The following is a 227,792-nucleotide window of genomic DNA, read 5'->3' on the forward strand; positions in this document are numbered from 1 at the left end:
ACGCTTCCAGCATGTAGCCCGAAATGCGCGTGTCCTTGCCGATCAACACGGACGGACGCGGCCCCGACGCCGGCGCGGCACCGGCCAGCACCTTGCCCGCGGCGTAACCCAGCCGCAGCACGAAATCGGGCGTGATCGGCGCGACGCCAACCTTGCCGCGAACCCCATCGGTTCCGAAATAACGACGTCCCATACCTCAAACCTCTCTTTGGTTCTATTTTGCGGCGCCTTCGCGCCGCGCTTTTCATGCTGTGCGGTTGTCTTTTGCTGCTGCTTTTCGCGCCTCGCGACCGCGAGCGTGCTTACACGCGTTCGGCGGCGCGCATGGCGCCCCACACCTTGAGCGCGTCGACTGTCGGCGCCACGTCGTGCACGCGGATGATCGCCGCACCCTTCTGCGCCGCGCACACTGCCGCGGCCACGCTGGCCGCCACACGCTCCGGCGCGGGCCGGTTGACGAGCGCGCCGAGCATCGACTTGCGCGACATGCCCGCGAGAACCGGATACGGCGCGACGCCCTGCGCCACCTCGGGCGCGGTCTGCGGCAGATGCGCGAGCAACGCGTAGTTGTGCTCGATCACCGACTTGCCGAAGCCAAAACCCGGATCGACGCTGATGCGCGCCTTCGCGATACCCGCCGCCTCGAGTGCGGCGCAGCGTTCGGCCAGAAACTCGCGCACCTCGCGCACCACGTCGACATAATCGGGCTCGCCGACCTGCATCGTCTGCGGCTCGCCGAGCATGTGCATCACGCACAGACCGCAATCGCTCTCGCGCACGGCATCGACGGCGCCCGGCATGCGAAAGCCCCAAATGTCGTTGATCAGGTCCGCGCCCGCGGCAATCGCGTGGCGCATGACTTCCGGCTTGTAGGTATCGATCGACAGCGGCACATTCGCGTCCTTGAGCCGCTCGATGAGCGGAATCACGCGTTCTAGCTCTTCGTCGAGCGGCACGGGCGGCGCGCCGGGACGCGTCGATTCCCCGCCGATATCGATGATGTCCACGCCGTCGAGCACCATCTGCTCGGCGCGGCGCAGCGCGTCGTCGAATGCCACGTAGCGGCCGCCGTCGGAAAACGAGTCGGGCGTGGCGTTGAGTATCCCCATGACGAGCGGACGCTCGAAGGTCAACGTGAAACGGCCGCAGACGAGCGGCTCCGGGGCAAGCTCAGGGTGAGGATTATGACCCTGTGAAGTCAGATTGGGCACGTCAAGAAACGTCAGAGGTGTAACGAAATACGGCCGCGCGCAAACGCGGACTCGACAGCCTGCGCGTCACGGCGACCAGAAATGCAAAACGGGCCGGCGTGATCTTCACACCGGCCCGCAACTTTACTCGATCTGACGCACCGCAGGCGGTCAGGCCGGCGCAGTGGCGCTGCTGCCGGGCTTGACTTCGGTGCCCGTGCTGCTGCCACCCGACGAAGCATCGCCCGCAGACGGGCTGCTCTTCGGCGAGCGCGGCGGACGGCCGGCCATGATGTCGTTGATCTGATCGGCGTCGATCGTTTCCCACTCCATCAGCGCGGCGGTCATGGCTTCGACCTTGTCGCGGTTTTCGTCGAGCAGACGCTTCGCGAGGCCGTACTGCTCGTCGAGCACGCGGCGGATTTCCGCGTCGACCTTCTGCTGCGTGGCTTCCGAAATCACACGCGTGAAGCCCTTACCGAATGCGCCGCCGTCGTTGTCGTCGTCGGCGTAGACCATCGGTCCGAGCGCGTCGGTCATGCCGAAGCGCGTGACCATGGCGCGGGCCGTCTGCGTTGCCTTGTTGAAGTCGTCCGAGGCGCCCGTGCTGATCAGGTTCATGAACAGCTCTTCCGCCACGCGGCCGCCGAACAGAATGGCCAGACGATCCAGCAGATAGTCCTTCGAGTACGTTTCGTTGTCGTGCTCAGGCAACTGCCACGTCACGCCCAGTGCACGGCCACGCGGAATGATCGTGACCTTGTGAACCGGATCGGCCTTCGGCAGCAGCTTCGCGATCACGGCGTGACCCGACTCGTGATACGCCGTGGCGCGCTTCGCTTCTTCGCGGATAACAGCCGACTTGCGCTCCGGACCCATGAAGATCTTGTCCTTCGCGTCTTCGAAGTCCTGCATTTCGACGATGCGCTTGCCGCGACGCGCCGCGAACAGCGCGGCTTCGTTCACGAGGTTCGCGAGGTCGGCGCCCGAGAAGCCCGGCGTGCCGCGTGCGATGACCGCTGCGTCCACGTCGTTGGCGATCGGCACCTTGCGCAGGTGAACCTTCATGATCTGCTCGCGGCCACGGATGTCCGGCAGACCGACGTAGACCTGACGGTCGAAACGGCCCGGGCGCAGCAGCGCCTTGTCGAGCACGTCCGAACGGTTGGTTGCCGCGATCACGATGACGCCCGAGTTCGCCTCGAAACCGTCCATCTCCACCAGCATCTGGTTCAGCGTCTGTTCGCGCTCGTCGTTACCGCCGCCCATGCCGGCGCCGCGATGACGGCCAACCGCGTCGATTTCGTCGATGAACACGATACAGGGCGCGTGCTTCTTGGCCTGTTCGAACATGTCGCGCACGCGGGCCGCGCCCACGCCGACGAACATTTCAACGAAGTCCGAGCCCGAGATGCTGAAGAACGGCACCTTCGCTTCGCCGGCGATGGCGCGCGCAAGCAGCGTCTTACCGGTGCCCGGAGGGCCGACCAGCAGCACGCCGCGCGGGATGCGACCGCCCAGCTTCTGGAATTTTTGCGGATCACGCAGGAAGTCGACGAGCTCGGACACTTCTTCCTTGGCTTCGTCGCAGCCTGCGACGTCGGAGAAGTTGACCGCGTTGTTGTTTTCGTCGATCAGACGCGCGCGCGACTTGCCGAACGAGAACGCCCCGCCTTTGCCGCCGCCCTGCATCTGTCTCATCATGTAGAACCAGAACACGATGATCAGGATCGTTGGCCCGAGGTAGTACAACGCCGAGACGAGCGCATTCGGCTCTTCGTCGGCCTTGCCGCTCACCTGCACGCCGTATTTCATCAGGTCGCCGACCATCCAGATGTCACCCGGGGAGACGATCTGGTATTTCTGGCCGTCGGCCGGAGTGACTGTGAGGTTCCGCCCCTGCACCACGACGTTCTTGACCTTGCCGTTCTTCGCGTCGTCCATGAACTGCGAATAGGAAACGCCTTCCTGGACACGGGGCTTGTCGAACTGCTTGAACACCGTAAACAGCACCAGTGCGATTACCAGCCACACCGCTGCCTTCGAAAACATGTTGTTGTTCAAAGCACCACTCCTTCACTCATAGACGGGCGCCTACATTTGCCTTGCGACACCACCAAAGCATTCTAATCCAGTACGCAGGGCCTCGCCATAACGTTTCGCTACCGCCGAGATAGCCCGCGCGCCTTGCCGGAACTGCCTCCGGAGCCCGGCGCGAAGCTTTTTCGCACCGCTTCATGACAGTTATTGCAAAGCACTTGCTGCACCGGAACCGATTCTTTCGCGTTGCCCGGTTTAACGGGGTCGCTTCAGATGTTTGCCCAATATAAACGTTTCGGACGATTTATCGCGCGAAGCTTTCGGCTTGCGCGCGGCCACGACCTTGAACTGATGCTTGAAGTTCTCGACGATCTGGCTGTAACCACTGCCGTGAAAGCATTTTACTAAAAGGGCACCATCAGGTTTCAGATGATTCTGCGAAAACTCGAGCGCGAGATCGCAAATATGCTCGATGCGCGCGGCGTCCGCAGACGCGACTCCGGACAGATTGGGTGCCATGTCCGAAATTACAAGGTCCACCGGACGACCGCCCAGCGATTCTTCCAGTTGCGCGAGCACGGAGTCTTCGCGGAAGTCGCCCTGCAGGAATTGCACGTCGGCGATCGGCTCCATGGGCAGCAGGTCGAGCGCAATGATTGTGCCGTCGATGCCGCCCTGACGCTGCTCGTCGCGCTTCGAGCTCTGCACGAGTTTGTTGCGCGCGTACTGGCTCCAGCTGCCCGGTGCGGCGCCGAGGTCGACGATCACCATGCCCGGGCGGATCAGTTTGTCCTGCTCGTCGATTTCCTTCAGCTTGTAGGCGGCGCGGGCGCGATAACCCTCCCGCTGCGCCATCTTCACATACGGATCGTTAATATGGTCGTGCAGCCACGACGTGTTGAAGCGGTTTTTTGCCATTAAAGATGAACTCTTGCTGCGTGATGTCGCGCTTTTAGCGGATAATACGCGTTTAATTCGTGCGGCCGTCGCGGCCCGTCCGGTTTCTGTGGCGTGTTTGCACCGCCGCGCCTGCCGGTCTCTGCCCGCGCCGCGCCGTCCTCCACGGTTTTTTCCGTTGTTTCCGACGCGCCTTTCGCCCGGCGGCCCCTTGTTGTGTGGCCGCGATTCATGGCGAGCGCCGTCATTTTAGTCGAGTCTGCCACATCCCATGCCCGCCCTCACTCTTACTGCCGAACAGCGCTCCGAACTTCGTTCCGCGGCTCACGCGCTCAAACCGGTCGTGCTCATCGGCGCCGAGGGACTGACCGACGCCGTCCTGAAGGAAATCCAGGTTCACCTCGACGCCCACCAGCTCATCAAGGTGCGCGTGTTCGGCGACGAGCGCGAAGAACGCGTGGCGATCTACGAAGAGATCTGCGACCGCCTGAACGCCGCGCCCATCCAGCACATCGGCAAGCTGCTGGTGATCTACAAGCCGGAACAGGCCAAGCCGAAGACCACCCTGGCCCGCGCCGGCGCACGCGGCACCGTGTCGCGCCCGGCAGGCGACGTGCCGAGCGCGCGCGAAGCCGGCAAGCGTGGCGCGTCGCCGCGCGTGGTCAAGGTCGTCAAGCCGTCGGACAACCCGATGCGCAAGCCGAAGAAGCAAAGCGTCACGGTCAAGGGCAACGAACGCGTCACGCAAGGCGGCAACGTCAAGCGCGCCAAGAAGCGTCAGACCAGCGCGAAGCGTTCGCATCAGAACGCCAAGTAAGCAAGCCGTTCCGGGCGACAGCTTCTTCGCCCGAAGGCCGAAATAAAAAAGCGCGGCACGCATGCCGCGCTTTTTTGTTGCGCGATCGAGTCGCGCGTACTTCACTCAGCCACTCAGCGGCGCACGCCGCGCGCCGAAGGCAGCAGCCACACGAGCCACGCGCCCAGCAGGCTTTCGATCAGATAGAACAGACTCGAAATGCCGTGCAGCATACCGAAGCGGCTCGCATACGCCGAATGGGCGATGTCGATACCCGCCTGCGCCGCATTCATGCGCATGGCGTTCATGAACGGCTGCAGCGCGTAATAACCGACCACCACGCACAGCAGCATGCCGACCAGCAACCAGCGCAGCCGCCGATAACCGATCTCCCCGCGCTTCACGAACACGTTCGCGAGCATGAGCAGCACCACGCCGCTCACGAGCCCGATCATGCCTTCGATGCGAAACACCTGCGCCGCGATCGCGCCCGCCGACATGTGGTCGAGCGACGCGAACAACACGGGCGCCACCGCGTAACCGATCGTCAGCTGGCTGCCGACCCACAGCATCGCGATCAGCGCGAACAGGCGGTGCGGCACGAGCGAGCCGCCCTGGCGGCTGGCCGCGATGTCGGCGCTCACGTCATTTTTCACGTCGTGACCCATGATCGGCGCCTTCTCAGATGTAACGAACCTCGATGACTTCGTACTCGCGCACGCCGCTCGGCGCCTGCACCGCGGCCACGTCGCCTTCCGACTTGCCGATCAGTGCGCGCGCGATGGGCGAGCTCACCGAAATGAGGCCGTGCTCGAGGTCGGCTTCGTCATCGCCGACGATCTGGTACGTGACCGTATTGCCCGATTCGAGGTCTTCGAGATCGACGGTCGAGCCGAACACGACGCGGCCTTCGGCCTCCAGCGTGGACGGGTCGATGACCTGCGCGGCCGCCAGCTTCGATTCGATCTCGGCGATGCGGCCTTCGATGAAGCCCTGCTTTTCCTTCGCGGCATCGTATTCCGCGTTTTCCGACAGATCGCCCTGGGCGCGCGCTTCGGCGATCGAATTGATGACCGCCGGACGCTCGACGGATTTCAGGCGCTGCAATTCTCCGCGAAGTTGATCTGCGCCGCGCTTGGTCAAGGGAATCGTGCTCATAAACAACTCGTTCAGCCGCTTGGGGCCGTATTGATGCCGCCCGCGACTGCGCGGACGGCCATAAAAAAAATTCCGCGGTTAAGTGCATTCCGCGAGGGTGGCGGCGCATGCGTGCGCAGCCTGAAGACCCTGTTGGAACGCCGCTTAACCGCGGCACATTCAGCTGTTTGCCTGCCTCGTTACGTATTGGACAGGCAAAGGAAGCCTTAGTTTAGGCGAGCGTGGAGGCCTTGTAAATCATAGACTTCCAGGTTCTTCAGGTAGCGCAGACCCTCGACGGCGGCGCGCGCGCCGGACATCGTGGTGTAGTACGTGACCTTGTTCGCCTGCGCGCTCATGCGGATCGAACGCGAGTCGGCGATCGCCGCGCGGGTTTCGTCGACGGTCGTGAACACCAGCGAAATCTCGCCGTTCTTGATCATGTCGACGATGTGCGGACGGCCGTCCTTCACCTTGTTGACGACCTTGACCGGCACGCCGGCCGCTTCGATCGCCGCTGCCGTGCCGCGCGTGGCGACCAGACCGTAGCCGAGTTCGTGCAGCATGCGCGCGACTTCGACGGCCTTCGGCTTGTCCGAATCCATCACCGTGATGAAAACGGTGCCCGACTCCGGCAGACGCGAACCGGCCGCGAGCTGCGACTTGAAGAGCGCTTCACCGAAGGTCTTGCCCACGCCCATCACTTCGCCGGTCGAACGCATTTCGGGTCCGAGCACCGGATCGACTGCCGGGAACTTGATGAAGGGGAACACCGCTTCCTTCACGCTGAAGTACGGCGGCACGACTTCCTTCGTCACGCCCTGGTCGACCAGCTTCTGGCCGACCATCGCGCGCGCCGCGATCTTCGCGAGCGGCAGGCTGGTCGCTTTCGACACGTACGGCACCGTACGCGACGCACGCGGATTCACTTCCAGCACGTAGATGATGTCCTTCTTCGAACCGTCGTCCTGCGGCACCTGCTGGATCGCGAACTGCACGTTCATCAGGCCGACCACGTTCAGCGCCTTCGCCATGGCGGCGGTTTGACGCTTGAGCTCGGTCACCGTTTCCTGCGACAGCGAGTACGGCGGCAGCGAGCAAGCCGAGTCGCCCGAGTGCACGCCCGCCTGTTCGATGTGCTCCATCACGCCGCCGATGAACACGTCCGTGCCATCCGAAATGCAGTCCACGTCGCATTCGATCGCGTCGTTCAGGAAGCGGTCGAGCAGCACCGGCGAGTCGTTCGACACCTTCACGGCCTCGCGCATGTAGCGCTCGAGATCGCGCGGCTCGTGGACGATTTCCATCGCGCGGCCGCCCAGCACGTACGACGGACGCACGACGAGCGGGTAGCCGATTTCGTCGGCGAGCTTGAGCGCTTCGTCTTCGGCGCGTGCGGTACGGTTCGGCGGCTGACGCAGGTTCAAGTCCTGCAGCAGCTTCTGGAAGCGCTCGCGGTCTTCGGCCGCGTCGATCATGTCCGGCGAGGTGCCGACGATGGGCACGCCGTTCGCCTCGAGGTCGAGCGCGAGCTTCAGCGGCGTCTGGCCGCCGTACTGCACGATCACGCCAACCGGCTTTTCGAGGTCGACGATTTCGAGCACGTCTTCGAGCGTAAGCGACTCGAAGTACAGTCGGTCGGACGTGTCGTAGTCGGTCGACACCGTTTCCGGGTTGCAGTTGACCATGATCGTTTCGTAGCCGTCTTCGCGCATCGCGAGTGCGGCGTGCACGCAGCAGTAGTCGAACTCGATACCCTGGCCGATCCGGTTCGGGCCGCCGCCCAGCACCATGATCTTCTTGTTGTTCGTCGGGCTCGCCTCGCACTCTTCCTCATAGGTCGAGTACATGTAGGCGGTCTTCGTGGCGAACTCGGCCGCGCAGGTGTCCACGCGCTTGTAGACCGGGCGCACGTTCAGCTCGATACGACGCTTGCGCACGTCCGCGGCGTTGCTGCCCAGCAGCTTCGCCAGACGGCGATCCGAGAAACCGCTTTGCTTGAGGTACTTCAGCTCGTCCTTCGAGAGGCTTTCGAGCGTGCGGCCCTTCGCGGCTTCTTCCTTCTGGATGATCTGTTCGATCTGCGCGAGGAACCACGGATCGATTGCGGTTTCTTCGAAGATCTCTTCGCGCGTCATGCCCACGCGGAATGCGTCGCCCACATACCAGATGCGGTCCGGACCGGCTTCGCCGATCTCGCGGATGATCTCGTCGCGGCTCGTGGTCTTTTCGTCCAGACCGTCGACGCCGACTTCGAGACCGCGCAGCGCCTTCTGGAACGATTCCTGGAACGTGCGGCCAATCGCCATCACTTCGCCGACCGACTTCATCTGCGTGGTGAGGCGCGAATCGGCTTCGCGGAATTTTTCGAACGCGAAACGGGGGATCTTCGTGACGACGTAGTCGATGGTCGGCTCGAACGACGCCGGGGTCGCGCCGCCGGTGATTTCGTTCTTGAGCTCGTCCAGCGTGTAGCCGACGGCCAGCTTCGCCGCGACCTTGGCGATCGGGAAGCCCGTGGCCTTCGACGCCAGTGCCGACGAACGCGACACGCGCGGGTTCATTTCGATCACGATCATGCGGCCGGTCTTCGGATCGATCGAGAACTGCACGTTCGAACCGCCCGTGTCCACGCCGATCTCGCGCAGCACCGCCAGCGAGGCGTCGCGCAGGATCTGGTATTCCTTGTCGGTGAGCGTTTGCGCCGGCGCGACCGTGATCGAGTCGCCGGTGTGGATGCCCATCGGGTCCAGGTTTTCGATCGAGCACACGATGATGCAGTTATCCGCCTTGTCGCGGACCACTTCCATCTCGTATTCCTTCCAGCCGAGCAGCGATTCCTCGATCAGCAGTTCGCGCGTGGGCGAGAGGTCGAGACCGCGCTTGCAGATCTCTTCGAACTCTTCGCGGTTGTACGCGATGCCGCCGCCCGAACCGCCGAGCGTGAACGACGGACGGATCACGACCGGATAGCCGCCCGTGCCGGTGAATTCGGCGATCTCGCCTTGCACCTTGAGCGCCTCTTCCATCGAGTGCGCGACGCCCGACTTCGCCGAACCGAGACCGATCTTGGTCATCGCGTCCTTGAACTTCTGGCGGTCTTCGGCCTTGTCGATGGCTTCCGGCGATGCGCCGATCAGCTCGACGTTGTACTTCGTCAGCACGCCGTGGTGATGCAGATCGAGCGCGCAGTTCAGCGCGGTCTGGCCGCCCATCGTCGGCAGGATCGCGTCCGGGCGCTCCTTCTCGATGATGCGCTCCACCACTTCCCACGTGATCGGCTCGATGTAGGTGACGTCGGCCGTGTTCGGGTCGGTCATGATCGTCGCCGGATTGCTGTTGACGAGGATGACCTTGTAGCCTTCTTCACGCAGCGCCTTGCATGCCTGCGCGCCCGAATAGTCGAACTCGCACGCCTGGCCGATGATGATCGGACCCGCGCCGATGATGAGAATGCTCTTGATGTCTGTCCGCTTGGGCATAACGCTCTCGCTAAATATTCCTGTGTCTTTTACGTCTGGCGGCTTGCCTGCTCTGCTCGCCGCCGGGTGCGCGCGTGGGCCGGATCGAAACCCGGCTCGCTGCGCACTCTGCTCTGCTCGTTCCTGCGGGCCGCGCTTACGCCCGGGCCTTGTCCATCAGCGCCATGAAGCGGTCGAACAGGTAGCCGATGTCGTGCGGGCCGGGCGACGCTTCCGGGTGACCCTGGAAGCAGAACGCGGGCTTGTCGGTCAGCTCGAAACCTTGCAGCGTGCCGTCGAACAGCGAAACGTGCGTCACGCGCGCATTCGCCGGCAGCGATGCGGCGTCGACCGCGAAGCCGTGGTTCTGCGACGTGATGACCACGCGGCCATCGCCGAGATCCTTGACCGGATGATTCGCGCCGTGGTGGCCCGTCTTCATCTTGAGCGTCTTCGCGCCGACGGCGAGGCCCATGATCTGGTGACCGAGACAGATGCCGAACGTGGGGATGCCGCGCTCGATGAGCGTCTGCGCCGCCTTGATCGCGTAGTCGCACGGTTCCGGATCGCCGGGGCCGTTCGAGAGGAACACGCCGTCCGGGTTCAGCGCGAGCGCGTCCTCAGCCGTGGCTTGCGCCGGCAGCACCGTGACGTCGCAGCCGCGCTCGGCGAGCATGCGCAGGATGTTCTGCTTCACGCCGTAGTCGAACGCGACGACCTTGTACTTCGGCGCCGATTGCGTGCGGTAGCCTTCGCCCAGACGCCACTCCGTGGTGTTCCACGTGTAGGTCTTGTCGGTCGAGACGACCTTTGCGAGGTCCATGCCCGCGAGGCCCGGGAACGAGCGCGCGAGTTCGATCGCCTTGGCTTCGTCGTCGGAACCGGCGAGGATCGCGCCGTTCTGCGCGCCCTTGTCGCGCAGGATACGCGTGAGCTTGCGCGTATCGATACCGGCGATGGCGACCACGCCTTCGTCCTTCAGATACTGGCCGAGCGTGCGCTCCATGCGGAAGTTGGAGGCGAGCACGGGCAGGTCGCGAATGATCAGACCGGCGGCATGGACTTTCGTGGCTTCGACGTCTTCGGCGTTGACGCCGACATTGCCGATATGCGGATACGTGAGGGTGACGATCTGGCGAGCGTAGCTCGGGTCGGTCAGGATTTCCTGATAACCGGTGATAGCCGTGTTGAACACGACTTCGCCGATCGTATGGCCGGGCGCGCCGATCGAATAACCACGAAAGACCGTGCCGTCGGCGAGCGCGAGCAGAGCGGGAGAGAATGACGGCAACACGGGAGACTCCTTGGGGGAGCACCCTGTGCCGACCTGTTGTCCGACGTTGCGATCTTGCGACCTGGAGCGGCTGCGGCGTCGGCATCCTGTACGGCGGAATCAGGACGCGCGCGCGGCGCACTCGTTGCGCGGCTTATCCGTGCGTCTGGCAGTCTGGGCGCCGGGCCTGAAGGTGCGTTTGTGACGCTCGATCGGGCGGCAGCCGGCCATTTCGACGGTAAAGCGCGGGCGGCGGATGAACGGATGGGGGGAGGTAGGCGCTAGGGTGCGGGTTGATAAGCTCAAACCTTGAAATTATAGCGCGAAATTACCCTTTCCTTCAAATTTCGAGATGACGTCGGGCCATCGGCGCGGTGCCGGGAGGCGCCACGACACCCTTTCCACTCTAGGCGGCGCGGCGCGCAGGATAAATGGGGAGCGGGATCGGGCAAATTCGTCGTGCGCCTGTCATCGCGACGCTCGCGCCCTTTTATCTCCCGGCCGCCCCGCGCTTGTGGCAACAACTTGTGACAACCATCACGCGCACATCGAACGCACGCCCAACGCAATCCCGACACACCAACGAAAACGCCGCCACCTGGCGGGGTGACGGCGTCAAAAAGCTAGTAGTGATCGGAGCGAAACACCATGCGCTGCCCCCGCAACGCATAGCTGAGCACCCTACGCTGCCGCTATTTGGACTTGTGCTTCTGCGTGTGGGTGTCGGCCTTCGAGCGGCTCGCCGTACCCTTCGACGCCTTGCTGGGCGCTGCGCTGGAAGCCTTGGCCTTGACCGGTTCGGAAACCTTCACGACTTCGTTGCGCGCGCGACCGTGTTTCTTATCGTAGCGCGACTTCGAGCCGGTGTCTGCAATCCGGGTGCCGATGCGCTGCACGCCGCCACCGGAAACGTTCGTTGCCAGACGCTCGGGGCCCGGCTCGCTCGGCATCGACTTGCCGACCGGCACGTGCAGCACCAGCACCTGACCCGGCGACGCGAGATCGCGATGCGTGCGGTTCCACGCCTTGAGCTGGCCGACCGAGACGCCGTAGCGGCTGGCGATCGTTTCCATCGACTGCTTGCGGCGCACGCGGATCAGCATCTTGCGCGTGTCGGGCACGTCCGGCTCCATCGCGAGCACGGCGCTTTCGGCGACGTCGGCGCTGATGTCTTCGTCGTCGCCGTCGTCGGTGCGCGGCACCACGAGCGTCGACCCGGGCTTCAGGCGCATGCCCGCCGGAATCTTGTTGACCGACATGAGCGTATCCGCGTCCACGCCGATCTTCTGCGCGATGGCCGCCGGCGTGGCGCGCGAATCGGTGGTGTACACCGTCCACGACGAGAGCTGGCCCGAATACGACTTCAGGTTGCGCTCGAATGCGCTGGCGTTATCGAACGGCAGCAGGATCTGCGGGTCGGTCGCGCCGAGAATGACCGGCTTCTTGAACGACGGATTGAGCGAGCGGAACTCGTCGGGCGCCATGTTCGCGAGCTTGGCCGCGACATCCACGTCGATGTCGTGCGAGGTGGTGACGGTGACGAAATACGGGTGGTTCGGAATCGAAGGCAGCGTGAGGCCGTACTGCTGCGGATTCATCACGATGTTCTTGACGGCCTGGAGCTTCGGCACGTAATTGCGCGTCTCGTTGGGCATGCGCAGGCTCTGGTAGTCGGTCGGCAGACCGGCGGCCTGGTTGCGCGCGATGGCGCGCTGCACGTTGCCCTCGCCCCAGTTGTACGCGGCGAGCGCGAGATACCAGTCGCCGAACATGTCGTGCAGACGCGAGAGGTAATCGAGCGCGGCGCTGGTCGAGGCCAGCACGTCGCGGCGCTCGTCCTGCCACATGTTCTGCTTGAGGTTGTAAGTGCGGCCCGTGCCCGGCACGAACTGCCACATGCCCGCGGCCTTCGCGACCGACAGCGCCTGCGGGTTATAGGCGGATTCGATGAACGGCAGCAGCGCAAGCTCGGTCGGCATATGGCGCGCTTCGAGCTCTTCGACGATGTGGTACAGATATTTTTGCGAGCGCTCGGTCATGCGCGCCACGTAGTCGGGACGCTCCGCGTACCACTGCGCATTCATGTCGACCAGATCGCTCTGCAGATCGGGCATCTGGAAGCCGCGGCGAATACGACCCCAAAGGTCGGCGTCCGGGCTCGTGAGCTGATCGACCGAGCCGTTATCGACGTTAATCGTTTCTTTCGCTGCGGAAGTCTTACGGATCTGGTCGGCGCGCGCCTGGGGGTCGGCGGGAGAAAGAGAGCTGGCTGAATTCGCCGCAGGCCCGCCGCTCGCGCACGCGGCGAGCATGAGGACCAGCAGCGCACTTAGGATAAATCGCATGAACGTCTACATCCGCAAGGCTGGAATTTGCAGCCGATAGTACGGAACGCACACGTTTCCGTCAATCGGAATAATTGGAAAAAGCCATGCAAATCCGCAGCTTGGGTGTGGTTCCATACGTTTGGGTTGAGCATACCCACGCATCGCAGTGGGTCAGCGGAACCTTCAGCGGAACCTGTTCTTCCATTCGCGCATCAGCGTGAATGCGGCCAGCCGGTCGGGCACCGTTTCATGCAGCGCCTCGGCAAGCGTGGCCTGCACGGCGGGATCGTCGGCGCGCAGGAAAGGATTCACCGCGCGCTCGTGGGCGATCGTGGTCGGCAAGGTCGGCACACCGCGTTCGCGCAGCGCCGAAGCCTTCGCGCTCCAGTCGTGCAGCGCGGCGTTGTCCGGATCGCAGGCGAGCGCGAAACGAATGTTAGAAAGCGTGTATTCGTGGGCGCAATGAACCTGTGTGTCGCCGGGCAACGCGGCAAACGAATCGAGCGACGCGAGCATCTGCGCGGGCGTGCCTTCGAACAGGCGGCCGCAACCGCAGGCGAACAGCGTGTCGCCGCAAAAAAGATGGGGCACGGCGTTCAGTGAACCCGCCGCCTGAAAATAGGCGATGTGTCCGCGCGTGTGGCCCGGTACATCCATCACCTTCAGATCGAGCGCGGGCGCTTCGATGCGCACCGTGTCGCCGCCACGCATGCGCGTGACGAACGGATCGAGCGGACCGAGCGCCTCGCCGGCCGGGCCGTAGACGGGCACGCGCTCATCCGAAAGGAGATCGGCCACTCCGCCGACGTGGTCGTTGTGGTGATGGGTGAGTAAAATAGCGCAGAGCCGCCAGCCTCGTTTCGCCACATAATCGCGAACCGGCGCGGCGTCGCCCGGATCGACGGCGACGGCATTGCGGCCGTCCGACACGACCCAGATGTAGTTATCTTCAAAAGCCGGAACCGGCACGTATTCGAGCGCAGCGGAAGACGCGCGCGCGTGCTCAAGCGGACTCTTCATGGGGCGACGTACTCTTCGACATGTCTGACCGAACGATTATAGACTGGCCCGCCTGGACCGCTTCGCCCGCCGGAAGGTACGTGCTCGACTGGGAGCAGGAGCAACTGGACCGCATGGTGTCGAACATTTTCGGCTACCATGCGCTGCAAATCGGCCTGCCGCAACTCGACGCGCTGCGCGAGAACCGCATGTCGTGCCGCGCGCTCGTGCTCGACGGCGCGAGCGCGGCCAGCGCGCCTTACGTTGCGCCGCTCGCGCCGGGCGGCTCGCATCACGCTTCGGTTCATGCAGAGCAGAACGCCGGCCGCATCGATACGAGCGCCGCGCCGTCGCTGCATGCTCCGGCCGGGCGCAGCACGATCTGGTGCGATCATCTCGATCTGCCGTTCGAGGCGCAGAGCGTCGACCTGATCGTGATGCCGCACACGCTCGAATTCACGAGCGACCCGCACCGCCTGCTGCGCGAAGCCGAACGCGTGCTGATGCCCGAGGGCCAGCTCGTGATCGTCGGCTTCAACTCGCTGTCGCTGTGGGGCGCGCGTCAGTCGGCGGGCAAACTCACGGGCCGCCCTTTCCTGCCCGCGCGTCAGGACCTGATCGCCTTCACGCGTCTGAAAGACTGGATCAAGCTGCTCGGCTTCGAACTCGAACGCGGGCGCTTCGGCTGCTATCGGCCGCCGCTTTCGACCGACAAATGGCTCGGCCGCTATGGCTTCATGGAAGCCGCGGGCGACCGCTGGTGGGCGATCTTCGGCGCGGTCTACATGATCACGGCGATCAAGCGCGTGCGCGGCATGCGCCTCGTCGGACCGCTGAAGGTCAAGAAACCGGTGCTGGCGCCGAGCCTGAAGGCCGCGGCCACCACCCCTCCCCTACACGCAACAAGGACTCATGAGCACACCCGACTTCGTCGAAATCTTCACGGACGGCGCCTGCAAGGGCAACCCTGGCCCCGGCGGCTGGGGCGCGCTGCTGCGCTTCGGCGCGCAGGAAAAGGAACTGTTCGGCGGCGAGGCCGGCACGACCAACAACCGCATGGAGCTGATGGGCGTGATCGCCGCGCTCGAAGCGCTCAAGCGCCCGTGCAAGGTAATCGTGCACACCGATTCGCAATATGTGCAGAAAGGCATCAGCGAATGGATTCACGGCTGGAAAAAGAAGAACTGGATGACCGCCGCGAAAACGCCCGTCAAGAACGACGACCTGTGGAAGCGCCTCGACGCGCTCGTCGCGCAACACGAGGTGGAGTGGCGCTGGGTCAAGGGCCACGCCGGCCATCCGGAAAACGAGCGCGCCGACGCGCTCGCGAACCGCGGCGTCGCCACGCTCACCGAACTCTGAGCCTTTAAAACGCGGCGCGTCCTGTCCGCCGACACGCGCGCCGCCCACGCAATCCTGTTTCAAACGCCATGCGCCAGATCATTCTCGATACCGAAACCACCGGCCTGAACGCCCGCACGGGCGACCGCATCATCGAAATCGGCTGCGTCGAGCTCGTGAACCGCCGGCTCACGGGCAACAACCTGCACTTCTACATCAACCCGGAACGCGACAGCGACCCCGGCGCGCTCGCGGTGCACGGCCTGACCACCGAATTCCTCTCCGACAAGCCGAAATTCGCCGAAGTCGCGAACGAGATTCTCGACTTCATTCGCGGCGCGGAACTGATCATTCACAACGCGCCGTTCGACATCGGCTTTCTCGATGCCGAGCTTGCGATGGTCGGCCAGCCGCCGCTCAAGCAGCATTGCGGCGAGGTGATCGACACGCTGGTGCAGGCCAAGCAGATCTTCCCGGGCAAACGCAATTCGCTCGATGCGCTGTGCGACCGCTTCGGCATCAGCAACGCGCACCGCACGCTGCACGGCGCACTGCTCGACTCGGAACTGCTCGCCGAAGTCTATCTGGCGATGACGCGCGGCCAGGAAAGCCTCGTGATCGACATGTCGAGCACGCACGACGCGAACGATGCCGGCGCCGCGCCGCGCGTGCGCTTCGAGACGCTCGCGCTGCCCGTGATCGCCGCGAGCGCCGACGAGATCAGCGAGCACGACGCCCTGCTCGACGGCCTCGACAAGGCGCTCAAAGGCACCTCGGTCTGGCGCACACAGCCCGTCGTCGAAGAAAATTCGGGTACTGTGCAAAATACTTAAAAAAGGGCTTTACAAGACTGAAAATGCCCGGCATAATTTGAATCTCTTCGGGTGGTTAGCTCAGCGGTAGAGCACTGCCTTCACACGGCAGGGGTCACTGGTTCGATCCCAGTACTACCCACCAGGATTCTGGTGTTGGTAAAGACAAGCACCGAAGATAAAAAGCCCCGTTGCGCAAGCAACGGGGCTTTTTTCATTTGCGGCCATTGGTTCGGATTGCTGATGAATGGCGTCCGGGGCACTTCCGCGCGGGCGTCCCGTTACGACGCGCCGTCCGCGCCCATTCCCGCCAGCCCGATACCGCGCGCCATGCCGGTCGCGGCAAACACCATCACCACGAGCAACAGCGTCTGCCACCTGCCGATGCGTGCGTATTTCGGCGCGTGCGTGAGATCGGGCACGTCGCCGTTTTTGACGGCGTTGCGCCAGCGCAGGAGCGCCATCATCGGAGCGATTTCGAGCAGAAGGATCAGCACGAGCACGCCCATCTTCACGTGAAAGAGCGGTTCGTGCAGGTAGTAGTCCGCGCCCTTCTCGAAGCCGCCGAACGCACGCATCGCGCCCGTGACGATCAGCACCAGCGCCGAGCCGCCCCAGCCGTTATCAGCGCTGAAGATGGCGGGCAGCCCTTCTGTCGAGGTGCAGCGGCGCAGACCGCGCGAGCGCCGCACGATCGAGGCGAGCGCGAAACCGAAGGCCAGCAGATGAATGGCGGCAAGCAACCAGCGGACTAGCATGGCGACTCCTTCGAAGCGGCGATGGATCGGCAAGCTGGGGCGGAGCGCGCTCCACGGTGACGGCGGAAATCGTAAAGACGATCGAAGCAGAGACAAGCAGAAGGAATAGCAGAAACGCGAGAAACCAGGCGGCAACCCGCGACGCGGCGAACCGCGCTCGCGCATCAAGCCTGTTTCAGCGCGGCATCCAGCGCGCGGGCGGCCACGCGGTCGCCCTCGGTCATAAGACGGATGCGGAACACGGTCTGACGGTTGTGCCCCGCCGCGGCCGGCGAGTCCCACATCAATGCGATTTTCGGACGGCGGTCGTGCGACGACGCAGCCGTCTGAACCGGCGCGATCAGCGCGATCTGCGTACTTGGCGTGGGTGCCGTGGCCGGTGCAGCCGGAACCACGGGCGCAGCCGACTCAGCCGACTCAGCCGACTCAGCCGACTCAGCCGACGCCGCCAGCGTGGTCTCGGCATCGAGCGGTGCGTGCGCCGGTATCACCGGCTCGCCGACCGGTTCGCTGACCGGCGCGGCGCCCACGCCGCCCGGCTCACCCGCCCGCCCAGGATTCGATCCATCCCGCACCCGCGCGCCGCCGGGCCAGCGCACCGACAACTCGCGCGCGTCATACTGGCCGAGCTTGCGGCTTTCGAGCCACACCACTGTGGTACGCGTCGCGACATCGATCGAGACCGCATAGCGTCCGATCGCAAAACGCCGCGCCGCGAAGTTCGACCGCCACAGCGCCCGCGGACGGCAGATCCACACAACGGCCGCGTACAGCGCGGGCAGCACCACGAGCCAGCCGTTGGTCTCGGCGGCGGCGTGCACGGCGCGACGCCAGCCCGCCATCCAGACGAAGGCGCCGATCGACCAGAGCGCGAACAGACAACCGAAAACGCCGAAGAAGCGCAGCGCCTGACGCAGCCATTGCGGCAGCGGATGGAACGGACGCTCCACGCGCGCCTTCGCGCCCGGCAACACGATCAGCAGAAACAGGAAGACGAGATTCAGACACGCGACCGGCGACGAGGCCATTCCCTCGAGCGCCGCGATGAAATTCATCTGCGCCATCGAATGGAGCCAGCGCGCAAGGATCACGAGACCGATCGCGCGCAACGCGAACATCGTGCCGGCACCGGGAACGGTGACGGCGCGCGTCGGTCGGGTTCTTGCCAAGGCACTTCTCCTGATGTCGCTGTCGTAAAAAAGGCCGCCAATTTCGCGGAACGGCCATTATAGGGACATTGCCGCCGCCCCTCACGCTCGCAGCCGGTGAGAACCGTTACGTGCGGCGTAAATGTAACAACGCCCCAGTGCAAGGCACTGAGGCGTTGTGAAAACTCGCGCGAGCCGTCAGACGACGGCCCGAACCGCGCGCTTAGCTGGCGTTGACTTCGCGCAGCACGGTGCGGCGCTTCTGGCGCAGCATTTCTTCGTACACGGCGACGTAGTTCTTCGCCATGACCTTCGACGAGAAACGCGATTCGAACGCGCCGCGCACCTTCTCGCGCGACAGCGTGGACAGGCGCTTGACCGCCGCGACCGCGCTGATTTCGTCTTCGACGACGAAACCCGACACGCCGTTGTCGATGACTTCCGGCACCGAACCGCGCTTGAACGCGATGACCGGCGTGCCGCAAGCCATGGCTTCGATCATGACCAGACCGAAGGGCTCCGGCCAGTCGATCGGGAACACCAGCGCGTGCGCGTTGCCGAGGAATTCACGCTTTTCGTGCTCGCCGATTTCGCCGATGTACTCGACGTGCGACTGCGCCATCAGCGGCTTGATGACTTCTTCGTAGTAGGCGCGGTCGGCCTTGTCGATCTTGGCGGCGACCTTGAGCTTCATCCCGGCCTGACCGGCGATGCGGATCGCCTTGTCGAGCCCCTTCTCCGGCGAAACGCGGCCGAGGAAGGCGAGATAGCCCGGTTCGACGTTTTCGATCGGACGCAGCACGTCTTCCGGCAGGCCGTGGTAGACGGTCTGTTGCCAGTTGGCTTGCTGCAGCGGCAGGCGCTGGTTGTCCGAGATCGAGACGACCGGCACGTCGCTGAACGCGTTGAAGATCGGTTGCAGTTCCGGCAGGTCCAGGCGGCCGTGCATCGTCGTGACGAAAGGCACTTCCTGACGCTGGAACAGCGAGAACGGGTAGTAGTCGATGTGGAAATGCAGCACGTCGAATTCATGCGCGCGGCGGCGCACTTCTTCGAGCAGCAGCATGTGCGGAGCCATCACGTCGCGAATCGTGGGGTCGAGGCGCAGCGCCTGCGGCCAGAAAGCTTCGAGCTTCGCCGAGGTAATCGAATCGCCGCTCGCGAACAGCGTAACATCGTGACCCTGTTCGACCAGCGCTTCGGTCAGGTAGGAGACCACCCGTTCCGTGCCGCCGTACAGCTTGGGAGGAACCGCCTCGTGCAACGGAGCGATTTGAGCGATTCGCATAGTGGTGAACTCCTTCCTCGTAATAAATCGGGCAAAGTACTGCAAGTTTGACAATCGACCTCGCGAGCCGCGGCGTGTTTGCCGCTCGCCCTGCCAGGCGTTCCGTACCGCTAACCGCGCCGGATGCCCGGCACACAGACCGACGCAGTTGTCTCGTGACGGATCGTCACGCGCGGCGGCTCAGGCGGTAAACGCGCAGGGGTCGCTGTCGTTGACACAAAAGCTGTCAATTTCCCTACGCCGTTCGAGTCGGCATTATCGGGGTTTGCACCCATAGCCGGCTAGAACATTTCAAAGTCTTTACGTTGTTACAAACTGGAAACACTCCGCAACCCCCTGTTTTTAAAGACAGTTATAGATTAGGGGAGCGCTTCCGGCCGGCGCGTGGCGCTGGCAACCGGAACCGGGCCGTCACACGCCGTCTGGCGCGTGACGCATGCGACATCTTACGAATCGCACGCGTGAATCCTGGTCCACTGTGGGACACTGGCGCAGACCGTTCGCGAACCGTTCGCGCGATGTTCACAAACTGTTTGCAGACTGTTCGGATAACGCGATGCGACAGCGCATCGAAGAATGCCGAACGCAATCCATAATTGTATCTCTAAAAAGGCCGGGAAAACCTGCTGAACCTTGGCCACGACACCTTGCAGGAAGGCACACCGGTTGCCGCGTAGTCGCGATAAGATGCGCGCGCATCAGGCACGGGGCATGCGCCCCGCGTAATGGATGTTTACAATGCGGATATTCCGTCAGGTTTGCCGCAGCGCCTTCCTATTTCTTTTTTCCACCTCGTACGGACGAAGCTCCGTCAGACCGACCACCGATCAATTGGAACATCTGACCATCGCCCAGCGTAACGCCCACAACGCAAAGCTCGCGAGCTATGCGCGGCGGCCGCTCGCGTTCCTTTTCCGCTACATCAAGCGCCATCCGTTCGCCCACGCCGTCGTGCTCGCCAGCGTGTTCGCGGCTGTCGGGTGCGCGCTCGCTTCGCAGTACGCGATCAAGCATCTGATCGACGTGCTCGGTACCGGCCGTCACCATCCTGGTCCGCTGTGGACCGCGTTCGCGATCCTCGTGGGCCTGATCGCCGCCGACAACCTGCTCTGGCGGGTCGGCGGCTGGTTCGCCGCGCACACGTTCGTCGCCGTCACCGGCGACCTCAGGCGCGACCTGTTCCAGTATCTGAGCGGCCACTCGCCCACTTATTACTCGGAGAAACAGCCCGGTACGCTCGCCAGCCGGATCACCGCCACCTCGAACGCCGTCTATACGGCGGAGAACACCACCGCCTGGAACGTGCTGCCGCCGTGCATCGCGGTGGCGGGCGCGATCGTCATGATCATCGCCGTGAATCCGCTGATGGCGGCCGGTCTGTTGCTCTGCTCGGCGATCCTCTCGGTGATCCTGTTCAAGCTGGCCGGTCGCGGCTCGGCCCGCCACCATGCGTTCGCCTCCCGCGCGGCCGCCGTGGACGGCGAGCTCGTCGACGTGATCGGCAACATGGCGCTCGTGCGCGCCTTCGGCATGACGTTTCGCGAGCAGAAGCGCTTCGGTTCGACCGTCAAGGCCGAACTGGACGCGCGCCGCCAGAGCCTGCTCTACCTCGAAAAGCTGCGTCTGCTGCACGCCGTGATCACGGCCATGCTCTCGGCCGGCCTGCTCGGCTGGGCGCTGTGGCTCTGGGATCAGGGCAAGGCCACGTCGGGCGACATCGTGCTCGTGAGCTCGCTGGGCTTCACGATCCTGCACGGTACGCGCGACCTGGCCGTGGCGCTCGTCGACGTGACGCAGCACGTGGCGCGCCTCGCTGAAGCCGTGCAGACGCTGCTGGAGCCGCACGGCATGCCCGACCGCGACGACGCGAGCGAGCTCGTCGCGCAAGGCGGCCGCGTGGACTTCGAAGGCGTGACCTTCGCCTATCCGCACCGCAAGCCGATTCTCGATCACTTCGATCTGCAGATTCAGGCAGGCCAGCGCGTGGGCCTGATCGGCAAGTCGGGCGCGGGCAAGACCACGGTGCTCGCCCTGCTCCAGCATTTCTACGAGACCCAGGGCGGCGCGATCAAGATCGACGGCCAGAATATCGCGCACGTGACGCAGGACAGCCTGCGCCACGCCATCGCGCTGGTGCCGCAGGACATCTCGCTGCTGCACCGCTCGATCTACGAGAACATCGCCTATGGGCGCCCCGAGGCGAGCCGCGAGGAAGTGCTCGCCGCCGCCCGCGAGGCGCGCTGCGCCGACTTCATCGAGGCGATGCCCGAAGGCTACGACACGATCGTGGGCGACCGCGGCGTGAAGCTCTCGGGCGGCCAGCGCCAGCGCATCGCCATCGCGCGCGCGATCCTCAAGAACGCGCCGATCCTGCTGCTCGACGAAGCCACTTCGGCACTCGACAGCGCGTCGGAAGAAGCGATCCAGCAGGCGCTCGACCGTCTGATGGTGGGCCGCACCGTGATCGCCATCGCGCACCGTCTGTCGACGCTGCAGAACTTCGACCGCATCATCGTGATGAGCGCGGGCAAGGTGATCGACGACGGTAATCCCGATGAATTGCGCAACCGTCCGGGCCTCTATCGCGAACTGCTCGCGAAGCAGTACGGCAAAGGCTCGACGCTGCATCTCGGCAACAAGAAGGCCGACGAAAAACACGTCGCCTGAGTTGCTTGCAAACGTCATTCGCGTCTATCGCTCGCGAATTTCACTCGCGAGATTCAGACGCAAAAAAAGCCGCTTCGAAAGAAGCGGCTTTTTTCTTTGGCGGGTACGTTACCGCGAATGTAGCGCCCTCGCCCGCACCACGCGCCGGACGCTCAAGCGACCGAGCGTTTGGGCACGTCCGTGAGATCGCGCATGAAGCGGTCGCGCCACACCGAGACGTTGTTCTCGCGCAGTTGCACCATCATGTCGTTGTAGCGCGCGAGGCGCTCGGCGAGCGGCATCGCCAGCGCCTTGCCGAGCGCGTCGGCCATGCCGTCGATGTCGAGCGGATTCACGATCAGCGCGCCACCCAGCTCCTGCGCCGCGCCCGCGAATCGCGACAGCACCAGCACGCCCGGATTTTCGGGATCCTGCGCGGACACGTATTCCTTCGCCACGAGGTTCATGCCGTCGCGCAGCGGCGTGACGTAGCCCACGTGCGAGGCGCGGAACAGCGCGGCTAGCACGGCGCGTTCGTATTGACGATGGATGTACCAGATCGGCGTCCAGTCCAGTTCGGCGAAGCGTCCGTTGATGCGCCCCGACTCCGCTTCGAGCCGCAGACGGATGTCCTGATACGCGTGCAGGTCGGCGCGCGTAGGCGGCGCGATCTGCACGAACGACACCTTGTTGCGCTGCGCCGGCGCGCTTTCGAGCAGCCGCTCGAAGGCTCGAAAACGCTCGACGAGCCCCTTCGAATAATCGAGACGATCGACGCTCATGATGACCTTGCGGCCATGCAGCGCCGCCTTCAGCGTGCGCACCGGCTTGCCGCGCTCGCCGGCTTTGGCGAGTTCGGCCACTTCGTCGGGATAGACGCCGATCGGATAGTCGTTCGCGGCCAGCGTCTTGCCGAAGGCCGTGATCTGCGTGAGACCGTCGGCGCGCTTGTCGACCGAGCCGTCCGCCTCGTTGACGATGTAATCGCAGAACGCGCGCAGATCGGGCTTCGTCTGAAACCCGAGCAGATCGAACGAGCACAGCGCCTCGACCAGTTCGCGATGCGGCGGCACCGCCAGCAGCACCTGCGACGCCGGAAACGGAATGTGCAGGAAGAAGCCGATGCGGTTCTTCACGCCCGCCGCGCGCAGCGCCTGCGCGAACGGGATCAGGTGATAGTCGTGGACCCAGATGACGTCGTCGTCGTGCAGCAGCGGCACGAGCTGCTGCGCGAGCCAGGCATTCACGCGGCAATAGCCTTCGTAGTCGTGGCGGTCGTACTGGACCAGATCGGCGCGATAGTGGAACGCGGGCCACAGCGTGGCGTTCGAGAAGCCGCGATAGTACTGGTCGTAGTCGCGGCGCAGCAGGCCGATGGTCGCGAACGTGACGGGGCCGCGTTCCTCGAGCTGGATGCCCGGCTGGCCGGACGACAGCACGTCGCCGCTCCAGCCGAACCACATGCCGCCGGTTTCCTTGAGTGCGTCGTACACGCCGACCGCGAGACCGCCGGCGGCCGGGCCGCCTTCGGAAATCGGCGCGACCCGGTTCGACACGATGATCAGTCGGCTCATGAGATGCAGGTTCCGTGCTGGGAGTGAAACAGATGCGCCGGACCAGCCGGCGCGTGAAGCGAAGGAGACAACGTGCGCAACGCCATCAGGCGCCGCGCGCCGCAGCGACCAGTGCGGTGAGCCAGGCGAGCAGCGCGTCGACCGAGTCGACGCGCGTGCGCGCAATCGTGTCGCCGCCGCCGACCTTGATCGACAGACCGCCGAATTCGTTGACCACGGCGAAGCCCTTCTCGTCGGTCAAATCGTCGCCGGCGAACACCGGCGTGCGGCCCGCGAACGGCGGTTCGTCGAGGAACGCGCGCAGCGCGCGGCCCTTGTCGACGTCCTTGGGCTTGATTTCGTAGACCATCTTGCCGGGCTGTAGCACGTAGGCGTCGGCGAATTCGGCGGCGAGCGCCTCCGTGGCCACGCGCGCCGCGTTGCCGTGCTCCGGCGCGTTGCGGTAATGGAGCGCGAGCGCCGCGCCCTTGATCTCCAGCAGCGTGCCCGGATGCATGCGCACGACTTCCGCGAGCACCTGCTCCATGTGCAGCAGGCGCGCGTCGTGAAAACCGACGCGCTGCGTGTCGCCATTCGCGTCGCGTCGCTCGGCGCCATGCAGGCCCGCGATCGGCAGGTCGGGCATGGCGAGAAAGTCGTCGATGCTGTCGATGCCGCGCCCGGAGACGATCGCCACCGCTCCGCTCGTCGCGCGGCGCAGTTCGGCGAGTTGCGCCAGCATGTCGGGATGCACGAGCACGCCGTCGGGCGTGGGCGCGAGTTCGACGAGCGTGCCGTCGAAATCGAAGAAAAATGCCGTCTTGTCGAACGGCAGTGCTGCGGGAAGTGCTTGCGGAATTGCGTGCATTACGGCCTTTTCACCCCTCGGCGCGTGCGCCGGATATCGGTTCGGCAGACGCGTGCGCCTGCCTGGGAAAGTGTGCGAATCTTACCGCGACTGCCTTTAATTATCGAGAAAACGGCCCTGCGGACGCGTTTTGACACACTTTCTTGCACAAAAAGCGACCTGGACGCATCGCCTGGCCGGCGTCGCCTGAGCGCCCGCCGATGTGGCGTTTTGTCCCCGTTTCGGCAGCGGCACGCCGCCCGGACGAAGCACGCGCGGCAGCGAGGCCGCAATTTTGCTACAGTCCACCGGCATGACGCAGGGCCGACCGCTACGCCCAGCCGGGCTTCACGGTCCGTCCGCGCCGGTCGACCTCCTCAAAGCAACGCTTTCCCGAGACAGCCTTTGATCCGCCCGTTCGCCGACTCCCCTCCCTCGCGCCACGCTCGCCGAACAGCGCGCGCCGCGCAGCGGTTCGTCGCGACGATCGCTTCATGGGGCGCCGCATTAACCGCTGCTGCGCTACTCGGCGCCTGCTCGCATCCGGCCGAACCGTGGCAGTTGACCGACGTCCAGGGCCATCTGCCCGACCTCGCCTTCACGCTCACCGCCGACAACGGCCAGCCGATGACGGCCCGCGACCTGCGCGGCCAGACCGCGCTCGTCTACTTCGGCTACACGCATTGTCCGGACGTGTGTCCGGAAACGATGGCGCGGCTGATGCAGGTCATAGCGAATCTCGGACCCGACGCGCAGCACGTGCGGATACTCTTCATCTCCGTCGATCCCGCGCGCGACACGCCGGGCGCCTTGCACGCCTACGTAGGCGCTTTCGATGCGCAGCACGCGCTCGGCCTCACGGGCAGCGACGCGCAGGTGGAAGCGCTCGCGAAACGCTATCGCGTCGCGTATCAGATGGAGAAGCGCGACCCGGACGGCAGCTACGAAGTCACGCACAGCTCGGCCGTCTATGTGTTCGACGCGCAGGGCCACGCGCGCCTGCTCGCCACCGACCGGGACACAGCGGCCGCAATCGCGCAGGACGTGCGCCGCATCATCGACACGCCCGCATGACGGCGAATGACGGCTAAGGACGGCTAGCTACGTGCCGCGCGCAACATGAACCGATTTCCCGCACCACCCGCAACAGGAACTGCCATGACGATGAAACTCAAGTCCCTCACCGCAACGTTCGGCTTCGCGCTTGCCTGCTCGTTCAGCGCGTTCGCGCCCGCAGCGCACGCCGCCGACGTGGCGATCAGCGCGCAGAACGCATGGGTGCGCTGGCTGCCGAACGATCTGCCGGCGGCGGGCTATGTCACGCTCAAGAATGATGGCGAGAAGCCCATCGATCTCGTCGGTGTATCGAGCGACGACTACGGCATGGTGATGCTGCATCAGACCGTGTCGAACGGATCGACACAGAAAATGGTGATGGTTCACAAGGCGACGGTGCCCGCGCACGGCACGCTCGACATCACACCGGGCGGCTATCACCTGATGCTCGAGCATGCGAAGCACAAGGTCGCGCCGGGCGACACGGTGCACCTCAAACTGAAGTTCTCGGATGGCGCGACGCTCGACACGCCGTTCGCGGTGAAGCCGCCGTCGCAGCAGTAACGCGTCGCTGACGCTTCAAAGCGCCTCCACTCAGCGCCTCGCGATGAACCCGAGCAGAAGCCCGCGATGAACCCGAGCAGAATCCCGCGATGAACCCGAGCAGAAGCCCTCGATGAACCCGCTCTACTGGCTCGATCCCTGGGAGCCCTCGCCGACCGTCGTGATCGCGATCGGCGTGGCGGCGCTGCTATTCGTGCGCGGGCAGCACAAGGCGCGCGTCACGCTCGCGCGCCGGCTTTCGTTCTGGTTCGGACTCGGCGCGCTCTACATCGCGCTGCATACGCGGCTCGATTACTTCTTCGAGCACGAGTTCTTCATGCATCGCGCGCAGCATCTCGTGCTGCATCATCTCGGGCCTTTCTTCATCGCCCTCTCGTACCCCGGCGCGGCGCTGCGCGCGGGCATTCCGTTCGCGTGGCGTCAGCGCTTCGTGCGGCCCGCGCTCGCCGCGCGGCCCGTGCGCATCGCGCTCGACGTGGTGATGCATCCCGTCGTCGCCGTAACGCTGTTCGTCGGGCTGATCTATTTCTGGCTGCTCTCGCCGATTCACTTCGTCGCGATGCTCGACTGGCGGCTTTATCGCGTCATGAACTGGAGCATGGTGATCGACGGGCTGCTGTTCTGGTGGCTCGTGCTCGACCCGCGGCCCGCGCCGCCCGCGCGCCTCGCGCCAGGCAAACGCGTGCTGGTGGTAATCGCCGCGATTCCGCCGCAGATCGTGCTCGGCGCGTTCATCTTCTTCACGTCGCACGAGCTTTATCCGATTTACTCGATCTGCGGACGCGCGTTCACCTGGCTTTCGCCGATGCGCGATCAGCAGATCGGCGGCCTGTTGCTGTGGATTCCGGGCTCGATGATGAGCGTGATCGGCGCGCTGCTTGCGTTGCGCCACTGGATGCGCCTTTCCGCGCGCGGACGTCTGCAGCGTACGCAGCCGAAGCGTGGCCGGGCACGCGCCGCGCAGCAGGAACAGCAGCAAGACAAGCCGCTGCGCACCTGAGCGATTCGGGCGTCAAACCATCAGGCCGAACGCATCCACACGTGCGGGATGCCGTCTTCGTCGTGAATCTCCGAAACCGGCGTGAAGCCGAATGCACCGTAGAACTTCTGCAGATGCGCCTGCGCATGCAGTCGCATGGGCACGCCCGGCCATTGACGCGCGCTGTGCGCGATCGCGCGTTCGAGCAGCCCGTTGCCGAGCTTGATGCCGCGAAATGCCGGCGACGTCACCACGCGGCCAATCCGCACGTCGGGATCGTCGGCGCTGGGCACCAGCACGCGCAGATAGCCCGCCAGCGCCCGCTTGCCGTCGCGCTCGCCCCAGGCGAACAGATGCCAAGCCGTGTCGTCCTCGCCGTCGATGTCGCCGTAGACGCAGTTCTGCTCGACCACGAACACGTCGGAGCGCAGCTTGAGCATGGCGTACACGTCACGCGCGCTGAGCGCATCGAAAGCTTGCCATTGCCAGTCGAGTTGAACGGTCGGCAATGCGGGGGACTGCGCGGTCATAAGAATTCCATCGAAGCTTGCTGAAAGGCCGATTATGCCTTGCGGCGCGAGCGAAACACTACTTGCGGCGGCGCGGCGTCTCGTACTTGCGCCAGTATTGAAACGGCTGTTCGTGCGGATCGATATCGAGTTCGACGATGCGCGCCTGCATGCGCTCCTGGGCGTCGGCGATCGCGCGGTTGTAGATGGCCGGCGCGATCTCTTCGAGAAAGAAACCCAGCAGACCGCCCGCGGCGATATTGCCGATCGGTTCCTCCATGTTGGCTTCGAAGTAACGCTGGATCGACGCGATTGCGAGCGTGCGCTCTTCGTCGGGAAGTTCGATGGACATGGCGGAGATCCGTGGGAAGCGATCCGCTATTGTGCACGCGCGATGACGACGCGGCGCGCGGCGATCGATGGCGCATCCGCGAAGAAGAAAAGCGGCGAACGGAAAGCGGAAAAAGAAAAAGCCACCCGAAGGTGGCTTTTTCTTGAACTACTTGGAGGCGCGAGCCGGAGTCGAACCGGCCTACACGGCTTTGCAGGCCGCTGCATAACCGCTTTGCTATCGCGCCAAAAGCGGACTGTTCGATGTCTGGGGCGCAGAAAACTGCTTGCGCTCACAACTACCGACAGATTTTTGCGATGGCCTTGCGGCCCACCAAACAAAAGGGGAAGCGCTGCTTCCCCGAGAATCTGGAGCGGGAGACGAGTCTCGAACTCGCGACCTCAACCTTGGCAAGGTTGCGCTCTACCAACTGAGCTACTCCCGCATATTTACTGCTTCACTACTCTTTACTGCCGACACTTCGTTTCACAGTTTTGCAAAACGCCGCATCCAGAATCTGGAGCGGGAGACGAGTCTCGAACTCGCGACCTCAACCTTGGCAAGGTTGCGCTCTACCAACTGAGCTACTCCCGCGTATTTGCTGCCTTACTACCTTCGCCGCTGATTGACTGCTTATCTTCGGCTATTTCCTGCTATCTCCACCGCATCTGCTTCGTTTGCTGCTTGTCGTGCAGCGGAGAAGTGAGATTATGTATAACCCGCTGAATCGTGTCAACCCCTTCGTGTGATCTTTTTGGAAAAAGATTCGCGCCGGGGTCGATTCGTGTCGATTCGTGTCGATGGCGGTCGATCACAGGATCGACCGACCGCGCGAATCTCCCTTGCTTAGAGGCTTCCGCGCTCGCGGATCTGCGGCCATGCGAGCTTCATGTAATAGAGCATCGACCAGATCGTCAGCACCGCTGCCACGTAGATAAGCCACGTGCCCCACACGCGCGAATCGAACAGCGTCTTGCCGTCGAGCGTGAGCGGCGCGTAGAACAGCAGCATCGGAATCGCGACCATCTGGCACGCCGTCTTGAACTTGCCGAGCTGATTCACCGCCACGCTCTTCGAAGCGCCGATCTGCGCCATCCACTCGCGCAGCGCCGAAATCGCGATCTCGCGGCCCACGATCACCAGCGCGATCACCGCGTCGAGACGCTGCAGGTGCACGAGCACGAGCAGCGCGGCCGTGACCATCAGCTTGTCGGCGACCGGATCGAGGAACGCGCCGAACGACGAGGTCTGGTTCCACTTGCGGGCGAGATAGCCGTCGAACCAGTCGGTCAGCGCCGCGAGGATGAAGATCCACATGGCTGCGACATTCTGATGCATCGGGCTCAGCACCGACTGCGGCAGATAGAACACGCCCACTACGAGCGGAATCGCCACGATCCGCAGCCACGTCAGGAGAATCGGGATATTGAACGGCATTGGCGCGCGCAGTCTGTCAGGGGGAGTTGCAATTATGGGAGATGCAATTGTGCCGCGTCACCGGGGCCGCCACAAGCAAGCGTAAGGTTGACGCCCGCGCGCCGTCGATTCCCGTGCGCGGGCGCGGCCTCAATGAAGCTGCTGATAGATCTGTTCCGCCAGCGCATGCGAGATGCCTTCGACGCTCGCCAGATCCTCGACGCTCGCCGCCATCACGCCGCGCAGACCGCCGAAGCGCGCGAGCAGACGCTGACGCCGTTTCGCGCCGACGCCTTCCAGCTCTTCGAGCCGCGACGTCTGGCGCGTCTTGCCGCGTTTGGCGCGCATGCCCGTGATCGCAAAACGGTGCGCCTCGTCGCGGACCTGCGCGACCAGCATCAGCGCCGCGCTCTCCTTGCCGAGTTCGAGCGGCGCGCGGCCGTCGGCGAACACCAGCGTTTCGAGGCCGACCTTGCGCCCTTCGCCCTTGGCAACGCCCACAAGTATCGCAGGGTCGAGTCCGAGTTCGTCGAACACTTGCCGCGCGATCTCGACCTGCCCCTTGCCGCCGTCGATCAGGACGATGTTGGGCAAGGTGCCGCCCGTCGCGACCGGTTCCGCGCCGTCCGGCGACGCGCTCGGATCGGCGGGATCGGTGCTTTGCAGCGCCTGCGCTTCATCGGTTTCGTTGCGCGCCGATTGCGCGACCATCTTCTCGTAACGGCGCGTGAGCACCTGGCGCATGGCCGCGTAATCGTCGCCGCCCGTGATGCCCGTGATGTTGTAGCGCCGGTACTCGCTCGACTGCATCTTGTGATGGTGATAGACGACGCAGGACGCCTGCGTCGCCTCGCCCATCGTGTGGCTGATGTCGAAACACTCGATGCGCAGATGCGCGAGATCGTCGAGTTCGAGGCCGAGCAGTTGCGCGAGCGTGCGCGTGCGCGCCTGCTGCGAGCCTTGTTCCGAGAGCAGCCGCGCGAGCGCGAGACGCGCGTTCTGCTCGGCCATCGCGAGCCACGCGCGCTTCTGGCCTTGCGGCTGGCGCAGCACCGCGACCTTGTGGCCGGCCTGTTCGGACAGCACGTCGACGAGCTCGCGGTTCGCCGGTGGATGGCTCACCACCAGCACCGGCGGCACGCGATTGCCGAAGTAATGCTGCGCGATGAAAGCGTCGAGCACTTCGGATTCGATGCCGTTCGCGCGGGCCGCGCGTTTCGACGACTTCGGCTTCGCGGCGGAGGCTTCGTCGAGGCTGTCAGCGGCGTCGGACGCTTCGGTTTCGCTGCCGAGTTCTTCCGCGATCGCGAGCGGATCGGGCTGGTCGCCTGCGTCTTCACTTACACCTTCGCTTGCCTCTCCGCTTACGCTTTCACTTGCGTCCGCGCCTGCTTCATCAGCCGCGTTCTCTTCGTCTTCCGCCTGCGCCGCCGCGCCCGCGCTCGCCACCAGCGCCTTGCGCGCGAGCGACGGCAGCGACTTCAGCGCCGTCGCCGCGACCACCGTTTCCTCGCCGATGGTTTCCGCGACGCCGCCCTCTTCGTCGGTCAGCGCGCGCTCGACGTGCGCCGGGAAGTACGCCTTGTCGCCCAGATGGCGGCCGCCGCGCACCATCGCGAGATTCACGCAGACGCGTCCGCCCAGCGCGACCACGGCCAGAATATCGACGTCGCTCTCGCTGCCTGTCTCGATCGCCTGCTGATGCAGCACGGTCGACAGCGAACTCATCTGGTTGCGCACCGACGCGGCCTGCTCGAACTTCAGCTCGGCGGCGAACGCGTGCATCTTCGTCTCCAGCTCCTTCATCACCTCGTTCTGACGGCCGAGCAGAAAACGCGAGGCGTTGCTCACATCGCGCGCGTAATCGTCCTGGCTGATCGCGCCGACGCACGGCGCCGTGCAGCGCGCGATCTGATGCAGCAGACACGGCCGCGTGCGGTTGTTGAACACCGAGTCCTCGCAGGTGCGCAACTGAAACACGCGCTGCAGGATCTGGATGCTTTCGCGCACCGCGTAGGCGCTCGGAAACGGTCCGAAGTACTGGTTGTTGCGATCGACCGCGCCGCGGTAGTACGCCATGCGCGGAAACTTGTGCCCCGTGAGCTTGAGAAACGGATACGACTTGTCGTCGCGAAAGAGAATGTTGTAGCGCGGCGCGAGCGCCTTGATCAGGTTGTTTTCGAGCAGCAGCGCTTCGGCTTCCGAGCGCGTGACCGTGGTCTCGATACGCGCGATGCGCGTCACCATCATGGCGATGCGCGGCGAGAGCTGCGTCTTGTTGAAATAGCTCGATACGCGCTTCTTCAGGTCGCGCGCCTTGCCCACGTAGAGCACCGCGCCGCGCACATCGTAGTAGCGGTAGACGCCGGGCAGATGCGGCAGTTGCGTCAGCACTTCCTTCGGGTCGAACGCTTCGGCGACGGCTTCGGCAGCGGTTTCGGGCGCGTCTGCGGGAATGTCGGCGTCGGCGGCGGGACCGTGGGAGTCGGCGGGATCGTGAGAATCGGTCATCCAGTCTGGGGACGTCTGTGAGCGTCGAGTTGCGTCGGGTCGGGGCAGGCTTGCGGGTGTGCGGCGCAGACCATCCGCGCACGCGACGCGACGCGGTCATGCGGCTGCCCTAGAATCGCAAGTTTAGATCATTCCGCGCGGGCCAGAAGCACCCCGGTTGCAACCCGGGATGCAACCTGGAAGCCGCCCAAAGCCGCGCCCAAAGCCGCGCCCAAAGCCGCGCCCACGAGCCGGCTCGAAGCCGCCGGCCCGCCGCCAGCCCTACTCGCCAGCCCACGTCATGTCCCACGCTCCCCGCTCCACCACCGGCCCCGCGCCCGACGCCGTCCGTCCGCACGACGCCGCCGCGCCCCTCGCCTGCGACATCTTCTGCTCCGTGATCGACAACTTCGGCGACATCGGCGTCTGCTGGCGTCTCGCGCGTCAGCTCGCACGCGAGCACGGCTGGGAGGTGCGCCTGTTCGTCGACGATCTGCACGCGTTCGAAAAGCTCTGCCCGACGCTCGACGCGTCGCGCGCGTCGCAGACGGTCGAAGGCGTGGTCGTCGAGCACTGGCACGAGACCGATCACGTGGGCGAAACGCTGCGAATCGCCGACGTGGTGATCGAAGCGTTCGCCTGCGAACTGCCGTCGGCGTACATCGCGGCGATGGCCGAACGCACGCCCACGCCCGTGTGGCTCAATCTCGAATATCTGAGCGCCGAGGACTGGGTCGCCGATTTCCATCTGCGTCCGTCGCCGCATCCGCGTTACGGGCTGCTCAAGCACTTTTTCTTTCCGGGCCTCGGCGCGGGAACCGGCGGCGTGCTCAAGGAACGCGATCTCGATGCGGCGCGCGCCGCGTTCGAAAGCTCGCCCGAAGCGCGCGCGGCGTGGTGGCAACGCGCGACCGGCGGCCCGCCGCCGGGCCCGGAAGCCACGGTGATCTCGCTGTTCGCCTACGAGAATCCCGCCATCGACACGCTGCTCGAACAGTGGCGCGACAGTCCGACGCCGGTCGTGCTGCTCGTGCCGCAAGGGCGCATTTCGGGCGCGCTCGCACGCTTCTTCGGCGTCCCGTCTTTCGACGCGGGCACGCGCGGCGAACGCGGATCGCTCACGGCGCACAGCCTCGCCTTCACCGAGCAGCGCGGCTACGACGCGCTCCTGTGGGCGAGCGACCTGAACTTCGTGCGCGGCGAGGATTCGTTCGTGCGCGCCCAGTGGGCGGCGCGACCGTTCGTCTGGCACATCTATCCGCAAGCCGACGACGCGCATCTGCCCAAGCTCGACGCCGCGCTGGAGCACTACACGCGCCCGCTCGACGCCGCGCCGCGCGAGGCGCTCGAACGCTTCTGGCACGCGTGGAACGGCAATGCCGGGCACCCGGCTGGCGCGCACGACGGTCGCGCGATCGGGACGAACGCGGCGGATAAAGCCACGCCTGAGACCGCGCCTGAAATCGCGCCAGGCACCGCGCAAATGGCGCCGGATCGTGCGCCGGACTGGGCCGACCTCGCCCGCCACCTGCCCGCCCTGAAAGCGCGCGCGCACGGCTGGGCAGCCGAACTCGCCCTGACCGGCGATCTCGCTGGAAATCTGGCCGAATTCGCAAAAACTCAGTTAAAATAAGCGGTTATCCGGCGGCAGCCGTCTCAAGCGACCTCGATTTCCGCACGCCTTGCAGGTCATACGCGAATACGCAAACGAACACGCCGTTCGAAGCGCTACGCGTTCCGGCAGGGGGCCACAACGAACGCTTGCGACGTTTGCCGTCGCGCACACCCAAAGCTATCTAATCTGGACAGGACAGTTTTTTATGAAGACCGCACAGGAACTCCGCGTCGGCAACGTCGTGATGATCGGTAACGACGCCATGGTCGTGCAGAAGGCCGAATACAACAAATCGGGCCGTAACGCCGCCGTCGTGAAGATGAAGTTCAAGAACCTGCTGACCGGCGCGGGCATGGAAACCGTGTACAAGGCGGACGACAAGTTCGACGTCGTCGTGCTCGACCGCAAGGAAGTGACGTACTCGTACTTCGCCGACCCGATGTACGTGTTCATGGACGCCGACTACAACCAGTACGAAGTCGAAGGCGAGATGATGGCCGACGCCCTCAACTACCTCGAAGACGGCATGGCGTGCGAAGTCGTGTTCTACAACGAGAAGGCCATCTCGGTCGAACTGCCGACCGTGCTCGTGCGCGAAATCATCTACACGGAACCGGCTGTCAAGGGCGACACGTCGTCGGGCAAGGTGCTGAAGACGGCCAAGCTGACCACGGGCTTCGAACTGCAAGTGCCGCTGTTCTGCAACATCGGCGACAAGATCGAAATCGACACGCGTACGAACGAGTACCGCAGCCGCGCCTAAGCTTCACGAGGCAAACGGCAAGGCGAACGCGTCCGCATCGATGCATCGCGGATGCAATCGCGAAAGCGCCCCTCGGGGCGCTTTTTCTTTTTTTGCCGAACGTGTATGTTTGTGAGTGCCATGGGAAAACCTTACCGGTTTTGCCGGTGCGCAAAATGTGAGCAACATCGGCACAGCAAGGCAAGGCGCTCATGGCATGGTTTCTGCTGGTCTATTTCCGGGATAGCCAATTTTTATTGCGGCTAACGCACCCTCTTCCCGGAACCAGGAGAACTCGATGAACAACGACATCGCAGAAGGCAAGTGGAAGCAGCTGATCGGCAAGGCGAAGGCCGCCTGGGGCGAGCTCACGGACGACGAGCTGGCCAAGGCGGAAGGCCACGCCGATCGCCTCGCCGGACTGATCCAGGAACGTTACGGCAAGACGCGTGACGAGGCGGAACTGGAAGTGCGGCGCTGGTTCGACGCGCATCGGCCGTTCGACTGATGTCAGCGCCGGTTTGCGCGCCGATTTGCGGATAGTTGCCCGGACCTTGGTACAAGCAGAGCTGGTACAAGCAGGAACAAGCAGGAATTACGCAGGTTCAAGCCGGCTGCCCGATAACGGCGGCCGGTGTTGGGGGTAAAAAAACGGCCCGGCGCGGCATCTCGCGGCGCTCAGGGCCGGCGCAGCGCGCGGCGAATCGGCTGCCGGATCCGCGAGATGCACCGCGGGTCCGCGAAACGAAAAAGCGGACAGACGCAGCACGACCGCTGGAAGCGAGCGCCAATCTGGGAGGATCGGAACTGAATAACCTGCCTCGGGACACTGCGGTGATCCCGTTGAACTCTTCCGTATCGCGCCGCGCCCGTGCGTGCCGCGACGCCGCGTCGGGCTGGTCCGACGCGCGCGTCTGCGCGCGTGTCGGGCGTGTCTGCGCTCATCCGTCAGCCCTTGCGCCATGCCACACGCCCTGATTGTCGAAGACGATCCCAATAGCCTGTCCGGCCTCTCCGCCATCCTGGCCGCCGATGGTTTCTCGGTCGATACCGCCGCCACGCTCGCCGACGCGCGCGCCGCACTCGGACGCTTCATCCCCGACGTCGTGCTCGTCGACCTGAACCTGCCCGACGGCAGCGGCCTCGAACTGCTCCCGCATCTGCCCGCCCAGCCGCCCGGCGGCGCGCTGCCCGTGATCGTGATGACCGGCAACGCCACGGTCGAAAGCGCGATCGAAGGCCTGCGCCACGGCATCTGGGACTATCTGCTCAAGCCGGTCAACATCCCGCGCCTGCGCAGTCTGCTCGCGCGCATTCCGCGTCCGTACGAACTCAGCGAGGAAGTGCGCACGTTGCGCGCGTCGCTGCGCGAACTCGGCCGTTTCGGCCCGATGCTCGGCCGCAGCAACGCGATCCAGCACGTCTACGACGCGATCGAACAGTTCGCGCCCACCGAATCGGCGATTCTCGTGCAGGGCGAGCCCGGCACGGGCAAGGAAGTCGCCGCGCGCACGCTGCATCAGCTGAGCCGACGCCGCAAAGGGCCGTTCGTGGTCTGCGACGTGCGCGCGCTGGCCGCCGAGGCCGCGGGCGGACGGCCGCTCGCGAGCATTCTGTTCGGCCACGAGCGCGGCGCGTTCAACGGCGCGGAGCAGCGCGAGCCCGGTCTCGTCGATCAGGCGTCGGGCGGCACGCTCTTCATCGACGAACTCACCGATCTGCCGCGCGCCCAGCAGGAAGCGCTGCTGCGCGCGCTCGACTCGCAAACCTTCATGCGCGTCGGCGGCAGCAGCGAAGTGGGCACCGATTTCCGCCTCATCGCTGCCACGCGCACGGTGCCGCGCGATGCGGTGCAGCAAGGCATGCTGCACGAAGATCTGTGGCTGCGTCTGGACGCCGCCGCGCTGCAACTGCCGCCGCTGCGCGAGCGCGACGAAGACGCCGCCCTGCTCGCCGTCGCCTGCGTCGACGCGCTCAATATCGAGGCGCACTCGCGCGGTCTGACAGGCACGACGCGGCTCGTGTCGCCGGCCTTTATCCGCGAATGTCTGGGCTACGACTGGCCGGGCAACGTGCGCGAATTGCACGAGCGCGTGCAGCGCGCGTGGCACGCGTCCGGCGAAGTGCTGGAAACGCTGCAGGCCGAGGAAAGCAACGGCAGCGGCACGCGCGACGGCAACGGCAACCGCGTGCAGGTGACGGTCGGCACGCCGCTCGCCGACGTCGAGGAAATGCTGATCCGCGCCACGCTCGACGCGGTGGGCGGCACGCGCCATCGTGCGGCGTCGCTGCTCGGCATCAGCCCGAAGACGCTCTACAACAAGCTGCAGCGCATGCGCCTGAACTGATCCGCTCGACACGTTCGCGCACGAAAAAACGGCGACCCTTCCACGCAGAAGGACCGCCGTTTTGCTGTGTGGCGCTTTCTGGCTATACGTCTGGCTACGCGTCTGGCGCGCGGCTCAAGGCAGCACGCTGCGCAGCAGCGCCTGCGCGGAGAGATACGCGGGATCGGCCACCAGCTTGTCCCAGCGCAGCGCCTTGCCGCGCGGCATCAGACGGCGGATGCGCTTCGACGACGCCTTGCGCTCGCGCGACGGCTCGTCCATACGCAACTCCTCGAGCACCTTTTCGGCCTCGTGCGGCTGGTTGCAGATCAGCACCATGTCGCAACCCGCGTCGAGCGCGGCGCGCGCGCCTTGCGCGAGCGTGCCGCCCTGGCGCGCCGCTTCCATCGACAGATCGTCGCTGAAGATCGCGCCCGGAAAACGCAGACGGTCGCGCAGGATCTCCTTGACCCACACGTGCGAGAAACCGGCCGGCTTCTCGTCGACCTTCGGATAGATCACGTGACCCGGCATGATCGCCGCGAGCGACAGGCCGAGCCAGTCGTACGGCAGCGCGTCCTCGCCGAGAATCGATTCGAGCGGACGCTCGTCCACCGGCACCGCGACATGCGAATCGGCGGTCGCGAAACCGTGCCCCGGAAAGTGCTTGCCGCAGTTCGCCATGCCCGCGAGCGCGAGGCCGTGATTCAGGCTCTTGGCGAGCAGCGTGACCACGCGCGGATCGCGGTGGAACGCGCGGTCGCCGACCACCTTCGACTGGCCGTAGCCCAGATCGAGCACCGGCGTGAAGCTCAGGTCGATGCCGCAGGCGCGCAGCTCGCTCGCGAGAATGTAGCCGACCGACGTCGCCAGCTTGGTCGCGAGCAGCACGTCCTTGTCCCACAGCGCGCCGATGCGGCCCATCGCGGGCAGCACCGTGAAGCCGTCGGTGCGAAAGCGCTGCACGCGGCCGCCTTCGTGATCGACGGCGATCAGCAGGTCGTCGCGCACGGCGCGGATCGCATCGGTCAGCGCGACGAGCTGCGCGCGGTTCTCGTAGTGGCGCGCGAACAGGATCACGCCGCCGGTGGAGGGATGCGCGAGGCGGCGCACGTCGTCATCGTTGAGCGACGTGCCAACCACGTCGAGCATGACCGGTCCGGGAATGAGTTTCATCGATCGTTGGGGCGTTGAAGGCCGCGCCACGCGACGCGGCGCGCGGCGCGAGCGGATAGAAGGGATCAGCGAACGGGCGTCTGAACCGGCGGGCGGTCGGTTTCGGCGACCACGAACGAGACAGCGTAATCGCGTTCGTCGGTGATCGTCACATGGGTCGTGATGCCGCGCTCCTCGAGCCATTGCACGAGGTCGCCATTGGCGACCATGTACGGCTTGCCGCCGGGCGCGTTGAGCGTCTGCACGGCGCGCCAGGTCATCGGCATGTGCATGCCGAGGCCGATCGCCTTCGAAAAGGCTTCCTTCGCCGAAAAGCGCGTGCACAGATACGCGAGCCCGCGCGTGGCCGAGCGCGCCTTGCGCGCCTCGTAGACCGCGAGTTCCTCGGGGCCGAGCACGCGCTGCGCGAAGCGGCCGCCGGTGCGCTCCATCACTGCCTGCACACGGCTCACCTGGATGATGTCCGTGCCGATGCCGTAAATCGCCATGTATTCCTCGTGATGAACGGATGGTCGTGGCGCGCGCGGCACAACACGCGACGCGCGCGGCGCGACGCTGTTACGCGTTCTGCGCGGCGAGACGCGACGACACCATGATCGCCTTCATCTCGCGCACCGCGTTTTCCCAGCCCACGAACACCGCATGCCCGACGATCGCGTGGCCGATGTTGAGTTCGTGAATACCTTCGATGGCGGCGATCGGCTGCACGTTCGTGTAGTGCAGACCGTGGCCCGCATTCACCTTCAGGCCGAGGCCCATGCCGCAGTTCACGCCCGCCACCACGCGCTCGTACTCGCGCTGCTGTTCGGCGGCTTCGTGCGCTTCGGCGTAGCGACCCGTGTGCAGTTCGATCACGGGCGCGCCCGCGGCCTGGGCGGCGCGGATCTGCGTTTCGTCCGGATCGATGAAGAGCGACACACGGCAACCCGCCGCGGCGAGCTGACGACAGGCGGCGGCCACGGCCTCGAACTGGCCGGCGACGTCGAGGCCGCCTTCGGTCGTGAGTTCCGCGCGCTTCTCGGGCACGAGGCAGACGTCGTGCGGCTGGATCTCGCAGGCGATGTCGAGCATTTCGGCCGTCACCGCGCATTCGAGATTCATGCGCGTCTTGAGCAGCGGACGCAGCGTGCGCACGTCGGCATCGACGATATGCCGGCGGTCCTCGCGCAGATGCAGCGTGATCGCATCGGCGCCCGCCTCTTCGGCAAGCAGCGCCGCGCGGATCGGATCGGGATAAGCGGTGCCGCGCGCGTTGCGCAGCGTGGCGACGTGGTCGATGTTGACGCCGAGGTCGATCACGTTGGGCGAAGTCAGAAAGAAGCTCATAGGTTCTGCAGGTCGATCAGGATCTGGCGCGTCGCGAGCGGCGTGCCGCCAAGGTAAGTATTCAGCAGGAAACGCATCAGCGCCTTGCTCTGCGCGACGGTCTGGGGACGATGGTAATCGTCCTCTTCCATATCGAGCAACGTCTGGCCCGAAAGCACCGGCCATTGCGCGGGCCACTCGTCGGAGGCTTCGCGCACGCCGCGCTCGGGATCGAACACGTAGCGCCCTTCGGCCAGCACGGTCTTGCGGTTCACGGTGCGGTTGAGCGCGAGCGCGTAGCCGGTGTCGCGCAGCAGCACGCGCTCGAACGAGCGCAGCACCTGCACGGGCGGCAGATCGTGCGCGAGGCGCGTGAGCGTGACGACGTAATGATTGAAGAGCGCGGGATGCGGGTCCTCGCGCGCGAGAAACTTCACCAGCAACTCGTTGACGTAAAAGCCGCACAGCAGCGCGTCGCCGGTCAGCGGCAACATGCCGCCGACCCATTCGGCGCCCGTGAGCGTGCGCACTTCGCCCTTGCCGGTCCAGTTCAGCGTGAGCGGCTGGAAGGTTTGCAGCACGCCGCGCAGCGCCGAATGCGGCCGCTTCGCGCCCTTCGCGACGAGCGCGACGCGGCCGTGATCGCGCGACAGCACGTCGATGATCAGGCTGGTTTCTCGATAGGGATAGCTGTGCAGCACGAAAGCCGGCTGCTCGGCGACGCGATAATCGGAGGCCGTGCTGCGCGGCGTGCGCGGCAATTGCGAGCGCGCGGTGGTCTTGCGGGGCGCGCGCGGTTCGGCGCGGCGTTCGAGCGTGGCGTCGGCGCCTTCGCCCAGATCGTCGCGCGACGAGGAAGATGAAGGCTTTGAAGGAGACCTCGGCGCGGATTTCGCGCCCCGGCTGCGCGCGGGCGCCGTGCGTGCGCGCGCGCCGGACGACGACTCGAAGTCGTCGTCGGCGGCCGGGCCCGCGTCGGGCGCGGACCAATCGTCGTTCAGGGTTCCGGCTTCGCCGTCGCTCATCCCGTCGCTCTTCCTGTCACTCGTCGCGGATCAGCGGATCACTCGTAACCGTAGGCGCGCAGACCGGCTTCGTTGTCGGCCCAGCCGCTCTTCACCTTCACGAACGTTTCCAGATAGACCGGACCGTCGAAGAGCTTTTCCATGTCGAGGCGCGCCTCGGTGCTGATCTGCTTGAGCTTGCTGCCCTTCTGGCCGATCACCATGGCTTTCTGCGTGTCGCGCTCGACGAGAATCGTCGCGAAAATGCGGCGCAGGCGGCCTTCCTGCTCGAACTTTTCGATGACCACCGTGCTCGTGTACGGCAGTTCGTCGCCGGTCCAGCGGAACACTTTTTCGCGCAGGATTTCGGCGGCGAGGAAGCGCTCGCTGCGATCGGTCAGGTCGTCTTCGCCGTAGATCGGCTCGCCTTCGGGCAGATACGGCTTGAGCACATCGAGCAGGCGCTTGATGTCGTCCGCGTTCTTCGCCGACAGCGGCACGATCTCGCGGAATTCGCGCAGCTTCTGCACGCCTTCGATAAACGGATAAAGCGTGGCCTTGTCCTTCACGCAATCGATCTTGTTGGCGATCAGGATCGTGGGCGCGTTCGGCGGAATCAGGTCGAGCACCTTCTGGTCGTCGGGACCGAACTTGCCCGCTTCGATCACGAACAGCACGGCGTCGACCGAACTGAGCGTTGAAGTGACCGCGCGGTTCAGCGAGCGGTTCAGCGCGGTGCTATGGCGCGTCTGGAAACCCGGCGTGTCGACGAAGATGTACTGCGCGTCGTCGGTCGTGTTGATGCCGGTGATGCGGTGGCGCGTGGTCTGCGCCTTGCGCGACGTGATGCTGATCTTCTGGCCGACAAGGGCGTTCATCAGCGTGGATTTGCCAACGTTCGGACGGCCGACGATCGCGACCATGCCGCAGCGAAAACCGGCAGGAGTAGTGGTGGGAGCGTTCATGATCGGATCGGAGAATGGATGCGACAGATTGGATGCAACAGAGGCGGCGCGCGCCAACGACGCGCGCGCTCGACAGGTTCAGTGGCCGGCGTCGGCGGCGCGCACGGGCAGCGCCGCGCCAACTTCGGCGCTCGTCTCGACGGAGCCGGACGAGGTGGCGGAGGCACCATTCGACGCGCCGGCGTCGCCCGAAGCGCCATTGTGCGCTTCCCGGCCGCGCGTGGCGCGCGGCGCGATCGAGCCGGCCGACGGCACGCCTTCAATGGCTTTGTCGGCGGGCTTTTCCGCAGATTTTTCCGCCGGTTTTTCGGCGCCTTTTTCCTGCACATGCGCGGCGCGAATGACGGCAAGCGGCGCGGCCAGCGACACCGGCGCACGTTCGCCCGCCTCGCCTGCCGCGGCAGGCACGCCGAGAATCGGGCGGTCGCCGCGCGCGCGGCGTTCCGGCGAGCGCAGATCGAGCGCGCCCTGCACGCCCGTCACACCGGGGACGACCTCGGGTTCGGGCTTGGGTGCGCGGGCGCCCTTCGAGCGGCGCGGCTTGGTCACCAGCGCGGGCGCGGCAGCCATGACTTCGTCGAGCGCTTTCTTCGCGGCGGCCTGTTCGGCCGCGCGGCGGCTCGCGCCCGAGCCCGACACCTTCACGTCGAGCTTGGGCACCGTGCATTCGACTTCGAATTGCTGATTGTGCGCCGCACCATGCGTGGCGACCACGGTATAGGTGGGCAGCGCGATCTTGTGACCTTGCAGGTATTCCTGCAGCAGCGTCTTGGCATCCTTGCCGAGCGTGCGCGGGTCGATGTGATCGAGAATCGGCACGTAAAGGCGCTTGATGACCGTCTGCGCGGCGTCGAAGCCGCCATCGAGGAAGATCGCGCCAAAGATAGCTTCGAGCGCATCCGCGAGGATCGACGGGCGGCGGAAGCCGCCGCTGCGCAACTCGCCTTCGCCAAGACGCAGACCGTCGGCGATATTCAGGGCCTGAGCAATTTCGTAAAGCGACTGCTGCTTGACCAGGTTCGCGCGTACGCGCGAGAGGTCGCCTTCGTCCAGCTTGCCAAAACGTTGGAACAATAGGGCCGCCACCGCGCAATTCAGGACCGAATCGCCGAGGAATTCCAGGCGTTCGTTATGCGTGGCACTGTGACTGCGGTGGGTGAGAGCCTGGCGCAACAATTCCGCATTGCGAAATTCGTAGCGCAGCCGGCTTTCCAACGGAGATTGGGGCATGGGGAGAGTATAACGCGCCCGCCGCCCCCGGCGAAAACGCGGGGCGGCGGGCGAAAAACCATGATGAAGCGACCTTACCGCGGGTTCTTCAAGTAGCGCGCGAAGAGCCGGGACGACTCGTTCGCGCGCTCGATGCAGGCTGAACGCGTTGCTTCGTCGAGAAGCAACACGCGCCCGTTACTCGAACGAACCGATGCGCTTCAGACTGCTGAAGTTCATCCAGATGAAGAACGCGCGGCCGACGATGTTCGCGTCGGGCACGAAACCCCAGTAACGGCTGTCCGCACTGTTGTCGCGGTTATCGCCCATCATGAAGTAATGGCCGGCCGGCACCTTGCAGATCACGCCGCGTGCGTTGTACTGGCAGTTGTCGCGATACGGATAATCTTCGGCGCCCACGATGAACGGCGGCACAGCCGGATTGTTCAGGATGTTGTTCTTGCGGCCGTTGCCGAGATCTTCCGTGAACTGCTTCGCGTAACCGATGCGCTCTTCGTCGAAGTAATCGGCTTGCGGCGTTTCAGGCACCGGCTTGCCGTTGATCGTGAGCTGCTTGTCCTGATACGCGACCACGTCGCCGGGCAGACCGATCACACGCTTGATGTAGTCGACCGACTCGTCTTTCGGATAGCGGAACACCACCACGTCGCCGCGCTCGAGGCCGCGGCCCTGCGTGATCTTCGTGTTGGTGATCGGCAGACGGATGCCGTAGTCGAACTTGTTCACGAGGATGAAGTCGCCCACCAGCAGCGTCGGCACCATCGAGCCCGACGGAATCTTGAACGGCTCCACGACGAACGAGCGCACGAGGAACACGATCAGGATCACGGGAAAGAAGCTCGCCGTGTATTCGAGCCACCACGGCTGGCGCAGCTTTTCGTTACGCAGGTTCTGACGCGTTTGCGGCGCGTTCTCGTCGGCGAAACGCTCGCCCACACGCTCCTGCTGACGATCGAATTCCGCCACGGCCGCATCGGCGGCGAGGCGCCGGCGCGGCATGAAAACCAGCTTGTCTGCAACCCACGCGATACCCGTCAAAACGACGAGCACAAAAAGGATCAGCGCAAAATTCATGTAAAGGTCCGTTGTTCTGGCTTATTTGTCTTCGACGCGCAGAATCGCAAGGAAAGCCTCCTGCGGAATTTCCACGGAACCGACCTGCTTCATCCGCTTCTTGCCTTCTTTCTGCTTTTCGAGCAGCTTTTTCTTACGCGAGATGTCGCCGCCGTAGCACTTGGCCAGCACGTTCTTGCGCAGCGCCTTGATGTTCTCGCGCGCGATGATGTGCGCGCCGATGGCCGCCTGAATCGCCACGTCGTACATCTGACGCGGGATGATCTCGCGCATCTTCGCCGCCACTTCGCGGCCGCGATACTGCGACTGCGAACGGTGCACGATGATGGACAGCGCATCGACCTTGTCGCCGTTGATCAGCATGTCGACCTTCACGACGTCCGAGCTGCGGTATTCCTTGAACTCGTAGTCCATCGACGCGTAACCGCGCGACACCGACTTCAGACGGTCGAAGAAGTCCAGCACGATTTCCGCCATCGGAATTTCGTAGGTGAGCTGCACCTGGCGGCCGTGGTACTGCATGTTGACCTGGTTGCCGCGCTTCTGCGTACAGAGCGTGATGACCGAGCCCACATAGTCCTGCGGCATGTACAGGTTGACCGTGACGATCGGCTCGCGGATTTCGGCGATCCTCGACGGCTCCGGCATCTTCGCCGGATTCTCGACCTTGATCAGCGAGCCGTCGCCCTGGACCACTTCGTAGACCACGGTCGGAGCCGTGGTGATGAGGTCCATGTCGAACTCGCGCTCGAGACGCTCCTGCACGATTTCCATGTGCAGCAGACCCAGGAAGCCGCAGCGGAAGCCGAAGCCCAGCGCCTGCGACACTTCCGGCTCGTATTGCAGCGAGGCGTCGTTGAGCTTGAGCTTTTCGAGCGATTCGCGCAGCGCGTCGTACTGGTTCGCCTCGACCGGATAGAGACCCGCGAACACCTGCGGCTTCACTTCCTTGAAGCCCGGCAGCGGTTCCGGCGCGGGACGGTTCACGAGCGTGACGGTATCGCCCACCTTGGTGGCGGCGAGTTCCTTGATGCCCGCGATGATGAAGCCCACCTGCCCCGCCGACAGCGATTCCAGGTTGCGCGACTTCGGCGCGAACACGCCGACGTGCTCGACCGGATACTGCGCGCCCGTGGCCATCAGCTTGATCTTGTCCTTCGGACGCAGCGTACCGTTGACGATACGCACGAGCATGACCACGCCGACATAGTTGTCGAACCACGAGTCGATGATCAGCGCCTGCAGCGGTGCCTCAGGGTCTCCCTTGGGGGGCGGCACCTTGGCGATGATCGATTCGAGCACGTCTTCCACGCCGAGGCCGGTCTTCGCGCTGCAGCGCGTGGCGTCGGTCGCGTCGATGCCGATCACGTCCTCGATTTCCTCGATGGCGTTTTCGGGGTTGGCGGCGGGCAGGTCGATCTTGTTGAGCACGGGCACGACTTCCACGCCGAGCTCGATGGCCGTGTAGCAGTTGGCCACGGTCTGCGCCTCGACGCCCTGGCTCGCGTCCACCACGAGCAGCGCGCCTTCGCACGCGGACAGCGAGCGGCTGACCTCGTAGGAGAAGTCGACGTGCCCCGGAGTGTCGATCAGGTTCAGGTTGTAGACCTTGCCGTCACGTGCCTTGTACGTGAGGGCCGCGGTCTGCGCCTTGATCGTGATGCCGCGCTCGCGCTCGAGATCCATCGAGTCGAGCACCTGCGCTTCCATTTCGCGGTCGGACAAGCCGCCGCACAGCTGGATGATGCGATCGGCGAGCGTCGACTTGCCATGGTCGATGTGCGCAATGATCGAGAAGTTACGAATATGATCCATTCAGTGCCGATCAAGCGAAAAAGGCGCGCCCCAACGATAGCTGGGCACGCCTCGTAAACAGATGAAAAACCGAACTATTTTAGCCGAAATAGGTGTCGGCAGGCGAACGGTGCTGAGAAGTAACGGATAGTTTATGCCGCGCGGCCCCGATCCCAAGCGGATCGCAGCCTCATTGCGCGGGTGTCGCGGACTGCGGCGCGGACGTCGAGCCCAGTCCCAGCATGGCGCGCACGCGCGCTTCGTCGAGCCGGTAGTGGCACAACTCGATGCCGTCGCAGAGCAGCACCGGCACGAGTTCGTCGTAGCGCGCCACCAGCGCGGGGTCGGAATCGACATCGACAACATCGAGGCGCGCCCCCGCCGCCGCGACCAGCGGTTCGAGCGCCACGCGCATGTCCTCGCACAGATGACACCATGCACGGCTGTACAGCACGAGATACGCGCCCGCCCGCGCGGCCGGGTCGTCCTGCGGGGACAACATGGACGACGCAGGCGGCGCGGCGTGCTTGGGCATCGATCCGTGCGGACGCGGCGGAGCTTACTTTTGCCCCGGATTGCGAGGGCGCAGCGGCACGAACTGCGTGTTGTCGCCGCGTCGCACGAGAATCGCCACCATCTTTTGCGGATCGAGGTGCGAAGTCGCGTCCTGGAACTGCTTCGCGTTGACGATATCCGTATCGCCCACGCGCAGGATGATGTCGCCCTTTTGCAGACCGGCGCGCGCGGCCGGGCCGTCGACCGTATCCACGACCACGCCGCCCTTGATCTTGAGCTGGGCGAGCTGGTCGGCGGGGATGTCGGTGACCGACATCCCCAGCGCATTCGACGGACGCGGCTTCGGCTCCGGCGCCTTCTTCGGGTCAGCCTTCGCGCCCTTGTCCGCCTGCATTTCGGCGATCGTGATCGGCAGATCGCGCGTCGCGCCCTTGCGCCAGATCGTGACGGTCGCCTTCGCGCCCGGCTTGGTGTCGCCGACCATGCGCGGCAGATCCGTCGCGGTTTCGACATTCACGCCGTTGAACTTCAGGATGATGTCGCCCGGCTGAATGCCCGCCTTGTCGGCCGGCCCGCCCGGTTCGACGCTCGACACGAGCGCGCCCTGCGCCTTCGGCAGACCAAGCGAATCGGCCACGTCCTTCGTCACTTCGCCGATCGCCACGGCGATACGGCCGCGCGTGACCTTGCCGCTGGTCTTGAGCTGATCGGCCACGCGCATCGCCTCGTCGATCGGAATCGCGAACGAAATGCCCATGAAGCCGCCCGTACGGCTGTAGATCTGCGAGTTGATGCCGATCACCTCGCCCTGCATGTTGATCAGCGGACCGCCCGAGTTGCCGGGATTCACGGCCACGTCGGTCTGGATGAACGGCAGGTAGTCGCCGGTATCGCGGCCCTTGGCGCTCACAATGCCCGCGGTCACGGTGTTTTCGAGGCCGAACGGCGAGCCGATCGCCACGACCCATTCGCCCACGCGCACCTTGTTCGAGTCGCCGACCGTCACGGCCGGCAGGTTGGTCGCCTGGATCTTCACGACGGCCACGTCGGTGCGGTCGTCCACGCCGATCAGCTTGGCCTTGAATTCGCGCTTGTCGGTAAGCGTGACGTAGATGCTGTCCGCGTCGTCCACCACGTGCGCGTTGGTCATGACGTAACCGTCGTTCGTCATGATGAAGCCCGAGCCCACGCCGCTGCTCTGTTCCGAGTCGTTGCCGCCGTCGGGACCGGAGTCTTGATCGCCGCCGCCCTGGCCGCCGCGCGGCGACGGGCTGCCGCCTTGACCGCCTTGCCCGCCCTGCGGACCTTGCGGCAACGGAATGCCGAAGAAGCGGCGGAAGAATTCCGACATGTCGCCGTTATCCATGCCCGGCGGCAGACCGCCACGCTGCGACAGCGTCACGTGCGTGGTCGTGCGAATGTTGACGACGGAAGGCCCCACCTTGTCCACGAGGTCGGTGAAGTCGGGCAGATTGGCGGCGGGCGCCGCCGATGCCATGTGCGGGGCGAGCGGCAGGCACGCCACCACCACCGCGGCCGCGAAGAATTTGCGCAGCGGGAAGATCGTCATATCGTAGTCAGCCCGTAGTCAGCCGCAGGATTTACTTGGAAGCCTTGTATTCTATGGCAGATGCGAACTGCTGCAACGTGGCCTGGGGCACTTCGCCGAGCAACGTAATCCAGTAATCGCCGTCGCGCTTCACCAGCACGTGCGTTGCGCCCGTGCTACCCGCGCCTTCCTTGCGGCTGTTGTGTTCGACCGGCTCGACGAAGATCGAGACCGCCGAAAGGCCGTCCGAGAACACGGCCTGATCGACCGGGATCGGCGGATCGTTCGCGTCGCGCGCGGCCATTGGACGGCGCAGTTCGCGGATCTTGCGGAAACCCGGCACGTTCTGCCCGAAATTCCAGCCTTGCGCTTCCATATCGACGCTTTGCAGCGGCGGACGCACCACGGTCCAGCCCGCGAGATTGCGCATGCCGTTCGCAATCGGCGCCTTGTCGACCGGCACGCCGATACTCACCTGCGTAAACGACAGCTGCTGGAGCACCTGGCCGTTCGACGGGTCGAGCATCTGCGAACGCAGCAGCAGACCGGTTTTCGCATCGGCCCACAGCTTGTAGGCGTAGCGATAGCCGTCTTTCGGATCGAGTTCGATGACCTGGCTGTCGATGCCGGCCACGCGGTCGGTGCCGAGCATCTTCGGGTCGTAGACGGACAGCACTTCGCTGCCGCTCGTGGCGAGCAGCGCCGGGAAGGCGTCCTTGTTCTGGCGTTTTTCGATGACGCAGAGCTTGCGCTCAGGCACGAACGTGTAGAGGTCGTCGTTGTGGCGCAGCATCTTGCGCGGCTTGCCGTCGAGGCTTTCGAGCTGCTCGAACTCGCCGTCGCTCTTCGTGGCGTAATGCGTGACGCGCGACGACTGCACGAAATTGCCGCGCTGATACACGAAGGTGCCGACGTAATTCTGCTGCTGCGCAGCCTGCTGAATGCGGTCGAGCCACTGCGCCGCGCTCTGGCGCGTGGCCGGGTCGACCGCAGCGGCGGCCGACGCACCCTGCGCGTGCGCGCGCGGGGCGACAGACAGAGCGGTGAACATCACGGCCGCGCAGCACAGGTATGCCGGCAACCGCCCCCAGAATGTATTGTTATTCAACCGCACTGTCTGCATCAGACTCACTGGCCTTGCGTGGTAAGGGCCGCAGAGCGGATCAGCGGCATGGAATCCGACATGACCGGCTGCTGCGCGAACTGCTGGTGCGCTTCGAGATAAGCGTCGAGGCGCGCGTCGCGGATGATGTTGCCGTCCTGCACGGCGGCGGTTTGCACCGGCACCGCGTTCATCGCCACACGCTGCACGTTGTCGCCGACCGGCTGCATGGCCGCGATCTGCGGACCGCCGGCCATGCCGACGCCACGCATTTGCGGCACTACGATCCACGTGAGCGTAGCAGCCGCAGCCGCCACGGCCAGTGACGGCACGACGCGGCGGCGCAACGCCAGAATGCGCGCGACGCGGCCGTCATGCGAAGCCCGCGCGGACGACGATGCGGGCAACGCCGCGGGCGCGAGCACGTGCGGCTCGGCCTCGAAGCGGGCCGCGAAGCCCGCCATGAAGGACTGGCTCGCGGCCTGGCTCATCGCCAGGTCGTCGGAGCGCAGTGCGTCGCCGATCAGGTGATACGCCGACCAGGCCTTGCGGTCCTCGTCGTCGAATCCGGAAAAAATAGCGTTCAGATGCGCGTCACCCGCCAATTCGCCGTCGGCGAAAGCGGACAGTTGCTCGCCGCGCGAGCCCGACACCGATTGCATCGAAACCGACCCCATGATGCTCCCCATTTCCTTACAGAGCCCCGTAGTGACACACCCACTCTAGTGAATTACGTCCGTGCCCGGCGCGAGACTGGCTTACCAGCGCTTGCCTTCCGGTGTGTCCAGCAACGGACGCAATTTTGCCGCAATGGCTTCGCGAGCGCGGAAAATTCTCGATCTGACGGTTCCGATCGGGCAACCCATCATTTCGGAAATTTCCTCGTAGCTCAAACCTTCTATTTCCCGAAGCGTAATGGCGGTGCGCAACTCTTCCGGTAAAACCGCCATGGCAGCATTGACCGTCTGGGCGATCTGCTTGCTCATCAACATCGATTCGGGCGTGTTGATATCCCTTAGTTGATCGGCGTCCGAGAAAGTTTCAGCTTCTTCAGCATCAGCTTCGGTGGAAGTGGGGGCGCGTCGTCCCTGGGTCGCAAGGTAGTTCTTCGCCGTATTGACGGCAATACGGTACAACCACGTATAGAAAGCGGATTCGCCACGAAATTGCGGCAATGCCCGGTACGCCTTGATAAAGGCGTCCTGGGCCACGTCCTCGACCTCCGCGGGGTCCCGCACGAGGCGCGAGATCAGGCGGATGATCTTGCGATGGTACTTGGAGACCAGCAGTTCGAACGCGGCCTTGTCGCCTTTCTGCACGCGCTCGACCAGCACCTGGTCAATTTCTTTTTCGCTCACCTGAAAAATCCGTTAGCTCATGAAGTGGACGCGGGGGCACCATTGTAGCGTCACCGCCACGGCGCCACGTTACGCGCGTTACAGCGGTTACAGTCGTTACAGCGCTCTGGCTGACCGCACGCAGAGGCAGAACAGAAACAAATGGGGACGCCGCGGCAAACGGCAAGAGAAGGCGCGAAAAGAAAGCGCGAATCATGAACCGGCGGGCGCTGAATCCCGCTTGGCGGCTTGATCGGAGCCCTTGGTGGCCCCTGGCGGTCTAGCGGCCCGCGGCGCTGCGCGCGGTCACGGCGAGCACGCGGAAAGTCTCGGCATCCACGGAATCGGCGGCGATCAGGAGCGTCTTGCGGCGCGCTCCCTCCTCCACCACCAGCACCAGCAGCGCCGCACCCCATTGCGAGGCGCCGATCAGGCGGCCATCCGCGAGACACGCGCCGGAACGCGTGAACGCCGCGAATCGATCCATCCCGATTTCGATGAAAGCCGGTTGTGCGCGGCACCACGCCACAAAGCCGAGCCCGCCCGCCGCGCCCAGCGCCAAGATGGCCGGCACTGCGCGCCACGCGCCGAGCCACGGCGCAAGCGCCGTATGAAACGCTGCACACGCAACGAGCAATCCGAGCAGCAGCGCCGCGCGCATCGCCCAGGACGCGCGCACGGCAAGACGCGGCGTCGCTACGCGCCGCGCCGCAGAAATGTGAACGCGGCCGCCCGGATGAACCGGAGCGGCCGCGGAGTCGCGCGAGGCGATCATATGAGTCTCAGCCGGGGCTGGCTCAAAGGCGTACAGGTATCAGGCGCCGGTCAGACGTGGCGCTTGAACACCAGCGTGCCGTTCGTGCCGCCGAACCCGAACGAGTTCTTCAGCGCGACGTCGATCTTCATGTCCCGCGCGGTGTTCGCGCAGTAGTCCAGGTCGCAGGCAGGATCCTGGTTGAAGATGTTGATCGTCGGCGGCGAGATCTGGTTGTGCACGGCGAGCACCGTGAACACCGACTCGAGACCGCCCGCGCCGCCCAGCAAGTGGCCGGTCATCGACTTCGTCGAATTCACGACGATGTTCTTCGCGTGGTCGCCGAATGCGCGCTTGATCGCGGTGGTTTCCGCGAGGTCGCCGAGCGGCGTCGAGGTGCCGTGAGCGCTGAGCCAGTTCACTTCGTTGGCGTTCACACCCGCGTTCTTCATCGCCGCCAGCATGCAGCGGCGTGCGCCGTCGCCGTCTTCCAGCGGAGCGGTCATGTGATAAGCATCACCGCTCATGCCGTAGCCGCCGATTTCCGCGTAGATCTTCGCGCCGCGTGCCTTCGCGTGTTCGTACTCTTCGAGCACCATCACGCCGGCGCCTTCGCCCAGCACGAAACCGTCGCGGTCCTTGTCCCACGGACGGCTGGCCGTCGCCGGATCGTCGTTGCGCTGCGAAAGCGCACGCGCCGCCGCGAAACCGCCGATACCGAGCGGCGAAACGGTCGATTCCGCGCCGCCCGCGATCATCACGTCGCAGTCGCCGTATTCGATCAGACGCGATGCTTCGCCGATGCAGTGCAGACCGGTCGTGCAGGCCGTCACCATCGCGAGGTTCGGGCCCTTCAGGCCGAACTTGATCGACAGATGGCCGGAGATCATGTTGATGATCGAGGCCGGCACGAAGAACGGCGAAATGCGGCGCGGGCCGCGGTTGAGCAATTCGGTTTGCGTGACTTCGATCATCGGCAGACCGCCGATACCCGAACCGACGTTCACGCCAATGCGCTCCGCGTTCGCTTCGGTGACTTCGAGGCCACTGTCCTTGAGCGCCTGCATGCCCGCAGCGATGCCGAAATGGATGAACGTATCCATATGGCGCGCTTCTTTCGCCGGCATGTAGTCTTCGACGTTGAAGTCCTTCACCTCGCCGGCAAAGCGGGTCGAGAAGTTCGTTGCGTCGAACTTCGTGATGTTGGCGATGCCGGACTTCCCGGCGACCAGATTGGCCCAGCCGTCGGCAACATTATTGCCAACAGGCGAAATCAGCCCCAGGCCTGTAACAACAACTCGACGGCGGCTCACGGTAACCCCTTTTCCATAGATGACAAAAACAAAAGCCACAGAGGCCACAGGAAATGCTCCTGTGAGCCCTGTGGCTAGTTGACCGGCAGATGCCCCGCAACGAGTGCGGCGGGCGTACGCGGTTTCACGGGCGTGCGTCCTCGCGGACCGGGCGCGCCCGGTCCGGAAACGAAAAGCGCCTTAGGCCTTGACGTTCGCGCGAGCGTAGTCGATCGCTTGCTGAACCGTCGTGATCTTCTCGGCTTCCTCATCCGGGATTTCCATGCCGAATTCGTCTTCGAGGGCCATCACGAGCTCGACGGTGTCGAGCGAGTCGGCGCCCAGATCGTTCACGAACGAAGCTTCGTTCTTGATTTCAGCTTCGGCGACGCCCAGTTGCTCGGCGACGATCTTCTTGACGCGCTGTTCGATGTTGTCCATTACCCCTCCAAGGGAAAAAAGTTAGCTCATGAATGCGAGTGCGCGCATTTTATCAGGTTTGACCTGGCAGAAAAGCGGCGCTCAAGGTTCCGGGAACGGCTATCCGCGACGGTGTCCGAACGGGTGATCTCGCCGGACGCATCAAGGCGCGGATAGTACCTGAATCCGGTTAAGACATATACATGCCGCCGTTGACGTGCAGCGTCGTGCCCGTCACGTAGCCCGCCTGCGGCGACGCCAGGAAAACGACCGCGTGCGCGATGTCTTCCGGGCTGCCCAGACGGCCCAGCGGAATCTGCTGCTTGAGCGCGGCTTGCTGCTCGGCCGGCAGATCCTTGGTCATGTCGGTATCGATGAAGCCCGGCGCCACGCAGTTGACCGTGATGCCGCGGCTGCCGATTTCGCGCGCGAGCGCACGGGTCATGCCCGCGACGCCGGCCTTGGCCGCCGCGTAGTTGGCCTGACCCGGGTTGCCCGACGAGCCGACCACCGACGTGATATTGATGATACGGCCCGTGCGCGCCTTCATCATCGGGCGCAGCACGGCGCGCGAGAGGCGGAACACGGCCTTCAGGTTCGTGTCGATCACCGAATCCCACTCGTCGTCTTTCATGCGCATCGCGAGGTTGTCCTGCGTGATGCCTGCATTGTTGACGAGGATCGCGAGACCGCCAAATTCCTTCACGGTGGCGTCGATGAGCGCTTCGGCCGCAGCCTGGTCGTTGACGTTGAGCACCGCGCCGCGGCCCTTCAGGCCCGCTTCCGCGAATGCCGCCGTGATCGCCTGCGCGCCGCTTTCGCTGGTCGCCGTGCCGATCACCGTCGCGCCCTGGCGCGCCAGTTCGAGCGCAATCGCCCGGCCGATGCCGCGCGAGGCGCCGGTCACGATTGCGGCCTGATTGTCGAGAGTCTTTTCCATCGTTCGAATCCGTTACTGATTGCGTTGAGTCGCCCGGTCAGGCGGATCAGCCCTTGACGAGCGCGAGCGTTTCTTCGAGCGACTTCGGATCGGCCACCGAGGCGCCGACCAGTTCGCCGTCGATACGCTTCGTGAGGCCCGCGAGCACCTTGCCCGGACCGCATTCGATCACGTGCGTGGCGCCCTGCGCGCCGATCGCCTTGACGCACTCGACCCAGCGCACCGGGCCGGCGGCCTGACGCACCAGCGCGTCGCGGATCTTCGCCGGATCGGTTTCGAAGGCCACGTCGATGTTGTTCACCACCGGAATCAGCGGCGCGTTCAGCGTGACGCTCGCGAGGTAGTCGCGCAGCTGGTCCGAAGCGGGCTTGAGCAGCGACGAGTGGAACGGCGCCGACACCGGCAGCGACAGCGCGCGCTTGGCGCCCTTCGCCTTGGCGATTTCGCAGGCCTTTTCGACCGCGGCCTTGTGGCCCGCGATCACGACTTGCGCCGGCGCGTTGAAATTCACGGCTTCGACCACGCCGCCGCTCGCAGCAGCGGCTTCGGTGCAAACGGCGCGCACGGTGTCGTCGTCGAGACCGAGCACGGCGGCCATGCCGCCTTCGCCCACCGGCACGGCGTTTTGCATCGCCTGCGCGCGAAAGCGCACGAGCGGCACAGCGTCGCGGAACGCCAGCACGCCGGCGGCGACGAGCGCCGTGTATTCGCCGAGGCTGTGGCCCGCGACGATCGCCGGCGCCGGGCCGCCCGCCTGTTGCCACGCGCGATAGACGGCGTAGGCGGCGGTGAGCATGACCGGCTGCGTGTTGGTGGTGAGGTTGAGTTCTTCTGCCGGACCTTCGGCGATCAGCTTGCCGATGTCCTGATTGAGCGCGTCGGAGGCTTCCTGCAGCGTTTCGCGCACGACGGCGCTATCGGCGAAGGCGTCGAGCATGCCAACGGCCTGCGAACCTTGACCCGGAAAAACGAATGCGAATTTCATGAGATCCTCAAAATTCGGTCAAAACGGAGAGGCGATGCGCTCGGATGGACCGCGACGGACCGCACGCGTGGTGCGTGCGGCTGGGTGCGGGAGCGCGAAAGCCCACTCGCGAAAGTCAGAAGCGGATGACGGAGGCGCCCCAGGTGAAGCCGCCGCCCACCCCTTCGATCAGCACGTTCTGGCCGCGCTTGATGCGGCCGTCGCGCACCGCGACGTCGAAGGCGAGCGGAATCGACGCCGCCGAGGTATTGCCGTGTTCGCCCACGGTCACGACCATGCGTTCGGCAGGCAGGCCGAGCTTGCGGCAGGTGCCCTGCATGATGCGGATATTGGCCTGGTGCGGAATCAGCCAGTCGATCTGGTCTGCGCGCAGTTGCGCCTTGTCGAGCGCTTCGATCGCGACCTTTTCGAGCACGTTGACGGCGAGCTTGAACACCGCCTGGCCGTCCATGTGCAGGAACGCGTTGCCCGCGATCACGCCGCCGTTCACGTTGCCCGGCGTGCACAGGATGTGCGCGTAGCTGCCGTCGGCGTGCAGCGCGCTCGCGAGCACGCCCGGTTCGTTCGAAGCCTGCATCACGATCGCGCCTGCGCCGTCGCCGAACAGCACGCAGGTCGTGCGGTCGTTGAAGTCGAGAATGCGCGAGAAAGTTTCCGCGCCGACGACGAGCGCCGTGCGGTGCTGGCCGCTGCGGATCAGGCTGTCGGCCACCGAAACGGCGTACGCGAAGCCCGAGCAGACGGCCTGCACGTCGAACGCCGCGCCGTGATTGCGGATGCCGAGCTTGTTCTGCAGCAGGCAGGCGGTGCTCGGAAACACGAAATCGGGCGTCGAGGTCGCGACGATGATGAGGTCGATACTTTGCGGATCGACGTCGGCCGCGGCGATGGCGCGCTGCGAAGCGGCCAGCGCGAGATCGCTGGTGGTGACGTCGGGAGCGGCGAAGTGTCGGGCGTGAATGCCGGTGCGGGCGACGATCCACTCGTCGCTCGTCTCGACGCCTTTGGCGGCGAGGCGCTCGGCCAGTTCCTGGTTGGTGACGCGCTCAGGCGGAAGGTAGCTGCCCGTGCCGAGCACGCGGGAATAAAGAGTCGATTGAGCCATTATGCCTTCGAGGATGATGCGGCGGGCGGAACTCCACCCGCGGCCAGACCGGAATCACCTGCCGACGAACCCGCCGACGGGCCTTCCGGGGCCCCTGCCACGCCGTCGTTCTGCCCGCCCGCTGCCGTTCCGGCAGCACCGGCGGCCTGTTCGAACGAACCGGCGTTTTCTTCCATGGCGTGCGCGAGGCGCTCCAGCACGCCATTTTTGACGGCATCATACCCGCGTTTGATCGCCTGCTCAAACGCGTAGGTATCGGCGGAACCGTGGCTTTTGATGACGAGGCTCTTCAAGCCCAGCAAGGCGGCGCCGTTGTACTGGCGGTGATCGACGCGCTTTTTGAAGCGCATGAGCACCGGCAGCGCGGCGATCGCCATGAGCTTCGTGAGCCACGAGCGGCCGAACTCTTCCTTGATCATGTCGTTGAGCATCTGCGCGAGGCCCTCCGACGTTTTGAGCGCGACATTACCAACGAAACCGTCACAGACGATGACGTCGACGGTGCCCTTGTAAATGTCGTTGCCCTCCACATTGCCGCGGAAGTTCAGCGTGCTCGCGCGCAGCAGTTCGCCGGCGCGCTTGATGGTCTCGTTGCCCTTGATGACCTCTTCGCCGATGTTCAGGAGCCCGATGGTCGGACGGTCCTTCCCTTCGAGCGCGGCCACGAGCGCGTGACCCATTTCGGCGAACTGCAGCAGATGCTGCGGCTCGCAGTCGACGTTCGCGCCAAGGTCGAGCATCATCGTGTAACCGCGCGGATTGGGCAGCGCGAAGGCGATGGCCGGACGTTCGATGCCGGGCAGCGTCTTGAGCACGTAGCGAGACACGGCCATCAGCGCGCCGGTATTGCCAGCCGAGACACAAGCCTGCGCCTCGCCCTCTTTCACGCGATTCAACGCGACGCGCATCGACGAGTCTTTCTTCTTGCGAAGCGCGACTTCGACCGGATCGTCCATTTCGACGACCTCGGTGGCGGGAACGACGGAAAGCGCAGGGAGGTCCAGCGCCTTCAGCTTCTTGAGCTGGGCGCGGATCGCCGTCTCGAGACCGACGAGTTGCAGATGCACATCGGGATGCGAGCGGACGAAATGGACAGCGGCGGGCACCGTCACGGACGGGCCGTGGTCGCCTCCCATGCAATCTATCGTGAGCGTAACAGTCATGGAATGCGACGGATTTTCGGGCATAAAAAAGCGGCAGTTGAATGCCGCCTTTTTATGCCGTGCCGAGAAAATGTCAAGCGAACGGAATCGCCATGTGCGGCGCAACATGCAGCCCGTGAGGACCGCAGCGCCGCACGCTGGAACGATTAGTCGTTCTTGGTCTTGACGACTTTCTTGCCGCGGTAGTAGCCGTTCGGGCTGATGTGGTGACGCAGATGCACTTCACCCGTGCTCGGCTCGACAGCCAGCGGCGCGCCCGTGAGGAAATCGTGCGAGCGGTGCATGCCGCGCTTCGACGGCGACTTCTTGTTTTGTTGAACTGCCATGATGAAACTCCTGAAAATTTTCCGAATTCTAACACAGCCCGATCCGGCCGCCGCCACCCTGGGGGATGGCCGGACTCCGGGACTGGGCCCACGAATTTAACTGCGCAATACTGCACGCCACCGGCGGCTCAGCTCAATGCTTGCTGCCGGGACCGTCCTTCTTGAGCGATTCGAGCGCCGCAAACGGGTTGACGCGCTCTTCCGTCTCGATTTCCTGCTCCGGCACGTCGTCGACGGAGTCCACACCGTCCGCGCCGTCGGCACCCGAGGCGAGACTTTCGTGAATTTCCGGACAGACTTCGTGCTTCGGCACGAGCGGCAGCGAGAGCAACAACTCCTCTTCGATCAAGTCGACGAGATCGAACTGGCGTGAGCCTACGATCACTTCGACTTCATCGTCGTCGAGCGGGAACTCGTCCGCCTCCTCTTCCGTCTGGACGATACGGAAGATCGCATCTGCATCGAATGCCTGCTCATAGGGAGCGAGGCAACGCTGGCACGTGAGCCACCCACTGCCGTGGACCGCGAGCCGCAGATAAGGTTGCGGCCCTTCAGTGCCGTCGTCCTGCAATTCCTGCTGCGTGAAGCCGGCGGCTTGCCACGTGAACGCGCTGTCGCGATCGGGCGCCTCGGCCGGGACTTCGTTGAGCATGCGCGGGAGCTGCGACAGGCGCACCACGCCTGCAGCTTCGCGACCGCTACGCGCGAATTCGAAGATATCGAGGTCGCGCGGATTGAGCGCGCCGCTCTTGCTCGATTCCGCGCCGGCAGGCTTACCAGATTGTTCGGTCATGTGCGCTCTCCTGCTTCAGACATGCGACCTGCAAGCGATGCAAAGAAGCAGACGCTGCCGGCCTGCGTATTTCAATTTCAAATATTCTTGTGTTCGGTACAGCCCTAAGGGCTTTGGCGCTCATTTGGCGCTCAATCTGCTACTGCGCGCTACTGATTTGCGCCCCACGGAAAGGCCCACACGCGGACGTACAGATTAGAGCGTACCGATGAAAAGCCCAAAATCATAACGCCTTTATCTTTGTGAGTCAAACAGTTAGGCTCACGTCCGCAAGCCTCTGTGCGGCCAGCGCTTTTCGACGGCGAGCGGTCATCCGCCCCTCGTTTTTCAGCCGCCCCGCGCAAGCCGCCACTCTTTTTGATACCGACGACCGATCATGCAGCCACCTATCTCGCCCGCGCCGCAGACGGGCCGCCCCTCGGGCCGCCCCGCGCTGATCCTCGCCTCCAGCTCGCGCTACCGCCGCGAGCTGCTCGAACGCCTGCGCATTCCGTTCGACACCGCCGTGCCCGATCTGGACGAAACGCCGCAGCCCGGCGAAACGCCCCAAGCGACCGCGCTGCGCCTCGCCGAAGCCAAGGCGCGCGCCGTGGCCGCCGCCCTGCCCGCGATCACGGGCCGCGCGCTCGTGATCGGCTCCGACCAGGTGGCGACCTTCGACGGTAGCCAGATCGGCAAGCCCGGCACGCATGAGCGCGCACTCGACCAGTTGCGCAGCATGCGCGGCCGCGAAGTGTTGTTCCATAGTGCGCTCAGTCTGCTCGATACCGCTACTGGCCAAACGGATAGCGTCGATATCGTGACGAAGGTGCGCTTTCGCGACCTGCCGGACGCCGCGCTCGACGCCTATCTGCGCGCCGAGCAGCCCTACGACTGCGCCGGCAGCGCCAAATCCGAAGGCCTCGGCATCGCGCTGCTCGAAGCCATCGAATCCGACGATCCCACCGCCCTGATCGGCCTGCCGCTCATCGCGCTCACGCGCATGCTGCTGGCCGCGGGCTATCCGCTGCTGGAGACCCAGGCATGACCGCGCAAGGCACCTCGAAAGGCACGCTGTATTTGATCCCCAACACGCTCGGCGACGGCGACGAAGCCGCGCTCGCCTACGTGCTGCCCGCGCCCGTGCGAGAGCGCGCCGGCACGCTCGCGAGCTACATCGGCGAAAACGCCAAGAGCACGCGCGCGTTCCTGAAGCGCGTCGGCACCACGCGGCCGATCCAGGAGATCGAGATCCGCGAACTGAACGTGAACACGCCCGCGGGCGAAGTCGACAAGCTGCTCGCGCCGCTGCTGAAAGGCATCGACACGGGGCTCGTGTCCGAAGCGGGCGTGCCCGCCGTGGCCGATCCGGGCGCGCTGCTGGTGCGCCGCGCGCACGAGCGCGGCATCAAGGTCGTGCCGCTGGTCGGCCCGAGCTCGATCCTGCTCGCGCTGATGGCGTCCGGGCTGAACGGCCAGAGCTTCGCGTTCCACGGCTATCTGCCGGTGGACGCCAACGAGCGCATCAAGAAGCTGCGCGAACTCGAACAGACCTCGCGCAAGGCGAAGCAGACGCAGATCTTCATCGAGACGCCCTATCGCAACAAGACGCTGCTCGACGCGCTGGTCGCGACCTGCGCGCCCTCGACGCTCGTGTGCGTGGCCGCCGACCTCACGCTGCCGACCGAGACGATCCTGAGCCGCACGATCTCCGACTGGAAAAAGCCGCCGACGCCCGATCTGCACAAGCGGCCCGCGATCTTTCTGATGCTGGCAAACTGATCCGGGCGCGCCATAGCGCCCCAAAAGAAAACGGCCGCTGCGCCATCGCCAGCGGCCGTTTTTTGCGAGCTGCGCCAAGCGCTTAACGCAAGGACATCTTCGCGCCCGAAATCAGCGACTGCATCGCCGACGAGCCGACGCTCGCGCCAAAACGCTTCGCCACGCGGTCGGAAATGCTCTGCTTGACCGTGTAATCGACCACGTCGGGCGCCTTGATGACCTCGCGCGCCACGTAGTCGGTGTCGCCGTAACCGTCCGCGAGGCCGAGTTCCACGCTCTTCTGGCCGGTCCAGAACAGGCCCGAGAAGATGTCCGGCGTATCTTTCAGACGCGAACCGCGCCCGGCCTTCACGGCGTCGATGAACTGCTGGTGGATCTGGTCGAGCATCGCCTGCGCGTGCGCGTCCATCTTCGGCGTATCCGGCGAGAACGGATCGAAAAAGCCCTTGTTCTCGCCCGAAGTACGCAGACGGCGCTCGACGCCGAGCTTGTCCATCAGGCCCGTGAAGCCGAAGCCGTCCATCAGCACGCCGATCGAGCCGACGATACTCGCCTTGTTCACGTAAATCTTGTCAGCGGCCGCCGCGACGTAATAGCCGCCCGATGCGCACATGTCACCGACCACCACGTAAAGCGGAATAGCCGGATATTTGGCGCGCAAACGGTGGATTTCGTCGTTGATGATGCCCGCCTGCACGGGCGAGCCGCCCGGGCTGTCGATGTGCAGGATCACGCCGGCCGTGCCGTCGTCGTCGAAGGCGCTGTCGAGCGCATTGTTGATATCTTCGGCGTTCGCGGCGGTATCGGACGAGATCTCGCCGTCCAGCGAAACGAGCGCGGTGTGCTTGCCGCCGCCCTCCACGCGCGCGCCCGAGAAGTCGAGCAGTGCCCAGGCGATCAGCAGGAAGACCGCCAGAAACGCGAAGCGGAAGAAGATTTTCCAGCGCCGCGCCGCGCGCTGCTCCACGATCGCGGCCATGGCGATGCGTTCGAGCGCGTCACGCTCCCAGCCGGTCTTGGCGGCTTCGGATTTGCCGGAGTGCATCGGGCGCTCCGGCTCGTTCTGATCAGGGGTCGGATTATCTGACATGCGTGCGGTGAGAATCAGCGAAGGATCACAAAGGGGTCGGACTCAGGTCGGCGTCCGGCAGCCAGAATACCGCACGGCCTTCGGGCGTGTCGCGTTCCTCGACGCGAACCGGGCGCAGCCGCCCGCCGCGGCACGGCCCGCCGACGCACTTGCCCGTCTCGGGTTCGTAGATCGCGCCGTGCGTGGCGCACATCAGATAGAGCCCCGACGACTCGAAAAACTGCCCTTCGACCCAGTCCAGCTCCATCGGCACGTGCGCGCAGCGGTTCAGGTAGCCGTAGACCTCGCCGCCGAAGCGCACGAAGAACACGACGGCCGGACCGCCCGCGTAGGTCGCGTCGAGGCGCTTGCCGGCGCCGCCGTCGGCGAGTTCACCGGCCGCGCACACGCGTACCGCCGCGAGCCCCGCCTCGTTCTCAGGCAGGCTCATGCGTGCTCCCGCAGCCACGTCGCAAGCGCCGGAACGTCGGCGGCGATGTATTGGGGCGCGAGCGCTTCGAGCGAGGTCGACGCGTGCGCGCCATACGCCACGCCCACGCCCGCCGCGCCGGCGTTGGCCGCCATCTGCAGGTCGTGCGTGGTGTCGCCGATCATGACCGTGCGACCGAGATCCTGCCCCAGTTCGCGCGTCAGTTCCTGAAGCATGGCCGGATGCGGCTTCGAGAACGTTTCGTCGGCGCAGCGCGTGCCGTCGAACAGGCTCGTGAGGCGCGCCTCGGCGAGCGCGCGGTTCAGGCCCACGCGACTCTTGCCGGTGGCCACCGCGAGCAGATAGCCGGTGTCGCGCAGTTCCGTGAGCATCTCGCGCACGCCCGCGAACAGCTCCGTCTCCTGATCCTTGAGCAGATAGTGCACGCGATACCGCTCCACGAGGCGCGGATAGTCGGCGGGCGCCAGCGTGGGCGCGGCGATCTGCAACGCTTCGCGCAGGCCGAGGCCGATCACGTAGCTGGCCGCCTCGTCGCCGGGCACAGGCAAGCCGAGGTCGCGGCAGGCCGCCTGAATGCTGCGCGTAATGTGGGCCGTCGAATCCATCAACGTGCCGTCCCAGTCGAACACAATCAGGTCAAATTGCTGTCGAGCCATACGGTCCTTCTCCAAACACTGTTGTTTTTTCGTCCGGCTTGTTCTCCGGCTTCGTTCCGCTTCCGGGTGGCGCGGCTTCGCGCCCCCGCGTCATTCCGGCTGCGCGGCGGCCTGGCTCTCGCCGTCCGCGCCTTCGCGCTGCGCGCGCAGTCCGTCGACGAAACTGCGCAGCTCCGGCGGCAGCGGCGCTTCGAACTGCAGCGTCTCGCCCGTGATCGGATGCGCGAGCTTAAGCCGGTGCGCATGCAGGAACATGCGCTTGAGGCCCGGCTTCGCGCCGGTGCGCGCCAGCGCCTTGTTGAGCGCGAAGTCGCCGTACTTGGCGTCGCCGAGGATCGGCAGGCCCAGATGCGCAAGGTGCACGCGGATCTGATGCGTGCGGCCGGTCTTCAGTTCCGCCTCGAGCAGCGCGTAATGCGGCCAGCGCTCGACGAGATTGAAAACCGTGTGCGACGGCATGCCGTCGGCCTGCACGCGCACGCGGCGCTCGCCTTCCGGGGTCAGATATTTATGCAGCGGCTCCTTGACCGCGCGACGGCGGCCCCAGTCGCTCGCCCAGTCGCCGTGGACGCAGGCGTAGTAACGTTTGTCGGTCTTGTTGTCGCGCATCTGCTCGTGCAGGCCGACCAGCGCCGCGCGCTTCTTGGCCAGCATCAGCACGCCGGACGTTTCGCGGTCGAGCCGGTGCACGAGTTCGAGGAATTTGCTGTGCGGACGCGCCTCGCGCAACTGTTCGATCACGCCGAACGCCACGCCGCTGCCGCCGTGCACGGCGACGCCCGCCGGCTTGTCGATGACGAGCATGGCGTCGTCCTCGAACAGGATCGGGAACTGGCCGGGCGGCACGGGCGCCGACGCCTGCGCCGGTTTTTCGGCGATGCGGATCGGCGGCACCCGCACGAGGTCGCCGAGTTCGAGCCGGTACTGCGCATCGACCCGGCCCTTATTCACGCGCACTTCCCCGCTGCGCAAAATGCGATAGATGTGGCTTTTCGGCACGCCTTTGCAGACGCGCAAAAGAAAATTATCGATCCGCTGACCCGCGGCGCCATCGTCGATTTCGACGATCGAAACCTGGTCGGCTGCGACCGGATTCTGGGATGTTTTGCCTAACCCTTTCATTCTGAATATAATTTGCCCAGCGCTGACGCGACGGTAGGCCAAACGGCCTAAAAGTTCCAGAACCATCCGATGGATACCCAAGGAGGTTCGACCGGACCTGAACCGCGCTGCACGCGCAGGCAGCAAGCGATAAACGGTTATTTTACTTGCGCCCGGGGCGGGTTGCTCACCCCGAAAGAAGAGATGCAACGAGTTGCACGCACGGAAATCCGCACGGCAGGGACGGCGCCCACAGGCACGTTCGGTCGGCGCGGCCTCCGACGGTAACGGAACATTGGTATAAAGAATTCATCCGTGGCGCGGCGCCGCGTGGTCGAAGTGACCGCGACGCCACGCCACGGTGGCGAAAATACGGCGAGCGCCCGAAGCGTCCCGGCAATGTGCGGGACATGGCGACGTCAAAGGTGGCGAGACACCCCGAGGGGGAAGACGGGCGTTCCTGAAGGCTTCCCATACGCGGTCCTGCTTTGATATCCAGGCCGCGAAGCTGATCCAGCCGCAAGCGCGCGCGGTTCGCCGCTGCGGTTTGTCTTCTGTTGCGTTCGTGCAAGGCGCAGTATGCCGCCGCCGCGCGCAGCAGTCGGATCGGAAGCGCAGGAAATCCGTGCCGTCGCACTTCCACGGCATGTCTGGCCGCTTGTTGAAGACGTATTTCGCATGTGCCCACGCGGCCCGTCCATGGCAACACAACGCCGGACCGGGCCCACACAAGGCAATTCTCCCCCCCAACGTTCCTGCTCCAGCGTGCTTGTGACAACACAATAAGGCGCGGCTTGCCGCTGCCGGCTTGCGTTCTGCCCGTCGAAGCGTCGGGCGCCCGCAGGCCGCGCGCAAAGCCGCACTGGAGCCGTTCAATGAAACGCATGCTGTTTAATGCGACACAGCAGGAAGAACTGCGTGTCGCCATCGTCGATGGACAGAAGCTCATCGACATCGACATCGAAACCGCCGGGCGCGAACAGCGCAAAGGCAACATCTACAAGGGCATCGTGACCCGCATCGAGCCCTCGCTCGAAGCGTGTTTCGTGAACTACGGCGAAGACCGCCACGGCTTCCTGCCGTTCAAGGAAGTCGCCCGCCAGTACTTCCGCGACGGCGTGGACATGCGCGGTGCGCGCATCCAGGACGCCCTCAAGGAAGGCCAGGAACTGATCGTCCAGGTCGAGAAGGAAGAGCGCGGCAACAAGGGCGCGGCCCTGACCACGTTCATCTCGCTCGCCGGCCGCTATCTGGTCCTCATGCCGAACAACCCGCGCGGCGGCGGCGTCTCGCGCCGCATCGAGGGCGACGACCGTCAGGAACTGCGCGAAACCATGGCGCAGCTGCAACTGCCGGAAGGCATGAGCATCATCGCGCGCACGGCCGGCATCGGCCGCTCCGCCGAAGAACTCCAGTGGGACCTGAACTACCTGCTGCAACTGTGGCGCGCCATCGAAGCGGCGTCGCAGGCGGGCACGACCGGTCAGCCCATGCTGATCTATCTGGAATCGAGCCTCGTGATCCGCGCGATCCGCGACTACTTCCAGCCCGACATCGGCGAAATCCTCATCGACACCACCGAAATCTATGACCAGGCGCGCGCCTTCATGGATATCGTGATGCCGGACAATGTCAGCAAGGTGAAGCGGTATCACGACGACGTGCCGCTGTTCTCGCGCTTCCAGATCGAACACCAGATCGAAACGGCGTACTCGCGCACGGTGCCGCTGCCCTCGGGCGGCGCGATCGTGATCGACCACACCGAAGCGCTGGTCGCCATCGACGTGAACTCGGCCCGCGCCACCAAGGGCGCCGACATCGAGGAAACCGCCGCGCGCACCAACCTCGAAGCCGCCGACGAAGTCGCGCGCCAGCTGCGTCTGCGCGACCTGGGCGGCCTGATCGTGATCGACTTCATCGACATGGAGTCGGCCAAGAGCCAGCGTGAAGTCGAGCAGCGCCTGAAAGACGCGCTGCGCCACGACCGCGCACGCGTGCAGATGGGCAAGATCTCGCGCTTCGGCCTGATGGAGCTGTCGCGCCAGCGTCTGCGCCCGGCCCTCTCGGAAGGCAGCCACGTCACCTGCCCGCGCTGTAACGGCACGGGTCATATCCGCGATACGGAATCGTCGGCGCTTCAGGTCCTGCGCATCATCCAGGAAGAAGCGATGAAGGAAAACACCGCGGCGATCCACTGCCAGGTGCCGGTCGAAGTGACCGCCTTCCTGCTGAACGAAAAACGTTCGGAAATCAACAAGATCGAGTCGCGCTTCAAGGTCGGCGTCGTGCTGATCCCGAACAAGCACCTCGAAACGCCGCACTACAAGCTCGAGCGTCTGCGTCACGACGATACGCGTCTGGACGACCCGCGCGCCTCGTGGAAGCTGGCCGAGGAAGCGGCTCGCGAGCTCGAATCGGAAACCGGCTACAGCAAGCGCAACGCCGAAGCCAAGCCGAAGCAGGAAGCCGCGGTCAAGGGCATCACGCCGGATCGTCCGGCGCCGTCCGCGCCCGTGAAGACGGTGGAAGCCATTCCGGCGGCCGCGCCCGTTGCGGCCGCACCGGCCGGTGGCGGTTTCTTCGGCTTCATCAAGCGCCTGTTCGGCGGCGCACCGGCTGCGGCTCCCGCACCGGCGCCGGTCCAGACGCAGGAAAAGGCCGCACGTCCGGCACGCGAAGGCCGTCCTGAGCGTGGCGACAAGGCCGCTTCGGGCGATCGCAACCGTAACCGCCGCACCGGTGGCCGCGACGCGGCAGGCCGTGGCGAAGGCACGAGCGGCACGCGCGGCGGTCAACCGTCGGGCCGTCGCGAGGAACGCGAACCGCGCGAAGGCCGCGAACCACGCGAAGGCCGCGAGCCGCGTGAGGCACGCGAAGCCCGTGAGCCGCGTGAACAACGCGAGCCGCGCGAGGCACGCGAAGCCCGTGGCAATCGTGAACCGCGCGAGCCGCGTGAAGCACGCGAACCGCGCGAGGCACGTGAGCCGCGTGAACAACGCGAACCGCGTGAATCCCGTGGCGAGCGCGTCGAACGAGTCGAACGCGGTCAGGACCGCAGCGAATCCGGCGAAACGCCGGCACGCGGCGAGCGCCGTGAACGCGGCGAGCGTGGCGAACGCCGCCGCTCGCAGCAGAACGAGGCCGCCGAGGCGCAGGAAGCCCGTCTCGACGCCGCAGGTGCAGGCGCCGACAGCGAAACCGCTGAAGCCGCTCAAGCCGCACTCACCGACGGCGTGAGCCAGTCGGGCGCCGACGAAGATGGCGCATCGCCGCAAGGTGAAGAGCGTCGTCGTCGCCGTCGCGGCCGCCGTGGCGGTCGTCGCGAGCGCGATGCGGATGGCACGGTAACGAACGAAGGCGCGTCGGAAGACGGCGCATCGGGCGAAGAAGGCGTTGATGCAGGTATCGACGCGCCGGTCGCCGAACAGGCTGCTGTCGAGTCGATCCAGACGGAAACGGCGGTCGTGACCGCCCTGCCGGTCGCCGCTGCTGCTGCAGTCGCTGTCGAGGCTGTCGAAACGAAGGCCGTCGAAGCCGCACAGGAAGCGCCGCAAGCCGCTCCCGCGCCGGTTGAAACCGTCGCGCCGGCAGCCGTGGAAACGACCGCACCGGCCGCGCCCGCAGCGCCTGTCGAGCACGTTGCGCCGGTTGCTCCGGTTGTCGTTGAACCCGCGGCACCGGCCGCGCCGGTTGAAGCGCCGGTCGAAGCTGCGGCTCCGGTCGTCGTGGCGGTTCCGGCTGAAACGCCGGCCGTCGCTGCCGAGATCCCGGCACCGCGTGAAGACCGCGTCGAAGCACCGACGTCCGAGGAAGTTGCGCCGGCAGCCGCCGTTGCACAGCCCGAGCCGGTCGAAACGCGCGTGGCGCCGGTCGAAGCCGCACCGGCTGCCGTGACGCCGGTTCAGGCCCCCGTCGAAGCGCCGGCTCAGGCCGCGCCGGTCGCCGCGCCCGCCGCTCAGCGTCCGGTCCAGGTGACGACGGCCAGCGCCGCGTCGACCGACTCGCTCGACACGATGCTGGCCAGCGCCGGCCTCGTCTGGGTGAACACCGACGCCGACAAGCTGCGCGCTTCGCAAGACGCCGCCGCGCAAGTGGCCAGACCCGCGCGCGCACCGCGCGAGCGCAAAGCACTCCCGCCGGTCGACAGCACGCCGATGCAGCAAGTGGAAACCGGCCGCCACCAGTAAGGCGGCGAGCGGCGCCGGGCGGATCTCACGAGATTTTCGCGAGATCCGCCCGGCCCGCCCCACCCCGGTCTGTACGCCCATCGCAGTGCAGCAAAAGCCCGCCACCTCTCGGCGGGCTTTTTTTTGATATATCAGCGTTCTCCCTCGTCCATGCCCAAAGGGCGCTTCGGCTAAAATCGAACTATCGCGAGCGCGAAACCAGCGAGTTCGAAACCAACATGTCCCGACGCATCATCCCCGTAGCCGACGCCCGATCGCTGCCGCCCCGGCTGGCGGCCGACGCCGTGCGCGCACCGACGGGCGAGGTGGTCGACGCGCTGGCGCGGCCGCTGCGTGACCTGCGCATCTCGGTGACGGACCGCTGCAACTTCCGCTGCGTCTACTGCATGCCGCGCGCGGTGTTCGACAAGGACTACCCGTTCCTCCCGCATTCGGCCCTGCTCACGCTCGAGGAAATCGAACGTCTGGCGCGGCTTTTTGTCGCGCAGGGCGTCACCAAGATTCGTCTCACGGGCGGCGAGCCGCTGCTGCGCAAGAACATCGAATTCCTGATCGAGCGGCTCGCGGCGCTGCGCACGGTCGACGGCACGCCGCTCGATCTCACGCTCACCACCAACGGCTCGCTGCTGGCCCGCAAGGCGCGCGCGCTGCGCGACGCGGGTCTCACGCGCGTGACCGTGAGTCTCGACGCGCTCGACGACACCCTGTTTCGCCGCATGAACGACGCCGACTTCTCGGTCGCCGACGTGCTGGGCGGCATCGAGGCCGCGCAGGCCGTCGGGCTCGCACCGATCAAGGTGAACATGGTCGTCAAGCGCGGCACCAACGACAGCGAAATCGTCCCGCTCGCGCGCCACTTCCGCGGCTCGGGCGTGACGCTGCGCTTCATCGAATACATGGATGTCGGCGCCACGAACGGCTGGAACATGGCCGAAGTGCTGCCGTCCGCCGACGTGGTCGCACGCATTGCCGAACACTTCCCGCTTGTGCCGCTCGACGCGCACAGCGCCGCCGAAACCGCCCAGCGCTGGGGTTACGCCGATGGCGCGGGCGAGATCGGCACGATCTCCAGCGTCACGCGCGCGTTCTGCGGCGACTGCACGCGCGCGCGCCTCTCGACTGAAGGCAAGCTGTACCTGTGCCTGTTCGCTTCGATGGGCTACGACCTGCGCGCGTTGTTGCGCAGCGACGCGAGCGATGTCGGCATTGCCGCGGCGATCGCCCAGGTCTGGCAGCAGCGCGGCGACCGCTATTCGCAGTTACGCGGCAGCGCCGACGCCCCCGCACCCAGCGAAGAACGCCGCATTGAAATGTCCTACATCGGCGGCTGAGCCGCGCATGAACGCTCCCCTTCCCGTTTCGTCGATCACCGGGCTCGTCCTCGCGGGCGGCCGCGGCCAGCGCATGGGCGGCGCCGACAAAGGCTTGCAGATGCTGCATGGCCAGCCGCTCGCCGCGCACGTGCTCGCGCGCCTCGCGCCGCAAGTCGGCGCGCTCATGATCAGCGCGAATCGCAACCGCGATACTTACGCCGGACTGGGCGCGCCGTGGCAGGCGCGCGTGATCGCCGATACGCTCACCGATTTTCCGGGCCCGCTCGCGGGATTGCTCGCGGGACTGCGCGCCGTGTCGCAAAACAAAGCGGGCGCCGATGCGCGCACAGAAGCGCCCATCGAATGGCTGCTGAGCGCGCCGTGCGATTCGCCGTGGCTGCCCGCCGACCTCGCCGTGCGCCTCGCGGATGCCGCGCGTGTGCAAGGCGTGCCGATCGCGACCGCGACCACGACCGACGCTGCGGGCGAAGTCTCGCTGCATCCCGTTTTCGCGCTCGTGCACGTCTCGCTCGCCGACGACCTCGCGGCCTTTCTGGACGCGGGCGAGCGCAAGGTGCGTGCGTGGTACGCGCGCCACAAGGCGGCCGAAGTCGCCTTTGCCGACGAGCGTGCGTTTTACAATATCAATTCATTTCAGGAACTCGCCGACCTCGACCGTGCCTGACGTGCGCAACCGGACACCCGCCGCGCGCCGCCAGCCGCCGGCCCACCTGGCCCGCCTCCCAGGACGATCGCCGCACCCAATGTGCGGATGCGACGCTTCTCCACTCGATGACCACGCTTAACACTTTCTCCGGTAGCGCCGCGAGCCTCAGCCAGTTCGATCCTCAAGCCTTGCCCGTCAGCGCCGCTCAAGCCATTGTGCTGCAGTGGGTGACGCCGCTGGCCGGGAGCGAACGCGTGCCGCTGCGCGAAGCGCTCGCGCGCGTGCTGGCCGTCGATGTGATCTCGCCGATCGACGTGCCCGCGCACGACAACTCGGCGATGGACGGTTACGCGTTCGACAGCGCGGCGCTCGCGCAGGCCGCACAAGACGGCGCGCTCACGCTGACGATCGCCGGCAAGGCGTTCGCGGGGCATCCCTACCTCGGCGACGTGGCGCGCGGCGCGTGCGTGCGCATCATGACCGGCGCGCCGATGCCCGCCGGCTGCGACACCGTCGTGCCGCAGGAGCGCGTGACGCTCGACCAGACCGGCGAATCCGCGTCGATCCGCTTCAGCGCGCGCGACAGCTCGCCCGGCGCGAACCGCCGCCGCCGGGGCGAAGACCTCGCGCGTGGCGGCGTGGCGCTGCGCGCGGGCCGCGAGCTGCGCGCCTCCGACATCGGCTTGCTGGCCTCGCTGGGTCTCGTCGAAGTCGAGGTGAAGCGACGCCTGCGCGTGGCCTTCTTTTCGACCGGCGACGAACTGCGCTCGCCCGGCGAGCCGCTCGATGCCGGCTGCATCTACGACAGCAACCGCTACACGCTCGGCGCGATGCTGCGCCGCCTGAATGTCGAGGCCATCGATCTCGGCATGGTGCGCGACGAGCCCGACGCGCTCGCCGCCACGCTCAAGCAGGCCGCCGCGAGCGCCGACGTCGTGCTCACCTCGGGCGGCGTCTCGGTCGGCGAAGCCGATTTCACGCGCACCCAACTGCAAACGCTCGGCGACGTCACGTTCTGGGGCCTCGCCATGCGCCCGGGCCGCCCGCTGGCGTTCGGCCGCATCTGGTCCGGCGGGCATCCGGGCGCGGGTCGACCGGCGCTGCTGTTCGGCCTGCCCGGCAACCCGGTCGCGACCATGGTCAGCTTCTACCAGATCGTGCGCCCCGCCCTGATCGCCATGTCGGGCGCGACGCCGCAGCCGGTGCCGCTGATTCCCGCGCGCTGCGAAGCGCCGATCAAAAAGCGCGCAGGCCGCACCGAATTCCAGCGCGGCGTCGCCGAACGCGACGCGCGCGGCCAGTGGCGCGTCACGCCCACCGGCTCGCAAAGCTCCGGCGCGCTCAGCACGATGAGCGAAGCCAACTGCTTCATCGTGCTCGCGCACGAATCCGCCGATCTCGACGCCGGCGACGCCGTCGACGTCATGCTCTTTGACGGGCTCGTCTAGCGCGCGCGCCCCACTTCCAGCCATCCTGTACACGCTACGTCCATTCGACCTACGGACCGACTTCCATGAAAAAACAGATCTCGTTCATCGCCGCGGGGCAAACCGCCAAAGCGCTCATCCTCGTCTACCTCACGTTCAGCGTGCCGATCGTGCTGCTCGTCGCGGTGGTCGCCTTCTTCCGCTACGGCACCTTCGAACTCGGCACCGTGTTCAGCGCGCTGATCCTCAATGCGATCGTCGGCTTCGTGCTGCTGTGGATCGCCTGCCATCTGTACAACTGGGTGGCGTCGCGCTTCGGCGGCATCGAAATCCATCTCTCCGACGTACCCGAGGAAGCGTAATGGCGGCCACGATCCGCGCGGCCACGGCCGGCGACGTGAGCGCCATGCACGCGCTCATGTACCAGCTCGCGGAATTCGAGAAGCTCACGCACCTGTTCACCGGCACGCCGGAACTGCTGGCCGACGCGCTGTTCGGCGCGCATCCGGCCGCTGAAGCACTGGTCGCCGACGACGCCGGCAAGATCGTCGGCTATGCGCTGTTCTTCCATAACTACTCCACGTTTCTGGGCCGCCGCGGCCTCTATCTCGAAGACCTCTATATCGAGCCGACGCAGCGCGGCACGGGTCTGGGCACCGCTATGCTGCGCAAGCTCGCGGCCATCGCCGTGGAGCGCCAATGCGCGCGCTTCGAGTGGAGCGTGCTCGACTGGAACGAGCCGGCCATCCGCTTCTACGAGAAGATGGGCGCGACGGTCTTCCCCGACTGGCGCGTGGTGCGCGTGACGGGCGACGCGCTCGACAAGCTCGCCGTGCAGAGCTGACACGCGTCTCGCGACGCAAGTCACATGAAAAACGGGCCGTCCGCAGCGTTGCGGACGGCCCGTTTTTCATAGGGGCGCAGGAATACCGCGGGCTCTACTCTTCCCCGCCAGGCAGCGCGTCGCCGAGCAGATTCGACGCCTCTTCGCCCGGCAACGCCTCCACGTCGCGCAGCTTGCGATTCATCGCGCGCGTGCGCACTTCGGCGGCCTCGATCGAGCGCGTGACCGTTTCCAGCTGCGTCTTCGTGCGCGCGAGCACGTCGCCGAACTTGCCGAACTCGGTCTTCACCGCGCCCAGCACCTGCCACACCTCGCTCGACCGTTGCTCGATAGCGAGCGTGCGAAAGCCCATCTGCAGACTGTTGAGCAGCGCCGTGAGCGTGGTCGGCCCGGCGACAGTCACGCGGAAGTCGCGCTGCAGCACATCGGTCAAACCGGGGCGACGCAGGATTTCCGCGTACAGCCCTTCGGTCGGCAAAAACAGCAGCGCGAAGTCGGTCGTGTGCGGCGGCGCGACGTATTTCTCGGCGATGGTGCGAGCCTCGGCGCGCACGCGCGTTTCGAGCGCCCGCCCCGCTTCCTCGATGCCCGCGAGATCGGCACGCTCCTGCGCGTCGATGAGGCGCTCGTAGTCCTCGCGCGGAAACTTCGCGTCGACGGGCAGCCAGACCGGCGCGCTGTCCGGTGCACCGGCCTTGATACCCTTGCCCGGCAAGCGGATCGCAAACTCGACGCGATCGTTGCTGCCCGGCACGGTCGCCACGTTCTTCGCGAACTGGTCGGGCGTGAGCATCTGCTCGAGCAGCGCTTCGAGCTGCACCTCGCCCCACGTGCCGCGCGTTTTCACGTTCGTCAGCACTTTCTTCAGATCGCCCACGCCGGCAGCCAGCGTCTGCATTTCGCCGAGCCCGCGATGCACCTGCTCCAGCCGGTCCGAGACCAGCTTGAAGGATTCGCCAAGACGCTGTTCGAGCGTGGCGTGCAGCTTTTCGTCGACGGTGCGGCGCATCTCTTCGAGCTTCGCCGCGTTGTTCGCCTCGATGTCCTTGAGACGCTGTTCGAGCGTCGCGCGCACTTCGGCAAAACGCCGGTCGTTCGCTTCGGTCAGTTGCGCGAGCTGCTGACCGAGCACGGTGCCGAAGTGCCGCAGCGCCGTGGCTTGCTCCTCGCGCGCCTGCTGCGCCTGCACGTGCAGGCTCTGGCGCACGGCATCGAGTTGCTGCGCGTTGCTCTCGGTGAGCTTGACGAGCTGCTGCGCGAAACCGTCGATCTGGCCGTTCTGCACGGTCGCGATGCTCGTGAGATGCGCCGCGAGCGCCTGCTGCACCTGCGCAAAACCGCCGCCGAATTCGCTGCGCGAAGCCTGCGCCGTGCGCGCGATCTCGTTGCGCAACTCGCGCTCGATGCGTTCTGCCGCGCGCGCCTGCGTGTCGGTCGATGCCGCGAGACGGTCGCTCAGTTGATCGAGCGCGTCGAGTGCGGCTTCGTCGTGCGCGCCGCCGCGCGCGCGCAGCAGCACGATCACGGCGAACGCAAGCACGACCGCCAGCACGGCGAGCGCCGCCAACACCAGCGCCATCAACGACTCAGCACTCATGCGCGCGCTTTCCCGATCACCGCCGGATTGATCGCATTGGGCGGCTGGCCCGCGCGCGGACCTTGACCCAACCCGGCGATCAGATTGTCGGCAGCGAGGTTGGCCATCGCGCGGCGCGTGGCCTCGCTCGCGCTTGCGATATGCGGCGTGAGGACGACGTTTTCGACTTCGAGCAGCGCCGGATGCACGCTCGGCTCACCCTCGAACACGTCGAGACCCGCGGATGCGATGCGGCGCTCGCGCAGCGCCTGCGCCAGCGCCGCGTCGTCGACGATGCCGCCGCGCGCGATGTTGGTGAGCGTGGCCGTGGGCTTCATGAGCGCGAGTTCGGCCGCGCCGATCGTGTGATGGTTTTCCGGCGTGTACGGCAGCACCAGTACGACGTGATCGGCCTCTTTGAGCAGATCTTCCTTCGAGCGATATTCCGCGTTCAGCTCGCGCTCGATCTCGGGCGCGACACGCGAACGGTTGTGATAGATCACGCGCATGTTGAAGCCGCGCGCGCGGCGCGCGAGCGCCTGGCCGATCCGGCCCATGCCGATCACGCCGAGCGTCGCGCCGTGGATGTCCGCGCCGAGAAACATGTCGAACGACCACTTCTGCCACTTGCCCGCGCGCAGGTAATGCTCCGATTCGGTCACGCGGCGCGCGGCGGCCATCATCAGGGCCCAGCCGAAGTCGGCGGTGGTTTCGTTCAGCACGTCGGGCGTGTTGGTGCCGAGCACGTTCGCGGCGTTGAACGCGGCCATGTCGAAATTGTTGTAGCCCACGGCCATGTTCGAGACCACGCGCAGACGCGGCGCGGCGGCGAAGGTCGAGGCGTCGACAGGGTCGCCCATCGTGATCGCGCCGTCCTTGTCGGCGAGTCGCGCCTTGAGCGCTTCGGCGGACAGCGTTTCGCCGTTGTTCCAGTCGACGTCGAAATACTGCTTGAGACGGTCGATCACGTCCGGAAAGATCGGGCGCGCCACGAGAATCTTTTGCATCGTTACTCTCCACACTACTGAGGTTGATCCGGAAGCCCGCCGGGGGCGGCCTGGGCGTTATTGTTCCGCATTCTCCCGCGCGGCCGCGCATCGGCATAGTCGGCCGAATGGCTAATCCGCCAGATCCGCGCGCGTATCAGGTATCAGACGAATCAGGCGAAAAAGAGCCAGGTCGCGGCCGCAAACACGGGCGTGAGCACCACGCTCGACCAGCCAAGATAGCCGAAGAAGCCCGGCATGCGCACGCCGCGCTGCTGCGCGATCGCCTTCACCATGAAGTTCGGCGCGTTGCCGATATAGGTCACCGCGCCCATCCACACGGCGCCCGCCGAGATCGCGGCGAGCGTTTTCGCGCCGCCCGTCATGAGCGCCTGCGCGTCGCCGCCCGCGAGATTGAAGAACACGAGATAGGTGGGCGCGTTGTCGAGAAACGACGACAGCAGCCCCGTCGCCCAGAAATACAGCGCGTCGTTCGGGCGGCCCGGCGCATCGTTAACAAAGGCGATCAGCGAGGCGAACGCACCCGCCTCGCCCGCGCGCAGCATCGCGATCACCGGCGTGATCGTCACGAAAATGCCTGCGAACAGCTTCGCCACTTCGGCAATCGGCGCCCAGTCGAAACCGTTGTCGGCACGCGCCTGCCGCGACGTGAACACGTACGACACGACTGCCAGCACGATCAGTCCGGCATCGCGCACGGCGTTTTGCAGTTCGATGCGCGCACCCGCCAGCTCGACGCCGATGCCCGGCTTCCAGAGCCCGCTCATGAGCACGAGCGCGATCACGCCCGCGAGCAGCGCGAAGTTGGCCTTGCCGCCGATGCCGAGCCGTCCGGTGTCGGGCGTCGGATCGAGGAACGGCGCGCGCGCTTCGCCGGCGCTTCGGAACAGCCACGTATCGAGCAGAAAGAACGCGACGAGCAGCACGCCGCAGACGAACAGCATCGGCAGCGCGAGATGTTGCGCGGTCCAGAAAAAGCCGACGCCGTTGAGAAAACCGAGGAACAGCGGCGGATCGCCGAGCGGCGTGAGCGAACCGCCCGCGTTCGCCACGAGGAAGATGAAGAACACGACCACGTGCGTGTTGTGGCGGCGATTGTCGTTGGCGCGCAGCAGCGGGCGGATCAGCAGCATGGCCGCGCCGGTCGTGCCCATCACGCTCGCGAGCACGGTGCCGAGCGCGAGGATCGCGGTATTGGTGCGCGGCGAGCCGTGCAGATTGCCGTACACGCAGATGCCGCCCGCGATCGTATAGAGCGCGCCGAGCAGTACGATGAACGGCACGTATTCGTCGACGAGCGCATGCAGAAAGAGCGGAACCGTGACGCCAACGCCGTGCGACGCCGCGAACGGCACGAGAAACGCGAGCGCCCACGCCGCCGAAATCTTGCCGAAATGGCGATGCCAGAACGTGGCCGCGAACATCGGGAACAGTGCGATCGAGAGCAGCATGCAGGCGAACGGCAAGCCCCAGGTCGCGGAGAGTGTCGCGCCGTCGACGCCACTCGATGCGTGCGCCGTGCTGGCGCCGCACGCGAGCAGCGCCGCGAGCGACTGCGCAAGGATCCGCTTCGTGTTGCGTGCCGCGCGGCTATCCGTCAACGCGTCACGCTCCCTGCACGACGATCACGTGCACGCGATACGGCCCGTGAGCCCCGAGCACGATGGTCTGTTCGATGTCGCCGGTGCGCGACGGCCCCGAGACGAAATTGACCGCGCGCGGCAGCTCGCCGCGTTCGGCGCGCATGAGCGCGAAGGCGTCCTCGTGACCCGCGACGATGCGCGAGGCCGGCACGACGGCGATGTGCGTTTCGGGCAGCAGCGCGCCCGACGCCCAGGTTTGCGGACCCGACAGCAGCACCAGCGTGCCGGTCTCGGCAGTGGCGCAGAAACAGCCCGTGAGGCCGACGAGATCGCGATCTTCGGGCTTGCGAAACGCGACCGTGAGCCCCGCCGAAGTCCAGTCGAACGATTCGAGCGTCTCCCAGGCGACAGCCTGCGTGGGCAACTGGAGCGAGGCGAGATAGCGCGCCGCGGCGGCGGGCACGTCGGCGAGCTGCGCGACCTCCTCGACCGTGGATGCCATCTTCTTCGCCTCGACGACGAAACGCGCGACGAGGTCGCCTTCCATCGGCGGACGCGGCCCTTGTGGATGCCGCGCGAGATAGTCGGCCACGGTTTCCCGTTCGTGCGCGGCGGGCGTTGCATCGCGACCCTGAGCGGCGCGGATGCGCGCGAGCATGCTGCGGCGGGCGGCCGTGGTGTCCATGTGCGTCCTCGTCAAAAGAAGAAAAGCGACGCGCCGATTATACCGGCGCGTCGCTCGTATTCCGGCGCGCTATCCCGCGCTATCCCGCGTATGAAGCGCGCGTCGCCCGCGTGTTGCGTGCGTGTTCCGTAAGTATTGCGTGCGCGAACTTACTTGCCCGCGCACTCCACTTCGGTCGGCTGCTCGATGCCGAACACCTGACGCAGATACGCGAGATAGGCCTTGTCGTCGCACATGTTCTTGCCCGGCGAATCGGACAGTTTGGCGACCGGCTGACCATTGCAGCGGACCATCTTGATGACGATCTGCAGCGGCTGATAGCCGAGGTCGTTGGTGAGGTTCGTGCCCACGCCGAACGCGAGACGGCAACGGTCCTTGAAGCGCTCGTACAGACGCAGCACCTTGGGAATGTCGAGCGCGTCCGAGAAGATCATGGTCTTCGTACGGGCGTCGACGCGGTTCTCCTCGTAGTGCTTGAGCAGACGCTCGCCCCACTCGAACGGATCGCCCGAATCGTGGCGCGCGCCGTCGAAGAGCTTGCAGAAGTACATGTCGAAGTCGCGCAGGAACGCCTGCATGCCATACACGTCCGACAAGGCGATGCCGAGGTCGCCGCGATACTCCTTCGCCCACATCTCGAAGCCGTAGATCTGCGAATCGCGCAGACGCGGTCCGAGCGCCTGGCACGCCTGCAGATACTCGTGCGCCATCGTGCCGAGCGGCGTGAGGTTGTGCTTCATCGCGTAGTAGACGTTGCTCGTGCCCGTGAACTGCTCGCCGAGATCTTCCTTGAGCGTAAGGATCACCTCTTCGTGCCAGCGCTTCGAGAAGCGGCGGCGCGTGCCGTAATCGGCGATCTTGCAGTCGGCGAACTCGGGCTTCGCGCCGAGCAGCTCGATCTTGCGGCGCAGACGCTCGCGGCCCTCTTCGTATTGCGGATGATGCTGCGTGTTGCGGAAATACACCTCGTTGACGATCGCGAGCACCGGAATCTCGAAGAGGATCGTGTGCAGCCACGGCCCCTTGATCTCGATGTCGATTTCGCCGTTGTTCTTCGGCGACGGCGTGACGGAGATGTACTTTTCGTTCAGATGGAACAGCGCGAGGAAGTCGACGAAATCGCCCTTCACGAAGCGCATCTTGCGCAGATACTCGAGTTCGGGCTCGGCGAAACGCAGACGGCAGAGCTTGGAAATTTCACTGCGGATTTCGTCGACGTACGGCACGAGGTCGACATCCGGCGTGCGGCAGCGGAAGCGATATTCGACGTTGGCCGCGGGGAAATGATGCAGCACCACCTGCATCATCGTGAATTTGTACAGATCGGTATCGAGCAGCGAAGTAATGACCATGATTGACTAGCCGGACTGCAATCGGAGGATGCATGCCTCGTTTTCCGAACCGCCACGCGCCTTCCGGGGCTCGCGGCGACGCCGTCGGAAGGCGGGCATCAGCGGTGCGCTCATGTTACCCGAATGCGGCATTCGGACGCGGGCTTGCATGCACGTCCGTGGCGCGCGCAGGGATATTGCGCAAAAAATCGGCCGCCACTTGCGCGCCTTTCGCATTTGCGCGGGCCAAGGCGGCACCGCATAAACTAATCACGAAACGATATAAAAGGCGCGCCGGCGGTGTGGATAGGGAAATTCCCATTCAGTTACAATACCGCTTTTGGCGCGCGTCAATCCAGCGCCATCCCCAATACAAAAGCTTGCAGGAGCTGCCTGAATGACCCACGTTGTGACCGAAAGCTGCATCAAGTGCCGCTATACCGACTGCGTCGATGTGTGCCCGGTGGACTGCTTTCGCGAAGGTCCCAACTTCCTCGCGATCGACCCGGACGAGTGCATCGACTGCGCCGTGTGCGTGGCTGAGTGCCCGGTGAACGCCATTTACGCCGAAGAAGATGTGCCTGGCGACCAGCAGGATTTCATCGCGCTGAACGCCGATCTCGCCAAGAACTGGCCGAGCATCACGAAAACCAAGGCTGCCCTGCCGGAAGCCGAGGAATTCAAGGACATCAAGGACAAGCTCGCGCTGCTCGAGCGCTAAGCCGCGTTCAACCACGGTCCGGGGCCGCGCCGCCCGTCCATTTGTCGACACGTCACCACGTCACCCGAGGACGGACAATCCGTCGAACAATCCTTTTGAAGGAGGATTGTTTTAAAAAGATGGCGACAAGGTGTTGACAGACTCCGCCAGGCCCCATAGAATCTCGTTCTCTGCTTTTGTTGATCCCCGATAGCTCAGTCGGTAGAGCGCCGGACTGTTAATCCGTAGGTCCCTGGTTCGAGCCCAGGTCGGGGAGCCAAGATTCGCAAAAGCCCGTTCGTGTTGAACACCGCGCATAACGGGCTTTTTCATGAAGTTAAAAAGTTGTAGTTGTACTGCTGTTCCCCGATAGCTCAGTCGGTAGAGCGCCGGACTGTTAATCCGTAGGTCCCTGGTTCGAGCCCAGGTCGGGGAGCCAAAATATAAAGCCGTTGCGTTTTTGCGCAACGGCTTTTTTCTTTTGGGCGTGCGTGACTGACGCATGGCGCGCCCTCTCCCTTTTGCGACATCAAACACTCGCCCGACTGACCGCGATGGCAGCCAGTCAACTGGTGTAGTATCGACAGGTAATACCCGCTAACGGGGCACGCCTCATGTCCATTTCCATCAAGCTCGACGACGAACTCAAGGACCGCATCCAGCATATCGCGGGCCTTCAGCATCGCACGCCGCACGCCGTGATGCGCGAAGCCATCGCGCAATACGCCGAGCGCGAAGAAGCGCGCGAGCGGTTCACGCAGGAAGCGCTCGCGTCATGGCAGCACTATCAGCAATCCGGCCGTCACCTGAATGGCGACGAGGTGCGCGCGTGGCTGGGCGACTGGGGCACGGATGACGAACTCCCCGCGCCGGAATGCCACGACTGATCGTCACTCAGCGCGCCATTGAAGGATTGGAGCGCTGTCGGCGGTTTCTGTCTCGAAAAACACCCGAAGCCTCGCGGCGCGCAGCACAAGTCATCGATCAACATTTCCGGGCGCTTGAAGCCACGCCAGCGATTGGCCGACCAATCGAGGCCACACCCGGACTTCGCGAACTGGTCATTCCATTCGGCGATACGGGCTACGTCGCTCTCTCTGCACCCTCCCGGCGACGACACCCTCTATGTCCTGGCCTTCCGCCATCAACGAGAACCCGGTTACTAGCGCCGCCCTGCCCGATAATGACACCTCGTCACTCCCGGGAATCCGCATGAAATCCATCCGCCTTGCCCCGACGCTGTCCGCCGCGTTCACTGCCGCATTCACCGCGGCGCTCGCCTGCGCATCGGGCATCGCGCACGCCGAACAGATCGGCAGCGTGAACACCAACTTCCGCATGACCGGCTCCGACAAGGTCGTCGTCGAGGCCTACGACGACCCCGCCGTGAGCGGCGTCACCTGCTACGTGTCGCGCGCGCGCACCGGCGGCGTGAAGGGCACGCTCGGCATCGCCGAAGATCCCACCGAAGCATCGATCGCCTGCCGCCAGGTCGGCCCGATCAGCTTCGGCGCGCCGCTCAAGCAACAAGCCGACGTGTTCAACGAGCGCATGTCGTTTCTCTTCAAGACGCTGCATGTGGTGCGCGTGGTCGATACCAAGCGCAACGCGCTCGTCTACCTGACCTATAGCGACCGCGTCGTGAGCGGCAGCGCGAAGAACAGCGTCACCGCCGTGCCGATGCCCGCCGGCACGACCATTCCGGTGCGCTAAACTGGTCTTCCACGCCGCCTGAAAGCCGACTGACTGGCCGCCGTCTCCATGAACCTTCCCCGTTTTCGCGATTCCGCCCGTTACTGGCGCTCGCCGCTGCTGCCCGGCGGGGATCTGCTGACGGCCGAATATCACGATCACACGTTCTCGCCGCACTGGCACGAGGCGTACACGGTGCCCGTGATCGAGGACGGCGCGGAGTGCTTCCGCTATCGCGGCGCGCATCATGTGGCGGAAACCGGCACGGTGCCGGTCATCAATCCGGGCGAGGTGCATACCGGTTCGCGCGCCGTCGACGAAGGCTGGCGCTATCGCGTGATCTACCTGCCGGTCGATTATCTGCACGGTCTCGCGGCGGAAATTGCGGGCCGCGAGCAGCCGCTGCCGTGGTTCGGCGCCGATGTGATCCGCGATCCCGATCTCGCGCAGCGGCTCTCGTACGCGCATCGTCTGCTCGAAGCCGACGCCGATGCGCGGCGCGCCGATCCGGAGCCCCGAACCGCGCCCGGCGGCAACGCCAGCGCGCTCGCCCTACCCGCGCCCGACCCGCTCGCCGTCGAAGACGCGTTGCTCGACGCGCTCGCGACCTTGCTCACGCGCCACGCCCGCACCCGCGAAGCGCCGATCGGGCCGCACGTCAACGACCCGCGCGTCGAGACCATGAAGGCGCTGCTGGCCGCCGACCTGCCCGCGCCGCTGCGCGTCGCCGATCTCGCCCAGGCGGTCGGCCTGTCGCCGTTCCACGCCACGCGTCTCTTCACCCAGGCGACCGGTCTGCCGCCGCACGCATGGCGCACGCAACTGCGCCTGCAACGCGCACTCGGGCCGCTGCGCGCGGGTGCGTCGGTCGCCGACGTGGCCGCCGCCAGCGGTTTCGCCGATCAAAGCCATTTCACGCGCCATTTCCGCCGCATGTTCGGTGTGCCGCCGGGACGCTGGCAGTCGTCCTGAGCGCTTTACTGCGCGCTTTACTGCGCGCTTTACTGAGCGCTTGACTGCGCGTCATCCGGAACGCCACGCAACCTCGCCACACTGATCGACAAAGCTCGCCGCAAGATCGTACAAGCCACGCACCGCGCCGCTCGCTATGCTGCTTTCCGAATCAGGAGAGACAGCTTGACCCACCACCCCCATCGCTACAAAGAATTCGCGGCCGGCGCGCGCGACATGATCCCCATGATGATCGGCGCGGCGCCGTTCGGCGTGATTTTCGGCACGCTCGTCACGTCCGGGCCGCTCGCGCTCTGGCACGGCCAGTTCATGTCGGTCACGGTATTCGCGGGCTCGGCGCAGTTCATCGCGCTCGGGCTGATCGCCTCGCACGCGAGCTACGCCGTGATCTGGGCCACCACGCTGATCGTCAACCTGCGCCACGTGCTCTACAGCGCCACGCTCGCGCCCTATGTCTCGCATCTGCCGATGCGCTGGCGCCTCGCGCTCGGCGCGGTGCTCACCGACGAGGTGTTCGCCGTCGCCTGGGCGCATTACCGCCGCCATCATCCGGGCGATGACGTCTCGCCGTGGCACTTCCTCGGCTCGGGTGTCTCGATGTATCTGAACTGGCAGATTTCGACCGCCGCGGGCCTGCTGTTCGGCGCGGCGTTCCCGGGCCTGCAGTCGCTCGGACTCGACTTCGCGATGGTCGCCACTTTCATCGCCATCGTGGTCCCGCAACTGGTGGCGCTGCGCTTTGTGGCGGCCGCCGTCACCTCGGGCGTGCTCGCGTTCTACTGGCAGGCGTGGCCGTACAAGCTCGGGCTGCTCGGCGCGGTGCTCGCGGGCGTCGTGGTCGGCGTGGCGCTGTCGTTGCCGCGCAAACCGCGCCAATCTCATGTCGATGCCGACGCCCTACCCGACGCCGACGCTCCGTCGCACTCATCGAACCCGACCGGCAACCGCCGCCCGGACCGGCATCCGCGCGAGGCGCACGCCGTCGCAGGAGGCAACCGATGAACCAGCCCATGAACTACGTCGTCCTGATCCTCGGCATGGCGCTGATCACCTGGATCGTGCGCACCGCCGTCTTCGTGCTCGGCGAGCGACTCGTGTTTCCGCCGCTCGTGCGCACGGCGCTCGGTTTCGTGCCCGTGACCGTCCTCACGGCGATCATCGTGCCGATGGCCGTCTCGCCGCACGGCCAGGGCGCCGAACTGAGCTGGCGCAATCCGCAACTCGTCGGCGCGCTGGCGGCGATCGTCGTGAGCGCGCTGACGAAGCGTCCGCTGCTGACCATCGCCGTGGGCCTCGGCGTGTTCTTCGTCTGGCAAGGCGTCGTGTTGCGCTGAATCCACGCTGAAATGCGCATCTGAATACGCATTGGAGTGCGCCCTCGAATCCCCCCGGACGGGCCGCCGCCCGTCCACCCACGGTCCTTTCACGGCGCGCGTTCGAGCGACCCTCGCGTGAACCTCGCGTGAACCTTTCACGCAGCCGCTCAAGTTTCGCCGCGCCGCGCCGTTAAACCGTCGAAGCCTGCCTTGGCGCAGTGGTCAGCCGAAGACTGGCCATCACCAGGCAACGCCAGGAATAGATCGGGGCAACCAGAATGGGGAATATCACCCTTAACCTCAAGGAAGAAACACTTGCGTCGCTGCGCAAGGATTTCGACGCGTTCCTGCGCGTCTCGCTGAAGCTCGACCCGCAATTCCTCACGCCGTCGTTCGAGGACTTCCTGCGCGCGAAGCTGCTCGACAACATGACGCCGCTCACCGAGCAGGCGGTGCAGCGGCTATTGCAGGGCGGCCAGTACGCGTGGGCCAAGCGCACGCTCGACAAGGAGTTTCCGGAAGTCGTCTCGATGCTGCTGCGTCAGGCCGGCGATTTTGGTTTCGGCGTCGCGTCGCGTCCCGAGTGGACGCCCGACGAGCTGTCGAAGAAGTGCCGCGAATGGGCGGCCGCGATCGTGCAGGAAGCGCAGGGCGAGGAAGCGCAGATCGACCCGCTCGCCGCGCAGATCAAGTCGGGCGTGCAGGACATCCAGACGCTCGAAGAAATCATGCAGACGCCCGCATGGCGGCTCGCGGAATCGGTGCGCCAGCGCGTCTATGAAGCGAAGATCGGCTGCGAACAGGCCACGGGTTCGCTCGCGCGCGAGCGGCTCGGGGAGTTGCGCGGCCTGCTGCGTCTGGGCATCGCGCACGGCACGTTCCAGAAGCAGGAAGCGCAGCAGATCATGGAATATCTGCGTCTGCTGAAGCCGGAAATTTTCGTCGAAGAACCCGACGACGTCTTCACGCGCCTCGCCGCCTGGCTGCGCAACTTCTTCGTGCCGCCGCCGAAGAATCAGCCTCGCTAGCCCGTCCCGCCCGCGGGACACCGCACCGATCAGGCTCATACCCCCGGCGCGCGCCCTAGTCCCACATCTTCCTCAATTTCGCGCCGATCTCGACCTTCGCGCGCGCCGCAGCGGCCAGTCCCGCCGCACTCGGCGCGCTCGCCACGGGCGGCGCGGGCCACGCGCGCGACTCGAACAGCGGCAGCATCGACGGCGCGATGAAGCGCGTGCGCGACGCCCACACGTGACGATCGCCGGACGCCGCCTGGTTGTGCACATAAAAGCGCTGCGGCACGACGATGTGCAGATCCTCCTTCGCACGCGTCATCGCCACGTAGAGCAGACGGCGCTCCTCTTCCAGTTCCTCGTCGCTGCCCGCGCCCAGATCGGACGGAATGCAGCCGTCCACGCCGTTGAGCACGAACACGTTGCGCCACTCCTGCCCCTTGGCCGAATGGATGGTCGAGAGGATCAGATAGTCCTCGTCGAGCAGCGGATCGGCCGATTCGGCGCTGGTCGCGTCGGGCGGATCGAGCGTGAGTTCGGTCAGGAAGCGCTCGCGCGAGGGGTACGTGCTCGCGATGCTTTCCATCTGCAGCAGATCGGCCATGCGCACCTGCGCGTCTTCGTGATTGCGCTCCAGATGCGGCTCGTACCAGCGCCGCACGCGCTCGAACTCGGCCGGCCAGGCCGTGGCGCGCGCGCCGATGCTGTCGATGAGCGCCGTGAACGCGCTCCAGTCCTCGGCGGCACGCGGCGGCGGTGCGAATGCGGCGAGCGCTTCGGCAGCGCGATACGCGCCCGTGCAAGCCGCAACCTGATCGAGCAGACGCGCGGCGGTAGCCGGCCCGACGCCCGGCATCAACTGCGTCACGCGAAACCCGGCCACGCGATCGAGCGGATTTTCGGCCCAGCGCAGCACCGCCAGCACGTCTTTTACGTGCGCGGCGTCGAGAAAACGCAGTCCGCCGAATTTCACGAACGGGATATTGCGCCGCGCCAGCTCGATTTCGAGCGTCGCGCTATGGTGCGCGGCGCGAAACAGCACGGCCTGCTGCTTGAGCTTCATGCCGCCCTCGCGCGCCTCCAGAATCTGCTCGACGACGTAGCGCGCCTGCGTGGCCTCGTCGGCGACCGTCACGAGGCGCGGACGCTGCTGCGAGGCGCGATCGGTCCAGAGGTTTTTCGTGTAGCGCTCGGTGGCGGCGTCCATCACGGCGTTGGATGCAGCGAGGATCGGCTCGGTTGACCGGTAGTTGCGTTCCAGCGTCACCTGACGTGCGGGCGGATCGAACTGTGCGGGGAAATCGAGGATGTTGCGTACCGTTGCGCCCCGAAACGAGTAAATTGCCTGCGCATCGTCGCCGACGACGGTCAGACCTCGGCCGTCGGGCTTGAGCGCGAGCAGGATCGACGCCTGGAGGCGATTCGTGTCCTGATATTCGTCGACGAGAATGTGATCGAAGCGCGCGGCGAGATCGGCCGCAATGACGGGTTCTTGCGCCATATGCGCCCAATACAGCAGCAAATCGTCGTAATCGAGCACGTTCTGCTTCTGCTTCGCGTCCACGTACGCGGCAAACAGCGCACGCAGTTGCGGCTCCCATTCGAGACACCAGGAGAACGAGCGCGCGAGCACGTCGGCGAGCGAATCGCCGGTGTTGACTACGCGCGAGTAAATCGCCAAACACGTGGATTTAGCGGGAAATCGCTTCTCTTTCGCCGACAATCCCAGCTCGTGGCGCACGAGGTTCATGAGATCGGCGGAATCTTCGCGATCGTTGATCGTGAAGGCCGGCGACAAACCGATCTGCTCGGCGTACTCGCGCAGCAGGCGCGCGCCGATGCCGTGAAACGTGCCCGCCCACGTGAGCCCCTGCGCGAGCACGGCGGCCGCGCCCGGCACGCCGGCGGCGATGCGCGAGACACGCCGCGTCATTTCCTGCGCCGCGCGACGCGAGAACGTTAGCAGCAAGATACGATGCGGATCCGCTCCGTTCACGACCAGATGCGCGACGCGATGCGCAAGCGTGTTGGTCTTGCCCGAACCCGCTCCAGCGATCACGAGCAGCGGTTCCGGCAGCGTCGCGCCCGGTGCGAAGGCCTGCGGACCGCCATGCTCGACGGCGGCGCGTTGCGCCTCGTTGAGCTTGGCGAGATAGGCCGCAACGTCCTGAGCGACAGCGCTGACGGGATCGACGAGGGAATCGTTGAAAACGGGAGTGGACACGGCGGTGGACACGGCGGGCGCGGAGAATCCGTAAAAGGCGGCGACGCATACTGTATATCCATACACCCCGCACCCGCAAGCGCTCGATCGTGGGCTGATCTGGCGCGATCTGGCGATATTTATGCGGCAACTTCCCGGCGCAATAAAAAACGGCGGCATCCGTTACCGGACGCCGCCGCCTTGCACGTGATTAGCGTTGACGCGGATTACGGCTGCTGCGCGCCGCCCTGCTGCTGCGCCGACTGACCGCTCATCTGATCCTTCATTTCCGAATCGTTGGCCTGACGGTCAGCCTTGCGGTTGATCTTCGCGTCCTTGACCTCCGACTTGTACTGCGTCTTGGCCTGCTTCTTCGCGTCCTTGTACTCGGAGTTCGCCGACTTCTTGGCGCTGCGGTACTCGGCGCTGGCCGCCGCGTTGGCGTTGCGCTTTTGCACCAGCGGATCGGTCGGCTGCGGCGCGGTCAGATTTTGCGGCGCGGGCGCCGGTTGCGCGATGCCCGCGGCGGCCGGCGCCTGGCTCGGCACGGTAGCCGGGGCCATCGTCGGCGCGTCGCCCGCCGCCGGCGTGGCGGTCTGGGCGAATGCGCCCTGCGCGAAGGCAGCGGCGGTGGCGGCAATGGCGGTAGCGGTCAGCAGCTTGCGAATCTGGGTCATGGCGTATCCTCTTGAGTAGTTCCGGGAATTGGCGTGGGTCAGTCCTGCAACGGGCGTGCCCGCCGTTTCCCGCTCCGTTTCCGCTCGATGGAGCCGCCGTGGTCGGGTGAATCCGTGGAGCCCGGCGGTCTCGCTTCGGTGAACCCATTTTCATCTGAAGATCCGCGCGCCGTCCCGCGACGTTACGCAGCGTTTCATTTGCTGACGAATTCATAACATCTGGCCCCGACATGTAACCACGCCCGATCGCCAAGCATCCCGGGCCGCGCCACGCGCGATCGCTTATGATGCTCACCCTCCGCGCCGCCACGGCGCGCGCCAATGTTCCGCGCCTTTGTTCCAATTTCACCGATTTCCACGCGCCATGCCCAATCTCGATTTCACGCTGACCGGCGACTACGTCGAACTGCACAACCTCCTGAAGATCACCGGACTCGCCGACAGCGGCGGCTCGGCCAAGCAGATCGTCTCGTCCGGCGCGGTGAAGGTCGACGGCGAAGTCGAACTGCGCAAGACCTGCAAGATCCGCGCGGGCCAGTCGGTGCTGCTCGGCGACACGCGCATCGCGATTCACGAGCCGGAGTAACAGGCTGCGCCGATCGCACATGCACCACGCAGGTGCTTTTTGGCTGAAAGACAGGTAATCTCGGCGGGTAGGCTCGCAGCCGTTCAAGGCGCTTGAGCCGTTCCCGCCTGCACTTCCGGATTCGATCTCCAGGCGTTTTTCCGACGCGGCGCGATACTTCGCGCCGCTTGCCTTTCATGACCCGAACGACTTCACCGGCGCGCACCGACCGCGCCAGCCGCGCCATCGCGCCGCCCACGCTCAAACGTCACGCCGCCGACACCGCACGTCTCGCCGCGCCGCTCGCCATCGCCCAGTTGTCGCAGATGGCGATGAGCGTCACCGACACCGTGCTGCTCGGCTCGCTCGGCGCGGGCGCGCTCGCGGCGGGCGGACTCGGCGCGAATCTGTTCTTCGTGGTCGTGACGGTGCTGCAGGGCGTGCTGACCTCGGTGAGCGTCAGCGTCTCGCAGGCGCGCGGCGCCGACGATCTGCATCGCGTGCCGCATATCTACTGGACCGGTTTCGCGCTCTCGCTCGTGCTCGCGCTGCCCGCGTTCGCGCTGCTGTCGTTCGCGGAGCCGCTGTTGCACGCGCTCGGCGAGCCGGGCGTGCTCGCGCGCCAGGTCGGCGAATACGCGTCGGTGCTGCGCTGGGGCGCGCCCGCGAGCCTGATCGGCGTGGGGCTGATGCGCTCGTTCCTGCCCGCCATCGGCGCGGCGCGGCGGCTGCTCTGGATTTCGATCGCGAGCGTGTTCTTCAACGGCTTCCTGAACTACGGGCTGATCCACGGCGTCTGGGGCCTGCCGCGTCTCGGCTTTCTCGGCTCGGCGGCGGCGACCGCCGTCACCATCTGGCTCACCACGCTCGTGCTGATGGCGCTGCTGCATCTGCGCCCGTCGCATCAGCACTTCGTGGTCGCGCGCCGTCCGAGCGCGCCGATGATGGGCGAGCTGTTCTCCATCGGCTGGCCGGTGGCGATCACCTATGCCGTCGAAGCGACGCTGTTCCTCGCGACCGGCCTGCTGATGGGTCTGCTCGGCGCAATGCCGCTTGCCGCCCACCAGATCGCGCTGAACGTCGCTTCGGTGATGTTCATGGTGCCGCTCTCGATCGGCCAGGCGGGCAACGTGCGCGTGGGTTACTGGATCGGCGCGGGCGTGCCGCGCGCGGCGCGTCATGCGGGCTTCGTCGCGCTGGCGCTGGGCGTTGGCTTCATGTCGATGTCGGCGCTCGTGATGGTGCTCGCGCCGCACTGGATCGTCGGGCTCTATCTGCATCTCGACGATCCGGCCAACGCGCAGACCGTCGCGCTCGCCACCTCGCTGCTCGGCGTGGCGGCGATCTTCCAGATCGTCGACGGCATGCAGACGGTCGGCTCCGGCTGCCTGCGCGGCCTCAAGGACACGCGCATCCCGATGCTGGCCGCGACGCTCGGCTACTGGGGCATCGGTTTTCCGGTCGGCTATGCGCTGGCGTTCCATTTCGGCTATGGCGCGCTCGGCCTCTGGTGGGGACTCGCGGCCGGTCTCGCGAGCGTGGCCGTGCTGATGACGTGGCGCTTTCACCGCATGAGCCTGCGCGCGGAAACCGAGGCGGCGCGCTCGCAGACGGCCTGACGCGCGCCCGCGCCTGACGGACAGCGACGGACAAAGACGCCCCCCAGGGCCGCCAGACGCGAGCGGTTAGAATACGCGGCTGGCGCCCGCCGCCATCCGTCCCACGAGGGCAGGAAAATTCCGCGCGCATTGACCGGACGACCGGACGACTGAACGACCAAACGACCGGACCCGCGACGCCGCGCCGGCCACCCCGGCATGCCGCTCGCGCTATCACGCGCCGTCATCAAGAAAACGAACCCTCTCACGGACCACGCTTCCATGCTCGCCCCGATTACCCGACTGTTCCCGCTCTGGGCAGTGCTCGTGTCGCTCGCCGCGTATTTCAATCCGGGCGTCGTCGCGCCCATCGCGCCGCACGTCACGACGCTGCTGATGATCATCATGCTGGCGATGGGCGTGACGCTCTCGTTCGCCGATTTCCAGCGCGTGTTCACGCGTCCCGCGCCCGTGGCGGCCGGCATTCTGCTGCACTACCTCGTGATGCCGCTTGCCGCGTGGGTGATCGCGAAAGCGTTGCACATGCCCGCCGACCTCACCGCCGGCATGGTGCTGGTGGGCAGCGTGGCGAGCGGCACGGCCTCGAACGTGATGATCTATCTCGCGCGCGGCGACGTCGCGCTGTCGGTGACGATCAGCGCGCTCTCGACGCTCGTCGGCGTGTTCGCGACGCCGCTGCTGACGCGCCTTTACGTGGACGCGTCGATCGTCGTCGACGTGCACGGCATGCTGATGAGCATCCTGCAGATCGTCGGTCTGCCGATCGTCGTCGGGCTGATCGTCAACCGGCTCGCGGGCGGCCTCGTGCGCCGCGTCGAACCGGTGCTGCCGCTCGTCTCGATGGTCTCGATCCTCGCGATCATCGCCGCCGTGGTGGGCGGCACGCACGCGAGCATCGCGACGGTCGGTCCGGTCGTGGCGCTGGGCGTGGTGCTGCACAACGGCATCGGCCTGCTCGGCGGGTATTGGGGCGGCCGTCTGCTCGGCTTCGACGAATCCGTGTGCCGCACGCTCGCGATCGAAGTGGGCATGCAGAACTCCGGCCTCGCGGCGACGCTCGGCAAGCTCTACTTTTCGCCGCTCGCCGCCCTGCCGGGCGCGCTGTTCTCGGTATGGCACAACCTCTCGGGCTCGCTGCTCGCGGGCTACTGGGCCGGCAAGCCGGCGCGCGGCAGCGAGCGCGACGCCGACGAGGCACGCAATCGCGCAAATAGCGGCGCAACGCGCTGATACGGCGCGACGCGGATAAGGCGTCGCGCAATCGGTCGCGCAATCGGTCGCGCAATCGGGCTCGCGGTCGGGCGCGCGACCGACGCGACCTTCGGGGCCGACTTCACCCGCGCTGAGCACCCAAGCGCGGCCGCCGCACAGGACGCAGCCCGCCCAGGCGCGCCAGCCAGCGCGCCGCCGCCCGCCATCGCATCAGCACCCCGTTTCCGCTGACCGACACCGGCGTGCTCACGCCCGTCAGCACCTCGCAACGCACCGCCTCATCCCATCCGCCGATCCAGACCCGCTCGCCCGGCGCGAACGGCAGCGCCTCGCCGGGTTCGAGCCAGAAGTCCTGGGCGTCGCCTTCGACCGTCATCAGCACGCGCCCTTCGAGCACGCCCAGCACGCCGCCTTGCTCGCGACGCACGCGGCGGCACGCGCCGCGCGGCACCTCGAACGTCTCGACCACTTCGCCCCACGGCCCTACGTCGTTCACTGCCCTCGTCATCGCGATCTCCCGCCGTTGCTGATGCGAGCAGTCTCGCGCGCCCCCGCCCGCCGACGTTTCCAGCCGACGTGAAACGAGGCGCGCATCTTGCTCAGGCGAGATTCGCCGCGCGCCGTTTCCCCCCGCGCACCGCACCGCTTCCCGATAGAATCGAAACGAAAAGACACACATGTCTGCGAACCAGCCCGTCCGCGTCCGGCACCGGCGGCAGACCCCGAGGAGATTTCGCTTGAACGCGCCAGCCCTGCCCTACGCCTCCTCCGCTTCCCGCGCCAACGGCGTGCACCGCCGCGCCCGCCCGTTCGCCCTGCTCGCCGCGTGCCTGTGCCTCGCGCTCGCCGCCGGCTGCGCGACACGCCCGCCCGCCAGCGACTACCCGCGCCAGTCCACCGCCGCGATGTCCACCGCCGACGCCCGCGCCACGCCGCTCGGCGCCGCGCTGGCCGCGCCCGAAGCCGCGCATCCGGACCAGTCGGGCTTCCGCCTGCTGGCCACCGGCACCGACTCGTTGCAGATGCGCGTCGCGCTCGCGCGCGCGGCGACGAAAACGCTCGACATGCAGTACTACATCGCCAACGAGGACACCACCGGCAAGCTGCTGCTCGGCTCCGCGCTCTACGCGGCCGACCGCGGCGTGCGCGTGCGCATGCTCGTCGACGACCTGAACTTCCACGACATCGACCGCCTGATGGCCGCGCTCAACAGCCATCCGAACATCCAGATCCGCGTGTTCAATCCGTACGGCAGCACCAGCGAGTCGATGTTCACGCGCACGCGCAACTTCTTCACGAACGTCGACCAGTTCACGCGCCGCATGCACAACAAGGCGACCATCGTCGACAACGAACTGGTGATCGTGGGCGGGCGTAATCTCGGCGACGAGTACTTCAGTGCCAGTCCGACGCTGCAGTTCACCGATCTCGACGTACTGGGCGCGGGTCCGGTGGCGCGCGCGGTCTCCGACAGCTTCGACGCCTACTGGAACAGCGCGGTCTCGTATCCGCTCTCCGTGCTCAATCATCAGAAGTTCGACGCGCACGACCTCGACACCGCGCGCGACGACCTGCGCCAGCACTGGCGCGACACCGCCGAGCCGTACAACGCGAAGCCGCTCAACGCCACGCCGCTCGCGCAGCAGATCACGCGCGGCGAACTCGGCCTCGTCTGGGCGAAATGGCATTTCGTGGCCGATTCGCCGGAAAAGATCGCGGGCGCGCACGACGGCGACCAACACGGCCAGATGGGCGACGCGATGCGTTCGCTGCTCGACCAGATCCATCAGGCGAACCGCAGCGTGCTGGTGTTCTCGCCGTACTTCGTGCCGCACGAGGCGGGCGTGCAGGCGATCCGCGACCTGACCGCGCGTGGCGTGCGCGTGGCGATCCTCACCAACTCGCTCGCGGCCACCGACGCCATCGCCGTGCAGGCCGGCTACAGCCCCTATCGCGTGCCGATGTTGCAGGCCGGCGCCGAGCTTTACGAGTTCAAGCCCGTGCAGCCCGCAGGATCGCCGCAGCGGCGCTTCGGCATCGTCGGTTCGCAGTCGCGCGCGAGCCTGCACGCGAAGGCCTACGTGATCGACGACAGCACGCTCGTAATCGGCTCGCTCAATCTCGATCCGCGCTCGGCGAACCTGAACACGGAACTGGCGCTCTCGATCGACAGCGCGCCGGTCGCGCACGAGGTGACGGGCTATTTCGCGCTCGCCAGCTCGCCCAAGGCGAGCTACCGCGTCACGCTCGCCACGCCCGCGCAACTGGCGTCGATGCGCGGCAGCGCGATCTCCTCGCCGCTCGTCTGGACCGACGAGGAAGACGGCGCGATCCGCACCTACAACCTCGATCCTGGTGCGGGTTTCTACCGAAATCTGCTAACCGGGCTATTCTTGCTGTTGCCGGTCGACAACCAGCTCTGATCCTCAGCGTCTGATCTTCAGCGCGGGCGAGTCGGCCAGGCCTCGACGTCCGCCATCACAGCCAGCCGCGAGCGTCGCCCCGCCCCGCATGTGCGATTCGCATGCTCCGGGGCGCGGCCCGCCCGCACCGGCCTCGCGCCGCGCAGCCACGCGCTGCGACGCCGTCGCCCAGCCATCACGCGGATCGAACCCGTCACGAAAGCGGCGCGCGCCTTCGATGCAGCGCCGCGTCATTCACCGGAGTCACCCATGACCGCATCTCAAGACAACGTCCGCATGGAGCGCGACACGTTCGGCGAAATCGCCGTGCCCGCCGCGCAACTGTGGGGCGCGCAGACGCAGCGCTCGCTGCAGAACTTCCGCATCTCGACCGAGAAGCAGTCGCCGGAACTGATCACCGCGCTCGCGACGATCAAGCGCGCGGCCGCCGAAGTGAATCACGGCCTCGGCGTGCTCGACGAGTCCAAGGCGCGCGCGATCGTGCAGGCCGCCGACGAGATCATCGAAGGCAAGCATGCGGGCGAGTTCCCGCTCGCCGTCTGGCAGACCGGCTCGGGCACGCAGACCAACATGAACCTCAACGAGGTGATCGCGAACCGCGCGAGCGAGATTCTCGGCGGCGAGCGCGGCGAGGCGCGCAAGGTGCATCCCAACGACGACGTCAATCGCGGCCAGTCGTCCAACGACGTGTTCCCGACGGCCATGCACGTCGCGGCCGCCGTCGGCATCGTCAAGCATCTGCTGCCCGCGCTGAAGACGCTGCGCGACACGCTCGCGGCCAAGTCGAAGCAGTTCGGCGACATCGTCAAGATCGGCCGCACGCACCTGCAGGACGCCACGCCGCTCACGCTCGGCCAGGAGTTCTCGGGCTACGTCGCGCAGCTCGATCACGGCATCAAGCATGTGGAAACCACGCTGCCGCATCTCTACGAACTCGCGCAGGGCGGCACGGCGGTCGGCACCGGCCTGAACGCGCATCCGCAGTTCGCGCACAAGGTGGCCGAATCCATCGCGAAGCTCACGGGCGTGCCCTTCGTCACGGCGCCCAACAAGTTCGAGGTGATGGCCGCCGCCGACGCGCTCGTGTTCGCGCACGGCGCGCTCAAGACCGTGGCCGCGAGCCTCATGAAGATCGCCAACGACGTTCGCTGGCTCGCGAGCGGCCCGCGCTGCGGTCTCGGCGAACTGTCGATTCCCGAGAACGAGCCGGGCAGCTCGATCATGCCGGGCAAGGTGAACCCCACGCAGTCCGAAGCGCTGACGATGCTCTGCTGCCAGGTGTTCGGCAACGACGTGGCCGTGAACATCGGCGGCGCGAGCGGCAACTTCGAACTGAACGTGTTCCGCCCGATGATCGCGCACAACGTACTGCAATCGATCCGCCTGCTCGCCGACGGCGCGCTCAGCTTCAACGATCATTGCGCGGTGGGCATCGAGCCGAATCGCGACCGCATCGACACGCTGCTCAACGAGTCGCTGATGCTGGTGACGGCGCTCAATCCGCACATCGGCTACGACAAGGCCGCGCAGATCGCCAAAAAGGCGCACAAGGAAGGCACGACGCTCAAGGCCGCCGCGCTCGCGCTCGGCCACGTGACCGAGCAGCAGTTCGACGAGTGGGTGAAGCCCGGCGAGATGGTCGGCAACCTGAAGGGCTGAGCGCGGACGCACATGCAGAATCAGCCCTGAATCAAGGGCTGAAATGCAGAACGGGCGGCGAGGATCGAACCTCGCCGCCCGTTTTTTATTCCGGCGTCGTGCGTGTCAGACTTCGCCCTTCGCCACTTCCTCCGGCTTCAGTTCGACGATCGCATCGAGCGCTTCCTTCACGTCGAGCGCGTATTTCGCGAGGCGTTTCTGCTCGTCGGTTTCCGGCACGAAGGTCGGGACGGGAATCGGGTTGCCGTTTTCGTCGACGGCCACGAACACGATCAGGCAATCGGTCGTCAGACGCAACTGGCCGCTCTTCGGGTCGCCCGCGTGCACGGTGATGTGAATGTGCATCGACGTGCGGCCCGTGGCCACCACGCGCGCGCGCAGCTCGACCATGTTGCCGACGAGGATCGGACGGCGAAAGCGGATGTTGCCCACGCTCACCGTCACGCAATAGCGGCCCGACCAGACGGCCGCGCAGGCGTAGGCGGTTTCGTCGATCCATTTCATCAACGCACCGCCGTGGACTTTGCCGCCGAAATTCACCGAGGTCGGTTCGGCAAGGAAGCGGAACGTCGTTTCCGAACGGTCCAGCGGCTGGGAAGGCGTACTCATATCGGCTCCGCTCGTGTGGGGTTTTTGCGCTTGCGCGGCGTGGAATCGTCGCAGCGATTCGTTTATAGGAGCGACCGATTATACGAGCGCAATAAGGCATCCGCAGCCGTGCTTTTGGTACGGATGTTTTGCAGATTCGTTGAAAACCCAGCGCGGCGCTTGTGCGGAAATTTCGGCGATATTTTGGGGATTTTTCGCGGATTTTACGTCGAAGCGCGCGCTTCACGCCGCCGAAAACCGCGCGCGATAGTCGACCGGAAGCACGCCATAGCGCCGCTCGAACGCGCGGCGCAGGTTCTGCTCGCTGCCGAAACCGCAGTCGGCGGCAATACGTTTGACAGGCCGACGCGATTGCGCGAGCGCATGCGCTGCCGCTTCGATGCGCATCGCGGCCACAGTGCGCGCCGGCGTGCGCCCCACCGCTTCCACGTAGCGGCGCGCGAACGTGCGCGGGCTCATGCGCGCTTCCTCGGCGAGCCGCTCCACGCTCAGCTCGACATGCAGATTTGCAGCCATCCAGCCGTGCAGCGCCTCGAACGCACCGCCCGCCGCGCTCTGCGCTTCGAGCGTCTCGCTGAACTGCGCCTGACCGCCCGGACGCTTCATGAACACGACGAGTCGGCGCGCCGCCTGCATCGCGACCGCGTGACCGTAGTCCTCCTCGATCAGCGCGAGCGACAGGTCGATGCCCGCCGTCACGCCCGCCGACGTCCAGACCGCGCGGCCGTCACGCTCGTCGCGCAGCCAGATCGGCTCGGGATCGACATCGATTTGCGGATAACGGCGCGCGAGTTGCGCCGCGTTGCGCCAGTGCGTCGTGGCGCGGCGGCCGTCGAGCAGGCCGGCGGCGGCCAGATAGAACGCGCCCGTGCAGACCGAAGCGACCCGGCGCGCGCGCGGCGCGGCGGCCGCGATCCACGCGACCAGCGCGGGATCGGGCACGGTCGTGTCGTCGATGGGAATGCCGGGGACGATCAGCGTGTCGAGGGTGGCAGGGTCGATCGTATCGAGCCGCTCGGTGACGACGGGCAGGCCCGCGAAGGTCGGCAGCACGCCGCCCGCCAGCGAGGCGACGGTGACGCGGTAGGCGTGTGCTTCGCCAGGCGAAGGCGTCGGCGATTGCCGTGCCGAGGCCGCGCGTACCGCCAGTTCGGCGCGCCAGAACGCCTCGACGGGGCCGCAGGCATCGAGCAGCACGAGTTCGGGCGCGACCGCGAAAACCACATGCCGCGCGGAAGAGGAAAAAGTCATGGCGCCAACCTGCGACGTAGCCGGGAACGCACCATCATCGCATGGGCGCATGTGGCAGTTACGTCAAGCCGGCATCAATTTCTGCCAACGCGTCCGACGGCGAGAACGCGCGAAGGAAGCGCTCAGGCATCGCGCAGAGCTCTCAGTTGCGAACCGAAATGCCCTGATCGATCGTGCCGTACATGGTGATGCCGCTCGCGCTGCTGCTCGCCGGCGTGCCGCCTGCGCAGGCCGCGCACAGCATCGTGAACGCGGCGAGCGTGCCAATGGCCAGAATCCGTTTCATGACTGCCTGTCTGCTTCGAGTGAGAGTCCGATTTTAGCGCGCGGGCCCGAGGCGCTTCAGTTTCGCGGGCGCAGCGATATTTCACGTCACGCTGAAACGTCGAATGCCGATGTTCGCTAGAGTGAGGACATGGGCCGCCGCGCCGAAACGAACGCGAGCGCGCCCGAACGCATCCGAACGCACCCAAACTCATCGCAAGTCAAGCGAAGCCAGGAGCCGCCATGATCCTTCCCGCCAGCGACGACACCCAGCATTTCCCCGGCCTCGCCCGCGTCGCCGCCCTGCTCGCCGATCCCGGCCGCGCCGCCATGCTGTGGTCGCTGATGGACGGCAGCGCGCGTCCCGCCGGCGAACTCACGCTGATCGCAGGCCTGTCGCCGTCCGCCGCGAGCGCGCACCTGGCGCGGCTCGCCGAAGGCGGACTGCTCGCGCTCGACGTGCGCGGACGCCATCGCTATTACCGCATCGCCACGCCCGAGGTCGCGCAGGCCATCGAGGCGCTGATGAACGTCGCGCACGCCGCCGCGCCCGCGCGGCCCGTCACGCGCCCCGCGCGCACGGTGCCGGTGGAGATGCGCCACGCGCGCACCTGCTACGACCATATGGCGGGCGAAGTCGCGGTGCGCGTGTTCGAGCGGCTCGTCGACGGCGGCCTGCTCGTGCGCGACGGCGAGGACCTCGACGCCACGCCTGCGGGCATCGACCGGCTCGCCGCGTGGGGCCTCGATCTGTCGGCGTTGCGCTCGCGGCGGAGGCGCTTCGCCTGCACCTGTCTCGACTGGAGCGAGCGGCGTCCGCATCTGGGCGGCGCGCTCGGCGCGGCGCTGCTCGAGCGCTTCACGGCGAATGGCTGGGTCGAGCGCACGAGCCGTCCGCGCGTGCTGCGCATCACGCCGTCCGGACAGCGCGAATTCAACGCCTTCGCGCCGGCCTGAAATGGCTGACCGAAACGGCCGACAGGCACCAAAATTCTGACAAATACCCAACAACTCCCCGCAAATCACCGCGAAATTCGTCACTTACGACAGAGTCCACACGTTCTGTTACATCTAGTGCATAGCCCTTAACAATTCCGTGTGCATGGAAACAGGCCGGGCGGATAGAGTGCCCCACATGGCTCCCCGAAATGTTCGGCGGGCCGTGGAGAACCAAAATGACACCGTGCACTTCATCGCTCCTGCCGCTGCGCCGCACCCGCCGCGCACAGGCTCACACGCTCATCGCCGGCGCCGTGTTCGCCGCCTTCGCGCTCAACCTCGCCAGTCCGGCCGCCTACGCCCAGGCGGCGCCCGGCGCCGTGGCGCAGGCCGGCGATCCGCCCGGACGCGTCGCGCGTCTCGACTACACGGCGGGCGCCGTCACCACCGAGCCCGCGGGCGCGACCGACTGGTCCTACGCCCAACTGAACCGCCCGCTCACGACCGGCGACCAGCTCTGGAACGACGCCAACGCACGCTCGGAAATGCACATCGGCTCGACGGCTGTGCGCATGGGGCCGCAGACGAGCCTCGACGTCCTCAATCTCGACGATTCGAACGCGCAGCTGAAGGTGGCACAAGGCACGCTCTCGACGCGCGTGCGCGAACTGCCGCCGGGCAGCGCGTATGAAATCGACACGCCGAATCTCGCGCTCGGCGTGAGCGGTCCTGGCGACTATCGCGTCGACGTCGCGCCCGACGGCAGCAGCACGACCGTGACGGTGCGCAGCGGCAGCGCGACGGTCTACGGCGAGAACGGCCAGACGCCGATCCAGGCGGGCCAGCAGATCCGTTTCGCGGGCACCGACCTGCAGCAGGTGGCCAGCGACGCCGCCCCGCCGCCCGACGCCTTCGATCAGTGGGCGCTCGCGCGCGACGCCGCCGAGGACCGCTCGGTCTCGGCGCGCTATGTCTCGCGCGACGTGCCCGGCTATCAGGATCTCGACGCCAACGGCACGTGGCGCGACAGCCCGCAGTACGGCGAAGTGTGGATGCCGAATGCGGTGCCGACGGGCTGGGCGCCGTATCACGACGGCCACTGGGTCTGGCAGGCGCCTTGGGGCTGGACCTGGGTCGACGACGCCCCGTGGGGCTTCGCGCCGTATCACTACGGCCGCTGGGCGCAGGTCGACGACAGCTGGGCGTGGGTGCCGGGTCCGATGGTCGAAACCGCGCAGCCCGTGTACGCGCCCGCGCTCGTCGCCTTCGTGGGCGGCGGCGGTGGCGGCGGCTCGGACTGGGGCGTGAATCTGGCGATCGGCGGCGCGGCCGCGGCGGGCGTGGCCTGGTTCGCGCTCGGGCCGGGCGAACCGTGGCATCCGCACTGGGGCGGCTGGAGCCCGCGCTACTACGAGCGCGTGAACCAGAATGTCGTCGTCAACAACTACCGGCGCGACGTGAACATCACGAACATCAACGTGCACAACACGTACGTGAATTACCGCGTGCCGGGCGCCGTGACCGCCGTGCCCGCGACGGCCTTCGTGCACGGCCAGTCGACGTCGCGCTTCGCGCAGCACGTCGATCCGCGTCAGTGGCAGAACGCGCGCATCCAGTCGGGCACGCCGGGCATCGCGCCGGTTCAGGGCAGCTTCGGGCCGAACATGCGCCGCGCCGACTACCGGCCGCCGGCGTCGCTGAATCAGCGTCAGGTGGTCGCGACCCGCGCGCCGGTCGCGCCGCCCGCGTTCCACGACAACCTCGCACAACGCTTCGCCCACGGCGGCGGCACGGTGCCGGGCGCGGGCGCGCCGGTGGTGCGCGTCTCGGCGCCCGCCCACGCCTCGTTCTCGCCGTTCTCACCGTCCGCTCGCGGCGGCTCGCCGCAGCAGAACGTGCGCGTCGTGACGCCCCACTCGCCGGTGATCGGCGCGGGCGCGCGTCCGAACGGCGCGCCGGGCCAGCCCGGCGGTGTCGCGCAGAACGCGCCGCATGGTCAGCCCGGCGCGCAGCCGATGGGGGCGAACATGGCAAACGGCCACGGCCCGGCGATGGCGCAATCGCCGCAGGCGCGACCGGGCCAACCTGCCCCGCAACAAGCCCGGCAAGCGCCCGGCGCGCAGGGCGTGCCGCGTCCGCCGCAGTTCGCGGGCCGTCCCGAGGCCGGTCGTCCGGAAGCGGGCCAGCCGCAGACGGCGATGAACGGCCGTGCTCCGACGGCCGGTGCGCCGGGCGAAACACATCAGCCGGTCTGGACCCAGCCGCATACGCCGATGGCCATGCGCGGTCAGCCTGGCGGCAACGAAGCGGGCCGCCCGCAGCAGGCGCAACCCGCGCAACAGGCGCCGCACGAGGCGCGCGAAGGCGCACCGGGACGCGCGCCCGAAGCCGCAGCGGGTCAGCCGCAACGCGTGCCGCAGCCCGCGCAGATGCAGCCGCGTCCGGAGCAGGCGCAATCGCGCGCCGAGCCGCGTCCGCAAGCGCAGCCGCAGCCGCAGCAGGCTCAGGCGCAACCGCGTCAGGAATTCCGTCCGCAACCGCAAGCGCAGCCGCAGCCAGCGCGCGTGGAAAACCGTCCGCAGCCGCAGCCGCAGCCGCAAGCCCAGCCGCGTCAGGAATTTCACCCGCAGCCGCAACCGCAGCCGCAGCAACAGGCTCGCCAGGAGTTCCACCCGCAGCCGCGTCAGGAGCCGCAAGCGCAGCCGCGCCAGGAATTCCATCCGCAGCCCCAGCCGCAGCCGCGCGCGGAAGCCCGTCCGCAACCGCAGCCGCATCAGGAGGCGCCGCGCCCGCAACCCGCGCCGCATCCGCAGGAGCACGCGGGCGGCAATCACGACGATCGTCATCACGGTTGATCGGCGCTGACCGAATCGCTGCGTCAGCAACGAAAAAGCCCGCGAACGAAAACGTTTCGCGGGCTTTTTTATCGGCTCGAAGCGCCTGACTCGCAGGCAATGGCCGGGATCGCGCTACAAAAACCTCACACGGCCATTGGCGCGGTGAGCGGCGCGTGGTGGCGATAGCCTTCGAGCGAGAAGTCGGCCGGTTCGACCTTCTCCAGCCACTCGGGTTCGTAGACGCCGGTTTTCGCGAACTCCGGCACGCGGTCGGCGATCACGAGACGCGGGCTCTCGTACGGCTCGCGCTCGAGCTGCGCGTTGAGCATGTCGAGCTGGTTCTCGTAGATATGCGCATCGCCGATGAAATACGTGAACCAGCGCGGCGTGTAGCCCGTGAGACGTCCGACGAGATGCAGCAGCACCGCGCCTTCAGTCAGGTTGAACGGCGTGCCGAGGCCCACATCGTTGCTGCGGATGTACAGGCAGAGCGAGATTTCGCGCTTCTGCGCGTTCGGCAGGAACTGATAAAGCAGGTGGCAGGCGGGCAGCGCGATCTCGTCGAGCTTGGCGGGGTTCCAGCCATGAAACAGAATCCGACGGTCGGCCGGGTTGTTCACGATGGTGTCGAGGCACTGCCGCAGTTGGTCGATCGCCTTGTAAAGCAGCACTTTCGAGCGGCCGCCCTCTTCGAACGCCGTCACTTCGGTGTAGCCGCGCGCGCGGGCGTCGGCGATCTGTGCGGCGGCTTCGGCGTCGAGCACCTTGTAGGCCGGCCATTGGCGCCATTGCACGCCGTAGACGTCGCCGAGATCGTCGGTGCCGCGGCGGTACGGATTGGCGAGCCACTGGGCGTTGTCGTTCGCGTTGGCGTCCCAGACCTTGCAGCCGAGCGCGCGGAAGTCCGCGGCGTTGCGCGAGGCGCGCAGGAAGCCGATCAGCTCGCCCACGGCCGACTTGAACGCGAGCTTTTTCGTGGTCACGGCGGGAAAGCCCTGCTGAAGATCGAACTTCAGCATCGCGCCGGGCATGCTGATGGTGCGGATGCCGGTACGATTTTCCTGCCAGGTGCCGGTGTCGAGAATCGAGCGGACGAGCTCGAGATACTGTTTCATGCGAATTCCCTGAGCGGACGCGCGATGCGCCCGTGCGGATTCAAAACAGCGATTTTATAGCATGCGCGGCGAGTGCCTGTCGGACGCCGCGGGGAGCGCTCGCGCGTGCGGTCACCCGCGCGGAGCGTGCGCGCGCGTCGAGAAGGCGGTATCGAAAGGGAAAAACAGAGAAAAAACGCGGAAGAACGCTGCGAGGAAAGCGGCAAAGGAAGCACTAAACAGGCGCTGAAGTCCCACCGCATCGACCGGCCGCGTCAGGCAGCGCGCGGCGATCCGCACGGCACCCGACGCTTCCCGGCATGAACGAGCCGACGCGCGCACTACGCGCCCTCCCATCCACGCGAGCCTGCGCCCCCGCGCAAGTCCGCATGTACCCTGGCTCCACCATCGTCATTCGGGCCCAATCGGGCCCTTCATCACTTCACCACACACACACTGCACAACGCACACTGCTATTGAGGCCGTCGAACGGCTCTTGGTGCTGGTCCCCTCGAACGCGCGGCCGCTCAACCGGCCCCGCCCCCGAAACCAGTCCGCCGGGATGCGGCGCGAGCGGATCGCTTTCCATGTGCCGCATGCCATGCGCGCACAGCAGCCGATACAGCGTCACGCGCGAAATACCGAGTTCCTGGGCGGCGTCGCCCAGCCTGCCGCGATGGCGCAGCAGCGCCAGTTCGATGGCCTGACGCTCGGCCGCCTCGCGCGCCTGCGCGAGCGACACCGGCACCACTTCCACGTAATCGCCCAGCTCCAGATCGCGCGCCGTGATCGCGCGCCCTTCCGACATCACGATGGCGCGCCGCACACGGTTGATCAGCTCGCGCACGTTGCCCGGCCAGCTGTAATTGTGAAGCGCCGCGATGGCGTCCGGCGAAAAGCCGCGCAGACGGCGGCTGCCGTCCTTCTTGAAACGTTCGAGCATGTGACGCGCGAGCAGCTCGATGTCCTTGCCGCGCGCGCGCAGCGGCGGCTCGTCGATCTGCAGCACGCACAGGCGGTGATACAGATCCTGACGGAAGCGCCCTTCGACCATTGCCGCGCGCATGTCGACGTGCGTGGCCGAGATGATGCGCACATCGACGGGCTGCGATTGATGGCCGCCGAGGCGCTCGATCTTCCCTTCCTGCAGGAAGCGCAGCAGGCTCGCCTGGCTTTCGAGCGGCAGATCGCCGATTTCGTCGAGAAACAGCGTGCCGCCATTGGCCGCTTCCACGCGGCCGATCTTGCGCTGGCTCGCGCCCGTGAACGCGCCGCGCTCGTAACCGAACAGCTCGGACTGCAGCAGATGCGGCGGAATCGCGCCGCAATTGATGGGGATGAACGGTGCGTTGCGGCGCGACGAACGCTCGTGGATCGCCACCGCCGTGAGTTCCTTGCCGGTACCGGATTCGCCCGAGATGAACACGGGCGCGTCGGTCATCGCCACCTTGCGGATCGAGCGGAACAGCGCGAGCATCGCCTCGCACGAACCGACCATTTCGCCTTCGGTGCCGCCCGTGGTGTCGTTCGACGCGTTCTCGACCAGCGAGACCATGCCATAGGCGTGACCGACCGAATCGACGATGCGATCGCCGCTCCACGGTACCGTTACGTAATCGAAACAGTAATCGCGCACGAGACGGCGCAGATTGGCGTCCTGCAGTTGGCCGGTGGTGGTCGCGGCGACCCAGCCCACGTGCGGCAGCGTGAGGCAAGGCTCGAATGCGCCGATTTCATGCAGATGGAACTGGCTCGACAGATCCAGCAGGCCGCCCGCAGGCAGACCCGCGCGCAGCGCCCGCCGCGCGTCCCTCGCGTTGCCGACAATCTCCACCTGCCAGCCACGCTCGTGGAACCGCTCGTTCAGCGCCTCGTTCGGATTGCGCGTCACGTAAACCAATTGCCGCGTTGCGGATTCCATTATTCAGATCCTCTTGCCAACACATCGTTGCGGAATGACGGCACGCACCTGATGTACAGACACGCAGCAAAAACCGCGCTCCGCCGGGTGATCAGATGAAGGCGAAAGCCAGGGTTTTTTGCTGACGTTGAATCCCCGAGCTGCGGCGTGTGTGTCAACGTGCCCACGTGTGGGCTTTAGTTATCGGCATTACGCGTTTTTCTGAAGCTTACTATATGCGCTAGGGAGTTGAACAGAATTTATGCGACGTGAATGGATAAGGGTTCGATGGAAATGCTTCCAGGCGGCTCCTGGCCCCTTAGCCTTGATACGTAAGAAGAAAATTATTCGCATTCATGTCGCAAAAGACGTTCCCAGCGTCCCGCCATTACGTAACGCGTTACCCGTAACACGTAATTCCGTATACCACCTCGCAAACGTTCTCCGTTGAAACTTGAAGTGGGTTTTGAGGGGTTTAAAGCGGGTGACGTTTCAGCGCTGAAACATTTTCGCGAAAATCGGCAATTCAAAATCCGCAGAAAATAACAGGAGCCCCGGCGTATCAATGGATTGCGGGACATGGCACAGCTTTCGCTAAATGACTCGCACCAGGAGATACGCCATGCGACCCAATCAACCGAACGTCCGGCGCAGTGTAATGAGCTACGGTTCCGCCCTCGCGGCCGTGCTGATTCCCGCCGTATTGCTCGTCCCGCTGTTCGCGCTCTCGCCGGCCGCGCGCGCCCAGAGCGCCGCGAACGCGGATGTCGTTCCTGCAACAACCGCCGCCACCCTCGGCACGAACGACGCGGCCATCATGCCTGCGACGCTCAAGGCCGAGCCGCTGACCGTCGACAACGGCCAGATCCCGTCGCAAGACCCGAACGCCGGCCAGAACCCGAACGGCAGCGCCCCGCTCGCCGCCGATCCGGGCCAGGCCGGCGAACACAGCAGCGATAGCGACAACGGCATCCTCGCGGGCGTCGGCATGCTCGACGACCAGACCCTCTCGCGCCAGCGCGGCGGCGCCGTGGGCATGGTGATGGTCGCCGCCACGCCGCAACTGATGCGCGGCGCCAGCGTGACGCTATGGGACGAGATCGCCCCGCCCACGCCGATACCGATTCCCGTGGATAGCAGCCAGGCGGCCCAGGGGAACATCGCCAGCTACTTCCGCCGATAAGCGGCGCCGGGCCGACGCAAGACCGGACGCAGAAGCAGAAGCAGACGCAGACGCACAACCAGACGCAGTCATCGAGAACATTCCCGCGCCGTTCGCGGCGCGGAAACGGGAGCGGCGCGGACAGGAAGTCGCCCCGCGCGGAGACGGAGACCAACATGAACGAACGCCTTACGGCGCCCGTCAAGGGCGCGTGTCGCCCGCGGATCGCCGCAGCGGTGTGCGCAGCCAGCGCCGCGCTGCTCGCGACGGCCGCCGGCGCGCAGCAGGTGAGCAATCCCGGCGACATCATCATCGAGCGCAACATCACGCCGCGCAGCGCGTTCGACGCCGTGCCGAAGAGCCAGGACCCGGTCGCGGTGCGCGCCACGACCTTCCCGAAGAACAGTTTCGATCCAGCCATCGCCCAGCTCGTCTCGGACGCCGATCTCACCAACGCGCACGGTTCGAGCGGCGTCAACACGGGCGCCGCGCTCGGCGGCGCGGCGGCGGGCGTGCAGGCCGTCACGCGCATCCTCGCGGGCAACCAGACCGGCAGCAATGTGCCGCTCGGCGCGGGCGCCCAGGCGGGCGGCGGTCTCGGCGGCACCATTTCCTCCTCGGTGACGAGCGCGCTCGCGCCGCTCACCGGCGCACTCGGAGCGCTCAAATGAACGCACGTCTGAGCTTCCGTCCGTCCCGCCGTCTCGTCGTCTCGCTCGCGCTCGGCGCGGCTTTCGCCGCCAGCGGCGCGGCGCACGCCCAGGCCGTCGTGAGCGGCTATTCGGTGATCGCCCCCGGCGCGGCCACCGGCACGACCGGCGCGCTCGCGGTGAACGAAACCACGGGCCTGAACAACGCCCAGGCCAATCAGTTGACGATCGCCACGGGCGGCTCCGTGGTCGTCAACGGCAATCTCATCTCGCAAGGCGCAGGCGCCGCGGCCCGGCTGAACAACGCCACGGCCACGATCGGCAGCAACGCCTTTGCGAACACGTCCGGCGCGGTGATGGTGAACCAGTCGGCGGGCGTCGCGAATCTCCAGAGCAACAGTGCCCAGATCGGCGCTGCGGCGATGGGTGTTGAAACCGTCTCGGATGGCGATCTGTCCGCGGCGGCTGCATCGAACGGCGGTAGGGGGCAAATGGTGCAGACCAGTGGCATTCGTGAAGCCGGAATTTCCAGCTCGGCTTTCAGGAATGCAACGGGTCTCGTACAGGTGAACCAGACCGCTGGCGCCGGTAACGCTACGGCAAACAGTTTTGTGCTCCGTCCCCCGGCGGGCACTCTTTTCTAAATGACTATCCAGTATCGGAGCGAAATCATGAAGCGCACTCTCATCGCTGCAGCAGTCCTCGCCGCCGTTTCCGGTAGCGCCCTCGCCAGCCCGAAAGATCCGTACATCTTCAATGCCACCATCGTCGGCGAACGCGTGGGCATCGAAGGCTGGGTCACGCTGTTCGGCTGCGTGGACGTCAGCAGCACGGCCGGCGCCGTGGTCAACAACAACCAGACCGTCACGTCGAACAACATCAGAATGAGCCCGAACCCCTCGAACTACACGAGCGGCTCGGTCACGACGCGCTTCAACAACTCGTACACCTCGGTCAAGGGCGGCGGCTCGGCCTTCTACAACGCCTCGTCGTGGAGCTCGTCGAAGCAGACGTCCGCTGCGGGCTATCAGGCTTCGGCCGGCTACGTCTACGGCCAGCAGAGCAGCCACGTTCAGGGCGGCGGCTATGAATACAGCCAGCAAAGCTCCGGCATCGGCGGCTACTTCTACAACCAGAACCAGAGCCAGGGCGGCCATATCTCCGCCGGCGGCCAGGCTGGCGGCTCGCTGAGCTACGTCGCGCACAACGGCCCGCACTCGGGCTACGACGCCTTCCACGCACAAGGCGGCTTCTCGGCCGGCTACAAGGAATCGAGCTATGCCAAGGGCTCGGGCGTCGCCGGCTACTTCGAAGGCACCCAAGGTTCGGGCCAGGGCAAGAGCTGGGGCTATCAGGCTTCCCAGGGATCGGGCTACGCAGCGGTGGGCGCGCAGGAGTCGAGCTACGAAATGTCGTCGTCGAAGACTAACGAAGGCGCCGCGGTCAAGTGGGGCATCGATGCTTCGCTCGCCACGACCGACGTGACGGTGACGGGCTCGATCACGCAGCACTACAACAACCAGCCGGCCAACACGCTGACGGCCACGACCGGTGACGGCGCAGCCAAGGGCGCTTCGGGCAACATCGGCGTGAATATCGCCGAAGGCGTGAACAACGCGCAAAGCAACGACGCCTCGCTCGCCGCCGTCGACGCGGGCAATGTGTTCGGCAATGCGCAGATCTTCAACACGCAGTCGTCCGGCGGCAACGTGAAGGTCAACAACTACATGCTCAACGCCAGCGTCGGCAACAACGCTCTGGCTAACGCCACCGGCAACATCGGCGTGAACGTGGCATCGGGTGTCGGCAACGCGCAGAACAACAGCCTGGCAGCCTCGACCACGACGAGCGGCAGCAACGCTTCGTACGCGATGATCGCGACCGACCAGACCAGCCAGACCGCCAATACGTCCTTCCAGGGCAGCTTCGCGGGTACGGCAATGCTGGGTGCAGGCGCGCTCGCCAACGCAACCGGCAACATCGGCGTGAACATCGCCGGCGGCGTCGGCAACGTCCAGCACAACGGCCTCGCCATCGCGGCCATGAGCGTGCCGGTCGTCGGCAAATAAGTCGTATCCAAGGGGGTAGTGCACGCGCCGGCCACTGCAACGCCGGCCGGCGCGTTCAACAGCAGGAGACCACCATGTCCGGGCCTTTGTCGTCCCCGGCGTCCAGGCTGTGCCTTGTCGCGCTGACGCTCGCCGTCACCGCGGCTCTCACGCCTTGCCGCGCGCAATCGAGCATCGACGCCACGCATCTCGCGGGCGTGCCGGTGAAGATGCACGTGCGGTCGATGAAGGACATCCGCTACTCCAGCATCGTCAATCAGCAATACGACTACAGCTGTGGTGCGGCCGCACTCGCGACACTGCTCAAATACGGCTACGGAATCGATATTCCGGAACCCGAAATGATTCGTCGCATGATGGTCTTCTCCACGCCCGACGTGGTCGTCAAGAACGGCTTCTCCATGCTCGACATGAAGAAGTTCGTCGAGACGATCGGACTGCGCGGGCGAGGCTTCCGCGTCAACACCGACGCGCTCTATCACCTGCAGATTCCCGTGCTCGTGCTGATGAACATCGACGGTTACGAGCACTTCGTGATCGTCAAGCACGCCGAAAACGGCCGCGTGTTCATCGCCGATCCCGCACTCGGCAATCGCATCCTTGTCGAAGACGACTTCGCGAAGACGTGGAATGGCCTCGTCTTCGCCGTGCTCGGCAAACCGTTCCTGGAGGACTCTCCGCTGTTGCAGAACAACGAGTCGCTGGCGCTGAAGCTGCGCGAAAACGCCCTGCTCAACGGCACGGCCGCGACGCCCTTCTTCGAATACGGCCTCGACAAGGCCGTCATGTTCTGACGTAGACAAGAGTCATGAAACGCAACCTCTCCCAGTGTGGCATCGCGGCAGGCATCTGCGCGCTCGCCTGCGCTTATGCGAGCGGTGCATCGGCGGCCGAAAGCCTTGCAGCGACCCAGGCCGGTGCGCCTGCGTTCCTGTCGGCAGGCGGCGCCGATGCCCAGCCTGTTCGCTGCGAACCCGTCGGCGACGACGTGCTCGCGCACCAGACCGGCAAGTACGCCGGCAGCAACATGATCTCCGGGTTCGTCCTCAGCGTGCTCTCGCAATGGCAGTTGCCGAACGGCGCAACGGCCGTGGCGCAGGGCTCGCTCACCGTCGCGCAAAACGCCGCCAACCAGTTGAGCGCGACCGTGCAGAGCCTCGCGAAAGTGAACGATCCGACCGGCACCACGGTAGGCAACAGCGGCGCGTCGCCCAACGCGTCGGCCACGGGCGGCCAGAACGTCACGGTCAACGGCGTCTCGCAGATCACCCAGGTCGCCGGCAACAGCAACGTGGGCGTCAACGGCGCGACCATCGACTTCGGCAGTGCCGGCTCGCTGCTCGCCGGCACGGCGGGCATGAACCAGTCGAGCGCCTCGGCGCAGAACGCGAACGGCACGATTCGCGCCGGCATCGCGTTCGGCAGCAACGGCATCAACGTGACGCTGCAGACGCCCGCGGGGATCGCGACGCAGAACATCGTCCCGAGCGGCGCGCAACAGGCCGGCGCGATCGCCCAGTTGTTGCAGGTCGCGGGCAATAACCAGCAGGTCGCCAATCAGTTGCAGCTCAATCTGCAGACGCAGCCGATGAGCGCGCAGATGATCCGGCAGACCGGCGTGCTTCAGGCGCTGCGCAACATCCGCTGACAACGGAGCCACGCGGCCGCGCCGACGGATAACGCAAACCAGGCCAACAACGCCAACAACGAACGCGAAGCAGGCAGCAAGAACAAGACTCAAGAACGAGAAGCCGCAACGAGCACCGACCATGACCGCCAACGACTGACCAGCAACGGAAAACGCCGGACCGTCATCCGCCAACGACGGTCCGGGCGAGGAGACCAGCAAGGAGACACAACAACGCGGGCGAAGGCCCCGCGCAGAAGCATCGGGAAAGTGCATCGACGTGCGCAGGTGCGAAACCAGGGGGTTTCGTCAAGCGCCCGCTTTCGATCCGGGGGAAGAACAATGAACATGATGTCCAAGACGGCGCTGCCGCGTTTTTCGCTGGCCGCCATTCCAGCAGCAGTCCTGATTTTCTCGCTCGCGCAAACCGCCAACGCGCAAGCACTGCAAGGCCAGTCGGTCGAAGACCGGCTCAACACGCTCATGCGCGTCGTCGACGAGCAGCAGCGTCAGATCCAGTCGCTCGAGCGTCAGGTCACCAACCTCGAAATGGCGCAGCGCGGACGCGGTCTGCCGGGCGCCGGTGCGCCCGACGGCGCCGCCATCGCCGAGCAGCCCGGCGCCGACGGACTGCCGGTGCCGCTGCCGCCGCTTGCCCAGGCCCTGCCCGGCGCCAACGCGCCTGGCGCGCTGACCGGCACCGCGACCGGCGTGCCCGTGAATCCGCCCTCGCCCGACGCCGGTACGAGCGGCGGCGCGACGGGCGCCTCCGCCGCGAGCGGTCCGCAGCAAGGCGCGCCGGTCGGCGTGAATCCGACCGTGGGGGAAACGCAGAAGGAAGCGCAGCCCACGCGCACGCAGGCCGAGCAGGCCGTTGTCGAACGCGAGCATGCGCCGCTGTTCGACCACAAGCTCACGCTCGACTGGGGTATCAGCGACACCTACTACGACCGCCGTCAGCTTCAGCTTTCGGGCTTCCTCGCGCTCGATGCGATCTTCCTCGGCAACATCAACCTCGGCGAGACCAAATCGCACCAGGTGATGGCCGATCTGGACGTGCGCTACGGCCTGACCGACCGCATGAGCATCGACGTGGACGTGCCGTACATCTATCGCCACAGCAGCTTCGTCGTGGGCGGTGCGGGCGGCGCGGCGAGCACGCTCTCCGATGCGTCGGTGAATTCCAACGCGATCGGCGACGTGAACTTCGGGGTCTACTACCAGTTCCTGAAGGAAACCAACAACCTGCCCGACGTGGTCGGCAGCCTGCGCGTCAAGACGCCCACCGGCACCTCGCCGTTCGGCATCAAGGTGCAGCAGCTCACGCCCGACAACACCAACCTCGTCGCGCCGAGCAAGCTGCCCACCGGCACGGGTTTCTGGAACGTCACGGCCGGGCTCTCGGTGCTCAAGACCTACGATCCGGTCGTGCTGTTCGGCAGCATTTCGTACACGTACAACATCTCGCGCTCGTTCGCCGACATCTCGTCCGTGGTCGGGCAGACGCAGCCGGCCGACGTGAAGCTCGGCGACATCATCCAGTTCGGCGGCGGTGTCGCGCTCGCGTTCTCCGACAAGGATTCGGCCAGCATCTCCTACACGATGGCGATCGAGCCGCAGTCGAAAACCAAGTCGCCCGGCGGCAGCTGGACCGGCGTGCCGGGCAGCGAGACGACCGCCTCGGTGCTCAACTTCGGCCTGAATCACGTGGTCAACAAGCACCTGACGATCAACGGCGCGGTGTCGGTGGGCCTCACGCCCGACGCGCCGAACTTCGTCGTCGGCGTGCGGTTCCCCTACACCTTCTGATGAACGCGAGGCCGATCGTGCGCGAACCCTCACATCTGAGCGCCACCGTGACACCTTTCGTTGGCATGAGCCAGCGGCTCGCGGTGGCGTCCGTCCCCCAACCCTCCGTCGCCGCGAAGCCGGACAAGTCGGCGTCGGATGTGGCCGCGCCGGGCGCCGCGACGCCGGATGTCGCGACGCCCGGCATGGCCGCGGCGCGCGCGAGCGACGCACGACCGGTGGCCGGGCTGGAGCGCGTGCTGCTGTACGTCGCGCGCACGCCCGACACACAGTTGAGCGCGCACCTGAAAAGCCGCGGCTGGCAGATCGCCACGGCGAAGACCGCGCACGAGGCCGCGCGCCTCGTGAAGGCCGAACCCGCCTGCGCCGGCATCGTCGATCTGACCGGCTTCGCGCCGCGCGACATCGCCGGACTCGAAGCGGCGCTGAGCCTGCAGCAGGTCGGCTGGATCGCGCTCACCGACGCGCAGCGTCTCACCGACCGCGACGTGCGCCGCCTGATCCGCCACTACTGCTTCGACTACGTGCATCTGCCGGTCGCGCACGCGACGCTCGACTATCTCGTGGGACACGCCTTCGGCATGGTCACGCTGTGCGACCTCGACGAAACGCCCGCCGCGGCCGCCGCCGCGAGCCAGGACGAAGACGAGATGGTCGGCACCTGCGAAGCGATGCAGCAGCTTTTCCGCACGATCCGCAAAGTGGCGAACACCGACGCGACCGTGTTCATCTCGGGCGAATCGGGCACCGGCAAGGAACTTACGGCGCTCGCGATTCACGAGCGCTCGCCGCGGCGCAAGGCGCCGTTCGTGCCGATCAACTGCGGCGCGATCCCGCATCATCTTCTGCAATCCGAACTATTCGGCTACGAGCGCGGCGCGTTCACGGGCGCGAACCAGCGCAAGATCGGCCGCGTGGAAGCGGCCAACGGCGGCACGCTCTTTCTCGACGAAATCGGCGATCTGCCGCTCGAAAGCCAGGCGAGCCTGCTGCGCTTCCTCCAGGAAGGCAAGATCGAGCGCCTCGGCGGCCGCGAGCAGATTCCCGTCGACGTGCGCATCATTTCGGCGACCCACGTCGATCTCGAAGCCGCGATGCGCGACGGACGCTTCCGCGCGGACCTGTTCCACCGCCTGTGCGTGCTGCGCGTCGACGAACCGCCGCTGCGCGCGCGCGGCAAGGACATCGAGATCCTCGCCCATCACGTGCTGCACAAGTTCAAGCAGGACAGCGCGCGGCGCATTCGCGGCTTCACGCCCGACGCGATCGAGGCCATGTACAACTACAACTGGCCCGGCAACGTGCGCGAACTGATCAACCGCGTGCGCCGCGCGATCGTGATGGCGGAGAGCAAGCTCATTTCCGCCGACGATCTCGATCTCGGCCAGTTCTCCGAGCAGGAAACGATCACGCTCGCGGCCGCGCGCGAAGCCGCTGAGAAGCGCGCGATCGAAGCGGCCCTGCTGCGCCATCGGCATCGCCTGAACGAAGCGGCCACCGATCTCGGCATTTCGCGCGTGACGCTGTACCGGCTCATGGGCACGCACGGCTTGCGCGACGAGAAGACGATCTTCGGCGGCGAGGCGGAGAACCAGCCGGAGGCCGCGCCCGCCGATCCGGAGTGAAATCGGCGCGGGACGCACGCAGGCTCGGCGCGGAAGCGTCGCGTCGCGAGGCCGGCGGGTGGGCGCACGGCGTCGGGTAGAATCGAAGCGGTTGACCTTTCAAACCTTTTGCACTTCGACTCACGATGACGACGCTCACCCTGATCGTCGCTCGCGCCCGCAACGGCGTGATCGGCCGCAACAACGAGTTGCCCTGGCGCCTGCCCGAAGACCTCGCCTTCTTCAAGCGCACGACGATGGGCGCGCCCATCGTCATGGGCCGCAAGACGCATGAATCGATCGGCCGCGCGCTGCCGGGCCGTCGCAACATCGTCGTGACGCGCGACGCCACGAAGCGCTTTCCGGGCTGCGACACGGCCACGAGCCTCGAAGAAGCGCTCGCGCTCGCCGCGCAGGATCAGGCGCCCGAGGCGTTCCTGATCGGCGGCGCGCAGCTCTATGCGGAAGGCATCGCGCTCGCGCACAAGCTGATCGTCACCGAGATCGCCGCCGACTTCGAAGGCGACGCGCACTTCCCCGCGCCCGATCCGGATCAGTGGCAGGAAACCGCGCGCGACACGTTGCACGCGAATCCGCCCAACGACTTCGACTTCGCGTTCGTGACGTACGAGCGGCGCGATTAACGGGCGCACGCAACGCATCCGCCAAACTCGTCCGCCAAAACAAAAACGGCACGCTCAGGCGTGCCGTTTTCCATTCGAGCGTCTCAAACGCGCGCTTACTGCCCCGCCACCGTCATGCGCTCGATCAGCACCGAGCCGGTCTGACGCGTGCCGCGCGCGAGCGTGTCGGCACCCACCGCGACGATGTGGCGGAACATTTCCTGCAGCGTCGACGCCACGGTGATTTCCTCGACCGGATACTGGATCTTGCCGTTCTCGACCCAGAAACCCGACGCGCCGCGCGAATAATCGCCCGTCACGAAATTCACGCCCTGCCCCATCAGCTCGGTCAGCAGCAGACCCGTGCCGAGCTTCTTCAGCATGGCTTCGAAGTCGTCCTCGGGGTTCGTCAGCGAGCTTTGCAGTTGCAGGTTGTGCGAGCCGCCCGCGTTGCCGGTGGTCTGCATGCCCAGCTTGCGCGCCGAGTACGACGAGAGGAAATAGCCCTGCACCACGCCGTCCTTGACGACTTCGCGGCGCTGCGTGCGCACGCCTTCCTCGTCGAACGGCGCGCTGCCCGCGGCGCGCGGCACGTGCGGATCTTCGACGACCTGGATGTGCGGCGCGAACACCGGCTTGCCCAGGCTGTCGACGAGGAACGAGGTCTTGCGATACAGCGCGCCGCCGCTCACGGCCTGCACGAACGCGCCGAGCAGACCCGCCGCCAGCGGCGCCTCGAACAGCACCGGCACCTTGCGCGTGTCCAGACCGCGCGCGTTCAGGCGCGACAGCGCGCGCTCGGCGGCGTAGCGGCCCACCGCTTCGGGCGAGGCCAGCTCGCTCGCGCTGCGGCGCGAGGTGTACCAGTCGTCGCGCTGCATGCTGCGGCCCGAGCCCGCGATCGGCGCGCACGCGACGTAGTGGCGCGAGTACGGATAACCGTGAATGAAGCCGCCCGAGGTGGCCAGCACGAACTGCGAATGCTGCGCGGAGACGCTCGCGCCTTCCGAGTTGGTCACGCGCGGGTCGGTGGCGAACGCGGCGTCTTCGGCGCGGCGCGCGATTTCGACCGCCTCGTCGGCGGTGATGCTCCACGGATGATAGAGGTCGAGGTCGCGCGGCGCGGTTTCCAGCAGCTCGCGCTCGGCGAGGCCCGCGCAGTCGTCGTCGGCGGTGAAGCGCGCGATGTTGTACGCAGCCGCCACGGTGTCCTTGAGCGCCTGCGCGGAGAAGTCCGAGGTGCTCGCGTTGCCGCGCTTGTTGCCGATGTAGACGGTCACGCCGACCGACTTGTCGCGGTTATGCTCGATGGTTTCGACTTCGCCGCGCCGCACGGAAACCGACAGGCCGTCGCCTTCGGAGATCTCGGTCGCCGCGTCGCTCGCGCCGAGCGTCTTCGCGTGCCGGAGAATGTCCGACGCGATTTCCTTGAGTTCGTCCTGGGTGTGCGGGAAAAAACGTTGCCGGGCTTCGATGTCTGCTGCCATTGTCGTTACGGTCCGGTTTCGGGCCAGGCGGCCCGCTTGTCGTGTGTCGGAGGTGTCGCATCAGGCGCCCTTGCTTCAGGCGCATTCCGCGATCATAGCAAGGTATGCGAACGCGCACCCAGCACCACGGGCGCCTGCCGGCGCGCACCGTCTCGCGGCTCGCGTATGGGCTTGCCGGCGCGCGCGCGACCCATCCGTCCGATGCGCCCTCCCGCGCGCGCTACAATACGCCCCATGAAACGCAAAACCCGCATTCAACCGATGAACGACGCTGTCGCCGAAGAGGACGACAACGGCTACGATCGCCCCAGCAAATCGCAGCTCAAGCGCGAAATGACCGCGCTGCAGGAGCTGGGCACGGCGCTCGTCGAGCTGCCGAAAGACGCGCTCAAGCGCATGCCGATGACGGAAGACCTCGCGGATGCCGTCCACGAGGCGCGCCGCATCACCGACCACGAAGGCAAGCGCCGCCAGCTTCAGTACGTGGGCCGCATGATGCGCGGCCTGCGCGAGGACGAAGTCGCCGCGCTGCGCACCGCCTTCGACGAGTATCGCGGCGTGAACAAGGCTGCCACGGCGCGCCTGCACTGGATCGAGCGCACCCGCGAAAAACTGCTCGCCGACGACGCCGCGCTGACCGAATTCATCCGCCAGCATCCTGCCGCCGACCCGCAGGAAGGCCGCACGCTGATCCGCAACGTCCGCCGCGAGCAGCAGCAGGCCAAGCCGCCCAAGTACTTCCGCGAGCTGTTCCAGTGGATCAAGGACGCGAGCGCCCAGGCCGACGACGGCGACGATCACGACCAGACCGGCAACGCGCGCGCCGACGAGGACCGCGACGATGACGAAGCCTGAGCGCAGCCATCCCAATGAACTCGTGATCGGCCTCGTGTCGGTCAGCGACCGCGCCACCGCGGGCGTCTACGAGGACAAAGGCATTCCGTCGCTGATGGAATGGCTGGGCGCCGTGCTCAAATCGCCGTGGCGCGCCGAAACGCGCCTGATCCACGACGACGCGGCCACCATCTCGGCCACGCTCACGGCGCTCGTCGACGGCCTCGGCTGCGACCTCGTGCTGACCACGGGCGGCACCGGCCCCGCGCGCCGCGACGTGACGCCCGAGGCCACGCTCGCGGTCGCCACGAAGGAAATGCCCGGCTTCGGCGAGCAGATGCGCCAGATCAGCCTGAATTTCGTGCCGACGGCGATTCTGTCGCGCCAGGTCGCCGTGATCCGCGAAACCGACGATCACGCGGCGCTCATCGTCAACCTGCCCGGGCAGCCGAAGTCGATCAAGGAAACGCTCGAAGGCCTGCGCGACGCCGACGGCGCCGTGAAGGTGCCGGGCATTTTCGCGGCGGTGCCGTATTGCATCGACCTGATCGGGGGCCCGTATATCGAAACCGATCCAAACGTCGTGGCGGCGTTCCGTCCGAAGAACGCGCAGCGTCCGCCGCGCGCTTGATCCATTCGAGCCGCAACACGCCTGCAAGCAAAACGGCGCCCGAGGGCGCCGTTTTATCTATTCACCGATTCACCGGTCCGCGCGCCGCTTACTTCGCCGCCTGCGCGTCCGCAGGCACGTTGGCCGCCGGAATCAGGAAATGCTCGCGGTAGTATTTGAGTTCGTCGATCGACTCGTGGATGTCGGCCAGCGCCGTGTGCATCGCGCGCTTCTGGAAACCCTTGTAGATCGCGGGCTGCCAGCGACGGCACAGTTCCTTGAGCGTGCTGACGTCGAGGTTGCGATAGTGGAAGAAGCGCTCGAGCGTGGGCATCCAGCGCGCCATGAAGCGGCGGTCCTGGCAGATCGAGTTGCCGCACATCGGCGACTTGCCCGGCGGCACGTACTGCGAGAGAAACGCGAGGATTTCCTCGGTCGCGCTTTCCTCGGTCACCGTCGAGGCGCGCACGCGCTCGGTCAGGCCCGAGCGGCCGTGCGTGTTGCGGTTCCACTCGTCCATGCGGTCGAGCACGGCTTCGGACTGGTGAATCGCCAGCACGGGGCCTTCGACGATCTTGTCGAGCGTGGAATTGGTCACGACCACCGCGATTTCGATGATGCGGTCGTTATCGGGGTCGAGCCCCGTCATTTCCATGTCGAGCCAGATCAGGTTCATGTCGGTGCGCTCCATTGCCGGAGTCGCCTGGCCCGCCGGATCGGCAGAATTGATGTCAGTCATGGAAGAGAACCTGGAACGCTGAAACACGATGGGGACGCCGCGCGCGCGACGCCATCGCGAGATGCGATGGCCGGGCCGACGAGAACATATAATTGTCGCATAGATACCACGGACTTCCCGGATGCCTAATCTCTCCCCCGCGCTGGCCTTCAGCATTCTTTTCGTGGCCGCCGTTCTGGCCATGGTCGCGACCAAACTCTGGCTCGCCTCGCGGCAGGTCCGCTTCGTCGCCGCGCATCGCGACGCGGTGCCCGCGCAGTTCGCGGCCACCATCCCGCTCGCGGCCCATCAGCGCGCCGCCGACTACACCGTCGCGCGCACGCGCCTCGGCATGGTCGAGATCGTGCTGTCCACCGTCGTGCTGATCGCGCTCACGCTGCTCGGCGGCGTGCAGGCCATCGACCTTGGCATTTCCGACTGGCTCGGGCGCGACTACGTCGGCCAGATCGCGCTGGTCGGCGCCGTGCTCGCGGTCAGCGGTCTGATCGAACTGCCGCTCGATTACTACCGCCAGTTCGTGGTCGAGGAGCGTTTCGGCTTCAACCGCATGACGCGGCGCATTTTCTTCGCCGATCGCATCAAGGGTCTCGTGATCGGCGCGCTGTTCGGCATTCCGCTGCTGTTCGTGGTGCTCTGGCTCATGAAGCAGGCGGGCAGCCTCTGGTGGCTCTGGACGTGGGTCGTCTGGGTCGCGTTCCAGATGCTCGTGCTGGTGCTCTACCCGTCCTTCATCGCGCCGCTCTTCAACAAGTTCGAGCCGCTGCGCGACGAAGCCCTGCGCTCGCGCATCGAAGCGCTGATGCAGCGCTGCGGCTTCGCGGCCAAGGGCCTGTTCGTGATGGACGGCAGCCGCCGCTCCGCGCACGGCAACGCGTATTTCACGGGTTTCGGCGCGGCCAAGCGCATCGTCTTCTTCGACACGCTGCTCGCGCGCCTCTCGGGCAGCGAGATCGAAGCCGTGCTCGCGCACGAACTCGGCCACTTCAAGCGCCGCCATGTCATCAAGCGCATGCTCGTGACCTTCGCGATCAGCCTCGTGCTGCTCGGCGTGCTCGGCTGGCTCACGCAGCGCGTGTGGTTCTACGAAGGTCTCGGCGTGCGTCCGTCGCTGCTCGGCGGCAACGAGGGCCTCGCGCTCGTGCTGTTCTTCATCGCGGTGCCGGTGTTCCTGTTCTTCGTCACGCCGCTCGGCAGCCTCAGCTCGCGCAAGCACGAGTTCGAAGCGGACGCCTTCGCGGCCACGCAGACCGACGCGCAGCAGCTCGTCAACGCGCTCGTGAAGCTCTACGAGGACAACGCGTCCACGCTCACGCCCGACCCGCTCTACACGGCGTTTTACTACTCGCATCCGCCGGCTTCGCAGCGGATCGATCGCCTGATGTCGCACGCATGAGCCGGCGCGCCTCGAAATCCGCCGGCGCGTCCGCCTCGCCGGCGGGACAGGCCGGCGCGGCGGCCACGCTGCACGGCGTCGTGATCGCGGCACACGGCCGCCATTATCTCGTCGCGCCCGACGGCGGCGGCGCGCCGCTCCAGTGCTTTCCGCGCGGCAAGAAGAGCGAGGTCGCGGTGGGCGACCGCGTCGACTATCAGTCGACGTCGGCCGACCAGGGCGTGATCGTGGCGATCGGCGAGCGGCGCAATCTGCTCTATCGCTCCGACCAGTTCAAGTCGAAGCTCTTCGCGGCGAATCTCGACCAGTTGCTGATCGTGCTCGCCACCGAGCCGCACTTCAGCGAAGACCTGCTCGGGCGCGCGCTCGTGGCCGCCGAGGCCAACGGGCTCACGCCGATCATCCTGCTCAACAAGATCGACCTGGAAGCCGTGCTGCCGCTCGCGCGCCAGCGACTGGAGCGCTATCGCGCGCTCGGCTATACGGTGCTCGAAGTGTCGGAGAAGCAGCATCCGGAGGAAGCGCATGCGATTCTCTCCGCGCATCTGAACGGCCATCAGACGATCCTGCTCGGCCAGTCGGGCATGGGCAAATCGACGCTCGTGAATCTGCTGATTCCGGACGCCGAAGCGGCCACGCGCGAGATCTCCACCGCGCTCAACAGCGGACGCCATACCACGACGTTCACGCGTCTCTACAAGTTGCCTGGCGGCGGCGCGCTGATCGATTCGCCGGGTTTCCAGGAGTTCGGGCTGTATCACCTGACCGAAGGCACGCTGGAGCGCGCGTTCCCCGAGTTCCGGCCGCTGCTCGCGCATTGCCGCTTCTACAACTGCCATCACCTGCACGAGCCGGGCTGCGCGGTTCTCGAAGCGGTCGCCGACGGCCGCGTCGCGCCCGAGCGTCACGCGCTCTACGCGCAGCTCGTGCACGAGATCAGCCAGATCGTGCGCTGAAGGCCGCGCGGCAGCCATGCTCAAGCTCGTTCGCGCGCCCAACGTGGTGATCGCCCAGCACTGGATGAACATCCTCGCGACGGCCGGCGTGCCTTGCGAGCTGCACAACCGCTATCTGAGCGGCGCGATGGGCGAGATTCCCGCCGAACAGTGCGCGCCGGAGATCTGGCTCGTCGACGAGCGCGACGAAACGCTCGCCCGCAAGCTGATCGCCGACGCCACCAGCGGGCCGCCGCCGGGCGCGCGGCCGTGGCGCTGCGCGCAGTGCGGCGAGACGCTGGAGCCGCAATTCACGGTCTGCTGGCAGTGCGGACGCGAGCGCGATCCGCTCGACGATTGAAGCGGCGCGCAACCAGCGACGAAATGCAAAAGGCCCGTGCAACCTGCACGGGCCTTTTTTATTCGCGTTGATTCGCTTGCGGCGACAGCAGCCTAAGCGCCCACGCTCAAACCCAGAGCGCGATGGTCAGCATGAGCAGCAGGATCATCCACAGGATCACGGCGCGCCAGACAAGGCCCACGGCCGATTGCAGCGTGCGCGGCGTGCAGTCGTCGCCGACTGTGTACGGACCGCCCTCGCCCGGCTGCGCGATGGCGTCGACGCTCGACTGCTCCGCGAGCGGACCGGACAGACGCGCGCCCAGCGCGCCGCTGCCGGCGGCGAGCAGCACGCCTTCGTTGGTGTCCGGCCACTGGTTCGCATGGTTGCGCCAGGCGTAGATGGCGTCCTCGAAATTGCCGACGATCGCGAAGCCCAGCGACGTGAGCCGCGCCGGAATCCAGTCGATCACAAAGAACACGTGCTGCGCGAAGTTCGAGAACGCTTCCGTGCGGTCGTCGGCCGGACGCGACCATTCGCGCGCGAGGTATTCGGAGAGGCGATACAGCACCGCGCCCGCCGGACCGATCGGCACGAGGAACCAGAAGAACACGCCGAACACGTGACGATGCGAGGCCACCACCGCGTGGATCAGGGTGTGGCGCACGATCTCGCTCACGGGCATGTCCACGGCGTCGATGCCGGTCCACTCGGTGAGGATTTCACGCGCGCGCGGCACGTCGTCGTTATTCAGCGCGAGGTGGATATCGGTGAAATAGTGGCTGAACTGGCGAAAGCCGAGCGTAAAGTACACCACCACCACGTTCCAGAGGAACGCCAGCACGAAGCTGATGTGATAGAGCACGTAGTAGACGAGCGCCGTGACCAGGGTCCACGGCAGCACGACCACGAGCCAGGCGAGCACGCCGTGCTTCTGCTTGCCCGCGTCGAAGCCGTGGGCGGCCCATTCCGCATTGAGGCGCACGAGCGCCATGACCGGGTTGTTGGGCGACAGCGCCCGCACCTGTTCGATGACGAGAGCCAGCAATACGGAAAAGAAGGTCATGCGACGCGCCGTGCGATTCGAGTGTTGGAAAGGTGCTGCAAAGATATCACAGGGCCAGATGTGCCTGAACCTCTGGCGACAAAGACACAACAGCAACACGTTATCGGCACGAACGCGGGCGTTCTTGAGGGGCCGCCGAGCGCCCCGCACCTCGCCTCAGGCGAGCAGGAAACGATAGAAGTTGCGCAGCATGCCCGCCGTCGCGCCCCAGATGAAATGCGTGCCGCCCACGCCACGTATATCGCCGGGCTGCACGCCTTGCTGCGGATACGGCATCGCGAAGAAGCGGCGCTCGCCGCCTTCCCAGCGCCAGACGCGCACTTCGTGGTGCGCGGGGTTCATCAGAAAGCCGAGCGGCACCTCGAAGATGCTCGCCACTTCGAGCGAGTCGGCCGCGAGCGTGAACGGCTCGTGCACGAGGCCCACCACGGGCGTGACGCGAAAACCCGTGCCCGTGAGGTAGTCCGGCAACGCCCCCAGCACCTCGACGCGCGCCGGATCGAGATCGACCTCTTCGTGCGCCTCGCGCAACGCGGCGGCGATCGGCGTGGGGTCGGACGGCTCGCGGCTGCCGCCGGGGAAGCTGACCTGACCTGCGTGATTGCTGAGATTGTCGGCGCGCTGCGTGAGCAGCACCGTAAGACCCGAGGGCCGCATCGCGATCGGCATCAGCACGGCGGCCTCGCGCGGATCGCGGATCTCCAGCACGCGCGCTTCCTGCGGCTCGGGCTGCCACGGCAGGCGCTGCTCGAAGCGCGCGCGCAGGCCATCGGGCGTGAGCCGATCGGCGGCGATGTGAGGCAGATCGGCGCCCGTCGATTCGATCGGCAGGCTTTCGGGTTCAAATACTGGACGGATCAACGGCTGACTCGAGGTTCGGGCACAGGAGAGTATTTTGCGGCCAAAAAGAAAAAAGCACCCCGAGGGGTGCTTCTTTCTTACAGCTTTTACGCCTGTTCGGCCGGAGCAGCTGCGCGGTCTTTCGACACCAGCTTTTCCTTGATACGTGCCTTCTTGCCCGACAGGTTGCGCAGGTAGTACAGCTTCGCGCGACGAACGTCGCCGCGGCGCTTCACCACGATGCTGGCCAGCAGCGGCGAGTACGTCTGGAACGTACGCTCGACGCCTTCGCCCGACGAGATCTTGCGAACGATGAACGCCGAGTTCAGACCGCGGTTACGCTTTGCGATCACGACGCCTTCGTATGCCTGAACGCGCTTGCGGTTACCTTCAACCACGTTCACGTTGACGATCACCGTATCGCCAGGAGCGAATTCGGGGATGGTTTTCTCGCCCAGCACGCGCTGGATTTCTTCCTGTTCGAGCTTTTCGATCAGATTCATGAATGACTCCGTAAGCCATCTTGTCGGCGTTCGTACCTGCGCCACAGTGCGGCAGCACGGCCCCGATAGAGGATGGATTCACAACTGGCGCCGTTCACGCATGAAGCGGCGCCGCCTTGGGCGTCCCGCGCCCTGCCCGCCCGAAGCGTTACGCTTCGCTCGAACCTTTCGCGAGACTAGCGAGCCATGCCTCGTCGGCACGGCTCAACATCTTGTTCTTGCGGGCCCGCGCAATCAGATCGGGCCGTTTGTGAAACGTATTGCGCAGCGATTCGCGGCGGCGCCATTGCTCGATTTCCGCATGATGGCCGCCGAGCAGCACATCGGGCACCCGCACGCCGTCGTATTCTTCCGGCCGCGTGTAATGCGGACAGTCGAGCAGACCGTCGACGAAACTATCCTGCACCGCCGAGAGCGCGTCGTTCAGCACGCCCGGCAGCAATCGCACCACCGCGTCCATCAGCGCCATCGCCGGCAGTTCGCCGCCGGACAGCACGAAGTCGCCCAGACTCACTTCCTCGTCGACGTGACGGTCGACGAGACGCTGGTCGATCGCTTCGTAGCGGCCGCACAGGATCACGAAACCGGATTCCTGGGCGAACTCCACAGCGCGCTCGTGCGTAAGCGGCTTGCCTTGCGGCGACATCAGCAGCACGCGCGGTTCGCGCGCGCCCTGCTCCGCCTGCGCGGCTTTCGCCGCGCCGATGGCCGCTTCGAGCGGCTTGGCCAGCATGACCATGCCGGGGCCGCCGCCGTAAGGGCGATCGTCGATGGTGCGGTAGTTGTCGGTCGTGAAATCGCGCGGATTCCACGTACGCAGCGTATAGCGCTCCTGCTTCGCGGCCCGGCTGGTGATACCCCAGTCGGTGATCGCGCGAAACATCTCAGGAAAGAGCGTGACGACATCGAACTGCATCGCTCTCTCCGTTCAGCGAATCAGCACAGCAGGATCAAAAATCGGCGTCCCAGTCGACGACGATGCGCTTCGCCGCCAGGTCGACCGTCTTCACAAATACGCCGACGAACGGGATCAGCCGCTCGCCGGTGACAGGCTTGCCGTCCTTGCCCGCCGAGGGATACTCGACGCGCAACACCGACTGTGCGCCGTTGTCGATGAGTCCGGCGACCTTGCCGAGATCGACACCCGCCTCGTTGGCGACGTCGAGACCGATCAGGTCGACCCAGTAATACTCGTCGGTTTCCGGCGCGGGGAAATCGGCACGGCTCACGTAGATACGCGCGCCGCGCAACTGCAGCGCGGCGTCGCGGTCGGCGATTGCGTTCAGTTGCCCGACGACCGAGTCGCCGTGCACCTTGGCGCTCGCGCGCACCGCGGAATGCAGCGTGGGACGCTCGCGGCCCTTGAGGAACCACCAGCGCTTCGCCGCGATGAGCGCGCGGCCGCCTTCGGCGTGCGGCGCGATCTTCAGCCCGCCTTTGAGGCCATAGGCATCGATCACGGCGCCGACCTCGACCGCGTCGGCCGGCCAGCTCGCCTCAGATTCGGCGCGCAGACCTTCGCCTTTCGCGGCGGTGCTTTCCGATGCGTTTTCACGCATCTGAGCACGCGCATTGTCACGAACCGGCGCCTTGCGCGCGAACGCGCCAAACGACGGCGCGGCGCGCCCGCCGGTCTTGCCACTGCTCTGCGATACCTCGCCCTTAGCCTTGGCGTCCGCTTTTGCGTCGTCATGCTCGGGCATGGACAAACCTCGCAGCCAGCTTGATGTCGTACACGCGGCTTACGCTACGCGCACGGTGAAACAGGTGAAAGACTGCGGCAAGACCGGGTACAAAACCGTAGTCGAGCGACGCAGCCCGGCAAGCATCATGCAAGCACTTAAGCAGCCGGAGCAGCCTTTTGCGATTGCTTCACGAGACGCTCGACAGCCGGCGACATTTGCGCGCCGTTTTCCTGCCAGTACGTCACGCGATCTTGAGCGATGCGCAGCGTTTCACCCTTGGTAGCGACCGGGTTGTAGAAGCCCACGCGCTCGATGAAACGGCCGTCGCGACGGTTACGCGAATCGGTTGCGACGATGTTGTAGAACGGGCGCTTCTTCGAGCCGCCGCGTGCCAGACGGATGATAACCATACTAGAATCCTTGAAAACCGGGGGTTCGGGACTACTGAAACATGCGATTATAGCCCGAAACCAATGCCATAACAAACACTTAACTGGAATCTTGCTCGGAGACCCTGTGGAAACCCCAGGAGAAAGCGACGATGCACGACGATCGAACGGCGATTCGCACCCGCCTCGCACGAGCGTTCCAGCACATGACTGCCCCGCCTGACGCCCCGCGCGGCGGTTTTTCCGCCGCCGCCCGCTTCGCCATGCAGCCGCGGCCATCTGATCCGGCCCTGTCTCCCCGCCGCAACAAATCGCGTTGGACGCGCTCGGCGACACGCCTCGGCATCGCCCTGCTGATCCTCCTGCTCGCGCCGCTCGCGCGCGCCGCCCTGCCGATCGAGCGCATCCAGTTGCCGCCGGGCTTCCACATCGAAGTCCTCTCCGACGACGTGCCCGCCGCGCGCGAAATGACGCTCTCGCCGCAAGGCATTCTCTATGTGGGCAGCATGGACAGCCGCGTCTACGCGCTCGAGCTGCACGACGGGCGCGTCGTCAAACGGCACGTGATCGCCTCGGGGCTCACGATGCCCGTCGGCGTGGCCTGGCGCGACGGCGCACTGTATGTCTCCGCGGTTTCTTCGATCGTGCGGCTCGACGGCATCGACACGCATCTCGACAATCCGCCCAAGCCCGCCGTGGTCACGTCCTCGCTGCCCGATTCGCGCCATCACGGCTGGAAGTTCATTGCTTTCGGTCCCGACGGCAAGCTCTACGTGCCGCAAGGCGCGCCGTGCAACGTCTGCCTGCCCGCGAACGATCCGCAGCGCACGCACTACGCGATGATCGGCCGCATGGACCCGGACGGCACGCACTATGAAACCCTCGCGCGCGGCGTGCGCAACACCGTCGGTTTCGCGTGGCATCCGCGCACGCACGAACTCTGGTTCACCGACAACGGCCGCGACATGCTCGGCGACGATATCCCTTCCGACAAGCTCAACCGCCTGCCGCGCGCGGGGCTCGACTTCGGCTTTCCGTACTGCCATGGCGGCGACGTGAGCGATCCCGAGTTCGGCAAGGATCATCCGTGCAGCGCTTTCACGCCGCCGGTCGCGCAACTGGGCGCGCACGTCGCGGCGCTCGGCATGCGCTTCTATACAGGCACGATGTTCCCGGCCGAGTATCGCGACAGTATTTTCATCGCCGAGCACGGTTCGTGGAATCGCAGCAAGAAGGTGGGGTATCGCGTGGCGCGCGTGAGCGTCGACGCGGACGGCAAGCACGTGCAGCAGCAGGTGTTCGCGCAAGGCTGGCTCGATGCGGACGACACCCAGTGGGGCCGTCCCGCCGATGTGCTGCCCTTGCCCGACGGCTCGCTGCTCATCAGCGACGACTACGCGGGCGCGATTTATCGCGTGACGTATTCGAAGCCGTAAGCGCGGGCCCGGACGCCGCACGAACGCCGCACGCGTGAGCGCGAACATAAGCGCCAAGCTCTGCTGGCGCGCGCGCACGCCACGTACAATGGGCCGCGCGCCCATCGCGCCCTCGTCTGCGCTTCATCTGCTTTTCGCCCGCTCTTCGCCTGCTCACTGCCTGCTCATGTCCAATCAAAACAAGCCCGCAGCACGCTTTCGCAACAAGACGCTCACCGCCGCTCTCGCCTTTCTGCTTGGCAGCCTCGGCGCGCATCGCTTCTATCTGTATGGCGCGCGCGACGTCTGGGGCTGGGCGCACATCGGCGGCACGCTGATCGGCATTCCGGGTGTGTTGCTGCTGATGGCCACCGAACGCGCGTCGGTGCCCGGCTGGGGGATGGCGGTGATCGGCGCGATTTCGGTGCTCTCGGCGTTTCTGGCCGCGATCGTCTACGGTCTGCGCCCCGACGCGAAGTGGGACGCGCAATTCAACGCCGCCTTCGCGGGCCGGCGCGCGAGCCGCTCGGGCTGGACCGTGATCTTCGTCGTGATCTTCTCGCTGCTGATCGGCGCATTCCTGCTGATGACCGGCCTCGCGCTCTCGTTCCAGACGTATTTCGAATCGCAGGTCGAAGCCGCCAAGGCGATTTCGCAGTAACGCGGCATTCACGTAACCGCAGCGCCATTGCGCTCAGAACAGATCGAGCTGGCGCTTCTGTTCCTGCGCCTTCGCGCGCACGAACTCCGACATGTCGAGAATGCCGTGACGCCGCTCGTTCAACCCGAGCCGCCGCACCGCGTTGTGAAAGCGCTGCTTGAGCAGGTCGGCCCATAGCCCGGTGCCCTTCATGCGCTGCGAAAACGACGACTCGTAATCCTTGCCGCCGCGCATGTCGCGCACGCTGCTCATCACGCGCTCGGCACGCTGCGGGAAATGCGCGGCGAGCCAATCCTGAAACAGCGGCGAGACTTCCCACGGCAACCGCAGCACGATAAAGCTCGCGCTCGTCGCGCCCGCTTCGGCGCAGGCTTCGAGCACTCGCTCCATGTCGGGTTCGGTGACGAACGGGATCACCGGCGCGATGCTCACGCCCACCGGAATGCCCGCCTGCGCGAGCGTGCGGATCGTGCGCAGGCGGCGCGACGGCGTGGCCGCGCGCGGCTCCAGCGTGCGCGCGATGTCGGCGTCGAGCGTGGTGATGGTGATGGCGGCCATGAACTGCTGGCGCTCGGCCATCGGCGCGAGCAGGTCGAGATCGCGTTCGATCAGCGACGATTTCGTGATGGCCGCGAACGGATGCTGCCGCTGCGCCAACACCTCGATCACGCGCCGCGTGATGCGCAGCTCGCGCTCGACGGGCTGCCAGGCGTCGGTATTCACGCCGAGCGCGATGGGCTCCGGCTCGTAGCCGGGTTTCGCCAGTTCGCGCGCGAGCAGTTCGGGCGCGTTGATCTTCGCGTACAGGCGGCTCTCGAAATCGAGACCCGGCGAAAGTCCCAGATAACTGTGCGTGGGCCGCGCGAAACAATAAATGCAGCCGTGCTCGCAACCGCGATAGGGATTGAGTGACACGTTGAACGGAATGTCCGGCGACTGGTTGCGCGTGAGGATGCTTTTCGCGCGCTCCTCGTAGATCTGCGTGCGCAGCGCGGGCTCCGGCGTTTCGCGCTCGCCGGCTTGCGCGTTGGCTTGCTCGTCGATTTGCGCGCCCGCTTCATCGCTGCGCTCGCGCGCGTCGGCCGGCGATTCGACGTGCTGCCAGCCGTCGTCGTATGCCTCGCGCTGATCGACCTCGTAGCGCCCTTGCAGGTTCGTGACCGCGCCGCGCCCCTTGCGCGGCGCGGGCGGCGCGACGGGATACCAGGCGTCGGGGTCGGGGGCGCGATTAGCGTCGTTCGCGGGTGGGTTGCGGTTCACGGCGGGGCAAAAACAAAGCGTCTCGATACTGTACAAATATACAGTATCGAGACGCTTTGTCGAGTGCGAAAAACGGGGCGGAGTTGGTTGCCAGAACCCGACGCTTGAGCCGGACTACTCGCCCACCGCGATCGTCAGCGTCTCCTTGATCTCTTCCATCACCACATAGCTCTTCGACTGCACCGCGCCCGGCAGTTGCAGCAGGATGTCGCCGAGCAGCTTGCGGTAGTCCGCCATTTCGCCGATGCGCGCCTTGATCAGATAGTCGAAGTCGCCCGACACCAGATGGCATTCGAGCACCTCGGGAATCTTCTGCACCTCGCGGCGGAACTGATCGAACATGTTGCCGCTCTTGTGGTCGAGCGTGATCTCCACGAACACCAGCAGCGCCGCGCCGAGCACGTTCGGATTGACGCGCGCGTAGTAGCCCGTGATGACGCCGTCTCGCTCCATGCGCTTGACCCGCTCGATGCACGGCGTGACCGACAGCCCGACCTGCTCGGCGAGGTCTTTCATGGCCATGCGGCCGTCCTGCTGAAGCAGCTTGAGGATGCGGTGATCGAGCCGGTCGAGTGCGCGGACCGGCTGACGCTGCGTTCTCATGTTTTTTTCCTGAAAATCAGATAAATACAATAACAAAACCTAGTCTTACAACAATAGCATAGTCGATATTACTGGCTACATCCGGATTTTCGTGCCATCCGCCCTGCCGCCGCTCAAAACGGCCCTGCGGCGCCCCGGCAAGACCGCGTAGCCCAAACAATTCTCTCTACGGAGCAGCTATGCGAGTCGTCGTGTTGGGCAGTGGTGTGGTCGGTGTGGCCAGCGCCTGGTATCTTGCCCGCGCGGGCCATGAAGTGACGGTGATCGACCGCGAGTCCGGTCCCGCGCTCGACACCAGTTTTGCGAACGCCGGCCAGATTTCGCCGGGCTATGCCGCGCCGTGGGCGGCGCCGGGCGTGCCGCTCAAGGCGATCAAGTGGATGTTCGAGAAGCACGCGCCGCTCGCCATCCGCCTCGACGGCACGAAGTTCCAGCTGCAATGGATGTGGCAGATGCTGCAGAACTGCACGGCCGGGCGCTACGCGCAGAACAAGGGCCGCATGGTGCGTCTGGCCGAATACAGCCGCGACTGCCTGCAGGCGCTGCGCGCCGACACCGGCATCCAGTACGAAGGCCGCACGGGCGGCACGCTGCAGGTGTTCCGCACGCAGCAGCAATTCGAAGGCGCGGCGAAGGACATCGCCGTGCTCAAGGACGCCAACGTGCCATACGAACTTCTGAGCGCCGCCGAACTCGGCCGCGCCGAACCCGCGCTCGCCGCCGTCTCGCACAAGCTCACGGGCGGCCTTCGTCTGCCCGGCGACGAAACCGGCGACTGCCAGCTGTTCACCACGCGCCTCGCCGCGATGGCCGCCGAACTCGGCGTGAAGTTCCGCTACAACACGCCGATCGACGGCCTCGCCGTGCAGGGCGACCGCATCGCGGGCGTGCAATGCGGCAGCGAACTCGTGCGCGCCGACAGCTATGTGCTCGCGCTCGGCTCGTACTCCACGAAGATGCTCTCGGGTCTCATGAAGATTCCGGTGTATCCGCTCAAGGGTTATTCGATCACCGCGCCGATCGTCAACGCCGACGCCGCGCCGGTCTCCACCGTGCTCGACGAAACCTACAAGATCGCGATCACGCGTTTCGACGACCGCATCCGCGTGGGCGGCATGGCGGAAATCGTCGGCTTCGACAAGTCGCTCAAGCAGGCGCGCCGCGAAACGCTCGAAATGTGCGTGAACGATCTGTTCCCCGGCGGCGGCGATACGGCTCAAGCCAGCTTCTGGACCGGTCTGCGCCCGATGACGCCGGACGGCACGCCCATCGTCGGCCGCACGCCGCTCTCGAACCTGTTCCTGAACACGGGGCACGGCACGCTCGGCTGGACCATGTCGTGCGGCTCGGGCCAGTTGCTCGCCGACCTCATCTCCGGCAAGCAACCCGCGATCAAGGCCGACGACCTCTCGGTCTATCGCTACCTCGGCGAACAGCACGGCACGCATCGCCCGGCTTACGCTTAAGGACTCGCCGCTTCGTTGAAGGCGGCAAAAAACGGCGGCGCTCTGAAGAGAGGCCGCCGTTTTTCATGACCCCGCACGCCGTCAATCAGAGCTGATCTTCCGGCAATGCCAGCACGCCCTCGTCGCCCTTCGCGTTGACGATACCCGCTTCGAGCGCCAGCGCGCGCGGCAACACCTGCTCCGCATAGCACTGCGCCGTCGCGATCTTCGCGCCGTAGAACGCCGGATCGTGCGGCATGAGCCGTTGCGCGGCGAGCATCGCGCGCGCCATCTGCCAGCCGCCCAGCACGACGCCCGCGAGCATCAGATACGGCACACTGCCCGCGAACACCGCGTTCGGATCGCGCTTCGCATTCGCCAGCACGAAATCCACGGCCGACTCGAACGCACCCTGCCCAAGCGCCAGATACTTCGCCATCGACTTGAACGCGCCGCCGTCCTGCGCGCCGAGTTCCGCGACCGTCTTGCCGATTTCGGCCGCCAGCGCTTTCGCCACCGCGCCGCCGTCGCGCAACGTCTTGCGTCCGATCAGATCGTTCGCCTGGATCGCGGTCGTGCCTTCGTAGATCGGCAGAATGCGCGCGTCGCGATAGAACTGCGCCGCGCCCGTCTCCTCGATGAAACCCATGCCGCCGTGAACCTGCACGCCGAGGCTCGTCACCTCGATCGACGACTCGGTACTCCAGCCCTTCACGATCGGCACGAGATATTCGTAGACGGCCTGATGACGCGCGCGCGCCGCGGCATCGGGATCGCGATGCGCGCGGTCGCTCTCGCCCGCCGCCGCGTAAGCGAGCGCGCGCGCCGCCTCGGTGAGCGCGCGCATCGTGCCGAGCATGCGCCGCACGTCCGGATGATGCACGATGGTGACCGCCGCCTTCGACGAGCCATCGACGGGCCGACTCTGCACGCGCTCCTTCGCATAGCCGAGCGCCTTCTGATACGCGCGCTCCGAAATCGCCACGCCCTGCATGCCCACCGCGAATCGCGCGGCGTTCATCATGATGAACATGTACTCCAGCCCGCGATTTTCCTCGCCGATCAATTCGCCGATCGCGCCGCCCTGATCGCCGTATTGCAACACCGCCGTCGGGCTCGCCTTGATGCCGAGCTTGTGCTCGATCGACACGCACTCCACGTCGTTGCGCGCGCCCGATGAACCATCCGCGTTGACGAGAAACTTCGGCACGATAAAGAGCGAAATGCCCTTCACGCCTTCGGGCGCGTCGGGCGTGCGCGCGAGCACGAGATGGACGATGTTCTCCGCCATGTCGTGCTCGCCCCAGGTGATGAAAATCTTGGTGCCGAACAGCTTGTACGTGCCGTCGCCCTGCGGCTCGGCGCGCGTGCGCACGGCGGCGAGATCGGAGCCCGCCTGCGGCTCGGTGAGGTTCATCGTGCCGGTCCACTCGCCCGAAATGAGCTTCGGCACGTAGCGCTGCTTCTGCGCCTCGCTGCCCGCCGTGAGCAGCGCCTCGATCGCGCCATCGGTCAGCAGCGGACACAGCGCGAACGAGAGATTCGCCGAGTTGAGCATCTCCACGCACGGCGTGCCGACGAGCTTGGGCAAACCCTGTCCTTCGTATTCCTGAGGATGTTGCACGCCCTGCCAGCCGCCCGCCACGTAGTGACGAAACGCCTCGGCGAAACCGGGCGACGCGTGCACTTCACCGTCGTCCCAGTGACTCGGATGGCGATCGCCTTCGGCATTCAGCGGCGCGAGCACTTCGCCACAGAGCTTCGCGGCTTCGTGCAGCACGGCTTCGACGGTCTCGGGCGTGGCGTCCTCGCCGCCGGGCAGCGCGGCGATCTCGTCGAGTCCGGCCAGCTCCTTCATCACGAACAGCATGTCGCGTATCGGTGCGTCGTACATGTCAGTCTCCCCCTTCATCCGCTGATGAACGAAAAAAGGGGCGCACGCGGCGCCCCTTTTCGGTGTCAGACGTCATGCGATGCAGGCGTCTGTGATTCGCATCGGTAATTCGCGATGCTTAGCCGAGCTCGTTGACGAGTTCCGGCACGACCGTGAACAGATCGCCGACGAGGCCGTAATCGGCCACGCTGAAGATCGGTGCTTCTTCGTCCTTGTTGATCGCGACGATGGTCTTCGAGTCCTTCATGCCGGCCAGATGCTGGATCGCACCCGAAATGCCGACCGCGATGTAAAGCTGCGGCGCGACGATCTTGCCGGTCTGACCGACCTGATAATCGTTCGGCACATAGCCTGCGTCGACTGCGGCGCGCGAGGCGCCGAGCGCGGCGTTCAGCTTGTCGGCGAGCGGCTCCAGCACCTTCGTGTAGTTCTCGCCGCTGCCCAGACCGCGGCCACCCGAGACGATGATCTTCGCGCTCGTGAGTTCCGGGCGATCGAGCTTCGTGACTTCACGGCCGACGAATTGCGCCTTGCCGTTGTCCGCTGCCGCGTCGATCTTCTCGACCGGCGCGCTGCCGCCTTCGGCTGCGACCGGATCGAACGCCGTCGTACGCACCGTGATGACCTTGACCGGATCGGCCGACTGCACCGTGGCGATCGCGTTGCCCGCGTAGATCGGACGCTCGAACGTGTCGGCGCTGTCGACGGCCGTGATGTCCGAGATCTGCGCGACGTCGAGCTTCGCGGCGATGCGCGGCGTGACGTTCTTGCCCGCTGCCGTCGCCGGAGCGAGGATGTGCGAGTAATTCTTTGCGATCGACAGCACCGTGGCTTCGACGTTTTCCGCGAGACCCTGTGCGAGCTGCGGCGCGTCGGCCAGAATGACCTTCGCGACGCCCGCGATCTTCGCTGCGGCATCGGCAGCCGCTTGCGCGTTGTGGCCCGCGACCAGCACGTGCACGTCGCCGCCAATCTTCTGTGCAGCCGACACCGCGTTCAGCGTCGCGGCCTTGATCGACTGATTGTCGTGTTCAGCGATTACCAGATTAACCAGATTCGTCATTTTTTCTCGCTCCTCACAGCACCTTGGCTTCGGTCTTAAGCTTCTCGACCAGCGTCTTCACGTCGGCGACCTTCACGCCGGCGCTGCGCTTGGGCGGCTCCGAAACCTTCAGCGTCTTCAGACGCGGCGTCACATCCACGCCGAGATCTTCCGGCTTGATCGTTTCCAGCGGCTTCTTCTTCGCCTTCATGATGTTCGGCAGCGTGACGTAGCGCGGCTCGTTCAGGCGCAGGTCCGTCGTGACCACCGCGGGCAGCGCGAGCGACAGCGTTTCCGCGCCGCCGTCGACTTCACGCGCGACCGTGGCACGGCCGTCGGCGACCGTGATCTTCGAGGCGAAGGTCGCTTGCGGCAGGTCCGCCAGCGCCGCGAGCATCTGGCCCGTCTGGTTCGAATCGTCGTCGATGGCCTGCTTGCCGAGGATGACGAGTTGCGGCTGTTCCTTGTCGACGAGCGCCTTGAGCAGCTTCGCGACAGCCAGCGGCTGAAGGTCTTCGTTCGACTCGATCAGGATCGCGCGGTCGGCGCCGATCGCCAGCGCCGTGCGCAGCGTTTCCTGCGCTTGCGCGACGCCTGCGGACACAGCGATCACTTCGGTCGCGACACCCGCTTCCTTCAGACGAACGGCCTCTTCGACGGCGATTTCGTCGAACGGGTTCATCGACATTTTCACGTTGGCAATGTCGACGCCCGTGCCGTCCGACTTCACACGAACCTTCACGTTGTAATCGACTACGCGTTTGACAGGCACAAGGACTTTCATTCACATGCTCCGAAGTTACGAATACGTCAACCTGGCGGACATTATAGCGATAGCCCCGAAGGACGCCGCTCGCCGCCAGCATTTTTCCCGCACGATCCGCTGTCTGCGCGCTGCCTGCGCGGCCTGGCCGGCAGTCGCAAATATCGCTAGCGAACGATCGTGCGATTTTATGTCGGAAAAAACCCGGGCTTCAAGCCCGGGTTCCGACTGAATTCTCTATCTAATCCGTCTACCCGGGGCTTACCACGACGGGATCACCGCGCCGCCGAACTTCTGTTCGATGTACTGCTTCACCTCCGGCGAGTGATACGCCGCCACCAGTTTCGCCGCCCAAGGCTTGTTGCGATCGGCCTCGCGGATCGCCAGCACGTTCACGTACGGGCCTTTCGGGTCCTCGATCGCGATCGCGTCGGCCTTCGGCTTGAGCCCCGCTTCCATCGCGAAGTTCGTGTTGATCGCGGCGGCGTCCACGTCGTCGAGCGAACGCGGAATCTGCGCCGCGTCCAGTTCCACGATCTTCAGCTTCCTGGGGTTATCCACGATGTCGAGCGGCGTGGCCTTCAAACCCGCGCTCTCGCGCAGCTTGATAAGACCCTGCTTTTGCAGCAGCAACAGCGCGCGCCCGCCATTGGTCGGATCGTTCGGGACCGCAATCCGCGCGCCCGGCTTCAGCTCCGCGAGCGTCTTCACCTTCTTCGAGTAGATGCCCATCGGGAACGTGACCGTGTCGGCGAGCTTCACGAGCTTGTAGCCGCGGTCCTTCACCTGCGCATCGAGATATGGCTGATGCTGGTAGCTGTTCGCATCGAGATCGCCGCCCGCGAGCGCCGCATTCGGCTGCACGTAGTCCGAAAACTCCACGATCTTGATCGTCAGGCCGTTCTTCGCGGCCACGCGCTTGACCACTTCCATCACTTGCTCGTGCGGGCCGCCGGTGACGCCCACCTTGATGGTTTCGTCAGCGTGCGCCGCGAGCGGCGCGCACAGCGGAGCGATCAGCGTTGCCGCGCCGAGCGCGCTCGCCAGCCGGATCATGAAGCGTCGTTGCATGGCCAAACCTTTGTCTCGTGGAAGGTGATCGACGAGCCGCGAGCAAGCATGTCGCGCGCGGCCAGGCGACGGTTACCGCTGGTTTTGAGGCTTACTTACTTGTGGCTCATTTATGGCTCAAGCGTCGCACGAGCCAGTCGCCGAACGACTGCACGAGCTGCACGAACACGATCAGCACGACCACCACGAGCAGCATCACTTCGGGTTCGAAGCGCTGATAGCCGTAGCGGATGCCCAGGTCGCCCAGACCGCCGCCGCCGATCGCGCCCGCCATCGCCGAATAGCCGACGAGCGAGATGAACGTGATCGTGAGACCCGCCACCACGCCGGGCAGCGACTCGGGCAGCAGCACCTTGAAGACGATCTGGCGCGTGCTCGCGCCCATCGACAGCGCGGCTTCGATCAGCCCGCGATCGACTTCGCGCAGCGCGGTTTCCACCAGACGCGCGATGAACGGCGCGGCCGAAATGGTCAGCGGCACGATGGCGGCCGCCGTGCCGATCGACGAGCCCACCACGACGCGCGTGAACGGAATCACGGCCACCAGCAGGATGATGAACGGCGTCGAGCGCACCGCGTTGACGACCACGCCCATCGCGCGATTGACGGCGAGGTTCTGCAGCACGCCGTTGCGGTCGGTCAGATAGAGCAGCACGCCGAGCGGCAGGCCGATGGCCGCGCCAACCAGTCCGGAAATGCCCACCATGATGAGCGTCTCCCAGAACGACTGGACGAACATATCGAACATTTCACTCCACATGGGACAGCTCCTCCACCACCACGCCCTGCTCGCGCAGCCACGTAATCGCCTGCGCGACCTTCACCGGATCGCCGCCCGCGAGCACCGCGAGCGAGCCGAACGCCTGCCCCTGGATCTCGTCGATCTGGCCATGCAGGATGTTGAAATCGAGTTCGAAGCGGCGGATCGTTTCCGACAGCACCGGCTGATCGACGCCCGTGCCCGTGAAAGCGAGGCGCAGCAGATGCGCGTTGCCCTTCGCGAGACGCTCGGTCACGCGCGCCTTGAGCGCGGGCGGCAATTCCTGCGCGATCACGTCGCCGAGCAGCGCGCGCGTGACTTCGTGACGCGGTTGCAGGAACACGTCGATCACGGGACCGCTTTCCACCACGCGGCCCGCGTCGAGCACGGCCACGCGGTCGCAGACCTGTTTGATCACTTCCATCTGGTGCGTGATCATCACGACCGTGAGCTTGAGCTCGCGATTGATCTTGCGCAGCAGGTCGAGAATCGCGCGCGTGGTTTCGGGGTCGAGCGCGGAGGTGGCTTCGTCGGAAAGCAGCACTTTCGGCTTGCTCGCCAGCGCGCGCGCTATGCCCACGCGCTGCTTCTGGCCGCCGCTGATCTGCGACGGATAACGGTCTTTCTGCGCCGTGAGGCCGACGAGTTCGAGCAACGGCAGGACCGTCGCCTCGATGTCGGCGCGCTTCATGCCCGCGAGTTCGAGCGGCAGCGCCACGTTGTCGAACACCGTGCGCGACGAAAGCAGGTTGAAGTGCTGGAAAATCATGCCGATCTCGCGGCGCGCTTCGCGCAGTTGCGCGTTCGGCAGCGACGTGAGCGTGCGGCCGTTGACGACGATATCGCCCTCGGTCGGCCGCGTCAGCAGGTTGATGGTGCGCACGAGCGTGCTTTTGCCCGCCCCGCTACGGCCGATAATGCCGAAGACCTCGCCCTGCGGAATCGTCAGATTGACGTTATGCAGCGCTTCGATCCAGCCTTGTGGGCCCGCGAAGCGCTGGGAAACGTTTCGAATTTCGATCATGGAAAAAACGAAACGGCGGGCGTGCCGCGCGCCGCCCGTGCACGCGATCGCCTGGATCGCCTGTACGCGTCGCGCCGGCAGACAGCCGCCGTTTGCTGGCCTGGAGTCAACTTGACATTTTACCCTGGCGAGCCAAATTCCTTTTAATAATCCATTTCGATAAATTCATTACTGAATTTCATTAGAGTCCCGGCGCGGCAAAAAGCACGGAAAGCTCGATGAAACCGCGGCTACACTCTGCCGTCAGACAAAAACTTACAACGACGAGAGAGACAGCGCAGATGGAGACGACCCAACCGATCAACGCCGCGCAAGCCGCGGCGCGCCTGCCCGACACGGTGACGCTGCGCACCCACGACGGCGCCGAACTGCCGCTCTACGCCTGGCGCACGCGCGGGACGCCGCCGCGCGCCGCCATCGCGCTGGTTCACGGCCTCGCCGAACACGCGCAGCGCTACGCCGCGCTCGCGGCGCGCCTGAATGCCGCGGGCGTCGATGTCTACACGATCGACCTGCGCGGTCACGGACGCGCGAGCGGCCGGCGCGCCTGGATCAACCGCTTCGACGAATATCTGGACGACGCTCACGCGCTGATCGCGCACGCGGGCGCGCAATGCGCCGCGCGCCGCACGCCGCTCTTTCTGATGGGCCACAGCATGGGCGGCGCGATCGCCGCGCTCTATGCGATCGAGCGCGCGCCGCAAGGCGGCGTGCCGCTCGCGGGGCTGCTGTTGTCGAGCGCCGCGCTCGCGCCCGGCCACGACGTGCCGCAGTGGATGATCGCTGCGAGCCGCGTGATGAGCGCCGTCTGGCCGCGTTTTCCGGCGATGAAGATCGATGCCGCCCTGCTCGCGCGCGACGCCGCCGTGGTGCAGGCCAATCGCGCCGATCCGCTCGTGCATCACGGCGCGATTCCGGCGCGCACGGGCGCGGAGCTACTGGAAGCGATGAAGCGCATCGAAGCGGGCCGCGCGCAGTTGCGCCTGCCCGTGCTGATCTGGCACGGCACCGAAGACAAGCTCACGGAACCCGACGGCAGCCGCGCCTTCGGCGCGCACGTGGGGTCGCCGGACCGCACGCTCACGCTCTACGAAGGCAGCTATCACGAAACGCTCAACGATCTGGATCGCGAGCGCGTGATCGCGTCAATGCTGGAATGGATCGAACGCCATTGCTGAGGCGGCGCTCGACTTTGACGTTCGACCTTACTTCGCGCCGCGCTTGTCGATGAAAGCCTGCACGCCGTCGAGCGCCGGGGCCGTCATCATGTTGCACGCCATGGTCTGCCCGGCGAGCTGATACGCGGCCTCGATGCCCATTTCGAGCTGCCGGTAGAACAGGCCCTTGCCCGCCGCCACCGCCTCGCGCGGCTTCGCACAGATGCTCGCGGCGAGCGCCGTCACCTCGGCGTCGAGCGCATCGGCGGGGACGACGCGGTTCACGAGCCCTTCACGCAGCGCCTTTTGCGCGTCGATGAACTCGCCCGTCATCAGCATTTCGAAGGCCGCCTTGCGCGACACGTTGCGCGTGAGCGGCACGGAAGGCGTCGAGCAGAACAGCCCGAGATTGATGCCCGATACGGCAAAGCGCGCGGAATCGGCGGCCACGGCGAGATCGCACATCGCCACCAGCTGACAGCCCGCCGCGGTGGCCACGCCATGCACGCGCGCGATCACGGGCTGCGGCATCGTCTGGATCGCCAGCATCATCTTCGAGCAGCGCGCGAACAACTGCTTGTAGTAGTCGAGCGACGGCGCCGCGCGCATTTCCTTGAGGTCGTGACCTGCGCAGAACGCGCGCCCCGCCGCCGCGATCACCACCACGCGCGCGTCCGAGCGCGCGAGCGCGGCGAGTTCGGTGTGCACGGCGTCGATCAGCGCTTCGGAAAGCGCATTGAACGCATCGGGACGATTGAGCGTGAGGCGCGCGACGCCCGGCACGCCATAGGCGTCGTGCGCGACCTCGACGAGCGGCGCATGTTCGAGCGAAGCCTCAGCGGCAGACGAAGACGAAGACGACGACTCAACGGCAGCAGCACACATGACGCGACACTCCTTCAAACGTTGAAGCGGTTGAGCGGATCAGATGCCCGCCAGCACGCGCAGATGCGCCACGACGCTGCGCCCGAGCGCGGAGAGGTTGTAGCCGCCCTCGAGACAACTCACGATGCGCCCCTTCGCGTGGCGGTTCGCGATATCGCAGATCTGTTCGGTGATCCACGCGTAATCGTCTTCGACGAGGCCCATATTGCCGAGATCGTCTTCGCGGTGCGCATCGAAACCCGCCGAGACGAACACCATTTCCGGCTTGAATTCGTTCAGGCGCGGCAGCCACAGAATGTCGATCGCCTCGCGCACTTCCATGCCCTTGGTGCGCGCCGCCATCGGCACGTTGACCATGTTGCGCGCCTGCTGGTCGGCGCCCGAAAAGGGATAGAACGGATGCTGGAAGATGCTGCACATGAGCACGCGATCGTCGCCGGCGAACGCGGCCTCGGTGCCGTTGCCGTGGTGCACGTCGAAGTCGATGACGGCCACGCGCGACAGCCCATGCACGTCGAGCGCGTGACGCGCGGCCACGGCGACGTTGTTGAAGAAGCAAAAGCCCATCGCGCGCGCGGGTTCGGCATGATGGCCGGGCGGACGCACGCTGCAGAACGCGTTCTCGTAGCGGCCGGCGAGCACGGCGTCGGTGGCCGCGACAGCGGCGCCCGCGGCGCGCAGCGCGGCCTGCCACGTGTGCGGATTCATCGAGGTGTCGGGGTCGATCGCCGCATAGCCTTCCTGCGGCGAGAGCGCGCGCAGATAGTCGATGTGCGCCTGCGTGTGCACGCGCAGCAGCGCCGATTCTTCAGCGAGCGGCGCGGAGGTGTCGTGCTCGATCAGCGACTCGATACGGCTCGCGATAAGCTGGTCTTCGATGGCCTGCAGGCGCGCGGGGCATTCGGGATGCCACTCGCCCATTTCGTGCAGCAGGCAGTCGGGATGGGAAAAAAAGCCGGTTGTCATGTGTCGTGCTGGCCGCCACGCGCGCCGGGACGCACGCCGCGGGTCTCCTTCAGTCTTTCGTCGGGGTTCGCTGCGCGGGACTGCAAATCTTCCCAAACTTCGTGCGGCTTGTTGTGTGCCGCTTTACATCGTCTTCTACTTCGTGTGCGGCTTCGTACCTTACTTCGTGCCGCCGTGCTGCGCCCGCGACGTGCGCGGGCAGTCATCACGTTACCACAGCGCAACCGCGCCAACGCGCGCTCCCGGCACGCCCAGGGCCGTTTCACGCAAGGTGCTCGGGTATACTGCCCGGGATTACGTTCTCTCCTGCCCCACCTACCCGCCTCCCATGACGCTCAAGTCCGCCCTGCCTGCTTGCCGCCACGTCCGCCTCACGTCTTTCGCCCTTGCACTGTGCGCCGCGTCGGCGTTCTGGGGCGGTGCGGCGCAGGCGCAGACGGCCTCGCCCGACGCGCTGAGCCCGCAGCACGCACCGCTCACGCTCGCCCAGGCACAGCCGCAGACGCCGCCGCAAGGCCAGGCGCAGCCGCAAACGCAGCCGCAAGCCGCGTCACAGGGGCAAACGTTTGAAGAGGAGATCATCCCGCAGCGCTACGCGAACAATCCGAATGTCGACACCTTCATCAACGACATGGTCGCGCGCTACGACTTCAACAGCGACGCGCTGCACGCGTTGTTCGCGAGCGCGAGCTATTCGGCCACGGCCGTGAAGCTCGTCACGCCCTCGCCCACGCCGAGCGCGAAGAACTGGCGCTCGTATCAGGCGCGCTTTCTCGATGCAGTACGCATCAACGCGGGCGTGCGTTTCTGGCGGGCGAATCAGGCCACGCTGCAGCGCGCCGCCGATCAGTTCGGCGTGCCGCCCGAGGTGATCGTCGGCATCATCGGCGTGGAAACGATTTATGGGCGCTACATGGGCAACTTCCGTGTGCTCGACGCGCTCACCACGCTCGCCTTCGATTATCCGGATACGCCGAACCGCGCCGACCGCATGGCAACGTTCCGCAAGAATCTCGAGGACTATCTGGTCTGGACGCGCGACGCGCAGATCGACCCGTCGTCGGTGCTCGGCTCTTACACGGGCGCGATCGGCATCCCGCAATTCCTGCCGAGCAGCATCGTGCAGTACGCCGTCGATTACGAGGGCAACAACCATATCGATCTGCGCAACAGCACGCCGGACGCCATCGGCAGCGTTGCGAACTATCTGAAGCAGAACGGCTGGGAGCCGGGCCGTCCGGTGGTCTGGAAGATCGCGAAGGACGCGGGCAGTCTCGGCATCGCGCAGGCGGCCGCCGACGGCAAGCCGGAACCGCGCTGGCCGCTCGTGCAGCTGCTGCGCTCGGGCCTCGTGCTCAATGAGCCGAACATCGACATCGCTGCGGAAGGCGGCACGCCGGTCACCGTCATCGACCTGCCTACGCCCGGCCGTCCGACCGAGTACATGCTCGGCCTGAAGAACTTCTACGTGCTCACGCGCTACAACCGCAGCTTCTTCTACGCACTCGCGGTGTATCAGCTCGGCGAACGCGTGAAGGCGCAGATGCTCGCGACGCAGCCGAACGTAGGCACGGGTCCGGCGCTGAGCAACCCGAACGATACGCAGTAAGCGTCGTACAGCACGGCGCAGCACAAAACACAACGGGCGGCCTGTCGCAAACAGGCCGCCCGTTTTTCATTCTGCGCGCGCGGACCGCGCGGCGGATTTGCTTACGCCGGGAACACGCCCGTCGACAGATAACGGTCGCCGCGATCGCAGACGATGAACACAATCGTCGCGTTCTCGACCTGACGCGCGATGCGCATGGCCACTTCGCACGCGCCACCCGACGAAATGCCCGCGAAAATACCTTCGACCGAGGCAAGGCGGCGCGCCATGGCTTCCGCGGCGGCCTGGCTCACGTTCTCCACGCGGTCGACGCGGCTGCGGTCGAAAATCTTCGGCAGATAGGCTTCGGGCCACTTGCGGATGCCCGGAATACGCGAGCCGTCTTCAGGCTGCGCGCCGACGATCTCGATCGCCGTGCTCTGTTCCTTCAGATACTGCGACGTGCCCATGATGGTGCCCGTCGTACCCATCGACGAAACGAAATGCGTAATGCGCCCTTCCGTGTCGCGCCAGATTTCCGGGCCCGTGGTCTCGTAGTGCGCGAGCGGATTGTCCGGGTTCGCGAACTGGTCGAGGATGATGCCCTTGCCGTCGCGCTGCATCTGCTCGGCGAGATCGCGCGCGTATTCCATGCCGCCCTTGACCGGCGTCAACAGGATTTCCGCGCCGTAGGCGGCCATGCTCTGACGGCGCTCGACCGAGAGATCCTCGGGCATGATCAGCACCATCTTGTAGCCGCGGATTGCCGCCGCCATGGCGAGCGCAATACCGGTATTGCCGCTCGTGGCTTCGATCAGCGTATCGCCGGGTTTGATGCGGCCGCGTTCCTCGGCCTTGCGGATCATGGACAGCGCCGGGCGGTCCTTCACCGAACCCGCCGGATTGTTGCCTTCCAGCTTCGCCAGCACGACGTTGTTGCGGGCGCGAATTTCATCGTCCGGGAGACGAACGAGCTGCACGAGCGGCGTGTTGCCGATCGTGTCTTCAATAGTCTTGTAGGGCATAGTGAATAGTGAGGCGCAATGACGTGCGATTGTGCGAATACGTGATCGTTCGATTCTAAACCACGCGGCCAACCCTCGCCGACTAGCCCTGACATCGGTGGGGATGGAAAAAGTGGGGATTCAGTGAGGATTCGGGCGGCGCTGCAAAAAGCCCGCGGCGCAAGCCGCGGGTCAATGTCGCCGAAGCGACACCTGAAGGAACCGCTCATCCCTGTTCTGCGAAGTCGCGCACGCCGTTGCACGCCGGCTCGGGCGCACGCGAATCTACGCTGCGCCAGCGTGGCCCTACTTCTTGACGGCGACGGTGGCCGGCTGCGGTGCGGCGGTCTTGCCCTGCGCGTTCGGTGCGTTCTGCGCACCCTTCGCGCCTTGCGCCGCAACGGCAGCCTGCCCGCTTGCGGGACCGACCGACAATCCTTCGGCCTGCAAACGTTCGACGGTATGGCCGCCCAGCCCCTTCACGCGCTTGCCGAGATCGGACGCGTCCTTGAACGGACCGTGCGCGCCGCGCTCGTCGAGAATGGCCTTGGCCCGCGCGGGACCGATGCCCTTGATGCCGCGCAGCGCGTCTTCATTGGCGGTGTTGACGTCCACGGCCGCGAAGGCCTGACCGAACGCGGCGACGAGCGCGACCGCGGCGAGAAGCTTCTTGAACATGCTGGATCTCCCTTGTGCCGTCGCCGGCGACCATCGCCGGCGAGGAGAGTCCAGTTTAGGGAGCAACGATCGCGCGTTACACCTGGCCAGACAGCCAACGTACGTAACGATCGACACCCTCTTGCACCGTCAGGAACGGCGCGTCGTAGCCCGCTGCGCGCAGCTTCGACTGATCCGCCTGCGTGAAGCACTGATACTTGCCGCGCAGCGCATCCGGGAACGGAATGTACTCGATCAGCCCTTCCTTCACCTGCTCCGCGAGCGTGAGCGCCGGCTTGCCTTCGAGCGCGCGCAGCGTGTTCACCACGCTCGTCGCGATGTCGTTGAACGGTTGCGCGCGGCCGCTGCCCAGATTGAAGATGCCGCTCTTTTCCGGATGATCGAAGAAGAACAGGTTCACCTTCACCACGTCTTCCACGGAAACAAAATCGCGCGTCTGCTCGCCCGGCGCGTAGCCGTTGTACTCGCCGAACAGCTTCACGCGGCCTTCGGCGCGGAACTGGTTGAAGTTGTGGAACGCCACCGACGCCATGCGCGCCTTGTGCGTCTCGCGCTGGCCGTACACGTTGAAGTAGCGGAAGCCCGCGATCTGGCTTTGCGCCTTCGGCAGCACGCGGCGGATCACCTGGTCGAACAGGAACTTCGAATAGCCGTACACGTTGAGCGGCGCTTCCACGTCGCGCTCTTCGACGAAGCGGCTCGAACCGCCGTAAATCGCCGCCGACGACGCATACAGAAACTGCGCGCCCTGCGCGAGACACGCGTCGAGCACCGCGCGGCTGTAGCGGAAGTTGTTGTCCATCATGTAGCGGCCGTCGGTTTCCATCGTGTCCGAACAGGCGCCTTCATGGAACACCGCGCGCACCTTGCCGAACTCGCCGCGCGCGAAGCGCTCGACGAACTCGGTCTTGTCGATGTAGTCGTCGATTTCGCAATCGACGAGATTCTTGAACTTGTCGGCGCGCGTGAGGTTATCGACGGCAATGATGCGATCTTCGCCGCGTTCGTTGAGCGCCTTGACGATGTTGCTGCCGATAAAGCCGGCCGCGCCGGTGACGATGAGGGTCATGGTAGTTCTGCGCAGAGGAGTTCACGCGGGACCGGCAAAACTCTCCGAAGCCGGCCCGGGGATGCGTCTCCGTCACGCGACAGCCTGGTGGCCGCCGCGCGCGGCACGTCATTGAAAGAGTTCGTCGTAGTCGACGGTGGCCGTACCGAGCTTGCCGACCACGATACCGGCGGCGCGATTCGCGAGCGCGACGCCTTCGACGAGCGACAGGCCCGCGCCCAGCGAGACCGCGACGGTCGCGATGACGGTGTCGCCGGCGCCCGAGACATCATACACTTCGCGCGCAACAGCCGGCGCGTGCAGCACGCCCTCTTCGGAAAAGAGCGTCATACCCTCTTCCGAGCGCGTGAGCAGCAGCGCGTCGAACTGCAATTCGTGGCGCAGCTTCGTCACGCGCGCGAGCAGGTCGTCTTCCGACTTCCAGGTGCCGACCACTTCGCGCAGCTCCGCGCGATTCGGCGTGATCACGCTCGCGCCGCGATAGCGTTCCCAGTCGTCGCCCTTCGGATCGACCAGCACCGATTTGCCCGCCGCGCGCGCAGTCGAGATCATCTGCGTGACGTGCGTGAGGCCGCCCTTCGCGTAATCCGACATCAGGATGACGTCGTGCGTCGGCAGCAGCGCGTCGAAGCGCGCGAGGCCCGCGAGCAGCGCCTCGTGCGCGGGCGTGTTTTCGAAGTCCACGCGCAGCAACTGCTGCTGGCGCGACAGCACGCGCAGCTTGATGGTGGTGGGCAGCGCGGGATCGCGTTCGAGATACGCGTTCACGTTGCTCTCGCCGAGCAGCGTGACGATGCGCTCGCCCGGCTCGTCGTGACCGACCACGCACAGCAGACCCGCCTGCGCGCCCAGCGCCGCAGCGTTGCGCGCGACGTTGGCCGCGCCGCCGAGACGGTCTTCCTGACGCTGCACGTGTACGACCGGCACCGGCGCTTCCGGCGAAATGCGGTTGACGTCGCCGAACCAGTAACGGTCGAGCATCACGTCGCCGACCACGAGCACGCGCGAGCGCGCGAACTGCGCGCGCGGCACGGCCTGGACTTCGGGCGCGAGTGCCGCGCTGTCGGTCATGGCGTCAGACTGCGGCCGGGTTTGCGTGTTTGACATGGGGCCGCCCAATCGAGTGATAGTCGAAACCGAGCTCCGCCATCGCGTCGGGCTCGTACAGGTTACGTCCGTCGAAGATGCGCGGAGTCTTCAACTGTTCCTTCAGGAATTCGAAGTCCGGCGCCTTGAACGCCGTCCATTCGGTGACGACCACGAGCGCGTCGGCGCCCGTCAGCGTGTCGTCCTGGCTCGCCGCGAAGGTCAGGCGCGCCTGCAGTTCGGGCGCGCTCGCCAGATCCAGCGCGAACACGCGGCGCGCTTCTTCCGTCGCGACCGGATCGTACGCCGAAACCGTCGCGCCACGGCGCAGCAACTCGGCGATCAGACGGCGGCTCGGCGCCTCGCGCATGTCGTCGGTGTTCGGCTTGAACGCGAGACCCCAGACCGCGAAATGCTTGTCCTTGAGGTCTTCGCCCAGCGACTGGACGATCTTGTTCACGAGCACGTCCTTCTGGCCGTCGTTGACGTCCTCGACCGCTTCGAGAATGCGCAGGTTCTGGCCCGATTCCGCGGCCGTGCGGATCAGCGCCTGCACGTCCTTCGGGAAGCACGAGCCGCCGTAGCCGCAGCCGGCGTACAGGAAGTGATAGCCGATGCGCGGATCCGAACCGATGCCGCGACGCACCGACTCGATGTCGGCGCCGACGCGATCGGCCAGATTCGCCATTTCGTTCATGAACGAAATGCGCGTGGCGAGCATCGCGTTGGCCGCGTACTTGGTGAATTCGGCCGAGCGCACGTCCATGTAGATCGTGCGTTCGTGATTGCGGTTGAACGGCGCGTAGAGGCGCTTGATCTTCTCGCGCGCGACTTCGCCGTTGGCGTCCTCGTCGATGCCGATGATGATGCGGTCCGGACGCATGAAGTCGTCCACGGCCGCGCCCTCTTTCAGGAATTCGGGGTTCGAGACCACCGAGAAGCGCTGCGCGTCGCTCGCGCCGAGGCCGCGTTTGGCGAGTTCTTCGGCGATCACGGCCTGCACGCGCTGCGCCGTGCCGACGGGCACCGTCGACTTGTCGACGATCACCTTGAAGCCGGTCATGTGGCGGCCGATGCTGCGGGCCGCTTCGAGCACGTATTGCAGGTCCGCCGAGCCGTCTTCGTCGGGCGGCGTGCCGACGGCGATGAACTGCACTTCGCCGTGCTCGACGCTCGCGGCGACGTCGGTGGAAAACGTGATGCGGCGCGCCTTGCGGTTACGCTGGATAAGCTCGAGCAGACCCGGCTCGTGGATCGGCACGCCGCCGTTGTTCAGGATGTCGATCTTGCGCGGATCGACGTCGAGGCAGAACACGTCGTGACCGATTTCGGCAAGGCACGCCCCGGTGACGAGGCCAACATAGCCGGTACCGATAATGGTGATTTTCATACGCGCTCCGGTAACAGATTCGGATTGAGGTAATGCGTGCGCGGCGGCGCGTCAGCTGGAAGCCGGAATTGGCTCGACGCGGCGCGGCGCGTAGGTTTCCCACCCGCTGCAGCCAGGGCACTGCCAGTAGAACAGGCGCGCCCGGAAGCCGCAGTTCTGGCAGGTGTAGCGCGGCAGGTTCTTGGTGCGCTGCTGGATCAGCTTGCGCATGAGTTCGAGTTCGCTGCGGCGCGGCTCTTCGGCCGCCGCCTGTTGCGCTTCGAGCAGACGCGTCATGCCGGCGAGATTCGGCGACTTCTGCATCTGCGTGCGCGCGAGCGTGTGCGCCGCTTCGGGACCGCTCAGCTCCGACACATATTTATAGGCCACATCGAGCAGATCGTTCGACGAATGGCGGTCGACCCACTCCGTGAGCAACTGCGCGCCGTCGTGCGCGCGGCCGAGCGCCTCGTAGCCCTTCATGACCTTTTCGGCGACGAGCGGCAGATAGGCGGGGTTCTGCGCCTCGACGCGCTGCCACTGCACGAGCGCCGACTCCCAGTTGCCGCTGGCCGCATCGACATCGCCCGCGAGAATGGTCGCGCGCACGTTGTGCTCGTTCGCCTTGAGCGCAAGGCCGAGCTGACGGCGTGCTTCGTCGGGCTTCTTCTGCTGCAGCGCTTCCTGCGCGAGTTCGCAATGGAACTGCGCGATCTCAACGTCGAGCGACGGCGTGCCCATCGTTTCGAGGTGGCGCGCGGTGTCGATCGAGCGGTTCCAGTCCTTCTCGATCTCGTAGATCGTCAGCAGCGCGCGCTGTGCGCCCTGCGCGTAGTCGCCCGACTTGAGCGTGCTGAAGGTTTCCTCGGCGCGATCGAGCATGCCGGCCTTCAGGAAGTCCTGACCCAGCTCATAAAGCGCGTGATCGCGCTCGTTCACGGGCAGGTCGGCGCGCGACAGCAGGTTCTGATGCACGCGGATCGCCCGGTCGGTTTCGCCGCGGCGGCGGAACAGGTTACCAAGCGCGAAGTGCAGTTCGACCGTTTCCGGATCGAGCTTGGCGACTTCGATGAACGCGTCGATTGCCTTGTCGGGCTGCTCGTTGAGCAGGAAATTCAGGCCGCGGAAATACGAGCGCGGCAGGTTGGCGCTTTCGGACAGCAGCGCCTTGAGGTCGTAGCGCGACGCCATCCAGCCGAGTGCGAAAGCCACGGGAATGACGAGGAGCCACCAGAAATCGAGATCCATGCGAGCGATGGTGAGAGGTAATCAAGCCGCGCGCCCGGACGGACGCCCGGCGGCAAGTCGAATCAGATAAGCGGCGGCAGCGGCGGTTCCGCCACCACGGCGGGCGTTTCACGCGCGGTGCGCAGTTCACGCTTGAGGCGGCCGTTCTCCATGCGCAGCCGGAAAATCGCGGGCAGCGCGGACAGCAGGCCGGCCAGCAGACCGACGACGAAAAACGCGAGGCCGATCAGAATGAGCGGAGCCTGCCACGAATATCCGGCAAGAAAGTTCAGCGTCGCGGTTTGCGTGTTGGCGAGTGCGAGCACGAGCAGCAGCACGAACACCAGCACACGGATCACCCAGGCGATCAATCTCATGAAGGATTCTCTTGGCAGTTGAACAAACCCCGGCGCCGCACGTATGTCGCCATGCATGCCGCAACGCGTGTTGCGCCGCAGCAGCGGCGCCGCCGAAGTGTCCCGTATTGTAATGGAAGGCCTCGCGCCCGCGCAGGTGGCGCGCGAACGCGCGGCGGCGCCAAAACCGCGCAGGAACATCCGCACGCCACACACGCCGAGCGCCCCACGACGACGCCCACACGAAACGAACAGGCGAAAAAAAAGCGCCGGGCTATTAGCCCCGGCGCTTCCCGGTCCTTGCGTTCTGGCCATCTGGCATTGATTGCCGACAACCGCAAACACGGCAATAACTTGCAGCGCTTACAGATCGTCGTCCGGCTCGTCCGCTTTCAGCGGCTCGCCCGAGCGACGGTCCACACGCTCGCGCAGCTCCTTGCCCGGCTTGAAGTGCGGCACGAACTTCTCGGGCACCAGCACTTTCTCACCCGACTTCGGGTTGCGTCCGACGCGCGACGGCCGGCGGTTCAGGCCAAAGCTGCCGAAGCCTCGAATTTCGATGCGATGGCCCTTGGCGAGCGCCTCGGACATCGCATCGAGCATCGTTTTGACCGCGAAATCCGCATCCTTGAGGACGAGTTGCGGAAATCGCGTAGCCAGCTGCGCGACCAATTCAGATTTGGTCATACTTCAGCTTGCCCCCGTTTGAGGCTTACTGGTTCTGGCCGTCGAGCTTGGCCTTCAGCAGCGCGCCGAGGTTGGTCGTGCCGGTAGCAGCCGCACCCGTGTCCGACGACATGCTGCGCAGGGCTTCCTGCGTCTCAGCCGAATCCTTGGCCTTGATCGACAGGTTGATGCCACGCGACTTGCGATCGATGTTGATGATCATCGCGTTGACCTTGTCGCCTTCCTTCAGCACGTTGCGAGCATCTTCCACGCGGTCTTGCGCGATTTCCGAAGCACGCAGGTAGCCTTCGACGTCAGCGTTCAGGGTGATAACTGCACCCTTTGCGTCGACCGACTTGACCACGCCGTCAACCGTCGAGCCCTTGTCGTTGACAGCAACGAAGTTGCTGAACGGGTCGCCTTCGAGCTGCTTGATGCCGAGCGAGATGCGTTCCTTCTCGACGTCGATGCCCAGAACCACGGCTTCGACTTCGTCGCCCTTCTTGTACTTGCGGACGGCTTCTTCGCCAGCTTCCGACCACGACAGGTCCGACAGGTGAACCAGACCGTCGATGCCGCCGGGCAGACCGATGAACACGCCGAAGTCGGTGATCGACTTGATCGCGCCCTGGAGCTTGTCGCCCTTCTTGAAGTTGCGGCTGAAGTCATCCCACGGGTTCGGCTTGCACTGCTTCATGCCGAGCGAGATGCGGCGGCGGTCTTCGTCGATCTCGAGGACCATGACTTCGACTTCGTCGCCCAGCTGGACAACCTTCGACGGAGCAACGTTCTTGTTGGTCCAGTCCATTTCCGACACGTGAACCAGGCCTTCGATGCCCGATTCGACTTCGACGAATGCGCCGTAGTCGGTGATGTTCGTGACCTTACCGAACAGGCGCGTGCCCGACGGGTAACGGCGCGAGATGCCTTCCCACGGATCGTCGCCCAGTTGCTTGATACCGAGCGAAACGCGGTTCTTTTCCTGGTCGAACTTGAGGATCTTGGCGGTGACTTCCTGGCCAACCGACAGGACTTCCGACGGGTGACGCACGCGACGCCATGCGATGTCGGTGATGTGCAGCAGGCCGTCGATGCCGCCGAGGTCCACGAACGCGCCGTAGTCGGTGATGTTCTTGACCACGCCGTTGACGATCGCGCCTTCCTTCAGCGTTTCGAGCAGCTTTGCGCGCTCTTCGCCTTGCGTGGCTTCGATCACTGCGCGGCGCGACAGCACGACGTTGTTACGCTTGCGGTCGAGCTTGATGACGCGGAATTCGAGCGTCTTGCCTTCGTACGGCGTCGTGTCCTTGACCGGACGCGTGTCAACCAGCGAACCCGGCAGGAACGCGCGGATGCCGTTGACCATGACGGTCATGCCGCCCTTGACCTTGCCCGTGATCGTGCCGGTCACGAGTTCGTTGTTGTCGAGAGCCTTTTCCAGCGACAGCCACGAAGCGAGACGCTTCGCCTTGTCGCGCGACAGGATCGTGTCGCCGTAGCCGTTTTCCAGCGCGTCGATCGCGACGGAAACGAAATCGCCCGCCTGCACTTCCACTTCACCCGCGTCGTTCAGGAATTCTTCGAGCGGAATATAGGCTTCGGACTTGAGACCAGCATTGACGACCACGAAGTTGTGGTCGACGCGCACGACTTCGGCGGAAATCACTTCGCCGGCGCGCATGTCCTGGCGGGTCAGCGACTCTTCGAACAGAGCCGCAAAAGATTCGGTATTCGGGGTGGAGGTTTGCAGGTCGGACATAAAAATCTGGATTTGCATGGTTTCTGCTGCGCTTCCAGCCTGTTCCAGGCCGGTTGGGCGTTGAGGCCGGAGCGCTTACGCTCGTGGCACGGATGCAAAAGCCATACGGGGTTAAAGGGTTAAGACACGCCCTGCTTCCCAGCAGGGCACCACTACATTTACTGCAACTGCTGTACTGCGTTCTTACTGCGATTTGCCGTGCGCGTCCTGCCGCACTGAGCGCAGCTCACTCCGCAGTTCGCTGGCTTGCTGATACCACTGCACGACCTGTTCGACCGCCTGGTCGATGGTCAGCGCCGAGGTGTCCAGCAGCTTCGCATCCGCCGCAGGCTTGAGCGGCGCGGCCGCGCGGTTACTGTCGCGCGCGTCGCGCTCACGCAAATCCCGGAGCAAGTCATCCATATTAGCAGAAAATCCCTTCTGGATCAATTGCTTATACCGGCGAGCCGCGCGGGCCTCCGCACTGGCCGTCAGGAACACCTTCAAACCGGCATCCGGGAAGATCACGGTGCCCATGTCGCGGCCGTCGGCCACGAGCCCGGGCAGCTTGCGGAAGGCCCGCTGACGGGCCACCAGCGCGGTGCGCACGGACGGATGCGCGGCGATCATCGAGGCGCGGTTGCCCACTTCCTCGGCGCGGATATCGTTCGACACGTCCACGCCGTCGAGCTGGGCCATGCCCTCGCGGAACGTGATGTGGAGGTCGTCGATCAGCTTCGCCAGGCCGTCGGCATCATCGGCGGCGATCGTGTAGCGCATGCTGGCGAGCGCCGCCAGGCGATACAGCGCACCGCTGTCCAGCAGGTGAAAGCCGAGGTGCGCGGCGACCAGCGTGGCCACCGTGCCTTTGCCGGAAGCGGTCGGGCCATCGATCGCGATGACGGGCGTCGGATAAAAGGGACGGGTCGATTTCATTCGGCAGCGAGACTCGGCGACTTAAAGAGATTCAAGGTTGGGCGAGCGCGAGGAAGCGCTCGAAATAATCGGGGAACGTCTTGGCGACGCACTTCGGGTCGTTGATGCGCACCGGCACGCCGCCGAGGCTCACGAGCGAGAAGCACATGGCCATGCGGTGATCGTCGTAGGTATCGATCGCCGCGTTCGGCGTAAGTTTCGCGGGCGGACGCACAATCAGGTAATCGGGCCCTTCCTCCACGTCCGCACCGACCTTGCGCAATTCCGTGGCCATCGCCGCGATGCGGTCGGTTTCCTTCACGCGCCAGCTCGCGATGTTGCGCAGCGTGGTCGCGCCGTCGGCGAACAGCGCGGCGACGGCGATCGTCATGGCCGCGTCGGGAATCAGGTTGAAGTCCATGTCGATGGGGTCGAGCTTGCCGTGATCGTTGCCGATCCCGCGCACCTCGATCCAGTCGTCGGCGACCGTGACGTTCGCGCCCATGCGCATGAGCGCCGCCGCGAACTCGACGTCGCCCTGAATGCTCGCGCGTCCCACGCCTTCCACGCGCAGCGGGCCGCCGCCAATGGCGCCCGCGGCGAGGAAATACGACGCCGACGAGGCGTCGCCTTCCACCATGATCTTGCCCGGCGACTGATAACGCACGCCCGCCGGCACTTCGAAGCGATGCCAGCCGTGGCGCACGACCTTCACGCCGAAGCGCTCCATCAGCTTGATCGTGATCTCGATATAGGGCTTGGAAATCAGCTCGCCATCCACCTCGACGATGGTCACGCCGTCTTTGGCGCGCACGAGCGGCAGCGTCATCAGCAGCGCGGTGAGGAACTGGCTCGACACGTCGCCGCGCACCTTGATCGGCGCCGTGACGTCGATCTGCGCCGGACGGATGCGCAGCGGCGGATAGCCCTCGTTCTCCTCGTAGTCGATCTTTGCGCCGATCTGGCGCAGGCCGTCGACCAGATCGCCGATCGGGCGCTCGTGCATGCGCGGCACGCCGTGGATGCGGTAGTCGCCGCCGTTGACCGCGAGCGCCGCCGTGAGCGGACGCACCGCCGTGCCCGCGTTGCCGAGGAAAAGGTCCGCGCGCACCGCCGTAAACGCGCCGCGCGTGCCTTGCACGACGCAAGTGTCGTCTTCGCGCTTGAGCTTCACGCCGAGCTTTTCGAGCGCGTCGAGCATCACGCGCGTGTCGTCGGAATCGAGCAGATTCGTGATCGTGGTTTCGCCTTCGGCGAGCGCCGCGAGCAGCAGCACGCGGTTCGAGATGCTCTTCGAGCCGGGCAGACGGATCGTGCCGGACGCACGGGTGAACGGTCCGAGATCGAGGTGTTCCATGACGTGTCCTGATGGTGCGGCGTGACGCGGGACTGCGCCGCGCCGCATGGCTGATGCTTGACTACTGTTCGCTATCTTTGTCGCTTGCTTTGTCGCTTGCTTTGCCGCTTTACTTCGCGCCGTCCGCTTCGGGCGTCGCCTGCGCGAGCTTCTTGCCGCCGCGCTCCTGCCACGCCTCGCGCGCCGCGCGCGAGCGCGCAAACACGGTTTCGAGCGCCGCGCCGTCGCCGGCGTCGATGGCCGCGCGCAACTTCGCCAGCACTTCAGTGTAGGCGTCCAGCTCGGCGAGCAGCGCCGTGCGGTTCGCGAGGCAGACGTCGCGCCACATTTCGGGACTCGACGCCGCGATGCGCGTGAAGTCGCGGAAACCGCCCGCCGCGAACGAGAATTTCAGCTCGGCGTCAGGCGTGTCGAGAATCTGGTCGACGAGCGCGAACGACAGCACGTGCGGCAGATGGCTCACCGACGCGAACACGCGATCGTGCTGCGCAGCGCTCATCTGGCCGATCACGGCGCCGGTCGCGCGCCACATCGCGGCGATGCGCTCCACCGCTTCCGGCGTATTTTCCGGCAGCGGACACAGCACGACGTTGCGGCCCACGTAGAGGTCGGGCAGCGCCGCCTCGACGCCGCTCGACTCGCGGCCCGCGATCGGATGGCCCGGCACGAACTGGTCGATGCGTTCGCCGAGCGCGGCGCGCGCGGCAGCGATCACGTCGCTCTTGGTGCTGCCCGCATCGGTAATCAGCGTCTGCGGCTGGAGATGCGGCGCGATGCGTTCGAGCAGCGCCTGGGTCTGCGCGACCGGTGCGGCGATCAACACGATGTCGGCGCCGTCGAGCGCGGCGGCGAGCGCCGCTTCGTCGTCGAGCGTCGCGGCCGCGTCGATCACGCCGAGTTCGAGCGCGCGCGCGACCGAATGCGCGCGACGGCCCACGCCGATCACCTGACCGCGTTGACCTTGCACGGCGCCGCGTTCGCGCAGCCCGCGCGCCAGCGAGCCGCCGATCAGGCCGACACCGAAAATCACCAGTTTGCTAAAGGGAAACGCGCTCACGCCATCACCGGATCGAGAAAAAGTGGCGTGCTCATGCCGGGGCCAGACTGCGTTCGAGCGCCGCGAGGAACGCGGCGTTTTCGTCGGCGAGGCCGATCGTCACGCGCAGCCATTGCGGCAGACCGTAGCCGCCGACCGGACGCACGATCACACCCTGCTTGAGCAAGCCGAGATTGACGCGCTCGCCCGCCTGATCGTCCTGACCGACGCGCACGAGCACGAAGTTGCCGTCCGACGGCACGTAGTCGAGGCCCATGCGCTCGAAGGCCGCCGTGAGCGTGCGATAGCCCTCGGCGTTGAGCGCGGCGCTCTGTTCGAGAAATGCCGTGTCGCCGAGCGCCGCGACCGCCGCGGCCTGCGCGAGCGTGTTCACGTTGAACGGCTGGCGCAGACGGTTCAGCAGATCGGTCAGCGCCGGCTGCGCGATCGCGAAACCGATGCGCAGGCCCGCGAGCCCGTAAGCCTTCGAGAACGTGCGCGACACCACGAGGTTCGGATAGCGGCGCACCCACGCGATCGAGTCGTAGCGCTTGTCCGCCGCCAGATATTCCGTGTAGGCCTCGTCGAGCACCACGACGACCTCGCGTGGCACCCTGGCGATGAACGCTTCGAGCGTAGCGCCGTCGATGTACGTGCCGGTCGGATTGTTCGGATTGGCGACGAAGATCAGGCGCGTGTCGTCGGCGATGGCCGCGAGCATCGCGTCGAGATCGTGGCCATACTGCACGGCCGGCGTCACCACGTGACGCGCGCCGAGCCCTTGCGTCGCAAGCGCGTAGACCGCGAACGAATACTGCGAATAAACGATCGACTGACCGCGTTCCACGCACGCGTGCGCGGCGATTTCGAGAATATCGTTGCTGCCGTTGCCGAGCGTGATCCACTCGGCCGGCACGTCGTAACGCGCCGCGAGCGCGGCCTTCAGCTCGAACGCGTTCGAGTCCGGATAACGGCCGAGTTCGGCCGCCGCCTGCGCGATGGCGCGCTGCGCCGACGCGGGCATGCCGAGCGGGTTCTCGTTCGACGCCAGCTTGACGATGCGCGCCTCGTCGAGTCCGAACTCGCGGGCGACTTCGGAAATCGGCTTGCCGGCGACATACGGCGCGATCGCGCGCACATAGGAAGGGCCAAATGGCTGGGTCATGCGTGTCTCTCCAGGGCCGCTCGCGTGCGGCGGCGCGGCATCATCGACGTGACATCGACTTGAATCAGCGAAGGCGCGCCTGCGCGCGCCGCACGAACGCTCGGCGCACTCAGCGCGAGCGCGGATACGAACCGAGAATCTTGAGGAACGCCGCCTTCTTGCCGAGCTCGTCGAGCGCGGCCGCCACGGCGGGTTCGTCGCGATGGCCTTCGAAGTCGATGTAGAAGTAGTACTCCCACGTGCCGACACGCGCCGGACGCGACTCGAAACGCGTCATCGAAACGCCGTGGCGCGCGAGCGGTTCGAGCAGCTTGTAGACCGCGCCCGGCTCGTTCTTCACCGAGACGATCATCGACGTCTGGTCGTGGCCCGACACGCCCGCCGGCTGCTTGCCGATCGTCACGAAACGCGTGCGGTTGTGCGGGTCGTCCTGAATCAGCGCGTTGGCAATCAGCAGGCCGTAATGCGTGGCCGCGCGCTCGCCCGCGATGGCCGCGACGGTCGGATCTTCCGCCGCGAGACGCGCGGCTTCCGCGTTGCTCGACACGGCCTGACGCTCCAGATGCGGCGCGTTCGCCGTCAGCCAGTGCTGACACTGCGCGAGCGCCTGCGGATGCGCGCACACGCGCGTCACGCCCGCGAGCTTGCCGCTTTGCGTCATCAGGTTGTGCTGGATCGGCAGCGCGATTTCGCCGCCGATCGAGAGCTGCGTCTGCAGGAACAGGTCGAGCGTGCGCGACACCGCGCCCTCGGTCGAATTCTCGACCGGCACGACGCCGAATTCGGCGCTGCCCGCCTCGACCGCGCGGAACACCTCGTCGATCGACGGGCACGGCAGACCTTCGATCGACTGACCGAAGTAACCGTAGACCGCCTGTTCGCTATACGTGCCGACCGGCCCGAGATAGGCCACCGAAATGGTCTTTTCGAGCGAGCGGCTCGCGGCCATGATCTCGCGCCAGATGGCGCTGATGTGCTCGTTGCCGAGCGGACCCGCGCTCAGGTTCTGTAGGCGTTCGATCACCTGCAGCTCGCGCTCCGGACGGAACACGGGCGCGTTGAAATGCTTCTTCACCTCGCCGACTTCGAGCGCGACAGCAGCGCGCTGGTTCAGGAGGGAGATGAGCTGCGCGTCGAGAGCGTCGATACGCTCTCGCAGCGGCTTGAGTTGGGAATTGAGTTCGTCGTCCATGCGTGAAACCGGCAATCTGAAAGGAGGCGCGCGGCGTGAGCTGCGCGCGCGGCAGGCGCCGCCCGACGCGAGGTCAGGCTTTTGCCTCGAATTCCTTCATGTACTCGACCAGTGCCTGCACTGCTTCGAGCGGCACCGCGTTGTAAATCGACGCCCGCATGCCGCCGACGGACTTGTGGCCCTTCAGCTGCACCAGCCCGCGCGCTTTCGCGCCGGCCAGGAAATCATCGTTACGTGTTTCGTCGGCGAGGAAGAACGGCACGTTCATCCGCGAGCGCGCGCGGCGCTCCACCTTGTTGATGTAGAAGCTGCTCGAATCGATCGTGTCGTAGAGCAACTGGGACTTCTCGATATTGCGCGCTTCGATGGCTTCGAGGCCACCCTGGCGCTTCAACCACTTGAACACGAGCCCCGCGATGTAGATCGCGTAGGTGGGCGGCGTGTTGAACATCGAATTGTTCGCGGCGACGGTCTTCCATTCGAACGCCGACGGGCAGATCGGCATCGCGCGGTCGAGCAGATCCTCGCGCACGATCACGACGGTGACGCCCGCCATGCCGATGTTCTTCTGCGCGCCGCCGTAGAGCACGCCGTATTTGGCGATGTCCATCGGGCGCGAGAGGATGTGCGAGGACGCGTCCGCCACGAGCGGGATGTCGCCCAGATCGGGAATCTCGAAGGTCTCGACGCCGTCGATCGTCTCGTTCGTGCACAGATGCACGTAAGCGGGATCGTCGGAAAGCTGCCACTCGCTCTTTTGCGGCGCATGCGTGAAACCGGCCTCGGTGCGGCCCGTGGCGGCGATGTGCGACGCGCCGTACTTGAGCGCTTCCTTCTGCGACTTCTGCGACCACGAACCGGTGATGACGAAGTCCGCGCGCGGCTTCGAGCCGAACAGGTTCAGCGGCACGATGGCGTTTTCGCCGATGCCGCCGCCTTGCAGAAAGAGGATCTGGTGGCTCGCGGGTACCTGCATCAGTTCACGCAGATCGAGCAGCGCTTCGCTGTGGATCTGCATGAATTCCGGCCCGCGATGGCTCATTTCCATCACGCCCATGCCGCTGCCATGCCAGTCGAGCATTTCATCGGCGGCCTGGCGGAGCACCTCTTCCGGCAAGGCTGCCGGTCCGGCGGAGAAGTTGAAGACGCGCATCGTAAGGAGATCCCGAGGCAGGCGCGGCGGCTGAGGACGCCGGGATGCGCCAGAAAAAGAAAAGGCCGTTTGCGCTGCTATCGCGCAAACGGCCATTATCGCATTGTCGCCGGGAACCCGCCAACGCGGGCTCGCCGGGGACGGCGACGCATCGTGCCCGATCGCGCCCCAAGAGAGGCGCACCGGTGATGCTGACGATGCTGACTTACTTAGCCGGCTTGACCGACGCGACTTCCTTGTCGGCCTGGTCACGCGTTGCCTTGATCGACTGCGGCATGTACTTCTGCATCAGACCGTTGACGACGTCGCGGCCAACCTGGTCTTGAACCTGGATGAACTTGCGGCCGGTCGGGCTGCGGTAGAACGAGGTCAGGTCCTTGATTTCCGACGTGCTGTAGTACTTTGCGTAAGCTTCGTACTGAGCTTGCATCGCGTCCTGCTTGAACGAGTCGGTCGCGAAGACCTGACCTGCCGAGTCAACCAGCTTCGGCACGGCGTTCTTTTGCAGCGACGGGACGGAAGCTTGCTTCTGCTTGTCCGTCATCGTCTTGTTTTCCGACAGCGCGTCCGACAGGATTGCCGGGACGAGTTGCTTGGCTTGCATCTGTGCGCTGTTGCCGATCGCGCCGACGAGCTTCTGTGCGTCGATTGCGTCGAGCAGGTCCTTGATCGCGGCTTGCTTCGCCGGATCGATCGGTGCTGCGGCAGCGGCCGGTGCCTGTTCGGGCGCCTGGTTCTGGAGCGCCTGAGCCATGGCAAACGTCGGCACGAGAGCGGCCAGCAACAAAACCTGCTTGAATCGTTTTTGCATCATTACTCCCTCAGAGAAATTAATCGAACTGCCAGCCGCGCGGATCGCGGGGCGCGCCTTTCGCGCCCGCCGCCCAATCCACCCGGCGTCATTCAGCACCATCATTCAGTACCGTGGCCGCCCATCTTCGCCGTCCGGCGCCCGCGCGATTTTATACGCGAGCGCACCGGCTGGGACGCTGGACACGAAGCGGCCCGCTCACGCGGGCCGTCCTGTACTACGGGCTCAGCCTTACTCTTCGCTTTCGCCCTCGCCTTCGGCCAGATCGCCGTCGGCGTCGGCCTCGGCGACCTGCTGCAAGCCGGAGAGCTTCGTGCCTTCGTCAAGGCTGATGAGTGTAACACCTTGCGTTGCACGGCCCATTTCACGGATCTCCGAGACGCGCGTGCGGATCAGCACGCCCGTGTTCGTGATCAGCATGATCTGGGCTTCCTGGTCGACCAGCGTGGCCGCAACCACCTTGCCGTTACGCTCCGACGTCTGGATTGCGATCATGCCCTTCGTGCCGCGGCCATGACGCGTGTATTCCGTGATCGGGGTGCGCTTGCCGTAGCCGTTTTCGGTCGCGGTAAGGACCGACTGCTGCTCGTCGCCGGCCACCAGCAGCGCGATGACCTGCTGGCTGTCGTCGAGCTGCATGCCGCGCACGCCGCGTGCCTCGCGGCCCATCGGGCGCACGTCGTTCTCGTCGAAGCGCACGGCCTTGCCGGCGTCGGAGAACAGCATGACGTCGTGCTGACCGTCGGTGATGGCCGCGCCGATCAGGTAGTCGCCGTCGTCCAGGCCGACCGCAATAATACCCTTGCGCAGCGGGCGGCTGAAGGCTTCCAGCGGCGTCTTCTTGACGGTGCCGAGCGCCGTCGCCATGAACACGAACTTGTCCGCCGAGAACTCCTTGACCGGCAGCACGACCGTGATCTTCTCACCGTCCTGCAGCGGGAACATATTCACGATCGGACGACCTCGCGAGTTGCGGGAGCCCTGCGGCACTTCATACACCTTCACCCAGTACACGCGGCCACGGTTCGAGAAGCACAGGATGTGGTCGTGCGTATTGGCGATGAACAGCGTGTCGATCCAGTCGTCCTCTTTCATGGAGGTCGCCTGCTTGCCGCGACCGCCGCGCTTCTGGGCGCGATATTCGGACAACGGCTGCGATTTCACGTAACCGGCGTGCGACATGGTCACGACCATGTCCTGCGGCGTGATCAGATCTTCGGTGTTCAGTTCCGTTGCGTTCATCTCGATCTTCGAGCGGCGGGCATCGCCGAATTCGCTCTTGATCGAGGTGAGTTCGTCGGAGATCATGGTCGTTACGCGCTCGGGGCGCGCAAGGATGTCGAGCAGGTCGGCGATCTGCGCCATGACTTCGCGGTACTCGCCAATGATCTTGTCCTGCTCCAGACCCGTCAGGCGTTGCAGACGCATTTGCAGGATTTCCTGCGCCTGCGTGTCGGACAGACGATAGAGACCGTCGCCCTGCATGCCATACAGCGGGTTGAGCCCTTCCGGACGATACGCGTCACGGCCGCCGGCCGATGCGTTTTCCTGCTCAGCACGCTGGAGCATCTCGCGCACGAGCGACGAATCCCACGAACGGTTCATCAACTCCTGCTTCGCGATCGGCGGCGTAGGCGCAGCCTTGATGATCTCGATGAAGCTGTCGATGTTCGCGAGCGCGACCGCGAGGCCTTCGAGCACGTGGCCGCGCTCGCGGGCCTTGCGCAGTTCGTAGACCGTGCGACGCGTGAGCACTTCGCGGCGGTGCGACAGGAAATGGTCGAGCATTTCCTTGAGGTTCAGCAGCTTCGGCTGGTTGTCCACCAGCGCGACCATGTTCATGCCGAACGTGTCCTGCAGCTGCGTCGCCTTATAGAGGTTGTTGAGAATGACCTCGGGCACTTCACCGCGCTTGAGCTCGATCACGACGCGCATACCGCTCTTGTCGGACTCGTCGCGAATGTCGGAAATGCCTTCGAGTTTCTTCTCGTTGACCAGCTCGGCGATGCGCTCCAGCAGCGAACGTTTGTTCACCTGGTACGGCAGTTCATCGACGATGATCGCCATACGTTGACCGCGATCAATCTCTTCGAAGTGCGTAAGAGCGCGCATCACGACGCGGCCGCGGCCCGTCCGATAGCCGTCGCGCACGCCGGCGACGCCGTAGATGATGCCGGCGGTCGGGAAATCCGGCGCGGGGATGATCTCGATCAGCTCGTCGATCGTGGCCTGCGGATTCTTCAGCAGATGCTGGCAAGCATCGACCACTTCGTTGAGGTTGTGCGGCGGGATGTTCGTGGCCATACCGACCGCGATACCCGACGAGCCATTGATCAGCAGATTCGGAATGCGCGCGGGCAGGATCAGCGGCTCGCTTTCGCTGCCGTCGTAGTTCGGCCCGAAGTCGACGGTTTCCTTGTCGATGTCGGCGAGCAGTTCGTGGCCGATCTTCGCCATGCGGATTTCGGTGTAACGCATGGCCGCGGCGTTGTCGCCGTCGATCGAACCGAAGTTGCCCTGGCCGTCGACCAGCATGTAGCGCAGCGAGAAGCTCTGCGCCATACGCACGATGGTGTCGTACACCGCCGTATCGCCGTGAGGATGGTATTTACCGATGACGTCGCCGACGATACGCGCCGACTTCTTGTACGCGCGGTTCCAGTCGTTGTTCAACTCGTGCATCGCGTACAGCACGCGCCGGTGCACCGGCTTGAGGCCGTCTCGCACATCCGGCAGCGCCCGCCCGACGATCACGCTCATCGCGTAATCGAGATACGAGCGGCGCATTTCCTCCTCGAGGGAGATAGGCAGAGTCTCTTTGGCGAATTGATCCATTATCGATGTCGTTATCGGGCACGCGCGATGCTAGGGCCTCACCTGCCAATGCCTGACGGGCGGGTAGCCTGGATGCATCGCAACACGCCCTTGCTGTCGCATGGACGCCGCGGACGCAGCGCAATCTTCCGATTCTATCATGCGCGGCACCCCCGCCCGCCGACTCGAAGCGCTCCACGTATACCTATTAGAGGGGTGACCTGGAACGGCTCAAAACGGCGCTAATGAGATTGAGCGTGCGACGGGGTGTGGAGCAGACGTAAACCGCGCAGGCGTGCGGCAATGAAACCGACTGCGCGAACAGGGAATGCGCGCGCGATCTGTAAAGAATTGTTATCTACCACGTCACACGGAACGCACGATTGCCTCATATGACCGACAATGCGCAGCGCCGTTGCGAAAGGACCTCAGTGGCGACACGAGACCGCGCGACAGGCGGCCAATTTCGAGACACACTGGCAGGCAAACAACCAGGCACACTACCAGGAGATTCGTCGGGAACTTTTTGTTGCGGGTGTACCACATTCGACGAGCCGCAATGAAAGGGGCGGATTTTTTTTATCGTTGGAAGGGAACGATATGGCAAAATGCCAACGCACAAAGTTAGACACCGCTCGAAGTCTACACAAGACGTGCCCCACAACGTGCCAATGTTATACTTCGAGCAATGTATGACTTGTCTTCGTCATATGGCTCGCAGTAAACCTGCGGTAATCTCAATTTCGAGAGGAGAAATATGAATAACTTTTCAAAGCTCGCGTTCATTGCAGCTACCGCAGTAGTCGCTGCAAGCGCACAGGCACAATCGGTGCCGGCGTCGCGACAAGCCGTCAATGACAACTGGGTGAACGGCACGGGCGAATACGTCTGGATGAACGGCACGAACGAACTGTGCTGGCGCGACGCGTTCTGGACGCCGGCCACGGCTAACGCCAAGTGCGATGGCGCACTGGTCGCCCAGGCACCGCAGCCGCCGGTCGCTCCGCCGCCGCCGGCCATCACGAGCCAAAAGATCACGTATCAAGCCGACGCTCTGTTCGACTTCGACAAGGCTATCCTGAAGCCGGCTGGCAAGGAAAAGCTGGACGATCTGGCAGGCAAGATCCAGGCTCTGAACCTCGAAGTCGTCGTTGCTACGGGCTACACGGACCGCATCGGTTCGGCTGCCTACAATGACCGTCTGTCGCTGCGCCGTGCGCAAGCCGTCAAGTCGTACCTGGTCAGCAAGGGCGTCCCGGCAGAGCGTATCTACACGGAAGGCAAGGGCAAGCGCAACCCGGTTACGACTGGCTGCAACCAGAAGAACCGCAAGCAGCTGATCTCGTGCCTCGCACCGGATCGCCGCGTGGAAGTCGAAGTCGTCGGCACGCAAAAGCAGTAATCGCGCGCTACGGCTGTACGACTCAAAAGCCCCGCTTCGGCGGGGCTTTTTTATTGCCGCGCCGTCTACGCTCAGGCTACATGACGCGATCTGCGCACAACGCGCAGCGAAGTCATGCGTAACGTCCAGCTCGGTCCACCGCGCCGCAACGGCCGTTTTGCCCCCGGTTTTGCCCCCTTCCCTGCACGCCTATATACTCGGGGTTTGTTTTCGCCCACCTTCTACCGCGCCTCAGGCCGCTTCGACATGACCAACGCCGATCCCCACGAACTACAGAAATTCAGCGATCTTGCTCATCGCTGGTGGGACCCGAATGCGGAGTTCAAGCCGCTGCACGAGCTGAACCCCATTCGTCTCGGCTGGATCGACAGCCACGCGCACCTGCCGTCCAAGCGCGTGCTCGACATCGGTTGCGGCGGCGGCATTCTGTCGGAGTCGATGGCCGGTCTTGGCGCGAACGTCAAAGGCATCGACCTGTCGAGCGAAGCGCTCGGCGTCGCCGATTTGCACAGTCTTGAGAGTGGGATCACGGTGGAATACGAGGAGATCGCAGCAGAAGCGATCGCGGCACGCGAGCCCGCCTCGTTCGACGTGGTCACCTGCATGGAAATGCTCGAACACGTGCCGGAACCGCTAAGCGTGGTCAAGGCGTGCGCGACGCTCGTGAAGCCGGGCGGCTGGGTGTTCTTCTCCACGCTCAACCGCAACGTGAAGTCCTACCTGCTCGCCGTGATCGGCGCGGAATACATTGCGCAGATGCTGCCCAAGGGCACGCACGATTACGCGCGCTTCATCCGCCCCTCGGAGCTTGCAAGCTTCGTGCGTCAGGCCGGGCTGAACGCGGCCGAGATCAAGGGCATCACGTATAACCCGATCACGCGCCACTTCGCGCTCTCGAACGACTCCAGCGTCAACTACATGATCGCCTGCCGGCGCGAAGCCTGAAGCGCCGCGCCCGTCACATTCCGACATGACCCAGACCCCGCTTGATACCCCGTCCGCGCCGCGCGACGTCGCCGCGCTCGCCGCCTGCGACGCCGTGCTGTTCGACTTCGACGGTACGCTCGCCGACACGGCGCCCGACCTCGCCGCCGCCGTCAACCAGATGCGCCACGCGCGCGGCCTTGCGCCCGCGCCCTACGAGAAGCTGCGTCCGCTCGCCTCGGCGGGCGCTCGGGGCCTGATCGGCGGCGCCTTCGGCGTGGGTCCCGACGACCACGAGTTCGCCGCCATGCGCGAGGAATTCCTCGCGAACTATGCGGCCAATCTGCGCGTGGAAACGGCGCTGTTCCCCGGCATCGACGCGGTGCTCGACGACCTCGACGCGCGCGGCGTGCTCTGGGGCATCGTCACCAACAAGGTTGCGCGTCTGACCGATCCGCTCGTGAAACTGATGCATCTCGACACGCGCGCGGCCAGCGTCGTGAGCGGCGACACCACGCCCTACTCGAAGCCGCATCCGGCCCCGCTGCTGCATGCGGCCGAGACGCTCGGCATCGCGCCGCACCGCGTGGTGTATGTCGGCGACGACCTGCGCGACATCCAGGCGGGCCACGCGGCCGGCATGGCCACGATCGCCGCCGCGTACGGCTACTGCGGCAATGTCGAGCCGCCCGCGCAGTGGAACGCCGACTATCTGGCCGATACCGCCGAGACCCTGCTCGCCTTGCTGCGGCCGGTCGGCCGCCGCGACTGATCCATCCCCAGGAACATCTGCGCGTCGAAAGAAACCGCACCCGCGCCCCTTGAAATGGGCGCGGTTCGCCTCATCTCGCGAACTATGGGATAATTGTCCCTCCTCTGGGGCCGACCTGGTTTCGACAGGGGTTATGAAGTAGGCAGGGCATGCCGAGGACCCGTCACCTCGTTAATCAATGGGAAAAACGTAACTGCAAACGACGAAACGTTCGCACTGGCAGCCTAAGGGCCGCCGTCCTCTGCCTGGCTCACTGACGGGCTAGTGTCGCAAGACCGGTAGCAATACCGCCAGAGGTCATATACGTCAGTTAAGCTCTGTCGGCGTCACGACGCCAGAGTCGAAAATTTAGTGAATCGCCGTAGCGCAGCGTGTTCGTCCGCGTCGCTCCGGTTAAATCAAAAGACAGAACTACGCATGTAGAACTGTTTATGGACTGCTTCTGGACGCGGGTTCGATTCCCGCCGGCTCCACCAAAATTCTGCGCACAAACAAAAAACTCGCGAAAGCTTTTACAAGCTTCGCGAGTTTTTTGTTTTTGCATCGCAATATTCTGCGATAAATCAAAACCGGCGCGAATCGAATTCAATCGAACTCAATCGCACCGGCTTTCACTAAATTGTCATAAAAATATCAATTGTCCTGCGGGCATTGCAGATTACAGCCATTCGGATCGCCGAGATCGCCCTTTTTACGCGCGGAAGTCGGTTTGCCGTGCTGATATTTGGCATCCGGCGCCGATGCCGCGAACTGCATCTGCGGATGCGCGTTGAACTTGAACTCGTCGTCGAGGATGCCGCCCGGCACGCCCGGCGAGTTCTGCGCGAAGGCGACGTTGACGGTGGCGAACAGCACACCCGCGGTCGCGGCGGCTGCACAAACATTAAGCAGGAATTTCATGGTCGATCGGCGCGCTCAACGCGCATCTGGAACGGAAGAACCTATACGGTCTGAAAGTATCACAAAAAGCGCCGCACTCTGCAGCCCCACCCGCTGGACATGTTGCGTCGTATTACAGCGCGCGGCCGGCGAGGCCTCGGCCGGCACATGTCAGCGCGCGCCCGCCCAGCCTTCGTCGAGCGGCACGATGTCGCCGCAAGTGTCGGGATCGTAGCCTTCGAGTTGCGCCACCGCTTGCCGGAACGGCGCGCCGCGCAACAACTCGAGCACCGCGGCGAGCGGCTCGCGTTCGAGCTGCCCGCGATCGCAGGCGAAGAAATAGTCTTCGTCGACGATCGGAATGAAGTCGAGGCCGAAGTGATGCGCGGCCGGCTCCACGCCGAAGCCCACGTCCGCCATGCCGCTCGCGACGAAGGCCGCAATCGCCGAGTGCGTGAGTTCCGACGAGGCATAACCGTTCACACGCTCCGGATCGACGCCGATACGCGTCAGCAGCAGATCGATCAGCATGCGCGTGCCCGAGCCTGGCTGCCGGTTTACGAAGCGGATATCGCCGCGCGCGAGATCGGCGAGGCCCGTCACCTGACGCGGGTTGCCGCGTCCGACGAACAACCCCTGCTTGCGCCGCGTGAGATGGATCAGCACATGACGCTGCGGGTCGAGCCAGTTGCGATACGCGTCGGCGCACGCCTCGCGAAAATCGCCGCGCGGCAGATGGAAGCCCGCCAGATCGCACTCGCCGCGCGCGAGTGCCGAAATGGCGTCGGCGCTGTCGCGGTACTTGATCTCTACCGGCACCTGATCGCCGACCAGCGCCGTCACCAGCGTGGCCACCGCGTAGCCGTGCGAAGCATGGATGCGCAGATCCTGCACGTCCGGCGCGAGCCATCGATTGAGGTCGCTCGCCACTTCGCTCGCGAGCGCCTGCAGATTGCCCTGAAGTCGCTCGCCGCACAGCCGCTGCGAACGCAGCACCGCCTCGCCGAGTTCCGATAGCACCGAACCGCGCCCGCGCGCTTTCGCGATCAGCGCGCCGCCCAGACGCTCCTCCACTTCACGCAACAAACCCCACGCATGGCGATAGGACAAACCCTTACGCTGCGCGGCCTGCGCGATGCTGCCTTCCTCCGCGACGAGCGCGAGCAGCGGTACAACGTCCGTCAGGCTTGCCTCGCGGCCATCCGCGTCGCGCACGACCAGTTGCGCCTGGCACTCCACCTTGATCATTATGAAGTCTTCCTTCCTATTGCGTCCGCCATTCTACGGGCCTATTGTTCGTCCATACAACGAGACAACCCCAGCATAGATGCACACTTTATGAATAACAAGTGCATATATGTGCCAGGAGGAGCCCCACAATGGACGAGACAACCCAGACCGCCGGGTCACAGGCCATCGCACCCGATGCCCTCGTGCAACGGCACGCGCAGCCCGGCCGCAACCTGATTGCGATCCTGCATGCGATCCAGGACGAGACCGGCTTCGTGCCGCCGGCCACCGTCGCGCCGCTCGCAAAAGCCTTGAATCTCTCACGCGCCGAAGTCCACGGCGTGCTGACCTACTACCACCACTTCCGCACCACGCCGCCCGCGCCCGTCACGGTTCAACTGTGCCGCGCCGAAGCGTGCCGCAGCATGGGCAGCGAAGCGCTCGCGCAGCACGTGGAAGCGCGCACCGGTTGCCGCTTCGGCGCGCAGCACGGTCACGGCGACGAACACGCGCACCAGGCGCACGAAGGCGACGTCGCGCTGGAATCGGTCTATTGCCTCGGCCAGTGCGCGCTCTCGCCCGCCATGATGATTAACGGCACGTTGCACGCAAAAGTAAGCCCGCAGAAGTTCGACGCACTGCTCGCGAAGGCGCTGGCCGCCGTCGTGCGCACCGAGGAGGCCGCATGACGCGCATCTACGTTCCCCGCGATTCATCGGCGCTCGCGCTCGGCGCGGACGACATCGCCGCGGCCATCGCACGCGAAGCCGCCGCGCGCGGCATCGACATCGAACTCGTACGCAACGGCTCGCGCGGTCTGCTTTATCTCGAACCGCTCGTCGAGGTAGCGACGGCCGACGGCCGCGTCGGCTACGCGAACGTCGAGGAAGACGACGTCGCCGGGCTGTTCGACGCGAACTTTGTGCAAGGCGGCCAGCACGCACGCGGCGTGGGCCTCGTCGAACAGATTCCGTATCTGCGCAAGCAGCAGCGCCTGACCTTCGCGCGCATCGGCATCACCGACCCGCTCTCGACCGACGACTACGTCGCGCACGGCGGCCTCGACGGCCTGCGCAACGCGCTCACGATGACGAGCGCCGACGCCTGCGAAGCGCTCGTCGAATCGGGTCTGCGCGGACGCGGCGGCGCGGCCTTCCCCGCCGGCATCAAGTGGCGCACCGTCGCGCAGGCGCAGGCCGACCAGAAGTACATCGTCTGCAATGCCGACGAAGGCGACTCGGGCACCTTCTCCGACCGTCTCGTGATGGAAAGCGATCCCTACGTGCTGATCGAAGGCATGACGATCGCGGGCCTCACCGTGGGCGCGACGATCGGCCATATCTACGTGCGCAGCGAGTATCCGCATTCGATCGCCGCGCTCGAAGAAGCGATCCGCCGCGCGCGCGTCGCGGGCTGGCTCGGCGACAACGTCCTCGGCAGCGGCAAGCGCTTCGATCTGTTCGTCGCCAAAGGCGCGGGCGCCTATGTGTGCGGCGAGGAAACGGCGCTGCTCGAATCGCTCGAAGGCAAGCGCGGCGTCGTGCGCGCGAAGCCGCCGCTGCCCGCGCTCGCCGGTCTCTACGGCAAGCCGACGGTCATCAACAACGTCATCACGCTCGCCACCGTGCCGATCATCTTCGCGAAGGGTGCGGCGTTCTACAAGGACTTCGGCATGGGCCGCTCGCGCGGCACGCTGCCGTTCCAGCTCGCGGGCAACATCGCGCGCGGCGGCCTCGTCGAACTCGCGTTCGGCGTGACGCTGCGCGAACTGATGGTCGACTACGGCGGCGGCACCGCCAGCGGCCGCCCGGCGCGCGCCGTGCAGGTGGGCGGGCCGCTCGGCACCTATCTGCCCGAGAGCCAGTGGGATATTCCGATGGACTACGAAGCGTATGCGGCAGTCGGCGCGGTCGTGGGCCACGGCGGTCTCGTCGTGCACGACGATACGTCCAATCTCGCCGGTCTCGCGCAGTACGCGATGGAATTCTGCACGCTCGAATCGTGCGGCAAGTGCACGCCCTGCCGCATCGGCTCGACGCGCGGCGTCGAGGTGATCGCGAAGATCCGTAGCGGCGACACATCGGAAAAGCAGGTCACGCTGCTGCGCGATCTGTGCGACACGATGGTGTCCGGCTCGCTCTGCGCGATGGGCGGCATGACGCCCTACCCCGTGCTCTCCGCGCTCAATCACTTCCCGGAAGATTTCGGTCTCGAACCCGTCGCGCAACCGAACGCGGCCGCCTGAACGAGGAACCACCATGTCCGACACGCTCATGTCCCAAGCCGGTGGTTGCGGTTCCGGCAATTGCGCCTGCAAAAGCGCGGCAATGAACAAAGCCAACGCCCGCTCGCCCTTCGACGACACCGACTACGGCACGCCGCTGCGCCACGCCGATGTCGACGTCACGCTCGAAATCGACGGTCAGTCCGTGACGGTTCCGGCAGGCACCTCGGTGATGCGCGCTTCGATCGAAGCCGGCGTCAACGTGCCCAAGCTCTGCGCGACCGACTCGCTCGAACCGTTTGGCTCGTGCCGTCTGTGTCTCGTCGAAATCGAAGGGCGGCGCGGTTACCCGGCGTCGTGCACGACACCCGTCGAAGCGGGCATGAAGGTGCGCACGCAAACCGACCGTCTGCAGAAACTGCGCCGCAACGTGATGGAGCTCTACATCTCCGATCACCCGCTCGACTGCCTCACCTGCCCCGCCAACGGCGACTGCGAACTGCAGGACATGGCGGGCGTGACGGGCCTGCGCGAAGTGCGCTACGGCTTCGACGGCGCGAATCACCTGAAGAACCAGAAGGACGAATCGAACCCGTACTTCACCTACGATCCGTCGAAGTGCATCGTCTGCAACCGCTGCGTGCGCGCCTGCGAGGAAACGCAAGGCACGTTCGCGCTGACCATCGCCGCGCGCGGTTTCGAATCGCGCGTCGCGGCCGGCGCGGGCGAAGCGTTCATGGATTCGGAATGCGTGTCGTGCGGCGCCTGCGTCGCCGCCTGCCCGACCGCGACGCTGCAGGAAAAGAGCGTGGTGATGCTCGGCCAGGCCGAACATTCGGTGGTCACGACCTGCGCGTATTGCGGCGTCGGCTGCTCGTTCAAGGCCGAGATGAAGGGCAACCAGGTCGTGCGCATGGTGCCGCACAAGAACGGTCAGGCGAACGAAGGCCATGCCTGCGTGAAGGGCCGTTTCGCGTGGGGCTATGCCACGCACAAGGACCGCATCAAGAAGCCGATGATTCGCGCGAAGATCACCGATCCGTGGCGCGAAGTGAGCTGGGAAGAAGCGATCGCCTACGCGGCCAGCGAGTTCCGCCGCATCCAGGCCAAGCATGGCCGCGATTCGATCGGCGGCATCACCTCGTCGCGCTGCACGAACGAGGAAACCTATCTCGTGCAGAAGCTCGTGCGCGCCGCGTTCGGCAACAACAACGTCGACACCTGCGCGCGCGTGTGCCACTCGCCCACGGGCTATGGCCTGAAGACCACGCTCGGCGAATCGGCGGGCACGCAGACGTTCGCGTCGGTCGATCACTCGGACGTGATCATGGTGATCGGCGCGAATCCGACCGACGGCCATCCGGTGTTCGGCTCGCGTCTGAAGCGGCGCGTGCGTCAGGGCGCGAAGCTGATCGTCGTCGATCCGCGCCGCATCGATATCGTCGATACTGCGCACGTGAAGGCCGAGCATCATCTGCAACTGCGCCCCGGCACCAACGTGGCGATGGTCAACGCCCTCGCCCACACGATCGTCACCGAAGGGCTCGTGAACGAAGCCTTCGTGGCCGAGCGCTGCGAGACGCGCGCGTTCGAGCAGTGGCGCGATTTCGTCGCGCTGCCGGAGAATGCGCCGGAAGCGATGGAAGCCGTCACGGGCGTGCCCGCCGCGCTCGTGCGCGCGGCCGCGCGGCGCTACGCGCAGCCGGGCAACTCGGCGATCTATTACGGCCTCGGCGTGACGGAACACGCACAAGGCTCGACGATGGTGATGGGCATCGCCAACCTCGCGATGGCTACGGGCAACATCGGCCGCGAAGGCGTGGGCGTGAACCCGCTGCGCGGCCAGAACAACGTGCAGGGTTCGTGCGACATGGGCTCGTTCCCGCACGAACTGCCGGGCTATCGCCACGTCGGCGACAGCACGACGCGCGCGCTGTTCGAAGACGCCTGGCAGGTCACGCTGCAAAGCGAGCCGGGCCTGCGCATTCCGAACATGTTCGAAGCGGCGCTCGACGGCACCTTCATGGGTCTTTACTGCCAGGGCGAAGACATCGTCCAGTCCGATCCGAACACGCAGCATGTGGCGGCGGCGCTCTCGTCGATGGAATGCATCGTCGTGCAGGACATCTTCCTGAACGAAACGGCGAAGTACGCGCACGTGCTGCTGCCGGGTTCGTCGTTCCTCGAAAAGGACGGCACCTTCACGAACGCCGAGCGCCGCATCTCGCGCGTGCGCAAGGTCATGCCGCCGATCGCCGGTTACGCCGACTGGGAAGCGACGATCCTGCTCGCGCGCGCGCTCGGCTACGAGATGGACTACACGCATCCGTCGCAGATCATGGACGAAATCGCGCGTCTCACGCCGACCTTCCATGGCGTCTCGTATGCGCGGCTCGACGAAATGGGCAGCATCCAGTGGCCCTGCAACGAAGACGCGCCGGACGGCACGCCGATCATGCACATCGACGCCTTCGTGCGCGGCAAGGGCAAGTTCGTCATCACGAAGTTCATCGCTTCGCCGGAGAAAGTTACGCGGCGCTTCCCGCTGCTGCTCACGACGGGCCGCATTCTGTCGCAGTACAACGTGGGCGCGCAGACGCGCCGCACCGACAACTCGCGCTGGCACGAAGAGGACCGGCTGGAGATCCATCCCGTCGACGCCGACGATCGCGGTATCCGCGACGGCGACTGGGTGGGCATCGAATCGCGCGCGGGCCAGACCGTGCTGCGCGCGAAGGTCAGCACGCGCATGCAGCCGGGCGTGGTCTACACGACGTTCCATTTCCCCGAATCGGGCGCGAACGTCATCACCACCGACGCCTCGGACTGGGCCACCAACTGCCCCGAGTACAAGGTGACCGCCGTGCAGGTCAACCACGTGCAGCAGCCGTCGGACTGGCAGCGCGAGTATTCGCGTTTCAACGAGACGCAGCTCGAATTGCATCGCTCGCGCGAACCGCTGACCACTTCAGGGAAATAAGCGATGAAAGCAGATCACCTGATCGAGATGGCGAACCAGATCGGCATGTTCTTCGACTCCTTGCCCGATCGCGAGGAAGCGTTGCTGGGCATTGCCGAGCACATCCGCAAGTTCTGGGAGCCGCGCATGCGCCGCACGCTGCTCGCGGCGCTCGACGGTCACGCGCAAGAGGATGCGGGTTTCAGCGAGATCGTGTTCGCGGCGCTCTCGACGCATCGCGAAGCGCTGGCGCCTGCCGCGGCGTAGCAGCCTTAGCAGATTTACGCTCGACGCCGCGCGGCCTTCGACGGGCCGCGCGGCGTTTTCACGTTCACTCCGCCACCGGATGCGGCGACGCCGACGGAGAGAACCACGTCTCGCAGTGACGCAGCAGTCCGTTCAGATCCGAATGCGGACGGCCGCGCGCGCACAGATAGCCATCGGGGCGCACGAGATAGAACGCGGGCCGCGTGCGGCCATACGCATCGCCGAGCGAGGCCGCGCCGCCGTCGACGGGCGGCGCTTCGCCCTCGGGCAGATCGGCGAGCCACCAGACGCGCACCGCGCGCGGCAGCACGCGTTCGACGGCTTCGGCGAATCGCCGCAACGCTTCGACGCCGTTCTTCGCGTTCGGGCTTGCGCTTGGGCTCGCACTCAGGCTCGCACCTTCGGCCAGCGCATCCATTTCGCGCGCCACGTCGTCGTCGACGAGCAGAAACAGCGAGAAGCTCGCCGGATCGTGCAGATCGAAAATGCGCCCTTTCTCCGGCGCCTTGCCGAGCGGACCGTCGACCACGCGCACCTGCGCATCGGGCGCACGCTCGCCCGCGCGCGGCCCGCCGTCGAGCACGCGTTCGAGCGTGAGCGGACTGCGCCGGTATTGAATCGACAACTCGCTGACGGCCTGACGCGCCGCGTCGCGCAACGGCCCGAGCGCGACCAGCGCCGGCATCACGCGCTCGCGCAGCAGCTTGAGCGGGCCGTGATCGGCTTCGACGAGTTGCGTCATGAAGCTCGTCTGCTGCAGCACGATGCGCTCGATCGGGTAGCGTTCCGCGTGATACGTGTCGAGCAGCCGGTCGGGCGCGCCGCCGAGCGCGCGCGCGAGCTTCCAGCCCAGATTGAAGGCCTCCTGAATCCCCGTGTTCATGCCCTGCGCGCCCGCCGGACTATGCACGTGCGCCGCGTCGCCCGCGAAGAACACGCGCTCCATGCGCAAGTGCCGCACCATGCGGCTGTTCACGTGAAAGTACGACGCCCAGCTCATGTCGCTGATCGACACCGGATGATGCACGCGATGCTGCACGACCGCGCGGCATTCCTCGAGCGTCGGCACCGGCATCGCGCCTTCGGGCGCGGCGGGCAGCATGGCCTTGTGATCGGCGATCAGGCGATAGCGGCCGTGCCCGTACGGCAAGATCGCGGCCAGCCCGTCGCCCGAGGCGAAGATATGGAATTCGTCGTCGGACCACGGCGTGATCGCACTGATATCGGCAAGCAGGAAGGACTGCGCGAGCGTCTCGCCATCGAACTTCATGTTCAGCCGATGGCGCACCGTGCTGTGCGCGCCGTCGGCGGCGATCAGATACGCGCAGCGCAGCGCCTCGGTGCGGCCGTCGGCGCGACGCACGTCGGCGCTCACGCCCGCCGAGCCCTGCACGAATTCGATCAGCTGCACGCCGCGCTCGACCTGCACGCCAAAGGTCGCGAGCTGCGCGGTGAGAATGCGCTCGGTCTCGGTCTGATCGATGAACAGCAGATACGGATAACGCGTGAACAGCGGATCGAAATCGAGCCGCGCGCGGCGCTGGCCGTTCGAATAGAGATTGGCGACGTGCGCGCGATGGCCGCGTTCGAGAAACGGCTCGACGATGCGATGCTGCTCGAACAGTTCGAGCGTGCGCGCCTGAATGCCGATGGCGCGCGAATAACGTCCGGGCTCGTGCGCGCGATCGATCACGCGGACCGGAATGCGCGCGCGGGCAAGACTCAGCGCGGCGGCGAGACCCGTGGGTCCCGCGCCGACGATGAGCACGGACGGCTGGGAGAAAGCCTCGGTCATGCAGACCTCCATGCGGTCAACATGAGTCGTAGTGTACGCCCGCAACCCCTATGACCGGCGCGGGTTCAACGTGCCCTGCCGCGCATGGCGCGCGGATCCGACGCCGCCTGGCATCGATTCAGCGATGGATCTGCGTCGCACCATCGAGCGAGCAACGATGCGCGCTGGTGCCGAGATCGACTTGCAGCGTCACGTGCGTCATGCGAAAGCGCTCGCCGAGCGACGTGACGATCGCATCGAGCGCGGCGTCGCCCGGATGGCCGGCGGGCATGACGAGATGCGCGGTCAGCGCGGTGCCGGTGGTCGAGAGCGCCCAGACGTGCAGGTCGTGCACGTCGGTCACGCCTTGCTGCTCTGCGAGAAAGACGCGAATACGCTCGATGTCGACGCCTTGCGGCACCGCCGCGAGCGCGAGCCGCACCGACTCGCGCAGCAGGCCCCACGTACCGTAGACGATCACGCAGACGACCGCGATGCTCATCAGCGGATCGACGCGGGTCCAGCCCGTCGCGAGAATCACGAGGCCGCTCACGGCGACGGCGGCGGATACGGCGGCGTCGGCGGCCATGTGCAGGAAGGCGCCGCGAATGTTCAGATCGTCGGCCCGGCCGCGCATGAACAGCCACGCCGAAAAGCCGTTGACGAGGATGCCGAGGGTCGCGACCACGAAGACATCGAAGCCCGCGACGCTGGCCGGATGCAGGAGCCGCCCCACCGCTTCGGCGAGAATCGCGCCGCAGGCCACGAGCAGCAGCGCGGCGTTGGCGAGCGACGCGAGAATCGACGAGCTGCCCAAGCCGAACGTAAAGCGCGCGGACGGCGCGCGCGTAGCGAGCCAGGCCGCGCCCCAGGCGAGCAGCAGGCCGAGCACGTCGGAGAGATTGTGGCCCGCGTCGGCGAGCAGCGCGGTGGAATGCGCGAGCACGCCGTAGACGGTCTGCGCGACCACGATCACGACGTTCAGCGCGACGGCCAGTGCGAATGCGCGATGTTGGCCCGCCGCGGGTGCGGGGTTGTGGGTGTGGTGGTGTCCGTACGCGTGGCCGCTGTGATCGTGATGATCGTGGCTGTGGTGGTCGTTGTGATCGTGCGGACGCTCGCGTGGGGAACTCATCGTCCACGCTCCTGAACATCGGATGACGCAACTTCAGCCGCCTCGGCCACGTGCGCCAGCATGCCCGCCAGCATCGCGCCGATATGCGCGTCGTCGGCGGCGTAGAACACCTGCTTGCCCTCGCGCTCCGCCCGCACGATGCGCGCCGCGCGCAACAGCCGCAGATGGTGGCTGACGAGCGACGGCGAGAGCCCCAGCGCATCGGCGATCGCGCCCACCGCACGGCGGCCGGCCACGCAGACCAGCACGATTTTCAGGCGCGTCGGATCGCCCAGCAGGCGAAACAGAACGGCGAGCGGCGCGATGCGCTCGTCGACGGAAACATCACCGGAAAATTCGCTGGAAAAATTGCGGGAAAGCGTCGGCATGGTCAGGATCGGAAACATATGAACCCTCATTCATACGTTAGGCGCGATGCGACAAAACCGCAACGAGACCTTTCAACTTCGTGGTTGGCTCCTCCGAGTGTGGGAAAATGACGGGTTCGTTTTCATTACGTCTCGCCTCTGGTTCATGGAACAGGTTTTTGTCCGCGCGTACGCCGCTCATCGCGACGGCCGGCTGGCTGATGCCGAGCGCGGTTATCGCGCGACGCTCGCCGCCGATCCCGTGCACGTCGATGCGCTGCATTTGCTCGGCGTGCTGCGGCACCAGCAGGGCCAGCACGCCGAAGCGGCGGACCTCGTGCGCCGCGCGGTCGAGCTGCGTCCCGACGACGCCGCGCTCCAGCTGAACCTCGGCAACGCGCTCAAGGCGCTCGGCGAGCTGGAGGGCGCGATCGAGCGCTTTCGCAACGCGCTCACGCTCGCGCCCGCCTTCGCGCTCGCGCACTACAACCTCGGCAACGCCTACGCGTCGATCGGCCGCCACGAAGACGCGATGTACGCGTTCGGCCACGCCGTGCGCCTGCAACCCGGCGACGCCTCGTCTCACAACAACCTCGGCAACGCGCTGCACGCGCTCGGCCGTCACGCCGAGGCCGCGGACGCCTTCCGCCGCGCGCTCAAGATCCGCCCCGGCCACGCGGGGGCGCACAACAATCTCGGCATGGCGCTGAACGCGCTCGGCGACAGCGCGGGCGCGGTCGAGCACTTCCAGAAGGCGCTGCGGCGCGAGCCGCGCTTCGTTGCGGCGCACTTCAATCTGGCCAATACGCTCGACGCAACCGGATACCACACCCAGGCCGTCGCCGGTTTCGAGGCCGCACTGGCGCTCCAGCCGCAGTTTCCGCCCGCGCTGTTCGGGCTCGGCAACGCGCTCGCCTCGCAGGGCCGTTACGCGGAAGCGATCGGGCCCTATGAACGTGCGATCGGCTTCGATCCGAAATTCGCGCTGGCCTGGCTCGCGCTCGGCACGGCGCATCACGCGCTCGGCCGCCACGCCGCCGCCCTGCGCGCCTTCGACGAAGCGCTGCGCGTGCGCCCGGAACTGGCCGCCGCGCACCTGAACCGCGCGCTGACGTGGCTCACGCTCGGCGACTTCCGGCGCGGCCTGCCCGAGTACGAATGGCGGCTCGATCCGGCTTTCCGCGACGAAGCGGCCGCGCGCGGCACGCCCGTCGCGCTTGCCGCCGATGCGTCGACTGAGACGTCGGCCGATGCGTCCGGCCTGCCCAACGGCCCGCTGCCGCGCTGGTGCGGCGAGCCGCTCGCGGGCCGCACTCTGCTGATCCAGGCAGAGCAAGGTTTCGGCGACACGCTCCAGTTCGTGCGCTTCGCGCCCCAGATTGCCGCGCGCGCGCAGCAAAGCGGCGCGCGCGTCGTGCTCGAAGTGCAGGCGCCGCTGATCCCGCTGATCGCGCCCGCCGCCGAAGCCGCGCGCGTCGGACTGATCCCGCAAGGCGCGCCGCGCGCGAGCATCGACGCCGACCTGCACATTCCGCTGCTGTCGCTGCCGCTCGCGCTCGGCGCCACGCCCGACACGCTGCCCGCGTCCGCATCCTATCTGTCGGCGCCCGCCGCGTACCGGCGCAAATGGCGCGGCTCGCTCGGCGGCCAGGCGCGGCGCAAGATCGGCCTCGCGTGGTCGGGCCGCATCCAGAAGCAGGAAAACCGCGCGCTGCCGCTCGCCGCGCTCGATCCGCTCTTTGCGCTCGACGGCATCGACTGGATCGTGCTGCAACCGAATCTGACCGCCGCCGAACAGGCGGCGCTCGACGCCCATCCGCGCGCGCGCACGATCCATCGGCTCGGCGACAAGCTCGCCGACTTCGCCGACACCGCCGCCGTGATCGAGCGCCTCGACGCCGTGGTGTCCATCGACACGTCGATCGCCCACCTCGCGGGCGCGCTGGGCGCGAAGCTCTGGCTGATGCTGCCGTTCGCCGCCGACTGGCGCTGGTTCACCGGCACCGACACGAGCCCGTGGTATCCGCGCGCGCGCCTCGTGCGCCAGCCGCGCCCGGGCGACTGGGACGCGGTGGTCGCACACGTCGCCCGCGCGCTGCGCGAAGATTGACGCCCCACACACCGCCCACGCCGCGCAGGCAATAAAAAACCCCGCATCAGCGGGGTTTTTTCGTTGGCGCAGCCGGCGTGTGACGTAGGCGACGTCAAACCGCCTTGTACTGATTGCGCGCTTCCGGCGTGCGATAGAGCACGAGCGTGGCGATCAGCCCGCAAATGCCCGCGACGCCCATCCACGCGCCCGGCGCGGCCTTGTTGCCGCTCACGTGGATCAGGTAGGTCGAGATCGCGGGCGTGAAACCGCCGATTGTCGTCGCGAGACTGTAGGCGAGCGAGAAGCCGGCCGTGCGAACGTCGGCGGGCATCACCTCGGTCAGCGCCACGACCATCGCACCGTTGTAGCAGCCGTACAGGAACGAGAGCCACAGCTCGACCGTCAGCAGGCGGCCGAACGACGGATCGGCGACGAGCCATTGCACGGTCGGATAGGCGGTGAGGATCGTCAGAACGGTGAAGGTCAGCAGCACCGGACGACGGCCGACGCGATCCGAAATCGCGCCCGACACCGGCAGCCAGAACAGGTTCGACAAGCCGATGCAGACGGTCACGACGAGCGTATCGAGTTCGCCGAGCTTGAGCACTTCCTTGCCGAACGTCGGCGTATAGGCGGTGATCATGTAGAACGAGACCGTCGTCATGATGACCATGCCCATGCCGCCGAGCACGATGCCCCAGTTCTGCACCATCGACGCCATGATTTCGCTGATCGACGGACGATGCTTCTTCTTCGCGAATTCTTCGGTTTCCTGCAGCGAGCGACGGATGATGAACAGGAACGGCACGATGAGGCAGCCGATGATGAAGGGCACGCGCCAACCCCACGCCGTCATCTCCTCGACCGGCAGGATGCGATGCAGCAGCACGCCGAGCAGCGCCGCGAACACCACGGCCACCTGCTGGCTGCCCGACTGCCACGACACGTAAAAGCCCTTGTTGCCCTTCGTCGCGATCTCGGACAGATAGACCGACACGCCGCCCAGTTCCACGCCCGCCGAGAAGCCTTGCAGCAGACGCCCGAGCAGCACGAGCATCGGCGCGAGGAAACCGATCGTCGCATAGCCCGGCACGACGGCGACCGCGAGCGTGCCGAGCGCCATCAGGCCGAGCGTGAGGATCAGGCCTTTGCGGCGGCCATGATGGTCGATGTAGGCGCCGAGGATGATCGCGCCGAGCGGCCGCACCAGAAAGCCCGCGCCGAACACGGACAACGAGAGCATCAGCGAGGCGAAGGCGTTGTTGCTGGGGAAATAGGTCCGGGCGATCGCCGAAGCGTAATAGCCATAGACCATGAAATCGTACATTTCCAGGAAGTTGCCGCTTGTTACGCGGAAAACCGTCCGGACTTTCGATTCGCTCGATGCTGCGTGGGACGCGTTAGACATGACGTTCTCTGGTGAAGACAGCCGGAGGGTGGCGAGGTCGGCCGCAATGTTCGGCCGCAACGTTCGGCCTCGATCGCCTGTGATCGTGCGACGTTGAACCTACCAACGCGCGCGGGCGCGCCCGGCGGGCGCTCATTATCCGGCTGGCCTGAATCGCCATATATCGGGGAAAACCTTACAAGCTGCGATCAACGTCCGTCAACGTCGCGCATTTCTTTCCAAAACCATTCAATTATTTCATTACGCCTTCACTTTGATGCACGCACTTTGCGCGCAGCCGCCGCTGACCTATCGTGCACAATAGTGAGCCGATCCGGACTTTCGTCGGCGATGCGAACGGGGCAGCCCCTTCGCTCGCGCCGACCACCGCCACGCATGCCCATCGCCACTTCCCTGCTGCTGCGCCCGGCCACCGCCGCCGACGCCGACCTCCTCGCCGCCATGCACGCCGCCAGTTGGCAGGCGACGTATCGCGGCTTGCTGCCGGCCGCCTTTCTCGATCGCGAAGTGGGCGCTGAACGCGCCGCGTACTGGCGCGCGCGCATGGAAGCGCCGGGCGCCGATCGCCGCCTCGTGCTGATCGCCGAGATCGCCGCAGTCAACGCCGCAGTCAACGCCGCACACAACGCGGCGGACGAAGAGGCCCCGCGCACGCCGGCTGGCTTCGTCTGCGTCGAGCGCCAGCCCGACTCGCCCTGGGGCGTGCTGCTCGACAATCTGCACGCGCTGCCCGCGCATCAAGGCGTCGGCGTGGGCAAGACGCTCATGGAGGCGGCCCGGCGCTGGGCGCGCGGACAAGGCGAATCGCAGCTCTATCTGTATGTGCTCGACGGCAATACACCCGCGATCGCGTTTTATGAGCGCCAGGGCTGGGAGTATTCGGGCGCCGAACCCGACCACATGGGCGGCGTCGATATCACGGCGCTGCGCTACGTCTACCGCCTCGACGCACGCGCCTAGTACGCGTCCGATCCACGCCTTTTTTCAGACCTATCCGATAGACCCGAGACAGAGTCGCTCGCATCATTAAAAAGAATTGATTTCTTTAATGTGGCGCGCCATTGGCCAGCTGATCGCGCGCGCTCAATCCATCACGGCATGCCTGCACCTGCCTTGCCGATGCAGCGAGAGACTCATGTCAACTTATCCATTAGTTCAGGTGGAAGGCGCACTGGCCATGCCGCATATGCGCCCGCTCAACCGCGTCCCGCCGCCGTTCGGCCGCGAATGGGCGCTGATTCCGCCGCACTTCAGCCTGCGCACCGAACTCCACGCGCTTTACGCCGCTCTGCTGCGCACGGCCTGCCTGAGCGCCGAGGCATTCCGCAAGGTCTGTCGCTGGGAAACCGGGCTCCGTACGCGTAGCGAGACGCGTCGCCCGGCCGCCGCACCCGTCGGTGCAACATTGAATGTCGCTCAGGCCCAGCAGGCTGCCGCAGCCGCGTTGCAGCGCAAGACGGCTAGCGCGCCGCCTGCGGCAGACGCTTCGCCGCTCGCGCCTCTCGAACGCACGCCGCCGCGCAATCACAAGCTCACGGCCACCGCGGTCGGCATCGGCGGCGCGGCCGTGCTTGCGTGGATCGTCGCCAGCCACACGCAGCCAGGCGAACACCGAAACGCAACGAGGGCAAGCACCGACGCGCCGGCGAGCGTGCCCGACAGCCCCCCCACCAAGCTACCCGCGAACGCGCTAACACACGCGCCGGTCAGTCACGGCGCCTCGGCGTCGCAACGACTGGCCGAAGCGCGGGCGTTGCACGATCTCAGCTATTCGGGCAGCGTCACCGCAAGCGCGCCGAAGGTCAACGCCCCGCCCACCGGTTCCGCACGCAACACGGCTGACGCCGGCGTAGCGGCCAGCGCGAGCGTCGGGGCGCGGCAGCCCGATGCGGCGGTCGCGCCTTCGAAGGCAACGTCGGCCTCATCAGCGCCGCCTGCCCCGCTTGTCAGCGCGCGGCCCACAGAGCCGCGCCCGCCCAAGGCCGCAACAGTGCGCGCCGAACCGCACGACTACGCGGCCCAAGCCAACCCGAACACGCCCTTGCGCGCCCCGCTCTCGCGCAAAGCCGAGCCGGCCAGCCGCGCCTCGCATACGGCCAAAGCGCGTCACGCGTCGGTCGAGTCGCGCGCGGGCTCCGCACGCGGCGACATCGGCCGCCACGTCGCGCATGAGTTTGCGCCCTCGCGTAGCGCGCCCCTCGCCACGACGCAGCGCGCGCATGGGGGCTATTCCACGGCTGAGGCGTATTCTCCGCGCCAGCCGAGCATCGAAGCGGCGAACGACTACACCTCGATCACGACCTACGCGGTCACGCACGCCGCACCGGCCAGCCGCGCATCGGCGCCGGTCGACAGCACGGATTGGGTCAATCATGTTTCGCAGCGGCGCGTGACCGAAGTGCCGGACCGTTTCTCGAAATAACGTCCGGCGCACGCTGCACAATTCAGACAACCTTCAGACAACCGAAAAAAAGCCCGGCAGATTGGCCGGGCTTTTTACTTTTTTTCTCCTCGCGACTACCGCGCCGCACGCTATCGCCGCGATCCGGGCAAACCCAGTTCCGTTTCGCGCTGCAACTGATCGACCTGATTCTGCAGCGTGCGCAACTGCACCTGCGCCTGCACCTTCTGCGCGTTGAGCGCCCGCGCGTCGACCTGCATCTGACGCTGATAATCGTCCACGCGCGCCTGCTGCGTGCGCGCCACGTCGAGGTCCGCCTGCAGACGACGCGCGCGATCTTCGTTAATGGCGATCACCCGTTCGATGAACGCCTTCTGCGCCTCCAGTTGCGTGCGGCGGATTTCCACGTCTGACAGCCGCTGCGTTTGCTGCGCGAAGTTGGCGTAGATGGCCTCCGCACGCGTTTCGTCCTGCGAACGGATCACGCGCCAGAAGTGCTTGTCCTGGAACAGCACGATGTAATACGTCATCTCGGGCGGATAGAAAAACAGGCTCGCACCGTAGCTGGCGTTGTAGGTCGTGCGCATTTCCACGAGTTGCTGATCGTGGATGAGCTGCATCAGCGTGGCGACATCGCCCTGCGTCGCGCCCAGCGTGGCCTGATCGTCCACGATGTCCGCGCGCGGCGATGCGCCGGCCGGCTGGGGTGTCAGGCTGTCGAGCGACGGACGGCTGCCGGCGACCGGCATGGCCTCGCTCGCGGGCGCGCCGGCCCATGCGGCCGCGCCATGCTGCATCAACAGGATGGCTGCGGCCCCCAGCAAGGCGCGGCGCACGGGAAGGGTTTGCTTCATGACTGCCTGTTCCGTTGTCGATTCCGAGTAACCGCTTATTATCGCCGCCCGAAAATCTCAAAAACGGCATTAAATTCGGATAACCGAAGAATCCATCCGACGCTTATCCGATATCACTGACTCCCGACCAGGAATTCGCGGCCAAAGCGCAGGAATGCGCAGGAATGCCCAGAAAAGAAAAAGGGCGAATATCTCGCCCTTTTTTACCCCGTTGCGCTGCGCTTCACATATTCACTACACGCTCACCACACGCTCATCGGGCGCATGAAAGTGCATGAAAGCGCATCAGAAGCGCGTTTCGCGCGCCGAACGCAGGAACGCGTCGAGCAGCGGCGTGCAGTCGAGCAGTTCGGCGCCGCCCGCGCGATGAAACTCGGGATGCCACTGCACGCCCACCACGAACGGCGCACGGCGATAGCGCACCGCTTCGATCAGCCCGTCACCGGCCGACACGGCCTCGACCGTGAGATCGCGGCCGAGGGTGCGCACGGCCTGGTGATGAATCGAGTTCACGACAGCCTCGCGATGGCCCGGGAACATGCTCGCGAGCGACGAGCCCTCGGGGAACGTGACCGCATGCCGATGCTGATCGTAGTGCTCGCTCACGTGCACGCCCGCCGTCGGCACATCGGTGGCGATGTCCTGATACAGCGTGCCGCCGAATGCCACGTTGATGAGCTGACAGCCGCGGCACACGCCGAGCACCGGCTTGCCCGACTCGATGAATTCGTGCAGCAGTTCGAGCTCGTACATGTCGCGCACGCGGTCGCCGGGCCACTCGGGGCGCGCGGCGGTTTCGGCGTAGGTCTGTGGCGAGACGTCGGCGCCGCCTTGCAGCAACAGACCGTCGAGATGCTTCGCGTAATCGCGCAAACGGATGTTGCTCGGATGCAGCATCCCCTGATGGCCGACCGTCGGAATCATGAAGACGATCACGTCGCGCGACATGACCCAGTGCGCGATCGACTCCTCCAGATATTGCAGCGTCTTGCCGCGCAGACCCTGCGCGCCAGGCTCGGGGTGGAAGATGCGCGCCGAGACGCCGATGCGCAGCGTGCGTTGCGTGATGCGCTGCCCCGCGCGGTCAAAAAGCTGCCGTGCGCGCGCCGCGATGATGCGTCCGAGCACCGACCACGCCGAATCGCTCGGCCGCAGATAGCGCGGCGGATCGGGCGGCAGCGCACCCGGCGGCGGCGGATGCTGCGCGCTGAAATCGGGCGCCTGGCCAAAGCCCGCGGGCGCGGCGCCGGGCCGCGCGCCCGCCGCGGCTTGCGCCTCGGCGGTTTCCGCAGGCGGCTGGGCGGCCGGGTTCGCACCGACGTGCGGGGCAGCCGCGTCGCCCGCCGGCGCGGGCGCCTGACGACCGGCGTCCGCCGTTTCCTCGATCTGGACCTTCGGCACGCTCGCCGACGGCTTGCGCGACGCGGCCACTTCGGCTTCCTGACGCGCCACCGCTTGCGCCGCGGCCTCGCGCGCCTCGGCCGCCTCCTGCGCCTGGCTGGGCTGGACAGGCTGGCCGCCGCCCGGCTCCTCGTCGGCGCCGCCGCCCGAACTGTCCGCGCCCGGCACGTCGGACGTCACCGCCGACGCGCTCGCGGGCGCATCGGTCGACGCGCGTCGCGCGGCTTCATCGGCGGAAGCGGGAGAAGTGGAGGAAGCGGCAGAAGCGGCGGGCGTCGCCGAAGCTGCGGGCGTGGAAACAGGAGGAGCGGAAGCGCCCGGCTCGGAGGACTGGGCGGGACGGCCAGCGCCGTCGGGAATCTCGGGGTGGTCGGTCTTGTTATCGCTCATGACGTGGGGACGGGCGCGCCGCGCGCGCGAACGAATGAACAGGCCTCCGATTATGCGTCGCACCGCAGGCCGTTGCCACCCCAATGCACAAATGCTCACACTCGGTGACATTACGCATCACACGACGCCGCGAATTTGCCGCGAACCCGCCGCGCCGCCGCGCAAGCGCCATGCCGCGCGGCAGCCCCGGCGCACGCGTGCCTCGGCGCGCCGTCCCACGCGCCGCTACGAATCCTGCCGTTCGTCGAAGGTCTCGCGCAGCGCGATCTGCATGCTCGCGTGGATCCTCACGCACCAGCGCCACAGCAGCATCGTGAGCAGCGCCGCGCAGACGAGCACGCCGATCAGAAAACCCGTCGGCGGCAGGATCGTGCCCGAGAGCGCCGCCACCAGCACGAACACGCCGATCATCGAGACGGCCGGCACCAGTTCCGCGATCGCGTGGCGCAGCGCGCGCGTGAAGCGCCCCGCCTTCTCCGGCTGCACGCTGACCTCGGCGAGCATCAGCGCGAGCGACTGCGTCTTGCGCCACACGGCGACGAGGAACGGAATCGCGAGCACGAGCGCCGCGCTCCAGAGCACGACGCGCTGGATCCGCTCGTCGGGCACCCAGTTCGCGATCAGCGGCGCGGCGTAACGCGCGCCATACGACATGCCGATGAAGATCGCCGACACCAGCGCCAGATTCACCGCGATCTGCACCACGATGCGCCGCGTCAGCGAAAAGAGCGTCGGTCCGTTCGAGCGCGGCATCAGCGCGCGCAGCCATTGGCTGTAAAGGCCGAACACGTTCGAGACGGCGGGCGGCATCGCGCGCGCGAGGCGCTGCGACAGCGGATCGGCCACGCGGATCAGATACGGCGTGGTGAGCGTCGTGATCGCCGAGACCGTCACCGCGATCGGATAGAGAAAGCCGCTCGTGACCTTCAGCGTCAAGCCGAGCGAGGCGATGATGAACGAGAACTCGCCGATCTGCGAAACGGTCATGCCCACGCGCATCGCCGTGCGGCCGTCGCGGCCAGCGAGGAAGGTGCCCAGTCCGCACGACACCAGCTTGCCGAACACCACGGCGAGCGAAATCACCGCGATCGGCCACGCGTAGTCGACCAGCACGAGCGGATTGAGCATCAGCCCGATCGTCACGAAGAAGATCGCCGAAAATGCGTCGCGCAGCGGCGCGACCAGATGCTCGATGCGCTCCAGGTGCCGCGACTCGGCCATGACCGCGCCGATCAGGAACGCGCCGAGCGCGATCGAATAGTCGAGCTTCACGACCAGCAGGCAGAAGCCGAAACAGAAGCCGAGCACCGAGACCAGCAGCATCTCGTCGCTGCCCACGCGCGCCACGTAGCCCAGCACGCGCGGCACGATCAGAATGCCCGCCAGCAGCGAAACCAGCATGAACAGGAGCAGCTTGCCGAGCGTGATGAGCGCGATGCCGGGCGACAGCTCGCCGGTCTGCGCGATGCCGCCGAGCAGCACCAGCATGGCGATGCCCAGAATATCCTCGACGATCAGGATGCCGAACACGAGCTGCGCGAACGGTTCGCGCTTCACGCCCAGATCGGCGAGCGCCTTGACGATGATGGTGGTCGACGAAATCGCCAGGATCGCGCCGAGAAACAGCGAATCCATCGCCGCCCAGCCGAACGCGCGGCCGATCTCGTAGCCGAGCCAGAGCATCACGACGATTTCGGAAATCGCGGCGACGATGGCCGTCGCGCCCACCTGAAAGAGCTTGCGCAGGCTGAATTCGAGCCCGAGCGAGAACATCAGGAACACCACGCCGAGTTCGCCCATCGTCTGGATGGTCTGCTCGTCGTGGATCAGCTGGAACGGCGGCGTGTACGGCCCGATGATCACGCCCGCCGCGATATAGCCGAGCACGACCGGCTGCTTCAGGCGATGAAACAGCACGGTGACGATCCCCGCGATCGCCATCACCACTGCCAGATCCTGAATGAAGCCGATTCCTTGATGCATGTACGATATTCCTTACAAAACGCTGTCTGATGCCTGAATGTTACCCGATGATCGGCGTCGGCCAAATCGTCGCAATCGAAAAAAGCACGGCCTACAATGATGCGTCCCTGGGCGGCGCGGGCCGCGCGTGCATCTTCCGGCGCGCCCATTGCCGGCTTGCCGCCGCGCAATCCGACACAAGCACCGCCCCGCTCCGTCACTGCTCCGTCACCGTTCCATCACCGCTTAACGAACCGCCATCGAGCCGCCTCTCGCCATGACCGCTTCCGCTGCTTCTTCCGCTTCCTCCGCTTCCGCCACCACGCCGCTCGCCCCGTTCCCGCCGCTCGCCCAGTTGGCCGCCGATCTGGCCGCGGGCCGCACCACGAGCCGCGCGCTCGCCGAGACCGCGCTCGCGCGCATTGCCGATCCGGCGGGCCAGGGCGCGACCGTGTTCACGCACGTCGACGCCGAACGCGTGCGCGCCGCCGCCGACGCGCACGATCGCCTGCGCGCGGCGGGCACGGTGCTCTCGCCGCTCGCGGGCATCCCGGTGTCGGTGAAGGATCTGTTCGATGTGCAAGGCGAAGTCACGCGCGCGGGCTCCACGGCGCTCGCCGGCGCTGCGCCCGCCGAGGCCGATGCGCCCGTGGTCGCGCGCCTGCGCCGCGCGGGCGCGCTGCTGATCGGCCGCACCAACATGAGCGAGTTCGCGTTTTCCGGGCTCGGCCTCAATCCGCACTACGGCACGCCGCTCTCGCCGTATCGCCGCGACGTGAAGGGCGACGAGCGCGTCGCGGGCGGCTCGTCCTCGGGCGCGGCGGCGTCGGTCGCCGACGGCATGGCCGCCATTGCGCTCGGCACCGACACCGGCGGCTCGATCCGCATTCCCGCCGCGTTCTGCGGCCTGACCGGCTTCAAGCCGACCGCCGCGCGCATTCCCCGCACGGGCGGCGTGCCGCTCTCCACCACGCTCGACTCGTTCGGCCCGATCGGCAACAGCGTGGCGTGCTGCGCGCTGGTCGACCGCCTGCTCGCCGGCCTCGCGCCGGTCGTGCCGGGCGCGCGCCGTCTGGAAGGCGTGCGGATCGGCGTGCTGACGAACTACGTGACCGACGGCATCGATCCCGCCGTCGCCGACAGCCTCGACACGGCGCTCAAGCATCTCGACGCGGCGGGCGCGATCGTCGACGAGGTGCGCTTCGCACCGTTCGAGCAGTTCGCGGACATCAACCGCATCGGCTTTTCGTCGATGGAAGCGTACGCGTGGCATCGCGAGCTGATCGCGCAGCATCGCGACCAGTACGACGCGCGCGTGCTCGCGCGCATCCTGAAGGGCGAGGCGGCGCGCGCCGTCGACTACCTCGATCTGATCGCCGCGCGCGCGGCCGTGATGGAGCAGGCGCAGGCCACGCTGTGGTCGCGCTTCGACGCCGTGATCGCGCCGACGGTGCCGATCGCGCCGCCCGCCGTCGCCCCGCTCGCCGCCGACAACGACGTCTTCGCGCAAACCAACGCGCTGGTGCTGCGCAATCCGAGCGCGTTCAATTTCCTCGACGCCTGCGCGCTGTCACTGCCGATCCATCATCCCGGCGACGCGCCCGTCGGCCTGATGCTCGCCGCCGCGCCTTACGCCGACGACGCGCTGCTGGCCATCGGCCGGGGCGTGGAAGCGGTGCTCGCGCCGCTGCGCTGAGGCTCGGGACGCGAGCGTGTCGTGTGGGTTGCGGCGGGCTTGCGGCGGCCGCAAGCCCGCCGAAGCCCTCGCGGATCGCATCGCACAGCGTTGCGCGACAAGCCGCTTCCTCGCGCGGGGCAGCCTTCGCGCTAGAATCCCGTCACGCCGTCGCCGCCGCGCCCGTCGCGCGCTGCGCCACTCACCCGAAGAAAAACGCCACATGAACGACGATAACGCGCTGTTGCGCCGCGAACGCGGCCTGCTGGTCCTGCTGGGTCTGATCTGCCTCGCGCTGCTGGCCGGCGCGCTCTATATGCAGTACGTGGAGCATCAGGACCCGTGTCCGCTGTGTATTCTCACGCGCTACTTCACGCTGCTGATCGCCGTGTTCGCCTTCCTCGGCGCGCGTCTGACGAGCTGGCGCGGCGTGCGCGTGCTCGAAGCGCTCGTCGTGCTGTCGGCGGCGGGGGGCATGGTCGCCTCCGCGCGTCTCGCCTGGGTGCAGGCGTTCCCGAGCTTCAGCTGCGGCTTCGATACGCTGCAGCCGATCGTCGACGCCCTGCCGCCCGCGCACTGGCTGCCCGGCGTCTTCAAGGTGCGGGGTTTGTGCGAAACCACCTACCCGCCGATCCTCGGTCTGTCGCTGCCGCTGTGGTCGCTGGTGGCATTCGCCGTGATCTTCCTCGCGGTGCTCGCAAGCCTGTGGAGCAACCGCCGCCGTCAGGTGTCGTGGCCCGGCATCCGTCGCTGATTTCGCGACGCTGATCCACCACGTCGATCTGGATTGCCTGCCGCGCCGCCCACCCTGGGCGGCGCGGTCGTTTGCGGCGGTGGTTTCCGCTCGCCGGGCCCGCTCAAAGGGCCGCAACACGCTCCGCGAAGTGCCTGCAAAGTCAACGCTACGCCGCGCCTGACATGGTCGCCGGCTGATAACCCCCATCATGCGCAGGGAATACTTTTCAGGCGCTGTCAGTGCTAAATTCGCAACTGGATGGCGATCTACGTGCGCGAGGCCGATCAAGGCTCGCCTGGTTTTTGCGTAACGCGCGCCTGATCCGCAATGTCTCCCGGGCTTCACATGACAACGCAAACCATCCGATCCGTCCGCCGAGGCGCCGTGCATTTAGTGCATCTAGTGCATGCAGCGCCCGCCAATGCACGCTTGACGCGTCTATTCCGGCTTCTTCCCGCCTCTGGCCGTCCGTCCACGCATCTTCTCCAGGTGCGGATCCGTCATCTCGTCGATATCGACGCTTCGCGAGCGCTCGACCGCCGCGCCGCACGACGCGCAATGACGCTGCGTCGTCGCGAACCACTTGGGTTCTGGCATGCTCGAACCCTTGAGCGCGCGGCAGCGTCACGCCGCGCGCCACGCCATGACGATCCACCGGCCGCGCGCCCGACGCGCCGCCACGCCGTTTTGTAGGAGAAGCACCGATGCAAGCCTGGCTCACCGATCTGCAGCAATTGCTCGCGCATGGCGACGCCGCCGTGCTCGTGACCGTCGCGCGCGTGGAAGGCTCGGCGCCGCGCGAGGCCGGCACGAAGATGATCGTCACGCGCGAGGCCGCGCGGCACACGATCGGCGGCGGCCATCTGGAATGGAAAGCCATCGAGATCGCCCGCCAGGTGCTGCGCGACGGCATGCGCACGCCGCACGCGCGCCGTCTGGAGCGCCTTGCGCTCGGCCCGAGCCTCGGCCAGTGCTGCGGCGGCGCGGTCGTGCTGGCATTCGAGCGGCTCGACGTGGCCGATCTCGGCTGGCTCGCCACGCTGGCGCGCCGGCTCGCCGCGGGCGCATCGACCGTTCGTAGCGTATCATTCCGCTCCTCGCGGAATGGCGACCCGTCCGGCGGACCTGCGAGCCCGACCAGCTCGGCGAATCCGGCAAGCAGCGCGGACACCGGCGTCGACGCCGTCCTGCTGTCCGAGCCGGAACCGGGCGCGCAGGCGGCCGACTGCCTGCTCTGGGACACCAGCGCGGCCTCGCCCGGCGCCAGCACGATCCTGCTCACCGAGACCATCGCGCCGAACGACTTTCCCGTCGTGCTGTTCGGCGCGGGCCACGTCGGCGCGGCGCTCGTGCGCGTGCTCGGCACGCTGCCCTGCCGCGTGCGCTGGGTCGACGCGCGCGACGCGGCGTTTCCCTCGCCGGAAGCGTTCGCGGCGCTGGGCGCGCCGAACGTCGTCATCGACGCCAGCGACGCACCCGACGACGCCGTCGACGCCGCGCCGCCCGGCACCAGCTTCATCGTGATGACGCACGATCATGCGCACGACCTCGATCTCGCCGAACGCATCCTGCGACGCGGCGACTTCGTGTTCTTCGGCATGATCGGCTCACACGCGAAGCGCAAGCAGTTCGAGCACCGGCTGGCCGCGCGCGGCATCGACCCGATGCAGATCGCGCGCATGAACTGCCCGCTCGGCGTGGACGGCATCGTCGACAAGTCGCCCGAGGTCATCGCCATTTCGGCCGCCGCGCAGTTGCTGCAGGCGATCGAGGCGGCCTCGGCGCCCGCGCGCTCGACAGCCGCCATGCCCCATTCCGCGTGATGTCACTTATTGAACGAACAGAATCGACCGACCACACCATGACGATCACGACCCACGCCAATCCGCTGGTCCAGAAGGCCTTCGGCGCACCGAAGGCCGAGCTGCACATCCATATCGAGGGCTCGCTCGAACCCGAACTGATCTTCGCGCTCGCGCAGCGCAACAACGTGACGCTCGCGTACGAATCGATCGACGCGCTGCGCGCGGCCTACGCGTTCACCGACCTGCAATCGTTTCTCGACATCTACTACGCGGGCGCGAGCGTGCTGCTGCACGAGCAGGACTTCTACGACATGACGATGGCGTACTGCGAGCGCGCGCTCGCCGACCACGTCACGCACACCGAAATTTTCTTCGATCCGCAGACGCACACCGAGCGCGGCGTGTCGATCGACACGGTGGTCGCGGGCATCGACCGCGCGCTCGCCGACGCTGAAAAGCGCGGCCTCACGAGCAAGCTGATCCTGTGCTTCCTGCGCCATCTGAGCGAAGCCGACGCGCTCGCCACGTGGGACGCCGCGCTGCCGCTGTTCGACCGCTATCCGCGCATGATCGGCGTGGGCCTCGACTCGTCGGAGCGCGGCCATCCGCCTTCGAAGTTCGAGCGCGTGTTCGAGAAGGCGCGCGCGAAGGGCCTGAAGCTCGTCGCGCACGCGGGCGAGGAAGGCCCGCCCGCCTACATCTACGAAGCGCTCGATCTGCTCAAGGTCGACCGTGTGGATCACGGCGTGCGCAGCATCGAGGACCCGGCGCTCGTCACGCGCCTCGCCGACACGCGCGTGGCGCTGACCGTCTGCCCGCTCTCGAACACGAAGCTCTGCGTGTTCGACGACATGACGCAGCACACGCTCAAGCAACTGCTCGATCAGGGCGTCGCGGTCACGGTCAATTCCGACGATCCGGCCTACTTCGGCGGCTACGTGAACGAGAACTACAGCGCGATCATCGACGCGCTGAAGCTCGACGATCAGGAGGTTTATACGATTCTGCGCAATGGCTTCGAGGCGTCGTTCGTGACGCCCGAGGAGCGCGCCGCGCTGATCGCGAAGCTCGACGCTTACTGGACGGCGAACTGAGCCGCAACGCGTTCGGCAAGCGCGGCGAGCGCTGCACGCGTTGCAGCAGGCCTCGCCGCCGCGCTGCCTGATCGGCACGGAACGCATCTGCACCAGACGCATCGGCCCGGGCAGCGCCCATGACGCACGAAGCAAGTTTCAGGGAACGGCGCACGCGCGCCGCGCCTGGGGCGCTGTCGCGCCTCGATTTGTCGACGCCCGGTTTTCGCCGCCGATAAAGAAAGCCGACGCCGGACCGACGACGGCGCGCCGCGTTCTCAGGAGCGGCGCGCGCGATGCGCGCCAATGCGATGACGAAGCCATGACGAAGCGCGCACGCAAGCTGCTGACGAATACCTGAATTTTCCGGAGACGAAGGACTCATGACTCAATCGGCTTTTCGCGCAAAACTGTTGACGTTCACCGGCGACCCCGCGCAGTCGCCCGACGCCGCCGTGTTCCACGAGGACGGCGTCGTGATCGTCGAGGATGGCCGCGTGGCCGCGTCCGGCGCGTGGTCCGCGCTCAAGGACCGCGTGAGCGACGGCGCGAGCGTGCAGGACCTGCGCGACAAGCTGATCGTGCCGGGCTTCATCGACACGCACATTCACTATCCGCAGACCGACATGATCGCGTCGCCGGCGCCGGGCCTGCTGCCGTGGCTGGAAACGTACACGTTCCCGACCGAGCGCGGTTTCGCCGACGAAGCCGTGGCCGCCGACACGGCGCGCTTTTTCGTCGACGAACTGCTCGCCAGCGGCACGACCACGGCGCTCGTCTACTGCACGGTGCACAAGCAGTCGGCCGACGCGCTCTTCACGGCGAGCGAGGCGAAGAACCTGCGCATGGTCGCGGGCAAGGTGCTGATGGACCGCCACTGCCCCGAGTTTCTGCGCGACACGACGCAAACCGGCTACGACGACAGCGCCGAGCTGATCGCGCGCTGGCACAACAACGGCCGCCAGATGTACGCGCTCACGCCGCGCTTCGCGCCGACCTCGACCGAGGCGCAGCTCGAAGCCTGCGAGGCGCTCGCGAAGGCGCACGGCGACATCTTCATTCAGAGCCACGTGGCCGAGAATCTCGACGAGGTGGCATGGGTGAAGTCGCTGTTTCCGCGCCAGCGCAGCTATCTCGACGTCTACGACCATTACAGCCTGCTGCGCCGCCGCGCGGTCTACGGCCACTGCATCTGGCTCGACGACGAGGACCGCCGCCGCATGGCCGAAACCGGCGCGGTCGCGGCGCATTGCCCGACATCGAATCTGTTCCTCGGCAGCGGCCTGTTCGACTTCGCCAAGGCGCAGGAGACGCAGATGCCCGTGACGCTCGCGACCGACGTGGGCGGCGGCACCTCGTTTTCGATGCTGCAAACCATGAACGAGGCGCACAAGGTCGCGCGCATGGGCGGTCATCATCTGACGGCCACGCGCATGTTCTGGCTCGCGACGGCGGGCGCGGCGCAGGCGCTCGATCTCGCCGACAAGATCGGCACGCTCGCGCCGCAGTCCGAAGCCGACTTCGTGGTGCTCGACCCGAAGGCGACGCCGCTGCTCGCGCGCCGCACCGCGCGCGCGGACTCGCTCGAAGAACTGCTGTTTGCGTTCGCCCTGCTCGGCGACGACCGCGCCGTCTACGAGACGTATGCGGCAGGCGCGCGCGTGCATAGCCGCGAGCAAGCGCGACGTTAAGGCGTGATCGCGTCGAACCAGGCGCTGGAGCGAACAGCCCAAAACAAAGCGCGCCGGACCTTGCGGGTCCGGCGCGCTTTTTTTCATGCGCTGCGGCGAGTGGAATCGCGCAGCTTACTTCGCCTGCGCGTTGCCGGGCGCCGAAGCGGGAACCGGCGCGGCCGCCTCGTTCGGCGCGCCGCCCTGCTTGTCGAGCGGCAGCTTCACCTGTGTGACCGTGCCGTTCTGCAGCGGGAAATTCGCGAGCGCGCTGCGCACGAGGTAGGGCATCACGCGCACGAGCGAGGGATCGTCGCCCGAGGTGCGCGCGGAGACGTTATAGACCTCCTTGCCGCTGCCCTTCTCCGTGATGCGGATCGACAGCGCATGCGAATAGACCGGATAGCTCTGGTTCACGTAGGCCGGACCGTACGGTCCCCAGGGACCCCACGGATTGAACGGCCCCCAGTACGGGCTCGGCCACGGGTTGTAGAACACCGGCTGGGCGACCGTCACGGTGTCCATGCGGCTGCCGTAGGCGAGGCCCACAAGATAGCGCGCCTGCGGCTCGGGCACCTGATGGAACGCCTGCACGTCGAGCCCGTCGGCCACGAGATTCTCGTAGGTCGACTGCTCGATGCTGTGTTCCTGAGTGGGATTGCGCGTGAACGCATAGGTGCGCGTGGCGTCGCTGCCGCCGTTCCAGGCGGAGAACGCGGTCACCTGGCTCGTCACGTACGTGGTACAGCCGGACATCGTCACGGCTAGCGCCGCCAGCATCAGCAGGGCGCGGCGGGTCCATCGGTCGGGCATCATGGTCTTCTCGTTGCAGTAGTGCCAGTGGTGGGAAAAGCGCAGTCGTGGGGACCGCGTGCTTCACCTGTTTGCGTTACGAATCAGCCGCCTCGCTTATTCCCTGTCTGATGCAGTTTCGCGAGCTGCGCGCCGGTACGTCGAAAGCCGACTGAAATCGGGGTCGCGCTCGTTTTGCGGCAGCACGATCATACTGACTCGCGCGGTGCCGGGAAAGTTCGGCGCCGCCGCGCGCGGCCATTTGCTCATGATGCGCCTTCTGTCGCGAACCCCGCCGCTTTTTGTCCCCGCTTTTTGCCCCGACGGACAAGCGGCCCGCGCCTTTGTACAATGGGACGACAGGCCATCGCAGTGCGGCCTACCCTATCCGATTCGAGCCGCTCACCCACATTCGCCCATGCAAACCCTGTCCGATACCGCTACGCCTAACGTGATCCGCCGCGAAGACTACGCGCCGCCCGCCTTCCTGATCGACACCGTCGACCTCGAATTCGACCTCGTGCCCGAGCGCACCATCGTCAAGAGCACGCTCGCCGTGCGCCGCAATCCGGCGGCGAAGCATGCCGCGCATCTGGAGCTGATGGGCGAGCAGCTCGAGTTCATCGGCGCATCGATCGACGGCAAGCCTTACGAGCACGTGCGCACGCACGAGCATGGCCTGACGGTCGAGAACGTGCCCGAGTCGTTCACGCTCACGCTCACGGGCGCCTGCGATCCGGCCGCCAACACCACGCTCTCGGGTCTGTACGTGTCGGGCGGCAACTTCTTCACGCAGTGCGAGGCGGAAGGCTTTCGCCGCATCACCTGGTTCCTCGACCGCCCGGACGTAATGGCCACCTACACGGTCACGCTGCGCGCCGACAAGACCGCCTATCCCGTGCTGCTCTCGAACGGCAACCTGATCGCCGAAGGCGACCTGCCCGACGGCCGTCATTATGCGAAATGGGAAGACCCGTTCCGCAAGCCGAGCTATCTGTTCGCGCTGGTCGCGGGCAAGCTGGTGGCGCTCGAAGAACGCATCCAGAGCGGCTCGGGCAAGGAAAAGCTGTTGCAGGTCTGGGTCGAGCCGCACGATCTCGACAAGACGCAGCACGCGATGGACTCGCTGATCAACTCGATCCGCTGGGACGAGTCGCGCTTCGGCCTCGAACTCGATCTTGACCGCTTCATGATCGTCGCCGTGAGCGACTTCAACATGGGCGCGATGGAGAACAAGGGCCTCAACATCTTCAACACGAAATACGTGCTCGCGAATCCGGAAACGGCCACCGACGTCGACTTCGCCAACATCGAAGCCGTGGTCGGCCACGAGTACTTCCACAACTGGACCGGCAACCGCGTGACCTGCCGCGACTGGTTCCAGCTGAGCCTGAAGGAAGGCCTCACGGTGTTCCGCGACCAGGAATTCTCGGCGGCGATGTCGGGCGGCGACGAGAACGAAGCCGCGCGCGCCACCAAGCGTATCGAAGACGTGCGCGTGCTGCGCCAGATGCAGTTCGCCGAAGACGCGGGTCCGATGGCGCATCCGGTGCGTCCGGAAAGCTACGTCGAGATCAACAACTTCTACACAATGACCGTCTACGAGAAAGGCTCGGAAGTCGTGCGGATGTATCAGACGCTGTTCGGCCGCGACGGCTTCCGCAAGGGCATGGACCTGTACTTCCAGCGCCACGACGGCCAGGCCGTGACCTGCGACGACTTCCGCCGCGCGATGGCCGACGCCAACGGCCGCGACCTCGCGCAGTTCGAGCGCTGGTACAGCCAGGCGGGCACGCCGCGCGTGACCGTCGCCACGCGCTACGACGAAGCCGCGAAGCGCTACACCGTGACGCTCACGCAAGGCTACGCGAACGGCTCGCCCGCCGCGCGCGAAACGCAGAAGGGACCGCTGCATATTCCGTTCGCGATCGGCCTGATCGGCGCGAACGGCCAGGATCTGCCGCTCAAGCTCGATGGCGAAAGCGCCGCCAGCGGCACGACGCGCGTGCTCGAATTCACCGAAGCGCAGCAGACCTTCACGTTCATCGACGTGAACGAGAAGCCGCTGCCCTCGCTGCTGCGCAACTTCTCGGCGCCGGTGATCGTCGAGTACGACTACGCCGCCGATGAACTCGCCTTCCTGCTCGCGCACGACAGCGATCCGTTCAACCGCTGGGAAGCGGGTCAACGTCTCGCCACGCGCGAATTGCTGACGCTCGCCACGCGCGCGAGCCAGGGCCAGCCGCTGGAGATGAGCCAGGCGCTCGTCGAAGCGTTCCGCCGCGTGCTGACCGACGCCTCGCTCTCGCCGTCGTTCCGCGAACTCGCGCTGATGCTGCCGTCGGAAACCTACCTGGCCGAGCAGATGGCCGAGTCCGATCCGGCCGCCGTGCACGCCGCGCGCCAGTTCGTGCGCAAGCAGCTCGCGAACGCGCTCAAGGCCGAGTGGCTCGCCGCCTACGCGCAGAACGTCACGCCGGGCGCCTATGAGCCGACGCCGGAAGCCGCGGGCCACCGCGGCCTGAAGAACCTCGCGCTCTCGTACCTCGCCGAACTCGACGATCCCGCCGACGCGCTGCGCCTCGCGAGCGCGCAGTACGACGCCGCGAACAACATGACCGATCGCGCGGCTGCGCTGTCGGCGCTGCTGAACGCTTCGGCGGCCTCGGGCGGCGACGCGGCGAAGCGTGCGCTCGAAGACTTCTACGCGCGCTTCGAAAACGAGCCGCTCGTGATCGACAAGTGGTTCTCGCTGCAAGCCACGCAGCGCGGCACGGCGCAGCGTCCGGTGATCGACGCGGTGCGCGCGCTGATGCGCCATCCGGCCTTCAATCTGAAGAATCCGAACCGCGCGCGCTCGCTGATCTTCAGCTTCTGCGCGGCGAATCCGGCGCAGTTCCACGCCGCCGACGGCTCGGGCTACGCGTTCTGGGCCGAGCAGGTCATCGCGCTCGACGCGATCAACCCGCAGGTGGCCGCGCGCCTCGCGCGCAATCTGGAACTGTGGCGTCGCTTCACGCCGAAGCTGCGCGACGCGATGCGCGCGGCGCTCGAACAGGTCGCGAAGCAGGCGAAGTCGCGCGATGTGCGCGAGATCGTCGAAAAGGCGCTTGCCTGACGGACCATCGCGCGATGCGTTGATGCGTTGATGCGCTGACGCATCCAGCACGGCACGCAAGGCCGGCCCCGTGAACTTCATGGGGCCGGCTTTTTTTCGGCCTTTTTTTCGCGGATTTTTTTCGAATATTTTCCTCGCCGCAGCCCCTGCCCGGCGCGCCGGAGCGTGCACTGGCGGCCTTTTTGCCGTTTTACGCATCGGGCAGTCACAGCCCAGCGGGTAGAATTGCGCTATTCCCCAAGCTCCCCGGAGTACTGCAATGGCTTTGCACCGTCGTACCACTCTTACGAAATACCTGATCGAGCAGCAACGCGAGCACAAGAACCTGCCCGCCGACCTGCGCCTGTTGATCGAAGTCGTCGCGCGCGCCTGCAAGGCGATCAGCTTCAACGTCAGCAAGGGCGCGCTCGGCGACGCCCTCGGCACGGCGGGCAGCGAGAACGTCCAGGGCGAAGTGCAGAAGAACCTCGACATCCTGTCGAACGAAATCCTGCTCGACGCCAACGAATGGGGCGGCAATCTCGCGGCCATGGCGTCCGAGGAAATGGAAACGTTCTTCCCGATCCCGGCCAACTACCCGAAGGGCGAATACCTGCTGGTGTTCGATCCGCTCGACGGCTCGTCGAACATCGACGTGAACGTCTCGATCGGCACGATCTTCTCGGTCCTGCGCTGCCCGGACGGCCAGCAAGCCACCGAGGAATCGTTCCTGCAGCCGGGCACGAAGCAGGTCGCGGCGGGCTACGCCGTCTACGGCCCGCAAACCGTGCTCGTCCTCACGACCGGCAACGGCGTGAACTGCTTCACGCTCGACCGCGAACTCGGTTCGTGGGTGCTCACGCAAAGCAACATGCGCATTCCGGAAGACACGCGCGAATACGCGATCAACGCGTCGAACGCGCGTCACTGGTATGAGCCGGTCCAGCAGTACATCGGCGAGCTGAACGAAGGCAAGGACGGCCCGCGCGGCGAGAACTTCAACATGCGCTGGATCGCGTCGATGGTCGCCGACGTGCACCGTATCCTGAATCGCGGCGGCATCTTCATGTATCCGGCCGACAAGCGCGATCCGTCGAAGCCGGGCAAGCTGCGCCTGATGTACGAGGCGAACCCGATGTCGTTCATCGTCGAACAGGCGGGCGGCATGGCCACCAACGGCGTGGATCGCATTCTCGACATCCAGCCGACCAGCCTGCACGAGCGCGTTGCCGTATTCCTCGGCTCGAAGAACGAGGTCGAACGCGTCACGCGTTATCACCGCGAAGCCAAGAAGTAAAAAAAGATGCGAAAAGGGCTTGCGTTCCTGCGAGCACTTTTCTATAATCTTTCTTCTCTGATGTGACGCCGGAATAGCTCAGACGGTAGAGCAGCGCATTCGTAATGCGAAGGTCGGGGGTTCGATTCCTCTTTCCGGCACCACCAAGTTTCATCAAAAAGCCCAGTCTTCGGACTGGGCTTTTTGTTTTCCGGCTGCTTTTCTCCCTCTCCTCTAGCGGCGTGCAGCCGCTAACGCGCGTAGCGCCACGCGGACTGCATCAACCACGTCATCCCAATTGCCCAGTTCGCGCTGCCTGAAAAGGCGCGCCGACGGATACCACGGACTGTCGTCGCGGTCGCTCATCCACCGCCAGTCGGTACACAACGGCAGCAACACCCACACCGGCACGCCCGACGCACCCGCCAGATGCGCGACCGAGGTATCCACCGTGATCACCAGATCGAGCGACTGCGCGATGGCCAGCGTGTCGTCGAAAGTCTCGATCTCGGGGCCGAGCGGCGTGATGTCGATACCGGCGGGCAACGCGGCCAGCTCACGCTCCGCGACGCCCTTTTGCAACGCGAACCATGAGACCGGCGCACCGTCGATCGCGGACAGCGCGGGCAGCAGCGCGGCGAGCTTCATCGAGCGATAGCGGTCGAGGTCGTAATCCGGATTGCCGGCCCAGACGAGCCCCACGCGCAGACGCCCAGGCGCGCAATGCGCCACCGCGTCGAGCCGGTTACGCCAGCGCGCGACGGACCCGGACGCCGGGCGCAGATACGGCACGGCGTCCGCCAGCGTATCGAGCGTCATCGCCATGTGCTCAGGCATGCGGAACATGCGGCACCAGTAGTCGTACGGTCCCGGCGGCAGCATGGCGCTCGCATGCCGAACGCCGCGCGCACGGCTCGCGATGCCGACCAGCGCCGCATGAACCCAGACATCGACGATCGCCCCACGGCGCGCGAGCCAGTCCGCACAACGCAGCAGTTGCACCTGATCGCCGAAACCCTGCTCGCCCAGCAGCAGAAAGCGCCGCCCGTCCACCGGCTCGCCCTGCCACTCAGCAAACGGCGGCCGAGCGAGCGTGCGGCTGTGATCGAAGCGTTCGTGCCAGCGATATTGTTTCCAGCCCGCCTCGTACTCGCCGTCGCGCAGCAGCGAAATTGCGAGATTGAACTGCACGGCGACGTCATGCGGCGCGAGACGCGCAGCCTCCACATTGTGACGGCGCATCCCCGCGAAATCGCCACGCATGTGCAACGCGTAGCCCGCGTTGTGATGGAGCAGCGGCAGCGTGGTGTCGATGGCGAGGCCTTGCCGCGCGACCTCGAGCGCAGCATCGAAGCGATCGAGGCAGTTCAGCGCGAATGCGAGTTCCTTGAGCGCCACGGCATGCGTGGCAAAACGCGCGCGGTAGGCGACGATCAGCGCGTCGATGTCCGCTTCGGTCTCGGGCGACAGACGCGCCAGCGTATTCAGCAGGTCGATGCCATCCTGCGCGGTCGCCTCGTCGAGCGACCACGCGCCTTGCAACGATTGCGCGGCATCGGCGAATCGCCCGGCTTGCAGATGCAGATCGGCAAGGCGTCGCGCCGCTTGATGCAGCGAGGGATCGCACGCGAGCGCTTGCTGGTAGTGCTCGCACGCTTCGTCCGCGCGGCCGGCGAGCTTCAGCACATCGGCGAGATTGCGATGCTGGCTGGCGGTGCCGCCGGAGAGAGCCAGCGCGCGGTGGTAAAACGCTTCGGCGGCGAGATGCTCGGCCGCGAGCGCCGCAATCAGCCCGCGATGCTCCCAGAGTGTGGCGTCGCCTGGCGCGATGTGAAGCGCCCGCTCCAGGCAATCGCGCGCCTGCGCGGTCTCGCCCGCGCGAAAAGCGGCGAGCGAGCGGCGATGCCACTCGTCCGCAGACGGTGCCGGGGATTGAATTTCGGGGTCGTTCATGAGGCGTTCGGGTGGCGTGTGCGACAGCGTGGCGACGCTGCGGATTCGCGCATCGGCCGGGTCTGCCGGCGGGCTCTGCCGCACATTTGAAGATAGCCGAACGCCCCGTCGGATCGAATCGGACGGTTCTGAATTGACGGTGCGACGTCAGTGCCGCTCCAGGTGCGCGCCCGGATACCAGGCCGCTGCGATCCCCCCGCGACGTTTATTCATGCGCGTTTGCTCAATAAATGCGTCCGGAAAGCGCTTCCAGCGAGTCATTAATCGACAGACTGGATAGAAACGATCGCTTACAGAGTTTTAAATGTATTTAAAGATTTCGCGTCAACGGACGTACATAATCGACCGTTGTAGAGAGATGGGGGTTTACCGCGAGAGCATGAACCGGCGAGCACCGCACCGTGTCAGCCAGAACGCCCGCCTGGCGCGGGATTGGCGAGGCTGAGGGCGCCCCTCTTGCATTCGGACACGGGTATTCGTCGGCTAAAAAGCAGAATGCGAGGCCGAATGCGGGCGACGCAGGAAAATAGACGAGGAATCCGAAGAATTATATTCCTGCGCGCTCAATAAAATCGATCGCTGTGCGAAGAAAGCAACAGACAGATCGTAAAAGGACCTTTGCGCTGGGGAGCACTAGCGTGACTGAAGGGCCGAGTCGGATAATCGGCTTACATAGGAGAAAGATCATGGACGCCAAACCGCCAAAGCTTCCGACCCCGGACCAAGTTTTCAGCCCGGATCCGGAACCGGTGGCTGTCGAGTTTCTCGGCGATGAATTGCCCGCCCACGTGCGCGCATTTCTCGACGAGCAGCGTAAGGCACACGAACAGAAGTGACGGGGACGCGCAGTCGCGCGACGCAAACGGATAGATGGACCGGCCCGTTTGACGCTCGCGCGTGCGAATCGCAGACTCAGTGCAGCGCCGCGAGCAATCGCAGCGCACGCATCGCGCTGGGCGCTCGCTGACCAAACAAGCTGCACGCGCGGGACATGCCCGCGCGGCGGGGGTGTTCGCGCTCTGCTTGTACCACTCTGTACCGCTCTGCATCGCTCTGATTGCACATCGGATTGGCGCCTGAGTGCCGAATCCATCGCGGGCAACGCGCCTGCGTCGAGCCATTTCCTCATCGCCATTCCGGGCACGGCGCCCACAACCGGCTATCCTTCGCCTTTACTTTTCCTCTTCGGCCAGCCGGCCGCTTCGTGCAATGACTCTCCGCCTTCGCGCACTCGCGTCCTGCGCCGCCGCACTCCTCTTCGCCTTCCCCGCCGTCTCGGCGCATGCCGATGGCGACGACACCGCGCTCACGAATCTCGTCGCGCTGGTTTCGCAGCGTCTCGCGCTCGCCGAACCGGTCGCGCACTGGAAGTGGATCAATCACAAGGCGATCACCGATACGCCGCGCGAAAACGCCCTGCTCGCCGACGTCCAGAAACGCGCCGCAGCGGCCGGCGTCGAGCCGGCATTCGCGCGCGATTTCTTCCGCGATCAGATCGACGCGAGCACCGAAGTGCAGAACGCACTCTTCGCGACGTGGCGTTCGTCGCAGCCACCCGCCGATCCGGCGCCCGATCTCGCGACGGTCACGCGCCCGCAACTCGATCGGCTGACGGGACAATTGATCGGCGCGCTCGCCCGCGCACAGTCGACGCGCATGGCGGACGACTGTCCCGCGCGCGTCGCGCGCGCGGTGGCGAACTGGAAGGAATTGACGCGCTATGACTCCACGCGCGCCGACGCCATGACGCACGCGCTCGGCCACGTCTGCGAGACGGGCGGCGTGGGCGGCACGGCGTAACGTCAGACGGGTGTCGTCAGCCCGTCGTCGATGGGTGCGGACAAGGTCACGGGCAGCGGCAGCACGCTCAGGCCGCGCTCGAAACGCGTCTGGAGAATGCGCCAGGTCGTGAGCTCGAATGCGGGCTCGCGCGTCGCGGCGCACAGCATGGCCGCTTCGCCCTCGTTCGCAACGACGCCCAGATAGCACCAGCGGTCGATCAGATGGAACAGCGGCGCACCGCTCGCGACGTCGCCCTCTTCAATCAGCACGGCGCCGTCGAACGGCCAGGGCGCGGACAGCGGATCCTGCTTCGACACGCGCGGCACGCGGTTGAACGACGGCCGCCACTGCGCGATCCAGCGCGCCTCCACGAGCAACGCGCCAATCTCGCCGCCGGTCGCCTGCCACTCGACGCGGCGCACCTGCTGCGCCATGCGCTGCTCGCGCGCCGAGCGGCGTTCGCCCGACAGATGCGAGCGCACGCGCTGACGCACGCGCACGCTGCGGCCCACGTAGAGCGGCGCATCGTTCTCGCCGAAAAACGCGTAGACGCCGTGACCCGCGGGCGCGGTCTCGATCAACTCGTCGGTGATGTCGCCCGCCAGACGGTGGCGACGCGTGAGCCGGTCGATCTGCGAGGCGAGCATCTGCGCGGGCACGAGACCCGGCAGGCGCTGCCAGAATTGCCACAGCAGATCGGCGTCGGCGAGCGCACGGTGGCGATCGGCGGGCACGAGCGCGTGACGCTCGACCAGCGCATCCAGTCCGTGGCGCTTTTCGGACGGAAACAGCGCGCGCGACAGCCGCACGGTGCACAGCACGTCGGGATTGAACGAGAAACCGGCGCGCTCGAATTCGGCGCGCAGAAACCCGCGGTCGAAACTCGCGTTGTGCGCGACGAACAACTTGCCGGCGAGCCGTTCGAACAATGCAGGCGCGATCTCGGCGAACGTCGGCGCGCCGCGCACCATACTATTCGTGATGCCGGTGAGCTGCTGGATGAAGGGCGGGATCGACTGCTGCGGGTCGACGAGCGAACTCCAGCGCGTCGCCTCGCCATCCTTGACCTCGACGACGCCGACTTCCGTGATGCGGTGCTCGCCTACGGAACCACCTGTCGTTTCGAGATCCACGAAGACAAGCGGGGCGTCGCCGGACGGAAGTTCGGCGCTCAGAGGGGTGTCGGACATGGTGAAACGGTAAGACGTGAAAAAGAAATCCGCCCAAGTATGCACCGTTTGGGCGAAGCGCGCTGAACTTCCCGATGGACGGTTCAGGTTTCGGACTTCGGAACCCGTATTCTTTTAATTTCGATTGACGGTTTTTTTGAATCAGGGTTTTCCCGCGCGCAACATTAATAAGCGCAGGGTCTCCGAAGATTATTACGCCGCTTTTACGACTTTCACGACTGCGCGTGACGCCAAAAACAAAAAAGCCCTGGATTCTCCAGGGCCTGTTCGTGCGGCAAGCGGTTCACGCCCGCTTGCGCGGCGCGCTCGGCTTAGATCGGCTGGATGTTCGCAGCCTGCTTGCCCTTCGGGCCAACCTTGACGTCGAACGACACACGCTGGTTTTCCTTCAGCGACTTGAAGCCGTCTGCGCGGATTTCCGAGAAGTGTGCGAACAGGTCGTCGCCGCCGGCGTCGGACGTGATGAAGCCAAAACCTTTTGCATCATTGAACCATTTGACAATACCGGTTTCCATGTTTCCGTTTCCCTCAAAATTTAATGACGCGGGCTATACCCTCACGCCGAATGCCTGCTGAATCGCTTCTTTTTCCTGCAACAATGCAATTAGCGCTAAAGAAGTAATTCAGAAGTGCCGTTATACGGGGAACGACAATCGCCAGTCAAGCGAATTTTTTATAACAGCATTCCCGTTTTCGCGATAAACCCGCATGCATCAAAAAGTGCACAAAAATTATATGCACGCGGAATGATTATCGGATACGCGGCATTTTTACCCGCCTAAATCGCGCCCCTGTCAATTCCAGGGAAAATTTCCCGAAGTGTAACAATTAGTGTCAAACGTAAGTGTTTTTACCGGTTGTTCGGGTAATACGTTGAATTCATGATGAATACCGTTAGCGTGCAAAGGGAGGTCATCATGCTGACGGCATTGCGACGTTGGATTCATTGGCTCGTGGAAATCGACGGTCCCGATCAGGCCACCGCCGGCGAGTTCGAGACGTATGGTTCCTGGCACGGCGATCACTGGCAGAACCTGCTGTGTTCCCCGATGGACGCCCGGCACTATGTAATGGAAGACTGGAGTCTGCAGCCCGAGCCGCCTGAAGGAAAGCAGCAATAAGGCAGTTGGACGTTCGCGAAGCGATTGCAGGCGGGGCGCAATGTCCCGCTGCTTATTCGCGGGCAAAAAAAAGCGCAGCCAATGGCCGCGCCGACAAAGGTTTGGAGATCTTTTTCGTCAACGAAAAAGTCTGCTTCGGAAAGCAGCGAGTTCAGTATAGCCTCAGCGTTGGTCACGCATTAACCGTACACGACACAATCATCTGTTACGTCGGGCGCAATAATCGCGGTTGACAGAGATTTACGTTGTTTTTCGCAATCAATTGTTGTAGCGATCGCACAACGCCATTCGGTTGACACTCTCACCCCGCGCATTGCAATCCCGCTGAAAGCCCCAGCCAGTAAGGCACAAGCGAAGATCTGGTAACCATTTCCAATCGCGCAATACTTTATTGCGCAAATCGGAATGCCTGATTTCCGAGCACCGTCTCTACACTCTGCCTGTCCGGAAACCGACTTCGACGGATTAACGCGCCACGCGAGTTCGCCTCTCGCTGCCATTCGCGTGGACGGTTTCCCAAACAGGGTTCGACGAAACCCACCTCTGTTCTCGGAGTTTACAAAGATGAAAAAGACTCTCATGGTCGCGGCCCTCACGGGCGTTTTTGCAACGGCAGCGCACGCTCAAAGCAGCGTCACGCTGTACGGCCTGATCGACGCCGGCGTCACCTACGCGAACAACTCGGGCGGTCACAGCCTGTGGAAGGCTTCGAGCGGCACCGTCAACGGTAGCCGTTGGGGCCTGCGTGGTTCGGAAGACCTCGGTGGCGGTCTGAAGGCAATCTTCACGTTGGAAAGCGGCTTCAACATCATGAACGGCGCGGCTGGTCAGTCGAGCCGCATGTTCGGCCGTCAAGCATTCGTCGGTCTGGCAAGCAACCAGTTCGGTGCTGTCACCCTCGGTCGCCAGTACGACTCCGTCGTCGACTACCTGGCACCGCTGTCGAACACGGGTACGCAATACGGCGGCACGATCGCTGCTCACCCGTATGACAACGACAACCTGAACAACTCGATCCGTTTCAACAACACGATCAAGTACAGCAGCGTGAACTACGCTGGCTTCAAGTTCGGCGGCACGTACTCGTTCTCGAACAGCACCGAATTCGCGAACAACCGTGCGTACAGCTTCGGCGCATCGTACAACTGGGGCGGCCTGAACGTCGCAGCTGGCTACCTGCAGCTGAACAACGACGTCAACAACCTGCAACAGGCTGCAACGAACTCGGGCGCGCAAACGGGTGAATACACGTTCGCAGCTGGCCGTCAGCGTACGTTCGGCGGCGGCGTGAACTACACGTTCGGTCCGGCAACGGCTGGCTTCGTGTACACGCAGACGCAACTGGGCAACGCAGTTGGCATCTCGGCTACGCAATCGGGTCACAACGGCGGCATCGGCTTCGGTGCTGACAGCGCACGCTTCCAGAACTTTGAAGGCAACGTCCGTTACGCTCTGACCCCGGCCCTGAGCCTGGCTGGCGCGTACACGTACACCCGCGCAAGCTTCGGCGGCGGCGTCAACCCGAACTACAACACGGTTGCTCTGCAGTCGGACTACGCACTGTCGAAGCGTACGGACGTCTACCTGCAAGGCGACTGGCAACACGTGTCGGACACGTCGACCGGCGTCGGCGCTTACCTGAACGGTCTGGGTTCGGCTTCGACCCGTCAAGACCAGATCGCTGTGACGGTTGGTATGCGTCACCGCTTCTAAGCTTCACGCCGCTGGCCCTTCCGGCCAGCTGTGCAGCTGAAAAAGGCGCCCTCGGGCGCCTTTTTTTCGTTTACCGCGCCGCGTGCGCGGCGATGCTGCGCTCAGGCGCCCGGCGCGGGATAGCGCACGTCCAGCACGTCGATGGACTCGGGGCCCGTGGGCGTATGCAAGGTCACCTGATCGCCGATCTTCGCCTTCAGCAAGGCGCGCGCGATCGGCGAAATCCAGCTCACGTGGCCGCGATCCAGATCGATCTCGTCGACCCCGACGATCGTGATCGTATGCGCCTCGCCGTCCTCGGTGCCGTACTCGACCGTCGCGCCGAAGAACACCTGATCGACGCTCTCCTGACGACTGCTGTCGACCACCTCGGCCAGATCGAGCCGCTTGGTCAGGAAGCGGATACGCCGGTCGATCTCGCGCAGCCTGCGCTTGCCGTAGATGTAGTCGCCATTTTCCGAGCGGTCGCCGTTCGACGCCGCCCACGAGACCAGCTTGACGACTTCCGGCCGCGCCTCATCGAGCATGTGCAGCAGTTCGCTGCGCATGCGCTGATAGCCCGCGGGCGTCATGTAGTTCTTGGTCCCGGCGGGGATCTCGGGATGACCGGCTTCGAGATCGTCGTCGTCGTCGGTCGATTCTTTGACAAAGGCCTTGTTCATGATGGTTCGATACGTTCGATACGCTGCTGCACTGACACGTCTGCTCACTGCCGCGAAGGTCACGGAACGCCGCGCGCATGACGCTGCGGCCCCGCCCTCAGGGTACACGATGCGGTACCCGACGCGGATCTTCAAACAAATTGCGATAGGGGGCTTCCTTTTTTCGAAATCGTTGCTATAATCTCGTTTCTGTGTGCGGCTGTAGCTCAGTTGGATAGAGTACTTGGCTACGAACCAAGGGGTCGTGGGTTCGAATCCTGCCAGCCGCGCCACCTTTTCAGAGTTTTGCATCAGATGTAACTTGCAAATCTCCAGTAACACTGCAGTAAATAGTATCGTTTTAGCGTGCGGCTGTAGCTCAGTTGGATAGAGTACTTGGCTACGAACCAAGGGGTCGTGGGTTCGAATCCTGCCAGCCGCACCACCTTTCGAAGGGCCTTCCTTACCGGGAAGGCCCTTTGTCTTTGTAGCGCCGTTTTCATGCGGCGCCTTCCCTGCTCTCTCACCGCGAATCGCTAACGCGGCTGCGCGCCGATATCGCCGATCTGTCCGTCCGGGCTCGGCAAATCCTCTGTGTCGCCCACATTGGCCGGCTCGGACGTCAGCTCCATCTGCATGCCGGAGAGCGACTGCGGCTGGCGCAGCATCGCTTCCACCTCGTCGCCGAAACGGCTGGTCACGAACGCCCGCAGCAGCGCCTCGCGCATCGTCGCGCCTTGCGCTTCGGCGGTGCGATGGCTGCCGACGAACTCCGCCACGCAGATCACCGCCTCGCCGTCCCGGTGTTCGCGCACTTCCAGACGCTGCGCGCGGTCCAGCACGACGCCCGCGGCTTCCCAGGATGTCGACGGCTCGAAGCGCCCGTCCCAGGCGCGGCCACGGTCGTTTCCGCGCACCGCGACGGTCTCGCCGCTGTCGGTGAAATAAATCTCGCGCACGAAGTCGGGCAGGCTGCGCGCCACCCAGTAGTCGAGCGCGAGGCCGGTGAGATCAGCTACGTTCATGGCGTGTCCTCGCTTCCGGTTGAAGAGGTTCGAGGCGGCGCGACTGAGCCGCGCCGGCGGGCCGCAGAAAGCCGGGCCGAAGAGAAACTGCTGTGAGGCGGAGCCGCTCGGGCGTCACGAGGATGGCGGCCCATGCAGCGACCGGTGCTTGCCGGCGACGCGCCGGGTCAACGGCGCGCCTGAAGCCACTATCGAGCGTCGACGTCAGTAATCGGCGCGTTCGCGGTCGATGCGCATGCCGCCGTCGTGGCGATGATGTCCTTCGTCGCTCGGCCGCTCGCGCGTGATGCGCATCACGTCGGGATTCGTCCGCACGCGGCGCATGACGTTCGCGAGATGCACGCGGTCGCTCACCTGGATCACGAAGCGCAGCATGTTCGACTCCTGCGCCAGATCGTCGTCCATGGCGATATGCACGATGTTGGCGTCGGCGGACGTGATGTCGGCGGCCACGCGCGCGAACACGCCCTTGGTGTTCTTCACGAGCACCTTCACGGCGACGTCGAACAGACGGCCAGGCTGCGGCGCCCACGCGACGTCGATCCAGCGGCCCGGGTCGCGTCGATGAATGCGCTGCGCCACACGGCAGTCGGTCGTATGGATCGCCATGCCGAGCCCGATGCCGATGTAGCCCATGATGTCGTCGCCCGGAATCGGACGGCAGCAGGCCGAGAGCTGCACGGACATGCCTTCGGTGCCGGTGATGACCACGGGCGGCGCATGCGGCGCGTTCGGATCGCGCGGCGCATGGTGATGGTCGTCGTCGTCGGCGTCGAGGCCTGTTACCAGCACTTCGATGCGCTTGGCCATGACCGCGGCGACGCGCCGGCCGAGACCGATATCCGCGAAAATTTCCTGGCGATTCTTGTTGCCGGTCCACTGCACGAGCTTTTCCCACACTTCCGGCGTGATTTCCGAAAGCTGGTAGCCGTAGCCCTTGAGCGCCTGGTCGACGAGACGCTCGCCGAGCTGCACGGACTCCGTGAGCCGCATCGTCTTCAGATAGTGACGGATCGCCGAGCGCGCCTTGCCGGTGCGCACGAAACCGAGCCACGCGGGATTCGGCTTCGAATACGGCGCGGTAATCACTTCGACGATGTCGCCGCTCTTGAGCTCGGTGCGCAGCGGCAGCAGCTCGTTGTTGATCTTCACGGCGACGCACTGGTTGCCCAGGTCGCTGTGGATCGAATACGCGAAGTCGAGCGCCGTGGCGCCGCGCGGCAGCGCCATGATCTTCGACTTCGGCGTGAAGACGTAGACGGCGTCCGGGAACAGGTCGATCTTGACGTGCTCGAGGAACTCGCTCGAATCGCCCGCCTCGCTCTGGATGTCGAGCAGCGACTTGAGCCACTGATGCGCGCGCTTTTGCACGTCGTTCAAGTCGGCGCCGCCGTTCTTGTAGAGCCAGTGCGCGGCCACGCCTGCTTCGGCGATCTCGTGCATCTTGCGCGTGCGCACCTGGAACTCGATGGGCGCGCCGAACGGGCCCACGAGCGTCGTGTGCAGGGACTGATAGCCGTTCACCTTCGGAATGGCGATGTAGTCCTTGAACTTGCCCGGCACCGGCTTGTAGAGCGCATGCAGCGCGCCGATGCAGGTATAGCATTCGAGCGCCGACTCCACGACCACGCGGAAGCCGTACACGTCGAGCACCTGCGAGAACGACAACTGCTTGTCGCGCATCTTCTTGTAGATGCTGAAGATGGTCTTCTCGCGGCCGGTGACTTCGGCGTCGAGCTTCGCGTCGCCGAGCGCGCGCTGCACCGCTTCCAGAATCTTGCTCACCACTTCGCGCCGGTTGCCGCGCGCGGCCTTGACGGCTTTCTCGAGCGTGGCGTAGCGATTCGGGTTGAAGTTCTGGAAGCTCAGATCCTGCAACTCGCGATACGTGTTGTTCAGGCCGAGCCGGTGCGCGATGGGCGCGTAGATGTCGATGGTCTCGCGCGCCACGCGGCGGCGCTTTTCGGGCGGCACCGCGCCCAGCGTGCGCATGTTGTGCAGCCGGTCGGCGAGCTTAACGAGAATCACGCGCACGTCGCGCGCCATCGCGAGCAGCATCTTGCGGAAGTTTTCCGCCTGCGCTTCCTCGCGATTACGAAACTCCATCTTGTCGAGTTTCGAGAGGCCGTCGACCAGTTCCGCGACCTTGGCGCCGAAGCGCTCGGCGATCTCCGCCTTGGTCACGCCCTGGTCTTCGATCACGTCGTGAAGCAGCGCCGCCTGGATGGCCTGGGCGTCGAGCTTCCAGCCGGCGCAGATTTCAGCGACGGCGACGGGATGCGTGATGTACGGTTCGCCACTCTGACGATATTGCCCGAGGTGGGCTTCGTCGCTGAAGTGAAACGCCGCTTTGACTTCCTTGATTTCCTCAGGGGTGAGGTAACCGGAAAGCGCCGCGGTCAGATTGGCGATGGAGACGACCCCGTGTTTGCGGGGTTGTTCCGGTGTAGCGGTCGGTCCGAACAGATGACGAAACGACTGTTCGAGAACCGCGTCGATGTAATTGCGCGCGGGGTTCGCGGTTTCCGCTTCCTGGTCCACGTCGGTGGCCGGCGAGGGCGTAGTGCTCATGTTCCCCTCCGTTTCAGGTCAGGCGTTAGCGGTTGCGCGAGATGCAATGCCCGGCAAACGCCGCCCGGCACGAATTACACGACTATGGGTACGGCAGATACGACAAATACGGCAGGTACAACGGATACAGCAAGGCGCCGTTAAACGGGCACCTTTTTCAGCATTTCCAGACCCACCTGGCCTGCCGCGATCTCGCGCAGCGCGACGACGGTCGGCTTGTCGCGGCTTTCGATCTTCGGCGTGTGGCCTTGGGCGAGCTGACGTGCGCGATACGTTGCGGCAAGCGCCAGTTCGAAACGGTTCGGAATCTGTTTCAGACAATCTTCGACGGTGATGCGGGCCATGTCGGGTTCCTTCTCATTCTCACAGGTTCTTATTCTACCTTATGTGCCCGATGCGCCGGGCTGCGGCTGATGGATACCCAGCTCGACGAAGAGCTCGGTGTGCCGCGCGTATTGCGACGTGAAGCGCAGACGCGTCGCGCTCACGATGTTACGCAGCTCCTGCAGCGCGCGATCGAAGTTTTCGTTGATGACGACATACTCCGCTTCGCTCGCGTGCGCCATCTCGCTGCCGGCCGCCAGCAGGCGTCGCGTGATGACGTTGGGCTCGTCCTCGCCGCGCTTGCGCAGACGGTCCGCGAGCGCATCGAGCGACGGCGGCAGGATGAAGATTTCCACGGCGTTGCGGAATTGCTTCTTCACCTGCTGCGCGCCTTGCCAGTCGATTTCGAGCAGCACGTCATGGCCGATCTTCATCTGGTCTTCGATCCACACGCGCGACGTCGCGTAGTAGTTGCCATGCACTTCCGCGCTCTCGAGAAACTCGCCTTGCGCGTGACGCGACAGGAAATCGTCGACGGTCGTGAAGTGATAGTGCTCGCCGTCGCGCTCCTTCGAACGCGGCGCGCGCGTCGTGTACGAAATCGACAGACAGATCGCGCTGTCTTCGGCGAGCAGCGCGTTCACGAGCGTGGATTTTCCCGCGCCCGACGGCGCGACCACCATGAAGAGATTGCCCGGATAAACGCCCGCGTACGGATTGCGCGGCTTCGTTTCGGACTTGTGCGCACCGGCGCCGCTGGTCTGGTCGGTCATGTTCGTTGCTTCCTGTTTTACCGCTGTGTTTCTGCGTATTTCCGCGTGTTGCTACGTGTGCTTGCGCGCGTTGCCGCGCGCGCTTATTCGAGGTTCTGCACCTGCTCGCGCATCTGCTCGATGAGCAGCTTGAGCGTCATCGAGGCGTCGGCGAGTTCCTTGGCCGCGGCCTTCGAACCGAGCGTGTTCGCTTCGCGGTTCAGCTCCTGCATCATGAAGTCGAGACGCTTGCCGACACGGCCGCCCTTCTCGATCACGTGACGCGTTTCGGACAGATGCGCGGACAGGCGCGAGAGTTCTTCGGTGATGTCGATGCGGATGCCGTACATCGTCACTTCCTGACGGATGCGTTCGGCGACTTCCTCGCGCGACACGCTGCCGATATTGCCGTTGCCGTTCGTGTCCGGCGCGGCGATGCCGAGCGCTTCCTGCAGACGTTCGACGATCTTCTGCTGATGCTTGACGATCAGTTCCGGCACGAGCGGCGTGATCTTCGCGACGATCGTTTCCATCTCGGCGACGTTGGCAAGCAGCATGTTCGCGAGTTGCGCGCCTTCGCGGCCGCGCACGTCGATCAGGTCGGCGATGGCCTGCTTGCCGCAGCCGAGCACCGCTTCGCGCAGCACTTCGGGCGCAACGCCGCTTTCCGCGAGCACGCCGGGCCAGCGCAGGATCTCGCCGGTACGCAGACGGCCCGAGTCGGGAAACGCGTCGAGCACCGCGCGTTCGAGCGAGGCGAGCTGTTCGAGCGCGTCGCGGTTGAGCGCGCCGGCGTTGGCGCCCTGCTCGCTGCGCTGGATGTTGATGCGGATATCGACCTTGCCGCGCGAGAGCTTCTGCATCAGCATTTCGCGCAGTGTCGGCTCGACGACGCGCACGTCTTCCGGCATGCGGAAATTCAGGTCGAGAAAGCGCGAATTCACAGTGCGCAGTTCGACGGACACGCTGGCGCCGCCAGTGCCCGATGCCGCCACCAGTTCGCGCGTGGCGCTGGCATAGCCGGTCATGCTGTAGATCATGGTTCGTCTCGCGTAAAAGCCATGCGGCGCGCCGGTTGCGGGCGCGGCTCACGGCGAGGAAAAATCGAGGCGCCCGGCGTGGACTCGTGCAATCGATGACGCGGGGCGGGGATTCGCCATTATCCCATTTTTGGCGGCTCGCCCGCCCGTTCGGCAAGCCCCGCCGGGCGGCGCGCCGGCCGGCCCCGGCGGCGCGCGGCGCGCAAGCCCCCGCGCCGGGCCGCAACCCACGCGCCGCGCCCACCGTGCGAAGGCGCTAAAATTGCGGTTTCCCCCTCCTTTGCCGTGCCCCCGCACGCCCGACGATGACCCAATCCATCCAGCGCCCCTCCGGCCGCGCCGCCGACCAGCTTCGCGACGTCCGCATCACCCGCCATTTCACGAAGTACGCCGAAGGGTCGGTGCTCGTTGAATTCGGCGACACCAAGGTGCTGTGCACCGCGAGCGTCTCGGAGAGCGTGCCGCCGTTCCTGCGCGACAAGGGCCAGGGCTGGCTCACCGCCGAATACGGCATGCTGCCGCGCGCCACGCACACGCGCAGCGACCGCGAAGCCGCGCGCGGCAAGCAGACGGGCCGCACCCAGGAAATCCAGCGCCTGATCGGCCGCGCGATGCGCGCGGTGTTCGATCTGGAAGCGCTCGGCGCGCGCACCATCAACCTCGATTGCGACGTGCTGCAAGCCGACGGCGGCACCCGCACGGCCGCCATCACGGGCGCGTTCGTCGCGGCGCACGACGCCGTCTCGAAACTGCTCGCGACCGGCCGCATCGAGCGCTCGCCGATCACCGACTACGTGGCGGCGATCTCGGTGGGCGTCTACGAAGGCGTGCCCGTGCTCGACCTCGACTACGCCGAAGACTCGCAATGCGACACCGACATGAACGTCGTCATGACGGGCTCGGGCGGCATGGTCGAAGTGCAGGGCACGGCCGAAGGCGCGCCGTTCTCGCGCGACGAACTCAACGCGCTGCTCGACCTCGCGCAAGGCGGCATCCGCACGCTGATCGAGAAGCAAAAGGCCGCGCTGGAGATCGCGCATGGCTGACACGGCTAACACCGCGCCCAACGCCGCCCAGAGCGCCTTGTCGGGCCGCGTCGTGCTGGCCTCGAACAACGCCGGCAAGCTGCGCGAATTCGCGGCGCTGCTCGGCGCGGCGGGCATCGAACTCGTGACGCAAGGCGAGCTCGGCGTGCCCGAGGCCGAAGAGCCGCACGTCACCTTCGTCGAAAACGCGCTCGCCAAGGCGCGTCACGCCGCGAAGCTCACCGGCCTGCCCGCGATCGCCGACGATTCCGGCCTCTGCGTGCGCGCCCTCGGCGGCGCGCCGGGCGTGTATTCGGCGCGCTACGCACAGCGCGCGGGCGGCGAGAAAAGCGACGCCGCGAACAACGCCCTGCTCGTCGCGAATCTGCAGCAACACGCCGACCGCCGCGCGTATTACTACTGCGTGCTCGCCCTCGTGCGCCACGCCGACGACCCCGAACCGCTGATCGCCGAAGGCCGCTGGCACGGCGAAGTCATCGACACGCCGCGCGGCGACAACGGCTTCGGCTACGACCCGCACTTCTACATCGCGGGCCTCGAAGCCACCGCCGCCGAACTCGATCCTGCGCTCAAGAACGCGTCGAGCCATCGCGCGATCGCCTTGCGCGCCCTGCTCGCGCGCCTCGAGGAGCTAGCGTGAGCCAGCAGCACCGCATCGGCATCGAAGTCGTGAAGTCGTTCACGATGCCGGGCAGCATCCGCCTCACGTCGCTGCCGCCGCTTTCGCTTTACGTGCATTTCCCGTGGTGCGTGCGCAAGTGTCCGTACTGCGATTTCAACTCGCACGAATGGAAAGGCGATCGCTTTCCCGAGGACGATTACCTCGACGCGCTGCGCACCGATCTCGAACAGGCGCTGCCGCTCGTCTGGGGCCGCCAGGTGCACACGATCTTCATCGGCGGCGGCACGCCGAGCCTGCTCTCGGCGAAAGGGCTCGACCGCCTGCTCTCCGACGTGCGCGCGCTGCTGCCGCTCGACGCCGACGCCGAAATCACGCTCGAAGCGAATCCGGGCACGTTCGAGGCCGACAAGTTCGCGCAGTTCCGCGCGAGCGGCGTGAACCGGCTGTCGGTCGGCATCCAGAGCTTCAACGAAGCGCATCTGAAGGCGCTCGGGCGCATTCACGACGCGGCGCAGGCGCGTCACGCGGTGGAAGTCGCGGCGAAGACCTTCGACAACTTCAATCTCGACCTGATGTTCGCGCTGCCGCAGCAGACGCTCGCCGAATGTCAGACCGATATCGACACGGCGCTCGCGTTCAAGCCGCCGCATCTGTCGCTCTATCACCTCACGCTCGAACCGAACACGCTGTTCGCGAAGTTTCCGCCCACCCTGCCCGACGACGACCAGTCGGCGGACATGCAGGAATGGATTCACGCGCGCACGGCCGAGGCGGGTTTTGGGCGCTATGAAGTGTCGGCGTACGCGCAGCCCGGACATCAGAGCCGCCACAACCTGAACTACTGGCGTTTCGGCGATTACCTCGGCATCGGCGCGGGCGCGCATACGAAGCTGTCGTTTCCGAACCGCATCGTGCGGCAGGTGCGTTACAAGCATCCGTCGACCTTCATCGAGCAGGCGCGCGCGGGCTCGCCGGTGCAGGAAGAGCATGAGGTGAGCGCGCGCGATCTGCCGTTCGAGTTCATGCTCAACGCGCTGCGGCTCGTGGAAGGCTTTCCGGTGCATCGCTTCATCGAACGCACGGGTTTGCCGATCACGACGATCGAGCCGCAATTGCAGGAAGCGGAAAAACGCGGCCTGATCACGCGCGATTACGAGAAGATCGTGCCGACCGAGCTGGGTCAGCGCTTTCTCAACGATCTGCAGGAGCTGTTTCTCAAGGACCCGTCCTGACGTTTCGAGGCGCATTTCGATGCGCGCCGCCGGCGAGGCTGCCGGCGCGCGCGCATTCCAGGTTACAATGCGCGCCTCCGGAGGTGTGGCAGAGTGGTTGAATGCACCGGTCTTGAAAACCGGCGAAGGGGTAACCCTTCCGTGAGTTCGAATCTCACCGCCTCCGCCAATACTCGCCACCCGAGAGGGTTCGCGGGCAGCCGTCAAAAACTCCCCTGATTTCACTCGCATTTCACGGTGTGTCGTTGCCCGCCGTGCAATTGGCGGGATTTCCTGATTGGGTCTGATTCGTCCTGATGACTCCCGGTGCTCCCGGCCATAAACGGTCGCTGACGTGCACGCGCACGCGAGCATCCGAAATCGGACAAAAGATCCCCGGCGAGCCACGCTTCAGTTCGACAAACAGTCCGCTGCCGGCCGTCCACATGGCGAACGCCGCCCGCCCTCACCCGGTCACAATCCGCCTGTCACCCAAGCGCTGACGTTTCGTCGCGCGGTAGCTTTTCATTTGGGAATCCGCCAAACCTATAAAATACGGGTTGGCCACGATTCCAGTGGCAACTGCACCCTGGCACCCCATGTTACGTTTATCCGAAATAAAACTCCCCCTCGATCATGCCGAACGCGAGCTTGACGCCGCCGTTCGCGCGCGCCTCGCCGATCTCGGCGTCGCGGCAGACGAGCTTGTCCGCTTCACCGTATTCCGCCGCGCGCATGACGCACGCAAGCGCTCGGATATCAAGCTGACCTATATCGTCGACATCGAAGTCAAGGACGAAGCGGCGGTGCGCAAGCAGATCGTCGGGCAGCCGCATTGCGGGGTGACGCCCGACATGACGTACCGGTTCGTCGCGAAGGCGCCCGAGCACTCGACGCGTCCGCGTCCGGTGGTGATCGGCATGGGGCCGTGCGGTTTGTTCGCCGGACTCATCCTCGCGCAGATGGGTTTCCGCCCCATTATTCTCGAACGCGGCAAGGCCGTGCGCGAACGCACCAAGGACACCTTCGGTCTGTGGCGCAAGTCGGTGCTCAATCCGGAATCCAACGTGCAGTTCGGCGAAGGCGGGGCCGGGACGTTTTCCGACGGCAAGCTGTACAGCCAGATCAAGGACCCGAACCACTATGGCCGCAAGGTGCTCGAGGAGTTCGTCAAGGCAGGCGCGCCGGAAGATATCCTGTATTTGAGCCGTCCGCACATCGGCACGTTCCGTCTCGTCAGCATGGTGGAAAAGATGCGCGCGACGATCCACGAATTGGGTGGTGAAGTGCGTTTCGAAACCCGCGTCGACGACATCGAAATCGATCAGGGCAAGGTGCGCTCGCTCAAGCTCTCGAACGGTGAAACGCTGCGCTGCGACCACGTCGTGCTGGCCGTGGGACACAGCGCCCGCGACACGTTCCAGATGCTGCACGATCGCGGTGTGTATATCGAAGCCAAGCCATTTTCACTGGGCTTTCGCATCGAACATCCGCAGGGGCTCATCGATCGCAGCCGCTTCGGCAAATTCGCGGGCCACAAGCAACTTGGCGCCGCCGACTACAAGGTGGTCCATCACGCCAACAACGGGCGCGCGGTGTACAGCTTTTGCATGTGCCCGGGCGGCACGGTGGTCGCGGCGACTTCCGAACCGGGCCGCGTCGTCACCAACGGCATGAGCCAGTATTCCCGGGCCGAGCGCAACGCGAATGCGGGCATCGTCGTCGGCATCACGCCGGAGGACTACCCGGGCGGCCCGCTGGCGGGCATCGCGTTCCAGCGCAAATGGGAAGAGCGGGCGTTCGAGCTCGGCGGCGGCAACTACCAGGCGCCCGGGCAACTGGTCGGCGACTTTATCGCGGGCCGGCCGTCCACGTCGCTTGGCTCGGTCGTGCCGTCGTACAAGCCGGGCGTGCATCCGACCGATCTCAGCACGGCGCTGCCCGACTACGTGATCGAAGCAATCCGTGAAGCCCTCCCCCAGATCGACAGGAAGATCGCCGGTTTCGCGATGCACGACGCCGTGCTGACCGGCGTCGAGACACGCACGTCGTCGCCGATCCGGATTCGCCGCAAAGACGATTTTCAGAGCATGAACGTCGAAGGTTTGTATCCGGCAGGCGAAGGCGCCGGTTACGCGGGCGGCATCTATTCGGCGGCCATCGACGGCATCGAAGTCGCACAGGCAGTGGCGCTCGATCTGGCATCGACGCAAGCGTCCTGACTGGCGGCAAGGAGGCGGCTGGAAGGATGCGTCCGCGCATCCTTCCAGCCGCCTGGAGCGGCCTTCGACCTCCTGCCAGCCTCCACGGCCTCAACGGGTCGAATCGCCGAGCTTCGCCTTCAGATCCGCGTCCTGCGGCTGAATCTTTCCCCACACACCAACGCCTGAATCCCCGATCGAGCGACGCTCGGCGAAGGCCCGTGTTCGTCTTTCCAATTTTAGGGTCGCGTGTTTAATTCGCCCTTTTCAGACACCCTGCCAGAACCCGGGTATAACCCTAGGTGAAAACCCTAGTATTGCGGTAAACTATCGCCTGTTCAGGGGATTACTCACCATGCCGCATCGTTACCAGGTCTTCGAAAAGCTGGCCTTTTCACTCGTCGTTCTGTCTGCCGTGATGTGCTCGGGCTACATCGCCTGGGAAAGCTCGCCCGATCTGCGCGCGAACGTGCAAGTCGGCAAGGAGCTGTTCCTCAAGAGCGGCGAATACTCGTACGCCTGCGCGACCGTGACCGCGGATCCCTGCGCGCAATTCCCCGTCGAATAAACGCATCGGCGCCTCGGCGCATCAACGAACGGATAAGCGCCCAGGCGCACACAACTCGCCAGTACCGCGCGCTCGCGCGGGAGAGTTCGGATTGCATCCCGCACCGTTTCGACTAAGCTCGAATCTGGTTTCGCACTCGAGCCTGGACAACATGCTCATCCGCGTCCGTACGCGCAGCGGTCACGACACCGCGAGCGCTCTCCGCCCGAACATCGCTCACACCGCGCATGCAGCGCCGCTGCGGCGTCTCGGTGCGATCCTGCTGCTCGCCCTTACAAGCGCCTGCACGATCACGCCGCCGCCGCGTCCGCTGCTCGTGATTCCGCCCGAAGCCATCAACAGCACGACGCTCGATCAATATCGCGCCGCCGTGGCGAAGCGCATCATCGAGCGTAATCCGACCTCGGTGCTGCACGGTTCGCCCCAGGCGATGCTGCGCTCGCTCGTGGTCGTTTCGTTCACGATCAATCGCGAAGGCCAGGTGGTCAAGTCGTCGGTGTATCGCACCAATGGCGACGACGACGCCGAATCCACCGCGCTCGCCACGCTGCGTCACGCCGCGCCGTTGCCGCCGCCGCCCGCGTGTCTGCTCAACTCGGTCGGACAGATCGAGCTGTTCGAGGACTGGCTCTTCAACGACAACGGCAAGTTCCAGTTGCGCACGCTCGCGTCGCCGCAAGCGCAGAACTACAACTGATCCGCCACGCGCCTTTCGATGCGCCCGCGCGAGGCTTGCTTACGCCTTGCTGCGCGGCGCGCCCGCTCGTTATAATTTTTCGCTATCCCTAGCCGGCATCCGCCCGGCCACGCCGTCGACCGTCGCCACCCGCGCCGCGCCGATGCGCGCTTCGACCGTATCTGCATCGTGCCCGCGCCTATCCGCGCGCGCCGGACGGTCCACGCCTTCGCGCGCACAGCCCACGCTGCGCGATGCATACTGACGACTCGTTGCCGGCTCATGGATGTTGCAGCGGGATGCCATGGCGGCATCCGCGCCCGCGCGCCGGACTTCGAAACCTGCACAAAGACGCACGCGCCGCGCCTTGCGCCCCAGCCGCCCTCGGCCCGGCGGGCAAAGCGCGTCAGCGCGCATCACAATGACTGGAGACCCCGATGTCCACCTCCCCGCTTTCGTCGGCGAGCGCCGACCAACCCGATGCCGCGCGCCAGCAAAGCACGGCGCGCGTGATCTTCGCGAGCTTCATCGGCACCGCGATCGAGTTCTACGACTTCTATGTGTACGCAACGGCCGCCGCGCTCGTGATCGGCCCGGTGTTCTTCCCGCACGGCTCGGCGACGGCGCAGGCGCTGTCGGCGTTCGTGACCTTCGGCATTGCGTTCGTCGCGCGCCCGATCGGCTCGTTCCTGTTCGGCCATTTCGGCGACCGTATCGGCCGTAAATCGACGCTGGTGGCCTCGCTGCTCGTCATGGGTGTCTCGACCACGCTGATCGGCTTCGTGCCCGGCTACGACTCGATCGGCAGCCTCGCGCCGATTCTGCTGTGCGTGCTGCGCTTCGGCCAGGGCATCGGCCTCGGCGGCGAATGGGGCGGCGCGGCGCTGCTCGCGACCGAATACGCGCCGCAAGGCAAGCGCGGCTGGTTCGGCATGTTCCCGCAGCTCGGACCGTCGGTCGGCTTTCTCGCGTCGAACGGCCTGTTCTTCGGCCTCGCCTCCACGCTGACCGACCAGCAGTTCCGCGACTGGGGCTGGCGCGTGCCGTTCATCGTCTCGGCGGTGCTCGTCGCGCTCGGCCTCTATGTACGCCTGAAGATCGCCGAAACGCCCGCGTTCAGGGCCGCCGTCGAGCGCGACGAACGCGTCAAGGTGCCGGTCGCGACGCTGCTCTCGAACTACTGGTGGCCGACGCTGCTCGGCGCGCTGGCAATGGTGGTCTGCTACACGCTGTTCTACAACGCGACGGTGTTCTCGCTCTCGCACGGCGTGACGGCGCTGCATATTCCGCGTCCGACCTTCCTCGGCATGCTGTGTATCGCGGTCGTGTTCATGGGCATCGCCACCCCGATTTCGGCGGCGCTCTCCGACCGCTTCGGCCGCAAGCCGGTGCTGATCGTCGGCTGCATTCTGGCGATCCTCTCGGGCTTCACGATGCAGCCGCTGCTCGGCAGCGGCTCGCTGCCGCTGGTGCTGCTGTTCCTCGTGATCGAGCTGTTCCTGATGGGCGCCACCTTCGCGCCGATGGGCGCCCTGCTGCCCGAGCTGTTCCCGACCAGCGTGCGCTACACCGGCGCGGGCGTGGCCTACAACCTCGGCGGCATTCTGGGCGCGTCGGTCGCGCCGTATATCGCGCAGGTGCTGGCCGCGCGCGGCGGTCTGTCGTGGGTCGGCGCCTACGTGTCGATCGCGGCCTGCGTGAGCCTCTTCGGCGTGCTGTGCATGCGCGAAACGCGTCATACGTCGCTGACGTGATGCACGACACCGAAGCAGTGCGCTGATGCACTGCTTCGAGCAGACCGAAACGAAAAAAGCGGAATCCGGGTCATTGGATTCCGCTTTTTTTTCGTCCGTTTTTTGTCCACTTGTGCGCGCGGCGCGTGCCTATACTCGATAACGAGGCATCAACACGGTCCGCGCATTCGCGCCAGGGAGGCCAACGATGAACCTGCATCTGAGCAATGCCGATCTCGTCCTGATGATCGCGCTCGCACTGGGCATCTCACTCGTTCTGGCCTTTCGTTTGAGTACGCGAACGTGGCGCGCGGTGGTTCTCGAAGCCATCGTCGCCAACGTCGCGGCCATCGCGGCGGTCATCGCCGTCGAGATGCTGCTGGCCTGAGCGGGCCGCTCGCGTCGGCATCATGCTCAACGATCGTAGTAGCCGTGATGGTAGCCGCCGCCGTAGTATCCGCCGCCCGGCGGCACCACGATGCATCCGCTCAGCGACGCCGCGAAAAGCGCACCTGCGATCAGGGTAAGCGTCAATCGTTTCACTTCGTTCTCCCTTCGAGTCAATGTCTTGCGTCCGGCGCGTTCCGCAGGGGAATCGCGTGCAGTGGACGGTTTGCATTGAACACGACGGCGCGCATCGCAGGCGTTGCAATTTGTAAGCAGCGGTGTGGCCCGTGTTACAGCCCGCATGCGTTCTTACGCCGACAGGCGCGCACGCCGCGCTGCATGCAACACAGGCACGACACTTTTAACAACCTCGTAATAAGCGATGCGCGGGGGAAATGTGCGGATGAATGCGCCGCAAACGCGCCGGGAACGAACTGTTCGCACGCACAAAAGCAACGGGCGCGCGATGAACGCGCGCCGCGAAATACCTCATCGAACCGTTGAATTCAGCCGCTGAAAATCACACGCTCGACACGAGCGGCGCTTTCGGCGTGCCGTCCGCATCGCGCGCGGGATACACGCGATCGACGGCATCGATTGCCACCGAAACCGGCGGCACGTGATGACCGTCGCCGATCGAAATCGAGCGATTGGGCGCACGCACGCCGAGGTGCTCGGCATTGGTCGCCACGAAGATCATGATGGTCGGCTTGAGCAGCGCGTGCGCGAGGTGCACGAAGCCCGTATCGGTGCCGACGACGAGCGCCGAATCCTCGATACGCTGCGCGACCTGCGTGACCGTGAGGCGCGGCAGGATCGTCGCGCCAGGCACGAGCGCCGCGATCTCGCGCGCGGTGGCGTGCTCGGCGTCGGAGCCCCAGGGCAGCTCGATGCGCAGACCGCGCGCGATCAATGCGCGGCACAGCTCGCCCCAATGCTCGACCGGCCACTTCTTCTCTTCCTTCGAGGTCGCGTGGAAGATCAGCGCGGTGGGCGCGTCGGGCGCGGGCAGCGCGTTGCCGTCGCGCGGAATGCGCATCTGGAAATCGGGCGGCGTGTCGATCGTGTAGCCGAGCGCTTCGCCCGTGCTGATGCGCATGCCGAGCCACGCATCGCACTTCGGACGCGGACCGAAACGGCCGTTGTACGCGAACGCCGCGCCGCGCTCGCCGAGATCCTGGGCGAGATAACCGAAACGGCGGCGGCCACGCGCGAGAAACGCGATGATCGCGCTTTTGTATACGCCGTGAATATCGATGACCGCGTCGTAGCGATGCGCGCGCAGCTCGGAGATCGACTGCCAGATCGATTTGAAATCGCTCCAGCGGCGCGCTTTCTTGAAGCGGCGCAGCGGCGCGCACAGCACGCGATCGACGCCCGCGTTCCATGCCACGATTTCCGCGAAGGCGTCGTCGACGGCCCAGTCGACGATCACGCCAGGGTACGCGCGCTGGACATCGGCCACCACGGGAAGGGCTTCGACGACGTCGCCGAGCGAAGTCACCTTGACAATCAAGACTCGTTTCATTGTGCTGCGGACCGGCGAAGGCCCAATTCAGTGATTTGCCTGCATTTTTCCGTGATTTTAACGGACGAAGCCAGGCGCGAGTGACGGAATCCGCGTGGGAATACGCAGGTTTTCCCTGCCCTGATTGCCAGCTTGGCCGATTCGGGCGGATGGCAGTCTCGCCGGGACGCGCGCGGCCGCTATGCGCCCTCTTTTTTGTCCGCGCAAAAGAAGGAGCCCGGCGCGCGGCAACGGGCGAAAAATTCGCACTGTTGCCGCGCGCCGGGCTCCCGCCGGGCTGCTTGCGCCGCGGACCGCGCCCGAACGTCAGTCGATCACGACGAGCGCGGGCCTCCCCTGCAGCGTTGCGCTCAAGCGGACGAATGGTCGACGCGCGAGCTCACACGAAGCGCGCGAGCCTCAAGCGGCCCAGTGGCCTTCGACCCAGTGCCAGTTCGGACCATGCGCGATCCAGTGGCCCGGCACCCAGTGATAGCCCACGCGTTCGGCTTGCCAGTGGCCGCCGATCCAGACGTAGCGGCCGTGATCCCAGCGCCAGTGGCCCTTGTCCCAGACGTAGCCGGCGCGCGGCGCGGGCACGACTTCGATGCGCTCGACGGGCGGCGCGCTCGGCGCAACGACGATGACTTCGGCGAACGCAGGCGCAGCGACAGCGCACGCACCGGCGACGACGATCGCGGTTTTGGCAACGAGCAGGCGGATGGAATTGTTCATGTTGATCACCCTTGAGTAAGACGCCATGAGTGGCGTTACCGGATCAATGCGCGAGCACGACGCCGCGCTGACAGCGGCCGTGTAACCACGCAGGGTGAAGTGAAACCGAATATTTCGGTCAGGCAAGGAATGCGCGAAGGCGGTGAAAACGACGCGGCGAACAGACGCTGCAAACAGCGGCGCGAGACGTCGTGAAGTCAGCCGCCGTCCGCCAAATTGAGATGCGCGCGGCGCAAACCGGCCGCGCGCAATGCCTTCATCAGGCCTGCGGAATCTCGATCTTGACCTCGAGCACTTCGAGGTCGTCCTGGCGTTCGAGGCTCACGCGGATATCGTCGTCGGAGATCTTCACGTACTTCGAGATCACCGCGACCAGTTCACGTTGGAGGGCCGGCAGATAATCGGCGGGCGGATGGCCGCCTGCGCGCTCGTGAGCGATGATGAGCTGCAGGCGTTCCTTCGCTACCGAGGCGGACTTCTTCTTCTCGCCGAGAAAAAACGAAAGAAACGACATGGCGTGCGCCTCCCTTACTTGCTACCGAACAGGCGCTGCAGGAGCCCCGGCTTCTGGTAATCGGTGAAACGAAGCGACTTCTCCTCGCCGAGAAAACGCGACACGACATCCTTGTACGCTTCCGCGACGTCGGTGCCGTCGAGATGGACAGCCGGCAAGCCCTGGTTCGACGCGTGCAGCACGGCTTCCGATTCCGGAATCACACCGATCAGATCGATACGCAGGATTTCCGAAATGTCCGACAGCGACAGCATCTCGCCTTCGTTGACGCGCTTCGGGCTGTAACGCGTGATCAGCAGATGTTCCTTGATCGGATCCTTGCCTTCGATCGCGCGCTTCGTCTTCGACGAGAGCATGCCGAGAATGCGGTCCGAGTCGCGCACCGACGACACTTCCGGATTCGTCACGATGAGCGCTTCGTCGGCGAAATGCATCGCCAGCATCGCGCCCGACTCGATACCCGCGGGCGAATCGCACACGATGTATTCGAAGTCCATCTTGCGCAGATCCTCGATCACCTTTTCCACGCCTTCCTTCGTGAGCGCGTCTTTATCGCGCGTCTGCGAGGCGGGCAGGATGAAGAGGTTTTCGCACTTCTTGTCCTTGATGAGCGCCTGATTGAGGTTCGCTTCACCCTGGATCACGTTGATCAGGTCGTACACGACGCGGCGCTCGCAACCCATGATGAGGTCGAGATTGCGCAGACCCACGTCGAAGTCGATGACCGCGGTCTTGTGGCCGCGCAACGCGAGGCCCGATGCGAAACTCGCGCTCGTGGTCGTTTTGCCGACGCCACCTTTGCCCGAAGTCACCACAATGATTTTTGCCATTCCCTTACCTTGCGTTCGTCAGTTTCTCAGTTTGGTCTCATCGCGTGCCGCATGCGAGCGCCCCGCACATCACGCGCGGGCGCTTGAGCGGCGACTCAGGTGAGCCTCAACGGTTCGATCAACAGCTTTTCTTCGTCGAGCCGGATTTGCGCCGGCTTGCCCCGCACGTCGTCGGCGAGTGGAACTTCAGTGGTACGGTAGATGCCCGCGATCGAAATGAGTTCCGCCTCGAGGCTCGTGCAAAAAATGCGCGCGTCGTGATTGCCATGCACGCCCGCGAGTGCGCGGCCGCGCAACGGCGCGTAAATATGGATGTTGCCCTCGGCGATCACCTCGGCGCCGTTCGACACCATGCCGAGCACCACGAGGTCGCCCTTCGCGTAGACGCGCTGGCCCGAACGCAGCGGACGGTCGACCACCAGCGTGGGTTCCTTGGGCGCGTTGCGCGACGGGGTTTCCGCCAGCGTTTCCGTGACCGGCTCTTCTGCGGCCGTCGTGGCGGGAAAGAGTTCCGGCTGCGCGGCGCCTTTGTCGGCTGAAGCCGGCGCATTGGCGGCTTCGGACTGCGGCGCGGCGCTGTGTTCCACGCCGGTGTCGGCGTCGGCGCCGCCCTTCGCGTGGGCGCCGCGCTTGTCGCGCGCTTCGAGGAACGGCAGTCCGGCTTCGGCGGCCCAACCGTGCTGGGCGGCCTGCGCGACCACGCCGACGGGGCGCATGCGCACGCTTTCGAGCAGGCGCGCGATGTCGCCGAGCGCGACCTGCTCGCCATCGGCGAGACGCCGGATGTCGATGGCCACGGTATCGTTGGCGAAGAATTCCGGGGTCGCCTCGAAGCGCCGCGTGAGTTCGGCGCGCATCGCATCGAGTTCAGTCGTTTTGACCACGAACAGAAGCGTATCGACTGAACCGCTCTTCAGTTCAAAATATGGCGATTTCCTGGGCGACATGGCGATCGGCGAAAAATTTTGCGTATTTTACAGGCGTCAACGCACACAGCCATCATTTTTAATGGCCTGGCATGCTGCGGCAAGGGGTCGAGGCGAGAACGACGCCGCGAACGACGTCATGGCGGACGCCGTGCCGACGCCACGACGCGCAGGCGCAGTGGCATCCGGCGCGTCACGACGGCATCGACGACAGAATCAGGAAACGAAAAGACAGCAGGGACGCGGCTAAAAAAACCGCACAAAACCGGCAAAAAAATCGCAGCCGGCGCGCGGCCTCATTGCGCGGGGGCTGGCTGGGCGAGGTCGGACACGTCGCGCACGAGCAGCGTTTCCCATTGCTCCGGCGAGTGCTGGCTGCGCGCGTGATCGCCCGTGGGGCCGAAGCCGAGACGCTCGTAGAAGCGCATGGCGGTGGTGTTCGAATCGGTGACCCAGGCGTAGACCTGCGTCGCGCCTTCGCTCACGAGCCATTCGAGCGCCGCGTTCAACAGCAACTCCCCGCCACGCAGATGACGCACGGCAGGCGCCACCCAGAGCGCGAACACGAACGCGCGCCGCGCGGGCGCACTCTCGAAATTCGCGCCGATCAGCCCCGCCGGATGCCCCTCGGTATAGAGGATGAACGAGGTGGCCGCATGCGAGTCGGCATGGCGCGCGGCCGCCGCGTCGTAGACGGCTGCGTCGGCGGACAGCGCATCTTCGAGCGAGTCGCCGAACGCATAAGGTGCGTCGCGCAGCGAAGCGGTACGAAGCTCGCGGAGCACGGCACCCTGATCGGCAACGATACGGCGAACGGTCAGTGACGGACTCATGCAGTCGTAAACCCCAATAAAGCACTAACGCGTAGCTTTAACCGAACTGGCCAGAGAGTCAAATCCTTATTTGACGAAAACGTTCCCCGAGCGCCATCCGCGCGGAACTTCAGCGCGCACTTGACAGAGCGGCCGAGCGGCCGCACACCCGCCATCACGGCGCTTCGTAGCTGCCCGTGCCGTCCGGCCAGGGCGTCAGCAGCTCGTAGCCGTCGTCGGTGACGGCGACCATGTGTTCCCACTGGGCGGAGAGCGAGCGGTCCTTGGTGACCACGGTCCAGCCGTCGCGCTGCACCGTCGTGCCGGCGCGGCCCGCGTTCACCATCGGCTCGATCGTGAAGACCATGCCCGGCTTCAGGCGCAGGCCCTGCCCCGGCTGGCCGTAGTGCAGCACCTGAGGCTCCTCGTGATAGACCTTGCCGATGCCGTGGCCGCAATACTCGCGCACGATCGAGAAGCCGTCGGCCTGCGCGCGCTTCTGGATCGCGTGGCCGACGTCGCCGAGCGTCGCGCCCGGCTTCACCTGGCGAATGCCCGCGAGCATCGCCTCGTAGGTGGTGTCGATCAGCTGGCGACCGACCGGGCTCGGGGTGCCGACCGTGTACATGCGGCTCGTGTCCCCGAAATAGCCGTCCTTGATCACGGCCACGTCGATGTTGATGATGTCGCCGTCCTTGAGGACTTCGCCGCGGCTCGGAATGCCGTGGCAGACGACCGAGTTGACCGACGCGCAGATCGTCTTCGGAAAGCCGAGGTAGCCGACGTTGGCCGGCACGGCCTTGAGCGTGTTGACGATGAAATCGTTGCAGATCGCGTCGAGGTCGTCGGTGGAGACGCCGGGCTTGACGTGTTCGCCGATCATGGCGAGCACGTCGGCGGCGAGGCGGCCCGAGATGCGCAGACGCGCGATGTCGTCCGCGGATTTGTAGGTGATAGCCATCTGAGACTCAGGTGAGCGCGGCGCCGCCTGAGCGATCCGCCACGCATACAAAGGAGCAAACGTGCATTGTACCGGGGCGTTGCCGCGCTCCGGCCGGCCGACATTCGGAACTGTCCGATTGTCCGCGCGCAAGCCGCCATCAAGAATGGGAATTATCTTACAACGACATGAGCGGAACGCCAGGTCATGGATTCATCCACCACTTCCCGCACGGCGGCACCGGCCACGCCCCTGAACGTGCTGATCGCCCTGCCCACCTACGACAACTCGGTGCACTTCGACTTCGCGATGGCGCTCGCGCGCCTGATGGAGACGTTCAAGGCCACCGACGTGAACTTCCAGTACATCCACACGGCCTCGTCGCACATCATTCGGGCGCGCAACTTCTTCGCCAGCTATTTCCTGAGCCACCCGGAGTTCACGCACATCCTGTTTCTCGACACCGACATGGCCTTCTCGCCCGAAGCCATTCCGCGCCTGCTGGCCGGCGACAAACCGGTCGCCGGGATCGCCTGCCCGTATCGCCACTTCGAGCGCAACACGACCATCACGGCGGCGGACGTGGGCCTGACGCTGGCCGAGTGGCAGGAAAAGACCGTGGACTACAACACCGCGATGCTCGCCGACGCGCACGGTAACGTTTCGGTCGACAATGGCTGGACCGAGGTGAACCACATCGGCACGGGTATTTTCCTCGTGCGCCGCGACGCGATCGAAGCCGTCGCGCCGGTCACGCAGCTTTATCGGCCGCCCGCGCAATACGCGCCCTATCTGCCCGACGGCCGCTTTCACGCCTTCTTCGATACGGTCGGCGAGCAAGGCGTGTATCTGTCGGAGGATCTGTCGTTCTGTCGGCGCGTGCGGCAGGTGGGACTTTCGGTGTGGGCGCTCGTCGATGAAAAGATCGTGCATCACGGCACGTCGGCCATCTCGGGCACGTATCTGCGCGCGCTGGAGCGGCGTGGGCGAGAGTGATTGAACCTGTTAGCGCCGAAAGCGGCGCTACAAAGCAAAAACCCCCGCAGCGGTTAAGCATGCAGGGGTTTTCAGAATTTGGCGGAGAGGGTGGGATTCGAACCCACGGTACGGGGAAACCGTACGCCTGATTTCGAGTCAGGTACATTCGACCACTCTGCCACCTCTCCGGGGTACTGCTTTTTTACTGCGTTTTTTACTGCTTCTCAGGTCTTGGTCGGCGACCAGAGAAGCGAAGATTATAGAACATAATTTGAATCCTGCAAGCCCTTTTACGAAAAAAATTTCGGGGCGATGCAGGATTCATGTGCCGATCAAACGTCCAGCGACAGACGCGAGACACCGCCCATGTAAGGACGCAGCGCTTCCGGCACGGTGACCGAGCCATCGGCTTCCTGATAGTTCTCCAGCACCGCGACCAGCGTGCGGCCCACCGCGAGGCCCGAACCATTGAGCGTGTGCACGAGTTCCGGCTTGCCCTGCGCGTTGCGATAGCGCGCCTGCATGCGGCGCGCCTGGAACGCTTCCGTGTTCGAGCAGCTCGAAATTTCGCGATACGTGTTCTGCGCCGGCAGCCAGACTTCGAGGTCGTACGTCTTGGTCGCCGAGAAACCCATGTCGCCCGTGCACAGCGTGATCACGCGATACGGCAGGCCAAGCTTCTGCAGGATGGTTTCCGCGTGCACGACCATCTGCTCCAGCGCGTCATACGACGTTTCCGGCGCGACGATCTGGACCATTTCGACCTTGTCGAACTGATGCTGACGGATCATGCCGCGCGTGTCGCGGCCATACGAGCCGGCTTCCGAGCGGAAGCACGGCGAATGCGCGGTCAGCTTGATCGGCAGCGCGCTGCCTTCGACGATGCTCTCGCGCACCGTATTCGTGAGCGAAATCTCCGACGTGGAGATCAGATACTGCGTGACGGTGTTTTCCGCGCCGCCCTTTTCCACGCGGAACATGTCGTCCGCGAACTTCGGAAGCTGACCCGTGCCGTACAGGATTTCCGGATTGACGATGTAGGGCGTGTACGTTTCCGTGTAGCCGTGCTGCGTCGTGTGCGTGTCGATCATGAACTGCGCAAGCGCGCGGTGCAGACGCGCGATCTGGCCGCGCAGCATCGTGAAGCGCGCGCCCGAGAGCTTCGCGCCCGTTTCGAAGTCGAGACCGAGCGGCGTGCCGACGTCGACGTGATCCTTCACCTCGAAGTCGAACGCGCGCGGCGCGCCCCAGCGGCGCACTTCCACGTTGCCGCTTTCGTCGCGGCCCACGGGCACGCTCTCGTGCGGCAGGTTCGGCACGCCGAGCAGCAGATCCGAGAGCTTCGACTGGATCTCGTCGAGCTTGACCTGCGACGCCTTCATCTCGTCGCCGATGCCGCCCACTTCGGCCATCACGGCCGAGGTGTCCTCGCCGCGGCCCTTCATCGCGCCGATCTGCTTCGACAGGCTGTTGCGGCGCGCCTGCATTTCTTCGGTGCGGGTCTGAATGGCACGGCGTTCCGCTTCGAGCGCGGAAAAGGCCGCGACGTCGAGGGTGTAGCCGCGGTCGGCGAGGCGCTTCGCGACGCCGTCGAGGTCTTTGCGCAGCAGCTGGATGTCGAGCATGGGATTGTGAGACGCAGTTTCGTTGTGTGAAGTGTCGATTTTAGCGCACCGGCGGCGGCAATCCGCGCGGCGCGGTGCGCGGGGCTTGCGCCGGTCTGCCGGCCCGGGCCTCAGCCCTTGCGTTTGCGCTCGCGGATTTCGTCGCGATGCGCCTCGCGCCATTGCGCGTCGAGGTCGGCGAGGCGCGCGAGCTTTTCGCCGATCTTGCCTTCGAGCCCGCGCGGCGTCGGCTGATACCAGCGCGGTTCGCGCATGCCGTCGGGCAGATAGGTCTCGCCGGCCGCGTAGGCGTCGGGCTCGTCGTGCGCGTAACGGTATTCGTGGCCGTAGCCGAGTTCCTTCATCAGCTTGGTCGGCGCGTTGCGCAGATGCACGGGCACCGCGCGCGACTGATCCTTGCCGACGAAGCGCCGCGCCTCGTTGTAGGCGTTGTAGCCCGCATTCGACTTGGGCGCGACCGCCAGATAGATGACGGCCTGCGCGAGCGCGAGTTCGCCCTCGGGCGAGCCGAGGCGCTCGTAGGTTTCGGCGGCGTCGAGCGTCATGCGCGCCGCGCGCGGATCGGCGAGACCGATGTCCTCCCACGCCATGCGCACGATGCGGCGCGCCAGATAGCGCGGATCGGCGCCGCCGTCGAGCATGCGGCAGAACCAGTAGAGCGCGCCGTCCGGATTGCTGCCGCGCACCGACTTGTGCAGCGCGCTGATCTGGTCGTAGAACGCGTCGCCGCCTTTGTCGAAGCGGCGCAGGTTCTCGGCGAGCGCGCTGCCGAGCAGTTCGCCGTCGATTTCGCCTTTCTTCTGCTGGGCCGCCGCGCGCGCGACGATTTCCAGATTGTTCAGCAGCTTGCGGCCGTCGCCGTCGGCGGAACCGATCAGCGCGGCCTTCGCTTCGTCCGTGAAGGTCAACCCGCCCAGCTCGGTGGCGGCGCGCGCGAGCAATTCGCCCTGCTCCTCCTCGTCGAGGCTCTTGAGCACATAGACGGCCGCGCGCGAAAGCAATGCGCTGTTCACCTCGAACGACGGATTCTCCGTGGTCGCGCCGACGAACACGAACAGGCCCGACTCCACATGCGGCAGGAAAGCGTCCTGCTGGCTCTTGTTGAAGCGATGGACCTCGTCGACGAACACCAGCGTCTGATGGCCGTGCGCGCGATGCAGTTGCGCCTGCTCGACGGCCTCGCGGATGTCCTTCACGCCTGAGAGCACGGCCGAGAGCGCGATGAATTCGGCGTGGAACGCGTCGGCCATGAGGCGCGCGAGCGTGGTCTTGCCGACGCCCGGCGGCCCCCAGAGGATCATCGAATGCGCTTCG

208 protein-coding genes, 11 tRNA genes, 1 other RNA gene and 2 pseudogenes (2 of these 222 cut by a window edge) are annotated in these 227,792 nt (G+C 65.6%); 94 read left to right on the forward strand and 128 right to left on the reverse strand.

Annotation, left to right across the window (positions count from 1 at the left end; all coding sequences use genetic code 11):
* The 4 genes from glmM to G5S35_RS09755 form a co-directional block, all read right to left on the reverse strand.
* On the reverse strand, positions 1-193 hold the 5' portion of the coding sequence (glmM, locus tag G5S35_RS09740; RefSeq protein WP_065061348.1) for a phosphoglucosamine mutase. Its footprint begins 1,160 nt before the window's first position; the window shows 193 of its 1,353 coding nt (coding positions 1-193); it begins with the start codon at positions 191-193; the stop codon falls past the left edge of the window.
* 109 nt (positions 194-302) lie between these two features.
* Positions 303-1,109 carry a dihydropteroate synthase gene (gene folP / locus G5S35_RS09745; RefSeq protein WP_082992027.1) on the reverse strand — a complete coding sequence of 269 codons (807 nt, stop codon included), beginning with the start codon at positions 1,107-1,109 and terminating at the stop codon, positions 303-305.
* Between the two features lie 252 nt (positions 1,110-1,361).
* Positions 1,362-3,254 (reverse strand): ATP-dependent zinc metalloprotease FtsH, encoded by a 1,893-nt coding sequence (ftsH, locus tag G5S35_RS09750; protein ID WP_065061347.1) that lies wholly within the window; start codon positions 3,252-3,254, stop codon positions 1,362-1,364.
* A 231-nt stretch (positions 3,255-3,485) separates the two neighbouring features.
* Positions 3,486-4,148 (reverse strand): RlmE family RNA methyltransferase, encoded by a 663-nt coding sequence (locus tag G5S35_RS09755; RefSeq protein ID WP_065061346.1) that lies wholly within the window; start codon positions 4,146-4,148, stop codon positions 3,486-3,488.
* Positions 4,149-4,398: 250 nt separating this feature from the next.
* Between G5S35_RS09755 and yhbY the strand changes: the two genes are divergently transcribed.
* Positions 4,399-4,944 carry a ribosome assembly RNA-binding protein YhbY gene (gene yhbY / locus G5S35_RS09760; RefSeq protein WP_065061345.1) on the forward strand — a complete coding sequence of 182 codons (546 nt, stop codon included), beginning with the start codon at positions 4,399-4,401 and terminating at the stop codon, positions 4,942-4,944.
* A 113-nt stretch (positions 4,945-5,057) separates the two neighbouring features.
* On the opposite strand, the gene G5S35_RS09765 is transcribed toward yhbY, so the two are convergent.
* The 6 genes from G5S35_RS09765 to gloB form a co-directional block, all read right to left on the reverse strand.
* Positions 5,058-5,525, reverse strand: coding sequence for a DUF4149 domain-containing protein (locus G5S35_RS09765; RefSeq protein ID WP_065061410.1), 468 nt, complete (start codon positions 5,523-5,525; stop codon positions 5,058-5,060).
* Positions 5,526-5,604: 79 nt separating this feature from the next.
* A complete protein-coding gene (gene greA / locus G5S35_RS09770; protein ID WP_065061344.1) occupies positions 5,605-6,081 on the reverse strand; it encodes a transcription elongation factor GreA in 477 nt (158 codons plus the stop codon).
* A gap of 206 nt (positions 6,082-6,287) precedes the next feature.
* A complete protein-coding gene (gene carB, locus G5S35_RS09775; RefSeq protein WP_065061343.1) occupies positions 6,288-9,542 on the reverse strand; it encodes a carbamoyl-phosphate synthase large subunit in 3,255 nt (1,084 codons plus the stop codon).
* 136 nt (positions 9,543-9,678) lie between these two features.
* Positions 9,679-10,815, reverse strand: coding sequence for a glutamine-hydrolyzing carbamoyl-phosphate synthase small subunit (gene carA / locus G5S35_RS09780; protein WP_183038256.1), 1,137 nt, complete (start codon positions 10,813-10,815; stop codon positions 9,679-9,681).
* A gap of 671 nt (positions 10,816-11,486) precedes the next feature.
* A complete protein-coding gene (locus tag G5S35_RS09785; protein ID WP_065061341.1) occupies positions 11,487-13,139 on the reverse strand; it encodes a transglycosylase SLT domain-containing protein in 1,653 nt (550 codons plus the stop codon).
* A 165-nt stretch (positions 13,140-13,304) separates the two neighbouring features.
* Positions 13,305-14,141 carry a hydroxyacylglutathione hydrolase gene (gloB, locus tag G5S35_RS09790; protein WP_183038257.1) on the reverse strand — a complete coding sequence of 279 codons (837 nt, stop codon included), beginning with the start codon at positions 14,139-14,141 and terminating at the stop codon, positions 13,305-13,307.
* Between the two features lie 20 nt (positions 14,142-14,161).
* Here gloB and G5S35_RS09795 point away from each other — a divergent pair.
* From G5S35_RS09795 to G5S35_RS09810, 4 genes and pseudogenes are all read left to right on the forward strand, one after another.
* Positions 14,162-15,004 (forward strand): annotated as a pseudogene (locus tag G5S35_RS09795) (class I SAM-dependent methyltransferase); the annotation flags it as partial.
* 28 nt (positions 15,005-15,032) lie between these two features.
* Complete coding sequence (gene rnhA / locus G5S35_RS09800; RefSeq protein WP_065061338.1) at positions 15,033-15,482, forward strand: ribonuclease HI; 450 nt, start codon at positions 15,033-15,035, stop codon at positions 15,480-15,482.
* Between the two features lie 68 nt (positions 15,483-15,550).
* Complete coding sequence (gene dnaQ, locus G5S35_RS09805) at positions 15,551-16,294, forward strand: DNA polymerase III subunit epsilon (RefSeq protein ID WP_183038258.1); 744 nt, start codon at positions 15,551-15,553, stop codon at positions 16,292-16,294.
* Positions 16,295-16,343: 49 nt separating this feature from the next.
* Positions 16,344-16,418, forward strand: a tRNA-Val gene (locus tag G5S35_RS09810).
* Positions 16,419-16,554: 136 nt separating this feature from the next.
* Here G5S35_RS09810 and G5S35_RS09815 read toward each other — a convergent pair.
* The 3 genes from G5S35_RS09815 to G5S35_RS09825 form a co-directional block, all read right to left on the reverse strand.
* The gene (locus G5S35_RS09815) at positions 16,555-17,031 is read right to left on the reverse strand and encodes a DUF2214 family protein (protein WP_183038259.1); all 477 of its coding nucleotides are present in this window, start codon (positions 17,029-17,031) and stop codon (positions 16,555-16,557) included.
* Positions 17,032-17,195: 164 nt separating this feature from the next.
* A complete protein-coding gene (locus tag G5S35_RS09820) occupies positions 17,196-18,200 on the reverse strand; it encodes a hypothetical protein (protein WP_074983822.1) in 1,005 nt (334 codons plus the stop codon).
* A 202-nt stretch (positions 18,201-18,402) separates the two neighbouring features.
* Complete coding sequence (locus G5S35_RS09825) at positions 18,403-19,467, reverse strand: glycosyltransferase family 4 protein (RefSeq protein WP_065061334.1); 1,065 nt, start codon at positions 19,465-19,467, stop codon at positions 18,403-18,405.
* 831 nt (positions 19,468-20,298) lie between these two features.
* Between G5S35_RS09825 and G5S35_RS09830 the strand changes: the two genes are divergently transcribed.
* On the forward strand, positions 20,299-22,134 hold the full coding sequence (locus G5S35_RS09830) for an ABC transporter ATP-binding protein (RefSeq protein WP_065061333.1): 1,836 nt from the start codon (positions 20,299-20,301) through the stop codon (positions 22,132-22,134).
* A 152-nt stretch (positions 22,135-22,286) separates the two neighbouring features.
* Here G5S35_RS09830 and otsA read toward each other — a convergent pair whose 3' ends face one another.
* The gene (otsA, locus tag G5S35_RS09835) at positions 22,287-23,687 is read right to left on the reverse strand and encodes an alpha,alpha-trehalose-phosphate synthase (UDP-forming) (RefSeq protein WP_124260867.1); all 1,401 of its coding nucleotides are present in this window, start codon (positions 23,685-23,687) and stop codon (positions 22,287-22,289) included.
* 85 nt (positions 23,688-23,772) lie between these two features.
* Positions 23,773-24,534: a trehalose-phosphatase gene (otsB, locus tag G5S35_RS09840; RefSeq protein ID WP_074983823.1), complete on the reverse strand. Its 762-nt coding sequence runs from the start codon at positions 24,532-24,534 to the stop codon at positions 23,773-23,775.
* Between the two features lie 387 nt (positions 24,535-24,921).
* Between otsB and G5S35_RS39405 the strand changes: the two genes are divergently transcribed.
* The 3 genes from G5S35_RS39405 (at position 24,922) to G5S35_RS09855 (ending at position 27,133) form a co-directional block, all read left to right on the forward strand.
* A complete protein-coding gene (locus tag G5S35_RS39405; RefSeq protein ID WP_373681656.1) occupies positions 24,922-25,587 on the forward strand; it encodes an SCO family protein in 666 nt (221 codons plus the stop codon).
* 84 nt (positions 25,588-25,671) lie between these two features.
* Entirely contained in the window at positions 25,672-26,133 is a 462-nt protein-coding gene (locus tag G5S35_RS09850; RefSeq protein WP_065061330.1) for a copper chaperone PCu(A)C, read from the forward strand.
* 112 nt (positions 26,134-26,245) lie between these two features.
* The gene (locus G5S35_RS09855; RefSeq protein ID WP_065061329.1) at positions 26,246-27,133 is read left to right on the forward strand and encodes a cytochrome c oxidase assembly protein; all 888 of its coding nucleotides are present in this window, start codon (positions 26,246-26,248) and stop codon (positions 27,131-27,133) included.
* Between the two features lie 20 nt (positions 27,134-27,153).
* Here G5S35_RS09855 and G5S35_RS09860 read toward each other — a convergent pair whose 3' ends face one another.
* The 7 genes from G5S35_RS09860 to uvrC form a co-directional block, all read right to left on the reverse strand.
* Positions 27,154-27,642, reverse strand: coding sequence for a GNAT family N-acetyltransferase (locus G5S35_RS09860; RefSeq protein WP_065061328.1), 489 nt, complete (start codon positions 27,640-27,642; stop codon positions 27,154-27,156).
* Between the two features lie 58 nt (positions 27,643-27,700).
* Positions 27,701-27,973 carry a DUF2164 domain-containing protein gene (locus tag G5S35_RS09865; protein ID WP_183038260.1) on the reverse strand — a complete coding sequence of 91 codons (273 nt, stop codon included), beginning with the start codon at positions 27,971-27,973 and terminating at the stop codon, positions 27,701-27,703.
* 152 nt (positions 27,974-28,125) lie between these two features.
* Positions 28,126-28,199: transfer RNA gene (locus G5S35_RS09870), tRNA-Cys, on the reverse strand.
* A gap of 122 nt (positions 28,200-28,321) precedes the next feature.
* Positions 28,322-28,397, reverse strand: a tRNA-Gly gene (locus G5S35_RS09875).
* Positions 28,398-28,470: 73 nt separating this feature from the next.
* Positions 28,471-28,546: transfer RNA gene (locus G5S35_RS09880), tRNA-Gly, on the reverse strand.
* Positions 28,547-28,798: 252 nt separating this feature from the next.
* On the reverse strand, positions 28,799-29,389 hold the full coding sequence (pgsA, locus tag G5S35_RS09885; protein WP_065061326.1) for a CDP-diacylglycerol--glycerol-3-phosphate 3-phosphatidyltransferase: 591 nt from the start codon (positions 29,387-29,389) through the stop codon (positions 28,799-28,801).
* Between the two features lie 129 nt (positions 29,390-29,518).
* Entirely contained in the window at positions 29,519-31,879 is a 2,361-nt protein-coding gene (gene uvrC, locus G5S35_RS09890) for an excinuclease ABC subunit UvrC (RefSeq protein WP_183038261.1), read from the reverse strand.
* Between the two features lie 280 nt (positions 31,880-32,159).
* On the opposite strand from uvrC, the gene earP reads away from it, so the two are divergent.
* From earP to G5S35_RS09910, 4 genes are all read left to right on the forward strand, one after another.
* The gene (earP, locus tag G5S35_RS09895; protein WP_124260870.1) at positions 32,160-33,491 is read left to right on the forward strand and encodes an elongation factor P maturation arginine rhamnosyltransferase EarP; all 1,332 of its coding nucleotides are present in this window, start codon (positions 32,160-32,162) and stop codon (positions 33,489-33,491) included.
* 187 nt (positions 33,492-33,678) lie between these two features.
* Positions 33,679-34,236, forward strand: coding sequence for an elongation factor P (gene efp, locus G5S35_RS09900; protein ID WP_065061325.1), 558 nt, complete (start codon positions 33,679-33,681; stop codon positions 34,234-34,236).
* 277 nt (positions 34,237-34,513) lie between these two features.
* Positions 34,514-34,723: a CsbD family protein gene (locus G5S35_RS09905; RefSeq protein ID WP_065061324.1), complete on the forward strand. Its 210-nt coding sequence runs from the start codon at positions 34,514-34,516 to the stop codon at positions 34,721-34,723.
* A 454-nt stretch (positions 34,724-35,177) separates the two neighbouring features.
* Positions 35,178-36,563: a sigma-54-dependent transcriptional regulator gene (locus G5S35_RS09910; RefSeq protein WP_176080969.1), complete on the forward strand. Its 1,386-nt coding sequence runs from the start codon at positions 35,178-35,180 to the stop codon at positions 36,561-36,563.
* A gap of 114 nt (positions 36,564-36,677) precedes the next feature.
* Here G5S35_RS09910 and nagZ read toward each other — a convergent pair whose 3' ends face one another.
* From nagZ to G5S35_RS10020, 22 genes are all read right to left on the reverse strand, one after another.
* Complete coding sequence (gene nagZ / locus G5S35_RS09915; RefSeq protein ID WP_065061322.1) at positions 36,678-37,718, reverse strand: beta-N-acetylhexosaminidase; 1,041 nt, start codon at positions 37,716-37,718, stop codon at positions 36,678-36,680.
* A gap of 65 nt (positions 37,719-37,783) precedes the next feature.
* On the reverse strand, positions 37,784-38,206 hold the full coding sequence (gene acpS / locus G5S35_RS09920; RefSeq protein WP_065061321.1) for a holo-ACP synthase: 423 nt from the start codon (positions 38,204-38,206) through the stop codon (positions 37,784-37,786).
* A gap of 70 nt (positions 38,207-38,276) precedes the next feature.
* The gene (gene pdxJ, locus G5S35_RS09925; RefSeq protein ID WP_065061320.1) at positions 38,277-39,044 is read right to left on the reverse strand and encodes a pyridoxine 5'-phosphate synthase; all 768 of its coding nucleotides are present in this window, start codon (positions 39,042-39,044) and stop codon (positions 38,277-38,279) included.
* Positions 39,041-40,048, reverse strand: coding sequence for a DNA repair protein RecO (gene recO / locus G5S35_RS09930; RefSeq protein ID WP_074983831.1), 1,008 nt, complete (start codon positions 40,046-40,048; stop codon positions 39,041-39,043). The genes pdxJ and recO overlap by 4 nt, the downstream gene beginning before the upstream one ends.
* 38 nt (positions 40,049-40,086) lie before the next feature.
* Positions 40,087-40,992 (reverse strand): GTPase Era, encoded by a 906-nt coding sequence (gene era, locus G5S35_RS09935; protein WP_065061318.1) that lies wholly within the window; start codon positions 40,990-40,992, stop codon positions 40,087-40,089.
* 78 nt (positions 40,993-41,070) lie between these two features.
* Positions 41,071-42,222 carry a ribonuclease III gene (gene rnc / locus G5S35_RS09940; protein ID WP_065061317.1) on the reverse strand — a complete coding sequence of 384 codons (1,152 nt, stop codon included), beginning with the start codon at positions 42,220-42,222 and terminating at the stop codon, positions 41,071-41,073.
* A gap of 177 nt (positions 42,223-42,399) precedes the next feature.
* Positions 42,400-43,296: a signal peptidase I gene (gene lepB / locus G5S35_RS09945; RefSeq protein ID WP_065061316.1), complete on the reverse strand. Its 897-nt coding sequence runs from the start codon at positions 43,294-43,296 to the stop codon at positions 42,400-42,402.
* Between the two features lie 21 nt (positions 43,297-43,317).
* Positions 43,318-45,111, reverse strand: coding sequence for a translation elongation factor 4 (gene lepA / locus G5S35_RS09950; RefSeq protein WP_065061315.1), 1,794 nt, complete (start codon positions 45,109-45,111; stop codon positions 43,318-43,320).
* A 169-nt stretch (positions 45,112-45,280) separates the two neighbouring features.
* Positions 45,281-45,592, reverse strand: coding sequence for a glutaredoxin family protein (locus tag G5S35_RS09955; RefSeq protein ID WP_124260873.1), 312 nt, complete (start codon positions 45,590-45,592; stop codon positions 45,281-45,283).
* Positions 45,593-45,649: 57 nt separating this feature from the next.
* The gene (locus G5S35_RS09960) at positions 45,650-47,176 is read right to left on the reverse strand and encodes a DegQ family serine endoprotease (protein WP_065061313.1); all 1,527 of its coding nucleotides are present in this window, start codon (positions 47,174-47,176) and stop codon (positions 45,650-45,652) included.
* A 31-nt stretch (positions 47,177-47,207) separates the two neighbouring features.
* Positions 47,208-48,278 (reverse strand): MucB/RseB C-terminal domain-containing protein, encoded by a 1,071-nt coding sequence (locus G5S35_RS09965; protein ID WP_074984049.1) that lies wholly within the window; start codon positions 48,276-48,278, stop codon positions 47,208-47,210.
* A 5-nt stretch (positions 48,279-48,283) separates the two neighbouring features.
* Positions 48,284-48,934, reverse strand: a complete 651-nt coding sequence (locus G5S35_RS09970) for a sigma-E factor negative regulatory protein (RefSeq protein ID WP_124260875.1) — start codon at positions 48,932-48,934, stop codon at positions 48,284-48,286.
* Between the two features lie 81 nt (positions 48,935-49,015).
* Positions 49,016-49,615 carry an RNA polymerase sigma factor RpoE gene (rpoE, locus tag G5S35_RS09975; RefSeq protein ID WP_065061310.1) on the reverse strand — a complete coding sequence of 200 codons (600 nt, stop codon included), beginning with the start codon at positions 49,613-49,615 and terminating at the stop codon, positions 49,016-49,018.
* A 259-nt stretch (positions 49,616-49,874) separates the two neighbouring features.
* On the reverse strand, positions 49,875-50,273 hold the full coding sequence (locus G5S35_RS09980; protein ID WP_183038262.1) for a protein YgfX: 399 nt from the start codon (positions 50,271-50,273) through the stop codon (positions 49,875-49,877).
* A 146-nt stretch (positions 50,274-50,419) separates the two neighbouring features.
* On the reverse strand, positions 50,420-51,661 hold the full coding sequence (gene fabF / locus G5S35_RS09985; RefSeq protein WP_065061309.1) for a beta-ketoacyl-ACP synthase II: 1,242 nt from the start codon (positions 51,659-51,661) through the stop codon (positions 50,420-50,422).
* Positions 51,662-51,841: 180 nt separating this feature from the next.
* Positions 51,842-52,081 carry an acyl carrier protein gene (acpP, locus tag G5S35_RS09990; protein ID WP_004197638.1) on the reverse strand — a complete coding sequence of 80 codons (240 nt, stop codon included), beginning with the start codon at positions 52,079-52,081 and terminating at the stop codon, positions 51,842-51,844.
* Positions 52,082-52,250: 169 nt separating this feature from the next.
* Positions 52,251-53,000 (reverse strand): 3-oxoacyl-ACP reductase FabG, encoded by a 750-nt coding sequence (fabG, locus tag G5S35_RS09995; protein WP_065061308.1) that lies wholly within the window; start codon positions 52,998-53,000, stop codon positions 52,251-52,253.
* Positions 53,001-53,046: 46 nt separating this feature from the next.
* Positions 53,047-53,985, reverse strand: coding sequence for an ACP S-malonyltransferase (gene fabD / locus G5S35_RS10000; protein ID WP_074983837.1), 939 nt, complete (start codon positions 53,983-53,985; stop codon positions 53,047-53,049).
* Positions 53,986-54,100: 115 nt separating this feature from the next.
* Entirely contained in the window at positions 54,101-55,090 is a 990-nt protein-coding gene (locus G5S35_RS10005) for a beta-ketoacyl-ACP synthase III (RefSeq protein WP_065061306.1), read from the reverse strand.
* Positions 55,090-56,253 (reverse strand): phosphate acyltransferase PlsX, encoded by a 1,164-nt coding sequence (gene plsX, locus G5S35_RS10010; RefSeq protein WP_237181277.1) that lies wholly within the window; start codon positions 56,251-56,253, stop codon positions 55,090-55,092. Before plsX ends, G5S35_RS10005 begins: the two co-directional genes overlap by 1 nt.
* A 146-nt stretch (positions 56,254-56,399) precedes the next feature.
* A complete protein-coding gene (rpmF, locus tag G5S35_RS10015; RefSeq protein ID WP_018441573.1) occupies positions 56,400-56,579 on the reverse strand; it encodes a 50S ribosomal protein L32 in 180 nt (59 codons plus the stop codon).
* Between the two features lie 133 nt (positions 56,580-56,712).
* A complete protein-coding gene (locus tag G5S35_RS10020; RefSeq protein WP_065061305.1) occupies positions 56,713-57,372 on the reverse strand; it encodes a DUF177 domain-containing protein in 660 nt (219 codons plus the stop codon).
* A 376-nt stretch (positions 57,373-57,748) separates the two neighbouring features.
* Between G5S35_RS10020 and G5S35_RS10025 the strand changes: the two genes are divergently transcribed.
* Complete coding sequence (locus G5S35_RS10025; RefSeq protein WP_065061304.1) at positions 57,749-58,399, forward strand: Maf-like protein; 651 nt, start codon at positions 57,749-57,751, stop codon at positions 58,397-58,399.
* Complete coding sequence (locus G5S35_RS10030) at positions 58,396-59,133, forward strand: SAM-dependent methyltransferase (RefSeq protein WP_065061303.1); 738 nt, start codon at positions 58,396-58,398, stop codon at positions 59,131-59,133. The genes G5S35_RS10025 and G5S35_RS10030 overlap by 4 nt, the downstream gene beginning before the upstream one ends.
* Before the next feature lie 82 nt (positions 59,134-59,215).
* Here the strand turns inward: G5S35_RS10030 and G5S35_RS10035 are convergent, their stop codons facing one another.
* From G5S35_RS10035 to G5S35_RS10050, 4 genes are all read right to left on the reverse strand, one after another.
* A complete protein-coding gene (locus G5S35_RS10035) occupies positions 59,216-60,223 on the reverse strand; it encodes a S49 family peptidase (RefSeq protein ID WP_065061302.1) in 1,008 nt (335 codons plus the stop codon).
* Positions 60,224-60,248: 25 nt separating this feature from the next.
* Entirely contained in the window at positions 60,249-60,653 is a 405-nt protein-coding gene (locus G5S35_RS10040; RefSeq protein ID WP_065061301.1) for a Rieske (2Fe-2S) protein, read from the reverse strand.
* Positions 60,650-61,309 carry an HAD-IIIA family hydrolase gene (locus G5S35_RS10045; RefSeq protein WP_074983843.1) on the reverse strand — a complete coding sequence of 220 codons (660 nt, stop codon included), beginning with the start codon at positions 61,307-61,309 and terminating at the stop codon, positions 60,650-60,652. Before G5S35_RS10045 ends, G5S35_RS10040 begins: the two co-directional genes overlap by 4 nt.
* 90 nt (positions 61,310-61,399) lie before the next feature.
* The gene (locus G5S35_RS10050) at positions 61,400-62,431 is read right to left on the reverse strand and encodes an RluA family pseudouridine synthase (protein WP_183038837.1); all 1,032 of its coding nucleotides are present in this window, start codon (positions 62,429-62,431) and stop codon (positions 61,400-61,402) included.
* A gap of 854 nt (positions 62,432-63,285) precedes the next feature.
* Here G5S35_RS10050 and G5S35_RS10055 point away from each other — a divergent pair.
* The 6 genes from G5S35_RS10055 to G5S35_RS10080 all read left to right on the forward strand — a co-directional run bounded on the left by G5S35_RS10055 (position 63,286) and on the right by G5S35_RS10080 (position 70,848).
* Positions 63,286-66,597, forward strand: a complete 3,312-nt coding sequence (locus G5S35_RS10055) for an Rne/Rng family ribonuclease (protein WP_183038263.1) — start codon at positions 63,286-63,288, stop codon at positions 66,595-66,597.
* Positions 66,598-66,815: 218 nt separating this feature from the next.
* Positions 66,816-67,928 carry a GTP 3',8-cyclase MoaA gene (moaA, locus tag G5S35_RS10060; RefSeq protein WP_124260881.1) on the forward strand — a complete coding sequence of 371 codons (1,113 nt, stop codon included), beginning with the start codon at positions 66,816-66,818 and terminating at the stop codon, positions 67,926-67,928.
* A gap of 7 nt (positions 67,929-67,935) precedes the next feature.
* Positions 67,936-68,595, forward strand: a complete 660-nt coding sequence (gene mobA / locus G5S35_RS10065) for a molybdenum cofactor guanylyltransferase MobA (protein WP_183038264.1) — start codon at positions 67,936-67,938, stop codon at positions 68,593-68,595.
* A 107-nt stretch (positions 68,596-68,702) separates the two neighbouring features.
* Entirely contained in the window at positions 68,703-70,025 is a 1,323-nt protein-coding gene (gene moeA, locus G5S35_RS10070; RefSeq protein WP_183038265.1) for a molybdopterin molybdotransferase MoeA, read from the forward strand.
* A 65-nt stretch (positions 70,026-70,090) separates the two neighbouring features.
* Complete coding sequence (locus tag G5S35_RS10075) at positions 70,091-70,366, forward strand: hypothetical protein (RefSeq protein ID WP_065061294.1); 276 nt, start codon at positions 70,091-70,093, stop codon at positions 70,364-70,366.
* On the forward strand, positions 70,366-70,848 hold the full coding sequence (locus G5S35_RS10080; protein ID WP_065061293.1) for a GNAT family N-acetyltransferase: 483 nt from the start codon (positions 70,366-70,368) through the stop codon (positions 70,846-70,848). The genes G5S35_RS10075 and G5S35_RS10080 overlap by 1 nt, the downstream gene beginning before the upstream one ends.
* Positions 70,849-70,942: 94 nt before the next feature.
* Here G5S35_RS10080 and G5S35_RS10085 read toward each other — a convergent pair whose 3' ends face one another.
* From G5S35_RS10085 to pncB, 5 genes are all read right to left on the reverse strand, one after another.
* The gene (locus tag G5S35_RS10085; protein ID WP_373681648.1) at positions 70,943-72,445 is read right to left on the reverse strand and encodes a DNA recombination protein RmuC; all 1,503 of its coding nucleotides are present in this window, start codon (positions 72,443-72,445) and stop codon (positions 70,943-70,945) included.
* Positions 72,442-73,431: a 2-hydroxyacid dehydrogenase gene (locus tag G5S35_RS10090; protein ID WP_065061291.1), complete on the reverse strand. Its 990-nt coding sequence runs from the start codon at positions 73,429-73,431 to the stop codon at positions 72,442-72,444. Before G5S35_RS10090 ends, G5S35_RS10085 begins: the two co-directional genes overlap by 4 nt.
* Before the next feature lie 152 nt (positions 73,432-73,583).
* Positions 73,584-74,996, reverse strand: coding sequence for a sodium:proton antiporter (locus G5S35_RS10095; RefSeq protein ID WP_408583410.1), 1,413 nt, complete (start codon positions 74,994-74,996; stop codon positions 73,584-73,586).
* Positions 74,997-75,036: 40 nt separating this feature from the next.
* Positions 75,037-75,699, reverse strand: coding sequence for a LutC/YkgG family protein (locus tag G5S35_RS10100; RefSeq protein ID WP_074983853.1), 663 nt, complete (start codon positions 75,697-75,699; stop codon positions 75,037-75,039).
* A gap of 149 nt (positions 75,700-75,848) precedes the next feature.
* Positions 75,849-77,051: a nicotinate phosphoribosyltransferase gene (pncB, locus tag G5S35_RS10105; RefSeq protein ID WP_065061289.1), complete on the reverse strand. Its 1,203-nt coding sequence runs from the start codon at positions 77,049-77,051 to the stop codon at positions 75,849-75,851.
* 376 nt (positions 77,052-77,427) lie between these two features.
* Between pncB and fdxA the strand changes: the two genes are divergently transcribed.
* The 10 genes from fdxA to G5S35_RS10155 all read left to right on the forward strand — a co-directional run bounded on the left by fdxA (position 77,428) and on the right by G5S35_RS10155 (position 82,738).
* Positions 77,428-77,751 (forward strand): ferredoxin FdxA, encoded by a 324-nt coding sequence (fdxA, locus tag G5S35_RS10110; RefSeq protein ID WP_065061288.1) that lies wholly within the window; start codon positions 77,428-77,430, stop codon positions 77,749-77,751.
* 183 nt (positions 77,752-77,934) lie between these two features.
* Positions 77,935-78,010 (forward strand) — tRNA-Asn (locus tag G5S35_RS10115).
* An 83-nt stretch (positions 78,011-78,093) separates the two neighbouring features.
* A tRNA-Asn gene (locus G5S35_RS10120) sits at positions 78,094-78,169 on the forward strand.
* A gap of 175 nt (positions 78,170-78,344) precedes the next feature.
* Positions 78,345-78,617, forward strand: a complete 273-nt coding sequence (locus tag G5S35_RS10125; RefSeq protein ID WP_065061287.1) for a CopG family ribbon-helix-helix protein — start codon at positions 78,345-78,347, stop codon at positions 78,615-78,617.
* Positions 78,605-78,946: a type II toxin-antitoxin system RelE/ParE family toxin gene (locus tag G5S35_RS10130; RefSeq protein WP_237181278.1), complete on the forward strand. Its 342-nt coding sequence runs from the start codon at positions 78,605-78,607 to the stop codon at positions 78,944-78,946. The genes G5S35_RS10125 and G5S35_RS10130 overlap by 13 nt, the downstream gene beginning before the upstream one ends.
* Entirely contained in the window at positions 78,943-79,443 is a 501-nt protein-coding gene (locus G5S35_RS10135) for a CreA family protein (RefSeq protein ID WP_074983855.1), read from the forward strand. The genes G5S35_RS10130 and G5S35_RS10135 overlap by 4 nt, the downstream gene beginning before the upstream one ends.
* A gap of 48 nt (positions 79,444-79,491) precedes the next feature.
* Positions 79,492-80,394 (forward strand): AraC family transcriptional regulator, encoded by a 903-nt coding sequence (locus G5S35_RS10140; RefSeq protein WP_074983856.1) that lies wholly within the window; start codon positions 79,492-79,494, stop codon positions 80,392-80,394.
* Positions 80,395-80,610: 216 nt separating this feature from the next.
* The gene (locus G5S35_RS10145; RefSeq protein ID WP_080180368.1) at positions 80,611-81,396 is read left to right on the forward strand and encodes an AzlC family ABC transporter permease; all 786 of its coding nucleotides are present in this window, start codon (positions 80,611-80,613) and stop codon (positions 81,394-81,396) included.
* 8 nt (positions 81,397-81,404) lie between these two features.
* Positions 81,405-81,728: an AzlD domain-containing protein gene (locus tag G5S35_RS10150; protein ID WP_065061403.1), complete on the forward strand. Its 324-nt coding sequence runs from the start codon at positions 81,405-81,407 to the stop codon at positions 81,726-81,728.
* A 260-nt stretch (positions 81,729-81,988) separates the two neighbouring features.
* Positions 81,989-82,738: a DUF4088 family protein gene (locus G5S35_RS10155; RefSeq protein WP_065061285.1), complete on the forward strand. Its 750-nt coding sequence runs from the start codon at positions 81,989-81,991 to the stop codon at positions 82,736-82,738.
* A gap of 55 nt (positions 82,739-82,793) precedes the next feature.
* On the opposite strand, the gene G5S35_RS10160 is transcribed toward G5S35_RS10155, so the two are convergent.
* Both G5S35_RS10160 and G5S35_RS10165 read right to left on the reverse strand, forming a co-directional pair.
* On the reverse strand, positions 82,794-85,106 hold the full coding sequence (locus tag G5S35_RS10160) for an ATP-dependent helicase (protein ID WP_237181279.1): 2,313 nt from the start codon (positions 85,104-85,106) through the stop codon (positions 82,794-82,796).
* 47 nt (positions 85,107-85,153) lie between these two features.
* Entirely contained in the window at positions 85,154-85,603 is a 450-nt protein-coding gene (locus G5S35_RS10165) for a hypothetical protein (RefSeq protein WP_124260883.1), read from the reverse strand.
* 364 nt (positions 85,604-85,967) lie between these two features.
* Here G5S35_RS10165 and G5S35_RS10170 point away from each other — a divergent pair, with 364 nt between their 5' ends.
* From G5S35_RS10170 to panS, 3 genes are all read left to right on the forward strand, one after another.
* On the forward strand, positions 85,968-86,189 hold the full coding sequence (locus G5S35_RS10170) for an RNA-binding S4 domain-containing protein (RefSeq protein ID WP_065061283.1): 222 nt from the start codon (positions 85,968-85,970) through the stop codon (positions 86,187-86,189).
* A gap of 176 nt (positions 86,190-86,365) precedes the next feature.
* A complete protein-coding gene (locus G5S35_RS10175) occupies positions 86,366-87,787 on the forward strand; it encodes an MATE family efflux transporter (protein ID WP_065061282.1) in 1,422 nt (473 codons plus the stop codon).
* 261 nt (positions 87,788-88,048) lie between these two features.
* Positions 88,049-89,017 carry a ketopantoate/pantoate/pantothenate transporter PanS gene (gene panS, locus G5S35_RS10180; RefSeq protein WP_065061281.1) on the forward strand — a complete coding sequence of 323 codons (969 nt, stop codon included), beginning with the start codon at positions 88,049-88,051 and terminating at the stop codon, positions 89,015-89,017.
* A 103-nt stretch (positions 89,018-89,120) separates the two neighbouring features.
* Here the strand turns inward: panS and G5S35_RS10185 are convergent, their stop codons facing one another.
* Positions 89,121-89,507 carry a DUF2917 domain-containing protein gene (locus G5S35_RS10185; RefSeq protein WP_161495551.1) on the reverse strand — a complete coding sequence of 129 codons (387 nt, stop codon included), beginning with the start codon at positions 89,505-89,507 and terminating at the stop codon, positions 89,121-89,123.
* A gap of 169 nt (positions 89,508-89,676) precedes the next feature.
* On the opposite strand from G5S35_RS10185, the gene G5S35_RS10190 reads away from it, so the two are divergent.
* Together G5S35_RS10190 and fumC are read left to right on the forward strand one after the other, a co-directional pair.
* Positions 89,677-91,422, forward strand: coding sequence for a phospholipase D family protein (locus G5S35_RS10190; protein WP_080180353.1), 1,746 nt, complete (start codon positions 89,677-89,679; stop codon positions 91,420-91,422).
* Positions 91,423-91,698: 276 nt separating this feature from the next.
* Positions 91,699-93,081 (forward strand): class II fumarate hydratase, encoded by a 1,383-nt coding sequence (fumC, locus tag G5S35_RS10195; protein WP_065061400.1) that lies wholly within the window; start codon positions 91,699-91,701, stop codon positions 93,079-93,081.
* A gap of 105 nt (positions 93,082-93,186) precedes the next feature.
* Here the strand turns inward: fumC and G5S35_RS10200 are convergent, their stop codons facing one another.
* The 3 genes from G5S35_RS10200 to G5S35_RS10210 all read right to left on the reverse strand — a co-directional run bounded on the left by G5S35_RS10200 (position 93,187) and on the right by G5S35_RS10210 (position 95,227).
* Positions 93,187-93,690, reverse strand: a complete 504-nt coding sequence (locus G5S35_RS10200) for an acyl-CoA thioesterase (protein ID WP_065061279.1) — start codon at positions 93,688-93,690, stop codon at positions 93,187-93,189.
* A 222-nt stretch (positions 93,691-93,912) separates the two neighbouring features.
* Positions 93,913-94,941: a GlxA family transcriptional regulator gene (locus tag G5S35_RS10205; protein WP_110328320.1), complete on the reverse strand. Its 1,029-nt coding sequence runs from the start codon at positions 94,939-94,941 to the stop codon at positions 93,913-93,915.
* Between the two features lie 142 nt (positions 94,942-95,083).
* Positions 95,084-95,227, reverse strand: a complete 144-nt coding sequence (locus G5S35_RS10210) for a hypothetical protein (protein ID WP_167371413.1) — start codon at positions 95,225-95,227, stop codon at positions 95,084-95,086.
* Between the two features lie 221 nt (positions 95,228-95,448).
* On the opposite strand from G5S35_RS10210, the gene G5S35_RS10215 reads away from it, so the two are divergent.
* Both G5S35_RS10215 and G5S35_RS10220 read left to right on the forward strand, forming a co-directional pair.
* Complete coding sequence (locus G5S35_RS10215) at positions 95,449-96,162, forward strand: ArsR/SmtB family transcription factor (protein ID WP_065061277.1); 714 nt, start codon at positions 95,449-95,451, stop codon at positions 96,160-96,162.
* A gap of 218 nt (positions 96,163-96,380) precedes the next feature.
* Entirely contained in the window at positions 96,381-98,999 is a 2,619-nt protein-coding gene (locus tag G5S35_RS10220) for a DUF6600 domain-containing protein (RefSeq protein ID WP_074983864.1), read from the forward strand.
* Between the two features lie 125 nt (positions 99,000-99,124).
* On the opposite strand, the gene G5S35_RS10225 is transcribed toward G5S35_RS10220, so the two are convergent.
* Positions 99,125-100,096 (reverse strand): thymidylate synthase, encoded by a 972-nt coding sequence (locus G5S35_RS10225; RefSeq protein WP_074983865.1) that lies wholly within the window; start codon positions 100,094-100,096, stop codon positions 99,125-99,127.
* 541 nt (positions 100,097-100,637) lie between these two features.
* Positions 100,638-101,996, reverse strand: a pseudogene (locus tag G5S35_RS10230) (sigma-54 dependent transcriptional regulator); the annotation flags it as partial.
* Positions 101,997-102,633: 637 nt separating this feature from the next.
* Here G5S35_RS10230 and G5S35_RS39410 point away from each other — a divergent pair.
* From G5S35_RS39410 to G5S35_RS10275, 9 genes are all read left to right on the forward strand, one after another.
* On the forward strand, positions 102,634-103,158 hold the full coding sequence (locus G5S35_RS39410) for a hypothetical protein (RefSeq protein WP_237181280.1): 525 nt from the start codon (positions 102,634-102,636) through the stop codon (positions 103,156-103,158).
* A gap of 155 nt (positions 103,159-103,313) precedes the next feature.
* Complete coding sequence (locus G5S35_RS10240) at positions 103,314-103,808, forward strand: hypothetical protein (RefSeq protein WP_237181281.1); 495 nt, start codon at positions 103,314-103,316, stop codon at positions 103,806-103,808.
* Positions 103,805-104,431 carry a hypothetical protein gene (locus G5S35_RS10245; protein WP_065061274.1) on the forward strand — a complete coding sequence of 209 codons (627 nt, stop codon included), beginning with the start codon at positions 103,805-103,807 and terminating at the stop codon, positions 104,429-104,431. Before G5S35_RS10240 ends, G5S35_RS10245 begins: the two co-directional genes overlap by 4 nt.
* Positions 104,432-104,458: 27 nt before the next feature.
* Positions 104,459-105,856: a hypothetical protein gene (locus tag G5S35_RS10250; RefSeq protein ID WP_183038268.1), complete on the forward strand. Its 1,398-nt coding sequence runs from the start codon at positions 104,459-104,461 to the stop codon at positions 105,854-105,856.
* Between the two features lie 74 nt (positions 105,857-105,930).
* Complete coding sequence (locus G5S35_RS10255; RefSeq protein WP_065061273.1) at positions 105,931-106,650, forward strand: C39 family peptidase; 720 nt, start codon at positions 105,931-105,933, stop codon at positions 106,648-106,650.
* A gap of 14 nt (positions 106,651-106,664) precedes the next feature.
* Positions 106,665-107,504, forward strand: coding sequence for a peptidase C39 (locus G5S35_RS10260; protein ID WP_065061272.1), 840 nt, complete (start codon positions 106,665-106,667; stop codon positions 107,502-107,504).
* 321 nt (positions 107,505-107,825) lie between these two features.
* Complete coding sequence (locus tag G5S35_RS10265; RefSeq protein ID WP_080180354.1) at positions 107,826-109,292, forward strand: hypothetical protein; 1,467 nt, start codon at positions 107,826-107,828, stop codon at positions 109,290-109,292.
* A 17-nt stretch (positions 109,293-109,309) separates the two neighbouring features.
* Entirely contained in the window at positions 109,310-110,917 is a 1,608-nt protein-coding gene (locus G5S35_RS10270; RefSeq protein ID WP_321855586.1) for a sigma-54 dependent transcriptional regulator, read from the forward strand.
* A 125-nt stretch (positions 110,918-111,042) separates the two neighbouring features.
* A complete protein-coding gene (locus tag G5S35_RS10275; RefSeq protein WP_065061271.1) occupies positions 111,043-111,540 on the forward strand; it encodes a dihydrofolate reductase in 498 nt (165 codons plus the stop codon).
* A 95-nt stretch (positions 111,541-111,635) separates the two neighbouring features.
* On the opposite strand, the gene pmbA is transcribed toward G5S35_RS10275, so the two are convergent.
* Positions 111,636-113,006, reverse strand: a complete 1,371-nt coding sequence (gene pmbA / locus G5S35_RS10280) for a metalloprotease PmbA (RefSeq protein ID WP_065061270.1) — start codon at positions 113,004-113,006, stop codon at positions 111,636-111,638.
* A gap of 234 nt (positions 113,007-113,240) precedes the next feature.
* Between pmbA and yjgA the strand changes: the two genes are divergently transcribed.
* Positions 113,241-113,861, forward strand: a complete 621-nt coding sequence (yjgA, locus tag G5S35_RS10285; RefSeq protein WP_074983868.1) for a ribosome biogenesis factor YjgA — start codon at positions 113,241-113,243, stop codon at positions 113,859-113,861.
* Positions 113,848-114,471, forward strand: a complete 624-nt coding sequence (mog, locus tag G5S35_RS10290; protein ID WP_074983870.1) for a molybdopterin adenylyltransferase — start codon at positions 113,848-113,850, stop codon at positions 114,469-114,471. The genes yjgA and mog overlap by 14 nt, the downstream gene beginning before the upstream one ends.
* Before the next feature lie 88 nt (positions 114,472-114,559).
* Here the strand turns inward: mog and orn are convergent, their stop codons facing one another.
* Positions 114,560-115,189, reverse strand: coding sequence for an oligoribonuclease (orn, locus tag G5S35_RS10295; protein ID WP_074983872.1), 630 nt, complete (start codon positions 115,187-115,189; stop codon positions 114,560-114,562).
* A gap of 121 nt (positions 115,190-115,310) precedes the next feature.
* Here orn and G5S35_RS10300 point away from each other — a divergent pair, with 121 nt between their 5' ends.
* From G5S35_RS10300 to G5S35_RS10310, 3 genes are read left to right on the forward strand one after another with little or no spacing between them, the layout of a single operon-like run.
* Complete coding sequence (locus tag G5S35_RS10300; RefSeq protein WP_065061266.1) at positions 115,311-116,582, forward strand: M48 family metallopeptidase; 1,272 nt, start codon at positions 115,311-115,313, stop codon at positions 116,580-116,582.
* Positions 116,579-117,538: a ribosome small subunit-dependent GTPase A gene (gene rsgA, locus G5S35_RS10305; protein ID WP_065061265.1), complete on the forward strand. Its 960-nt coding sequence runs from the start codon at positions 116,579-116,581 to the stop codon at positions 117,536-117,538. The genes G5S35_RS10300 and rsgA overlap by 4 nt, the downstream gene beginning before the upstream one ends.
* 16 nt (positions 117,539-117,554) lie before the next feature.
* The gene (locus tag G5S35_RS10310) at positions 117,555-117,878 is read left to right on the forward strand and encodes a putative signal transducing protein (RefSeq protein ID WP_065061264.1); all 324 of its coding nucleotides are present in this window, start codon (positions 117,555-117,557) and stop codon (positions 117,876-117,878) included.
* 106 nt (positions 117,879-117,984) lie between these two features.
* Here the strand turns inward: G5S35_RS10310 and G5S35_RS10315 are convergent, their stop codons facing one another.
* The 6 genes from G5S35_RS10315 to rpsP all read right to left on the reverse strand — a co-directional run bounded on the left by G5S35_RS10315 (position 117,985) and on the right by rpsP (position 122,361).
* Positions 117,985-118,923: a CobD/CbiB family protein gene (locus G5S35_RS10315; RefSeq protein WP_065061263.1), complete on the reverse strand. Its 939-nt coding sequence runs from the start codon at positions 118,921-118,923 to the stop codon at positions 117,985-117,987.
* Between the two features lie 156 nt (positions 118,924-119,079).
* A complete protein-coding gene (locus G5S35_RS10320) occupies positions 119,080-119,784 on the reverse strand; it encodes a CoA pyrophosphatase (protein WP_110328316.1) in 705 nt (234 codons plus the stop codon).
* 86 nt (positions 119,785-119,870) lie between these two features.
* Positions 119,871-120,266, reverse strand: a complete 396-nt coding sequence (gene rplS / locus G5S35_RS10325; protein ID WP_065061261.1) for a 50S ribosomal protein L19 — start codon at positions 120,264-120,266, stop codon at positions 119,871-119,873.
* A gap of 148 nt (positions 120,267-120,414) precedes the next feature.
* On the reverse strand, positions 120,415-121,182 hold the full coding sequence (gene trmD / locus G5S35_RS10330) for a tRNA (guanosine(37)-N1)-methyltransferase TrmD (RefSeq protein ID WP_074983877.1): 768 nt from the start codon (positions 121,180-121,182) through the stop codon (positions 120,415-120,417).
* Positions 121,183-121,216: 34 nt separating this feature from the next.
* Positions 121,217-121,969, reverse strand: coding sequence for a ribosome maturation factor RimM (gene rimM, locus G5S35_RS10335; protein ID WP_074983878.1), 753 nt, complete (start codon positions 121,967-121,969; stop codon positions 121,217-121,219).
* 137 nt (positions 121,970-122,106) lie between these two features.
* Entirely contained in the window at positions 122,107-122,361 is a 255-nt protein-coding gene (gene rpsP / locus G5S35_RS10340; protein ID WP_065061258.1) for a 30S ribosomal protein S16, read from the reverse strand.
* Positions 122,362-122,546: 185 nt separating this feature from the next.
* Between rpsP and G5S35_RS10345 the strand changes: the two genes are divergently transcribed.
* Both G5S35_RS10345 and G5S35_RS10350 read left to right on the forward strand, forming a co-directional pair.
* Positions 122,547-123,776: a PQQ-dependent sugar dehydrogenase gene (locus tag G5S35_RS10345; RefSeq protein ID WP_420874513.1), complete on the forward strand. Its 1,230-nt coding sequence runs from the start codon at positions 122,547-122,549 to the stop codon at positions 123,774-123,776.
* A gap of 166 nt (positions 123,777-123,942) precedes the next feature.
* Positions 123,943-124,416, forward strand: a complete 474-nt coding sequence (locus G5S35_RS10350; protein WP_183038269.1) for an NINE protein — start codon at positions 123,943-123,945, stop codon at positions 124,414-124,416.
* A gap of 33 nt (positions 124,417-124,449) precedes the next feature.
* On the opposite strand, the gene G5S35_RS10355 is transcribed toward G5S35_RS10350, so the two are convergent.
* The gene (locus G5S35_RS10355; protein WP_183038270.1) at positions 124,450-125,676 is read right to left on the reverse strand and encodes a PA0069 family radical SAM protein; all 1,227 of its coding nucleotides are present in this window, start codon (positions 125,674-125,676) and stop codon (positions 124,450-124,452) included.
* Between the two features lie 114 nt (positions 125,677-125,790).
* Positions 125,791-126,279 carry an Lrp/AsnC ligand binding domain-containing protein gene (locus tag G5S35_RS10360; protein ID WP_074983885.1) on the reverse strand — a complete coding sequence of 163 codons (489 nt, stop codon included), beginning with the start codon at positions 126,277-126,279 and terminating at the stop codon, positions 125,791-125,793.
* A gap of 179 nt (positions 126,280-126,458) precedes the next feature.
* On the opposite strand from G5S35_RS10360, the gene G5S35_RS10365 reads away from it, so the two are divergent.
* Complete coding sequence (locus G5S35_RS10365) at positions 126,459-127,745, forward strand: D-amino acid dehydrogenase (protein ID WP_074983887.1); 1,287 nt, start codon at positions 126,459-126,461, stop codon at positions 127,743-127,745.
* A gap of 85 nt (positions 127,746-127,830) precedes the next feature.
* On the opposite strand, the gene G5S35_RS10370 is transcribed toward G5S35_RS10365, so the two are convergent.
* The 6 genes from G5S35_RS10370 to G5S35_RS10395 all read right to left on the reverse strand — a co-directional run bounded on the left by G5S35_RS10370 (position 127,831) and on the right by G5S35_RS10395 (position 134,278).
* Positions 127,831-129,618 (reverse strand): acyl-CoA dehydrogenase, encoded by a 1,788-nt coding sequence (locus G5S35_RS10370; RefSeq protein WP_183038271.1) that lies wholly within the window; start codon positions 129,616-129,618, stop codon positions 127,831-127,833.
* A 118-nt stretch (positions 129,619-129,736) separates the two neighbouring features.
* Positions 129,737-130,672, reverse strand: coding sequence for an electron transfer flavoprotein subunit alpha/FixB family protein (locus G5S35_RS10375; protein ID WP_124263076.1), 936 nt, complete (start codon positions 130,670-130,672; stop codon positions 129,737-129,739).
* Positions 130,673-130,694: 22 nt separating this feature from the next.
* On the reverse strand, positions 130,695-131,444 hold the full coding sequence (locus G5S35_RS10380; protein ID WP_074983892.1) for an electron transfer flavoprotein subunit beta/FixA family protein: 750 nt from the start codon (positions 131,442-131,444) through the stop codon (positions 130,695-130,697).
* 240 nt (positions 131,445-131,684) lie between these two features.
* On the reverse strand, positions 131,685-132,494 hold the full coding sequence (locus G5S35_RS10385; protein WP_183038272.1) for a MetQ/NlpA family ABC transporter substrate-binding protein: 810 nt from the start codon (positions 132,492-132,494) through the stop codon (positions 131,685-131,687).
* A 106-nt stretch (positions 132,495-132,600) separates the two neighbouring features.
* A complete protein-coding gene (locus G5S35_RS10390; protein ID WP_074983895.1) occupies positions 132,601-133,254 on the reverse strand; it encodes a methionine ABC transporter permease in 654 nt (217 codons plus the stop codon).
* A complete protein-coding gene (locus G5S35_RS10395) occupies positions 133,244-134,278 on the reverse strand; it encodes a methionine ABC transporter ATP-binding protein (protein ID WP_074983897.1) in 1,035 nt (344 codons plus the stop codon). Before G5S35_RS10395 ends, G5S35_RS10390 begins: the two co-directional genes overlap by 11 nt.
* Positions 134,279-134,622: 344 nt before the next feature.
* Here G5S35_RS10395 and G5S35_RS10400 point away from each other — a divergent pair, with 344 nt between their 5' ends.
* Entirely contained in the window at positions 134,623-135,456 is an 834-nt protein-coding gene (locus G5S35_RS10400) for an alpha/beta hydrolase (RefSeq protein WP_237181372.1), read from the forward strand.
* 27 nt (positions 135,457-135,483) lie between these two features.
* On the opposite strand, the gene G5S35_RS10405 is transcribed toward G5S35_RS10400, so the two are convergent.
* Positions 135,484-136,320, reverse strand: coding sequence for an enoyl-CoA hydratase (locus G5S35_RS10405; RefSeq protein ID WP_183038274.1), 837 nt, complete (start codon positions 136,318-136,320; stop codon positions 135,484-135,486).
* A gap of 39 nt (positions 136,321-136,359) precedes the next feature.
* Positions 136,360-137,286 (reverse strand): histone deacetylase family protein, encoded by a 927-nt coding sequence (locus G5S35_RS10410; RefSeq protein ID WP_065058291.1) that lies wholly within the window; start codon positions 137,284-137,286, stop codon positions 136,360-136,362.
* A gap of 328 nt (positions 137,287-137,614) precedes the next feature.
* Here G5S35_RS10410 and mltB point away from each other — a divergent pair, with 328 nt between their 5' ends.
* Positions 137,615-138,895, forward strand: coding sequence for a lytic murein transglycosylase B (gene mltB / locus G5S35_RS10415; protein WP_065058290.1), 1,281 nt, complete (start codon positions 137,615-137,617; stop codon positions 138,893-138,895).
* Between the two features lie 101 nt (positions 138,896-138,996).
* Here the strand turns inward: mltB and cysM are convergent, their stop codons facing one another.
* The 17 genes from cysM to gyrA form a co-directional block, all read right to left on the reverse strand.
* Positions 138,997-139,899, reverse strand: a complete 903-nt coding sequence (gene cysM, locus G5S35_RS10420; RefSeq protein ID WP_065058289.1) for a cysteine synthase CysM — start codon at positions 139,897-139,899, stop codon at positions 138,997-138,999.
* 285 nt (positions 139,900-140,184) lie between these two features.
* Entirely contained in the window at positions 140,185-140,556 is a 372-nt protein-coding gene (locus G5S35_RS10425; protein WP_074983899.1) for a ComEA family DNA-binding protein, read from the reverse strand.
* A gap of 76 nt (positions 140,557-140,632) precedes the next feature.
* Positions 140,633-141,625, reverse strand: a complete 993-nt coding sequence (rfaD, locus tag G5S35_RS10430; protein ID WP_065058287.1) for an ADP-glyceromanno-heptose 6-epimerase — start codon at positions 141,623-141,625, stop codon at positions 140,633-140,635.
* A gap of 108 nt (positions 141,626-141,733) precedes the next feature.
* Positions 141,734-142,696, reverse strand: coding sequence for a D-glycero-beta-D-manno-heptose-7-phosphate kinase (gene rfaE1, locus G5S35_RS10435; RefSeq protein ID WP_065058286.1), 963 nt, complete (start codon positions 142,694-142,696; stop codon positions 141,734-141,736).
* A 4-nt stretch (positions 142,697-142,700) separates the two neighbouring features.
* Positions 142,701-144,101, reverse strand: a complete 1,401-nt coding sequence (locus tag G5S35_RS10440; RefSeq protein ID WP_065058285.1) for a UDP-glucose dehydrogenase family protein — start codon at positions 144,099-144,101, stop codon at positions 142,701-142,703.
* 51 nt (positions 144,102-144,152) lie between these two features.
* Positions 144,153-145,328: a lipopolysaccharide assembly protein LapB gene (gene lapB / locus G5S35_RS10445; protein WP_183038275.1), complete on the reverse strand. Its 1,176-nt coding sequence runs from the start codon at positions 145,326-145,328 to the stop codon at positions 144,153-144,155.
* Positions 145,329-145,390: 62 nt separating this feature from the next.
* Positions 145,391-145,684, reverse strand: a complete 294-nt coding sequence (locus tag G5S35_RS10450) for a lipopolysaccharide assembly protein LapA domain-containing protein (RefSeq protein WP_065058283.1) — start codon at positions 145,682-145,684, stop codon at positions 145,391-145,393.
* Between the two features lie 342 nt (positions 145,685-146,026).
* Positions 146,027-146,350, reverse strand: a complete 324-nt coding sequence (locus tag G5S35_RS10455; protein ID WP_028226806.1) for an integration host factor subunit beta — start codon at positions 146,348-146,350, stop codon at positions 146,027-146,029.
* Between the two features lie 25 nt (positions 146,351-146,375).
* Entirely contained in the window at positions 146,376-148,106 is a 1,731-nt protein-coding gene (gene rpsA / locus G5S35_RS10460) for a 30S ribosomal protein S1 (protein WP_065058282.1), read from the reverse strand.
* Positions 148,107-148,271: 165 nt separating this feature from the next.
* Positions 148,272-149,003, reverse strand: coding sequence for a (d)CMP kinase (gene cmk, locus G5S35_RS10465; RefSeq protein ID WP_065058281.1), 732 nt, complete (start codon positions 149,001-149,003; stop codon positions 148,272-148,274).
* 31 nt (positions 149,004-149,034) lie between these two features.
* The gene (gene aroA, locus G5S35_RS10470) at positions 149,035-150,339 is read right to left on the reverse strand and encodes a 3-phosphoshikimate 1-carboxyvinyltransferase (protein ID WP_065058280.1); all 1,305 of its coding nucleotides are present in this window, start codon (positions 150,337-150,339) and stop codon (positions 149,035-149,037) included.
* Positions 150,340-150,448: 109 nt separating this feature from the next.
* Positions 150,449-151,396, reverse strand: coding sequence for a prephenate dehydrogenase (locus G5S35_RS10475; protein ID WP_183038276.1), 948 nt, complete (start codon positions 151,394-151,396; stop codon positions 150,449-150,451).
* 31 nt (positions 151,397-151,427) lie between these two features.
* A complete protein-coding gene (hisC, locus tag G5S35_RS10480; RefSeq protein WP_074983906.1) occupies positions 151,428-152,540 on the reverse strand; it encodes a histidinol-phosphate transaminase in 1,113 nt (370 codons plus the stop codon).
* A 109-nt stretch (positions 152,541-152,649) separates the two neighbouring features.
* Positions 152,650-153,732 carry a prephenate dehydratase gene (pheA, locus tag G5S35_RS10485; RefSeq protein ID WP_065058277.1) on the reverse strand — a complete coding sequence of 361 codons (1,083 nt, stop codon included), beginning with the start codon at positions 153,730-153,732 and terminating at the stop codon, positions 152,650-152,652.
* A gap of 73 nt (positions 153,733-153,805) precedes the next feature.
* A complete protein-coding gene (serC, locus tag G5S35_RS10490; protein WP_065058276.1) occupies positions 153,806-154,885 on the reverse strand; it encodes a 3-phosphoserine/phosphohydroxythreonine transaminase in 1,080 nt (359 codons plus the stop codon).
* 205 nt (positions 154,886-155,090) lie between these two features.
* Entirely contained in the window at positions 155,091-155,696 is a 606-nt protein-coding gene (locus tag G5S35_RS10495; protein WP_065058310.1) for a DUF2059 domain-containing protein, read from the reverse strand.
* Positions 155,697-155,927: 231 nt separating this feature from the next.
* Complete coding sequence (gene gyrA / locus G5S35_RS10500; protein ID WP_074983909.1) at positions 155,928-158,531, reverse strand: DNA gyrase subunit A; 2,604 nt, start codon at positions 158,529-158,531, stop codon at positions 155,928-155,930.
* Positions 158,532-159,267: 736 nt separating this feature from the next.
* On the opposite strand from gyrA, the gene ompA reads away from it, so the two are divergent.
* The 4 genes from ompA (at position 159,268) to ssrA (ending at position 162,084) form a co-directional block, all read left to right on the forward strand.
* Positions 159,268-159,912 (forward strand): outer membrane protein OmpA, encoded by a 645-nt coding sequence (gene ompA, locus G5S35_RS10505; RefSeq protein ID WP_065058274.1) that lies wholly within the window; start codon positions 159,268-159,270, stop codon positions 159,910-159,912.
* Between the two features lie 246 nt (positions 159,913-160,158).
* Positions 160,159-160,857 (forward strand): bifunctional 2-polyprenyl-6-hydroxyphenol methylase/3-demethylubiquinol 3-O-methyltransferase UbiG, encoded by a 699-nt coding sequence (ubiG, locus tag G5S35_RS10510; protein ID WP_183038277.1) that lies wholly within the window; start codon positions 160,159-160,161, stop codon positions 160,855-160,857.
* 25 nt (positions 160,858-160,882) lie between these two features.
* Entirely contained in the window at positions 160,883-161,608 is a 726-nt protein-coding gene (gph, locus tag G5S35_RS10515; protein WP_065058272.1) for a phosphoglycolate phosphatase, read from the forward strand.
* A 106-nt stretch (positions 161,609-161,714) separates the two neighbouring features.
* Positions 161,715-162,084: a transfer-messenger RNA gene (gene ssrA / locus G5S35_RS10520) on the forward strand.
* Between the two features lie 157 nt (positions 162,085-162,241).
* Here the strand turns inward: ssrA and G5S35_RS10525 are convergent.
* Both G5S35_RS10525 and G5S35_RS10530 read right to left on the reverse strand, forming a co-directional pair.
* Complete coding sequence (locus G5S35_RS10525) at positions 162,242-162,508, reverse strand: hypothetical protein (RefSeq protein WP_074983912.1); 267 nt, start codon at positions 162,506-162,508, stop codon at positions 162,242-162,244.
* Positions 162,509-162,658: 150 nt separating this feature from the next.
* The gene (locus G5S35_RS10530; RefSeq protein ID WP_065058270.1) at positions 162,659-163,735 is read right to left on the reverse strand and encodes a substrate-binding domain-containing protein; all 1,077 of its coding nucleotides are present in this window, start codon (positions 163,733-163,735) and stop codon (positions 162,659-162,661) included.
* A gap of 131 nt (positions 163,736-163,866) precedes the next feature.
* Between G5S35_RS10530 and G5S35_RS10535 the strand changes: the two genes are divergently transcribed.
* Genes G5S35_RS10535 through G5S35_RS10550 form a run of 4 tightly spaced genes read left to right on the forward strand, consistent with a single transcriptional unit; the run spans position 163,867 to position 169,167 of the window.
* Positions 163,867-164,406, forward strand: a complete 540-nt coding sequence (locus tag G5S35_RS10535; RefSeq protein ID WP_074983914.1) for an NAD(P)H-dependent oxidoreductase subunit E — start codon at positions 163,867-163,869, stop codon at positions 164,404-164,406.
* Positions 164,403-165,962 carry a formate dehydrogenase beta subunit gene (locus G5S35_RS10540; protein WP_065058268.1) on the forward strand — a complete coding sequence of 520 codons (1,560 nt, stop codon included), beginning with the start codon at positions 164,403-164,405 and terminating at the stop codon, positions 165,960-165,962. The genes G5S35_RS10535 and G5S35_RS10540 overlap by 4 nt, the downstream gene beginning before the upstream one ends.
* Positions 165,963-165,975: 13 nt before the next feature.
* A complete protein-coding gene (fdhF, locus tag G5S35_RS10545) occupies positions 165,976-168,921 on the forward strand; it encodes a formate dehydrogenase subunit alpha (RefSeq protein WP_183038278.1) in 2,946 nt (981 codons plus the stop codon).
* A 3-nt stretch (positions 168,922-168,924) separates the two neighbouring features.
* A complete protein-coding gene (locus G5S35_RS10550) occupies positions 168,925-169,167 on the forward strand; it encodes a formate dehydrogenase subunit delta (protein WP_183038279.1) in 243 nt (80 codons plus the stop codon).
* Between the two features lie 64 nt (positions 169,168-169,231).
* On the opposite strand, the gene G5S35_RS10555 is transcribed toward G5S35_RS10550, so the two are convergent.
* From G5S35_RS10555 to G5S35_RS10565, 3 genes are all read right to left on the reverse strand, one after another.
* On the reverse strand, positions 169,232-170,962 hold the full coding sequence (locus G5S35_RS10555; protein WP_110327997.1) for an FAD-dependent monooxygenase: 1,731 nt from the start codon (positions 170,960-170,962) through the stop codon (positions 169,232-169,234).
* A 118-nt stretch (positions 170,963-171,080) separates the two neighbouring features.
* Positions 171,081-172,076, reverse strand: a complete 996-nt coding sequence (locus G5S35_RS10560) for a cation diffusion facilitator family transporter (protein WP_074983920.1) — start codon at positions 172,074-172,076, stop codon at positions 171,081-171,083.
* Positions 172,073-172,444: an ArsR/SmtB family transcription factor gene (locus G5S35_RS10565; protein WP_074984066.1), complete on the reverse strand. Its 372-nt coding sequence runs from the start codon at positions 172,442-172,444 to the stop codon at positions 172,073-172,075. The genes G5S35_RS10560 and G5S35_RS10565 overlap by 4 nt, the downstream gene beginning before the upstream one ends.
* Before the next feature lie 145 nt (positions 172,445-172,589).
* On the opposite strand from G5S35_RS10565, the gene G5S35_RS10570 reads away from it, so the two are divergent.
* Positions 172,590-174,533 carry a tetratricopeptide repeat protein gene (locus tag G5S35_RS10570; protein WP_065058264.1) on the forward strand — a complete coding sequence of 648 codons (1,944 nt, stop codon included), beginning with the start codon at positions 172,590-172,592 and terminating at the stop codon, positions 174,531-174,533.
* A gap of 94 nt (positions 174,534-174,627) precedes the next feature.
* On the opposite strand, the gene tcuC is transcribed toward G5S35_RS10570, so the two are convergent.
* On the reverse strand, positions 174,628-175,923 hold the full coding sequence (gene tcuC / locus G5S35_RS10575) for an MFS transporter (protein ID WP_183038280.1): 1,296 nt from the start codon (positions 175,921-175,923) through the stop codon (positions 174,628-174,630).
* Between the two features lie 375 nt (positions 175,924-176,298).
* On the opposite strand from tcuC, the gene G5S35_RS10580 reads away from it, so the two are divergent.
* Both G5S35_RS10580 and G5S35_RS10585 read left to right on the forward strand, forming a co-directional pair.
* Positions 176,299-176,883: a GNAT family N-acetyltransferase gene (locus tag G5S35_RS10580; protein WP_074983923.1), complete on the forward strand. Its 585-nt coding sequence runs from the start codon at positions 176,299-176,301 to the stop codon at positions 176,881-176,883.
* A gap of 175 nt (positions 176,884-177,058) precedes the next feature.
* Entirely contained in the window at positions 177,059-178,345 is a 1,287-nt protein-coding gene (locus G5S35_RS10585; RefSeq protein WP_176080825.1) for a hypothetical protein, read from the forward strand.
* Between the two features lie 110 nt (positions 178,346-178,455).
* Here G5S35_RS10585 and G5S35_RS10590 read toward each other — a convergent pair whose 3' ends face one another.
* The 3 genes from G5S35_RS10590 to G5S35_RS10600 all read right to left on the reverse strand — a co-directional run bounded on the left by G5S35_RS10590 (position 178,456) and on the right by G5S35_RS10600 (position 182,952).
* The gene (locus tag G5S35_RS10590) at positions 178,456-179,178 is read right to left on the reverse strand and encodes a DUF2968 domain-containing protein (protein WP_065058260.1); all 723 of its coding nucleotides are present in this window, start codon (positions 179,176-179,178) and stop codon (positions 178,456-178,458) included.
* A gap of 285 nt (positions 179,179-179,463) precedes the next feature.
* A complete protein-coding gene (locus G5S35_RS10595) occupies positions 179,464-180,969 on the reverse strand; it encodes a gamma-glutamyl-gamma-aminobutyrate hydrolase family protein (protein ID WP_074983927.1) in 1,506 nt (501 codons plus the stop codon).
* Between the two features lie 225 nt (positions 180,970-181,194).
* A complete protein-coding gene (locus tag G5S35_RS10600) occupies positions 181,195-182,952 on the reverse strand; it encodes a cation:proton antiporter (RefSeq protein WP_065058258.1) in 1,758 nt (585 codons plus the stop codon).
* 256 nt (positions 182,953-183,208) lie between these two features.
* Here G5S35_RS10600 and G5S35_RS10605 point away from each other — a divergent pair, with 256 nt between their 5' ends.
* Entirely contained in the window at positions 183,209-184,627 is a 1,419-nt protein-coding gene (locus G5S35_RS10605; protein ID WP_074983929.1) for an amidase, read from the forward strand.
* 202 nt (positions 184,628-184,829) lie between these two features.
* Positions 184,830-185,360, forward strand: a complete 531-nt coding sequence (locus tag G5S35_RS10610) for a disulfide bond formation protein B (RefSeq protein ID WP_065058257.1) — start codon at positions 184,830-184,832, stop codon at positions 185,358-185,360.
* 420 nt (positions 185,361-185,780) lie between these two features.
* Here G5S35_RS10610 and G5S35_RS10615 read toward each other — a convergent pair whose 3' ends face one another.
* Positions 185,781-185,939 (reverse strand): hypothetical protein, encoded by a 159-nt coding sequence (locus tag G5S35_RS10615; RefSeq protein WP_183038281.1) that lies wholly within the window; start codon positions 185,937-185,939, stop codon positions 185,781-185,783.
* 107 nt (positions 185,940-186,046) lie between these two features.
* On the opposite strand from G5S35_RS10615, the gene xdhC reads away from it, so the two are divergent.
* From xdhC to guaD, 4 genes are read left to right on the forward strand one after another with little or no spacing between them, the layout of a single operon-like run.
* Positions 186,047-187,165 carry a xanthine dehydrogenase accessory protein XdhC gene (gene xdhC, locus G5S35_RS10620; RefSeq protein ID WP_183038282.1) on the forward strand — a complete coding sequence of 373 codons (1,119 nt, stop codon included), beginning with the start codon at positions 186,047-186,049 and terminating at the stop codon, positions 187,163-187,165.
* A gap of 38 nt (positions 187,166-187,203) precedes the next feature.
* Positions 187,204-188,241: an adenosine deaminase gene (locus G5S35_RS10625; protein WP_110327976.1), complete on the forward strand. Its 1,038-nt coding sequence runs from the start codon at positions 187,204-187,206 to the stop codon at positions 188,239-188,241.
* Between the two features lie 40 nt (positions 188,242-188,281).
* The gene (locus tag G5S35_RS10630) at positions 188,282-188,581 is read left to right on the forward strand and encodes a hypothetical protein (RefSeq protein ID WP_110327975.1); all 300 of its coding nucleotides are present in this window, start codon (positions 188,282-188,284) and stop codon (positions 188,579-188,581) included.
* 22 nt (positions 188,582-188,603) lie between these two features.
* Positions 188,604-189,911 carry a guanine deaminase gene (gene guaD, locus G5S35_RS10635; protein WP_183038283.1) on the forward strand — a complete coding sequence of 436 codons (1,308 nt, stop codon included), beginning with the start codon at positions 188,604-188,606 and terminating at the stop codon, positions 189,909-189,911.
* 114 nt (positions 189,912-190,025) lie between these two features.
* On the opposite strand, the gene G5S35_RS10640 is transcribed toward guaD, so the two are convergent.
* Both G5S35_RS10640 and G5S35_RS10645 read right to left on the reverse strand, forming a co-directional pair.
* Positions 190,026-190,706, reverse strand: a complete 681-nt coding sequence (locus G5S35_RS10640) for a DUF4136 domain-containing protein (protein ID WP_065058251.1) — start codon at positions 190,704-190,706, stop codon at positions 190,026-190,028.
* Between the two features lie 93 nt (positions 190,707-190,799).
* Complete coding sequence (locus G5S35_RS10645; protein WP_176080822.1) at positions 190,800-190,952, reverse strand: hypothetical protein; 153 nt, start codon at positions 190,950-190,952, stop codon at positions 190,800-190,802.
* A 157-nt stretch (positions 190,953-191,109) separates the two neighbouring features.
* Here G5S35_RS10645 and pepN point away from each other — a divergent pair, with 157 nt between their 5' ends.
* From pepN to G5S35_RS10660, 3 genes are all read left to right on the forward strand, one after another.
* Entirely contained in the window at positions 191,110-193,800 is a 2,691-nt protein-coding gene (gene pepN / locus G5S35_RS10650; RefSeq protein WP_183038840.1) for an aminopeptidase N, read from the forward strand.
* A 259-nt stretch (positions 193,801-194,059) separates the two neighbouring features.
* Positions 194,060-195,076, forward strand: coding sequence for a class 1 fructose-bisphosphatase (locus G5S35_RS10655; RefSeq protein ID WP_065058250.1), 1,017 nt, complete (start codon positions 194,060-194,062; stop codon positions 195,074-195,076).
* 67 nt (positions 195,077-195,143) lie between these two features.
* A tRNA-Thr gene (locus G5S35_RS10660) sits at positions 195,144-195,219 on the forward strand.
* Positions 195,220-195,289: 70 nt separating this feature from the next.
* Here the strand turns inward: G5S35_RS10660 and G5S35_RS10665 are convergent.
* Entirely contained in the window at positions 195,290-197,008 is a 1,719-nt protein-coding gene (locus G5S35_RS10665; protein ID WP_080180358.1) for a tetratricopeptide repeat protein, read from the reverse strand.
* A 686-nt stretch (positions 197,009-197,694) separates the two neighbouring features.
* On the opposite strand from G5S35_RS10665, the gene G5S35_RS10670 reads away from it, so the two are divergent.
* On the forward strand, positions 197,695-197,844 hold the full coding sequence (locus tag G5S35_RS10670) for a hypothetical protein (protein WP_167371414.1): 150 nt from the start codon (positions 197,695-197,697) through the stop codon (positions 197,842-197,844).
* A gap of 373 nt (positions 197,845-198,217) precedes the next feature.
* Positions 198,218-198,808, forward strand: a complete 591-nt coding sequence (locus G5S35_RS10675) for a chorismate mutase (RefSeq protein ID WP_183038284.1) — start codon at positions 198,218-198,220, stop codon at positions 198,806-198,808.
* A 2-nt stretch (positions 198,809-198,810) separates the two neighbouring features.
* On the opposite strand, the gene G5S35_RS10680 is transcribed toward G5S35_RS10675, so the two are convergent.
* Together G5S35_RS10680 and G5S35_RS10685 are read right to left on the reverse strand one after the other, a co-directional pair.
* Entirely contained in the window at positions 198,811-199,980 is a 1,170-nt protein-coding gene (locus G5S35_RS10680; protein WP_183038285.1) for an exonuclease domain-containing protein, read from the reverse strand.
* A gap of 311 nt (positions 199,981-200,291) precedes the next feature.
* On the reverse strand, positions 200,292-200,495 hold the full coding sequence (locus G5S35_RS10685) for a cold-shock protein (RefSeq protein WP_065058198.1): 204 nt from the start codon (positions 200,493-200,495) through the stop codon (positions 200,292-200,294).
* Between the two features lie 402 nt (positions 200,496-200,897).
* Here G5S35_RS10685 and G5S35_RS10690 point away from each other — a divergent pair, with 402 nt between their 5' ends.
* From G5S35_RS10690 to G5S35_RS10700, 3 genes are all read left to right on the forward strand, one after another.
* Positions 200,898-201,101 (forward strand): hypothetical protein, encoded by a 204-nt coding sequence (locus G5S35_RS10690; RefSeq protein WP_183038286.1) that lies wholly within the window; start codon positions 200,898-200,900, stop codon positions 201,099-201,101.
* A 5-nt stretch (positions 201,102-201,106) separates the two neighbouring features.
* Positions 201,107-201,334, forward strand: a complete 228-nt coding sequence (locus G5S35_RS10695) for a hypothetical protein (protein WP_124260779.1) — start codon at positions 201,107-201,109, stop codon at positions 201,332-201,334.
* A 331-nt stretch (positions 201,335-201,665) separates the two neighbouring features.
* A complete protein-coding gene (locus tag G5S35_RS10700) occupies positions 201,666-202,814 on the forward strand; it encodes a porin (protein WP_065058196.1) in 1,149 nt (382 codons plus the stop codon).
* Positions 202,815-202,915: 101 nt separating this feature from the next.
* Here the strand turns inward: G5S35_RS10700 and greB are convergent, their stop codons facing one another.
* Positions 202,916-203,476 carry a transcription elongation factor GreB gene (gene greB, locus G5S35_RS10705; RefSeq protein WP_183038287.1) on the reverse strand — a complete coding sequence of 187 codons (561 nt, stop codon included), beginning with the start codon at positions 203,474-203,476 and terminating at the stop codon, positions 202,916-202,918.
* A 195-nt stretch (positions 203,477-203,671) separates the two neighbouring features.
* On the opposite strand from greB, the gene G5S35_RS10710 reads away from it, so the two are divergent.
* Positions 203,672-203,748, forward strand: a tRNA-Arg gene (locus G5S35_RS10710).
* 75 nt (positions 203,749-203,823) lie between these two features.
* Positions 203,824-203,900 (forward strand) — tRNA-Arg (locus G5S35_RS10715).
* A gap of 91 nt (positions 203,901-203,991) precedes the next feature.
* Here the strand turns inward: G5S35_RS10715 and G5S35_RS10720 are convergent.
* The 5 genes from G5S35_RS10720 to G5S35_RS10740 form a co-directional block, all read right to left on the reverse strand.
* Complete coding sequence (locus G5S35_RS10720; RefSeq protein ID WP_065058193.1) at positions 203,992-204,480, reverse strand: phage protein NinX family protein; 489 nt, start codon at positions 204,478-204,480, stop codon at positions 203,992-203,994.
* A 204-nt stretch (positions 204,481-204,684) separates the two neighbouring features.
* A complete protein-coding gene (locus G5S35_RS10725; protein ID WP_065058192.1) occupies positions 204,685-207,051 on the reverse strand; it encodes a RelA/SpoT family protein in 2,367 nt (788 codons plus the stop codon).
* 140 nt (positions 207,052-207,191) lie between these two features.
* Positions 207,192-207,395, reverse strand: coding sequence for a DNA-directed RNA polymerase subunit omega (gene rpoZ / locus G5S35_RS10730; protein WP_006400783.1), 204 nt, complete (start codon positions 207,393-207,395; stop codon positions 207,192-207,194).
* 39 nt (positions 207,396-207,434) lie between these two features.
* Positions 207,435-208,148 carry a guanylate kinase gene (gene gmk / locus G5S35_RS10735; RefSeq protein WP_065058191.1) on the reverse strand — a complete coding sequence of 238 codons (714 nt, stop codon included), beginning with the start codon at positions 208,146-208,148 and terminating at the stop codon, positions 207,435-207,437.
* Positions 208,149-208,231: 83 nt separating this feature from the next.
* Positions 208,232-209,167: a YicC/YloC family endoribonuclease gene (locus tag G5S35_RS10740; protein ID WP_183038288.1), complete on the reverse strand. Its 936-nt coding sequence runs from the start codon at positions 209,165-209,167 to the stop codon at positions 208,232-208,234.
* 305 nt (positions 209,168-209,472) lie between these two features.
* On the opposite strand from G5S35_RS10740, the gene rph reads away from it, so the two are divergent.
* The 9 genes from rph to G5S35_RS10785 all read left to right on the forward strand — a co-directional run bounded on the left by rph (position 209,473) and on the right by G5S35_RS10785 (position 217,612).
* Positions 209,473-210,213: a ribonuclease PH gene (rph, locus tag G5S35_RS10745; protein WP_065058189.1), complete on the forward strand. Its 741-nt coding sequence runs from the start codon at positions 209,473-209,475 to the stop codon at positions 210,211-210,213.
* Positions 210,206-210,853, forward strand: coding sequence for an RdgB/HAM1 family non-canonical purine NTP pyrophosphatase (rdgB, locus tag G5S35_RS10750; RefSeq protein WP_183038289.1), 648 nt, complete (start codon positions 210,206-210,208; stop codon positions 210,851-210,853). Before rph ends, rdgB begins: the two co-directional genes overlap by 8 nt.
* Before the next feature lie 44 nt (positions 210,854-210,897).
* The gene (gene hemW, locus G5S35_RS10755; protein WP_176080839.1) at positions 210,898-212,067 is read left to right on the forward strand and encodes a radical SAM family heme chaperone HemW; all 1,170 of its coding nucleotides are present in this window, start codon (positions 210,898-210,900) and stop codon (positions 212,065-212,067) included.
* A gap of 79 nt (positions 212,068-212,146) precedes the next feature.
* Positions 212,147-212,236, forward strand: a tRNA-Ser gene (locus G5S35_RS10760).
* 409 nt (positions 212,237-212,645) lie between these two features.
* The gene (locus G5S35_RS10765; RefSeq protein WP_074983963.1) at positions 212,646-214,268 is read left to right on the forward strand and encodes an NAD(P)/FAD-dependent oxidoreductase; all 1,623 of its coding nucleotides are present in this window, start codon (positions 212,646-212,648) and stop codon (positions 214,266-214,268) included.
* Positions 214,269-214,602: 334 nt separating this feature from the next.
* Complete coding sequence (locus G5S35_RS10770) at positions 214,603-214,815, forward strand: hypothetical protein (RefSeq protein ID WP_065058183.1); 213 nt, start codon at positions 214,603-214,605, stop codon at positions 214,813-214,815.
* A 151-nt stretch (positions 214,816-214,966) separates the two neighbouring features.
* A complete protein-coding gene (locus tag G5S35_RS10775; RefSeq protein WP_183038290.1) occupies positions 214,967-215,512 on the forward strand; it encodes a TonB family protein in 546 nt (181 codons plus the stop codon).
* 416 nt (positions 215,513-215,928) lie between these two features.
* A complete protein-coding gene (locus tag G5S35_RS10780; RefSeq protein WP_183038291.1) occupies positions 215,929-217,245 on the forward strand; it encodes an MFS transporter in 1,317 nt (438 codons plus the stop codon).
* Between the two features lie 187 nt (positions 217,246-217,432).
* Complete coding sequence (locus tag G5S35_RS10785) at positions 217,433-217,612, forward strand: hypothetical protein (RefSeq protein ID WP_074983965.1); 180 nt, start codon at positions 217,433-217,435, stop codon at positions 217,610-217,612.
* Positions 217,613-217,638: 26 nt separating this feature from the next.
* Here the strand turns inward: G5S35_RS10785 and G5S35_RS39995 are convergent, their stop codons facing one another.
* From G5S35_RS39995 to map, 8 genes are all read right to left on the reverse strand, one after another.
* Complete coding sequence (locus G5S35_RS39995) at positions 217,639-217,767, reverse strand: hypothetical protein (protein WP_258365495.1); 129 nt, start codon at positions 217,765-217,767, stop codon at positions 217,639-217,641.
* Between the two features lie 364 nt (positions 217,768-218,131).
* Positions 218,132-219,139, reverse strand: a complete 1,008-nt coding sequence (waaC, locus tag G5S35_RS10790) for a lipopolysaccharide heptosyltransferase I (RefSeq protein ID WP_065058180.1) — start codon at positions 219,137-219,139, stop codon at positions 218,132-218,134.
* A gap of 399 nt (positions 219,140-219,538) precedes the next feature.
* On the reverse strand, positions 219,539-219,853 hold the full coding sequence (locus G5S35_RS10795; RefSeq protein ID WP_074984074.1) for a YXWGXW repeat-containing protein: 315 nt from the start codon (positions 219,851-219,853) through the stop codon (positions 219,539-219,541).
* A gap of 259 nt (positions 219,854-220,112) precedes the next feature.
* Positions 220,113-220,367, reverse strand: a complete 255-nt coding sequence (gene minE, locus G5S35_RS10800) for a cell division topological specificity factor MinE (protein ID WP_028215841.1) — start codon at positions 220,365-220,367, stop codon at positions 220,113-220,115.
* A 14-nt stretch (positions 220,368-220,381) separates the two neighbouring features.
* A complete protein-coding gene (gene minD, locus G5S35_RS10805) occupies positions 220,382-221,197 on the reverse strand; it encodes a septum site-determining protein MinD (RefSeq protein ID WP_065058179.1) in 816 nt (271 codons plus the stop codon).
* Between the two features lie 95 nt (positions 221,198-221,292).
* Complete coding sequence (minC, locus tag G5S35_RS10810) at positions 221,293-222,144, reverse strand: septum site-determining protein MinC (RefSeq protein ID WP_124260777.1); 852 nt, start codon at positions 222,142-222,144, stop codon at positions 221,293-221,295.
* Between the two features lie 275 nt (positions 222,145-222,419).
* Positions 222,420-222,956 (reverse strand): GNAT family N-acetyltransferase, encoded by a 537-nt coding sequence (locus G5S35_RS10815; protein WP_110327967.1) that lies wholly within the window; start codon positions 222,954-222,956, stop codon positions 222,420-222,422.
* Positions 222,957-223,110: 154 nt separating this feature from the next.
* On the reverse strand, positions 223,111-223,896 hold the full coding sequence (gene map / locus G5S35_RS10820) for a type I methionyl aminopeptidase (RefSeq protein WP_065058176.1): 786 nt from the start codon (positions 223,894-223,896) through the stop codon (positions 223,111-223,113).
* A 186-nt stretch (positions 223,897-224,082) separates the two neighbouring features.
* Here map and G5S35_RS10825 point away from each other — a divergent pair, with 186 nt between their 5' ends.
* Positions 224,083-224,871: a glycosyltransferase family 2 protein gene (locus tag G5S35_RS10825; RefSeq protein WP_183038292.1), complete on the forward strand. Its 789-nt coding sequence runs from the start codon at positions 224,083-224,085 to the stop codon at positions 224,869-224,871.
* 79 nt (positions 224,872-224,950) lie between these two features.
* Here the strand turns inward: G5S35_RS10825 and G5S35_RS10830 are convergent.
* The 3 genes from G5S35_RS10830 to G5S35_RS10840 all read right to left on the reverse strand — a co-directional run.
* A tRNA-Ser gene (locus tag G5S35_RS10830) sits at positions 224,951-225,041 on the reverse strand.
* 144 nt (positions 225,042-225,185) lie between these two features.
* Positions 225,186-226,478, reverse strand: a complete 1,293-nt coding sequence (serS, locus tag G5S35_RS10835) for a serine--tRNA ligase (protein WP_065058174.1) — start codon at positions 226,476-226,478, stop codon at positions 225,186-225,188.
* 110 nt (positions 226,479-226,588) lie between these two features.
* Positions 226,589-227,792, reverse strand: partial view of a replication-associated recombination protein A gene (locus G5S35_RS10840; protein ID WP_065058173.1) — the 3' portion only. It continues 128 nt past the right edge of the window; only the last 1,204 of its 1,332 coding nucleotides appear in the window; the start codon falls outside the window, past its right edge; it ends in the stop codon at positions 226,589-226,591.

It is taken from the genome of Paraburkholderia tropica (assembly GCF_014171495.1).
In the GTDB taxonomy this organism is placed as follows: Bacteria; Pseudomonadota; Gammaproteobacteria; order Burkholderiales; family Burkholderiaceae; genus Paraburkholderia; species Paraburkholderia tropica.

Excerpts from the sequence above, each read along its gene's own strand:
- G5S35_RS10055 (WP_183038263.1), top strand. The coding sequence starts at position 63,286 with ATGAAACGCATGCTGTTTAATGCGACACAGCAGGAAGAACTGCGTGTC.
- acpP (WP_004197638.1), bottom strand. The coding sequence starts at position 52,081 with ATGGACAACATCGAACAGCGCGTCAAGAAGATCGTCGCCGAGCAACTG.
- G5S35_RS10675 (WP_183038284.1), top strand. The coding sequence starts at position 198,218 with ATGACTCTCCGCCTTCGCGCACTCGCGTCCTGCGCCGCCGCACTCCTC.
- G5S35_RS10825 (WP_183038292.1), top strand. The coding sequence starts at position 224,083 with ATGGATTCATCCACCACTTCCCGCACGGCGGCACCGGCCACGCCCCTG.
- hisC (WP_074983906.1), bottom strand. The coding sequence starts at position 152,540 with ATGACCCAGCCATTTGGCCCTTCCTATGTGCGCGCGATCGCGCCGTAT.
- lepB (WP_065061316.1), bottom strand. The coding sequence starts at position 43,296 with ATGAATTTTGCGCTGATCCTTTTTGTGCTCGTCGTTTTGACGGGTATC.
- G5S35_RS10535 (WP_074983914.1), top strand. The coding sequence starts at position 163,867 with ATGGACGAGACAACCCAGACCGCCGGGTCACAGGCCATCGCACCCGAT.
- G5S35_RS09860 (WP_065061328.1), bottom strand. The coding sequence starts at position 27,642 with ATGACCGCGCAGTCCCCCGCATTGCCGACCGTTCAACTCGACTGGCAA.
- G5S35_RS10655 (WP_065058250.1), top strand. The coding sequence starts at position 194,060 with ATGGCTTTGCACCGTCGTACCACTCTTACGAAATACCTGATCGAGCAG.
- G5S35_RS10260 (WP_065061272.1), top strand. The coding sequence starts at position 106,665 with ATGAAACGCAACCTCTCCCAGTGTGGCATCGCGGCAGGCATCTGCGCG.
- G5S35_RS10225 (WP_074983865.1), bottom strand. The coding sequence starts at position 100,096 with ATGAAACAGTATCTCGAGCTCGTCCGCTCGATTCTCGACACCGGCACC.
- G5S35_RS10085 (WP_373681648.1), bottom strand. The coding sequence starts at position 72,445 with ATGAGTGCTGAGTCGTTGATGGCGCTGGTGTTGGCGGCGCTCGCCGTG.
- pncB (WP_065061289.1), bottom strand. The coding sequence starts at position 77,051 with ATGGTCATTACTTCGCTGCTCGATACCGATCTGTACAAATTCACGATG.
- G5S35_RS10775 (WP_183038290.1), top strand. The coding sequence starts at position 214,967 with ATGCTCATCCGCGTCCGTACGCGCAGCGGTCACGACACCGCGAGCGCT.
- G5S35_RS10005 (WP_065061306.1), bottom strand. The coding sequence starts at position 55,090 with ATGGCTCAATCGACTCTTTATTCCCGCGTGCTCGGCACGGGCAGCTAC.
- mobA (WP_183038264.1), top strand. The coding sequence starts at position 67,936 with ATGAACGCTCCCCTTCCCGTTTCGTCGATCACCGGGCTCGTCCTCGCG.
- rpsP (WP_065061258.1), bottom strand. The coding sequence starts at position 122,361 with ATGGTTATCATCCGTCTGGCACGCGGCGGCTCGAAGAAGCGCCCGTTC.
- map (WP_065058176.1), bottom strand. The coding sequence starts at position 223,896 with ATGGCTATCACCTACAAATCCGCGGACGACATCGCGCGTCTGCGCATC.
- G5S35_RS10345 (WP_420874513.1), top strand. The coding sequence starts at position 122,547 with ATGACTGCCCCGCCTGACGCCCCGCGCGGCGGTTTTTCCGCCGCCGCC.
- G5S35_RS10555 (WP_110327997.1), bottom strand. The coding sequence starts at position 170,962 with ATGACCGAGGCTTTCTCCCAGCCGTCCGTGCTCATCGTCGGCGCGGGA.
- serC (WP_065058276.1), bottom strand. The coding sequence starts at position 154,885 with ATGCGCGTCTTCAACTTCTCCGCCGGACCGGCAGCCTTGCCGGAAGAG.
- G5S35_RS09910 (WP_176080969.1), top strand. The coding sequence starts at position 35,178 with ATGCCACACGCCCTGATTGTCGAAGACGATCCCAATAGCCTGTCCGGC.
- G5S35_RS10680 (WP_183038285.1), bottom strand. The coding sequence starts at position 199,980 with ATGTCCGACACCCCTCTGAGCGCCGAACTTCCGTCCGGCGACGCCCCG.
- greB (WP_183038287.1), bottom strand. The coding sequence starts at position 203,476 with ATGAACAAGGCCTTTGTCAAAGAATCGACCGACGACGACGACGATCTC.
- G5S35_RS10640 (WP_065058251.1), bottom strand. The coding sequence starts at position 190,706 with ATGATGCCCGACCGATGGACCCGCCGCGCCCTGCTGATGCTGGCGGCG.
- G5S35_RS10815 (WP_110327967.1), bottom strand. The coding sequence starts at position 222,956 with ATGAGTCCGTCACTGACCGTTCGCCGTATCGTTGCCGATCAGGGTGCC.
- G5S35_RS09865 (WP_183038260.1), bottom strand. The coding sequence starts at position 27,973 with ATGTCCATCGAACTTCCCGACGAAGAGCGCACGCTCGCAATCGCGTCG.
- G5S35_RS10125 (WP_065061287.1), top strand. The coding sequence starts at position 78,345 with ATGTCCATTTCCATCAAGCTCGACGACGAACTCAAGGACCGCATCCAG.
- G5S35_RS10495 (WP_065058310.1), bottom strand. The coding sequence starts at position 155,696 with ATGCAAAAACGATTCAAGCAGGTTTTGTTGCTGGCCGCTCTCGTGCCG.
- G5S35_RS10050 (WP_183038837.1), bottom strand. The coding sequence starts at position 62,431 with ATGAAAGGGTTAGGCAAAACATCCCAGAATCCGGTCGCAGCCGACCAG.
- ubiG (WP_183038277.1), top strand. The coding sequence starts at position 160,159 with ATGACCAACGCCGATCCCCACGAACTACAGAAATTCAGCGATCTTGCT.
- G5S35_RS10205 (WP_110328320.1), bottom strand. The coding sequence starts at position 94,941 with ATGACTTTTTCCTCTTCCGCGCGGCATGTGGTTTTCGCGGTCGCGCCC.
- efp (WP_065061325.1), top strand. The coding sequence starts at position 33,679 with ATGAAGACCGCACAGGAACTCCGCGTCGGCAACGTCGTGATGATCGGT.
- G5S35_RS10795 (WP_074984074.1), bottom strand. The coding sequence starts at position 219,853 with ATGAACAATTCCATCCGCCTGCTCGTTGCCAAAACCGCGATCGTCGTC.
- G5S35_RS09850 (WP_065061330.1), top strand. The coding sequence starts at position 25,672 with ATGACGATGAAACTCAAGTCCCTCACCGCAACGTTCGGCTTCGCGCTT.
- G5S35_RS10140 (WP_074983856.1), top strand. The coding sequence starts at position 79,492 with ATGAACCTTCCCCGTTTTCGCGATTCCGCCCGTTACTGGCGCTCGCCG.
- G5S35_RS10215 (WP_065061277.1), top strand. The coding sequence starts at position 95,449 with ATGATCCTTCCCGCCAGCGACGACACCCAGCATTTCCCCGGCCTCGCC.
- xdhC (WP_183038282.1), top strand. The coding sequence starts at position 186,047 with ATGCAAGCCTGGCTCACCGATCTGCAGCAATTGCTCGCGCATGGCGAC.
- G5S35_RS10265 (WP_080180354.1), top strand. The coding sequence starts at position 107,826 with ATGAACATGATGTCCAAGACGGCGCTGCCGCGTTTTTCGCTGGCCGCC.
- G5S35_RS09815 (WP_183038259.1), bottom strand. The coding sequence starts at position 17,031 with ATGCTAGTCCGCTGGTTGCTTGCCGCCATTCATCTGCTGGCCTTCGGT.
- G5S35_RS09855 (WP_065061329.1), top strand. The coding sequence starts at position 26,246 with ATGAACCCGCTCTACTGGCTCGATCCCTGGGAGCCCTCGCCGACCGTC.
- G5S35_RS10450 (WP_065058283.1), bottom strand. The coding sequence starts at position 145,684 with ATGAGATTGATCGCCTGGGTGATCCGTGTGCTGGTGTTCGTGCTGCTG.
- G5S35_RS10210 (WP_167371413.1), bottom strand. The coding sequence starts at position 95,227 with ATGAAACGGATTCTGGCCATTGGCACGCTCGCCGCGTTCACGATGCTG.
- uvrC (WP_183038261.1), bottom strand. The coding sequence starts at position 31,879 with ATGACCGATTCTCACGATCCCGCCGACTCCCACGGTCCCGCCGCCGAC.
- G5S35_RS09970 (WP_124260875.1), bottom strand. The coding sequence starts at position 48,934 with ATGGGGTCGGTTTCGATGCAATCGGTGTCGGGCTCGCGCGGCGAGCAA.
- G5S35_RS10365 (WP_074983887.1), top strand. The coding sequence starts at position 126,459 with ATGCGAGTCGTCGTGTTGGGCAGTGGTGTGGTCGGTGTGGCCAGCGCC.
- yhbY (WP_065061345.1), top strand. The coding sequence starts at position 4,399 with ATGCCCGCCCTCACTCTTACTGCCGAACAGCGCTCCGAACTTCGTTCC.
- pmbA (WP_065061270.1), bottom strand. The coding sequence starts at position 113,006 with ATGGCAGCAGACATCGAAGCCCGGCAACGTTTTTTCCCGCACACCCAG.
- G5S35_RS10130 (WP_237181278.1), top strand. The coding sequence starts at position 78,605 with ATGCCACGACTGATCGTCACTCAGCGCGCCATTGAAGGATTGGAGCGC.
- earP (WP_124260870.1), top strand. The coding sequence starts at position 32,160 with ATGTCCCACGCTCCCCGCTCCACCACCGGCCCCGCGCCCGACGCCGTC.
- G5S35_RS10740 (WP_183038288.1), bottom strand. The coding sequence starts at position 209,167 with ATGATCTACAGCATGACCGGCTATGCCAGCGCCACGCGCGAACTGGTG.
- G5S35_RS10030 (WP_065061303.1), top strand. The coding sequence starts at position 58,396 with ATGACCGCGCAAGGCACCTCGAAAGGCACGCTGTATTTGATCCCCAAC.
- G5S35_RS10530 (WP_065058270.1), bottom strand. The coding sequence starts at position 163,735 with ATGATCAAGGTGGAGTGCCAGGCGCAACTGGTCGTGCGCGACGCGGAT.
- G5S35_RS10380 (WP_074983892.1), bottom strand. The coding sequence starts at position 131,444 with ATGAAAGTCCTTGTGCCTGTCAAACGCGTAGTCGATTACAACGTGAAG.
- G5S35_RS10405 (WP_183038274.1), bottom strand. The coding sequence starts at position 136,320 with ATGTGTGCTGCTGCCGTTGAGTCGTCGTCTTCGTCTTCGTCTGCCGCT.
- G5S35_RS10390 (WP_074983895.1), bottom strand. The coding sequence starts at position 133,254 with ATGTGGAGTGAAATGTTCGATATGTTCGTCCAGTCGTTCTGGGAGACG.
- G5S35_RS10605 (WP_074983929.1), top strand. The coding sequence starts at position 183,209 with ATGACCGCTTCCGCTGCTTCTTCCGCTTCCTCCGCTTCCGCCACCACG.
- G5S35_RS10145 (WP_080180368.1), top strand. The coding sequence starts at position 80,611 with ATGATCCCCATGATGATCGGCGCGGCGCCGTTCGGCGTGATTTTCGGC.
- G5S35_RS10550 (WP_183038279.1), top strand. The coding sequence starts at position 168,925 with ATGAAAGCAGATCACCTGATCGAGATGGCGAACCAGATCGGCATGTTC.
- aroA (WP_065058280.1), bottom strand. The coding sequence starts at position 150,339 with ATGGAACACCTCGATCTCGGACCGTTCACCCGTGCGTCCGGCACGATC.
- G5S35_RS10185 (WP_161495551.1), bottom strand. The coding sequence starts at position 89,507 with ATGACGAGGGCAGTGAACGACGTAGGGCCGTGGGGCGAAGTGGTCGAG.
- G5S35_RS10570 (WP_065058264.1), top strand. The coding sequence starts at position 172,590 with ATGGAACAGGTTTTTGTCCGCGCGTACGCCGCTCATCGCGACGGCCGG.
- G5S35_RS10220 (WP_074983864.1), top strand. The coding sequence starts at position 96,381 with ATGACACCGTGCACTTCATCGCTCCTGCCGCTGCGCCGCACCCGCCGC.
- G5S35_RS10690 (WP_183038286.1), top strand. The coding sequence starts at position 200,898 with ATGCTGACGGCATTGCGACGTTGGATTCATTGGCTCGTGGAAATCGAC.
- G5S35_RS10670 (WP_167371414.1), top strand. The coding sequence starts at position 197,695 with ATGGACGCCAAACCGCCAAAGCTTCCGACCCCGGACCAAGTTTTCAGC.
- G5S35_RS10160 (WP_237181279.1), bottom strand. The coding sequence starts at position 85,106 with ATGCCGCCGTTTTTTATTGCGCCGGGAAGTTGCCGCATAAATATCGCC.
- G5S35_RS10045 (WP_074983843.1), bottom strand. The coding sequence starts at position 61,309 with ATGGCTCGACAGCAATTTGACCTGATTGTGTTCGACTGGGACGGCACG.
- otsA (WP_124260867.1), bottom strand. The coding sequence starts at position 23,687 with ATGAGCCGACTGATCATCGTGTCGAACCGGGTCGCGCCGATTTCCGAA.
- G5S35_RS10685 (WP_065058198.1), bottom strand. The coding sequence starts at position 200,495 with ATGGAAACCGGTATTGTCAAATGGTTCAATGATGCAAAAGGTTTTGGC.
- G5S35_RS10200 (WP_065061279.1), bottom strand. The coding sequence starts at position 93,690 with ATGAGTACGCCTTCCCAGCCGCTGGACCGTTCGGAAACGACGTTCCGC.
- mltB (WP_065058290.1), top strand. The coding sequence starts at position 137,615 with ATGACGCTCAAGTCCGCCCTGCCTGCTTGCCGCCACGTCCGCCTCACG.
- rph (WP_065058189.1), top strand. The coding sequence starts at position 209,473 with ATGACCCAATCCATCCAGCGCCCCTCCGGCCGCGCCGCCGACCAGCTT.
- fabD (WP_074983837.1), bottom strand. The coding sequence starts at position 53,985 with ATGAAATTCGCATTCGTTTTTCCGGGTCAAGGTTCGCAGGCCGTTGGC.
- mog (WP_074983870.1), top strand. The coding sequence starts at position 113,848 with ATGACGAAGCCTGAGCGCAGCCATCCCAATGAACTCGTGATCGGCCTC.
- rnhA (WP_065061338.1), top strand. The coding sequence starts at position 15,033 with ATGAGCACACCCGACTTCGTCGAAATCTTCACGGACGGCGCCTGCAAG.
- G5S35_RS10410 (WP_065058291.1), bottom strand. The coding sequence starts at position 137,286 with ATGACAACCGGCTTTTTTTCCCATCCCGACTGCCTGCTGCACGAAATG.
- acpS (WP_065061321.1), bottom strand. The coding sequence starts at position 38,206 with ATGGCGATTTACGGCATCGGCACGGACATCATCCAGGTGAGCCGTGTG.
- G5S35_RS10645 (WP_176080822.1), bottom strand. The coding sequence starts at position 190,952 with ATGAGCAAATGGCCGCGCGCGGCGGCGCCGAACTTTCCCGGCACCGCG.
- G5S35_RS10360 (WP_074983885.1), bottom strand. The coding sequence starts at position 126,279 with ATGAGAACGCAGCGTCAGCCGGTCCGCGCACTCGACCGGCTCGATCAC.
- G5S35_RS10785 (WP_074983965.1), top strand. The coding sequence starts at position 217,433 with ATGAACCTGCATCTGAGCAATGCCGATCTCGTCCTGATGATCGCGCTC.
- G5S35_RS10625 (WP_110327976.1), top strand. The coding sequence starts at position 187,204 with ATGACGATCACGACCCACGCCAATCCGCTGGTCCAGAAGGCCTTCGGC.
- G5S35_RS10770 (WP_065058183.1), top strand. The coding sequence starts at position 214,603 with ATGCCGCATCGTTACCAGGTCTTCGAAAAGCTGGCCTTTTCACTCGTC.
- waaC (WP_065058180.1), bottom strand. The coding sequence starts at position 219,139 with ATGAAACGAGTCTTGATTGTCAAGGTGACTTCGCTCGGCGACGTCGTC.
- G5S35_RS10300 (WP_065061266.1), top strand. The coding sequence starts at position 115,311 with ATGCCTAATCTCTCCCCCGCGCTGGCCTTCAGCATTCTTTTCGTGGCC.
- greA (WP_065061344.1), bottom strand. The coding sequence starts at position 6,081 with ATGAGCACGATTCCCTTGACCAAGCGCGGCGCAGATCAACTTCGCGGA.
- G5S35_RS09825 (WP_065061334.1), bottom strand. The coding sequence starts at position 19,467 with ATGCGAATCGCTCAAATCGCTCCGTTGCACGAGGCGGTTCCTCCCAAG.
- G5S35_RS10020 (WP_065061305.1), bottom strand. The coding sequence starts at position 57,372 with ATGACCGAACAATCTGGTAAGCCTGCCGGCGCGGAATCGAGCAAGAGC.
- G5S35_RS10245 (WP_065061274.1), top strand. The coding sequence starts at position 103,805 with ATGAACGCACGTCTGAGCTTCCGTCCGTCCCGCCGTCTCGTCGTCTCG.
- rpmF (WP_018441573.1), bottom strand. The coding sequence starts at position 56,579 with ATGGCAGTTCAACAAAACAAGAAGTCGCCGTCGAAGCGCGGCATGCAC.
- gph (WP_065058272.1), top strand. The coding sequence starts at position 160,883 with ATGACCCAGACCCCGCTTGATACCCCGTCCGCGCCGCGCGACGTCGCC.
- G5S35_RS10240 (WP_237181281.1), top strand. The coding sequence starts at position 103,314 with ATGAACGAACGCCTTACGGCGCCCGTCAAGGGCGCGTGTCGCCCGCGG.
- G5S35_RS10590 (WP_065058260.1), bottom strand. The coding sequence starts at position 179,178 with ATGAAGCAAACCCTTCCCGTGCGCCGCGCCTTGCTGGGGGCCGCAGCC.
- G5S35_RS10700 (WP_065058196.1), top strand. The coding sequence starts at position 201,666 with ATGAAAAAGACTCTCATGGTCGCGGCCCTCACGGGCGTTTTTGCAACG.
- G5S35_RS10425 (WP_074983899.1), bottom strand. The coding sequence starts at position 140,556 with ATGTTCAAGAAGCTTCTCGCCGCGGTCGCGCTCGTCGCCGCGTTCGGT.
- tcuC (WP_183038280.1), bottom strand. The coding sequence starts at position 175,923 with ATGTCTAACGCGTCCCACGCAGCATCGAGCGAATCGAAAGTCCGGACG.
- G5S35_RS10565 (WP_074984066.1), bottom strand. The coding sequence starts at position 172,444 with ATGCCGACGCTTTCCCGCAATTTTTCCAGCGAATTTTCCGGTGATGTT.
- rdgB (WP_183038289.1), top strand. The coding sequence starts at position 210,206 with ATGGCTGACACGGCTAACACCGCGCCCAACGCCGCCCAGAGCGCCTTG.
- G5S35_RS10090 (WP_065061291.1), bottom strand. The coding sequence starts at position 73,431 with ATGCAAAAGATTCTCGTGGCGCGCCCGATCTTTCCGGACGTGATCGAC.
- lapB (WP_183038275.1), bottom strand. The coding sequence starts at position 145,328 with ATGGATCTCGATTTCTGGTGGCTCCTCGTCATTCCCGTGGCTTTCGCA.
- gloB (WP_183038257.1), bottom strand. The coding sequence starts at position 14,141 with ATGAAGAGTCCGCTTGAGCACGCGCGCGCGTCTTCCGCTGCGCTCGAA.
- G5S35_RS10540 (WP_065058268.1), top strand. The coding sequence starts at position 164,403 with ATGACGCGCATCTACGTTCCCCGCGATTCATCGGCGCTCGCGCTCGGC.
- dnaQ (WP_183038258.1), top strand. The coding sequence starts at position 15,551 with ATGCGCCAGATCATTCTCGATACCGAAACCACCGGCCTGAACGCCCGC.
- G5S35_RS10370 (WP_183038271.1), bottom strand. The coding sequence starts at position 129,618 with ATGTACGACGCACCGATACGCGACATGCTGTTCGTGATGAAGGAGCTG.
- G5S35_RS39410 (WP_237181280.1), top strand. The coding sequence starts at position 102,634 with ATGAGCTACGGTTCCGCCCTCGCGGCCGTGCTGATTCCCGCCGTATTG.
- G5S35_RS10560 (WP_074983920.1), bottom strand. The coding sequence starts at position 172,076 with ATGAGTTCCCCACGCGAGCGTCCGCACGATCACAACGACCACCACAGC.
- serS (WP_065058174.1), bottom strand. The coding sequence starts at position 226,478 with ATGCTCGACATCCAGCTGCTGCGCAAAGACCTCGACGGCGTCGCGAAG.
- pgsA (WP_065061326.1), bottom strand. The coding sequence starts at position 29,389 with ATGCCGTTCAATATCCCGATTCTCCTGACGTGGCTGCGGATCGTGGCG.
- G5S35_RS10615 (WP_183038281.1), bottom strand. The coding sequence starts at position 185,939 with ATGCCAGAACCCAAGTGGTTCGCGACGACGCAGCGTCATTGCGCGTCG.
- moeA (WP_183038265.1), top strand. The coding sequence starts at position 68,703 with ATGACCACGCTTAACACTTTCTCCGGTAGCGCCGCGAGCCTCAGCCAG.
- nagZ (WP_065061322.1), bottom strand. The coding sequence starts at position 37,718 with ATGAAACTCATTCCCGGACCGGTCATGCTCGACGTGGTTGGCACGTCG.
- G5S35_RS10040 (WP_065061301.1), bottom strand. The coding sequence starts at position 60,653 with ATGAGCCTGCCTGAGAACGAGGCGGGGCTCGCGGCGGTACGCGTGTGC.
- G5S35_RS10385 (WP_183038272.1), bottom strand. The coding sequence starts at position 132,494 with ATGCAACGACGCTTCATGATCCGGCTGGCGAGCGCGCTCGGCGCGGCA.
- minE (WP_028215841.1), bottom strand. The coding sequence starts at position 220,367 with ATGTCGTTTCTTTCGTTTTTTCTCGGCGAGAAGAAGAAGTCCGCCTCG.
- G5S35_RS10310 (WP_065061264.1), top strand. The coding sequence starts at position 117,555 with ATGCTCAAGCTCGTTCGCGCGCCCAACGTGGTGATCGCCCAGCACTGG.
- rpsA (WP_065058282.1), bottom strand. The coding sequence starts at position 148,106 with ATGCAAATCCAGATTTTTATGTCCGACCTGCAAACCTCCACCCCGAAT.
- G5S35_RS10525 (WP_074983912.1), bottom strand. The coding sequence starts at position 162,508 with ATGAAATTCCTGCTTAATGTTTGTGCAGCCGCCGCGACCGCGGGTGTG.
- yjgA (WP_074983868.1), top strand. The coding sequence starts at position 113,241 with ATGAAACGCAAAACCCGCATTCAACCGATGAACGACGCTGTCGCCGAA.
- rpoZ (WP_006400783.1), bottom strand. The coding sequence starts at position 207,395 with ATGGCCCGCATCACCGTCGAAGATTGTCTGAAACAGATTCCGAACCGT.
- gmk (WP_065058191.1), bottom strand. The coding sequence starts at position 208,148 with ATGACCGACCAGACCAGCGGCGCCGGTGCGCACAAGTCCGAAACGAAG.
- moaA (WP_124260881.1), top strand. The coding sequence starts at position 66,816 with ATGTCCCGACGCATCATCCCCGTAGCCGACGCCCGATCGCTGCCGCCC.
- lepA (WP_065061315.1), bottom strand. The coding sequence starts at position 45,111 with ATGGATCATATTCGTAACTTCTCGATCATTGCGCACATCGACCATGGC.
- G5S35_RS10395 (WP_074983897.1), bottom strand. The coding sequence starts at position 134,278 with ATGATCGAAATTCGAAACGTTTCCCAGCGCTTCGCGGGCCCACAAGGC.
- G5S35_RS09755 (WP_065061346.1), bottom strand. The coding sequence starts at position 4,148 with ATGGCAAAAAACCGCTTCAACACGTCGTGGCTGCACGACCATATTAAC.
- G5S35_RS10025 (WP_065061304.1), top strand. The coding sequence starts at position 57,749 with ATGCAGCCACCTATCTCGCCCGCGCCGCAGACGGGCCGCCCCTCGGGC.
- G5S35_RS10190 (WP_080180353.1), top strand. The coding sequence starts at position 89,677 with ATGTCTGCGAACCAGCCCGTCCGCGTCCGGCACCGGCGGCAGACCCCG.
- G5S35_RS10075 (WP_065061294.1), top strand. The coding sequence starts at position 70,091 with ATGAAAAAACAGATCTCGTTCATCGCCGCGGGGCAAACCGCCAAAGCG.
- G5S35_RS09965 (WP_074984049.1), bottom strand. The coding sequence starts at position 48,278 with ATGCAGACAGTGCGGTTGAATAACAATACATTCTGGGGGCGGTTGCCG.
- otsB (WP_074983823.1), bottom strand. The coding sequence starts at position 24,534 with ATGCACGCAATTCCGCAAGCACTTCCCGCAGCACTGCCGTTCGACAAG.
- rnc (WP_065061317.1), bottom strand. The coding sequence starts at position 42,222 with ATGCCCCAATCTCCGTTGGAAAGCCGGCTGCGCTACGAATTTCGCAAT.
- G5S35_RS10350 (WP_183038269.1), top strand. The coding sequence starts at position 123,943 with ATGTCCAATCAAAACAAGCCCGCAGCACGCTTTCGCAACAAGACGCTC.
- G5S35_RS10175 (WP_065061282.1), top strand. The coding sequence starts at position 86,366 with ATGACCCGAACGACTTCACCGGCGCGCACCGACCGCGCCAGCCGCGCC.
- G5S35_RS10595 (WP_074983927.1), bottom strand. The coding sequence starts at position 180,969 with ATGAGCGATAACAAGACCGACCACCCCGAGATTCCCGACGGCGCTGGC.
- fdxA (WP_065061288.1), top strand. The coding sequence starts at position 77,428 with ATGACCCACGTTGTGACCGAAAGCTGCATCAAGTGCCGCTATACCGAC.
- G5S35_RS10315 (WP_065061263.1), bottom strand. The coding sequence starts at position 118,923 with ATGACCTTCTTTTCCGTATTGCTGGCTCTCGTCATCGAACAGGTGCGG.
- G5S35_RS10765 (WP_074983963.1), top strand. The coding sequence starts at position 212,646 with ATGTTACGTTTATCCGAAATAAAACTCCCCCTCGATCATGCCGAACGC.
- G5S35_RS09785 (WP_065061341.1), bottom strand. The coding sequence starts at position 13,139 with ATGCGATTTATCCTAAGTGCGCTGCTGGTCCTCATGCTCGCCGCGTGC.
- G5S35_RS10150 (WP_065061403.1), top strand. The coding sequence starts at position 81,405 with ATGAACTACGTCGTCCTGATCCTCGGCATGGCGCTGATCACCTGGATC.
- plsX (WP_237181277.1), bottom strand. The coding sequence starts at position 56,253 with ATGACTGTTACGCTCACGATAGATTGCATGGGAGGCGACCACGGCCCG.
- folP (WP_082992027.1), bottom strand. The coding sequence starts at position 1,109 with ATGGGGATACTCAACGCCACGCCCGACTCGTTTTCCGACGGCGGCCGC.
- gyrA (WP_074983909.1), bottom strand. The coding sequence starts at position 158,531 with ATGGATCAATTCGCCAAAGAGACTCTGCCTATCTCCCTCGAGGAGGAA.
- fumC (WP_065061400.1), top strand. The coding sequence starts at position 91,699 with ATGGAGCGCGACACGTTCGGCGAAATCGCCGTGCCCGCCGCGCAACTG.
- G5S35_RS10100 (WP_074983853.1), bottom strand. The coding sequence starts at position 75,699 with ATGGACACCACGGCCGCCCGCCGCAGCATGCTCGCGCGCATCCGCGCC.
- G5S35_RS10585 (WP_176080825.1), top strand. The coding sequence starts at position 177,059 with ATGTCAACTTATCCATTAGTTCAGGTGGAAGGCGCACTGGCCATGCCG.
- hemW (WP_176080839.1), top strand. The coding sequence starts at position 210,898 with ATGCCGGGCAGCATCCGCCTCACGTCGCTGCCGCCGCTTTCGCTTTAC.
- G5S35_RS10455 (WP_028226806.1), bottom strand. The coding sequence starts at position 146,350 with ATGACCAAATCTGAATTGGTCGCGCAGCTGGCTACGCGATTTCCGCAA.
- G5S35_RS09905 (WP_065061324.1), top strand. The coding sequence starts at position 34,514 with ATGAACAACGACATCGCAGAAGGCAAGTGGAAGCAGCTGATCGGCAAG.
- orn (WP_074983872.1), bottom strand. The coding sequence starts at position 115,189 with ATGACTGACATCAATTCTGCCGATCCGGCGGGCCAGGCGACTCCGGCA.
- G5S35_RS10725 (WP_065058192.1), bottom strand. The coding sequence starts at position 207,051 with ATGAGCACTACGCCCTCGCCGGCCACCGACGTGGACCAGGAAGCGGAA.
- G5S35_RS10155 (WP_065061285.1), top strand. The coding sequence starts at position 81,989 with ATGGGGAATATCACCCTTAACCTCAAGGAAGAAACACTTGCGTCGCTG.
- trmD (WP_074983877.1), bottom strand. The coding sequence starts at position 121,182 with ATGCAGTTCGATGTCGTCACGCTCTTTCCTGAGATGTTTCGCGCGATC.
- ompA (WP_065058274.1), top strand. The coding sequence starts at position 159,268 with ATGAATAACTTTTCAAAGCTCGCGTTCATTGCAGCTACCGCAGTAGTC.
- rimM (WP_074983878.1), bottom strand. The coding sequence starts at position 121,969 with ATGCCCGAGCATGACGACGCAAAAGCGGACGCCAAGGCTAAGGGCGAG.
- G5S35_RS10610 (WP_065058257.1), top strand. The coding sequence starts at position 184,830 with ATGAACGACGATAACGCGCTGTTGCGCCGCGAACGCGGCCTGCTGGTC.
- guaD (WP_183038283.1), top strand. The coding sequence starts at position 188,604 with ATGACTCAATCGGCTTTTCGCGCAAAACTGTTGACGTTCACCGGCGAC.
- G5S35_RS10170 (WP_065061283.1), top strand. The coding sequence starts at position 85,968 with ATGCCCAATCTCGATTTCACGCTGACCGGCGACTACGTCGAACTGCAC.
- rsgA (WP_065061265.1), top strand. The coding sequence starts at position 116,579 with ATGAGCCGGCGCGCCTCGAAATCCGCCGGCGCGTCCGCCTCGCCGGCG.
- fdhF (WP_183038278.1), top strand. The coding sequence starts at position 165,976 with ATGTCCGACACGCTCATGTCCCAAGCCGGTGGTTGCGGTTCCGGCAAT.
- carB (WP_065061343.1), bottom strand. The coding sequence starts at position 9,542 with ATGCCCAAGCGGACAGACATCAAGAGCATTCTCATCATCGGCGCGGGT.
- fabG (WP_065061308.1), bottom strand. The coding sequence starts at position 53,000 with ATGGAAAAGACTCTCGACAATCAGGCCGCAATCGTGACCGGCGCCTCG.
- rplS (WP_065061261.1), bottom strand. The coding sequence starts at position 120,266 with ATGAATCTGATCGAAAAGCTCGAACAGGAAGAAATCCAGCGCGTGCTG.
- recO (WP_074983831.1), bottom strand. The coding sequence starts at position 40,048 with ATGAGCGACGGCGAAGCCGGAACCCTGAACGACGATTGGTCCGCGCCC.
- G5S35_RS10250 (WP_183038268.1), top strand. The coding sequence starts at position 104,459 with ATGAAGCGCACTCTCATCGCTGCAGCAGTCCTCGCCGCCGTTTCCGGT.
- G5S35_RS10135 (WP_074983855.1), top strand. The coding sequence starts at position 78,943 with ATGAAATCCATCCGCCTTGCCCCGACGCTGTCCGCCGCGTTCACTGCC.
- G5S35_RS10035 (WP_065061302.1), bottom strand. The coding sequence starts at position 60,223 with ATGTCAGATAATCCGACCCCTGATCAGAACGAGCCGGAGCGCCCGATG.
- rfaD (WP_065058287.1), bottom strand. The coding sequence starts at position 141,625 with ATGACCCTCATCGTCACCGGCGCGGCCGGCTTTATCGGCAGCAACATC.
- era (WP_065061318.1), bottom strand. The coding sequence starts at position 40,992 with ATGAACGCTCCCACCACTACTCCTGCCGGTTTTCGCTGCGGCATGGTC.
- minD (WP_065058179.1), bottom strand. The coding sequence starts at position 221,197 with ATGGCAAAAATCATTGTGGTGACTTCGGGCAAAGGTGGCGTCGGCAAA.
- G5S35_RS10720 (WP_065058193.1), bottom strand. The coding sequence starts at position 204,480 with ATGAACGTAGCTGATCTCACCGGCCTCGCGCTCGACTACTGGGTGGCG.
- G5S35_RS10580 (WP_074983923.1), top strand. The coding sequence starts at position 176,299 with ATGCCCATCGCCACTTCCCTGCTGCTGCGCCCGGCCACCGCCGCCGAC.
- G5S35_RS09955 (WP_124260873.1), bottom strand. The coding sequence starts at position 45,592 with ATGTTGTCCCCGCAGGACGACCCGGCCGCGCGGGCGGGCGCGTATCTC.
- G5S35_RS10275 (WP_065061271.1), top strand. The coding sequence starts at position 111,043 with ATGACGACGCTCACCCTGATCGTCGCTCGCGCCCGCAACGGCGTGATC.
- panS (WP_065061281.1), top strand. The coding sequence starts at position 88,049 with ATGCTCGCCCCGATTACCCGACTGTTCCCGCTCTGGGCAGTGCTCGTG.
- G5S35_RS10780 (WP_183038291.1), top strand. The coding sequence starts at position 215,929 with ATGTCCACCTCCCCGCTTTCGTCGGCGAGCGCCGACCAACCCGATGCC.
- cmk (WP_065058281.1), bottom strand. The coding sequence starts at position 149,003 with ATGAAATCGACCCGTCCCTTTTATCCGACGCCCGTCATCGCGATCGAT.
- pdxJ (WP_065061320.1), bottom strand. The coding sequence starts at position 39,044 with ATGAGCTTCTTTCTGACTTCGCCCAACGTGATCGACCTCGGCGTCAAC.
- rfaE1 (WP_065058286.1), bottom strand. The coding sequence starts at position 142,696 with ATGACCGACAGCGCGGCACTCGCGCCCGAAGTCCAGGCCGTGCCGCGC.
- G5S35_RS09960 (WP_065061313.1), bottom strand. The coding sequence starts at position 47,176 with ATGACGATCTTCCCGCTGCGCAAATTCTTCGCGGCCGCGGTGGTGGTG.
- G5S35_RS10165 (WP_124260883.1), bottom strand. The coding sequence starts at position 85,603 with ATGACCCAGATTCGCAAGCTGCTGACCGCTACCGCCATTGCCGCCACC.
- G5S35_RS10080 (WP_065061293.1), top strand. The coding sequence starts at position 70,366 with ATGGCGGCCACGATCCGCGCGGCCACGGCCGGCGACGTGAGCGCCATG.
- G5S35_RS10255 (WP_065061273.1), top strand. The coding sequence starts at position 105,931 with ATGTCCGGGCCTTTGTCGTCCCCGGCGTCCAGGCTGTGCCTTGTCGCG.
- G5S35_RS10600 (WP_065058258.1), bottom strand. The coding sequence starts at position 182,952 with ATGCATCAAGGAATCGGCTTCATTCAGGATCTGGCAGTGGTGATGGCG.
- minC (WP_124260777.1), bottom strand. The coding sequence starts at position 222,144 with ATGTCGCCCAGGAAATCGCCATATTTTGAACTGAAGAGCGGTTCAGTC.
- pheA (WP_065058277.1), bottom strand. The coding sequence starts at position 153,732 with ATGGACGACGAACTCAATTCCCAACTCAAGCCGCTGCGAGAGCGTATC.
- G5S35_RS10440 (WP_065058285.1), bottom strand. The coding sequence starts at position 144,101 with ATGAAAATCACCATTATCGGTACCGGCTATGTTGGCCTCGTCACCGGG.
- cysM (WP_065058289.1), bottom strand. The coding sequence starts at position 139,899 with ATGCCCTACAAGACTATTGAAGACACGATCGGCAACACGCCGCTCGTG.
- G5S35_RS10665 (WP_080180358.1), bottom strand. The coding sequence starts at position 197,008 with ATGAACGACCCCGAAATTCAATCCCCGGCACCGTCTGCGGACGAGTGG.